At 67.7% G+C, this 215,914-nt stretch carries 237 protein-coding genes, 4 tRNA genes and 1 pseudogene (2 of these 242 running past the window's edge); 117 read left to right on the forward strand and 125 right to left on the reverse strand.

The window, feature by feature from the left end:
- The 4 genes from DEQ67_RS05625 to DEQ67_RS05640 form a co-directional block, all read right to left on the reverse strand.
- Window positions 1-968, reverse strand: the 5' portion of a protein-coding gene (locus DEQ67_RS05625; protein ID WP_115802423.1) for a presenilin family intramembrane aspartyl protease PSH. 40 nt of this gene lie to the left of the window's left edge; only the first 968 of its 1,008 coding nucleotides appear in the window; the start codon lies at window positions 966-968; the stop codon falls past the left edge of the window.
- A gap of 48 nt (window positions 969-1,016) precedes the next feature.
- Window positions 1,017-1,241 carry an H/ACA ribonucleoprotein complex subunit GAR1 gene (locus DEQ67_RS05630; protein WP_004043829.1) on the reverse strand — a complete coding sequence of 75 codons (225 nt, stop codon included), beginning with the start codon at window positions 1,239-1,241 and terminating at the stop codon, window positions 1,017-1,019.
- The gene (gene srp19 / locus DEQ67_RS05635; protein ID WP_004043828.1) at window positions 1,241-1,519 is read right to left on the reverse strand and encodes a signal recognition particle subunit SRP19; all 279 of its coding nucleotides are present in this window, start codon (window positions 1,517-1,519) and stop codon (window positions 1,241-1,243) included. Before srp19 ends, DEQ67_RS05630 begins: the two co-directional genes overlap by 1 nt.
- 95 nt (window positions 1,520-1,614) lie before the next feature.
- The gene (locus tag DEQ67_RS05640) at window positions 1,615-2,775 is read right to left on the reverse strand and encodes a PGF-CTERM-anchored ABC transporter substrate-binding protein (protein ID WP_115802424.1); all 1,161 of its coding nucleotides are present in this window, start codon (window positions 2,773-2,775) and stop codon (window positions 1,615-1,617) included.
- Window positions 2,776-2,835: 60 nt separating this feature from the next.
- Here DEQ67_RS05640 and btuC point away from each other — a divergent pair, with 60 nt between their 5' ends.
- The 4 genes and pseudogenes from btuC (at window position 2,836) to DEQ67_RS05660 (ending at window position 7,396) form a co-directional block, all read left to right on the forward strand.
- The gene (btuC, locus tag DEQ67_RS05645; RefSeq protein WP_115802425.1) at window positions 2,836-3,930 is read left to right on the forward strand and encodes a vitamin B12 ABC transporter permease BtuC; all 1,095 of its coding nucleotides are present in this window, start codon (window positions 2,836-2,838) and stop codon (window positions 3,928-3,930) included.
- Between the two features lie 152 nt (window positions 3,931-4,082).
- Window positions 4,083-5,357: pseudogene (locus tag DEQ67_RS05650) on the forward strand (ATP-binding cassette domain-containing protein); the annotation flags it as partial.
- A gap of 84 nt (window positions 5,358-5,441) precedes the next feature.
- The gene (gene cetZ3, locus DEQ67_RS05655) at window positions 5,442-6,611 is read left to right on the forward strand and encodes a tubulin-like protein CetZ3 (RefSeq protein ID WP_004063908.1); all 1,170 of its coding nucleotides are present in this window, start codon (window positions 5,442-5,444) and stop codon (window positions 6,609-6,611) included.
- Window positions 6,612-6,697: 86 nt separating this feature from the next.
- Complete coding sequence (locus DEQ67_RS05660; RefSeq protein ID WP_115891300.1) at window positions 6,698-7,396, forward strand: RNA ligase partner protein; 699 nt, start codon at window positions 6,698-6,700, stop codon at window positions 7,394-7,396.
- 26 nt (window positions 7,397-7,422) lie between these two features.
- On the opposite strand, the gene DEQ67_RS05665 is transcribed toward DEQ67_RS05660, so the two are convergent.
- Together DEQ67_RS05665 and DEQ67_RS05670 are read right to left on the reverse strand one after the other, a co-directional pair.
- Window positions 7,423-7,623 carry a DUF7511 domain-containing protein gene (locus DEQ67_RS05665; protein ID WP_008605723.1) on the reverse strand — a complete coding sequence of 67 codons (201 nt, stop codon included), beginning with the start codon at window positions 7,621-7,623 and terminating at the stop codon, window positions 7,423-7,425.
- Window positions 7,623-7,970, reverse strand: coding sequence for a winged helix-turn-helix domain-containing protein (locus DEQ67_RS05670; protein WP_004063905.1), 348 nt, complete (start codon window positions 7,968-7,970; stop codon window positions 7,623-7,625). Before DEQ67_RS05670 ends, DEQ67_RS05665 begins: the two co-directional genes overlap by 1 nt.
- A 185-nt stretch (window positions 7,971-8,155) precedes the next feature.
- Here DEQ67_RS05670 and DEQ67_RS05675 point away from each other — a divergent pair, with 185 nt between their 5' ends.
- Window positions 8,156-8,797, forward strand: coding sequence for a helix-turn-helix domain-containing protein (locus DEQ67_RS05675; protein WP_004063904.1), 642 nt, complete (start codon window positions 8,156-8,158; stop codon window positions 8,795-8,797).
- A gap of 94 nt (window positions 8,798-8,891) precedes the next feature.
- Window positions 8,892-9,026, forward strand: coding sequence for a DUF7560 family zinc ribbon protein (locus tag DEQ67_RS05680; protein ID WP_004043819.1), 135 nt, complete (start codon window positions 8,892-8,894; stop codon window positions 9,024-9,026).
- Window positions 9,027-9,059: 33 nt separating this feature from the next.
- Here the strand turns inward: DEQ67_RS05680 and DEQ67_RS05685 are convergent, their stop codons facing one another.
- Complete coding sequence (locus DEQ67_RS05685; protein ID WP_115802428.1) at window positions 9,060-9,581, reverse strand: halocyanin domain-containing protein; 522 nt, start codon at window positions 9,579-9,581, stop codon at window positions 9,060-9,062.
- Between the two features lie 73 nt (window positions 9,582-9,654).
- Here DEQ67_RS05685 and DEQ67_RS05690 point away from each other — a divergent pair, with 73 nt between their 5' ends.
- The 3 genes from DEQ67_RS05690 to DEQ67_RS05700 all read left to right on the forward strand — a co-directional run bounded on the left by DEQ67_RS05690 (window position 9,655) and on the right by DEQ67_RS05700 (window position 11,481).
- Complete coding sequence (locus tag DEQ67_RS05690; RefSeq protein WP_004043817.1) at window positions 9,655-10,011, forward strand: Htur_1727 family rSAM-partnered candidate RiPP; 357 nt, start codon at window positions 9,655-9,657, stop codon at window positions 10,009-10,011.
- Window positions 10,008-11,216, forward strand: a complete 1,209-nt coding sequence (locus DEQ67_RS05695) for a TIGR04347 family pseudo-SAM/SPASM protein (RefSeq protein ID WP_004043816.1) — start codon at window positions 10,008-10,010, stop codon at window positions 11,214-11,216. The genes DEQ67_RS05690 and DEQ67_RS05695 overlap by 4 nt, the downstream gene beginning before the upstream one ends.
- A 79-nt stretch (window positions 11,217-11,295) precedes the next feature.
- Complete coding sequence (locus DEQ67_RS05700) at window positions 11,296-11,481, forward strand: hypothetical protein (RefSeq protein ID WP_004043815.1); 186 nt, start codon at window positions 11,296-11,298, stop codon at window positions 11,479-11,481.
- Between the two features lie 66 nt (window positions 11,482-11,547).
- Here DEQ67_RS05700 and DEQ67_RS05705 read toward each other — a convergent pair whose 3' ends face one another.
- The gene (locus tag DEQ67_RS05705; RefSeq protein ID WP_004043814.1) at window positions 11,548-12,597 is read right to left on the reverse strand and encodes an NAD(P)/FAD-dependent oxidoreductase; all 1,050 of its coding nucleotides are present in this window, start codon (window positions 12,595-12,597) and stop codon (window positions 11,548-11,550) included.
- A gap of 141 nt (window positions 12,598-12,738) precedes the next feature.
- Here DEQ67_RS05705 and DEQ67_RS05710 point away from each other — a divergent pair, with 141 nt between their 5' ends.
- Window positions 12,739-13,023, forward strand: coding sequence for a DUF357 domain-containing protein (locus DEQ67_RS05710; protein WP_004043813.1), 285 nt, complete (start codon window positions 12,739-12,741; stop codon window positions 13,021-13,023).
- 18 nt (window positions 13,024-13,041) lie between these two features.
- Here the strand turns inward: DEQ67_RS05710 and cysS are convergent, their stop codons facing one another.
- From cysS to DEQ67_RS05725, 3 genes are all read right to left on the reverse strand, one after another.
- Entirely contained in the window at window positions 13,042-14,526 is a 1,485-nt protein-coding gene (gene cysS / locus DEQ67_RS05715; protein ID WP_115860113.1) for a cysteine--tRNA ligase, read from the reverse strand.
- Window positions 14,527-14,642: 116 nt separating this feature from the next.
- Window positions 14,643-16,421, reverse strand: a complete 1,779-nt coding sequence (locus DEQ67_RS05720) for a globin-coupled sensor protein (RefSeq protein WP_115860111.1) — start codon at window positions 16,419-16,421, stop codon at window positions 14,643-14,645.
- Between the two features lie 66 nt (window positions 16,422-16,487).
- Window positions 16,488-16,982, reverse strand: a complete 495-nt coding sequence (locus tag DEQ67_RS05725; protein ID WP_115860109.1) for a DUF7523 family protein — start codon at window positions 16,980-16,982, stop codon at window positions 16,488-16,490.
- Between the two features lie 189 nt (window positions 16,983-17,171).
- Between DEQ67_RS05725 and DEQ67_RS05730 the strand changes: the two genes are divergently transcribed.
- Window positions 17,172-18,050: a CbiX/SirB N-terminal domain-containing protein gene (locus DEQ67_RS05730; RefSeq protein WP_115860107.1), complete on the forward strand. Its 879-nt coding sequence runs from the start codon at window positions 17,172-17,174 to the stop codon at window positions 18,048-18,050.
- Window positions 18,050-19,216 carry a DR2241 family protein gene (locus DEQ67_RS05735; protein ID WP_115860105.1) on the forward strand — a complete coding sequence of 389 codons (1,167 nt, stop codon included), beginning with the start codon at window positions 18,050-18,052 and terminating at the stop codon, window positions 19,214-19,216. Before DEQ67_RS05730 ends, DEQ67_RS05735 begins: the two co-directional genes overlap by 1 nt.
- 57 nt (window positions 19,217-19,273) lie before the next feature.
- On the opposite strand, the gene DEQ67_RS05740 is transcribed toward DEQ67_RS05735, so the two are convergent.
- The 3 genes from DEQ67_RS05740 to DEQ67_RS05750 form a co-directional block, all read right to left on the reverse strand.
- Window positions 19,274-19,855, reverse strand: coding sequence for a DUF7524 family protein (locus DEQ67_RS05740; RefSeq protein ID WP_008607523.1), 582 nt, complete (start codon window positions 19,853-19,855; stop codon window positions 19,274-19,276).
- Window positions 19,856-19,910: 55 nt separating this feature from the next.
- Window positions 19,911-20,096: a methytransferase partner Trm112 gene (locus tag DEQ67_RS05745; protein WP_013035425.1), complete on the reverse strand. Its 186-nt coding sequence runs from the start codon at window positions 20,094-20,096 to the stop codon at window positions 19,911-19,913.
- A 108-nt stretch (window positions 20,097-20,204) separates the two neighbouring features.
- Window positions 20,205-21,536, reverse strand: coding sequence for an adenylosuccinate synthase (locus tag DEQ67_RS05750; RefSeq protein WP_115860103.1), 1,332 nt, complete (start codon window positions 21,534-21,536; stop codon window positions 20,205-20,207).
- A 233-nt stretch (window positions 21,537-21,769) separates the two neighbouring features.
- Between DEQ67_RS05750 and DEQ67_RS05755 the strand changes: the two genes are divergently transcribed.
- Window positions 21,770-22,075, forward strand: a complete 306-nt coding sequence (locus DEQ67_RS05755; protein WP_004043804.1) for a hypothetical protein — start codon at window positions 21,770-21,772, stop codon at window positions 22,073-22,075.
- Window positions 22,076-22,340: 265 nt separating this feature from the next.
- Here the strand turns inward: DEQ67_RS05755 and DEQ67_RS05760 are convergent, their stop codons facing one another.
- On the reverse strand, window positions 22,341-24,665 hold the full coding sequence (locus DEQ67_RS05760) for a DUF7527 domain-containing protein (protein ID WP_115891299.1): 2,325 nt from the start codon (window positions 24,663-24,665) through the stop codon (window positions 22,341-22,343).
- 162 nt (window positions 24,666-24,827) lie between these two features.
- On the opposite strand from DEQ67_RS05760, the gene DEQ67_RS05765 reads away from it, so the two are divergent.
- The gene (locus tag DEQ67_RS05765; protein ID WP_004063862.1) at window positions 24,828-25,733 is read left to right on the forward strand and encodes a hypothetical protein; all 906 of its coding nucleotides are present in this window, start codon (window positions 24,828-24,830) and stop codon (window positions 25,731-25,733) included.
- Here the strand turns inward: DEQ67_RS05765 and DEQ67_RS05770 are convergent, their stop codons facing one another.
- Window positions 25,734-26,558 carry a CDP-alcohol phosphatidyltransferase family protein gene (locus DEQ67_RS05770; RefSeq protein WP_004063859.1) on the reverse strand — a complete coding sequence of 275 codons (825 nt, stop codon included), beginning with the start codon at window positions 26,556-26,558 and terminating at the stop codon, window positions 25,734-25,736.
- A gap of 277 nt (window positions 26,559-26,835) precedes the next feature.
- Here DEQ67_RS05770 and DEQ67_RS05775 point away from each other — a divergent pair, with 277 nt between their 5' ends.
- Window positions 26,836-28,494: a potassium channel family protein gene (locus DEQ67_RS05775; protein ID WP_004043800.1), complete on the forward strand. Its 1,659-nt coding sequence runs from the start codon at window positions 26,836-26,838 to the stop codon at window positions 28,492-28,494.
- A 188-nt stretch (window positions 28,495-28,682) separates the two neighbouring features.
- Here the strand turns inward: DEQ67_RS05775 and DEQ67_RS05780 are convergent, their stop codons facing one another.
- Window positions 28,683-29,531, reverse strand: a complete 849-nt coding sequence (locus DEQ67_RS05780) for a cytochrome c oxidase subunit 3 (RefSeq protein ID WP_004063857.1) — start codon at window positions 29,529-29,531, stop codon at window positions 28,683-28,685.
- A 221-nt stretch (window positions 29,532-29,752) separates the two neighbouring features.
- Window positions 29,753-30,829 carry a phytoene/squalene synthase family protein gene (locus DEQ67_RS05785; RefSeq protein ID WP_049922094.1) on the reverse strand — a complete coding sequence of 359 codons (1,077 nt, stop codon included), beginning with the start codon at window positions 30,827-30,829 and terminating at the stop codon, window positions 29,753-29,755.
- A gap of 117 nt (window positions 30,830-30,946) precedes the next feature.
- On the opposite strand from DEQ67_RS05785, the gene DEQ67_RS05790 reads away from it, so the two are divergent.
- The gene (locus DEQ67_RS05790; protein WP_008610403.1) at window positions 30,947-32,089 is read left to right on the forward strand and encodes an acyl-CoA dehydrogenase; all 1,143 of its coding nucleotides are present in this window, start codon (window positions 30,947-30,949) and stop codon (window positions 32,087-32,089) included.
- A gap of 2 nt (window positions 32,090-32,091) precedes the next feature.
- Here the strand turns inward: DEQ67_RS05790 and DEQ67_RS05795 are convergent, their stop codons facing one another.
- Window positions 32,092-32,415 carry a DNA-binding protein gene (locus tag DEQ67_RS05795; RefSeq protein ID WP_115802437.1) on the reverse strand — a complete coding sequence of 108 codons (324 nt, stop codon included), beginning with the start codon at window positions 32,413-32,415 and terminating at the stop codon, window positions 32,092-32,094.
- Between the two features lie 140 nt (window positions 32,416-32,555).
- Between DEQ67_RS05795 and DEQ67_RS05800 the strand changes: the two genes are divergently transcribed.
- Window positions 32,556-32,831, forward strand: a complete 276-nt coding sequence (locus DEQ67_RS05800; protein ID WP_115860097.1) for a DUF7111 family protein — start codon at window positions 32,556-32,558, stop codon at window positions 32,829-32,831.
- 28 nt (window positions 32,832-32,859) lie between these two features.
- Here the strand turns inward: DEQ67_RS05800 and DEQ67_RS05805 are convergent, their stop codons facing one another.
- On the reverse strand, window positions 32,860-33,531 hold the full coding sequence (locus DEQ67_RS05805; protein WP_008605767.1) for a protein sorting system archaetidylserine synthase: 672 nt from the start codon (window positions 33,529-33,531) through the stop codon (window positions 32,860-32,862).
- 166 nt (window positions 33,532-33,697) lie between these two features.
- Between DEQ67_RS05805 and DEQ67_RS05810 the strand changes: the two genes are divergently transcribed.
- Window positions 33,698-34,144, forward strand: a complete 447-nt coding sequence (locus tag DEQ67_RS05810; RefSeq protein ID WP_115891298.1) for a cupredoxin domain-containing protein — start codon at window positions 33,698-33,700, stop codon at window positions 34,142-34,144.
- Between the two features lie 114 nt (window positions 34,145-34,258).
- Here DEQ67_RS05810 and DEQ67_RS05815 read toward each other — a convergent pair whose 3' ends face one another.
- From DEQ67_RS05815 to DEQ67_RS05830, 4 genes are read right to left on the reverse strand one after another with little or no spacing between them, the layout of a single operon-like run.
- A complete protein-coding gene (locus DEQ67_RS05815; RefSeq protein WP_115891297.1) occupies window positions 34,259-34,918 on the reverse strand; it encodes a 30S ribosomal protein S3ae in 660 nt (219 codons plus the stop codon).
- Complete coding sequence (locus DEQ67_RS05820) at window positions 34,911-35,153, reverse strand: KEOPS complex subunit Pcc1 (protein ID WP_115891296.1); 243 nt, start codon at window positions 35,151-35,153, stop codon at window positions 34,911-34,913. Before DEQ67_RS05820 ends, DEQ67_RS05815 begins: the two co-directional genes overlap by 8 nt.
- Complete coding sequence (locus DEQ67_RS05825) at window positions 35,150-36,271, reverse strand: exonuclease (protein WP_115891295.1); 1,122 nt, start codon at window positions 36,269-36,271, stop codon at window positions 35,150-35,152. The genes DEQ67_RS05820 and DEQ67_RS05825 overlap by 4 nt, the downstream gene beginning before the upstream one ends.
- Before the next feature lie 4 nt (window positions 36,272-36,275).
- Window positions 36,276-36,743 (reverse strand): 30S ribosomal protein S15, encoded by a 468-nt coding sequence (locus DEQ67_RS05830; protein WP_004043790.1) that lies wholly within the window; start codon window positions 36,741-36,743, stop codon window positions 36,276-36,278.
- A gap of 244 nt (window positions 36,744-36,987) precedes the next feature.
- Between DEQ67_RS05830 and DEQ67_RS05835 the strand changes: the two genes are divergently transcribed.
- Window positions 36,988-37,059 (forward strand) — tRNA-Ala (locus DEQ67_RS05835).
- Window positions 37,060-37,444: 385 nt separating this feature from the next.
- Here DEQ67_RS05835 and DEQ67_RS05840 read toward each other — a convergent pair.
- On the reverse strand, window positions 37,445-37,657 hold the full coding sequence (locus tag DEQ67_RS05840; protein ID WP_115891294.1) for a hypothetical protein: 213 nt from the start codon (window positions 37,655-37,657) through the stop codon (window positions 37,445-37,447).
- Between the two features lie 153 nt (window positions 37,658-37,810).
- Between DEQ67_RS05840 and DEQ67_RS05845 the strand changes: the two genes are divergently transcribed.
- Together DEQ67_RS05845 and DEQ67_RS05850 are read left to right on the forward strand one after the other, a co-directional pair.
- Window positions 37,811-37,882 (forward strand) — tRNA-Ala (locus DEQ67_RS05845).
- Between the two features lie 465 nt (window positions 37,883-38,347).
- Entirely contained in the window at window positions 38,348-39,859 is a 1,512-nt protein-coding gene (locus DEQ67_RS05850) for a DUF7289 family protein (RefSeq protein ID WP_115802440.1), read from the forward strand.
- Window positions 39,860-39,912: 53 nt separating this feature from the next.
- Here the strand turns inward: DEQ67_RS05850 and DEQ67_RS05855 are convergent, their stop codons facing one another.
- The 9 genes from DEQ67_RS05855 to tatAt all read right to left on the reverse strand — a co-directional run bounded on the left by DEQ67_RS05855 (window position 39,913) and on the right by tatAt (window position 49,581).
- A complete protein-coding gene (locus DEQ67_RS05855) occupies window positions 39,913-40,683 on the reverse strand; it encodes a DUF7289 family protein (protein WP_004063820.1) in 771 nt (256 codons plus the stop codon).
- Window positions 40,680-41,189 (reverse strand): DUF7266 family protein, encoded by a 510-nt coding sequence (locus DEQ67_RS05860; RefSeq protein WP_199519399.1) that lies wholly within the window; start codon window positions 41,187-41,189, stop codon window positions 40,680-40,682. Before DEQ67_RS05860 ends, DEQ67_RS05855 begins: the two co-directional genes overlap by 4 nt.
- Complete coding sequence (locus tag DEQ67_RS05865) at window positions 41,186-42,178, reverse strand: hypothetical protein (protein ID WP_115860091.1); 993 nt, start codon at window positions 42,176-42,178, stop codon at window positions 41,186-41,188. Before DEQ67_RS05865 ends, DEQ67_RS05860 begins: the two co-directional genes overlap by 4 nt.
- Window positions 42,166-42,801 carry a DUF7288 family protein gene (locus DEQ67_RS05870; protein WP_006600446.1) on the reverse strand — a complete coding sequence of 212 codons (636 nt, stop codon included), beginning with the start codon at window positions 42,799-42,801 and terminating at the stop codon, window positions 42,166-42,168. Before DEQ67_RS05870 ends, DEQ67_RS05865 begins: the two co-directional genes overlap by 13 nt.
- Window positions 42,795-43,295 (reverse strand): DUF7287 family protein, encoded by a 501-nt coding sequence (locus tag DEQ67_RS05875; RefSeq protein WP_115802442.1) that lies wholly within the window; start codon window positions 43,293-43,295, stop codon window positions 42,795-42,797. The genes DEQ67_RS05870 and DEQ67_RS05875 overlap by 7 nt, the downstream gene beginning before the upstream one ends.
- Window positions 43,295-45,337 carry a type II secretion system F family protein gene (locus DEQ67_RS05880; RefSeq protein ID WP_115860089.1) on the reverse strand — a complete coding sequence of 681 codons (2,043 nt, stop codon included), beginning with the start codon at window positions 45,335-45,337 and terminating at the stop codon, window positions 43,295-43,297. Before DEQ67_RS05880 ends, DEQ67_RS05875 begins: the two co-directional genes overlap by 1 nt.
- Complete coding sequence (locus tag DEQ67_RS05885; RefSeq protein WP_115860087.1) at window positions 45,338-48,658, reverse strand: type II/IV secretion system ATPase subunit; 3,321 nt, start codon at window positions 48,656-48,658, stop codon at window positions 45,338-45,340.
- Window positions 48,659-49,148: 490 nt separating this feature from the next.
- Window positions 49,149-49,221, reverse strand: a tRNA-Arg gene (locus tag DEQ67_RS05890).
- A gap of 78 nt (window positions 49,222-49,299) precedes the next feature.
- Window positions 49,300-49,581 carry a Sec-independent protein translocase protein TatAt gene (gene tatAt, locus DEQ67_RS05895; RefSeq protein WP_004063801.1) on the reverse strand — a complete coding sequence of 94 codons (282 nt, stop codon included), beginning with the start codon at window positions 49,579-49,581 and terminating at the stop codon, window positions 49,300-49,302.
- A 259-nt stretch (window positions 49,582-49,840) separates the two neighbouring features.
- Here tatAt and DEQ67_RS05900 point away from each other — a divergent pair, with 259 nt between their 5' ends.
- On the forward strand, window positions 49,841-50,341 hold the full coding sequence (locus DEQ67_RS05900; protein WP_008607425.1) for a redoxin domain-containing protein: 501 nt from the start codon (window positions 49,841-49,843) through the stop codon (window positions 50,339-50,341).
- An 81-nt stretch (window positions 50,342-50,422) separates the two neighbouring features.
- Entirely contained in the window at window positions 50,423-51,235 is an 813-nt protein-coding gene (locus DEQ67_RS05905) for an HD domain-containing protein (protein WP_004063799.1), read from the forward strand.
- Between the two features lie 93 nt (window positions 51,236-51,328).
- On the opposite strand, the gene DEQ67_RS05910 is transcribed toward DEQ67_RS05905, so the two are convergent.
- The 3 genes from DEQ67_RS05910 to DEQ67_RS05920 all read right to left on the reverse strand — a co-directional run bounded on the left by DEQ67_RS05910 (window position 51,329) and on the right by DEQ67_RS05920 (window position 52,869).
- Window positions 51,329-52,237, reverse strand: a complete 909-nt coding sequence (locus tag DEQ67_RS05910) for a mechanosensitive ion channel family protein (RefSeq protein WP_004063797.1) — start codon at window positions 52,235-52,237, stop codon at window positions 51,329-51,331.
- Complete coding sequence (locus tag DEQ67_RS05915; RefSeq protein WP_115860085.1) at window positions 52,234-52,482, reverse strand: YhbY family RNA-binding protein; 249 nt, start codon at window positions 52,480-52,482, stop codon at window positions 52,234-52,236. Before DEQ67_RS05915 ends, DEQ67_RS05910 begins: the two co-directional genes overlap by 4 nt.
- A 111-nt stretch (window positions 52,483-52,593) precedes the next feature.
- Window positions 52,594-52,869 carry a ribonuclease P protein component 4 gene (locus tag DEQ67_RS05920; protein WP_004063795.1) on the reverse strand — a complete coding sequence of 92 codons (276 nt, stop codon included), beginning with the start codon at window positions 52,867-52,869 and terminating at the stop codon, window positions 52,594-52,596.
- A gap of 109 nt (window positions 52,870-52,978) precedes the next feature.
- Here DEQ67_RS05920 and DEQ67_RS05925 point away from each other — a divergent pair, with 109 nt between their 5' ends.
- Together DEQ67_RS05925 and DEQ67_RS05930 are read left to right on the forward strand one after the other, a co-directional pair.
- Window positions 52,979-54,040, forward strand: coding sequence for a glycosyltransferase family 4 protein (locus DEQ67_RS05925; protein WP_115860083.1), 1,062 nt, complete (start codon window positions 52,979-52,981; stop codon window positions 54,038-54,040).
- 99 nt (window positions 54,041-54,139) lie between these two features.
- Entirely contained in the window at window positions 54,140-55,246 is a 1,107-nt protein-coding gene (locus tag DEQ67_RS05930; RefSeq protein ID WP_115860081.1) for a glycosyltransferase, read from the forward strand.
- A 27-nt stretch (window positions 55,247-55,273) separates the two neighbouring features.
- Here the strand turns inward: DEQ67_RS05930 and DEQ67_RS05935 are convergent, their stop codons facing one another.
- The 3 genes from DEQ67_RS05935 to DEQ67_RS05945 form a co-directional block, all read right to left on the reverse strand.
- Complete coding sequence (locus DEQ67_RS05935; RefSeq protein WP_115860079.1) at window positions 55,274-55,708, reverse strand: hypothetical protein; 435 nt, start codon at window positions 55,706-55,708, stop codon at window positions 55,274-55,276.
- A 57-nt stretch (window positions 55,709-55,765) separates the two neighbouring features.
- The gene (locus tag DEQ67_RS05940; RefSeq protein ID WP_115860077.1) at window positions 55,766-56,512 is read right to left on the reverse strand and encodes a DUF2797 domain-containing protein; all 747 of its coding nucleotides are present in this window, start codon (window positions 56,510-56,512) and stop codon (window positions 55,766-55,768) included.
- Between the two features lie 124 nt (window positions 56,513-56,636).
- The gene (locus tag DEQ67_RS05945; protein WP_115802448.1) at window positions 56,637-57,584 is read right to left on the reverse strand and encodes an NAD-dependent epimerase/dehydratase family protein; all 948 of its coding nucleotides are present in this window, start codon (window positions 57,582-57,584) and stop codon (window positions 56,637-56,639) included.
- A 141-nt stretch (window positions 57,585-57,725) separates the two neighbouring features.
- Between DEQ67_RS05945 and DEQ67_RS05950 the strand changes: the two genes are divergently transcribed.
- The 6 genes from DEQ67_RS05950 (at window position 57,726) to DEQ67_RS05975 (ending at window position 62,478) form a co-directional block, all read left to right on the forward strand.
- Entirely contained in the window at window positions 57,726-58,268 is a 543-nt protein-coding gene (locus DEQ67_RS05950; protein WP_115802449.1) for a tRNA (cytidine(56)-2'-O)-methyltransferase, read from the forward strand.
- A gap of 84 nt (window positions 58,269-58,352) precedes the next feature.
- Window positions 58,353-58,883, forward strand: coding sequence for a transcription factor (locus DEQ67_RS05955; RefSeq protein WP_004043767.1), 531 nt, complete (start codon window positions 58,353-58,355; stop codon window positions 58,881-58,883).
- The gene (locus DEQ67_RS05960; protein ID WP_004043766.1) at window positions 58,884-59,561 is read left to right on the forward strand and encodes a DUF2110 family protein; all 678 of its coding nucleotides are present in this window, start codon (window positions 58,884-58,886) and stop codon (window positions 59,559-59,561) included.
- 4 nt (window positions 59,562-59,565) lie between these two features.
- The gene (locus DEQ67_RS05965; protein WP_004063781.1) at window positions 59,566-60,321 is read left to right on the forward strand and encodes a DUF5803 family protein; all 756 of its coding nucleotides are present in this window, start codon (window positions 59,566-59,568) and stop codon (window positions 60,319-60,321) included.
- 102 nt (window positions 60,322-60,423) lie between these two features.
- Window positions 60,424-61,116, forward strand: a complete 693-nt coding sequence (locus DEQ67_RS05970; RefSeq protein WP_115802450.1) for a competence/damage-inducible protein A — start codon at window positions 60,424-60,426, stop codon at window positions 61,114-61,116.
- Window positions 61,117-61,413: 297 nt separating this feature from the next.
- Window positions 61,414-62,478, forward strand: coding sequence for an ATP-NAD kinase family protein (locus DEQ67_RS05975; protein ID WP_004063777.1), 1,065 nt, complete (start codon window positions 61,414-61,416; stop codon window positions 62,476-62,478).
- Window positions 62,479-62,562: 84 nt separating this feature from the next.
- On the opposite strand, the gene DEQ67_RS05980 is transcribed toward DEQ67_RS05975, so the two are convergent.
- Entirely contained in the window at window positions 62,563-62,937 is a 375-nt protein-coding gene (locus tag DEQ67_RS05980) for a carboxymuconolactone decarboxylase family protein (RefSeq protein WP_004063775.1), read from the reverse strand.
- Between the two features lie 317 nt (window positions 62,938-63,254).
- On the opposite strand from DEQ67_RS05980, the gene DEQ67_RS05985 reads away from it, so the two are divergent.
- Window positions 63,255-64,286, forward strand: coding sequence for a phosphate signaling complex PhoU family protein (locus tag DEQ67_RS05985; RefSeq protein ID WP_004043760.1), 1,032 nt, complete (start codon window positions 63,255-63,257; stop codon window positions 64,284-64,286).
- A 64-nt stretch (window positions 64,287-64,350) separates the two neighbouring features.
- Here the strand turns inward: DEQ67_RS05985 and DEQ67_RS05990 are convergent, their stop codons facing one another.
- Window positions 64,351-64,794, reverse strand: a complete 444-nt coding sequence (locus tag DEQ67_RS05990; protein ID WP_004063773.1) for a DUF7528 family protein — start codon at window positions 64,792-64,794, stop codon at window positions 64,351-64,353.
- A gap of 173 nt (window positions 64,795-64,967) precedes the next feature.
- Window positions 64,968-66,116 (reverse strand): LEA type 2 family protein, encoded by a 1,149-nt coding sequence (locus DEQ67_RS05995; protein WP_115891293.1) that lies wholly within the window; start codon window positions 66,114-66,116, stop codon window positions 64,968-64,970.
- A 151-nt stretch (window positions 66,117-66,267) separates the two neighbouring features.
- Between DEQ67_RS05995 and DEQ67_RS06000 the strand changes: the two genes are divergently transcribed.
- The 4 genes from DEQ67_RS06000 to DEQ67_RS06015 all read left to right on the forward strand — a co-directional run bounded on the left by DEQ67_RS06000 (window position 66,268) and on the right by DEQ67_RS06015 (window position 67,976).
- Window positions 66,268-66,450, forward strand: coding sequence for a DUF7525 family protein (locus DEQ67_RS06000; RefSeq protein WP_004043756.1), 183 nt, complete (start codon window positions 66,268-66,270; stop codon window positions 66,448-66,450).
- A 67-nt stretch (window positions 66,451-66,517) separates the two neighbouring features.
- Window positions 66,518-66,742 (forward strand): DUF7123 family protein, encoded by a 225-nt coding sequence (locus DEQ67_RS06005; protein WP_004043755.1) that lies wholly within the window; start codon window positions 66,518-66,520, stop codon window positions 66,740-66,742.
- A gap of 43 nt (window positions 66,743-66,785) precedes the next feature.
- Window positions 66,786-67,217 (forward strand): SRPBCC family protein, encoded by a 432-nt coding sequence (locus DEQ67_RS06010; RefSeq protein ID WP_004043754.1) that lies wholly within the window; start codon window positions 66,786-66,788, stop codon window positions 67,215-67,217.
- Between the two features lie 441 nt (window positions 67,218-67,658).
- Window positions 67,659-67,976: a DUF7526 family protein gene (locus DEQ67_RS06015; protein ID WP_004063769.1), complete on the forward strand. Its 318-nt coding sequence runs from the start codon at window positions 67,659-67,661 to the stop codon at window positions 67,974-67,976.
- A gap of 63 nt (window positions 67,977-68,039) precedes the next feature.
- On the opposite strand, the gene DEQ67_RS06020 is transcribed toward DEQ67_RS06015, so the two are convergent.
- The gene (locus DEQ67_RS06020) at window positions 68,040-69,566 is read right to left on the reverse strand and encodes an aldehyde dehydrogenase family protein (protein ID WP_004043752.1); all 1,527 of its coding nucleotides are present in this window, start codon (window positions 69,564-69,566) and stop codon (window positions 68,040-68,042) included.
- Between the two features lie 132 nt (window positions 69,567-69,698).
- Here DEQ67_RS06020 and DEQ67_RS06025 point away from each other — a divergent pair, with 132 nt between their 5' ends.
- The gene (locus tag DEQ67_RS06025) at window positions 69,699-70,418 is read left to right on the forward strand and encodes a helix-turn-helix domain-containing protein (protein ID WP_004063766.1); all 720 of its coding nucleotides are present in this window, start codon (window positions 69,699-69,701) and stop codon (window positions 70,416-70,418) included.
- A gap of 28 nt (window positions 70,419-70,446) precedes the next feature.
- On the opposite strand, the gene DEQ67_RS06030 is transcribed toward DEQ67_RS06025, so the two are convergent.
- Entirely contained in the window at window positions 70,447-71,286 is an 840-nt protein-coding gene (locus tag DEQ67_RS06030; protein WP_004063764.1) for a proline dehydrogenase family protein, read from the reverse strand.
- A 180-nt stretch (window positions 71,287-71,466) separates the two neighbouring features.
- Here DEQ67_RS06030 and DEQ67_RS06035 point away from each other — a divergent pair, with 180 nt between their 5' ends.
- From DEQ67_RS06035 to DEQ67_RS06055, 5 genes are read left to right on the forward strand one after another with little or no spacing between them, the layout of a single operon-like run.
- Complete coding sequence (locus DEQ67_RS06035) at window positions 71,467-72,786, forward strand: ABC transporter substrate-binding protein (protein WP_115860785.1); 1,320 nt, start codon at window positions 71,467-71,469, stop codon at window positions 72,784-72,786.
- Between the two features lie 52 nt (window positions 72,787-72,838).
- Complete coding sequence (locus DEQ67_RS06040) at window positions 72,839-73,780, forward strand: branched-chain amino acid ABC transporter permease (RefSeq protein WP_004063759.1); 942 nt, start codon at window positions 72,839-72,841, stop codon at window positions 73,778-73,780.
- Window positions 73,777-74,901: a branched-chain amino acid ABC transporter permease gene (locus DEQ67_RS06045; protein ID WP_004063757.1), complete on the forward strand. Its 1,125-nt coding sequence runs from the start codon at window positions 73,777-73,779 to the stop codon at window positions 74,899-74,901. The genes DEQ67_RS06040 and DEQ67_RS06045 overlap by 4 nt, the downstream gene beginning before the upstream one ends.
- Window positions 74,898-75,704 carry an ABC transporter ATP-binding protein gene (locus DEQ67_RS06050; RefSeq protein ID WP_115860071.1) on the forward strand — a complete coding sequence of 269 codons (807 nt, stop codon included), beginning with the start codon at window positions 74,898-74,900 and terminating at the stop codon, window positions 75,702-75,704. The genes DEQ67_RS06045 and DEQ67_RS06050 overlap by 4 nt, the downstream gene beginning before the upstream one ends.
- On the forward strand, window positions 75,701-76,438 hold the full coding sequence (locus DEQ67_RS06055) for an ABC transporter ATP-binding protein (protein ID WP_004063753.1): 738 nt from the start codon (window positions 75,701-75,703) through the stop codon (window positions 76,436-76,438). Before DEQ67_RS06050 ends, DEQ67_RS06055 begins: the two co-directional genes overlap by 4 nt.
- 42 nt (window positions 76,439-76,480) lie before the next feature.
- Here DEQ67_RS06055 and DEQ67_RS06060 read toward each other — a convergent pair whose 3' ends face one another.
- Both DEQ67_RS06060 and DEQ67_RS06065 read right to left on the reverse strand, forming a co-directional pair.
- Window positions 76,481-77,278, reverse strand: a complete 798-nt coding sequence (locus DEQ67_RS06060) for an RIO1 family regulatory kinase/ATPase (RefSeq protein ID WP_115802453.1) — start codon at window positions 77,276-77,278, stop codon at window positions 76,481-76,483.
- A 39-nt stretch (window positions 77,279-77,317) separates the two neighbouring features.
- On the reverse strand, window positions 77,318-77,755 hold the full coding sequence (locus DEQ67_RS06065) for a universal stress protein (protein ID WP_004043743.1): 438 nt from the start codon (window positions 77,753-77,755) through the stop codon (window positions 77,318-77,320).
- 152 nt (window positions 77,756-77,907) lie between these two features.
- Between DEQ67_RS06065 and DEQ67_RS06070 the strand changes: the two genes are divergently transcribed.
- Window positions 77,908-79,050, forward strand: a complete 1,143-nt coding sequence (locus DEQ67_RS06070; RefSeq protein WP_115802454.1) for an acyl-CoA dehydrogenase family protein — start codon at window positions 77,908-77,910, stop codon at window positions 79,048-79,050.
- Between the two features lie 24 nt (window positions 79,051-79,074).
- Here DEQ67_RS06070 and DEQ67_RS06075 read toward each other — a convergent pair whose 3' ends face one another.
- Entirely contained in the window at window positions 79,075-79,530 is a 456-nt protein-coding gene (locus DEQ67_RS06075; protein ID WP_004043741.1) for a FlaD/FlaE family flagellar protein, read from the reverse strand.
- Between the two features lie 322 nt (window positions 79,531-79,852).
- Here DEQ67_RS06075 and DEQ67_RS06080 point away from each other — a divergent pair, with 322 nt between their 5' ends.
- A complete protein-coding gene (locus DEQ67_RS06080) occupies window positions 79,853-81,979 on the forward strand; it encodes a histidine kinase N-terminal 7TM domain-containing protein (protein ID WP_115860067.1) in 2,127 nt (708 codons plus the stop codon).
- Between the two features lie 98 nt (window positions 81,980-82,077).
- Here DEQ67_RS06080 and DEQ67_RS06085 read toward each other — a convergent pair whose 3' ends face one another.
- From DEQ67_RS06085 to DEQ67_RS06110, 6 genes are all read right to left on the reverse strand, one after another.
- Complete coding sequence (locus DEQ67_RS06085) at window positions 82,078-83,175, reverse strand: hypothetical protein (protein ID WP_115891292.1); 1,098 nt, start codon at window positions 83,173-83,175, stop codon at window positions 82,078-82,080.
- A 102-nt stretch (window positions 83,176-83,277) separates the two neighbouring features.
- Window positions 83,278-83,808, reverse strand: coding sequence for a FlaD/FlaE family flagellar protein (locus DEQ67_RS06090; RefSeq protein WP_115891291.1), 531 nt, complete (start codon window positions 83,806-83,808; stop codon window positions 83,278-83,280).
- A 292-nt stretch (window positions 83,809-84,100) separates the two neighbouring features.
- Entirely contained in the window at window positions 84,101-84,610 is a 510-nt protein-coding gene (locus DEQ67_RS06095; RefSeq protein ID WP_004043737.1) for a chemotaxis protein CheD, read from the reverse strand.
- Window positions 84,611-84,633: 23 nt separating this feature from the next.
- Complete coding sequence (locus DEQ67_RS06100) at window positions 84,634-85,821, reverse strand: chemotaxis protein CheC (RefSeq protein ID WP_004043736.1); 1,188 nt, start codon at window positions 85,819-85,821, stop codon at window positions 84,634-84,636.
- Window positions 85,818-86,186 carry a chemotaxis protein CheY gene (cheY, locus tag DEQ67_RS06105; RefSeq protein WP_004043735.1) on the reverse strand — a complete coding sequence of 123 codons (369 nt, stop codon included), beginning with the start codon at window positions 86,184-86,186 and terminating at the stop codon, window positions 85,818-85,820. The genes DEQ67_RS06100 and cheY overlap by 4 nt, the downstream gene beginning before the upstream one ends.
- Window positions 86,187-86,332: 146 nt before the next feature.
- The gene (locus DEQ67_RS06110) at window positions 86,333-86,995 is read right to left on the reverse strand and encodes a DUF7500 family protein (protein ID WP_115802457.1); all 663 of its coding nucleotides are present in this window, start codon (window positions 86,993-86,995) and stop codon (window positions 86,333-86,335) included.
- Between the two features lie 132 nt (window positions 86,996-87,127).
- Here DEQ67_RS06110 and DEQ67_RS06115 point away from each other — a divergent pair, with 132 nt between their 5' ends.
- The 3 genes from DEQ67_RS06115 (at window position 87,128) to flgA2 (ending at window position 88,994) form a co-directional block, all read left to right on the forward strand.
- Window positions 87,128-87,466, forward strand: coding sequence for an ArsR/SmtB family transcription factor (locus DEQ67_RS06115; RefSeq protein WP_004043733.1), 339 nt, complete (start codon window positions 87,128-87,130; stop codon window positions 87,464-87,466).
- 213 nt (window positions 87,467-87,679) lie between these two features.
- A complete protein-coding gene (flgA1, locus tag DEQ67_RS06120; protein WP_004063740.1) occupies window positions 87,680-88,321 on the forward strand; it encodes a flagellin A1 in 642 nt (213 codons plus the stop codon).
- 10 nt (window positions 88,322-88,331) lie between these two features.
- Window positions 88,332-88,994 (forward strand): flagellin A2, encoded by a 663-nt coding sequence (flgA2, locus tag DEQ67_RS06125; protein ID WP_049896094.1) that lies wholly within the window; start codon window positions 88,332-88,334, stop codon window positions 88,992-88,994.
- A 319-nt stretch (window positions 88,995-89,313) separates the two neighbouring features.
- Here flgA2 and DEQ67_RS06130 read toward each other — a convergent pair whose 3' ends face one another.
- Window positions 89,314-90,054 carry an RAD55 family ATPase gene (locus tag DEQ67_RS06130; RefSeq protein ID WP_004063737.1) on the reverse strand — a complete coding sequence of 247 codons (741 nt, stop codon included), beginning with the start codon at window positions 90,052-90,054 and terminating at the stop codon, window positions 89,314-89,316.
- A gap of 294 nt (window positions 90,055-90,348) precedes the next feature.
- Here DEQ67_RS06130 and DEQ67_RS06135 point away from each other — a divergent pair, with 294 nt between their 5' ends.
- The 8 genes from DEQ67_RS06135 (at window position 90,349) to DEQ67_RS06170 (ending at window position 98,298) form a co-directional block, all read left to right on the forward strand.
- The gene (locus DEQ67_RS06135; RefSeq protein WP_115891290.1) at window positions 90,349-91,794 is read left to right on the forward strand and encodes a flagella accessory protein C; all 1,446 of its coding nucleotides are present in this window, start codon (window positions 90,349-90,351) and stop codon (window positions 91,792-91,794) included.
- The gene (locus tag DEQ67_RS06140) at window positions 91,778-92,215 is read left to right on the forward strand and encodes a fla cluster protein FlaF (protein WP_004043728.1); all 438 of its coding nucleotides are present in this window, start codon (window positions 91,778-91,780) and stop codon (window positions 92,213-92,215) included. Before DEQ67_RS06135 ends, DEQ67_RS06140 begins: the two co-directional genes overlap by 17 nt.
- Entirely contained in the window at window positions 92,216-92,665 is a 450-nt protein-coding gene (locus DEQ67_RS06145; protein WP_004043727.1) for a CARDB domain-containing protein, read from the forward strand.
- A complete protein-coding gene (locus tag DEQ67_RS06150; protein WP_004063732.1) occupies window positions 92,662-93,411 on the forward strand; it encodes an ATPase domain-containing protein in 750 nt (249 codons plus the stop codon). The genes DEQ67_RS06145 and DEQ67_RS06150 overlap by 4 nt, the downstream gene beginning before the upstream one ends.
- Window positions 93,412-95,076 carry a type II/IV secretion system ATPase subunit gene (locus DEQ67_RS06155; RefSeq protein ID WP_004043725.1) on the forward strand — a complete coding sequence of 555 codons (1,665 nt, stop codon included), beginning with the start codon at window positions 93,412-93,414 and terminating at the stop codon, window positions 95,074-95,076.
- A gap of 4 nt (window positions 95,077-95,080) precedes the next feature.
- The gene (flaJ, locus tag DEQ67_RS06160; RefSeq protein WP_006600393.1) at window positions 95,081-96,823 is read left to right on the forward strand and encodes an archaellar assembly protein FlaJ; all 1,743 of its coding nucleotides are present in this window, start codon (window positions 95,081-95,083) and stop codon (window positions 96,821-96,823) included.
- A 101-nt stretch (window positions 96,824-96,924) separates the two neighbouring features.
- A complete protein-coding gene (locus DEQ67_RS06165) occupies window positions 96,925-97,938 on the forward strand; it encodes a CheF family chemotaxis protein (RefSeq protein ID WP_004063729.1) in 1,014 nt (337 codons plus the stop codon).
- Between the two features lie 75 nt (window positions 97,939-98,013).
- Entirely contained in the window at window positions 98,014-98,298 is a 285-nt protein-coding gene (locus DEQ67_RS06170) for a hypothetical protein (RefSeq protein ID WP_233521754.1), read from the forward strand.
- A 57-nt stretch (window positions 98,299-98,355) separates the two neighbouring features.
- On the opposite strand, the gene DEQ67_RS06175 is transcribed toward DEQ67_RS06170, so the two are convergent.
- Genes DEQ67_RS06175 through cheB form a run of 4 tightly spaced genes read right to left on the reverse strand, consistent with a single transcriptional unit; the run spans window position 98,356 to window position 103,414 of the window.
- Entirely contained in the window at window positions 98,356-99,222 is an 867-nt protein-coding gene (locus tag DEQ67_RS06175) for a CheF family chemotaxis protein (protein ID WP_004043721.1), read from the reverse strand.
- A gap of 3 nt (window positions 99,223-99,225) precedes the next feature.
- Entirely contained in the window at window positions 99,226-100,068 is an 843-nt protein-coding gene (locus DEQ67_RS06180; protein ID WP_004063727.1) for a CheR family methyltransferase, read from the reverse strand.
- Window positions 100,068-102,311, reverse strand: coding sequence for a chemotaxis protein CheA (locus DEQ67_RS06185; protein WP_115891289.1), 2,244 nt, complete (start codon window positions 102,309-102,311; stop codon window positions 100,068-100,070). The genes DEQ67_RS06180 and DEQ67_RS06185 overlap by 1 nt, the downstream gene beginning before the upstream one ends.
- Window positions 102,312-102,313: 2 nt before the next feature.
- On the reverse strand, window positions 102,314-103,414 hold the full coding sequence (gene cheB / locus DEQ67_RS06190; protein ID WP_199505977.1) for a chemotaxis-specific protein-glutamate methyltransferase CheB: 1,101 nt from the start codon (window positions 103,412-103,414) through the stop codon (window positions 102,314-102,316).
- Window positions 103,415-103,663: 249 nt separating this feature from the next.
- On the opposite strand from cheB, the gene DEQ67_RS06195 reads away from it, so the two are divergent.
- The gene (locus DEQ67_RS06195; protein ID WP_006600388.1) at window positions 103,664-104,137 is read left to right on the forward strand and encodes a chemotaxis protein CheW; all 474 of its coding nucleotides are present in this window, start codon (window positions 103,664-103,666) and stop codon (window positions 104,135-104,137) included.
- Window positions 104,138-104,176: 39 nt separating this feature from the next.
- Here the strand turns inward: DEQ67_RS06195 and DEQ67_RS06200 are convergent, their stop codons facing one another.
- Window positions 104,177-105,526: an MFS transporter gene (locus tag DEQ67_RS06200; protein ID WP_115860055.1), complete on the reverse strand. Its 1,350-nt coding sequence runs from the start codon at window positions 105,524-105,526 to the stop codon at window positions 104,177-104,179.
- Between the two features lie 127 nt (window positions 105,527-105,653).
- Between DEQ67_RS06200 and DEQ67_RS06205 the strand changes: the two genes are divergently transcribed.
- On the forward strand, window positions 105,654-107,246 hold the full coding sequence (locus tag DEQ67_RS06205) for a uracil-xanthine permease family protein (protein ID WP_004063722.1): 1,593 nt from the start codon (window positions 105,654-105,656) through the stop codon (window positions 107,244-107,246).
- Window positions 107,247-107,318: 72 nt separating this feature from the next.
- Window positions 107,319-109,784 (forward strand): DUF5059 domain-containing protein, encoded by a 2,466-nt coding sequence (locus tag DEQ67_RS06210; RefSeq protein WP_115860051.1) that lies wholly within the window; start codon window positions 107,319-107,321, stop codon window positions 109,782-109,784.
- Between the two features lie 2 nt (window positions 109,785-109,786).
- Here the strand turns inward: DEQ67_RS06210 and DEQ67_RS06215 are convergent, their stop codons facing one another.
- Both DEQ67_RS06215 and DEQ67_RS06220 read right to left on the reverse strand, forming a co-directional pair.
- Entirely contained in the window at window positions 109,787-109,924 is a 138-nt protein-coding gene (locus DEQ67_RS06215; protein WP_004043713.1) for a hypothetical protein, read from the reverse strand.
- 80 nt (window positions 109,925-110,004) lie between these two features.
- Window positions 110,005-111,207 carry a mechanosensitive ion channel family protein gene (locus tag DEQ67_RS06220; protein ID WP_115802464.1) on the reverse strand — a complete coding sequence of 401 codons (1,203 nt, stop codon included), beginning with the start codon at window positions 111,205-111,207 and terminating at the stop codon, window positions 110,005-110,007.
- 96 nt (window positions 111,208-111,303) lie between these two features.
- Between DEQ67_RS06220 and DEQ67_RS06225 the strand changes: the two genes are divergently transcribed.
- The 3 genes from DEQ67_RS06225 to DEQ67_RS06235 all read left to right on the forward strand — a co-directional run bounded on the left by DEQ67_RS06225 (window position 111,304) and on the right by DEQ67_RS06235 (window position 112,758).
- Entirely contained in the window at window positions 111,304-111,798 is a 495-nt protein-coding gene (locus DEQ67_RS06225) for a metal-dependent hydrolase (RefSeq protein ID WP_006600385.1), read from the forward strand.
- A 98-nt stretch (window positions 111,799-111,896) separates the two neighbouring features.
- Window positions 111,897-112,478: a peroxidase-related enzyme gene (locus DEQ67_RS06230; RefSeq protein WP_115891288.1), complete on the forward strand. Its 582-nt coding sequence runs from the start codon at window positions 111,897-111,899 to the stop codon at window positions 112,476-112,478.
- Window positions 112,479-112,563: 85 nt separating this feature from the next.
- Window positions 112,564-112,758, forward strand: coding sequence for a cold-shock protein (locus DEQ67_RS06235; RefSeq protein ID WP_004043709.1), 195 nt, complete (start codon window positions 112,564-112,566; stop codon window positions 112,756-112,758).
- A gap of 120 nt (window positions 112,759-112,878) precedes the next feature.
- Here DEQ67_RS06235 and DEQ67_RS06240 read toward each other — a convergent pair whose 3' ends face one another.
- The 4 genes from DEQ67_RS06240 to DEQ67_RS06255 all read right to left on the reverse strand — a co-directional run bounded on the left by DEQ67_RS06240 (window position 112,879) and on the right by DEQ67_RS06255 (window position 118,081).
- Window positions 112,879-114,375: a cryptochrome/photolyase family protein gene (locus DEQ67_RS06240; RefSeq protein WP_115891287.1), complete on the reverse strand. Its 1,497-nt coding sequence runs from the start codon at window positions 114,373-114,375 to the stop codon at window positions 112,879-112,881.
- A gap of 49 nt (window positions 114,376-114,424) precedes the next feature.
- A complete protein-coding gene (locus DEQ67_RS06245) occupies window positions 114,425-115,219 on the reverse strand; it encodes a creatininase family protein (protein WP_115860046.1) in 795 nt (264 codons plus the stop codon).
- 69 nt (window positions 115,220-115,288) lie between these two features.
- Entirely contained in the window at window positions 115,289-116,896 is a 1,608-nt protein-coding gene (locus tag DEQ67_RS06250; protein WP_115891286.1) for an acyl-CoA synthetase, read from the reverse strand.
- A gap of 63 nt (window positions 116,897-116,959) precedes the next feature.
- Window positions 116,960-118,081, reverse strand: coding sequence for a bactofilin family protein (locus DEQ67_RS06255; RefSeq protein ID WP_115891405.1), 1,122 nt, complete (start codon window positions 118,079-118,081; stop codon window positions 116,960-116,962).
- 219 nt (window positions 118,082-118,300) lie between these two features.
- Between DEQ67_RS06255 and DEQ67_RS06260 the strand changes: the two genes are divergently transcribed.
- Together DEQ67_RS06260 and DEQ67_RS06265 are read left to right on the forward strand one after the other, a co-directional pair.
- Window positions 118,301-119,275 (forward strand): aldo/keto reductase, encoded by a 975-nt coding sequence (locus DEQ67_RS06260; RefSeq protein ID WP_008610958.1) that lies wholly within the window; start codon window positions 118,301-118,303, stop codon window positions 119,273-119,275.
- Between the two features lie 43 nt (window positions 119,276-119,318).
- Window positions 119,319-119,813 carry a hypothetical protein gene (locus DEQ67_RS06265; RefSeq protein WP_004063699.1) on the forward strand — a complete coding sequence of 165 codons (495 nt, stop codon included), beginning with the start codon at window positions 119,319-119,321 and terminating at the stop codon, window positions 119,811-119,813.
- Here DEQ67_RS06265 and DEQ67_RS06270 read toward each other — a convergent pair.
- Genes DEQ67_RS06270 through DEQ67_RS06280 form a run of 3 tightly spaced genes read right to left on the reverse strand, consistent with a single transcriptional unit; the run spans window position 119,789 to window position 122,792 of the window.
- A complete protein-coding gene (locus DEQ67_RS06270; protein WP_004063698.1) occupies window positions 119,789-121,006 on the reverse strand; it encodes an MFS transporter in 1,218 nt (405 codons plus the stop codon). The genes DEQ67_RS06265 and DEQ67_RS06270 overlap by 25 nt on opposite strands.
- 56 nt (window positions 121,007-121,062) lie before the next feature.
- Window positions 121,063-122,124 (reverse strand): iron transporter, encoded by a 1,062-nt coding sequence (locus tag DEQ67_RS06275; RefSeq protein ID WP_115860042.1) that lies wholly within the window; start codon window positions 122,122-122,124, stop codon window positions 121,063-121,065.
- A complete protein-coding gene (locus DEQ67_RS06280; protein ID WP_115891285.1) occupies window positions 122,121-122,792 on the reverse strand; it encodes an SCO family protein in 672 nt (223 codons plus the stop codon). The genes DEQ67_RS06275 and DEQ67_RS06280 overlap by 4 nt, the downstream gene beginning before the upstream one ends.
- A 145-nt stretch (window positions 122,793-122,937) precedes the next feature.
- Between DEQ67_RS06280 and DEQ67_RS06285 the strand changes: the two genes are divergently transcribed.
- Window positions 122,938-124,236, forward strand: a complete 1,299-nt coding sequence (locus tag DEQ67_RS06285) for a DUF7405 family protein (RefSeq protein WP_115891284.1) — start codon at window positions 122,938-122,940, stop codon at window positions 124,234-124,236.
- A gap of 39 nt (window positions 124,237-124,275) precedes the next feature.
- Here the strand turns inward: DEQ67_RS06285 and DEQ67_RS06290 are convergent, their stop codons facing one another.
- The 3 genes from DEQ67_RS06290 to DEQ67_RS06300 all read right to left on the reverse strand — a co-directional run bounded on the left by DEQ67_RS06290 (window position 124,276) and on the right by DEQ67_RS06300 (window position 126,389).
- A complete protein-coding gene (locus DEQ67_RS06290; RefSeq protein ID WP_004063692.1) occupies window positions 124,276-124,968 on the reverse strand; it encodes a cytochrome c biogenesis CcdA family protein in 693 nt (230 codons plus the stop codon).
- Window positions 124,968-125,558: a TlpA family protein disulfide reductase gene (locus DEQ67_RS06295; RefSeq protein ID WP_115860036.1), complete on the reverse strand. Its 591-nt coding sequence runs from the start codon at window positions 125,556-125,558 to the stop codon at window positions 124,968-124,970. Before DEQ67_RS06295 ends, DEQ67_RS06290 begins: the two co-directional genes overlap by 1 nt.
- Before the next feature lie 147 nt (window positions 125,559-125,705).
- Entirely contained in the window at window positions 125,706-126,389 is a 684-nt protein-coding gene (locus DEQ67_RS06300) for a DsbA family protein (RefSeq protein WP_115802474.1), read from the reverse strand.
- A 183-nt stretch (window positions 126,390-126,572) separates the two neighbouring features.
- Between DEQ67_RS06300 and DEQ67_RS06305 the strand changes: the two genes are divergently transcribed.
- Entirely contained in the window at window positions 126,573-126,995 is a 423-nt protein-coding gene (locus DEQ67_RS06305) for a 2Fe-2S iron-sulfur cluster-binding protein (RefSeq protein ID WP_115802475.1), read from the forward strand.
- A gap of 13 nt (window positions 126,996-127,008) precedes the next feature.
- Here DEQ67_RS06305 and DEQ67_RS06310 read toward each other — a convergent pair whose 3' ends face one another.
- Window positions 127,009-127,587 (reverse strand): NUDIX hydrolase, encoded by a 579-nt coding sequence (locus DEQ67_RS06310; RefSeq protein ID WP_004063685.1) that lies wholly within the window; start codon window positions 127,585-127,587, stop codon window positions 127,009-127,011.
- Between the two features lie 163 nt (window positions 127,588-127,750).
- Between DEQ67_RS06310 and DEQ67_RS06315 the strand changes: the two genes are divergently transcribed.
- Window positions 127,751-127,960, forward strand: a complete 210-nt coding sequence (locus tag DEQ67_RS06315; RefSeq protein WP_004043693.1) for a hypothetical protein — start codon at window positions 127,751-127,753, stop codon at window positions 127,958-127,960.
- Window positions 127,961-127,996: 36 nt separating this feature from the next.
- Window positions 127,997-128,425 carry an RNA-binding protein gene (locus tag DEQ67_RS06320; RefSeq protein WP_004063682.1) on the forward strand — a complete coding sequence of 143 codons (429 nt, stop codon included), beginning with the start codon at window positions 127,997-127,999 and terminating at the stop codon, window positions 128,423-128,425.
- A 42-nt stretch (window positions 128,426-128,467) separates the two neighbouring features.
- Here DEQ67_RS06320 and DEQ67_RS06325 read toward each other — a convergent pair whose 3' ends face one another.
- Window positions 128,468-129,031 carry a thioredoxin family protein gene (locus tag DEQ67_RS06325; RefSeq protein WP_115802476.1) on the reverse strand — a complete coding sequence of 188 codons (564 nt, stop codon included), beginning with the start codon at window positions 129,029-129,031 and terminating at the stop codon, window positions 128,468-128,470.
- Window positions 129,032-129,112: 81 nt separating this feature from the next.
- Window positions 129,113-129,538 carry an EamA family transporter gene (locus DEQ67_RS06330; RefSeq protein ID WP_004043690.1) on the reverse strand — a complete coding sequence of 142 codons (426 nt, stop codon included), beginning with the start codon at window positions 129,536-129,538 and terminating at the stop codon, window positions 129,113-129,115.
- A gap of 197 nt (window positions 129,539-129,735) precedes the next feature.
- Between DEQ67_RS06330 and DEQ67_RS06335 the strand changes: the two genes are divergently transcribed.
- Complete coding sequence (locus tag DEQ67_RS06335; RefSeq protein WP_004063678.1) at window positions 129,736-129,933, forward strand: DUF7501 family protein; 198 nt, start codon at window positions 129,736-129,738, stop codon at window positions 129,931-129,933.
- A 36-nt stretch (window positions 129,934-129,969) separates the two neighbouring features.
- On the opposite strand, the gene DEQ67_RS06340 is transcribed toward DEQ67_RS06335, so the two are convergent.
- Complete coding sequence (locus DEQ67_RS06340; RefSeq protein ID WP_115860034.1) at window positions 129,970-130,416, reverse strand: ester cyclase; 447 nt, start codon at window positions 130,414-130,416, stop codon at window positions 129,970-129,972.
- A 150-nt stretch (window positions 130,417-130,566) separates the two neighbouring features.
- Between DEQ67_RS06340 and DEQ67_RS06345 the strand changes: the two genes are divergently transcribed.
- The gene (locus DEQ67_RS06345; RefSeq protein WP_188148263.1) at window positions 130,567-130,719 is read left to right on the forward strand and encodes a hypothetical protein; all 153 of its coding nucleotides are present in this window, start codon (window positions 130,567-130,569) and stop codon (window positions 130,717-130,719) included.
- Between the two features lie 42 nt (window positions 130,720-130,761).
- On the opposite strand, the gene DEQ67_RS06350 is transcribed toward DEQ67_RS06345, so the two are convergent.
- The 7 genes from DEQ67_RS06350 to DEQ67_RS06380 all read right to left on the reverse strand — a co-directional run bounded on the left by DEQ67_RS06350 (window position 130,762) and on the right by DEQ67_RS06380 (window position 139,787).
- Complete coding sequence (locus tag DEQ67_RS06350; protein ID WP_004063672.1) at window positions 130,762-132,000, reverse strand: MFS transporter; 1,239 nt, start codon at window positions 131,998-132,000, stop codon at window positions 130,762-130,764.
- A gap of 82 nt (window positions 132,001-132,082) precedes the next feature.
- Window positions 132,083-132,982, reverse strand: coding sequence for a DUF58 domain-containing protein (locus DEQ67_RS06355; protein WP_004063670.1), 900 nt, complete (start codon window positions 132,980-132,982; stop codon window positions 132,083-132,085).
- Between the two features lie 7 nt (window positions 132,983-132,989).
- On the reverse strand, window positions 132,990-134,006 hold the full coding sequence (locus DEQ67_RS06360; protein ID WP_004043682.1) for an AAA family ATPase: 1,017 nt from the start codon (window positions 134,004-134,006) through the stop codon (window positions 132,990-132,992).
- A complete protein-coding gene (locus DEQ67_RS06365) occupies window positions 133,999-134,922 on the reverse strand; it encodes a DUF7502 family protein (RefSeq protein WP_115802481.1) in 924 nt (307 codons plus the stop codon). The genes DEQ67_RS06360 and DEQ67_RS06365 overlap by 8 nt, the downstream gene beginning before the upstream one ends.
- The gene (locus DEQ67_RS06370) at window positions 134,915-135,538 is read right to left on the reverse strand and encodes a chromosome partitioning protein (protein WP_115891283.1); all 624 of its coding nucleotides are present in this window, start codon (window positions 135,536-135,538) and stop codon (window positions 134,915-134,917) included. Before DEQ67_RS06370 ends, DEQ67_RS06365 begins: the two co-directional genes overlap by 8 nt.
- A complete protein-coding gene (locus tag DEQ67_RS06375) occupies window positions 135,535-137,991 on the reverse strand; it encodes a vWA domain-containing protein (RefSeq protein ID WP_115891282.1) in 2,457 nt (818 codons plus the stop codon). Before DEQ67_RS06375 ends, DEQ67_RS06370 begins: the two co-directional genes overlap by 4 nt.
- Entirely contained in the window at window positions 137,991-139,787 is a 1,797-nt protein-coding gene (locus DEQ67_RS06380) for a vWA domain-containing protein (RefSeq protein WP_115891281.1), read from the reverse strand. Before DEQ67_RS06380 ends, DEQ67_RS06375 begins: the two co-directional genes overlap by 1 nt.
- Before the next feature lie 229 nt (window positions 139,788-140,016).
- Here DEQ67_RS06380 and nhaC point away from each other — a divergent pair, with 229 nt between their 5' ends.
- Window positions 140,017-141,474: a Na+/H+ antiporter NhaC gene (gene nhaC / locus DEQ67_RS06385; protein ID WP_115860030.1), complete on the forward strand. Its 1,458-nt coding sequence runs from the start codon at window positions 140,017-140,019 to the stop codon at window positions 141,472-141,474.
- A gap of 45 nt (window positions 141,475-141,519) precedes the next feature.
- Here nhaC and DEQ67_RS06390 read toward each other — a convergent pair whose 3' ends face one another.
- Together DEQ67_RS06390 and DEQ67_RS06395 are read right to left on the reverse strand one after the other, a co-directional pair.
- The gene (locus tag DEQ67_RS06390; protein ID WP_115891280.1) at window positions 141,520-142,116 is read right to left on the reverse strand and encodes a PH domain-containing protein; all 597 of its coding nucleotides are present in this window, start codon (window positions 142,114-142,116) and stop codon (window positions 141,520-141,522) included.
- Window positions 142,113-142,766 carry a PH domain-containing protein gene (locus tag DEQ67_RS06395; protein WP_115860026.1) on the reverse strand — a complete coding sequence of 218 codons (654 nt, stop codon included), beginning with the start codon at window positions 142,764-142,766 and terminating at the stop codon, window positions 142,113-142,115. Before DEQ67_RS06395 ends, DEQ67_RS06390 begins: the two co-directional genes overlap by 4 nt.
- A 136-nt stretch (window positions 142,767-142,902) precedes the next feature.
- Between DEQ67_RS06395 and DEQ67_RS06400 the strand changes: the two genes are divergently transcribed.
- The 5 genes from DEQ67_RS06400 (at window position 142,903) to DEQ67_RS06420 (ending at window position 148,118) form a co-directional block, all read left to right on the forward strand.
- Window positions 142,903-143,388, forward strand: a complete 486-nt coding sequence (locus DEQ67_RS06400; RefSeq protein ID WP_004043674.1) for an Lrp/AsnC family transcriptional regulator — start codon at window positions 142,903-142,905, stop codon at window positions 143,386-143,388.
- The gene (locus DEQ67_RS06405) at window positions 143,385-144,536 is read left to right on the forward strand and encodes a pyridoxal phosphate-dependent aminotransferase (RefSeq protein ID WP_115802485.1); all 1,152 of its coding nucleotides are present in this window, start codon (window positions 143,385-143,387) and stop codon (window positions 144,534-144,536) included. Before DEQ67_RS06400 ends, DEQ67_RS06405 begins: the two co-directional genes overlap by 4 nt.
- Before the next feature lie 106 nt (window positions 144,537-144,642).
- Window positions 144,643-145,068: a universal stress protein gene (locus DEQ67_RS06410; protein WP_115860024.1), complete on the forward strand. Its 426-nt coding sequence runs from the start codon at window positions 144,643-144,645 to the stop codon at window positions 145,066-145,068.
- Between the two features lie 156 nt (window positions 145,069-145,224).
- Window positions 145,225-145,938 carry a DUF7504 family protein gene (locus DEQ67_RS06415; RefSeq protein ID WP_004063646.1) on the forward strand — a complete coding sequence of 238 codons (714 nt, stop codon included), beginning with the start codon at window positions 145,225-145,227 and terminating at the stop codon, window positions 145,936-145,938.
- A 134-nt stretch (window positions 145,939-146,072) separates the two neighbouring features.
- Window positions 146,073-148,118 carry a hypothetical protein gene (locus DEQ67_RS06420; protein WP_115860022.1) on the forward strand — a complete coding sequence of 682 codons (2,046 nt, stop codon included), beginning with the start codon at window positions 146,073-146,075 and terminating at the stop codon, window positions 148,116-148,118.
- On the opposite strand, the gene DEQ67_RS06425 is transcribed toward DEQ67_RS06420, so the two are convergent.
- The 4 genes from DEQ67_RS06425 to guaB form a co-directional block, all read right to left on the reverse strand.
- Window positions 148,119-148,259: a DUF7503 family protein gene (locus DEQ67_RS06425; RefSeq protein WP_008605571.1), complete on the reverse strand. Its 141-nt coding sequence runs from the start codon at window positions 148,257-148,259 to the stop codon at window positions 148,119-148,121.
- A 221-nt stretch (window positions 148,260-148,480) separates the two neighbouring features.
- Window positions 148,481-149,071: a HalX domain-containing protein gene (locus tag DEQ67_RS06430; protein ID WP_004063642.1), complete on the reverse strand. Its 591-nt coding sequence runs from the start codon at window positions 149,069-149,071 to the stop codon at window positions 148,481-148,483.
- Window positions 149,072-149,224: 153 nt separating this feature from the next.
- Window positions 149,225-150,313, reverse strand: coding sequence for a TrmB family transcriptional regulator (locus tag DEQ67_RS06435; RefSeq protein ID WP_006600364.1), 1,089 nt, complete (start codon window positions 150,311-150,313; stop codon window positions 149,225-149,227).
- A 141-nt stretch (window positions 150,314-150,454) separates the two neighbouring features.
- Window positions 150,455-151,951 (reverse strand): IMP dehydrogenase, encoded by a 1,497-nt coding sequence (guaB, locus tag DEQ67_RS06440; RefSeq protein ID WP_115802487.1) that lies wholly within the window; start codon window positions 151,949-151,951, stop codon window positions 150,455-150,457.
- A 678-nt stretch (window positions 151,952-152,629) separates the two neighbouring features.
- Between guaB and DEQ67_RS06445 the strand changes: the two genes are divergently transcribed.
- The 8 genes from DEQ67_RS06445 (at window position 152,630) to DEQ67_RS06480 (ending at window position 157,172) form a co-directional block, all read left to right on the forward strand.
- Window positions 152,630-153,532 (forward strand): DUF5794 domain-containing protein, encoded by a 903-nt coding sequence (locus tag DEQ67_RS06445; protein ID WP_115891279.1) that lies wholly within the window; start codon window positions 152,630-152,632, stop codon window positions 153,530-153,532.
- A gap of 42 nt (window positions 153,533-153,574) precedes the next feature.
- A complete protein-coding gene (locus DEQ67_RS06450) occupies window positions 153,575-153,961 on the forward strand; it encodes a secondary thiamine-phosphate synthase enzyme YjbQ (protein ID WP_115860020.1) in 387 nt (128 codons plus the stop codon).
- Between the two features lie 95 nt (window positions 153,962-154,056).
- Window positions 154,057-154,284, forward strand: coding sequence for a DUF5795 family protein (locus DEQ67_RS06455; protein ID WP_013035372.1), 228 nt, complete (start codon window positions 154,057-154,059; stop codon window positions 154,282-154,284).
- 56 nt (window positions 154,285-154,340) lie between these two features.
- Window positions 154,341-154,517 (forward strand) — tRNA-Trp (locus DEQ67_RS06460).
- Between the two features lie 87 nt (window positions 154,518-154,604).
- On the forward strand, window positions 154,605-154,766 hold the full coding sequence (locus DEQ67_RS06465) for a hypothetical protein (RefSeq protein ID WP_158543162.1): 162 nt from the start codon (window positions 154,605-154,607) through the stop codon (window positions 154,764-154,766).
- Between the two features lie 28 nt (window positions 154,767-154,794).
- Window positions 154,795-155,175, forward strand: a complete 381-nt coding sequence (locus DEQ67_RS06470) for a hypothetical protein (protein WP_004063630.1) — start codon at window positions 154,795-154,797, stop codon at window positions 155,173-155,175.
- Window positions 155,176-155,283: 108 nt separating this feature from the next.
- Window positions 155,284-155,769: a dihydrofolate reductase HdrA gene (hdrA, locus tag DEQ67_RS06475; protein ID WP_115860014.1), complete on the forward strand. Its 486-nt coding sequence runs from the start codon at window positions 155,284-155,286 to the stop codon at window positions 155,767-155,769.
- Window positions 155,770-155,867: 98 nt separating this feature from the next.
- Complete coding sequence (locus tag DEQ67_RS06480; RefSeq protein ID WP_115860012.1) at window positions 155,868-157,172, forward strand: MFS transporter; 1,305 nt, start codon at window positions 155,868-155,870, stop codon at window positions 157,170-157,172.
- A 54-nt stretch (window positions 157,173-157,226) separates the two neighbouring features.
- Here DEQ67_RS06480 and DEQ67_RS06485 read toward each other — a convergent pair whose 3' ends face one another.
- The 5 genes from DEQ67_RS06485 to DEQ67_RS06505 form a co-directional block, all read right to left on the reverse strand.
- A complete protein-coding gene (locus tag DEQ67_RS06485) occupies window positions 157,227-158,300 on the reverse strand; it encodes a glycosyltransferase family 4 protein (RefSeq protein ID WP_115891278.1) in 1,074 nt (357 codons plus the stop codon).
- A gap of 1 nt (window position 158,301) precedes the next feature.
- Entirely contained in the window at window positions 158,302-158,679 is a 378-nt protein-coding gene (locus DEQ67_RS06490) for a 6-pyruvoyl trahydropterin synthase family protein (protein WP_004063622.1), read from the reverse strand.
- 6 nt (window positions 158,680-158,685) lie between these two features.
- A complete protein-coding gene (locus DEQ67_RS06495) occupies window positions 158,686-159,684 on the reverse strand; it encodes a zinc-dependent alcohol dehydrogenase (RefSeq protein ID WP_004063621.1) in 999 nt (332 codons plus the stop codon).
- Between the two features lie 3 nt (window positions 159,685-159,687).
- Window positions 159,688-160,473: a GTP cyclohydrolase III gene (locus DEQ67_RS06500; RefSeq protein WP_115891277.1), complete on the reverse strand. Its 786-nt coding sequence runs from the start codon at window positions 160,471-160,473 to the stop codon at window positions 159,688-159,690.
- A 70-nt stretch (window positions 160,474-160,543) separates the two neighbouring features.
- On the reverse strand, window positions 160,544-160,798 hold the full coding sequence (locus DEQ67_RS06505) for a hypothetical protein (RefSeq protein WP_115802495.1): 255 nt from the start codon (window positions 160,796-160,798) through the stop codon (window positions 160,544-160,546).
- Window positions 160,799-160,876: 78 nt separating this feature from the next.
- Between DEQ67_RS06505 and DEQ67_RS06510 the strand changes: the two genes are divergently transcribed.
- From DEQ67_RS06510 to DEQ67_RS06520, 3 genes are all read left to right on the forward strand, one after another.
- Complete coding sequence (locus tag DEQ67_RS06510) at window positions 160,877-161,659, forward strand: HAD-IIA family hydrolase (RefSeq protein ID WP_115860008.1); 783 nt, start codon at window positions 160,877-160,879, stop codon at window positions 161,657-161,659.
- Between the two features lie 108 nt (window positions 161,660-161,767).
- Window positions 161,768-162,364 carry a DJ-1/PfpI family protein gene (locus DEQ67_RS06515; protein ID WP_004063616.1) on the forward strand — a complete coding sequence of 199 codons (597 nt, stop codon included), beginning with the start codon at window positions 161,768-161,770 and terminating at the stop codon, window positions 162,362-162,364.
- 78 nt (window positions 162,365-162,442) lie between these two features.
- Entirely contained in the window at window positions 162,443-162,577 is a 135-nt protein-coding gene (locus DEQ67_RS06520; RefSeq protein ID WP_004043651.1) for a hypothetical protein, read from the forward strand.
- 111 nt (window positions 162,578-162,688) lie between these two features.
- Here the strand turns inward: DEQ67_RS06520 and DEQ67_RS06525 are convergent, their stop codons facing one another.
- Window positions 162,689-163,087: an OsmC family protein gene (locus DEQ67_RS06525; protein WP_004063615.1), complete on the reverse strand. Its 399-nt coding sequence runs from the start codon at window positions 163,085-163,087 to the stop codon at window positions 162,689-162,691.
- Window positions 163,088-163,187: 100 nt separating this feature from the next.
- Window positions 163,188-163,904: a metal-dependent hydrolase gene (locus DEQ67_RS06530; protein WP_115891276.1), complete on the reverse strand. Its 717-nt coding sequence runs from the start codon at window positions 163,902-163,904 to the stop codon at window positions 163,188-163,190.
- 307 nt (window positions 163,905-164,211) lie between these two features.
- Between DEQ67_RS06530 and DEQ67_RS06535 the strand changes: the two genes are divergently transcribed.
- The 11 genes from DEQ67_RS06535 (at window position 164,212) to tpiA (ending at window position 173,233) form a co-directional block, all read left to right on the forward strand.
- Window positions 164,212-164,943, forward strand: coding sequence for a fumarylacetoacetate hydrolase family protein (locus tag DEQ67_RS06535; RefSeq protein ID WP_115802499.1), 732 nt, complete (start codon window positions 164,212-164,214; stop codon window positions 164,941-164,943).
- Window positions 164,944-164,991: 48 nt separating this feature from the next.
- Window positions 164,992-165,384 carry a DUF1648 domain-containing protein gene (locus DEQ67_RS06540; protein ID WP_004043647.1) on the forward strand — a complete coding sequence of 131 codons (393 nt, stop codon included), beginning with the start codon at window positions 164,992-164,994 and terminating at the stop codon, window positions 165,382-165,384.
- A gap of 41 nt (window positions 165,385-165,425) precedes the next feature.
- Complete coding sequence (locus DEQ67_RS06545) at window positions 165,426-166,043, forward strand: gluconate 2-dehydrogenase subunit 3 family protein (RefSeq protein ID WP_004043646.1); 618 nt, start codon at window positions 165,426-165,428, stop codon at window positions 166,041-166,043.
- Entirely contained in the window at window positions 166,036-167,616 is a 1,581-nt protein-coding gene (locus DEQ67_RS06550; RefSeq protein WP_115860006.1) for a GMC family oxidoreductase, read from the forward strand. The genes DEQ67_RS06545 and DEQ67_RS06550 overlap by 8 nt, the downstream gene beginning before the upstream one ends.
- 95 nt (window positions 167,617-167,711) lie before the next feature.
- Window positions 167,712-168,797, forward strand: coding sequence for a histidinol-phosphate transaminase (hisC, locus tag DEQ67_RS06555; protein ID WP_115802501.1), 1,086 nt, complete (start codon window positions 167,712-167,714; stop codon window positions 168,795-168,797).
- Entirely contained in the window at window positions 168,794-169,303 is a 510-nt protein-coding gene (locus tag DEQ67_RS06560) for an adenylate kinase family protein (RefSeq protein WP_115860004.1), read from the forward strand. The genes hisC and DEQ67_RS06560 overlap by 4 nt, the downstream gene beginning before the upstream one ends.
- Window positions 169,300-169,902: a CDP-alcohol phosphatidyltransferase family protein gene (locus tag DEQ67_RS06565; RefSeq protein WP_115891275.1), complete on the forward strand. Its 603-nt coding sequence runs from the start codon at window positions 169,300-169,302 to the stop codon at window positions 169,900-169,902. The genes DEQ67_RS06560 and DEQ67_RS06565 overlap by 4 nt, the downstream gene beginning before the upstream one ends.
- A gap of 332 nt (window positions 169,903-170,234) precedes the next feature.
- A complete protein-coding gene (locus DEQ67_RS06570; RefSeq protein WP_115891274.1) occupies window positions 170,235-170,420 on the forward strand; it encodes a hypothetical protein in 186 nt (61 codons plus the stop codon).
- A complete protein-coding gene (locus tag DEQ67_RS06575) occupies window positions 170,420-171,841 on the forward strand; it encodes a sensor histidine kinase (RefSeq protein ID WP_115891273.1) in 1,422 nt (473 codons plus the stop codon). Before DEQ67_RS06570 ends, DEQ67_RS06575 begins: the two co-directional genes overlap by 1 nt.
- A 75-nt stretch (window positions 171,842-171,916) precedes the next feature.
- Window positions 171,917-172,438, forward strand: a complete 522-nt coding sequence (locus DEQ67_RS06580) for a multiprotein bridging factor aMBF1 (protein ID WP_081597081.1) — start codon at window positions 171,917-171,919, stop codon at window positions 172,436-172,438.
- A 150-nt stretch (window positions 172,439-172,588) separates the two neighbouring features.
- On the forward strand, window positions 172,589-173,233 hold the full coding sequence (tpiA, locus tag DEQ67_RS06585) for a triose-phosphate isomerase (protein WP_115802504.1): 645 nt from the start codon (window positions 172,589-172,591) through the stop codon (window positions 173,231-173,233).
- A gap of 45 nt (window positions 173,234-173,278) precedes the next feature.
- Here tpiA and DEQ67_RS06590 read toward each other — a convergent pair whose 3' ends face one another.
- The 6 genes from DEQ67_RS06590 to aroC form a co-directional block, all read right to left on the reverse strand.
- Window positions 173,279-175,060: a helicase HerA domain-containing protein gene (locus DEQ67_RS06590; RefSeq protein WP_115859998.1), complete on the reverse strand. Its 1,782-nt coding sequence runs from the start codon at window positions 175,058-175,060 to the stop codon at window positions 173,279-173,281.
- A gap of 63 nt (window positions 175,061-175,123) precedes the next feature.
- The gene (gene dinB, locus DEQ67_RS06595) at window positions 175,124-176,452 is read right to left on the reverse strand and encodes a DNA polymerase IV (protein ID WP_115891272.1); all 1,329 of its coding nucleotides are present in this window, start codon (window positions 176,450-176,452) and stop codon (window positions 175,124-175,126) included.
- Window positions 176,453-176,571: 119 nt separating this feature from the next.
- Window positions 176,572-177,000, reverse strand: a complete 429-nt coding sequence (gene lrpA1 / locus DEQ67_RS06600; protein ID WP_004043634.1) for an HTH-type transcriptional regulator LrpA1 — start codon at window positions 176,998-177,000, stop codon at window positions 176,572-176,574.
- A gap of 117 nt (window positions 177,001-177,117) precedes the next feature.
- Window positions 177,118-178,056 (reverse strand): thiamine pyrophosphate-dependent enzyme, encoded by a 939-nt coding sequence (locus tag DEQ67_RS06605; protein ID WP_004043633.1) that lies wholly within the window; start codon window positions 178,054-178,056, stop codon window positions 177,118-177,120.
- A 3-nt stretch (window positions 178,057-178,059) separates the two neighbouring features.
- Window positions 178,060-179,955, reverse strand: coding sequence for a 2-oxoacid:acceptor oxidoreductase subunit alpha (locus tag DEQ67_RS06610; RefSeq protein ID WP_115802507.1), 1,896 nt, complete (start codon window positions 179,953-179,955; stop codon window positions 178,060-178,062).
- Between the two features lie 199 nt (window positions 179,956-180,154).
- Window positions 180,155-181,312, reverse strand: coding sequence for a chorismate synthase (gene aroC / locus DEQ67_RS06615; RefSeq protein ID WP_115891271.1), 1,158 nt, complete (start codon window positions 181,310-181,312; stop codon window positions 180,155-180,157).
- A gap of 106 nt (window positions 181,313-181,418) precedes the next feature.
- Here aroC and DEQ67_RS06620 point away from each other — a divergent pair, with 106 nt between their 5' ends.
- Complete coding sequence (locus tag DEQ67_RS06620; RefSeq protein WP_115891270.1) at window positions 181,419-181,949, forward strand: DUF6653 family protein; 531 nt, start codon at window positions 181,419-181,421, stop codon at window positions 181,947-181,949.
- On the opposite strand, the gene DEQ67_RS06625 is transcribed toward DEQ67_RS06620, so the two are convergent.
- A complete protein-coding gene (locus tag DEQ67_RS06625; RefSeq protein WP_115802509.1) occupies window positions 181,938-182,258 on the reverse strand; it encodes a nucleotide pyrophosphatase in 321 nt (106 codons plus the stop codon). The genes DEQ67_RS06620 and DEQ67_RS06625 overlap by 12 nt on opposite strands.
- Before the next feature lie 66 nt (window positions 182,259-182,324).
- A complete protein-coding gene (aroA, locus tag DEQ67_RS06630) occupies window positions 182,325-183,617 on the reverse strand; it encodes a 3-phosphoshikimate 1-carboxyvinyltransferase (protein WP_115891404.1) in 1,293 nt (430 codons plus the stop codon).
- Window positions 183,618-183,941: 324 nt separating this feature from the next.
- Here aroA and DEQ67_RS06635 point away from each other — a divergent pair, with 324 nt between their 5' ends.
- Window positions 183,942-185,117, forward strand: coding sequence for a M24 family metallopeptidase (locus tag DEQ67_RS06635; RefSeq protein WP_115891269.1), 1,176 nt, complete (start codon window positions 183,942-183,944; stop codon window positions 185,115-185,117).
- A gap of 33 nt (window positions 185,118-185,150) precedes the next feature.
- On the opposite strand, the gene DEQ67_RS06640 is transcribed toward DEQ67_RS06635, so the two are convergent.
- The 3 genes from DEQ67_RS06640 to DEQ67_RS06650 form a co-directional block, all read right to left on the reverse strand.
- Window positions 185,151-185,672: a hypothetical protein gene (locus tag DEQ67_RS06640; RefSeq protein ID WP_004043626.1), complete on the reverse strand. Its 522-nt coding sequence runs from the start codon at window positions 185,670-185,672 to the stop codon at window positions 185,151-185,153.
- 165 nt (window positions 185,673-185,837) lie between these two features.
- A complete protein-coding gene (locus tag DEQ67_RS06645; RefSeq protein WP_115859992.1) occupies window positions 185,838-186,683 on the reverse strand; it encodes an SDR family oxidoreductase in 846 nt (281 codons plus the stop codon).
- A 114-nt stretch (window positions 186,684-186,797) separates the two neighbouring features.
- Entirely contained in the window at window positions 186,798-187,499 is a 702-nt protein-coding gene (locus DEQ67_RS06650; protein WP_115859990.1) for a hypothetical protein, read from the reverse strand.
- 128 nt (window positions 187,500-187,627) lie between these two features.
- Here DEQ67_RS06650 and DEQ67_RS06655 point away from each other — a divergent pair, with 128 nt between their 5' ends.
- The 4 genes from DEQ67_RS06655 (at window position 187,628) to DEQ67_RS06670 (ending at window position 191,367) form a co-directional block, all read left to right on the forward strand.
- The gene (locus tag DEQ67_RS06655) at window positions 187,628-188,440 is read left to right on the forward strand and encodes a prephenate dehydrogenase/arogenate dehydrogenase family protein (RefSeq protein WP_004063578.1); all 813 of its coding nucleotides are present in this window, start codon (window positions 187,628-187,630) and stop codon (window positions 188,438-188,440) included.
- An 87-nt stretch (window positions 188,441-188,527) separates the two neighbouring features.
- The gene (locus tag DEQ67_RS06660; protein WP_115860779.1) at window positions 188,528-189,931 is read left to right on the forward strand and encodes a small ribosomal subunit Rsm22 family protein; all 1,404 of its coding nucleotides are present in this window, start codon (window positions 188,528-188,530) and stop codon (window positions 189,929-189,931) included.
- A gap of 105 nt (window positions 189,932-190,036) precedes the next feature.
- Complete coding sequence (gene surE, locus DEQ67_RS06665) at window positions 190,037-190,828, forward strand: 5'/3'-nucleotidase SurE (RefSeq protein WP_115859988.1); 792 nt, start codon at window positions 190,037-190,039, stop codon at window positions 190,826-190,828.
- Window positions 190,829-191,142: 314 nt separating this feature from the next.
- Window positions 191,143-191,367 (forward strand): hypothetical protein, encoded by a 225-nt coding sequence (locus DEQ67_RS06670; protein WP_004063573.1) that lies wholly within the window; start codon window positions 191,143-191,145, stop codon window positions 191,365-191,367.
- Window positions 191,368-191,369: 2 nt separating this feature from the next.
- Here the strand turns inward: DEQ67_RS06670 and DEQ67_RS06675 are convergent, their stop codons facing one another.
- The gene (locus DEQ67_RS06675) at window positions 191,370-191,621 is read right to left on the reverse strand and encodes a hypothetical protein (protein ID WP_008609306.1); all 252 of its coding nucleotides are present in this window, start codon (window positions 191,619-191,621) and stop codon (window positions 191,370-191,372) included.
- A gap of 84 nt (window positions 191,622-191,705) precedes the next feature.
- On the opposite strand from DEQ67_RS06675, the gene DEQ67_RS06680 reads away from it, so the two are divergent.
- On the forward strand, window positions 191,706-192,512 hold the full coding sequence (locus tag DEQ67_RS06680; protein ID WP_115891268.1) for an aminoglycoside N(3)-acetyltransferase: 807 nt from the start codon (window positions 191,706-191,708) through the stop codon (window positions 192,510-192,512).
- 63 nt (window positions 192,513-192,575) lie between these two features.
- Here the strand turns inward: DEQ67_RS06680 and DEQ67_RS06685 are convergent, their stop codons facing one another.
- The 3 genes from DEQ67_RS06685 to DEQ67_RS06695 form a co-directional block, all read right to left on the reverse strand.
- Entirely contained in the window at window positions 192,576-193,001 is a 426-nt protein-coding gene (locus DEQ67_RS06685; protein ID WP_004043618.1) for an OsmC family protein, read from the reverse strand.
- A 96-nt stretch (window positions 193,002-193,097) separates the two neighbouring features.
- On the reverse strand, window positions 193,098-193,739 hold the full coding sequence (locus DEQ67_RS06690; protein WP_186328121.1) for a LysE family transporter: 642 nt from the start codon (window positions 193,737-193,739) through the stop codon (window positions 193,098-193,100).
- Window positions 193,740-193,861: 122 nt separating this feature from the next.
- Complete coding sequence (locus DEQ67_RS06695) at window positions 193,862-194,728, reverse strand: hypothetical protein (RefSeq protein WP_115891267.1); 867 nt, start codon at window positions 194,726-194,728, stop codon at window positions 193,862-193,864.
- Window positions 194,729-194,834: 106 nt separating this feature from the next.
- Here DEQ67_RS06695 and DEQ67_RS06700 point away from each other — a divergent pair, with 106 nt between their 5' ends.
- A complete protein-coding gene (locus DEQ67_RS06700; RefSeq protein WP_115802518.1) occupies window positions 194,835-195,221 on the forward strand; it encodes a CopG family ribbon-helix-helix protein in 387 nt (128 codons plus the stop codon).
- Window positions 195,222-195,382: 161 nt separating this feature from the next.
- On the opposite strand, the gene DEQ67_RS06705 is transcribed toward DEQ67_RS06700, so the two are convergent.
- From DEQ67_RS06705 to DEQ67_RS06720, 4 genes are all read right to left on the reverse strand, one after another.
- Complete coding sequence (locus tag DEQ67_RS06705) at window positions 195,383-195,799, reverse strand: PIN domain-containing protein (protein ID WP_004063561.1); 417 nt, start codon at window positions 195,797-195,799, stop codon at window positions 195,383-195,385.
- Window positions 195,800-195,808: 9 nt separating this feature from the next.
- Entirely contained in the window at window positions 195,809-196,039 is a 231-nt protein-coding gene (locus DEQ67_RS06710; protein WP_006600339.1) for a hypothetical protein, read from the reverse strand.
- A gap of 472 nt (window positions 196,040-196,511) precedes the next feature.
- A complete protein-coding gene (locus DEQ67_RS06715; protein ID WP_004063556.1) occupies window positions 196,512-196,823 on the reverse strand; it encodes a chorismate mutase in 312 nt (103 codons plus the stop codon).
- Window positions 196,820-197,689 (reverse strand): shikimate kinase, encoded by an 870-nt coding sequence (locus DEQ67_RS06720; RefSeq protein WP_115802520.1) that lies wholly within the window; start codon window positions 197,687-197,689, stop codon window positions 196,820-196,822. Before DEQ67_RS06720 ends, DEQ67_RS06715 begins: the two co-directional genes overlap by 4 nt.
- A gap of 147 nt (window positions 197,690-197,836) precedes the next feature.
- Here DEQ67_RS06720 and DEQ67_RS06725 point away from each other — a divergent pair, with 147 nt between their 5' ends.
- Window positions 197,837-198,265, forward strand: a complete 429-nt coding sequence (locus DEQ67_RS06725; RefSeq protein WP_004043614.1) for a DUF5796 family protein — start codon at window positions 197,837-197,839, stop codon at window positions 198,263-198,265.
- A complete protein-coding gene (locus DEQ67_RS06730; protein WP_004043613.1) occupies window positions 198,265-198,501 on the forward strand; it encodes a DUF7508 domain-containing protein in 237 nt (78 codons plus the stop codon). Before DEQ67_RS06725 ends, DEQ67_RS06730 begins: the two co-directional genes overlap by 1 nt.
- Before the next feature lie 64 nt (window positions 198,502-198,565).
- Here DEQ67_RS06730 and DEQ67_RS06735 read toward each other — a convergent pair whose 3' ends face one another.
- Window positions 198,566-198,700: a DUF7128 family protein gene (locus DEQ67_RS06735; RefSeq protein WP_004043612.1), complete on the reverse strand. Its 135-nt coding sequence runs from the start codon at window positions 198,698-198,700 to the stop codon at window positions 198,566-198,568.
- Between the two features lie 78 nt (window positions 198,701-198,778).
- On the opposite strand from DEQ67_RS06735, the gene DEQ67_RS06740 reads away from it, so the two are divergent.
- Window positions 198,779-201,019: a CDC48 family AAA ATPase gene (locus DEQ67_RS06740; protein WP_115891265.1), complete on the forward strand. Its 2,241-nt coding sequence runs from the start codon at window positions 198,779-198,781 to the stop codon at window positions 201,017-201,019.
- 101 nt (window positions 201,020-201,120) lie between these two features.
- Complete coding sequence (locus DEQ67_RS06745; protein WP_115859978.1) at window positions 201,121-201,438, forward strand: hypothetical protein; 318 nt, start codon at window positions 201,121-201,123, stop codon at window positions 201,436-201,438.
- Between the two features lie 68 nt (window positions 201,439-201,506).
- On the opposite strand, the gene DEQ67_RS06750 is transcribed toward DEQ67_RS06745, so the two are convergent.
- Window positions 201,507-202,247, reverse strand: coding sequence for a class I SAM-dependent methyltransferase (locus DEQ67_RS06750; protein WP_115859976.1), 741 nt, complete (start codon window positions 202,245-202,247; stop codon window positions 201,507-201,509).
- A gap of 104 nt (window positions 202,248-202,351) precedes the next feature.
- Window positions 202,352-202,972, reverse strand: coding sequence for a DUF7509 family protein (locus DEQ67_RS06755; RefSeq protein ID WP_004043608.1), 621 nt, complete (start codon window positions 202,970-202,972; stop codon window positions 202,352-202,354).
- A 98-nt stretch (window positions 202,973-203,070) separates the two neighbouring features.
- Between DEQ67_RS06755 and DEQ67_RS06760 the strand changes: the two genes are divergently transcribed.
- Window positions 203,071-203,472 (forward strand): ArsR/SmtB family transcription factor, encoded by a 402-nt coding sequence (locus tag DEQ67_RS06760; RefSeq protein ID WP_004977202.1) that lies wholly within the window; start codon window positions 203,071-203,073, stop codon window positions 203,470-203,472.
- Between the two features lie 91 nt (window positions 203,473-203,563).
- On the forward strand, window positions 203,564-203,953 hold the full coding sequence (locus tag DEQ67_RS06765) for a DUF7522 family protein (RefSeq protein ID WP_004043606.1): 390 nt from the start codon (window positions 203,564-203,566) through the stop codon (window positions 203,951-203,953).
- 21 nt (window positions 203,954-203,974) lie between these two features.
- Here the strand turns inward: DEQ67_RS06765 and DEQ67_RS06770 are convergent, their stop codons facing one another.
- A complete protein-coding gene (locus DEQ67_RS06770; RefSeq protein ID WP_115859974.1) occupies window positions 203,975-206,821 on the reverse strand; it encodes a DEAD/DEAH box helicase in 2,847 nt (948 codons plus the stop codon).
- Between the two features lie 90 nt (window positions 206,822-206,911).
- On the opposite strand from DEQ67_RS06770, the gene DEQ67_RS06775 reads away from it, so the two are divergent.
- Together DEQ67_RS06775 and DEQ67_RS06780 are read left to right on the forward strand one after the other, a co-directional pair.
- Window positions 206,912-207,190, forward strand: a complete 279-nt coding sequence (locus DEQ67_RS06775) for a hypothetical protein (RefSeq protein WP_004063541.1) — start codon at window positions 206,912-206,914, stop codon at window positions 207,188-207,190.
- Complete coding sequence (locus DEQ67_RS06780; protein WP_115859972.1) at window positions 207,187-207,465, forward strand: hypothetical protein; 279 nt, start codon at window positions 207,187-207,189, stop codon at window positions 207,463-207,465. Before DEQ67_RS06775 ends, DEQ67_RS06780 begins: the two co-directional genes overlap by 4 nt.
- A 49-nt stretch (window positions 207,466-207,514) precedes the next feature.
- On the opposite strand, the gene DEQ67_RS06785 is transcribed toward DEQ67_RS06780, so the two are convergent.
- Genes DEQ67_RS06785 through DEQ67_RS06795 form a run of 3 tightly spaced genes read right to left on the reverse strand, consistent with a single transcriptional unit; the run spans window position 207,515 to window position 211,513 of the window.
- A complete protein-coding gene (locus tag DEQ67_RS06785) occupies window positions 207,515-208,303 on the reverse strand; it encodes a metallophosphoesterase (RefSeq protein WP_115859970.1) in 789 nt (262 codons plus the stop codon).
- A 4-nt stretch (window positions 208,304-208,307) separates the two neighbouring features.
- Window positions 208,308-210,233, reverse strand: a complete 1,926-nt coding sequence (locus tag DEQ67_RS06790) for a rpa-associated protein (protein WP_115891264.1) — start codon at window positions 210,231-210,233, stop codon at window positions 208,308-208,310.
- Entirely contained in the window at window positions 210,230-211,513 is a 1,284-nt protein-coding gene (locus tag DEQ67_RS06795; RefSeq protein ID WP_006600333.1) for a Single-stranded DNA binding protein, read from the reverse strand. The genes DEQ67_RS06790 and DEQ67_RS06795 overlap by 4 nt, the downstream gene beginning before the upstream one ends.
- Window positions 211,514-211,605: 92 nt before the next feature.
- Between DEQ67_RS06795 and DEQ67_RS06800 the strand changes: the two genes are divergently transcribed.
- Complete coding sequence (locus tag DEQ67_RS06800; RefSeq protein WP_115802528.1) at window positions 211,606-211,983, forward strand: DUF7510 family protein; 378 nt, start codon at window positions 211,606-211,608, stop codon at window positions 211,981-211,983.
- Window positions 211,984-212,042: 59 nt separating this feature from the next.
- Here the strand turns inward: DEQ67_RS06800 and DEQ67_RS06805 are convergent, their stop codons facing one another.
- On the reverse strand, window positions 212,043-213,152 hold the full coding sequence (locus DEQ67_RS06805; RefSeq protein WP_115802728.1) for a glycosyltransferase family 4 protein: 1,110 nt from the start codon (window positions 213,150-213,152) through the stop codon (window positions 212,043-212,045).
- Window positions 213,153-213,272: 120 nt separating this feature from the next.
- Between DEQ67_RS06805 and DEQ67_RS06810 the strand changes: the two genes are divergently transcribed.
- Together DEQ67_RS06810 and trxA are read left to right on the forward strand one after the other, a co-directional pair.
- Complete coding sequence (locus DEQ67_RS06810; RefSeq protein ID WP_115802529.1) at window positions 213,273-213,932, forward strand: 2,5-diamino-6-(ribosylamino)-4(3H)-pyrimidinone 5'-phosphate reductase; 660 nt, start codon at window positions 213,273-213,275, stop codon at window positions 213,930-213,932.
- A 128-nt stretch (window positions 213,933-214,060) separates the two neighbouring features.
- Window positions 214,061-214,396 carry a thioredoxin gene (trxA, locus tag DEQ67_RS06815; RefSeq protein ID WP_004043596.1) on the forward strand — a complete coding sequence of 112 codons (336 nt, stop codon included), beginning with the start codon at window positions 214,061-214,063 and terminating at the stop codon, window positions 214,394-214,396.
- A gap of 126 nt (window positions 214,397-214,522) precedes the next feature.
- Here the strand turns inward: trxA and DEQ67_RS06820 are convergent, their stop codons facing one another.
- A complete protein-coding gene (locus tag DEQ67_RS06820) occupies window positions 214,523-214,837 on the reverse strand; it encodes a NifU family protein (protein ID WP_004063526.1) in 315 nt (104 codons plus the stop codon).
- Between the two features lie 109 nt (window positions 214,838-214,946).
- Between DEQ67_RS06820 and DEQ67_RS06825 the strand changes: the two genes are divergently transcribed.
- Window positions 214,947-215,663, forward strand: coding sequence for a ribosome assembly factor SBDS (locus DEQ67_RS06825; RefSeq protein ID WP_004063525.1), 717 nt, complete (start codon window positions 214,947-214,949; stop codon window positions 215,661-215,663).
- A 31-nt stretch (window positions 215,664-215,694) separates the two neighbouring features.
- On the opposite strand, the gene DEQ67_RS06830 is transcribed toward DEQ67_RS06825, so the two are convergent.
- Window positions 215,695-215,914, reverse strand: partial view of an FUN14 domain-containing protein gene (locus DEQ67_RS06830; protein ID WP_004063524.1) — the 3' portion only. The gene runs 110 nt beyond the window's last position; 220 of the gene's 330 nt are visible here — the last part of the coding sequence; its start codon lies off the right edge, out of view; the stop codon is at window positions 215,695-215,697.

A 215,914-nucleotide genomic window follows, 5' to 3' on the forward strand; every position in this document is an offset into this window, starting at 1 on the left:
ACCCCGGCGACGACCGAGCCGACGAGGTAGCCGCCGATTGCGCCGCCGTTGAGAAGCGGCAGGCCGGCGTGCGCCCGGCCCTTCATCACGGCCCACATCAGCCCGCTGAACCCGGCGAACGTCCCGACCATGGCGAGGAGCGCCGGGAGGTTGAGCGCCGGGAGCGCGCCGAAACCGAGCGACGGGGCTTCGGAGAAGAACGCGCCCGAGGCGACCATCACGGTCGGCATGACCGCGTCGCCGAGACCGATGAAGAAGGCGTCGCGGTCGCCGGGGTCGGAGTCGTCGGCGGCGGTGTCAGCCTCCGCGTCGGCCGCCGCGGCCGCCGGTTCGCCCCCGTCGGTCTCGTTCCCACTGTCGCTGACCTCGTTGGCGTCGCTGGCGAACTCGTCGCCGAGAATCGAGTACGACAGCGTCGTCGGGATGACGAGCACGACCGGGATGCGGAGGTCCATCACGCCCTCCGCGAGGTCGAGCATGTGTTTCGTCTTGTAGACGCTGATGGCGTCGTAGATAGCGAGGACCGAGAGGAGCACGATGGCGGGCAACAGGCCGAAGCTGATGCCGAACAGGGCGGCCGCGCCCGCACCCATGAGTACCCCAGCGGCGTCGATGACGTACCACTCGGGGTAGACGAGCAGCGCGAGCGCGACGGCCGCCGAGAGGCCGACGGCGACGAGCGCGCTGGGAACGAGCGCGGCGAAGACGTACCACGCGAGCAGGCCGCTCGTGAAGACGATGACGAGGCGGATGAGCTGGTCGAGGTCGTACTTGAACGCCGCGAGCATGAACGCGGTCATGGCGATAATCGCGCCGATGTAGAGGAGGCTGTTCGTCGGGTCGGAGGGGTCTTCGACCGTCTGGTACCCCTGTTCGAAGAACGTCGGCACGAGGGCGAGCGCACCCACCTGCACGACGAGGAAGATGAGGGCGGCGAGGGCGACCCCTCGATAGGCGCGGCGTGACATAGAGGGGCGTTCCCACCCGAGGAGTATGGGGGTTGCGCTCTGGCGTCGTCAGCGAGCGTACAGTTTGCTGCCGACGAGGCGGGCGGGCGAGCCGCTGTCGGCCGTGACCGCGACGTAGGGGCGGTCGACCGGGCCGAACACGTCGACGATGCGACCCACCGTCGACAGCGACTCGTCGAGGACCATCGTACCGATGTCCGGCGTGTCGTCGTCGTCGAGGCGGACGATGGCGAGGCCCTGCGCCGTCCGGGAGACCGTGCCGATTCGCCGCATCAGTCGCGGAGGATTCCGACGTAGGCGGCGACCGCCTGCACGATGTCGTTTTTCGTGGCGTCGTCGGCGTTGTTCACGAGGACGCGCCCGCGGGTTTCGAACTCGCGGGAGTATCGCTTGTCCCGTTCGATGACGGCGTCGTAGCCGACCTGCTGGACGGCCTTCGCAATCTCGTCGACGGTCGGCGCTTCGACCGCCGCGGACTGGGCGACCCGCCGACCCTCGCTGCGCGAGAGAGAGGCGTCGAGGTAGGCGGGGTAGATGACGTTCTCGACCATACCCGTGTGTCCGCCACCCGACGGTAATACGGTTGTGGTCTCACGGAGCCGAGGCGTGCGGCGGAGAAACGGAGCCGGCGTGGGTGTCTGTATGGTTATCGGCGGCGCGCGAGCAGGACCGCCGCGCCGATGGCGGCGAGGCCGGCGACGACGCCGAACCCGGGCGCGTCGCTCTCGGTGGTCGAGTCCGACGACTCGGTCGTCGTCGTCGCTTCGGTCGATTCGGCCGATTCGGTTTCAGTCGCGTCAGTTGCAGTCGCGTCCGCGGCCGTGGTCGTCTCGGTCGCGCTTTCGGTCGACGCCGTCGCCGACTCGGTTTCGAGCTGCTGGTAGCGCTCGTAGGCGTCGGGGTGGACCGCTTCGAGAATCGCCTCGCTCGCCTCGATGGCTCGCGGGGCGGGCTGTTGGAGCTTGTGCGCCTCGATGACGATGACGTTGCCCTCCTGCATCGCCGTCGTGCTGTTGTACGCCGGACTGCTCGGCACGGGCGCGTGGTCGGGGACGACGATGTACTCGGGGTTCATCTCGACGACGAGCTCCTCGTTAATCTGGGCGAAGCCGGTGAGGTTCGCCTCCGCCGCGCCGTTGCGCAGCCCCGCGGTCGTCATGATGTCGGAGATGAACGTGCCCGACCCGGAGGAGTAGCCGAAAAAGGAGTTGAGGCCGACCGGGCGCTCCGCGCCGTCGAGGGCCTGCTCCATGTTAGCCATCGAGTCGCGCATCTCCGCGGCGCGCTCGACGCCGGCCTCGCAGTTGCCCGTCATGCGGCCGACGCGCTCGGTCTTGTCGGCGACGGCGGCGAGCGACTCGCCGGACTCGAAGACGACGACCGGGATGTCCGCCGACCGAAGCTGTTCGATGCGGTCGGGCTCGGCGTTGTACGAGGAGTTCGGCACGAGCACGAGGTCGGGTTCGAGGCCGATGACCGCCTCGACGTTGAGGCCGCCGGAGCCGGAGACGTTCCCCTTGTCGGCCGCGCCGTCGAGGTACATGGCGTACTGCGAGACGCCGACGACCTCGTCGCGCGCGCCGAGTTCCCACATGGTCTGGGCGGCGCTCGGGTTGGTCGTGACGACCCGCTCCGGGTCGTCGGTGATCGTGACCTCGGTCCCCGTCGCGTCGGTGACGGTCACCGGGAACGTACAGGCCGCGGTCTGCTGCGGTGCCGCCTGACCTACCGCGGCCGCGGCCGGTGCCGGAACCCCGGCGAGAACGGTCGCGAACGCGAGTAGGGCGACGACGAGTTGTCGGTTCACGGTAGTGGCCTCAGCGGCTGTTCAATAAATATTTACCTACTGAAAGCGCGGTTGTGCCCAATGAGCGTTCGAACGCGGGCGACCACGTGGTCGCTCGGCCTCGCCGGGCTCCTGTTTTTCGTCGTCGTCGTGAGCGCCGGTATCGGGGCCGTGACCATCCCGCCGCGGACCGTCGCCGCCATCCTCGCGGACGCGATGTCCGTCCCCGTCGGCGTCTCGCTCGGCGGCGCGACGGCCCTCCCCGTCGTCGGGTCGGTTCCGACGCCGACGCTGGAGTTCGTCTCGCCGTTCGAGTTCGCCGTCCCCAGACCCGCCCGCATCATCGTGCTCTCGGTCCGCCTGCCTCGCATCCTTCTCGCGGCGCTCGTCGGCTTCGCGCTCGCGGCGGCGGGAACCGTGATGCAGGGCTTTTTCCGCAATCCGATGGCCGACCCCTCTATCGTCGGCGTCTCCTCCGGGGCCGCCGTCGGCGCGGTGGCGACTATCGTGCTGTCGCTTTCGATTCCGTTCGGGCTGGAGGGCGCGGCCTTCGTCAGCGCCGTCGTCACCGCGTTCGTCGTCTACCTGCTCGCCAGCGAGGACGGCCGAACCCCGGTCGCGACCCTGCTTCTCGCGGGCGTCGCCATCCAGACGTTTCTCGGCGCGATTATCTCGTTTCTCCTCCTCCAGAGCGGCGAAAGCCTCCGGCAGGTCGTCTTCTGGCTCATGGGCCACCTCGCGGGCGCGACGTGGAGCGAGGTCGGGATGCTCTCCCTCGTCCTGCCGCTCCCGTTTCTCCTCCTCGTCGTCCACGCCCGCGACCTGAACGTCCTGCTGCTCGGCGAGGAGGACGCCCACGCCCTCGGCATCGAAGTCGAGCGGACGAAACAGCTGCTTCTCGCCACCGCGAGCGTCGTCACCGCCGCGGCCGTCTCGGTCTCCGGCGTCATCGGCTTCGTCGGCCTCGTCGTCCCCCACATGCTTCGGCTCCTCGTCGGTCCCGACCACCGGGTGTTGCTCCCGGCGTCGGCGCTGGCCGGCGCGTCGTTCCTCGTCGCCACCGACACCGTCGCCCGCTCCGGCGGCGCGGAGATTCCGGTCGGCGTCGTCACCGCCGCCGTGGGCGCGCCCTTCTTCCTCTACCTGCTCCGCACGCGGGAGGTGCGCTCGCCGTGAGCGATTCCGACTCTAACTCCGACTCCGGGTCCGGCCCCTTCAGCGACGCCGACCCGGCGATTCGGCTCGACGGCGTCTCGCTCTCGCTCGGAAACACCCGGATTCTCGACTCCGTCTCGGTCGACGTCGGCGACGGAACCTTCGTCGGACTCATCGGCCCCAACGGCGCGGGGAAGACGACGTTGCTTCGGACGCTCAACGGCGCGCTCGCGCCCGACGAGGGCGCGGTCCGCGTCGTCGGGGAGGATGTCCACGCCCTGTCGTCGAAGGCGACGAGCAGGCTCGTGGCGACGGTCCCGCAGACCACGAGCGTCACCTTCGACTTCCCCGTCCGCGAGGTCGTCAGGATGGGCCGCACGCCCCACCGCGGGCGCTTCGAGGGCTGGCGCGAGCGCGACGACGAGGCCGTCGAGTCAGCCATGCGCCGGACCGCCGTCGAGTCGCTCGCCGACCGGCCCGTCACGGAAGTCAGCGGCGGCGAGCGCCAGCGCGTCCTCATCGCTCGCGCGCTTGCACAGGAGACGCCCGTCCTGCTCCTCGACGAACCGACCGCCAGCCTCGACATCAACCACCAAGTGCGCACGCTCGAACTCGTCTCCGACCTCGTCGCCGACGGGACGACCGCGGTCGCGGCCATCCACGACCTCAACCTCGCGGCCCACTACTGCGACGCGCTCGTGCTCCTGTCGGGCGGGCGCGTCCTCTCGGCGGGCGACCCCGAGACGGTGCTCACCGAGGGGAACTTACGCGAGGCGTTCGACGCCGAGGCGGTCGTCTCGCGGCATCCCGTCACCGGTTCGGTGTACGTGACCGCCCTCCCGCCGTCGTCGGACGACGCCAACGGCCGGGTCCACGTCGTCGGCGGGGGCGGCACCGGCGCGCGGGCGCTCCACCTGCTGTCGGCGGCCGGCTACGCGCTGTCCGCCGGCGCGCTCAACGAGGGCGACACCGACGCCGAGGCGGCCCGCCGGGTCGGCGCGGACCTCGTGACCGTGCCGCCGTACTCGCCGGTCGACGACGCGGCGCGGGCCGCGGTCGAATCCCGAGTCGACGCCGCCGACGTGACCGTCGTCGCCGACGTGGAGGTCGGAGACGGGAACCTCGCCAACCTCGACGCGGCGGCCGAGGCCGACCGGCTCGTCCTCGTCGAACAGCGACCGTTCTCGGAGCGGAACTACGCCGGCGACGACGGCTTCGCGGTCTACGAGCGCCTGCGGGAGCGCGGCCGCGTCGTCGAACCGGGCGACCTCCTGTCGGCCGTCGGTGAACTCGCCTGCGACGCGTTCGCAGCGCGCGACGACGGCGCGGCCGACGCTGCCGGCGGCGAGACGGGAGCGACCGCCGACGAGTCCGGCGCGACCGACGCCGAATCGACCGACGCCGACGCTGTCAGCGACGACAGAGTGTCGGACTTATTTTCCAGTTAAACTGTCGTTGCGCGGCCCTACGCACAGCATATTCAATATCTGAGCGCGCGTCTAGTCGGTCGGATTTCTGAGAGGAAGACGGACATGAAACTCGCACTCATCGGTATCGGACAGGCAGGCGGCAAAGTCGTCGACGCCCTCGTCGACTACGAGCGACGGACGAAGACGGGGTTCGTCGTCGACGCAATCGCGGTCAACTCGGCCCGCGCGGACCTTCGGGGACTCCGAACCGTCCCCGAGTCGCGGCAGGTGCTCGTCGGCCTGACGCGCGTGAAGGGCCACGGCGTCGGCGCGGACAACGAACTCGGCGCGGAAGTCATCGCGGAGGACGTCGGCGAGGTGCTCTCGATGATTGACGACCTCCCGGTCCACGAGATAGACGCCTTTCTCGTCGTCGCCGGCCTCGGCGGCGGCACCGGCTCGGGCGGCGCGCCCGTCATCGCGCGGGAACTGAAGCACATCTACACCGAACCCGTCTACGGGCTCGGCATCCTCCCCGCGCGGGACGAAGGCGGCATCTACACGCTCAACGCCGCGCGCTCCTTCCAGACGTTCGTCCGCGAGGTCGACAACCTCATCGTGTTCGACAACGACGCCTGGCGGAAGACCGGCGAGTCGCTCGAAGCCGGCTACGGCAGTCTCAACGCCGAACTCGCCCGCCGGCTCGGCGTGCTGTTCAGCGCCGGCGAGGGCGACGGCTCCGGCGCGGTGGCGGAGTCCGTCGTGGACGCCTCCGAGATAATCAACACGCTCGGGAGCGGCGGCGTCTCGACTATCGGCTACGCCGCCGTCGAACTCGACCGCCCGAAGCGCGGCCTCCTGTCTCGGCTCTCCGGCGGGAAGGCCGAGGCCGACGACGGCGGCGATTCGACGAACCGAATCACCAGCCTCGTGCGCCGCGCCGCGCTCGGGCGGCTCACGCTGCCCTGCGAGATTTCCGGCGCGGAACGCGGCCTCGTCGTCGTCGCCGGCCCGTCGGACGTGCTGTCGCGCCGCGGCATCGAGCGCGCGCGGACGTGGCTCGAAGACGAGACCGGGACGATGGAGATTCGCGGCGGCGACTACCCCATCGACTCGAACTTCGTCGCCGCGGTCGTGCTCCTGTCGGGCGTCTACGACGTGCCGCGGGTCAAGGAGTTACAGGCGGTCGCCATCGAGACCCAACGCGATATGCTCGCCAAGCGCGAGTCGAGCGCGGCGTCGCTCGACGACCTCATCTCGACCGGCGACGACCGCATCGAACCGCTGTTCTGACCGTCTTCGTCCGGGTTCTCTCACCGGCACCGCTCACCCTCGACCGCGGGGAAGGGTCATAGTGCCGCGGTACCAACTGACGAACGATGGCCGAGTACCCGCTGAAACAACGCTTCGTGCTCGACACCTCGCTGTTTCTCTCCGAGGAGATTCGAGACGACGACGAGACGTTCGAGGAGGGCATCGAACGGCTCCTCGACACCATCGCCGCCGCGCGACTGGACCTGAACATCTCGTGTTACATGCCGCCGTCTATCGCCGCGGAGTTGGAACACATCCTCCGCGAGCGCGGCGTCTCGGAGGACGTGCTCGGCAAACTCGACACGTGGGTCATCAAGAAACACCCCGACCGCTACGAGGTGTACATCCCCGCCGAAGTCGTCTACCGCTTCATCGACGAGATGTCCGACCGGGTCAACCGCGGCCTCCGCGTCTCCGAGAAGGCCGTCCGTAAGGCCGAGGAGTCGAAACAGCGCTCCAACGGCGGGTCGAAGCTCTCCGACGTTGACAAGGTCATCTCCGACCTCCGCGAGGACTACCGCGGCGCGCTCAGACAGGGGGTTCTCGACTCTCGGGAGGACTTCGACCTCCTCATCCTCGCGCGCGAACTGAACGCCGGCGTCGTCACCGAAGACACCGGCATCATCAGTTGGGCCGCCGACTTCGGCCTGCGGAACCTCCGCGGGCGGGCGTTTCCGACCCTCTTAGAAGAGTACCTCGTGGCGCTCGACAGCCCGCGCCCGTGGACCAAGGGCGACGACGGCGTCAACCCCGACCGACTGTAACCCTCCGGTCGCTCTCACCCCGACGCCTACTCCATCGCATCGAGGTCGACGAAGCTCCCCTCGAACGCCGAAATCCACCGCGTCAGTTGGGTCTCGGGCGTCGCATCGGCCGGGTAAATCGTGCACTCCTCGCGCCCGTCGGGATGGGTGGTCAGCCGAGACGCGAGCCGCGGGCGAGTGTGGTTTTCGTTCCCCGACTCCGGCGGGTGTACCGGCTCCGAGCCCATCAGCGGTCCCCGCCGAGGGCGACTTCGAGTCCCCGGTCGTCGTTCAGCGAGACCGTGACCGACTCGACGTTCGACCGGTACTGGTGGGTATGCGTCCCGTTCGCCCGCAGTTGGAGCGTCTCGTCGAGCAACGCCGCCTCCGAGAGCTGTTCGACCTTCCGGTAGGTCGTCGACAGCGGCACGTCGCACGCCTCCGAGAGGTCCTGTGCGGTCATCGGCTCGGTCGCGCCTTGCAGGGTCGTGAGAATCTGCCGGCACGCGCGGTCCGAGAGCGCTTCCAGCACCTGTTCCGCCTCCAACTCGGCGGGCTTCGGTCCGGTCGGCGTGCGTCTGAGGCCGGTCTGCATGCTCACTCGTACGTTCGGCCGCGTCGTCCGTCGAAGAGCACCCCGAATATGCGGGGCGCTTTATAGCCCCCACCGACCGGCCGCAGCCCGCCTGTCGACGGTGGCGTCGGTGACACGAACCACGATATAAAGGCCCGGTGTATCGGGGGTGTTTATATCAGGGGCTGGGGCGACTTCGTACTCTTATGACGAGCGCAGCGGGCATCAGAGCGGAGTTGAAGGTGACGGGACCGGACGGCTGTCCCGTCGCGACGGTCTCCGAGGGCGACACCTCGGGCTACGCGCTCTCGCGGAGCATGGCTCCCAACGAGCGCGGGTCGGTCGTCGAGGAGTTCGTCTTCGACGACGACGACGAGGTTCCCGAGGAGATGGAACGGCTGTTCGAGTACGGCGACGGCAGCGTCTATCGGTTCGACCGCGAGGGCGGCGTCGGCTGTCCCTGCGAGCGCGTCGAGGCGTTCGACTGTCCGGTCGTGGACGTGCAGACGCGCGACGGCGCGCTGTTTCTGACGTTCCACGCGCCGGACGTGGAGACGCTCCGCGACGTGGTCGCCGCCCTCCGAGAGTCGTCGGGGTCGGTGGACGTGCGCCGGCTGCTCCAGTCGTCGACCGACGAGTCGCGGGACCTCGTGTTGGTCGAGCGCGGCCAGCTCACCGACCGCCAGCGCGAGGTGCTGGAGACGGCCCACGAGATGGGCTACTTCGACCACCCGCGGCGCGCGAACAAAGGCGAGGTCGCGGCCGAACTCGGCATCACGACCTCGACGTTCTCCGAGCACCTCGCCATGGCGCAGAAGAAGCTCATGGGTGCCATTCTCCAGGAGTGACGGGATGAGACGTGTCGCCGGGGTATCAGTCCCCCGTGAATGCAGGGTGCGCCACCTCGGGGCCCCGCGGCGTACCACTAGCCGGTGAGCAACGATGCGCGAGTTCGACGTGACCTGTCCCGAGTGCGGCGAGCGCTACCGGGTCAACGAGCCGATGATGCGGACGCTCCGGGAGACCGGCTGCGTCCTCTGTACCGCGCCGCTGAACGACGCCGCGAAGTCAGCGTGACGCCGACGCCGCCAACGCCGCGGCCGCTTACGCTTACTCGACGACGACGACGCCGACCATGCCGAGCGTCTCGTGGGGGACGCAGACGTACTTGTACTCGCCGGACTCCTCGAACGTGTACTCGAAGGTGTGGCCCTCGGAGACGGTGAGTTCCGACTCGAACAGGCCGTCTTCGCGGTTGACGACGTTGTGCGTCCCGCCGTTTCCGGTCCACTCCCAGACGACCGTCGTTCCCGGCGAGACCTGCACCGCGGCGGGGGCGAACGCGTAGCCGCCGCCGTTGCCTGCCGCGCCGACCGCGACCGTCACGCTGTCCTGTTCCGTCAGGTCGTGGACGCCGTCGTAGTTTTGCGTCCGGTCGAACCAGCCGCCGAAGTCCCGCATCTCGTGGTCGGCCGTGTCGTCCCCGCCGGACGTGTCGCCGCCGGCTCCGTCCCCGTCGCCCGCGCCGCCGGAGCCGTCGCCGGACGAACTCGAACAGCCCGCAAGCAGCGCGATACCTGTCGAAGCCGCCGTTGCGCGGAGAACCGACCGCCGGGAAACCCGTTGCGTCATTAGCTGGCTCTAGTGAGCGGCCGAACAAGTCGAAAGCTTCGATTCCCACGCGCTGAAAACGGGCGAAACGGGCGTGACCGTCCCGCCCGAAGGCGACGGCATGGACGACGACGACCCGAGGCGACGACCGCGAATCGACGGCAGCCGCCAGTGGGAAGTGTTCTACCGCGACGTGCCGACCGAGCCGATGCGCCACGTCGGCAGCGTGAGCGCGCCCTCCGAGGACCTCGCGACCGAGCAGGCGCGGACGCTGTTCGGCGGCGGCGACGCGGACCTCTGGCTCGCGCCGGCCGACGAGTTCCTCCGACTCGGCGGGAACGACCTCGCCGCGAAGGGCGAGGAGTCGACCGACGGGACGGAACACGGCGGGATGGAGCACGACGGTGCGGGGGACGCCCGCGGTGCCGAAAACGGGGTGTCCGCCGAGTGATTTCCATCAGCAAGCTCCTCTGCGGGCAGGGAGCCGAGGGCGACGGTCTCCGCTACGACGACCCCGACGCCGACATCGAGCAGATACGCGAGGAGAAACAGAAACGTCCGGTCGTCGTCTGGAACACGACGCGGCGCTGTAACCTCTACTGCGAACACTGCTACGCCGGGGCCGACCTCGACCCCGCGCAGGGGGAACTCTCGACCGCCGAGGCGAAGGGGCTCATCGACGACCTCGCGGCCTACGACGTGCCGGTGCTCCTGTTTTCGGGGGGCGAACCGCTCGTCCGCGAGGACCTCGTCGAACTCGTCGACTACGCGACCGACGCCGGCATCCGGGCGGTGCTTTCGACCAACGGGACGCTCATCACCGAGGAGAAAGCCCGGGCGCTCCGCGACGCCGGCCTCTCGTACGCCGGCGTCTCCGTCGACGGCTTGGAGGAACGCAACGACCGCTTCCGCGGGAAAGACGGCGCGTTCGACGCCGCCGTCCGCGGCATCGAAAACTGCCTCTCGGTGGGGCTCAAGACCGGCCTCCGGTACACCATCACCGAGCACAACGCCGCCGACATGGAGGACGTGGTGGACCTGCTGTACGACGTGGGCGTCGACCGCTTCTGTTTCTACCACCTCGACTACGGCGGCCGCGGCGGCGACATCGCCGACGCCGACCTCGACGACGAGGCCCAGCGCCGCGCCGTCCGCCGGCTGTTCGACATGACCCGCGAGTACCACGCCGAGGGCGAGGAGATAGAGACGCTCTTGGTCGGCAACTACGCCGATTCCGCCTACGTGGTCGAGTACGCCGAGGAGGAGCTCGGACGCGACCACGCCGAGCGGATTCACCGGTATCTCCGCGTCAACGGCGGCGACCCGACCGGCGAGCGCGTCGCCGACGTGGACTACCGCGGCGACGTGCACCTCACGCAGTTCTGGCAGGGGTACAGCCTCGGCAACGTCCGGGACCGCCCGTTCGGTGACATCTGGGACGACGAGTCGAACCCGCTTCTCGCCAAACTCCGCGAGCGGGAAGAACACCTCACCGGCAAGTGCGCGACCTGCCAGTATCAGGACGTGTGTCGCGGCTCCTCGCGGCTTCGGTCGCTCGCGGCGACGGGCGAACTGTTCGGGCCCGACCCGCAGTGTTACCTGACGCCCGACGAGCGCGGCGCGGGTGCCGACGCGAGTCCGGGCGCGGCCGACTGAGCGCCGCCGACCCCGCCGTCTCCTTTCACCCGCTGGGAACGCTCCGTACGCTTATTTTTCGTCGACTCCAACCGCGGCTATGGAAACCAAACGGGGAGTTCCGAACATCCTCGGGAACGGGCTCGTCGGCGTCGGTCTCGTCATCTTCGCCGTGGCTGTCGCGGACGCGGTCGGCGTCGTGGACGCGCGCTTTTCGCCCGGCGTCTACCTGATTTTCGTGGCGATTAGCTTCGTTCTCGCGTGGCTGTTGCGGTCTTTGACGTAGGGCGCACCGAACGAAAGTCGAGAGAAACCCGAGAGACGAACGCCGAGCGCGAGCGCGCGAGACCGCCTATTCGGCCGCGCCCGCGGCCGCCTGCTTCTCCTCGCGTTCGAGCTCTTCGAGGTAGTCGTCGGCGTCGAGGGCGGCCTTCACGCCCATGCCGCCGGCGGTCGCGGCCTGCTGGTAGTGGTAGTCGACCACGTCGCCAGCGGCGAAGATGCCGGGCACGTCGGTCGCGGTCTGGCCGCCGCCGGAGCCGCCTTTAGCGACGATGTAGCCGTCGTCGTCGCGCTGGACGCCCGTGCCGTCGAGGTAGTCGGCGTTCGGCGTGTGGCCGATGGCGTAGAACACCGCGCCCACGTCGAAGTCGAACTCCTCGGTCTCGGGGTCGTCGAGCTTGTCGCTCGGGTGGCCCTCGGGGTTGCGGACGAGCGTCACGTGGTCGACGCCCTCCTCGGGCGAGCCGTGCAGCTCGGTCGCCTCGGTGTTGAGCATGAGTTCGATTTCGCCCTCGTCGACCTTCTCCATCAGGCGGTCGACCCAGTAGTCCTCGGCGCGGAACTCCTCGCGGCGGTGGACGAGGTACACCGTCGAGGCGAACTTGGTGAGGAAGTTGGCCTCCTCGACGGCGGCGTCGCCCCCGCCGATGACCATGATTTTCTCGTCGCGGAAGAACGCGCCGTCGCAGGTCGCACACGTCGACAGCCCGTAGCCCATCAGGTTCTCCTCGCCGGGGATGCCGAGGGTGCGGGCCGACGCGCCCGACGCCGCGATGAGGGCGTCGGCGGTGTACACGTCGCCGTTCTTGAGCGTGACCGTGAACGGGCGTTCCGAGGCGTCCACGTCCTCGATGATGCCGTGGCGAATCTCCGTGCCGAAGCGCTCGGCCTGCTCTTTCATGTTGTTGATGAGCTCCGGGCCGGAGATGCCCTCGGGGAAGCCGGGGTAGTTGTCGACCTCGGTCGTGAGCGTGAGCTGTCCGCCCGGTTCGTCGCCCTCCAGCACCAGCGGCTCGTTGTTGGAGCGGGCCGCGTAGATGGCAGACGAGAGCCCGGAGATACCCGAGCCGGCGATGATGAGTTTCCTGTGTTCCACGAACGAATCGGCGTCCTCTGTCATAGCCGATAGTTCGCTACACCGGCGTCTTAAGGTTTCGCTGTATTGCGAGGCGCGCTACACCACCGACACGACAACGCATGCCACGGCTCTCGCGGCGCGCGGAGCGAAAGACCGGTATCCGTCGCGGACGCACGACTCCGCATGGCCGCCGACTTACAGGAGAAGACGAACCGCTACGAGGGAATGCTCGCCGACGCGCTCGACGAGGCGGTGCAGGCCGTCCCCGACGAGACGCACCTCGGCGCCGCCGCCGCCGACTGTCTGGAGATGGCCGAGTCCTACCTCGACGACGGCCGGCACTTCAAAGCCGACGACGACTGGGTGAACGCGCTGGCGTCCTTTTCGTACGGCTACGGCTGGCTGGATGCGGGCGTCAGAATGGGGCTGTTCGATATTCCGGACGACTCGCACCTGTTTACGATGTGAGCCGGGGAGCCGGGAGGATTACTCGAACCGGAACGTCGCGCCGTCGGGGCCGTCTTCGACGTCGACGCCGAGCGCCGTCAGGTCGTCGCGCAGGTCGTCGGCGCGCTCGTAGTTGCCGGCCTCGCGCTCGGCCTCGCGCACGTCCAAGACGAGTTGGACGAGGTCCTCCGCGACCGACACGTCGCCGCCCTCGCCCGCGTCACCGAACGAGAGGCCGAACACCTCGCCGCCGAGGTCCTCGAACGCCTCGACGGCCCGGCGGAGCGCGCGGTAGTCGTACTCGTCGGCGTCGGCGACGTGGCGGTTGACCGCGCCGGCGAGGCCGAGCAGTTCGGCCATCGCCTCGCGGACGTTGAAGTCGTCGTTCATCGCCTCGCGGAAGTTCTCGCGGGTCTCGGTCACGGTGTCGCGGAGGTCGGTCGCCTCGACTTTCGTCCGGGCGTCGGGGCTGTCGACCGCGTCGACGGCGGCCTCGTAGGCGCGTTCGAGGCGCTCCCAGCGCTCTTCGGCCTCGGCGATGGTCTCGGCGGAGTACGTCTGCTCGGAGCCGTAGGCCGTCGAGAGGTAGAACGTCCGAATCACGTCCGCGCCGAACTCGTCGAGGGCGTCGCCGACGGTGAAGAAGTTGCCGAGGCTCGAACTCATCTTGTCGCCCTCCGTCTGGAGCAGGCCGACGTGGAGCCAGTAGCGGGCGAACTGCTGGCCGGTCGCCGCCTCAGACTGGGCGATTTCGTTTTCGTGGTGCGGGAACACGAGGTCGCGGCCGCCGACGTGGATGTCGAGGGTGTCTCCGAGGTGCGTCATCGACATCGCGGAGCACTCGATGTGCCAGCCGGGGCGGCCCTCACCCCACGGCGACTCCCACGTCTGGCCGCAGGGTTCGTGGAGCGGGTCGAGGTCGGGGTCGCGGTGTTCGGCGGCCGTCTTGGGGTCGACCGCGCCGGCCTTCCAGAGCGCGAAGTCGGTCGGGTTGCGCTTCTCGGAGCGCTCGTCTTTCGTCGCCCGCGACTCCAGCTCTTCGAGCTTCTGGTTCGAGAGCTTCCCGTAGTCGTCGAACGTGGACACGTCGAAGTAGACGGAGCCGTTGGACTCGTAAGCGTGGCCGCGGTCGACGAGCGTCTGCACGAGGTCGATAATCTCGGGGATGTGCTCGGAGACGCGCGGGTAGACCTCGGCGCGCTTCAGGTTCAGCCCGCGCATGTCGCGAATCACGTCGCCGACGAAGTGCTCGGCGACGCCCGCCTCGTCGTCTCCGAGGTCGTCCTCGCCGATGCGGGCGGCTATCTTCTCGTTCACGTCGGTGAAGTTCTCGACGTGGCGCACGTCGTAACCCTCGTAGTCCAGCCAGCGGTGCATCAGGTCGGCGTGCATCCACAGGCGGGCGTGGCCGAGGTGCGCGTGGTCCGAGACCGTCAGTCCACAGACGTAGAGCAACACTTCGTCGCCGTGCGACTCGAACTCCTCGCGCTCTCCCGTCAGGGTGTTGGTCACGGACAGGGTCATCACACTCGGCTACTTCCGGGACCACTTTCAACCCGTCGGAAGCGCGGCCGGGTCGGCGTCGATACGCGGTCGCCCGCCGAGGCGACCGCCGCGCCGCCGTCACCTCATCGCAGCGGTTACTTCGTCCACTCCGGGCGGTCGGCCTCGCCGCGGCGAATCTTCGCCAGCGTCTCCTCCGAGAGCAGTCGCTTGACGAACGCCGGAATCCGGTCGGTCGGGTCGGCGGTCGCATCGTCGCCGGTCGGGGTGGACGCCGCGCCGCCGACTCGGTCGCCCGCCGGGCCCGTCGCTCCCATCTCTCTGCTGACCGCGCGGTCGGCGTTCGCCGCCGACGCGAGCGCGTAGTGGCCGCCTCTGGTGGCGACGCCGCCGTCGGTCGTCGTCTCGGCGCGCCGGCGGAACGATTCGAGGTCGGCCTCGCGGTCCAACTCCTCGACGGCCGTGTCGAGGTCGGCGGCCTGTTCGGCCTGCTCGGAGACGCTCTCGGAGATGCGGTCTATCTCCGCTGTCACCTCGTCGACCTGCGTCGCCGCGTCGTCGACGAAGGTGGCGATGTCGGAGGTGAGCGTCGCCTGCTCGTCGGTCGCCCGCGCCACCTCGTCGATGCCGTCGGTCACGTCGGCGACCGAGTCGGTTATCTCGTCGAGGCTCTCGACGGTCGATTCGACCCGCTCGATGCCGTGGTCGATGTTCTCGTCGGCCGACGACAGCGCCTCGGCGGTGTCCTCGATGTGGTCTGTCACGTCCTCTATCATCTGGCCGATGCGCTCGGCCTGCGACTTCGACTCGTTCGCGAGCGACTTCACCTCGTCCGCGACGACGGCGAAGCCGGAACCGGCCTCGCCGGCGCGAGCGGCCTCGATGGAGGCGTTGAGCGCGAGCAGGTTCGTCCGGTCGGCCACCTCGTCGATGACCTCGACGATGTCCTGAATCTCGTCGATGGCGGCCACGAGCGCCTCGACGTTCACGGTTATCTCGTCGCGGTCGTCACCGACCTGCCGCATCGCGTCGATTGCCTCGCCGGCCTCGGCGCGGCCCTCCTCGGCCCGCGTGGTGGCCTCGTCGCTTCGGGAAGACACGTCGTCGGCGGTGGCCGCGACCTCCTCGACGGTCGCGCTGAGGTTCGACAGCTCGGCGGCGATTTCCTCGGTCATGTCGGCCTGCCGGGCCGCCAACCCCTCGATTTCCGCGATGCTCTGGCTCGTGCCCGCGGTCTCCTCGTGAAGTTGGGACGCGACCGACTCCAGGTCCCCGCGGCTCTCTCTGGCCCGGCGGACCTCCTCGCGGACGTCCAGCGAGTACGAGTAGAGGTAGGTGGCGTTGACGACCTGTCGGTCGAGGTTGAGCCCGCGGACGACCGCCATCATGTCCGCGAACGCCTCGTCGACGGCGTCTTCGACGCGGTCAGCGTCCTCGCCCGACAGCGACTCGGTGGCGTCGGCGACGGCGCGCCCGCGGAGTTCGTCCGCGAAGATGCCGGTGACGTTGGCGAACATCCCGCCGAAGTAGTGCAGCGGCATGTCGAGTTTGTCGTGGAGCAGGCCGATTCGGGTGCGCGCCGCGTAGTGGTTCTGGTCGTAGTTCCCGTCGGTGAACGAGCGGTAGTAGCCGGAGACGACCGCGCGGAGGCCGTCGACGTCTGTCTTCGAGCGGTCGATGACGTCCGTCGTCCGCTCGTTGGCGAGAATCGGCTCGACGAAGCCGTCGACGAGCGCCTCGTCGCGGGCCTCGACGACAGCTCGGAGGTCCGCGAGACGCGCGGCGTCCTCGTCGTCGAAGCCGACGAACGACTGCCGCCAGCCCAACTCGTCGCCGTCGAGGTCGAGTTCGGCGAGGAGTTCCGTGGATGAAAGCGAGATGTTGCCGGCGTCGTCGCGAGGGCTGGGCGAAACCATTGAGGAACTCACCGACTCCGAGGTAATAAGCGCCGGCCGTCGGCTATCACGGTTGATATCCGGGAATCAGACGTATAAATCGCTGACGGCCGCTTCGACGACGCGGAGGGCGGCGGCCCCCTGTCGGCGCGGCACGACCACGGCGAGCGCGTCGCCCGCGACGCCCGCGGCGTCGACGACGACGGACTCGGCGTCGAGCCGGGAGAGGACGGCGGCGAGGACGGCGGGGTCCACCTCGCCCTCAGCGATGATAGCCGTGAGCGGGCCGCCGCTTGCGAGGTCGACGCCGGCGACCGAGAGCACGGGGTCGTCGTCGGTCTCCTCGACGTCCTCGCCGACGAGGCCGACGCCGCTCCGCATCGTCACGGACGCGTCTCGGGGGTCGGCTTCCAGCGACGGGAGGTCGGCGGCGAACCGGCGGAGCGCGGCCGCGACCGCCTCGTCGTCGCCGAGGTCGAGTTCGGCCGCGGCGGCGGCGTAGTTGACGACGCCCGCGCGGAGCGCGGCGAGGAGGTACGGTCGTTCGCGGACTGCGTCGCGCGCGTCGGCGGCGAGGGACATGCCTCAGCCGTGGTCGGGCGCGCGCAAAAAAGCGCCGCTCGTCGGGCGCTGTCGCGGCCGTCTCGGAGGCGACTCCCCGCCCCACCGCGTCGCGCCGCCTGAACGAGTAGTGAACGCGAGTTGGCCGAACCCGAAGATTCCTTTCTCCGATGCGAAGTTCATAAGACACTCCCCTCGTAACCCCCGGACATGCAAGCTCTGGTCATCGTGGCGCACGGGTCGCACCTGAACCCGGATTCGAGCGCCCCCACCTACGACCACGCGGACACGGTCCGCGAGGTGGGCGCGTTCGACGAGGTACGGACCGGCTTCTGGAAGGAAGAGCCGTCTATCCGCGAGGTGCTCCGGACCGTCGAGGCCGACGAGGTGTACGTCGTCCCGCTTTTCATCAGCGAGGGCTACTTCACGGAGCAGGTCATCCCGCGGGAACTCCGCCTCGACGGGTGGGACGTGGCCGACTGGGACTCCGACGGCCTGTCGGCGTCGCACGTCACCCTCACCGCGAGCGACGTGCCCGAGAAGACGATTCACTACTGCGGGCCGGTCGGGACGCACGCGGCGATGACCGAGGTGTTGGTCCGCCGGGCCGAGACGGTCACCGGCGACCCGAACGTCGGCGAGGGCTTCGGCCTCGCCGTCGTCGGCCACGGGACCGAGCGCAACGAGAACTCCGCGAAGGCAATCGAGTACCACGCCGACCGCATCCGCGAGATGGACCGCTTCGACGAGGTGCAGGCGCTCTACATGGACGAGGAACCCGAGGTCGACGACGTGACCGACTACTTCGACTCCGAGGACGTGGTCGTCGTCCCGCTGTTTATCGCCGACGGCTTCCACACCCAGGAGGACATCCCGGAGGACATGGGCCTGACCGACGACTACCGAACGGGCTACGACGTGCCCGCCGAGGTCGAGGGCCACCGAATCTGGTACGCCGGCGCGGTCGGCACCGAGGGCCTCATGGCCGACGTGGTACTCGAACGCGCCGCCGACGCGGGTGCCGACATCGGTAACAGCCTCGAAGTCGTGCGCGAACGCACCCGGAAGACGCCGCAGGAGGCGAACTGATGGGGCACCACCGCGACGCCCTCGTCGACGCCGCGGCGACCGGCGACGGCGTCTCGCTCGACGGGCTCACCGTCGCCCCCGACGGCGACGGCGGGTTCCGCCTCGAAACGCCCGACGCGACGCTCTCGGGGCTCACCGAAGACGGACTCCGCGAGGCTCTCGACGACTGCGACGACTACGCGACGAACTGGTACTTCTGGTCCGAGGTCGTCGGCGAGTCCAGCCCGCAGCGACGGGCGTTCCTCCGCTGGGTCGAGGGCGCGCCGGTCGATACGGACGGCGACGGAAACGGAAGCGACAGCGCCAGCGACGCCGACGCTGACGCCGACGCCGCTTCGGTCCCCGAGCGCTACGACGCCCTCCGAGACGGCGTCAGCCGCGAGTGGGGCCAACTGCTCGTCACGGTCACCGTCGACGACCACGGCGAGCGCTCCTACGAACTCCGCCACGCCGACGAGGCCGCCGCCGACCGCGACGACCTCGACGCCTACCACGAACCGCTCGCGGCCCGCCAGTTGGCGACCTACGACGAGAAGGGGCGGTACCGCCCGCTGAAGTCCGGCAGCAACCTCGCCGGCGGCTGGCTGTTCCCCGCCCTCGACGGCCGCGACCTCGTGGAGACCGTCGAGACGTTCTACCCCGCGTCGGTTCCGAACTGGTACCGCGAGCGCCGGGGCGAACTCGACGTGACCCACTGGGAGGACGCCATCGGCCGTCAGACCGGGATGTACAGCGTCGTGAAGACGTGGAACCGCGGCGACGGCCACGAACACGTCGACTGGGTCGCGGAGGCCTGCTGCGCCGACAGCCAGTGCGTCAAGCGCCGCGAGTGGCAGTACGACGACGACACCGACCTCGACGTCGACGGCGGCGACGGCGCGTTCCCGTGCCGCGAGCCGTGTTCCGTCGTCATCGCGGCGTCCCGCAAGTGGACGCGGCTGGAGGGCGAGGAGACCCAGACCTACGAGTTCGAACTCACGCCCTCGGAGAAACAACAGGTCGAAGACATCATCGACGCCGTCGCGGACGGCCGCATCGACGACATCCGCGAGGCCGACGTGTACGAGGGCGCGAATCGTTACCGGGCGCGGTTCCTGCGCGCGAAACTGTTCGACGACGACGGCAACCTCGGCGGTGTCCCGACCGACGCGCCCGACGACGAGTAGGCCGCGCCGCGAGCGCTCTGCGTTTCGTTTTCCGATGCCGTCACCGCATCGTTAGCGTCACCGCATCGTCAGCACCAGCGCCGCGAGGACGCCGCCGACGACGACGCCGGCCCCGAGGGTGATGGCGAAGCTCTCGAACACCGAGGCGAGCGCCACCGCGAGGACGAGCGCGACGAGCGCGAGGCCGAAAAGCGGGGCGGCCCGCGGGTCGACGCTCGGGAACACGTCGGCGATGCTCTCGGTCACGCTCGGTTCGGGTTCGGGCTGTTTCGGCTTCGACAGCGTCTCGTCCACGTCGACCGGCGGTTTGCCTCCGGAGCCGGGTTCGACGGTCACGTCGACGTATCTCGTCTCCGAGCCGTGGCCCGAGACGATTTTGAGCTTCCCCGACACCGGCTCGGACGGCTGGGTGACGAACACCTCGACGGTCTTGGTCTGGTCGCCGTCGACGAAGTGGTTCCCTTCGGACAGGCTCGCCGCGCGCGAGAGTTCGTCGTCGATGTGCAGGTGGACGTGCACCGCCTGCCCCTCGTTCGCGAGTTCGACCGAGAACGGCCCGTTCGTCGAGAACGACGGCGCTACCGAGAGGTCGTGCGGGCGCTCGTCGTTCAGCGTGACGGTGAGCGGCGCGTTCGACACGGCTTCACCGTCGAGACGAGAATAGAAAAACGTTCAGGTCCGATGAGGTGTCCCCTCAGTCGTCGCGCATGTCCGGCGGTAGGAGGTTCGGGATGCCGTCCTCGATGGGGTACACCTCGCCGGTGACCGTACCGATGAGCCGCCCCTCGATGATTTCGTCGCCGTCGCGCTCGTCGACTTCCAGCTCGAGTTCGCTCTTGTCGAGGGGGTCACAGAGGATGTCCATCAGGGATTCTTTCATCGTCGTGACGGTGGATTGCGCGAAGTAAAAGCGTACGGGTTCGCCGCCGTCGCCGCGGTGGTCGGTGGACGGCGGCGGGCCGTCATCGGTCGGCCGACAGCGCGGCGCTCAGTCGTCGAACGGGTTTTCGATGTGGACCGTCTGCTCGCGGCCGGGGCCGACGCCGACGGCGTAAATCGGCACGTCGAGTTCGTCCGAGAGGTATTCGAGGTAGTCCTGTGCGGCGTCGGGGATGGCCTCGTAACCCTCCTCGGCGACGGCCGCCCAGTCGACTTCCGGCCACGTGTCGAACTCCTTGAGGACGGGTTCGCACTCGCCCCAGCGCTCGGTCGTCGCGGGCATCGTCAGGCGTTCCTCGCCCCCCAGTTCGTAGGCGTGGCCGACCTTGACCTCGTCGAGGCCGGCGAGCACGTCGAGGTGGTTGACGGCGATGCCGGTGAAGCCGCTGACGCGGGCGGCGTGGCGGAGCATCGGCATGTCGAGCCAGCCGATGCGGCGCGGGCGGCCGGTGACGGTGCCGAACTCGCCGCCCTTCTCGCGGATGAACTCCGCGAGCTCCTCGTCGCGGTCGTCGCCTTTCAGCTCGGTCGGCATCGGGCCCTCGCCCACGCGGGAGAGATACGATTTGACGATGCCGACGACCTCGCCCTGTCCGACGACGGTCGGACCGACGCCGGTGCCGGTGGCCGCGCCGCCCGCGGTCGGGTTCGAGGAGGTCACGTACGGGTAGCTCCCGTGGTCGATGTCGATGAGCGTGCCCTGCGCGCCCTCGAACATCACGTTGTCGCCGGCCTCGCGGCGCTCGGCGAGGAAGTCGCCGCAGTTGACGGCCATGTCGTCCTCGCGGAGGCGGCGGCCGATTTCGGTGTACTCCTCGACGAGCGCTTCCACGTCGCACTCCTCGCCGGCTTCGAGGCCGTACACGTCCTCGATGAGCGCTTTCTTCTGGGGAACGACGTACTCCAGTCGCTGGCGGAGCACGTCGGGGTCGAGCAGGTCGCCGACGCGGATGCCGCGGCGGCCCGCCTTGTCCTCGTAGGTGGGGCCGATGCCGCGGCCGGTCGTGCCGACGGTGAGGTCCGAGTCGGCCTTCGCTTCCTCTTCGATGTTGTCGAGGCGGCGGTGGTACGGCATGATGACGTGCGCGCGCTTGGCGAGGCGCACGTCGGGGTCGAGGCCGCGCTCGCGGAGGTCGTCGATTTCGGAGAACAGCGTCCGCGGGTTGATGACGCAGCCGTTTCCGAGCACGCCGATTTTGTCGCGGACGGCCCCGCTCGGGACGAGCGACAGCTTGTACTCCTCGCCGTCTTCGACGACGGTGTGGCCGGCGTTGTCGCCGCCCTGATAGCGGACGACGATATCAGCGTCGCCGCCCCACAGGTCGACGAGCGCGCCTTTGCCCTCGTCACCGAGTTGCGAACCGACGATGGTAACAGTCATACGTCGGCCGTTCCCCGCGCCGGACTAAACAGATTACGGTCGCGGCCGACGAGCAATGCACGTTCGTGTCTAATTATCGCAGAACCATCGAGGAATACGCCATGAACACGCATTGGCGTGGCGGCGGATAACACAACGGTTAATTAGTGTCCTCGTTAAGGTCGCGTTATCTCATTTTTTCGCCGGCTCGGAGGGCAAGGCTTAAAGCCTCCCAAGAAGAGTTAACAAATGGCATGATAGACCGACTTGAGAAGGAAGTCGATATGTTGGAGCGCCATCTCCAGGTCCTGAAGATGGTTATCGAAAGTGAGCCGATCGGCATCGTGAAGATGTCCAACGAGACGGGCTACCCGCACCACAAGGTTCGCTACTCCCTCCGCGTTCTCGAAGAAGAGAACCTCATCGAGCCCTCCAGCCAGGGCGCAATCACCACCGAGCGCACCCAGGAGTTCGTCGACGAACTCGACGACAAGCTCGACGAAATCGTCGGCAAGCTCGAATCGATGAAAATCGAGGAAGCGGCCGAAATCGAGAACTAACCACACTTCAGGCGCACGCGGTCGTTCTATCCTGTTTCGTCCGACGAGTCTCTCCGGGCACGACATCGGACCGACCGCGTTAGCGACGCTTCGACGCGGTCGGAACCGAACGGTACCGACCCGACACCACGGACACTCGCCGCGGACGCTCTCCGAGCCCCGCGGTCGTTTCACTATCGCTTCGTACCGCCGACAGCCGCGGCGAACCGCGGAGACAAACTAACACAGCGACAGCGACCGCGACGACGGTCGAATCGGGGCCGACTCAGAGGTCGGGCACGTTCAGGTGGAACTCGCCACCCCGCGCTTCGACCAGACAGAGATGGTAGCCCTGTTTCCGCGAGAGCTTCACGAAGCTCTTGCGTTTCGACCGACTCAGGAGACCGCCGCCGGTCTCCTCGGTCGCGGCCTCCAGCGCCCCCGGCTCGAAGAAGCTCTTCGTGACCATGAACGCCGAGCCGAGCGTCTCCTTCGCGTTGGCGACGCCCTTCGAGTCCTTGATGAGTTGGGTGACCATCGGACGGGTCGCCGGGTCCCGCGAGTCGTTCAGATTCGCCACGAACAGCGGCTCGCCCATCTGGTCGCGGACGATGATGTCGAACTGCCGGGACTCGGCTTCGCCGTCGCCGAGGGGTATCGAGACGCTCCCGTACAGTTCGATTCGGTCGGCCTTCGGAATCGAGTCGAAGACGCCCGCGAGGCTCGACCGGTTGCCCGTCTCGCCGATTTCGTAGAGCAGGTCGGTGACGACCCACTTGGCGAAGCCGTACTCGGGCGTCTCGTGGAGGAACTCCTCGTAGGGCTGGCCGTCGATGCCGAGCCCCTCCGTGTCGAACGTGGTGTGGTGTTCGAGCCGGAGGTTCTCGACGACCTCCTCGCGGGAGGCCTGCCCGTCGTGGGCTTTCTCCAGCGTCGCCTCGCCCTTACGGGCGTAGCGGACGAACAGGTTCGTCCCGCGGAGCGCCTCGTCGGCCGACATCGAGCGGTCGGTCGACCGAAGCCCCGCCTCGTCGAGCTGTCCCCGAAGCCGTTCGACCTCGGATTCGAGTTCGGCGACGCGGTCTGCCAGCTCCTCGGCGCGCGAGCGGTGTTCGTCGCGCTCCTCGCGGAGTGAGTCGCGCTCGGATTCGAGCCGGTCGCGCTCCGACTCCAGCGCCTCGACCTGCTCTTTCAGCGACTCGGCTTCCGCCGGGTCGACGGCGGGCTCGTCCGGCGTCCCGTCGGCCGGCTGGGCCTGCCGCTGGTTCGGCCGCTGGCTCTGGTCTTGCGGCGACGCCCGCGATTCGCCCTGTGACTGCCGGCGATGCGTCGCCTGCGTCGTGTTCCGCTGGTGGCTTCGAGGCGTCCCGGGGCGGCCGTCGACGGACTCCCCCTCGGCGTCGCGAGGGTCGAGCGACGGAATCGACCGGGCGTTTCGCCACTGCGCCTCGGCGGAGAACACGTCGTCGCCGGTCGCGCCGCCCTCCGGGTCCGGGTCCGGGTTCGGGTCCGGAGACGCCGCCTCGCCGTTCTTCTGTGGGGCGTCGGTGACGACCGGTCCCTCGCCTGTCGGCGGCCGCGACTCCTCCGGCACGGGCCGGCTCGTGGTCGACGCGGCCGCCTCGGTTGACTCCGGAGACCGCGACCCGCCCGGAGTCACAGACGGTCCGGACCCCGTCTCGGTCAACTCGTCGTCGGGGCTCGTCGACGCTGCCGGCTCGGCGTCGTCCGCGGTCGCGTCAGCCGCGGTCGCGTCAGCCGCGGTCGCGTCAGCCGCGGTCGCGTCAGCCGCGGCCGCCGCGGGGTCCGGTTCTTCGTCGGCCGGAGCGTCGGCCATCGCCGGCTCGCTGTCGACGGATTCGCCGTCGTCGCTGTCTCCATCGTCATCGCCGTCACCGTCGGCGGGTTCGGGTGCGGTCTCGTCGACAGCGGTTGTCGCCCCCGACTCGTCAGGGACCGCCGGTTCGGGCTTCGGCTCCTCGGACGGGTCTGTCGCGTCGGTCTCGTCGTCCGCCGGAGCGACGCCGCCCGCGGCGGCTCCCGTCGCATCGTCGGCTTCCTCGTCGGAGTCGGCTTCGGGAATGTCGACGAGGTCGATGTCCACGTCGTAAACCTTGTAGATGCCAACCTCGTCGCTCGCGCGCTCGAACGCCTCGTCGCCGGTGATGAGCCGCTTGCTGTTGCCGACGAAGGCGGCGCTCATCGACTTCCCCCCGTGGTAGACGACGAAGTAGTCGCCCGAGAGCACGTTTTCGGACAGTTCGACGTAGCCGGTGAAGCCGCCCGACGAGAGCGTTCCGTTTGCGTCTTGCAGCGGCGTCTCCTCCGTGTAGTACTGCGCGCGGACGTCGCCGCCGGTCTCCTGCATCGCGTACAGAAGCGGCAGCGCTGGGTCCGGTGCGCGGTGCGCCTCGAACGATTCACCCTCGAAATCTGTAACCGCCCCGTCGAAAACGCCGAGGAGACGGCCGTTGAGCATGAATCCCCACGTCATGCCAGCGACGACGGCTCCTGTGAAGCCGTCGTCCGCGAGCGACCGGAGGCCACCGTAGCCTCGTTCGGCGGGCGCGGAGTCCCACCCGGTCACCGCGTCAATAATCTCGCTATCCATTTGGGGTTACATCACCGGAACCGAATCAAATACTTTCCGGGCGAATCGAGCGAATGTTTAGCTCAGTTCACACTTCAGCGTGCTTGCTGTGACCGATTCGCTCGCCGCGGTCGGAACCGAGCCGGGAGAACGGTTATACGAGTCCGCCGAGACGGGTCGGTCGTGACCAGCCACGACGACCGGTTCGTCCACTACCTCCGCGCGAAGGAGCCCGTGGACGACCGCGCGCTCCACCGACCGACGCTCGCGAGCCTCATCGACCGGCTGGAGGCACGCGCCGAGTCGCGGTCGGGAGAGCCGCTCCGCGTCGTCTCGGTCGGGGCGGGGACGGGCGCGATGTGTCGACGGCTCCTCTCGTGGGGCGTCTTCGACGCGCACGACGAAATCAAGTACGTCATGGTCGACCGCACGCGCGGGATGGCGGACAACGCGGCCGCGGCGTTCGCTGAGTGGGCGCGCGCCGCCGGCTGGACCGCCGAGCCGACGCCCGACGGCTTCCGCATCGAACGCCACGGCCGCAGCGTCTCGCTGACCTACGTGACGAGCGACCTCTTCGAGGCGATGACGGTCCTCCCGAAGGCGATCGACCTCGTGGTCGCCCACGCGGTCCTCGACGTGCTCCCGCTCCGACGGGCGGTCGACGCGCTCCTCTCGCGGCTCACCGACGACGGCCTCTTTTACGCGCCCATCACGTTCGACGGTCGAACCGCGTTCCGCCCGAGCCACCCCGACGACGACGCGGTGCTCGGCGCGTACCACGAGACGATGCGCGGCGGCGACCGCGCGGGACCGAACACCGGCTCCGACCTCCTGTCGACCCTGCGGGAACTCGGCGCGCCGGTCGTCGCGGCCGGCGGCTCGGATTGGGTCGTCCACCCGCCGCACGACGACGAGGCGCGAATCTTCCTCGACCGCATCCTCGGCTTCGTCGAGGAATCCGTCGGCGAGTCGGCCGCGGTCGACCGCGCGACGCTCGACGGGTGGCTCGACGCCCGACACGACGCCCTCGCGGGCGACGAACTCGCGTACGTCGCTCACAACCTCGACGTGTTGGCCGAACTCGACTGATTACTCCGCGACTGGCGCGTCTCCGTCGCCCTCGTTTCCGAGGCGGCCCGAGACGTAGCCCCAGTCCCGAGCGAAGCCGACGAGGAGCGCCGCGGCCGCGACGCCGGTCACGAGCGGCATCCACGAATCGAAGACGCCGGGCGCGAGCGCCAGCGGGACGACGACCATCTGGACGCCGGCGAGGACGCGCCGCGAGGCGCGGGGCGGGAGGTCGAACGTCGGTCGCCCCGCTCGCTCGCGGAGGCGGCGGCCGACGAGAAAGACGTACCGCGCCGCCCCGACCGAGAGGTACCACCACGCGAGTTCGCCGAGGAGGACGCCCGCGAGCGGGGCGACGAGGAGGCCGAAGGCGTCGACCGCGGTGTCGAGTCGCGCGCCGAGGCGGCTGACGCGGTCGAGTCGGCGGGCGAGCGCCCCGTCGAGCGCGTCGAGCGCGGCGGCGACCCCGTAGCCGCCGGCGGCGGTCCACGCCCACGACGGACTCAGTGACCCGTGGAGCGCCACGCCGACGATGCCCGCGACGCCCGCGACGAGAAACCCGCGGACGAGCGTGACGGTGGTCGGGACCCCGAGGTCGTCGTAGGCGCGGGGCGATTCCGCCGCGGATTCGGCCGTTCCGGCGTTTCCGGGCGCGACGTTCTCGTCCGCGTTCGCGTAGGCGTACGCGCAGAGCCCGACGACGACGAGCAGGGTCCCGGCGGCCCACGTCGCCGCGGCGGTCTCGGGCGAGGGCGCGGCCCGCGAGACGAGCCAGAGCCACTCGACCGCGAGCAGTCCGCCGACCACCAGCGTGGCCGCGGCCGCCGCGCCGCCGGTTTCGAGCACCCGCCGTCTCGTCCGACGTGTCGTCCGCGGCGTCGCCGCGCCGTCTCCCGAGAGCGTCACGGCCGCCGACTGTCGCCTCGGCGGTCGGACGGTGTGCTACACATACCCGTACAGGGGGACGGGCGGCTGTTAAGTATTCCTCGCGTAACAGGTCAGGGCCGCGCGACGAATCATCGGCGGCGAGGAGAGCCCCCCGCGAACGCGGCGTCTCGACGGCGGCTCATGGAACGCCTCCCGCGTCAGGACGCTTTTAGCCACCGGCGGCCATAGCGGGTGTATGTCTATTTCGGGCGACGGCCCCGGGTTGTCGAAGGCGAAGCGACGACTCGGCCGCTATCTCGCGGGTGCCGGGCTGTTGATGCTCACGTTCTCCATCGCGTACCAGTGGGCGGCGGGCTTTTTCGCCGGCGAGGACATCACCTTCTTGCAGGCGGTCCACGTCGTCGTCGAGACGTTCACGACGACGGGCTACGGCGAACAGACCCGATTTTGGGTCGACCATCCGCCGCTGCTCGCGCTGTCGATTCTGATGCAACTCACGGGCGTCACGACCGTCTTCCTCACGCTCCCGCTGTTTCTCGTCCCGCTCGTCGAAGACGCCCTGCGGACCGCGCCGCCGACGGCGTCGACGCGCTCGGACCACGTCGTTATCTGCACGTTCACCCCTCGCGGCGACGCCCTCGTGGACGAACTCGATTCGATGGACGTGCCCTACGTGATTCTCGAAGCCGACCGCGACCGCGCCGAGGAGCTACACGGCGCGGGCTACGACGTCGTCCACGGCGACCCCGAGGACGTCGAGTCGTTGGAGGCGGCGAACGCGGCCGAGGCGCTCGCCATCGTCGCCGACGACGATGACGAGACGAACGCGAGCATCATCCTCGCCGCGAAGCAGGCCGCGCCGGACGCCCGCGTCGTCAGCCTCATCGAGGACCCCGACGTCGCTGACTACCACCGCTACGCCGGGGCCGACCGGGTCGTCTCGCCGCGCCGGCTCCTCGGCGAGAGCCTCGCGGGCAAGGCGACCACGTCCATCTCCTCGGAACTCGGCGACGCCATCGAAATCGGCGAGGACTTCGAGGTCGCGGAGCTGCTCGTCCAGCGCGGCAGCCCCGCCGAGGGTCGGACTATCGCCGAGAGCGGCATCGGGGACGTCACCGGCGTCAACGTCATCGGCGCGTGGTTCACCGGGGAGTTCGTCTCCCCGCCGGCCCCCCACGCCGTCATCGACGAACACACAATCCTGCTCGTCGTCGGCCGCGAGAAGCAGCTCGAAGAACTCCGCGCGCTGACGCTGTCGTCGGCGCGGCGCTTCCGCCGCGGGACCGTCATCGTCGCCGGATACGGCGAGGTCGGTTCCACCGCGGCCGAGAAGTTGGCGAGCGCCGGCGTCCCGCACCTCGTCGTCGACAAGCAGGACAAGCCCGGCGTCGACCTCGTCGGCGACATCACCGACCCGCAGACGCTCTCCGAAGCGAACGTCTCCGAGGCTCGCGGCGTCCTCCTCGCGCTCGACAACGACACCACGGCCGTCTTCGCCACGCTCGTCTCCGAGCGCGTCTCCGAGGAGACGGAGGTCATCGCCCGCGCCAACGAGACCGAAAGCATCGCCAAGCTCTACCGCGCCGGCGCGGATTACGTCCTCGCGCTCTCGACGGTCGCCGGCCGGATGCTCGCCTCGACGGTGCTCGACGAGGAGGTCATCGCGCCGCAGTCGCAGATAGAAATCGTCCGGACGAACGCCCCCGGCCTCGTGGGGCGGACCCTCGCCGGGGCCGACGTTCGCGCCCGAACGAACTGCACCGTCATCGCCGTCGAGCGAAACGGCGCGCTCGTCACCGAGGTCGGCCCGGAGTTCCGGGTCGAAGCCGACGACGACCTCGTCGTCGCCGGCGTGGACGAAGACATCTACCGCTTCAACGAGCAGTTCGGGTGAGCGGCCGAGGGCGGTCACGGGTGGGCCGGCCCGGCTGTCGGTCGTCGCTCGGCCCTGTACGGTCGTCGTTGGGTCGTCGTTCGGCCGTCGCTCGGTCGTATCGGCGTCCGTCGCTCTCGGAGAAATCAGCGGAAAAATCGGTGCCGCCGCGACGCGGCGACAGGCGGGTCCGGTTCGGTTCGGTTCGGTTACGCGCCGACTTCCGCGCCGACGTAGAGGACGACGACGAGGAAGATCCAGACGACGTCCACGAAGTGCCAGTACATCGAGGCCGTGCTGACGGAGACGTGGCGCTCGGCGGAGTACTGTCCGCGGAGCGCGCGGACGAAGACGATACCGAGAAGCACCGCGCCGAGGCTGACGTGGAGGCCGTGCAGGCCGGTGAGGCCGTAGAACGCCGACCCGAAGATGCCGTCGGTAATCGAGAAGTTCGAGTGGACGATGAACTCGTAGTACTCGTACACCTGCCCGCCGATGAATATCACGCCGAGCAGGAGCGTGACCGCGAGCCCGAGGACGAAGTTACGGTGGTTCTCCTCGCGGATGGCGACGTGGGCCCAGTGGAGCGTGAGACTGGACACGATGAGGATGGCGGTGTTCGCTAACACTAACGACCCCGTGAGATGCGGGAGTTCTTGCGGTGGCCACGTCCCCGCGCGGATGAAGAAGTAGTACGCGAACAGCGCGCCGAACGTCCCGAGTTCGGAGCCGAGGAAGGCAATCATCCCCCAGCGGAGCTTCGATGCGCTCTTCTGGCTCGCGTCGCGCGACCAGAAGTGGCTCACGAACGCGTGGTACAACCAGCCGTAGAGTCCGGCCAGGAAGAGGAAGATACTGCCGATGAACACGGCGGGACCCGCCGTCTGGCCGACGATTCCGTCCTGTCCCATGACGTACAGCCCGGCACCGGCGTAGATGCCCGCGCCCCCGACGGCGGTGACGAACGGCCACCAGCTCGCCTCGCCGAAGCCGCGCGGCCAGTCCTGAACCGCCGGCAGGTGATGGCCGTGGTCGTCGTGTGCTTCTTCGGTACTCATAGACGCCCGTTATGCTTGGGTTACTAAAAATCCTCCCAAACTGCGTTCGTCACGGGACCGCATGGCCCTCGAATTCGGTTCCGCCGGGGTCGCGGCGGGTGCGAAGCGTGGCGTTCGCGGGAGAGGAACTAACCGCCGCGTTCGGCGGCGCTCGAAGCGAACGGACGGAAGAAGAGACGCGAAAACGGAACCGAGGCCCGACCGACGGCGCGGCGTCGTCTTCAGTCGAGGTTCGTCGTCGCTCGGTGGAACGGCTGGCGCGAGATGATCTCGCGCATCTCGGCGAGCGACTCGGAGCTCGCACCGTTCATCTCGGAGACGACGGCGAACACCTCCTGTCGGGAGATTTTGACGCCCTCGCCCGTCACCGCGTGTTCGGGGTTGGCGACGAGTTCGCGGAGCGTCCCGACCGCGAGGAGGAACGGAATCGCCCACGCGGCGAGCGTGTTGCCCTCGCGGAGCGGCACCGTCTCCAGGTAGGTCTGCGCGTCGTCGAGGAACGACTTCGCGTGGTCGGCGGTCCGCGCGACCACCGAGGCCGTGCGGTCGTTGTGCTCGGGGTCGACGACCTCCTCTTGGGGGACGCCCGCGTCGTCGAGCCAGTCGGCGGGGAGGTAGACGTTGTTCTCGGAGGTGTAGTCGTCGTGCACGTCCTTCGCGATGTTCACGAGCTGGAGGAGCAGGCCGAACTCCTCGGCGGTGTCGTAGAGCCGCGAGCGGCGCTCGCTGTCGACGTTGCCGCGGGTCACGAGATTCGTGATGAGGTTGCCGACGGTGCCGGCGGCGTAGTAGCAGTACTCCTCTAGCTCCTCGCGGGACTGGATGCGGAGCCCGCCGGTCTGGGAGTAGCGTTCGACGAACATCGCCATGCCCGAGACGAGTTCGCGGACCGGCGGCGTGACCGCCTCCCGCACGTCCTCCGGCAGCGCCTCGAACGTCCGGAAGACCCGAGCGGTGTTGGCGACGACCATCCAGTCGTCGGACTGTTCGCCCTCCGGGGGGAGGTGCGGCTGTACGGCGGCCACGAACTCGTCGACGGTCGTGTCGTCGTCGGGGTCGAGCGCGCGGTCGTAGAGTCGAAGGAGGTGTGCCTGCTCGTCGGGCGCGATTGAAGACGAATCCTCCACGGTGTCGGCGATTCGACAGAGGAGATATCCGATACAGATGTGCGACGCCATCGGTTCGTCGAGGACGTCGACCGTGAGGGCGAAGGTCCGAGAGACCCCCTGAACTGCATCGTGACACCAATCGAGGTCGTCATCAGTTGCCGGTGGCCGGGCATCGGCGTGTCGAGACATTCGAAGCGTACCCGTATTACGGAAGGGGGGATAAAAAGTCTCGTGGGGGGCCGCATCCGCGGACGGCCGAGACGGCGCAGGAGAAAACCATAAGCATAGTCGATGAAAGATTCAGACATGGACTTCGCGCTCACTGCGGAGCAGAAGCAAATCAAGGAGATGGTCTCGGAGTTCGTCGACGAGGAGGTCAAGCCTCGCGCGGCGGAGATAGACGAGACCGACGAGTTCCCCGCCGACCTCGTGGCCGAGATGGGGCAACTCGGCTTGATGGGCATGCCCTTCCCCGAGGAGTACGGCGGTGCCGGCCTCGACTACCACTCCTACGCCATCGGCCTCGAAGAGATTTCTCGCGGCTCCGGCGGCCTCGGCACCATCGTCGCCGCGCACACGAGCCTCGCCGGCAACATGCTCTACGAGTTCGGCAACGAGGAGCAAAAACAGACCTACCTGACGCCGCTCAACGAGGGCACCGACATCGGCGCGTTCGCGCTCTCCGAACCCGGTGCGGGAAGCGACGTGCCGGCCATGGAGACGACGGCGAAGAAAGACGGCGACGAGTACGTCGTCGACGGCGGCAAGCTCTGGATTTCGAACGGCTCCGTCGCCGATACGGTCGTCGTCTTCGCCAAGACCGACCCCGACGCGGGTAACAAGGGCATCTCGTCGTTCGTCGTCCGGCCCGAGGTTGACGACGGCTTCGTCGTTGAGGGCACGGAGCACAAACTCGGAGACAAGGGCTGTCCGACCGCCGAACTCCGCTTCGACGACATGCGCATCCCCGAAGACCGACTCCTCGGCGACGAGGGCGACGGCTTCGTGCAGGCGCTGAAGACGCTCAACGGCGGCCGCATCACCATCGCGGCGCGCTCTATCGGCATCGCCCGCGCCGCCCTCGACGACGCCGTGACGTACGCCGGCGAGCGCGAGCAGTTCGACCAGCCCATCGGGGACTTCCAGGCCATCAAACACAAACTGGCTGACATGGACACGAAGGTGCAGGCCGCGACGCTCCTCATGCACAAGGCCGCAGACCTGAAGATGCGCGACGAGACGTTCATCAAGGAGGCCGCGCAGGCGAAGCTCTACGCCAGCGAAATCAGCCGCGAGGTGGCCAACGAGGGCATCCAGATTCACGGCGGCTACGGCTACACCAAGGACTTCGCCGCCGAGCGCTACTACCGCGACGCGAAGCTCAACGAGATTTACGAGGGGACGAGCGAGATTCTCCGCAACACCATCGGCGACTGGCTCCAGAAGTAACGTCAGTCGACGACCGATTCGTTCGTCCCCTCCGCGTCCTCCGCGCCCCGCGCCCCGTTTGCGACTCGCTCCGCGAGCCACGCGTGGTACGACTCGACCCGCTCTGCGCCCGTGTCGGTGAGGCCGTACACGTCGTAGATGCCCTCGGTCCGCCGTCGGAGGTGGCCCGCCTCCACGAGCGCGTCGAGCGTCCCGTAGAACGACTGCGGGTCGATTCGGAGGTCGTAGTAGCGTTCCAACCGGGTCTTCAGCTTCTGCCCGCGGAGTTCGCCCGCGTCGTAGAGGACGGCACACAGGTCGCGCCGACGGCCGCTCTGAAACCACATGGCTCCCGTCTCGTGGGAGAGACACACGTCACTTTCGTTCCGCCGGCCCGCCGGTCTGCTCCGTCACGTCCAGCCACGCTCTCCCACGCCAGTCCGCCGGAACCGATAGTTTAGACAGCCCGTGCTCCCTAGCGCCTCGCATGACCGACGCAACCGCAGAGGCGAACGGCGTCACCGCGCGGTACTACGTCACCGACGCCGAGCGCGTCCTCGAATTCGACCGCGACGGCCGGACCGCCGCCGTGGCCCAGAACATCGACGGCTACGCGATGTTGAAGGTCCGCCCAACCGCCGAGGGCGACGAACTCGAACGCTACTACGGCTTCGACATGGCGCTGGACCACGCCGCGGAACTCCTCGGCGTGTCGCCGCACGACCTGCCCGTCCCGGAGGACGCGGCTGACATGGGGATGTAAGCGGGCGCGTTCCGTTCCGCCGCCCCGGTCACGCCCAGTAGAAGCGCGGCCCGAGAAACAGGTAGCCGAGCGCCAAGAACAGCAGGCCGAACGAGAAGCCCTCACCGAGCGTCCCCGAGCAGACGATTGCGAGGCCCTGCACCACACCCATGACGAGCGCGTCCTGCGCGTGGAGGTCGGGGTAGGTCACGTCCGAGAGCATCAGCGCGGCCATAACCGCCGAGAGGCCGACGAGCAACATCGGCTCGACGAAGCCGACGAGGACGCCCGCAGACAGAATCGTCGCGGCGAGCGTCGTCGGCACCCCGACCGTCTCGTCGGACCCGCTGTCGTAGGCGGTGTAGAGCGCCAGTCTGACGACCGCGGCCGCGACGAACAGCGCGGCGACGCCGACGCCGGCGACGACCCGGACCCGGTCGAAGCCCCACATCTCGCGGACGACGGCGACGACGAGCAGCGCCGGGGCGACGCCGAAGGAGGCCACGTCCGCGAGGGAGTCGAGGTACGGCCCGGCGTCGGTCCCACCGTAGCGTCGGGCGACCACGCCGTCGAGGCCGTCGGCCATCGCGGCGAGCAGGATGACCTTGGCCGCGAGGTGCACGTCGACCGCGGTTAACACCGCGGCGACGAATCCCAGCGCCGCGTTCCCGGCGGTGACCACGTCGGCGGGGCCCAACCGACCGACGAATCGGGGTCTCATACCGATGCGATTGCGTACCTGCCCTTTCCCTCTTACGTTCCGTCCGTCAGCCCGCGGCTCCGCGTCGTTACCGCCCGCCCCGGTCGGAATCGGCGCGTCTCGCCCCGCTCGGCGGTTCGCCGGGCGAACCATGCGACATTTATCGGTCGCGTCCCGAGAGGCGACCATGCGAGACCAAGGGTCTTCGAACGGCGGTCGGACGCGGCGTCAGTTCCTCGCGGCGACCGGTGCGGCGGCGACCGCCGGCCTCGCGGGCTGTGCGACCCTGACGGCGTCCGGCGACGACTTCGACATCGGGATGACCGCGGTCGCGTTCGACCCGCCGACGCTGACCGTCGAGGCCGGCGACGAGGTCGTCTGGCGCAACACGAGCTCCCGCGGTCACACCGTCACCGCCTACGAGGGCACCCTCCCCGAGGGAGCCGCGTTCTTCGCCAGCGGGGACTACGAGACCGAGCAGGCCGCCCGCGACGCCTACTCCAACTTGCTCGGCGGGCTCATCGGCAGCGGCGAGACCTACACGTACAGCTTCGACGTGCCCGGCGAGTACGAGTATCTCTGTATCCCCCACGAGCAGGCCGGCATGGTCGGAACCATCGTCGTCGAGGAGTAAACTCGGCGCGCAGCGTCGCGCCCGGGATTCAACAGCCGAGAGCGGCGTGGCTCTCGCTCCGCGTGCTATCGCGAAAAAGTCGAAATTCGAAGTCGGGCCGTCGGCGAGACGGGCTTACGCTTCGGTTTCTTCGTCGACGTCGACTGCGACGTCGCCTTCGTCGACGCTGACGGCGGCTTCCTCTTCGGCCTCGACCTCTTCGGGACGGGCTTCGAGGGAGAACTTCTTGACCTCGACGCGGCGCAGGGGGTAGATGACCTTCGCGTCGCCGTAGATGGCCGACGACAGGCGACCCTCGACGACGCTCTCGGTGAGCGCGTCGTAGGTGTGGCCCGTGATGGCCTCGCGGGTGAGTTCCGTCATGATGCGACGAATCTCGTGTTCCTGGCTCCGGTCGGCCTTCTTCGTCGTGAAGGCGACGGGCTGGAGCTGGACGCGGTAGTCGTCCTTGGTGATGGCCGTGACGTTGGCTTCGATTTTGGACGCGCCGCGGCGGACGAGGCTGCGGAGGTAGTCTCGGGTGAGCTCCTGCTGGATGAACTCGGTGTAGGCGGCGTCGCTGCCCACGTCGGTAATCTTGAACGTGAGCTTGACGTTGTTCGCGCCCTGGTCGTCGTTGAGTTCGCCGAGGGTGGACTCGACGGTGCGACCGCTGATTTTCTCGGGTTCGTCCGCGAAGGTCGAACCGAGTTCCTTACGGTCGAAATTCTCGGGAGCGATGACGGTGTACCATCGCTTTCCGCGCTTCTGCTTGGAGACGGATCGTTCACTCATGGTTAGTGTCTGTGTGCGTTCGTGTGGCTTCGATGACGGTCTCGGCGACCGTCACGTTGACGACGTAGTCATCGACCGTGGCGTGCAGGCCGCCGGTCGAATCGCGTTCGATTGTGGTGACGAGTTCGTCCCCCTCGACTCGGCTGTGCATCGACTCCGTGTTGTCCGGCTCGAGCGCGCCGGCGACGATGTCGGCGTCGTCGTGGGTCGTCCGCAGGGTCGCACGCCGGGTCATCGGCGCACCTCCCTGACGGCCGCGACGACATCGCTCGGCTCCGCCGCGGAGTCGAACGTCATCGTCGCCTCCGACGGCGACCCGGTCGCGGACGCGGCCGGCAGGTCGCTCGCGGCCGCGGCGAGGTCCTCGTCGAGTCCGGCGGGGCCGGTCGAGACGAGGGCCGCGGCACCGACGCCGACCGCGAGAACGGTCGGCTCGGGCGAGCGGAAGTCGCGGGCGAGCCTCGCCACCGTGGCGAGTCGCCCCGGCGAGGACAGGTCACAGGAGAGCGCGGAGAGGCTCTCGTAGCGGCCCGTCGTCGCTCCGCGGAGCGCGGCGTGGGTCGCCTGCGCGTGGTCGCGCCACGCGTCGAGCGCGGCGTCGCGAACGTCGTGTCCGAGCGCCAGCGCGACGGCGGTCCCGGGCGACTCCCGGACGGTCGCGTCGAGCACGTCGGCGAAGCCGCCGACGGTTTCGAACGGTCCGTTCGGAGTCGCTTCCGGCCCCAAAACGCGCTCGACGGCGGTCGCCGCGCGAGCGGTCGCCTCGCCGCTCGTCGCGTCGATGGCGACGAGGGAAGCGACGCGCCTACGGGCGTCGGCGTCGAGTTCGGCCGGGAGCGACAGTTCGGCGAGGTCCGCCTGCGCGCGCTCCCTGTCGGCCGAAAACGGCGCGTGGACGAGCGTCGAATGCGCCAGCCCGTCTGCGAGGTCGCCCGTGGGGACGGCCACGCCGGGTCCGACTTCGACGCCCGCGTCGGCCGCGGCGTCCGCGAGGTCGGTGTCGTCCTTCGGTGTCGTGCCGGCGGCGTGGAAGCCGGCCAGCGCGACCGCCGGGTCGGGGTCGACCCCGAGTTCGCGGACGACCGAAACGGCGTCGTTCGGGTCGAGTTCGAGGTCCGCATCGGCGTCCGACAGCCCGACAACTGCCACAACGTCGTCGTGTGCGACAGTATCGGGGGCGTCGGTCGCGCGGATGCGGAAGGGGACGTCGAGTGTCCTGAGCGCCCGTCCGACGACACCCGCGGCTGCGACGGCGGCACCGCTCCCGTGGACGCGGAGGCGAACGAACGTCGCCTCGCGCAGGGTCGCGGCGGCGTCGGCGGCGGGTGTCTGTTCGGCGGGGCTCACGGACATTCAGTTATTCTTCGAGGAGTTCGACAGCGACGTCGTAGCTGTACGTGAAGTCGTCGTCGAGCTTGTCGCCGCGGTAGTACGAGACGAGGCGGCGAATCTTCGACTCCGTATTCTGGAGCGCGCGACGGTTGGACTTGTCCTGCTGGTTCTCCTCCATGTGCTCGCGGAGGCGGATGGCGCGCTCCATGAGGTTGCGGAGGTCCTCGGGGAGGTCGCCTGCGGCGTCGTTCTCCTCGAGGATGGTGGTGACCTTCTTGCCCGTGGCGAGCTTGACGTCGGGGACGGGAACGCCCTTGACGCCTTCGTCGCGCAGGGACAGGCCGATTTGGCTCGGGTCCTTGCCCTGTTCTGCCAGTTCGACGACGCGGGCTTCGATGTCAGCCGCGTCGACGTCGCTCCACTCCGGTGCTTCGTCTGCCACCGGCTTGTCCGAGCTGGACGAGCCACGGCGGCGGGTGTGCATTCGTGCCATTGTTGCGGGTTGGAACCGCACTGACCGCAGAAACGAGCACCCCGCAGTCGTATCACCGACTACCGGGGCACTACCGCAATCCCAAGCCCAAACTGGGCGAGTCAGATTTGCGGCCGTGCTGGATTCCCATCGGGTTGTCCACGCGCACCGGGTTAAACCGTTTCGACTCGGCTCCGAATTGACCGCGACTCGGTCCGGTCGGAATCGAAGGGCTTCTAAACGGGCGACGGCTATCGGAGGATGCGGGCTCGTAGATCAGGGGTAGATCACTCCCTTGGCATGGGAGAGGCCCCGGGTTCAAATCCCGGCGAGTCCACTCACTTCTCTCTGGACTTCCGACGAGCGGAGCGAGTCGCGAAGCCAGAGTAAATTCGTGTCTGTTCGAGGCGGGATTTGAGCAGCGAGCAAATCTTCGATTTGCGAGTGAGTTCAAATCCCGTGAACTTCGTTCACGACCTTCGCAAACCACCGGTTTGCTCAGTCCCGGCGAGTCCACTCACTTCCTTTCGGTCACTTCGTTCCCTTCAGTCGTTCGTGGACTCGCTGACGTCACGTTCGTTTCACTCACGTGACTCCCGGCGAGTCCATTTCTGAACGAAGTGAAGAAATGACGAGACGAGCGCTCGCCGTAGCGAGCTCCCGCAACCGAATCGTTGTGGCTGAAACGTATCGAGACAGGGCGTTAGCCCCCGTCTGAAACCTCACGCCTCGTCTTCGAACACGCTCATGTCCTTCGCCGCGAGGTCGGTCACGTGCTTGACGATTTCGGGGTCGACCTGCGCGATGTCGTCGCCGTCGTGGACCTGTTCGTTGTGGCGCTCGATGGCGTCCGCGACCTCCGAAAGCGGAACGCGAGTGGTCGTGTCGCAGGCCTCGCACACCACCGGAACGTCGGGAGCGTCGTCGTCGGTCATACCGAGTGGTTCCGCCAGCGACGGAAAAAACGAGTCGGTTCGTCGCCGCCGTCGTGTTCTGGAGTGCTCGCCCGCCCACGCGGTTCCCCCCACAGCCGTCGAACGATTCGAAGCCCTTATTTATTCGACCGGGGAATGAACGATTGCGTTTGAGGGCTCGTAGATCAGGGGTAGATCACTCCCTTGGCATGGGAGAGGCCCCGGGTTCAAATCCCGGCGAGTCCATTTCTGAACGAAGTGAAGAAATTGACGAGCCGAGCGCTCGCCGTTGCGAGCGCGTGGATTTGAAGCCCTACCAGTCGCGCACAGCGAACGAAGTGAGCGAGCACGTCTGGTTCCGGGTTCAAATCCCGTGAACTCCGTTCACGACCTTCGCAAACCTCCGGTTTGCTCAGTCCCGGCGAGTCCACTCACTTCCTTTCGGTCACTTCGTTCCTTTCAGTCGTTCGTGGACTCGCCGACGTCACGTTCGTTTCACTCACGTGACTCCCGGCGAGTCCGCCACGTTCTGGGACCAGACCCTGTTACGGTGGGCTCTCGTCAGTCTCGGAGTCCGCGTCCGGCGACCTACACACCCGCGGTCCCGGAACTATCTCGGCGTCGCTGAGAAGATACCTATCGGACGGGTCTACTTACCTGACTGTCAGGTACCCCGCGAGGTTTTCACCCCGCATCTCCTTCAGGTAGGTAATGAGCGGTCGCCCCCGGGTTCCACTGGTCTATCGCGTCGTCAGAGACCGGACGGCGCAGACCTCGCCGATTGCCGTGGTGCTTCTGTTAGCGATTACGGTCGCCGGGACGACTGCCGTCGTCGCGCTCGGCGGCCCCGCCCTCGACGAGACGAAACAGGCGTCCCAACTGACGCGCGCCGAGCACTCGATGACGCTGTTCGACTCGCGAGTCGCCATCTCCGCGCTCGGCGAGGGCGAAACGCAGTACGTCGACCTCAGCGGCACCGGCGGCGGCGCCTACGTCGTCGACGACGACAGCGGCTGGCTGAGCATCACGCACAAGAACTACACCGACGACGGCGACGACCAACCGCTTTACAACGAGTCGCTCGGGAGCGTCGAGTACCGCAACGGCGACGCCCGCATCGCCTACGAGGGCGGCGGCGTCTGGCGCACGCAGGACGGCGGCACGACGATGGTCTCGCCGCCGGAGTTCCACTACCGCGGGGCGACGCTGACGCTCCCGGTCGTCCGTGTCTCCGGCGACGGGTCGTCGTCAGGAGACGTGTCGGCGCGGGTCGCGGCGACCAAACGTGCCCGGAGCATCTATCCGAACGAGACGGCGGCGTACAACGAGACAGCGGGCAGTTACGACAACCCGGTCAGCAACGGCACAATCGTCGTGACGGTCCACAGCGACCACTACCGAGGGTGGGCGGCGTTCTTCGAGTCGCGGAGCGAGGGGACCGTGACGGTCGACGACGCCAACCAAACCGCGAGCGTGGAACTGGAGACCCTCGGCCTCGTCGGCGAGTTCCAGATGCCGAACGAGGGCACCTCGGTCGACGTGCGCGGAATGGCCGGGAACCACAACGTCTCGGCGTTCACGCTCACGCTCTCGAACGACCAACACCTCCAGAACATGGAGTGGGGGATGTACTACGACGGCGACCAGCGCGACCTCGAACTCCACGTGCAGGCGGACGACAAGTGCAAGGGCGGTAGCTACGACGGCACGTTCGACCTGACGCTCTACTACGCCACCGAAGACGGCAAGTACCACGGCTGGCAGGCGACCGACCTCGACCCGGACACGAGCGACGCGGTGAGCATCGACTGCTCTGCGAGCAACCCCGAACTCAGCGTCGACTTCACCAGTTCGGAGACGATGACCTACGGCGACATTCAGTCGGACAAGGGCTTCGGTAACCAGAACAAGTGGCAGTTCGCCCCCGAAATCACGGACGGCGAGGCCTACGACAGCGTCACCTTCGACGAGCACGCCGCCGACAGCGGCCAGACGTTCTCGAAAGCCGACGGCGACACCGCCTCGATGGCGTTCGTCGTCAACCACTACTTCTCGCTCGCCGCCCCGCAGTTCGAACTGACCGTCACTGACGGGCCGGGCAACAGCCAGAGCGTCGACGAGTCCGGCTCGCGCGGCGAACTCGACTACGACCAGGCCGAGGGCGGCCAGTTCATCACCTTCCTGCACGTCACGGAAAACGAGGTCGAAGTCGACGTCGAGTGAGCGGGTCCGCCCGCCCACCCGACGGTCGCGGTCCGAGTCGGGTCCGGGTCGACTCAGTCGGCGAACGTCATGTCGACCGACGTCGAGACGACGTGAACGCGGGCCGTCCCGTTCACGTAACACGAGACGCTCGGGTACGCGTCCGGCGGCTCAACCACATCGTCGCAGGTCACGTCGGGGCGGCTCGATAGCTCTCGTTCCCAGAGCGCCGCGCGCGGGGAGCGAACGGTCAGGTTCACGTCGTACGAGCCCTCGGTCCGCGCGGCCAGCACGTCGCTCGCGGCCTTGTCGGCGCGGATGAGGAACGTTCCCGACCCGCCGACGGCGGTCGTCGCCTCCTCGTCGGGCCGCGTCACGAACGCCGGAATCAACACCCGCTCGTCGGTGAGCACAAGCGAGGGTCGCCGGACGAACGTCCCGGTGTCGCCGCGAGTCCGGAAGAGCGCGTCGAACGCGTAGACGACTCGCTCGTCGCTGGCGTCGCTCTCGTAGACGATTGGCGACACCTCGTAGGTGTTGGTGAAGTTGACCGACGGGTCTCCCGTCCGCTCGCCGGAGACGACGAACTCGACGGGCCGGTCGAGCGTCAGGCTGGCGTCCTGAAGCTTCACCTCGGTCGCCCGACTCGGCGCGCCGCGGTCGGCGATGTCCTCCATGTTGTCCCCGAGGATGTCGAGGGCGCGTTCGGCGTTGTTGACGCGCTCGACGTCGCGGGCGTCTTGGAGGCCGGTCATCCCGACGGCGGTGACGAGGCCGACCATCGAGAGGACGATAGCGAAGACGAAGACGAACCCGAGCGTGTCGCTCACGGCGCGATTGCTCACGACGCCACCTCCACGCCCGACGATGGGTCGTAGGTGATGGTCACGTCGCCGCCGTCGACCCGGCTCGCGGCCAGCGAGGTCTCCGTCTCCACGGAAACGCGGACTGTCACCTCGGGGTCGGTCGAGGTAAGTACGAGTTCGTTCGACGCCGGCAGCACCTCGATGGTGTATGTCGTGCCGGCGACTCGCGGCGGCAGCCGAACCCTCGCCTCGACCCGCGACTCGCCGGGGGCGGCCCCGATTCGGTCGACCGATTCGATGCCGGCCGCGAGCCGGTTGCCGACGACGTCGAGTTCCGTCTCCGTGACTCGCTCGCGTTCGTCGGAGACGAACCCGCCGGCGGCGACCATCAACCCCGAGATGAGGACGACCGTGATGGTGAGCGTGAGGACGTAGCCGAGCGCCGTCGAGACGCCGCGGTCGGTCGAGCGGGGCCGAGCGCGGCTCACGCGCCTCTCGCGCCGAGCACGGTCACCCCGGTCGCCCGGACGCGTCGGCGGCGTCACGCAATCTCACCCGGCGCGACCCGAAGCTCTCGGGAGACGTACGTCTCGCCCGACTCGTAGACGTACGAGACGGTGACGGCGTACAGCGCCTCCTGTGCGACCGGCGACGACCCGCTTCCCGCGGGTTCGTACTTCGTCGCGTCGAAGACCGTGGCGTTCGTCTCGTTCACGTACAGTTCGTAGGTCCCCTCGGCCTCCGACGCGTTCCGATACGAGACCGTGACCGAGCCGTCGAGGTCGGTGTGGACCGCGTCGAGCGGGTCGCAGGCGGTCCCGTTGAGTCGGCCGTCGGCGACGTCAATCGTGACGTAGTCACCCGCGTCGGCCGCGACGCTACAAGTCGTCTCCACGCCACCGGCGTCCTCGACGGCCACGAAGACCCGAGACGAGTCCCGGTAGACCGCGGTTTCGACCGCGTTCGTCTCGTCGTCGACGACGAGGTGGAACGACGACGCGTTCGACGTCGAAAGCGAGTCGCGCGAGACGTTGAACCGGACGCCGCGAACGCCGACGTCGCTCGCGAGCGTCCAGTCGGCCGTCTCGTTCCTGTCCGTGAAGTTCCGCGCCGCGTCGGGCTGGGAGATTCGCGTGCCTCGGACGTGGCTGACACGCTCGGCGTCCGTCGCGGCCCCCCTGACCGCGGCGAGCGTCGCGGCCGCGTCGCTCCAGTTGCCGAACGCTTCGTCGAACGAACCGGCGAGTTCGCCGTACGTGCCGCCCTCGCGGTTGACCTCGTCGAGGAGCGTCCCCGCTCCCGCCTCGACTGCGCCGCCGTGATTCACCGCGCCGTCGAGGTTCGTGTCGGTCGTGCGCGTGGCGAGGTTTTCGGTGTAAATCGCGGTGTTGAGCGTCAGCGCGAGGCCGACGAGGAGCACCGCGATTGCGAGCGCGGCGACGAGCATCAGCTGGCCGCGGTCGTCGCCGCCGAGACGTGGGAGGTCGTCAGCCGCATCGCTCGCGCGCTCGAACGCGTCGGTCACATCCGCCATACGACCACCTCCACGTCGACGACGGCGTAGAGCGGTCCCGCGCTCCCGTCCTGTATGAAGTACGTCTCGTCGGTCTCGGCGGCGACCGATTCGAGCGTCTTCGTCGTCTCGACCGCGCGGGGGTCGCCGCCCGGCGACGTGCCCGGTTCGGTCAGCGCGTCGTCGTCAGCGAGCGTCACGAGTCGGGTCCGCGAGACGGCGTGGTCGCTCGGCTCGCCCATGTACACGAGGCGAGTCGTCCGCCTGACCTCCCGGTCGCGCAGGTAGTGCAGGTAGACGTTGAACGCGATGCCGCGGTCCAAGAAGGACTCGTCGAGCATCTCTCCGAAGGCGGTTGGCGGGCCGCCGTCGACGTAGTAGCCGCGCGCGTCGATATCGTAGAAGCTCCCGTTTTCGGGGTTCGTGAACAGCACCGTTCGCTTCAGCGCGCCGGTCTCGGCGGCCGCCGTCAGGACGCCGTCGGCGACGGCGGCCTGCTGGTTTTCGATGTGTTGGCTCGACGTGCTCGCGGTCAGGGGCGTCACCGCGGTCACCTGCAGCGCGAACGTGACGCTGGCGAGAAGCACCATCGCGGCGACGATGGCTTCGAGCGCGTGGGCCTGTGCGCGGGACACGGTCACCACACCCTCACCGATAGCTCGTGGAGGTCGCCGTCGAGGAGAACGGCCCGCCGGGCGGTGACGACGCTCCGGGTGGTCGGAACCGGCTCGCCGGTCGTCTCGACGACGCTTCTGTTCTGTGAGAGCGTGACGTTGAGCCCGTAGGACGCGCCGATGCCGGTCGCGGCGTTGGGGTCGGCGCTGCCGTAGTCGCAGTCGCCGGGGGGCTCGTCGGGCGAGTCCCCGTCGAAGAACGCCGCGGTACAGACCGGGTCGAGCACGTCGGGGTTCTCGTCGTCGACGAGCAGGCGCTGGGTGAGCGAGTCGGCGGCGCGGTTGGCGACGAGCGGGCGGTCCTGTTCGGCCTCGAAGGGGTCGAGAATCTGCGGGATGGTGCCGACGACCCACGCGACCGCGAGGAGGAAGATGCCGACGCCGACGGCGAAGTCGATGGTCGTCTGGGCGCGGGCGCTCCGACCGCTCGTCTCGCGGGCGTCGTCGCCGCCGCGTCGCCGCATCAGCCGACCACCATCCACACCGCGAGCGACAGCGTCTGGAGGATGACGACGAACTTGACCCCCGACAGAAGGTCCGCGTTGCGGATGTAGCCGCTGATGAACCCGGACAGCATCGCCTGGATGGTGACGCCGTGGAAGAACAGAAGCGACAGCAGGTCGGGGTCGATGCCGCCGCCGAAGCTCGGGCCGCCGGTCGTCGCGCCGCCGGAACTCGACGCCTGCGACGAGAGCCCGGCCATCACGTCGAGGAACTGCGTCTTCAGGATGGCCATCACCGCGAGCAGCGTCACGTACGTCATGAGGATGATGGCGACCTGCATCCGGGTCCGCGAGATGCGCTCGCGCTCGATGTCGTCTTGGTTCTCGGAGGCTTGGGCGGCGGTCGTCAGCACCTCGGTAATCTGGCTCGACGCCTCCTGTGCCTTCGTGATAAGTTTGACCGTCCGGGCGAGCCGCGGGATGTGGTATTTGTTGTTGAACTCGACGAGCGCCTCCTTGAGGCTCATCCCGTAGTGGACCTTCGCGTGCATCACCTCGAACTCGTCGGCGAGCTTCCCCGAGGAGGTGTCGGAGACGGTCTTGATGGATTCGAGGAGCGTCTGGCCGGTGTCGTTCGCGCTCGACAGCTTGCGGAGGTTGTCGGAGAGCTTTCCGGTGATGGCCGCCCGCGAGTGGACGTTCCACTCGTGGAAGGCGGTCAGCGGCACCGCGACGAGGTAGACCGGGACGTAAAACCAGATGAACGTCCCCCAGACGGGGTTGGCAATCATCCCGTCCCACGTCGTCGGGGCGGCCCCGCCGGCGACGGAGACGCCGAGGAGCGCGAGCGCCGCCGGCACCGTCAACGCGAGGGTGAAAAGCGGGTGCCGCTTGAAAAACAGGTGCGGGCGGCGCAGGAGCTCTTTCGTCTTGAACGTCCCCTCGCGGGACTTGATGCGCGAAAAGAGGCTGAACTCGCCGACGTAGCTCTCGACGAGCCCCATGTGGACGAGGCCCTCGCGCTGTTGGCCTTGCAGGCGGTCGCTCTCGTCGTCGGGGCTGAGAAAGCCGTCGCCGATTTCGTCCTGTTTGACCGTCGAGACGAGGACGAGAAAGCCGACGCCGGTCAGCGGGATGAGCCCGTAGACGGTCGCGTACAGCAGCCTCGACTGGGCCTCCCCGAGCATGCTCATGATGACGAGGATGATGATGAGAAGCAGCGGGAACAGCGACAGCGTCATGTACATCTCGCCGAACAGCTCCATCGTCTCCAGCGTCTGTTCCTGCTGTTGTTTCGCGGTTCGGAGGTGCTTGTCCTTCTTGTCGTCGAGGAAGCCCTGCATGTCGCCGCCGGAGTTGACGATAGAGAGCATGTCCGTCAGGAACTGCGAGAGCTCGTCCGAGGGGGTCAAAAGCGCCTGCTGGCGGATGGCGTTGCGGTAGTCGGTCCCGAAGTACTCCGTCTCCTGGACGATGCTCTGGAACTCCCGAGAGACCTCGCCGTAGGTGTCTTCGGCACGGGCCATCGCCTCCAGAATCTCCAGTTGGTTCAGCCCGCCCACCGAGAGGGCGTACATGAACGAGACGGCGTCCGACAGGAGCATGTTTATCTCGCGTTTGCGGGCGGACGCCGTCGAGTACGGGATGGCGACGAGCGTCCCGAACCCGCCGGCGAAGCCGAGCGACCCGAAGACGAGCCCCGAGACGACGACCGCCGCGGGCATCGCGAGCGACCGAAGCGTGTCCGCCGTGGCCTCGCTCCCGACCGGAATCCCGAGGCTCACCGAGTCCGCCGAGACGAGCCCGAGCGCGAAGACGCCGTAACCGACGAGCATCCCGACGAGCCACGACACGAGCCCGACGAGCACGCCGACCGCGAGCGCTCGCGAGAGATAGAGTTCGACGGTGTCGGGCATCCGGGCCTGCTGGAGTTTCGTTTCGATGTCGGAGACGAACTCTCCGTCCTCGTCGAAGAGGAGCTGAAACAGCGGGTAGAACGCGTCGCCGAGGGTGTCGGTACTGCGGTCGAGCCCGCCCGAGGTCTTCGAGTCGAGATTGCTCATCTACGCTCCCTCGCCGGAGTCGGAGCCGCGCTCGTCCGCGTCGTCCGGGGGGTCGTCGGCATCGACCGCCTCGAATCCGCCCCACGTCTCGTCTTCGTGGCCGCCCTCGTCGCTTCGGCTCGGTTCGTCGTCCGGGTCCGCGGGCGACCCCGACTCCGACCCCGATTCCGACCCCGGTTCCGCTCCCGACTCCGATTCCCCCTCGATACCGAACGCGCCGAAGAAGTCGTCGAGGTCTGCGCCGTCGTTGGGGTCGGAAAACGAGACGCCGTCGTCGTTGAACCCGAACGGGCCGTCGTCGTCTCCGAAACCGCCCGGTTCGTCGTCGGCGTCGGTGTCGTCAGGGGCGGTGTCGTCGGTGTCGCCCTCGTCGGCGTCGCGTCCCGCGTCCAGCGCCGGCGTCTCGCTCTCGCCGTCGAGCGACGAGGGGCCGCGGTCGCCGTCGATTTCGGGCGTGTCGTCGCCCGCGTCCAGTTCGGCTCGGTCGCGCCCCTCGTCGAGTTCTGGGTCGCCGCTCGACGCGTCGAGCGAGTCGAGTTCGTCCCGCTCGCCGGGGGTCGCCTCCACGTCCGGTGCGTCGCGCATGTGGTTGAGCGCCTCCGCGACCTCGCCCACGTCGCGGTCGCGGTAGTCGGGGAACAGTTCGTCTTCGGCCCGGCGGAGGATATCCTTCGCCAACTGCCGGACGTGTTCGGGCGGGTCGGGCCGGGGGACCATCGCCTCGCTGTCGGGGTCGATGTTGATGTGCACCGATTCCATCTCCCGGAGGTCTTCGAGACTGCGTTCGAGGTCGTCGGTCGCCATCAGCCCGAGGATGGTGTCCTGGTCGTTGATGAACGCCTGGAACGTCGCTGCGACCTGCGTGTAGGTGTTGAGCCCGCGGTCGATGAGGTACGCGAGGATGACCTGTCGCTTGAATATCTCCAGTTCGACCGTCTCCTGATTCCAGCCGCGGTCGAACTTTATCTCTTCGAGCGTGTTCGACGAGCCCATCTGGAGGAACTCGTCGGTCTCGGCCTGCCACTGGTAGACGTCTTGGACGTTAATCTCGTCGTTTTCGGGGTCGTAGTGGTTGATTTCGGTGAGCGATTTGTTCCGGCGCACCTTGTTGCCGCCGACCCGCGTCGAGGTCTGGATGGACACGAGGTCGAGGGCGGTGAACATCGTCTTCGAGACGTTGATGGGCGCGGTCGTAAACCGCTTGAGCACCTCCCCGACCGAGTCCGCGTGGAACGTCGTGTACGTGGTGTGACCCGTGGACATGACCTGGAACAGCGTCCGCCCCTCCTCGCCGCGAATCTCGCCCATGACGATGTAGTCGGGGCGCTGGCGGAGGGCGGCTTCGAGCAGGTCGAACTCGTCCACGTCGCCTTTGTCGTCGTCCGCGAACGACGGCCGGGTGACGGAGGCAATCCAGTTGCGCTGGGGCAGTTCGACCTCGCGGGTGTCCTCGATGGAGACGATTTTCGTGTTCGACGGGATGAAAAGCGAGACGGCGTTGAGCGAGGTGGTCTTCCCCGATGCCGTGCCGCCGGCGAAGATGAGACTCTTGTCGTTTTCGATGCAGAGCCAGAGGAACGCCATCTCCTCCAGCGAGAACGTCGACCAGTTGATGAGGTCGATTGGCGTGAAGGGAACGTCCTTGAACTGGCGGATGGTGTAGTTCGTCCCGTGGTCCGACACCTCTCGGCCGAGCGTGAGCTGTGCGCGCGACCCGTCGGGGAGCGTCGCGTCCACCTGCGGGCGTCGCTTCGAGATGCCTTTCCCGGAGCGCTGGGCGAGTTTCACGACGAAGTCGTCGAGCTCGCCCTCGCCGTGGTAGACGTTCGAGATGATCTGCTCGTAGTCGGAGTGGTAGACGAACACCGGCGAGTTGTAGCCGTCGCAGGAGATGTCCTCGACGTTGATGTCGTGTTTGATGCCGTCGATGCGCTCGTAGCCGATGAAGTCGCGGCGGAGGTAGTACTGGAGCTTCCGCACCTGGTAGTCGTTCAGGACGTCGGCGTCGTCGGCGAGGACCGCGGACTCGGGTCGGGCCGCGATGCCGTCGATGCCGCCGAGCGGTTCGTCCTCGTCGGCGGTTCGTGCGCGACCGCCGAAGACTGCGTTCAGCCCCAACCGAGAACCGAGACCGCCGAACCGCCCGGAGGTCGCGGCGGTCGTCGAACCGTCGGCCGACGAGCCGTTGCCGCCGCCGAAGAGACCGCCCAGTCCGAGCCGGGACGCGAGGCCCGACGACTCCGCCGCGCCGTCAGCGTCAGCGGCCGCGTCGGCGGTCGAACCGTCGTCTCCGGCCGCCGCGGCCGCAGACGCCGACGCCGGCGGGTCGTAGAGGTCGTACCGCGAGAGCAGTTCGTAGGTCTCGGCCTCGATGACCCGCCCGCGGTTGTCGCGGCCGCCCTCGACGACGCTGTCGTCGCCGTACTTGATGGCGGTCCGAAGCTTGTTGGTGAGGAACTCCGTCAGGTCGTCTTCGATGCGGTTCAGGTGCGGTTCGACGACGTAGTACTTCTTTTCGTTCTCCTTGACGGAGTGGAAGATGATGACGAACGCGTAGGGTTTGTTCACCCAGTACCGTTCGACCTCGCGGAAGTGCGTCTTCTTCTCCACCGGGACGGCCTTTTCGAGGTCGTAGCGGTTCGCCAGCGTGGTCGTGCCGTCGACGCTGGAGAAAAACGCGTCCTCGTCGAACTCGGGGTCGACGTCGACCGTTCGCTCGTCGACGACAGCGGCCAGTTCCTCGGCGCGCTGGCCGGCCCGCGCGACCGCGTTCTCGATGTGGTCGGGGTCGAAGCCCAGCGCCGCCTCGCCGTCGAAGGGGACGATTTCGCCCGCCGAATCCCGCGGGCGAGCGCCGTCGTCCTCGTAGTAGTACTCGCGTTTGTAGTGTTCCCACAGCCAGACGCCCTTGACGACGGGCGTCGTCTCGGGGTCGCAGAAGGCTTCGAACTGCTCATTGAGGTTCTTCGCGTGCGCGCCGCGGTCGCCCACGAACGCCGCCACGTCGACCGGGTGACAGTCGAGATACTCCTCGGGGTCGAGGCCGACGCGGTCCCAGTCGGCCCGGGTCGGCGTCGACGCCGACCCGTCGTCGTCTTCCCACCGGGACGTACCGGGCGCGTCGCGTTGCGTCCGCGGGTCGCTCCCGTAGAGGGATTCGACATCGCCGTCGCTCCCGTACTCGTCGAGAAAGTCGGCCCACGTGTACGACCCGACGCGCGCGTTCGACGCCTGCTTCGGAGCGGCGTCACTCTCCGCCGGCGACGTCACATCGCCGGATAACGCCTGTTGGTCTCCTCCGTCGGCGTCGTCGGTTGCCATTGTCACCGGGTATTCGGGCCGATGGAAAAGTCTTTTTCCCAATTAACTCACAATTTAAGGTCTGTTTAAGTTCTATTTTTATACTCATTTATGTAGGGTCGGTATCGACTCCCCGGCCGAGCGCACCGTTAAAGTAGGGATTTATCTCCAGCAGGGTCGGCGTATGGCGTGAGTCCCGCGAGCGAAGCGAGTGGAACGCAGGAACGGCAGCGTCAGGAACGACGTGAGAGCGTCTGGCGTGACGGAATTGAGCACACGCGGAGCGGTTGCGATGTACGCGGCGTCGCCCGAACAAACGAAGTGAGAGAGGTCGGCGCGGCGGGATTCGAACCGGACCGAGACTCACTTCGCTCGTCTCGTAGGATTACGAATCCCGCATGGTGCGTTATCGGACTCGCTCCGCCGTCACGACCACGGGCGTGACGGGAGTCCCTCGAGCGAAGTGAAGTGGGACTCAGGAACGCCCGCTGAACGAACGCAGTGAGAGAAGCGGGCGTGACGGGATTCGAACCCGCGATCGAGAGGTTAGGAACCTCTCGCCCTGTCCACTAGGCCACACGCCCCACGGCGCTGTCTCTCAGGATCGGTCAAAAATCGCGTGGTTCGCGCTGGGCGGACAGAAGAGAGACAGTGAGCTGTGGTCAGTTCGACGATTCCGTCGAAACCGAGTCGGTCGAAACCGAGTCGGCGGAACTCTCGCTGGTCGCGTCGTCTTCGTCTTCGTCGTCGTCGCCCGTCATGTCCTGCAGTTCGTCTTCGATCTCTTCGCGGCCGCGCTGGAACTCGCCGATGGCCTGCCCGGAGGACCGAGCGAGCTTCGGAATCTTGTTCGCGCCGAACAGCAAGACGACGATGAGCAGCACGACGAGCAGCTCGGGCCCGCCCGGGAGTCCCGGGAACAGTGGGGTAATGGTCTCGAACATCTATTTCTGCGTTACCTAGTGGCAATTATAGGCTTTTTGCCTTCTACGGGTTCTGGAAAGACGGAATATCGGCGCGTCGGAACGCCCGCATCCGCCGAATCGACACGTCTCGGCGCGTCACTCCTACGAAAAGCTTGTGGCCGGTGTGTCGAGCGCAGTCGGTCGGCCGCTGCGGGGGCGGCCAGCGAGCCCGCCGTCGGCGGTACCCCTGAATTTCCGCCGACGGTGAAATAATGTGGGCGGAGTCGAACACCCTCGTATGGTATCAGTCGGCGACGCCGCCCCGGACTTCACCGCACCGCTCACCGACATCGACGGCGACATCGAGTCGTTCACGCTCTCCGAGAATCTCGACGACGCGCCCATCGTCCTCGCGTTCTTCCCCGCGGCCTTCACCGGGACGTGCACCACCGAGATGTGCACGTTCCGCGACCAGATGGCGAACTTCGAGGACGTCGGCGCGACGGTGTACGGTATCAGCATCGACACGCCGTTCACGCTGACGGAGTTCGCCGAGCAGAACGGCCTCAACTTCGGCCTCATCAGCGACACGAACCGCGAACTCGTCGACGCCTACGACGTGACGATGGACTTCGCGGACCTCGGCGTCAACCGCGTGGCGAAGCGCGCGGTGTTCGTCGTGGACGGCGACGGCGAGGTCACCTACGCGTGGGTCAGCGACGACCCCGGCGTCGAACCCGACTACGAGGCGGTCGAGGCCGCCGCCGGAAAACTCGAAGCGCCGAGCGAGGCCGCGTAGGACCGAGACACAGCGTGACGCGGTAGCGCACCTGATTCGGAGCCCAAGTCCTTTTCTCTCCGTGCGACTACCTTGCGGGTCATGAGCGATACCGAAGACACCCTGAACGGCGGCCGCGTCTACGACCCCGAGGCGGACCACGCCTTCCCCGACGAGAAGCTCAACGAGGTGCTCCCCGTGCTCCTCGACGACGAAGAGGTGACGACGCTCCTCGAAGCGCAGAACGTCAACGCGGTGACGCGCAAGGGCTACAACGACCACGGCCCGAAGCACATCGAAATCGTCCTCAACCGCGCACTCCGACTGTACGACCTGCTCAAGGCCGGCGGCTGCGAGTTCAACGGCGCGGCCGAACAGGGGCTCGACGAGGCCGACGAGCCGGTCATCATCGCTCTCGCGGCGCAACTGCACGACATCGGCCACGTCGTCCACCGCGACAACCACGCCTACTACTCGATTCCGCTCGCGTCGGACGTCCTCGACCGCTTCCTCCCCGAGTTCTACGACCTCGCCGACGCGGTCCGCATCAAGGCCGAAGTCCTCCACGCCATCCTCTGTCACCACCGCGAGGAGGACCCGCTCACGCTCGAAGCCGGCGTCATCCGCGTCGCCGACGCGCTCGACATGGAGCGCGGCCGGTCGCGCATCCCCTACGAGAAGGGCGGCCGCGGCATCAACACGCTCTCCAGTCGCGCCATCAAGGACGTCGTCCTCAAGCCCGGCGAGGAGTCGGCGGTCCTCGTCGAAATCGAGATGCTCAACGCCGCCGGCGTCTATCAGGTCGACAACCTCCTGAAGGCGAAACTCGACGGCTCGGGCCTCGAAGACCACGTCCGCATCGTCGCGGTCAACACGAAGTCCGACGACCGGCTCGTCGAGCGCATCGAACTCTAACCGGCGCTGTCGCGGCGCTGTCGAATCGGGTGTGAAAAAGGCGAGTCGGCGTGTGAACCGGGCGGGGCGGTCCCCCGCGGTCGGTCGTGTGCCTCAGTCGTTGGACTGCGCGAGGCGCTCTGCGCCGCCGACCGAGAGTTCGCCGCTGAGGGTGCGGTTCGGGTAGGGGATGTCGATGCCCTCCTCGTCGAACCGCTCTTTGACGGCGGTGACGTACTCGCCGCGGGTCTTGACGAAGTCGGCGCGGCTGGGCTGGGAAATCCAGATGCGCGACTTGAGCGTGACCGACGAGTCACCGAGTTCGGTCAGCCTGACCGACGGCTCGGGCGTCGTCATGATGCCGTCGTGCGCTTCGGCCTCGTCGAGGATGATGTCTGTCGCCTGCTGGATGTCGTCGTCGTAGCCGATGCCGAACGGCACCTGCAAGCGGAGTTTGTCCTTCGCGACGGGGTTTTTGATGACGCCGTCGGTGAGCTGCGAGTTCGGCACGGTGAGCAGTTCGTTGTCGAACGTGCGAACCCGCGTCACGCGGAAGGAGATGTCTTCGACGATACCGGAGTTGCCGTCCCATTCAATCCAGTCGTTGATGCGGAACGGCTTGTCGGTGAAGATGAAGATGCCGGCGACGAAGTTGGCGATGACGTCCTGCATGGCGAAGCCGATTGCGAGCGTCGCGGCCGCGCCGATGGTGGCGAGCGACTGCAGGATGTTGCCGAGGCCGGCGAACGCGAACCCAGCGCCGAGGGCGACGAACGCCACGACGAGGGTCGCGATTTTCATCAGGGGCTTTTTCGCGTGTTCGTCCGCGCCGCGCCGGTCGAGGACGCGGTTGAGCGCGGACGACACGACGGCCTTGCCGACGATGTAGACGACGGCGAAGCCGAGAACGAGACCCAAGAGCGTCCCGAGCGTCTCGGCGTACGGGACGTTCTGCTGGGTGAGAATTCGACCGACAGCACCGCCGTCACCCTGCAGTTGGAGCGGGACTGCGAGCGCGTTCATCGGTGGTAGACCGCTGTCTTCCCCCGGGTCTCTATCAGGTCCGCGTTCACGCGCTCCGCGAGATCAGCGGCGACCTCGTCGACCGTCGTGCCCCCGAGCGCCGCCCGGAGGAACTTCGCTTTCACGAGGTTCCGGTCTGCCAGCTGGTCGTTGAGTTCGCCGACCACCGATTCGATGCCGCTCTTACCCACCCAGACGGTCACGTCGAGGTCGTGGGCCTCCTTCCGCAGCTCCTGCGTGTTCATGTGTGGCCTCCACTATGTGCCAGAGGGCTTCAATAGTAAGGCTTTGGCGGCCGTTTGGTTGTCGTACACACGCGGGAACGGGGCGATTCTACCGAAATCGCCGTCGGGCGGTCAGTAGGGATAGCGTTTCGTCGCCCCGCAGTCGCACCTGACGACGACGTGGCCGCCGGCGCGGGTCCGGACGCGGGCGTTGACGCCGGGACGGAGGTAGGCGTCGCAGTCGTCGCAGGTGAACCGGCGGAACGCTCTGGGGAGGCCGCAGCGGTTCCGCTCCGCGACGCGACGGGCGAGGCGGACGTACTCCCGGGCGCGGTCGTGGTCGCGGTCGCTCGCCGCCTCGCGGGCGAGGGCGTGGAGTCGGTCGATGCGCTCCTCCGCGATGTTCATACACGTTCGGGCGAGCGGCCCGAACAAAGACGTTCCGAACCGCGACGCGGGACCGACACCGAGGAACCGAAGCCGATACTGTGATACCCCGGCCGGAAAAACGGCGACTGTGCGCGTCCTGAACTACCTCGAGTTCGCCTCGCAACTCGACCGTAGCGGCATCGGCACCGCCACCGACCAGCAGCGGGCGGCCCTCGCCACGACCGACGTGGAGGTCGTCACCTCCCCGTGGCCCGAGTCGGTCGCCGCGGGTGCCGCGGGCCTCCTGCGGGGCGACGGGGTCGTCCGCGACTACGACGTGGCCCACTGCAACCTCATCGGTCCCGGCTCGCTCGCCGTGGCCAGACACGCCAAACGTAACGACATCCCGCTCGTCCTCCACTCGCACGTCACCCGCGAGGACTTCGCCGAGAGCTTCCGCGGGTCGACCGCGGTCGCCCCCGCCCTCGGGAAGTACCTCAAGTGGTTCTACTCGCAGGCCGACGTGGTGCTCTGTCCCTCCGAGTACACGAAGCGAACCCTCGAATCCTACCCGGTCGACGCGCCGATTCGCCCCGTCTCGAACGGCGTCGACACCGACGCGCTCGACGGCTTCGAAGACCTCCGCGACGAGTACCGAGCGGAGTACGACCTCGACGGGATGACCGTGTTCACCGTCGGCAACGTCTTCGAGCGCAAGGGGCTCACGACGTTCTGCACGCTCGCGCAGGAGACCGACTACGACTTCGCATGGTTCGGCCCCTACGACACCGGCCCGCACGCCTCGAAGACGGTGCGGTACTGGGTCGAAAACGCCCCCGAGAACGTCACGTTCACCGGCTGGATAGACGATATCCGCGGCGCGTTCGGCGCGGGCGACGTCTATCTGTTCGCGACGAAAAACGAAAATCAGGGCATCGCGGTCCTCGAAGCGATGGCCTGCGGGAAGGCGGTCGTCCTCCGCGACATCCCGGTGTTCGAGGAGTTCTACACCCACGGCCACGACTGCCTGAAGTGTTCGACCGACGCGGAGTTCCGCCGGGCGCTCGACCTCCTCGCCCGCGACCCCGACCTCCGGCGACGGCTCGGCGAGAACGCCCGTGAGACCGCCGCCGAACACAGCCTCGACCGCGTCGGCGACAGGCTCGTCGAGACGTACGAGGACGCGCTGGCCGGGCGACTCGAAGGCTGACCGGCGAGATACTCGACCATCTGGAAGCTGGCACGCTAACACACGACAGTCCAGCGGGAAGTCACAACGGTTTATCCCGTCGGAGTCGCACGAACGGCCATGCAGTCGGTCGCCGCGTTCACGGACACGTACCTGCCGACCGTCAACGGCGTCACCTACACGATTCAGACGTGGCGCGAGCGGTGGCACCGCCGCGGCGGCCGCATGGACGTGGTGTTCCCGGCGGACGACGACTACGACCCGGAACCGGGCGAGTACGGCGTCCGGAGCCTTCCCTTCCCGTTCTACGAGGGGATTCGAATCGGCGCGCCGCGGATTCCGGGAGCCGTCGACGACGTGGATGTCGTCCACGCCCACACCCCGTTCGGCCTCGGACTGGCCGGCCTCCGACTCGCCCGCCGGCGCGACCTCCCGCTCGTGGCGACCTACCACACCCCGACCGGCGAGTACGCCGAGTACCTCAGTTCCGTCGGCGCTATCGAGCGCGGCGTCGAGCGCACCGCCGAACGCTACGAGCGGTGGTTCTTCGACCGCGCCGACGCGGTCATCGTCCCGAGCGAGGACGCCGAGCGCCGCCTGGTCGACGAGGTCGGCGTCGAGGCCGAAATCGTCGTCCTCTCGAACGGCATCGACGTAGAGCGGTTCGAACCCGTCGAGGGCGGCGACTTTCGCCGCCGCTACGACCTCGGTGACGGCCCGCTCATCGGCTACACGGGTCGGCACGGCTACGAGAAGCGCCTCGACGAACTCGTCCGGGCCGCGGCCGACCTCGACGCGACGCTCGTCTTCGGCGGCGACGGGCCCGCACGCGACGAGCTATCCTCCCTCGCCGACGACCTCGGCGTGGACGCTCGTTTCCTCGGCTTCCTCGACCGCGAGGAGCTGCCGGCGTTCTACTCCGCGCTCGACGTGTTCTGCTTCCCGAGCCCGGTCGAGACGCAGGGGCTCGTCGCGCTGGAGGCCAACGCCTGCGGGACGCCCGTCGTCGGCGTCAACGAGGGCGCGCTGGAGGACACCGTCCTCGACGGCGTGACCGGCTATCACTACGAGTCCGGGGATTTGGAGGGCTTCCGCCGCGGGATTCGGCGGGCGCTCGCGGAGCAGGAGGCACTCAGCGCGCGCTGTCTCGACCGCCGCGGCGAGGTGAGCGTCGACCGCTCTGTCGACCGACTCGCAGCGCTCTACGACCGATTGGCGTCGAAATAAAACAGCGAGACCGACTGCGAAACCGCGTCAGTCGCGGTCTTCGAGCGCGTCGGCGATGCGTCGCAGTTCGCGGTTCACGTCACGGACCTCGTCGCGGAGCTGTCGGACCTCGCGGACGAGCTGTTCGTCGCTTCCGCTTCCCTTTTCCGGGTCGCGCGGGCTGCTCTGGCCGCCGCCCATACCGCCGGGACCGCCGCCCATGCCGCCGCCGCCCATGCCGCCGGGGCCGCCGCCGCCCATCATGCCGCTCATCATCTGCGCGAAGGGGTTGCCGCCGCCGCCCATGCCGCCGGGACCGCCGCCGCCCATCATCTCTTCGGGGTCGGGGCGCTCGCCCTCTTCGCGCTCTTCCTCGCGGCGCTGTCGAATCTCTTCGACCCGCTCGCGGAACGACTTCTCCTCTTCGCCGTCGTCGCCCTCGTCGGGCGTCTGCGTCTCGTCTGCGGGTTCGTCGTCAGCCATGAGAGCGAATTGGCCGTCCTCCCGGAAAGTGCTGACGGTCTCTGAGAACCGCACCGCTCACCCGAACGCGCCGAGGCTCGACTGGAGGTCGCGGTCCGTCCCGCCGTCGTCGAGTTCGTGGCCGACGAGGTCGCGCAGGTCCACCGCGTAGGCCGTCCCGCGGTGGTCGAGGACGAGCACGCGCCCCTTCACGCCGCGGACGGTCCCCGTGGCGACGGTTTCTGCGACCGGCGAGTCGTCGAGGTCGAGGCCGTAGTCGAACGCGAACGTCTCGATGGGGTCGAACTGGGCGAGGAGGTCGTCCCACGCCGCGGCGTCGACCGACCGGCCGAACCCCTCGATTTTGGTCGGGACGCGGATGCGGTCGGGAATCTCGGTCGCCAGTTCGGCCTCGTACTCGCGGGCGACGCGACCGTCCGAGAACGTCCGGACGTGGGCCGCGCGGTCCGCCCCCTGCTCGCGCAGGCGGGTGTCGAGCCGCCACTCGCGGGTGACGCCGACCTTGAACGTGTCGGGGGCGAACGCCGCGAGGTAGACCGCGTGGTCCTCGTAGCAGTCCATCTCGTCTTTCAGACACGTCCCCGTACACTTCGCGCAGACCCACGTGTGGCGGTGGTCAGAACAGTACGGCGCACGAGTATTGTCGCAGGCGACGTGGCGGTCGTCGTGGATGGTGCCCGCGCAGTGGCGGTCGCCGAGGCGGTAGTCGAGTTCGGTGCCGGGGGCGAGCGCGACCGAGTCGATGCCGTCGCTCGCGCTCACGAGCAGCGCGGGGGTTCCGGTATCGTAGCCGACGACCTGCACGCTCCGGGGTAGGGAGTCGCGGTAGAAAGGTGGCTCGCTCCGGAGGCGGGTTTCGGGGTCGCCCCGGGCGTCGGCCGCGATTGTCGGTGTCGGTGTCGGTCGCGGCTGTGAGCGTCGGCAGCCGTTATTCGTATTCGGCGCGAAGCTCCTCGGCGAGTTCCTCGGCGGCGCGGCGGACGGCCTCGTCGCTCGACCCGTCGGGCTCCCAGCCGAGCGCCGAGAGTTTCTCGATAGAGAGGCGCATCTTCGGCACGTCGCCGGTCCAGCCGCGGTCGCCGCCGGTGTACTCGAACTCGGGGTCGAGGTCCAGCACGTCGGCGACGATGTTAGCGATGGTCGTCACGGAGGTCGTCGTCCGCGTGCCGAGGTTGTAGACGTTGTAGTCGCGGTCGGCGTGTTCGACGACGTGACACATCGCGTCGATGCAGTCCTCGACGTGGAGGTAGGACTTCTCCTGTCGGCCGTCACCGAGGATTTCGAGCGTCTCGGGGTCTTCGAGGAGCTTCTCGATGAAGTCCGGGATGACGTTGCCGCGCTGGTTCGGGCCGACGATGTTGGCGAAGCGGTACATGTAGACCGTGAAGTCGTAGGAGTGGGCGAACGTCGAAAGCAGGCCCTCGTCGGCGAGCTTGGAGGAGCCGTAGATGCTGATGGGTTCGAGGGGGGCGTAGTCCTCGGGCGTCGGTCGCGGGGCCTCGCCGTAGATGGTCGACGAGGAGGTGAAGGCGATATCCGACACGCCGACCTCCTGCATCCGTTCGAGGACGTTGTACGTCATCTCGGTGTTCTCCTCGAACAGCTGTCGGGGGTTGCCGTAGTTCGTGTCCGTGTAGGCCGCGAAGTGGAAGACGATATCGAGGTCCTCGGTGACGGCCTCGGAGACGTCATCCGGGTCGGTCATGTCGGCCTGTACGAACTCGACGCCGTCGGGGACCCGCTCCCGAGCGCCTTTCGAGAGGTCGTCGGCGACGACGACGTGGTTGTCCTCGGAGAGGTGTGCGGCGAGGTGAGAGCCGACGAGTCCCGCGCCCCCGGTCACGAGGACGCGCTTGTCGGAGAGTTCCAGCGACATGGCACAGATGATTCGGCCGAGTGATAAGTCCGTTTCCCCTCGGGACCGCGGTCGGGCGTCGGTGACGCCCATCAACCCGTCCCCGGCGACCGCCGCCCGCGTTCCGAAAGCACCACTTTCCCCCGCCGTCTTCGGAGAGACATGCACAACGAACCCGAGGTCGCCGTCCTCCGGTACGGACACCGACCGGGGCGCGACGACCGGATGACGACGCACGTCGGCCTGACGGCCCGCGCGCTCGGTGCTGACCGGGTCATCCTCCCGGACAACGCCGGCCATTCGATGGAGACGGTCGAGGACATCACGGGCCGGTTCGGCGGCCCCTTCGAGGTCGAACTCACCGAGGCGCTCAACGGCGTCATCCGCAACTGGGAGGGAACGGTCGTCCATCTCACGATGTACGGCGAGCGCGTTCAGGACGTTGAAGCCGACATCCGCGAGGCGCACGCCGAGGAACCGCTCCTCGTCGTCGTCGGCGGGGAGAAAGTCCCCTTCGAGGTGTACGAGGGGGCGGACTGGAACGTCGGCGTCACGAACCAGCCGCACTCGGAGGTCGCGGGCCTCGCGGTGTTCCTCGACCGCCTGTTCGACGGGCGCGAACTCGACCGCGAGTGGGAGGACGCAGAAAACCGGGTGGTTCCGATGGCGACGGGCAAGAAAGTCGTCCCGGCCGACGAGGAGTAATCGGAGCGTCGGCGCGCCCGCTTGCGGTTCTCCGCTGCCCGGGAGTAATAAGACTTAATGGCGTTCCTGACGCCATTTCGCACAATGGCTTTTGAGGAGTTACTGAACGACCCTGTTATCCAGAAGTACCTCCACGAGTTGGTCGGGCCAACCGGGATGCCGGTCGCGGCGGCACCCCCGGACGGCGAGGTCACCGACGAGGAACTCGCCGAGGAACTGCGGCTCGAACTCAACGACGTGCGCCGCGCGCTGTTTATTCTCTACGAGAACGACCTCGCGTCGTACCGCCGCGTCCGCGACGAGGACTCCGGCTGGCTCACCTACCTCTGGACCTTCCACTACGAGAACATCCCCGAGAACCTCGAAGAGGAGATGTACCGCCTCCTCGACGCGCTCGAAGAGCGCCTCGACTACGAGCGCAACCACGAGTTCTACCTCTCGGAACCCGCCGGCATCCGCTTCGAGTTCTCCGAGGCGATGGAACACGGCTTCCAGTGCCCCGAGACGGGCGCGCAGCTCGAACCGATGGACAACGACGACCTCGTCGACGCGATGGAGCGACGCATCGAGGAGCTTCGCGACGAGCTCAACGTCGAAGTGACGGGGACGAACTGAATGGTCGTTCTCGCAACGAAGTGCTACATCGACGGTGACGCCCGCGAGCGGGCGCTCGACAGCCTCACGTCGCTCGTCGCCAACGACATCGGCGACCTCGACGTGACGTACGACATCGGCGTCCGCGACGACGGTTTCATCTCCGTGACGGTCTCCGGCGACGACGAGACGGTCGCGCGGAACGTCCTCCGCGAGGAGTGGGGCGAGGTCACGCCGCATCTGTCGGCCGGCGAGACCTACGTCGGCACCCTCGAACACTGGGACGACGACGGCTTCGTCCTCGACGCGGGCATCGAGGTGCGCATCCCGACCGAGGAACTCGGCCTCGGCCGCGGCTCCGCGACCCAGATTCGCGACCGCTTCGGCCTCGTCCAGCACATGCCGCTGACGTTCGTCTACGGCGGCGACGAGGGGCCCTCGCGGCTGGCCGACGAGCAGGTCGACCGCCTCTACGACTGGACCCGCGGGAGCGGTCGCGTCAACGTCAACAGCGCGACCCGCGGCGAGGTCCGCGCGACGGTCAACCGCGCCGGCCACGCGAAGGACATCGTGACCGTCGAGCGCCTCGGCCTGCTCGAACAGAGCATCGTCTGCCGGGACGAGACCGACCCGCCGGGGCTCCTCGCCAGCATCGGCTCGTACCTGCCGGCGGAGCTGAAGTGCGTCATCGGCCAGTAAGACGATGAACAGGCGACTCCTCGTCGGTATCGCCGCGCTCGCCCTCCTCCTCGTGACCGCCGGGTGTCTCGGCGGCACCTCCAGCGTCTCGAACGACCGGCTCGACGCCGCGCCCGACGGCGACTACGCGTGGACCGCCGAGACCGACGCGCACATCACGGTGCAGGACAACGGCCGGTTCCGCGCGGTCTACGAGGTCAACAGCTCCTCGGTCGAGCTCTACCGGTTCGACGGCTTCGGCAGTCGGACGCCGCTTTCGGTCGAGGCGGTCCGCTACCGCTACGACAACGGGACCGTCCTCAACGGGACCGAACTGAAGGCCCGCGGCGGCGACGTGACGCAGAACGACCGCATCACGAACGTCACGCTCCCCGAGGACGCCGGACGCGACGGAAAGCTCGCGTTTAGCTCGTCCTCGACGCCGAAGCGGTTCTCGCTGCCCGTCTTCGTCGAGGGGAGCTACGAGGTCGTCCTGCCCGCGGACCGCCGCGTCGACTTCCCGATATTCGGGTCGGTCCGGCCGTCGGGCTACGACACCGAAGTCGTCGACGACCGGCTTCACATCCGGTGGGACGAAGTGACCGATGGGAACGTTGTCGTGCAGTTCTACCTCCAGCGCGACCTCGGTATCTTCGCGGCCGTCGCGGCCGTCTCGGTGCTGGTCGGCGGCGCGGGGATACTCTACTACCGCCGGCAGATTCGGGCGCTCCGCGACCGCAGACAGGAACTCGGCTTGGACGTGGAAGACGACGACCGCTGACGAACGACGACCGCCGACGGACGACTGAGCCGCGGTATCGCCCGGCCGACCCGGTTCGCCGGTGTGAACGCTTTTTTGCCTCGCAGCGCGCTACCTCGGGGTATGCAAGTCGCCGTGGTCACCGTCGGGGACGAACTCCTCGCCGGCGACACCGTCAACACGAACGCCGCGTGGCTCTGCGAGGAACTGACGGCGCGAGGCGTCTCCGTCGAGCGCGTGACGACGGTCCCCGACCGCGTCGCCGACATCGCCCGCGTCGTCAACGAGTACCACGCCGAGTACGACGCCGTCGTCGTCACCGGCGGACTGGGGCCGACGCACGACGACGTGACGATGGAGAGCGTCGCGGCCGCGTTCGGGCGCTCGCTGGAGCGGCACGCCGACGCCGAGGAGTGGCTGGAGACCAACGGCGGCTACTCCGCGGCGGACCTCGTGGAGGGGACGACCGACCTCCCCGCGGGGTCGCGGATGCTCCCGAACGACGAGGGCGTCGCGCCCGGCGCGGTCGTCGGCTCGGTGTACGTGCTCCCCGGCGTCCCCGGTGAGATGAAAGCCATGTTCGCCCGCGTCGCCGACGAGTTCGCCGGCGAGCGGACCCACGTCCGGTTCGTCCACACCTCGGAGCCCGAAAGCTCGCTCATCGAGCGGTTCGAGGCCGTCCAATCGGCGTTCGACGTGACCGTCGGGAGCTACCCCGGCGACCACGTCAGAATCAAACTCGCCGGAGCCGACGAGGAGACGGTCGAATCGGCGGCCGCGTGGCTCGAAGCGCGAGTCGACCTGTACGAAGAGTAGGGTCGGCCGGCCGACGGGTCAGCGCTGGAGGTACCAGAGCCACCCGGCGGTCATGAGGATACCCACGAGAAGCACGGTCGCGGCCGTCTCCGAGGTCGGCAACACCTGCTCGCTGGCTGATAGCGGAATCATAGGTGACAGTTCCCACGTCCGGTTCTTAAACGGTGAGGTTCTGGCGACAGTTGTCGCGGCGTGAGCGTCAGCGAACCCGTGGGGGCGCGACCCAGTCGCCTCTCGCCGGCTCCCCTCTCGCCGGCTACCGCGTCGCTTTTCCCCGGGGCGCGGGTTCGTTCAGTCATGCGAATCGGTGTCGTCGTCAACCCCGTCGCGGGGATGGGCGGCCGGGTCGGCCTGAAGGGAACCGACGGGAAAGTCGCGGAGGCCAGAGCGCGCGGCGCGGAGCCGCGGTCGCCCGAGCGGGCGCGACGGGCGCTCTCTCGGCTCTTCGAGGCCGCCCCCGAGGCGGAACTGCTCGCGTGGGGCGGCGAGATGGGCGCGGCCGCCGCCCGAGACGCCGGCTTCGACCCCGAGGTGCTCGGCGAGCCGTCCGGCGACGAGACGAGCGCGGCCGACACCGTCGCCGCCGCCGAGGCGTTCGTCGACGCCGACGCGGACCTCGTGTTGTTCGTCGGCGGCGACGGCACCGCGGCGGACGTGGCCGAGGCGCTCGACGGGACCGACGTGCCGATGCTGGGCGTCCCCGCGGGCGTGAAAGTCTACTCCTCCGTGTTCGCCGTCTCGCCCGAGGACGCCGCCCACGTCGTCACCTCGTTCGAGCGGACCGAGGCCCGCGAGGTCATGGACATCGACGAGGACGACTACCGCGACGGCGAGGTCAGGCCGGAGCTTCGGGCGGTCGCGCACGTCCCCGTCGCGGAGGACCTCCAGTCGTCGAAACAGACCGGCGGCGGCACCGTCGAGTCGCTCGCCGCGGGCGTCGCTGACGACATCCGCTCGACCGAAGGCGTCACCTACGTCCTCGGTCCCGGAAGCACCGTCGGCGCGGTGAAAGCCGAGTTGGGAATCGACGGCTCGCCGCTCGGCGTCGACGTCTACCGCGACGGCGAGGTGCTCGCCCGCGACGCGACGGAGGCCGAGATTCTGGCGAACCTCGGCGCGGAGAACGTCATCGTCGTCACGCCCATCGGCGGGCAGGGATTCGTCTTCGGTCGCGGCAACCCCCAACTCTCGCCGGCCGTGATTCGACGCTGTGACGTGTCGGTCGTCGCCTCGCGGTCGAAACTCGACGGGATTCCCGTCCTCCGGGTCGACACCGACGACCCCGACCTCGACGCGGACCTCCGCGGGTGGACGAAAGTCCGCGTGGGTCGCGTCGAGCGCCGGATGATGAAAATCGAGTGAGCGGCGCACGTCGGATGCGGCCGACTCGGCGCAACGCGCCACCACAGAAAAATCGAGGAGAGGCCGCTCCAGTCGGCCGTCTCGTCAGTCGTCCGCCGGTGCCTGTTGTTTCGTGATGTACTCGACGATTTCGTCCGTTTCGGCCTTGAACCCGTCGAGGTCGGTCTCGTTCCCGTGGAGCACCGTCGAGAAGTACTTCGTGTCGGCGGCGAGGTTGACTGCCTCCCTGAGTTCCTCGTCCGTGACGCCGCTCAACCGCGCTTCCTCGGTGTGGAAGTAGATACAGTACGGACAGTTAACCGCGGCCGCGACGCCGACGCCGATGAGCGCCTTCTCCCGCCCGGACAGTTCGGTGTCTTCTCCCAGATTGAGGTCGCGGAAGAGCCCCCAACTGTGTTCGCTCGCCGGTTCTGCCAAGTCCTCCATCCAACTCGGGACCTGACCGAGCATTCCCTCCATCTCTTGTCGTGTGGCTTTCGATACCATCTCTCTTCCCGTACCTCCGCAGTCCCGTCGCTATGGAGGCGCTTATTACGAGGTTCCGGAGCAGTAAAGTTATGAACAGTCTGGAAAATTATAATCTGCCCGTGTCGACGACGTTCCGGGGAAATTCGGGGTTAATACGCCGGTGCACGGGACGGTCAGCCATTTCCATCCCGGCCGCTCGACGTAGATGATTTAATATTCGGAATCGTGTGCAATGGGAACCACTACCCATTATTCACACGGGGTGTAATATAGTGAGATTTAAGGTCATTGGATGGGTTCTGACTGGCATGGAAACCCGGAAAGTCCAGCGTCTCGGTCCCTCCACGCTGGCGATGACGCTTCCAGCGGAGTGGGCCAAGGAACACAACGTCGAGAAGGGCGACGAGGTGACGATTCGAACGAGCGGCAAGGGAACGCTGACGGTTCTCCCCGAATCGGTCAACACCGAAGATTCGAAGGCGACGATTCGCGCCGACAGTCTGAACGCGGAGGCGCTCGAACGCGCCATCGTGGCGCAGTACGTCCTCGGGCGACGCGTCATCCACATCGAGAAAAGCGAGGGCGCGCTCGACTCGGACCACATCAACGCCGTCTACAAAGCCGAGACCCAGCTCATGGGCCTCGGCGTCATCGAGGAGACCCCCGAGCGAATCGCGATTCGCTGTTCGGTCGATGCGGAGGACTTCACCCTCAACAACCTGCTCGAACGCCTCGAAAACACGGGCAGCACGATGCGCGGCGAGGCCGTCAAGGCGCTCGCCCACGGCAACCCCGACCTCGCCCAGCGGGCGCTCAACCGCGAGCGGCAGGCGAACAAGATTTTCGTCCTCCTGCTCCGGCTCATCTTCACGTCCTACCAGAACCCCAACCTCGCGCGGGCGGTCGGCCTCGATTCGGGCTTCCCGCTCATCGGCTACCGCTCGGTGGCGAAGAACCTCGAACTGACCGCCGACAACGCCGAGGACATCGCCAACATCGTCATGGACGCCGAGGGCCACACCATCGACGTCGACCAGTCGACGATGCGGCGCATCCGCGAGTTCACGGACCACGTCGACGAGATTACGACGACCGCGGTGCGGGCCGTCGTCGAGCGCGACTACGACCTCACAATCGAGTGCCGAGAGCTGTTCCGCGAGATTAGCGACCGCGAGCGCGACATCCTCAACGACCTCCCGGAGATGGAAAACCAGAAGCTCCTCCAGATTCGCGAGGTGCTGGTGAGCCTCCAGCAGACCGCGCAGTACGCGATGCGGAACGCCGAAATCGCGTCGAACCTCGCGCTCAACGAGGAGTCGGACCACGTCACGATAGACTGAGGCTGCGGAACCGAAGTCGGGAGAGAAGGCGGGTCGCGGTCGGCGCGCCGTCGTACCGCCGCGCTCAGTCGGCGATGACTTCCATCGCCTCGCCGTTTTCGGTCTCGGACGACTCTTTTTCGCCCGTCAGCGGGTTCCGACTGGCGATGCGGCAGTCGAACCCGGGATGCTCGCCGAAGTGCCGGAGTATCATGTGGCGGCGCGACCCGGTGATGCCGGTGCGACCGATGTCCTCGGCGGTGAAGCGCTCGGGCAGGCGGTCGTACAGGCGGCGCAGCTCGTCGAAACTGGTGAACACCTTCGCGTTGCCGGTGGAGTCCGCGCCGCGGCGGGAGACGACGTAGCTCCCGTCCCGGCGATACTCGCCGGCCGTGCGGAAGAACTCCCGTTTCTCGGTCAGCGCCGAGCCGATGGCCTCCTGCAAGTCGGCGGCGGCGTCTCGGGACAGTTCACAGGACTGGTCGCCAAAGGAGACGACGATGGTTTCGTCGTCGCTCTCGACGGACACAGGGTTCTCATTACGGGAGAAGAACTCGATCAGGAGCGTGGGTACTCCGTGTCATATCATCGACTATCGTAGCCGAGGGTAAAGAGTTATCGGCTGAGTCAGGATTCACCGACGATTCTTCGATAGACGCCGGCGGTCGAACGGCCTCCGACGCCGCGTCTGACGCGGGACTGTTACAGGAGGCCGTCGTCGGTGGTCGTGGTCCCGTCGTCCGACGAGGGCGTCGTCGCGGTCGTCGTCGCTGTCGAAGTCGTGGTTGCTGTCGAAGTCGCGGTTGCCGTCGAAGTCGCGGTCTCGGACTCGGCCGTCTCGGTTGTCTCGGCCGTCTCCGTCGCCGTGGGTTCGTCCGTCGTCTCGCTTCCGTCAGACGCCGCCTTGTTCCCGAAGATGTCCGTCTCGAACGTCTTCTCGTAGGTCAGCGGGTCGAGGGGGACGCGAAGCGTCGTGCCGCCGGCGTCGAGGTTCGCGTAGAAGTCGATGCGCAGGTCGGTCGTCTGGTCGCGTTCGAGATGCGTGACCCACCACTCGTCGAGCCTGTCGTTCTGGATGTGGGTCGTCGCCTCGATGGTCTCCGTCGACCGCGGAGGGATGACGTACTCGGAGTTCGTGGTCCCCTCGCCCACGGCCACGTCGTTCATGGAGATGTCGTAGCCGAGTTCGGAGACCGCAATCGGGTACGGCTTGGGGTTGTGGACGACGAACGTGAGTTCGAGCGCCGTGCGCTCGTCCGTGGATTCGCCCCACTCGGCTCTCGTCTCGTTGACGTACAACACGGGGTCGGAGACGACCGGCGACTCCGCGTTTATCTCGCGGGTCTCCGTGGAGTTGAACGCCGACAGGAGGTCGGTGTCGATGCTCCGGGTAATCTCGGGCGCTTCGAAGGTCCGGCCGAGCGTCTCCGAGGAGACGGTGGCGTTCACGGCGAGGTCGGTGTGCTCGCCGTTCTGGACGTGCGAGACCCACCACTCGGGGATGCGCTCGTTTTCGAGCGTCGTCCGAAGCGGGACTGCCGTGGTCCCCTGCCCGACAGAGACGCCTTCCTTCTCGCCGGTCGCCATCCGAATCCCGTTCATCTCGACGCCGTAGTCGACGGCGAGCCCGGAGAGGTTCGCTGAAAGCGGGTTCGGGTTCGAGACGTACAGGTCGGTCTCGATGACCGTCGCCGTCTCGTTGACGCCGCCGAACCGGTTGTCGACTCGGTCGACGCTCGGCGCGCCGATTATTCCGGCCGCGAACGCCGCGCCGACGACGGCCGCGACGAGCACCAGCGCGACGAGCGCGATACGGAGTTTACCGCCGAACAGCGCGGATGTCAGTCCCATCTTGTGGACACACGAGACTGGTGGTACATATGTCGAACGGCCGAGCGCGACGGCGGTTCGCGGGACCGTCCCGCACGCCTCGACCCCGACACGTCGCCCCACGGCAGGCGGTGTCGAATGAACTAAGTGCGCACCCGCGAAGGTCGGAAACATGGAAACCAAGACGGTGCAATCCGACAAGTCCATCGGCTTTGCGGCGTTGTTCGGCGTACTCACGCTCGTCGGCGCAGGGCTGATGGTCGCCGGACCGGACCAGTTGACGAAGGCGCTCGGGTTCATGGTCGCGATTATCGCGGCCTCGCTGGCGGTCTGCGGCGCGCACCTGTTCCAGTAACGTTGAGTATCAACGCTGAGGAACACGGGTAACCGTTAATAACGCCCATTCCCTAGACGGTCCGAGGATGACTGAGTACACCGACGAGGAACAACGCATTCTCGCCTATCTCCGCGACAGCGTCAGCCGCGGCGAGGGCTACTTCCGGGCGAAGAACATCGCCGAAGCCATCGGTCTCACCGCGAAGCAGGTCGGGTCCCGTCTGCCGCGGCTGGCCGAGAAGTCCGAAGACGTCGAAATCGAGAAGTGGGGACGCGCCCGCTCGACGACGTGGCGCGTCACCCGAAGCTGAGGCGATTCCACGGATTTTTACTGTGGAGGTGTGATGGTATCTCATGACCGTCCGCGTGAAACGAACGTTCGAGTTCGACGCTCCCGGCGAGCGCGTCTGGGAGTTCATCGCCGACCCGGCCAAGCGAGCGGGGGCTATCAGCGTCGTCGACCGCTTCGACGTGTCCGACGACGGCCGCCACGCGACGTGGTATCTCGAACTCCCGATTCCGCTCGTCCGTTCGACGGTGACAGTCGAGACGGAAGACATCGAAGTCGACGAGCCGACCCACGTCAAGTTCGTCGGTAAGTCGCGGGTGATGCGGGTGACGGGCGAACACACTATCGAGGAACACGACGGCGGCAGCCGCCTCGTCAACGAGTTCACCGTCGACGGCCGACTGCCGGGCGTCGAGGCGTTCTTCGAGCGCAACCTCGACCGCGAACTCGACAACCTCGAAACGGAGCTCCGACGCGAGTTCGAAGCGACCGCGTAACGCCGGCGACGACCGTCGACGCTCGGTGAGACAGGGCGAGAAACCGCGAGAGCCGTGCGCTCACGGGGTATGAGAACGGCTGTTGCGGTGGCTTTATACATCGTGGCTCCTAAGCGAAAGTCGCCGACGCAATAGGCGCTTTTCTCGCCAGTCGTCGGCGACTCCACATCCGCCGCACCCGCCGCAACGTTTCGGGGTCCGTTGCGGCATCCGAAACGACGTGGCCACGTCGTTTCCCGCCCCCAAGCCCGGTGGGGGCAACTCCCCTCGTCTCACTTCGCCAACTGGTGACGCGAGATTCGGCGGGAGGCGCATTCGCCTCCGCCTTTTGACGACCGCTTCGCTCCGAGCCACGGCGTCGCCGCGCCTCGGCGGCGACCCCCCGACCGCCCGACAGTCCGAGAGCGCACGCTTCTTTCCCCCGGCCCTCGTGGAGCCACCATGACCGAGACGATTCGAGGCGACGTGCTGCACGCCATTCCACCGGACGAACTCGACGACGAGGACCTGTCGCCCGAACTCCGGGCGCTGGCCGACTCGCGTCACGTACTCGTCGTTCGGAAGGGCGGCCATCCCTCGATGCTCGACCTCGTCTGGGCGTTCGTCCGCCGCGACCCAATCGAGGCCGTGACCGTCGTGACCGACCGCCCCGCCGAGGAGGATGAGGAAGTGGCGCTGACCGTCGAGGAGACGGGGATGCCCGGCGTCTACGTCGCGGCCGGCGCTCACGGGGAGGCTGAATCGACCGACGGACACTGAAAACAGCGGACGGAAAAAGCAGGACTGCTGCGGGGCCGTGACGCGGTGACCGGCCGGACGACTTCAGTCGTCTTGCTTGGTCTTGATGTCCGCCGAGAGGCCCTGTGCCATGCGAATCTCTTTGGAGTTGTTGAGCGTCCACGCGGTGCGCTCGGTGACGGCCTCGATGATTTCGCGGGCCGAGGGGTAGCCGTTGCCGGACTTCTTCACGCCGCCGAACGGGAGGTGGACCTCCGCGCCGATACACGGGAGGTTGCCGTAGGCGAGGCCGACCTCGGCGTGGTCGCGGAAGTAGTTTATCTGGCGGTAGTCCTCGGAGATGACGGCACCGGCCAACCCGTAGTCGGTGTCGTTCTGAATCTCGACTGCATCCTCGATGTCGCCGGAGTACTTCAGCAGGGCGACGTGGGGGCCGAACACCTCCTCGTGGGTGCAGCGGAGGTCGTCGTGGGGGTCGGCCTCGTAGACGAACGGCCCGACCCAGTGGCCGTCTTCGTGGCCCTCGGGAATCTCGTCGGCGTCGAGTTCGGTGCGGTCGACGAGGACGTTCACGCCCTCCGTCTCCGCGAGTTCGTTGTAGTTCGTGACCTTCTCCTTGTGGCCCTCCTCGATGAGGGGGCCCATGAACGTGTCCTCGCGGAGCGGGTCGCCCACGGAGACGTTCTTCGCGTTCTCGACGAAGCGCTCCTTGAACTCGTCGTACACGTCCTCGTGGACGACGATGCGCTCGGAGGAGACACAGCGCTGGCCGGTGGTCTTGAACGACGACATCGTCGCGGAGTGGACCGCGATGTCGAGGTCCGCCTTCTCCGTGATGACGATGTTGTTCTTGCCGCCCATCTCGCACGCGGCGAGTTTGCCGGGCTGTTGGGCGACCTTGCTCGCGACCTCGTGGCCGACCTCGGCGGAGCCCGTGAACAGCACGGAGTCGACGCGCTCGTCGTCGACGATGCTCGCGCCGGCGTCACCGAAGCCCTGTACCATGTTGAACACGCCGTCGGGGATGCCGGCGTCCTCGAACATCTCGGCGATAATCTGCCCGCACCACGGCGTCTGCTCGGCGGGCTTCCAGACGACGGTGTTGCCCTCGACGAGCGCGACGGCCATGTGCCAGAAGGGGATGGCGACGGGGAAGTTCCACGGGGTGATACAGCCGACGACGCCGCGGGGCTTGCGGCGCATGTAGGCGTCCTTCGCGGGAATCTCGGAGGGGACCACGTCGCCTTTGGGGTGGCGGGCGTCGCCCGCGGCCCACTCGACCATGTGGTACGCCTCGATGACGTCGGCGCGGCCCTCGGAAATCTCTTTGCCGCACTCTTTGGTGACGATTTCCGCGAGTTCCTCCGTGCGGTCGCGCAGTTCGTGGTAGATGTCCCAGAGGTACTCCGCGCGGTCGATGTGGGAGAGTTCGCGCCACTCCTCGTACGCCTCGTCGGCCGCGGCGGCCGCCGCGTCGATGTCCTCGGGCGTGCCGCGTCGGAACGTCCCCAGCGACTCGCCCGTCGCGGGGTTCGCGCTCTCGAACGTCTCGTCGCCGGTGCCGTCCGTCCACTCGCCGTCGATGTAGTGCTGATATTCGTCCTGCGCCATATGACTCTAGACTCACAACTAGGATTAATAACCCCGGACCCTCCCATGGAAGGGGCGCGCCCGAACCGACGCATCACCGCGACGCCGAGTGACCACAGATAACATCTTACGTAACGACGTATTACCCGGTGTATGAGCGAGCGCACGGCAGGTGAAGGCACGCGCCTTACGCTCGACCTGTGGCATCCGAACTGCTGGGCGATAGAATCGACGAGCGAATACGACGGCGGCATCCTCGCACACGCCATCTACGACGCTCCCGCCGCGGGCGTCGAGCGGTCGAACGGGCTGTTCACCGCCTACGGCGAGTCGCTCGACGAGGTCGAGACGCTCCTCGACGCCATCGCCGACTCGGAGCTCACGGGCGAGGTGTTGGAACTGCAAGAGCGGTTCGACTCCCGCGGGAAGCACGTCGCGCCCGGCCCGGTCGCCCGCGAGTTCTTCTTGGAGTACGACCCGAGCGACATGATGTGTCCGGAGCTGCTCAAGCAGGGCTTCGTCCACAGCGCCCCCACGCAGATAGAAAACGGCCGCGAGCGGTGGGAAGTCTGGTTCGCCGGCGCGCGCGAGGAGATACAGCCCCGCATCGAGACCGTCATGGACGAGACCGGCGCGGAGATTCGCGTCGCCTCCATCTCCACGTCTGAGGGCGCGGAACCGGAGCGCAGTCGGCGGCTCGACACGCTCACCCGGAGTCAGCGGGAGGCGTTCGAACTCGCGCGCGAAGAAGGCTACTACCGCTGGCCTCGCGAGGTGTCGACCCGCGAACTCGCCGCCGAGATGGACATCTCGAAGACGACGCTGCTCGAACACCTGCGCAAAGCGGAGTCGAAACTGCTCGACCCGCAGTAGCGCGGGACGATTGGGTGTCCGTCCCGGCTCAGATACCGGCGACGGCGCGGAGCGCGAACAGCGCGTTCGACTTCCGCTCGCGGACGCGCCGGTAGAAGTAGGAGAACCATTTGTCCCCGTAGGGGACGTACTGCCACGTCTCGATGCCGGCGTCCGCGAGGTCGCGCTGACCGTCCTCGCGCACGCCCATGAGCATCTGCACCTCGTAGGGCGTCCCGTACTGTTCGTGGAGGCGGCGGGCGTGCGCAATCATGTGCGGGTCGTGGCTGCCGACCGCGATGCCGTCGTCGAACTCGGTGAACATCTGTTCGAGGAGGTCCCTGTACACCTCGTCCACCTTCGACTTCTCCTTGTACGCGATGGACGCCGGCTCGTTGTACGCGCCCTTGACGAGGCGGACCTTGCCGGGGACCTCCGCGAGACGTTCGAGGTCGTCGCGCGTGCGTTTCAGGTTCGCCTGCACGCAGACGCCGACGTTCCCGCCCGTCCGGTGGCCCAAGTCGTCGACGGCGTCGAGGGTCACGTCGGTCGTCTCGTGGTCCTCCATGTCGACCCAGACGAACACGCCTTCGGCGTCCGCGGCGTCGACGATGCGGTCGAGGTTCTCCCGGAACGCGCGGTCGCTGATGTCGAGACCGATCTGCGAAGGCTTCACCGAGACGCAGCCATCGAGGTCCGTCGCGCCCAGTTGGCGGACGAGGTCGACGTACGCGTCGGCGTCGGCGTCGGCGGCCGTCCGGTCGGTGTAGTGCTCGCCGAGCAGGTTCAGTATCCCCGCGATGCCGTCGCGGTTCAGCGACTCGACGTGCGAGACCGCTCCGTCGGCCGTCTCGCCCGCCACGAAGTTGTTCGCGATGGGGGGTATCACGACCCGCTATTGTGAGACACGTACCCTAAAGAGAGACCCTACCAAATCATTCTGAAAAATATTCCTGAAATAATCACGGAACGCTCGTTTCGTCCGACGGGGTCCGGGGTCCCGACCATGGGCGGTCACAGGTATATTTACGATAGCTGGAGAGCATTGCTTGTTATGTCACCACACGACATGGACCGCAGAACGCTGCTGAAGCTGTCGGGGCTCTCGCTCGTCGGGGCGACCGCCGGCTGTCTCGAAGGGGAAGAAGAGACCCCCGCGGCAACGACCACCGAGGAAAGCGGCGGCGGCGGTGGCGGCGGCGACGACGAGACGACCACCACGGCCTCCGAGGAAAGCGGCGGCGACGAATCGTCGTACACCATCGGGATGGTCGACTCGCTCACCGGGTCGCTCGCGCCGTACGGCGAGCGCAACACTCGCGGCCGCGAACTCGCGCTCGCGGCCATCAACGAGGTCGGTATCGGCTCCGAAGGGGCGTCGCTGAACATCTCCGTCGAGGACGACGAGAGTACGAACCAAGGCGGAGTCAACGGCGCACAGGTGCTCGTCAACCAAGACGGCGTCCCGCTTCTCATCGGCTCCGTGGGCTCCGGCGTCTCCATCGCCATCCACGACAGCGTCACGAGAGACGCCGGCGTCGTCCAAATCAGCCAGAACAGCACGAGTCCCGAACTCACGACGCGGCCGGAGCTGCTTCGGATGAGCCCCTCCGGTTCCGCGAAGGGACAGGCGCTCGCCAGCCTCGTCAACGACGACGGCCACGACACGGTCGCCGTCACGTGGATCAACAACGACTACGGGACGGGGCTGTCCGAGGTGTTCGCCGAGACGTTCGAGTCCGAGTTCGACGGCACCGTCGCCTACAACGAACCGCACGACCAGGGTCAGTCGTCGTACAGCGGCGTCCTCACCGAGATGGCATCGACCGACGCCTCGGCGTGGATTTTCCTCACGTACGCGAACGAGTACACGGTCATGGTCAACGAGGGCTTCGACCAGGGCTACAACACGTCCGTGGACTACTACGGCGCGGAGTCCACCGTCGCCGACTCCATCATCGAAAACACGCCCGAAGGCAGCATGGACGGGATGACGGGCATCACCGAGAGCGCCCCGCAGGACCAGGAGAACTACCAGAACTTCGTCGCCGCGTTCGAGGAGAACTACGACGGGACGCCGACGGTCTGGTCGGCGTACGCCTACGACGCCGTGACGGTCGCGGCCATCGCCATCGAGGCGGCAGACGAGTTCACCGGCGAGGCGCTCGCGTCGGTCGTCCGCGACGTGACCCGCCCCGAGGGCGAGGAGGTCTTCAACTTCGAGGAGGCCGCGGCCGTCCTCCGCGACGGCGGTTCGCCGGGCGACATCAACTATCAGGGCGTCAGCGGCCCGGTCGACCTCGACGAGAACGGCGACCCGCCGGGCTACTACCAGATTTACAGCGTCGAGGACCACGAGTACGTCTTCGGTGACTACATCACGAGCTAACTATGCACGCACGGAACGGACGGCGAACGACCCTCGGGAGGGCCCCGGAGCCGTGATACCGCTCCAAATCAGCCCCTTCCAGTACGTCGCCAACGGCGTGGTGTTTTCGAGCATCATCGTCCTCGCGGCCATCGGGCTGTCGCTCGTGTACAGCATCGCGGACTTCGCGAACTTCGCCCACGGCGACCTCATGACCGTGGGGGCGTTCTCCGCGCTGTTCTCGGTCGGCTTCTTCCGACCGATGCTGGGCGACGCGGGCGTGTTCGGCCTGCCGCTTTGGTTCTTCCTCGCGCTCGCGTTCGGCATGGGGGCGGCGGCGGTCATCGCCGTCCTCACCAACCGCGTCGTCTACCGCCCGGTGAAGGACAGCGGCTCCATCGGGCTTCTCATCTCCAGCATCGGCGTCGCACTCGTCTATCGCGCGCTCGTCTTCCTGTCGTTCGGAACCGAGCCCGAGCGCTACGGCGTGTCCCGACAGGGCCCGATTCCGTGGGTCCGCGAGACGCTCGGCATCGCGGTCACGCCGCGCAACCTCGTCGTCGTGGCGCTCACCGTCGTCCTCGTGACGGCGTTGCACCTGACGCTGACGCGGACGACGCTCGGTCGGAAGATGCGCGCGACCGCCGACAACGCGGACCTCGCGCGGGTCAGCGGGATTCGGACCGGCGAGGTCATCTTCGCCATGTGGCTCATCGGCGGCGCGCTCGCCGCGGCCGGCGGCGTCTTCCTCGGACTGGAGGAACTCGTCCGCCCGCGGATGGGCTTCGACATCCTGCTTATCGTCTTCGCCGCGGTCATCCTCGGCGGCATCGGCTCCGTCTACGGCGCGATGCTCGGTGGCCTCGTCATCGGGATGGTCCACGAGCTCGTTCCGCTGTTCTACCAGTGGGGCATCATCCCGGTCAGGTCGCGGTACGCCGCGGCCGTCGCGTTCGTCATCATGGTCGCTATCTTGCTCGTTCGCCCGAGCGGAATCGCGGGTGATAACGGATGAGCGCCGTCACCTCGTGGGTGACCGAGACGCTCGTCCGCGACGCGACCGAGCGGCGCATCTTCGCGGTGCTCGGACTCATCACCGTGTTGCTCGTCGTCGGCGTCCTCACCGGCGTCGTCGGACTGCGCTTCCTCCTGTTCCAAATCGCGCTCGTCGGGATGTACGCCCTGCTGTCGCTCGGACTCAACGTCCAGTGGGGCTACGCCGGACTCATCAACTTCTCCGTCGCCGCCTTCTGGGGAATCGGCGCGTACTGCGCCGCGCTGTTGACCGCGCCGAACTCCCCGCTCGGACTCGGACTCCACCCGGTGTTCGGGTTCCTCGGGGCAATCGTCGTGAGCGCGCTCATCGCGGTGCTCATCGGCATCCCGACGCTCCGCCTGCGCGAGGACTACCTCGCCATCGCCAGTCTCGGACTCGCCGAGGTCATCCGCACCATCATCCTCAACGAAGACCAGTGGACCGCCGGGTCGAGAGGTATCAGCGGCATCCCGAACCTCCTGTCGTGGCTCCCGCTGACCGACTCCGCGACGACGGCCGCCGTCGTGGTCGTCCTCATCGCCGTCGTCTACCTGTTCCTCCGGCGCGTCCACCGGTCGCCGTGGGGGCGCGTCCTCCGGACCATCCGGTCCGACGAGGACCTCGCGAAGGCGCTCGGGAAGAACACCTACCGGTTCAAGATGCAGGCGTTCGTCCTCGGCTCGGTCATCATGGCCGTCGCCGGGGCGTTCTACGCCCACCTGAACCTCTACATCGACCCCTCCGACCTCGTTCCCCTGACGACGTTCTACATCTGGATCGCCGTCATCCTCGGCGGGACCGGGTCGAACCGCGGGGCGGTCGTCGGCGCGGCCGTCGTCATCGCCATCCGCGAGGGGACCCGCTTCCTCAACGACATCGGGTTCATCCAGACGCTCGGAGTCGACTTGGCCCCGCTCCGACTGCTGTTCGTCGGCGGGCTCATCATCCTCATCATGCGGTTCCGGCAGGACGGGCTCCTGCCGCCGAAGGACGAACTCATCTGGCCGGCGGCGCGCGACGGAAGCGGTGCCGGCGGCGCGTCTCCCTCCGGTGCCGCCTCCGACGGCGGGACCGCCTCGAACGGGGGTGACGACCGATGAACGACGACGCGTACGAGGGCGCGCGCCTCGACAAGGACGACGTCGTCCTGAAGACGACCGGCTTGGAGAAGGCGTTCGGCGGCCTCGTCGCCACCGACGACGTCTCCATCGAGGTCGAACGCGGGACCATCACCGGGATGATTGGACCGAACGGCGCGGGCAAGTCCACGCTGTTCAACCTCATCTCCGGCTTCTACGAGAACGACGCCGGCCACGTCACCGTCAACGGCGAGGACGTGACCGACCTCGAACCGCACGAGCGCGCCCGAAAGGGACTCGTTCGGACCTTCCAGACGCCCCGGCGGCTGGAGGGGATGTCCGTCCGCGAAGCGATGCTCGTCGGTCCCGGCCCGCAGAAAGGCGAGTCGATTTTCTCGCTTTTCTTCTCCGGCTCCGACGTGACAGAAGAGGAGCGGGCGAACATCGAACAGACGCGCGAGCTGCTCGAACGGTTCGAAATCGGGCATCTCATCGACCAGCCGTCGACCGACCTCTCCGGCGGGCAGATGAAGCTCGTCGAGCTCGCGCGGGCGTTCACGACGAACCCCGACATCCTGCTTTTGGACGAGCCGGTCGCTGGCGTCAATCCGACGCTCGCGAACGACATCAAACGGTTCATCCGCGAACTCAACAAGGAGGGACAGACCTTCCTCATCATCGAACACGACATGCCGTTTATCATGGACCTCGCAGACCCCATCATCGTTCTCGACCAAGGGAAGGTGCTCATGGAGGGCTCGCCGGACGAAGTCCGCTCCGACGACCGCGTCATCGAGGCGTACCTCGGGGGGGCCGGCCCGTGACCGAGCGCGCCCTCGACGTCAGCGGCGTCGACAGCGGCTACGGCGAGGTGCAGGTGCTCCGCGACCTGACGCTCCACCTCGAATCGGACGAAATCGTCTGCATCATCGGACCGAACGGCGCGGGGAAGTCGACCGTCCTCAAGACGGTGTTCGGCCTCCTCAAGCCGTGGACCGGCTCGGTCGAACTGAGTGGGCGAGATATCACCGGCGAGGAGCCGGAGGACCTCGTCCGCGTCGGGATGGGCTACGTCCCGCAGGTGGACAACGTCTTTTCCTCGCTCACCATCGACGAGAACCTCAGGATGGGCGGGGTCGCCCGCTCGGAGGGCTTGCAGGCGCGAATCGACGAACTGTACGACCAGTTCTCGATTCTCGACGAGAAGCGCTCTGCGAAGGCCCGGACGCTCTCGGGCGGCCAGCGGCAGGTGCTCGCGTTCGCCCGCGCGCTCGTGATGGAGCCCGAAGTGCTCCTCATCGACGAGCCGTCGGCGGGCCTCGCGCCCAACATCGTCCAGTCGGTGTTCGAGGACGTGAAGAAGGTGAACGAACTCGGGACGGCGGTCCTGATGGTCGAGCAGAACGCCCGCGAGGGGCTCGGCATCTCCGACCGCGGCTACGTCCTCGACCAGGGGACAGTCGCCTACGAGGGCGACGCCGACGGCCTCCTCGACGACCCCGAAGTCTCGCGGCTCTACATGGGCGGCGCGGACTACGAGGGCGTCGAGGGCGAGTAACGCGCGACTCGCCCCGCGTTCGCGGCTTTTTCCGACCGCGTGCTACGCCGCGTGCTTTTCGATTTCGCCTTTGAGCGACGCGGCGTCGAAGTCGTGGTCGGGCCGGATGTTGACGAAGTCGAGGAAGTCGACGGCGTCCAACAGCGCGTCCGCGTCGTAGGAGTCGAGCGCCGCGGTGACGGCCTTCTTGGGACCGACGAGCGGTTCGAGTGCGGCCAGCCCGCAGGCGAGGTCGTACGCGCGGGCGTCGCGCATCCCCTCGTCGTTGACGTTCGTCGCGTCGATGAAGTAGATGCCGTCCTCGCGGACGAGGACGTTCTCGGCTCTGAGGTCGCCGTGAGCGAGGTGGTTGTCGTGCATCGCCGCGAGCGCCGCGAACAGTTCGGGGGCGAGCCGTTCGACCTCCGCTCGCGGGGCGGTGTCGAGGGTGTGGAAGTTCGGCAGGTATTCGAGGACGAGCACGCCGAGACCGTCCACCTCGAACGCCTCGACCGGCGCGGGCGCTTGCAGGCCGATGTCGCGGAGTCGCTTCGTCGCTTCGAGTTCGTGTTCGGCCATCTCCAGCGGCGTCCCGAAATGCCCGAAAAAGCCCTCCGTCCCGCTGGAGAACGCGCCGAGGTTTCGCCCGGTGGTGAAGACGGCGTGGACGAGCGAGTTCTGTTTGGAGATGACCTTCACGAACCACTCGTCGTCGACGACCATCGGGGTCGAAAGCCAGTTGTCCGCCTCGAGAAATCGGATGTGGAGGGTGTCGCGGTCGTATCGCCGGGCGAGTTCGCGGGCGACCGTCTCCAGACGCGGCCACCCGAGGCGGCCGCGGACGAGCCGACGGAGGTCCATGCACCCCCGTAAGACGAGGGGCGGCTTAACCTCGTGGGCCTACGACGATTCCTGTCGGACCGTCAACACGGGCGCGTCGGAGCCGCGGACGACGCGCTCGGCGACGCTCCCGATGAGGTAGCGGTCGATGCCGCTGCGGCCGTGAGTTCCCATCACGACGAGGTCCACCTCCCGTTCGTCGGCGTGGCGGATAATCTCGCTCGCGGGCGTGCCCTCCGTGACGACGGTCTCGACCTCGACGCCGGCCTCGCGGGCCGCCTGAGCGACGCGGTCTAGCACCTGCTCGCCGCTTTCGAGGAGCGCCTCGCGGACCCGTTCGAGCGAGAGCGCGGGCGCGGCGTAGCCGACCTCGCGCACGTCCGCGACGTAGAGCGCCACGAGCGTCGCGTCGTAGGTGCGGGCGTGTTCGATGGCGTGGTCCAACGCGGCGTCCGCGCAGTCGCTGCCGTCGGTCGGAAAGAGGATGTGGGAGTACATACGAGAACGTCGGGCCGCGGCGCAAAAAGACCCGGATGCCTATTCCCACGCGATGGGAGTACCCGACGTGGGCTGCCGCCTTCGCCGGCCGCGACGCATATCTTTCATGGTTGTTCGATTAGTTTATGTCCGGCACGGCGATAGTTGGTCGCATGGACTTCGACATCCCGGCCGAACACCGGATGATTCGGGACACCGTCCGCGAGTTCTGCGAGGAAGAAATCGCGCCCATCGCGCAGGACATCGAGGACGAACACCGGTTCCCCGCGGAGATATTCGACCAGTTGGCCGAGTTGGACGTGATGGGCGTCCCCATCGACGAGGCGTACGGCGGCCTCGGCGGCGACCAGTTGATGTACGCGCTCGTCGTGGAGGAACTCGGTCGCGTCTCGGGCGGCATCGGCCTGTCGTACGCCGCCCACGTCAGCCTCGCGTCGAAGCCTATCGAACTGTTCGGCACCGACGAGCAGAAGGAACGCTGGCTTACGCCGCTGGCGACCGGCGAGCACCTCGGCGGCTGGGCGCTCACCGAGCCCGGGTCCGGGAGCGACGCCAGCGACATGGACACGGTCGCAGAGCGGGACGACGACGGCTACGTCATCGACGGCACGAAGCAGTTCATCACGAACGCGAACGTCGCCGGCTCGGTCCTCGTGAAGGCCGTCACGGACCCCGGCGCGGGCTACGACGGCATCTCGACGTTCATCGTCGACCCCGAGAACGACGACGGCTTCGAGGTAACGACCGAGTGGGACAAGATGGGGCTCAACTCCTCGCCGACCTGCGAGCTCTCCTTCGACGACTGTTGGGTGCCCGAAGACCGCCTCCTCGGCGAGGAGGGCGACGGCTGGAAGCAGACGATGAAGACGCTCGACGGCGGCCGCATCTCCATCGCGGCGCTCTCGGTCGGGCTGGCCGAGGGCGCGTACGGCCACGCCAAATCGTACGCCCAAGAGCGCGAGCAGTTCGACCGGCCGATTTCGAAGTTCGACGCCGTCCGCGACAAACTCGTCTCGATGCACCGCAAGACCGAGCGCGCGCGACTCCTCACCCACAAGGCCGCGACGCGGTACGACGCCGGAAAGCGGGTCAGCCGAGAGTCCGCGCTGGCGAAACTCGACGCCTCGGAGGCCGCCCGCGAGGTCGCAGAAGACGCGGTGCAGGTGCTCGGCGGCTACGGCTACACGACCGATTTCGCCCCTCAGCGGTTCTACCGCGACGCGAAGCTCATGGAAATCGGCGAGGGGACGAGCGAGATTCAACACCTCATCATCGGCCGCGAACTCGGCCTCTGAGCGGCCGTCGAAGCCGGCGGTGACTCACTCCGACTCGGCCATCGCCGACAGCCGAGCGACGTAGGAGAAACTGCGGACGTGGTCCTCTTCTGTCGGCGCGTCCTCGAAGTCGGCGGGGACGGTAAAGGAGACGACGCGCTCGCGAATCGTGTCGTGCGGCTCGTCGCCTATCCAGCCGATATCGCGGTAGTACGACGCCATCTCCAGCGCGCCGCGACCGCCGAGTCGCTCGACGAGGTGGACACACCAGTCGAGCAGCACGCGCTCGGCCCGCGGCGTCCGCGGAATCTCGTCGAGGAACGGCTCGCCGTCCGAGGTGACAGCCGCGGTCGTCGCGAGGAGGCGCTCGTGAGCCACGTCGCTCCACGCCCGGTTCGTCGGTGCGTCGACCCAGTCGAACGACCGAGCGCCGGAGTTCCGTCTGAGTCCGGGCCCGGTCGGGCCGTCGGCGTCAGTCGGGTGACGTGACTCGCGCGGCATCTATCCCTGCGTGTGCGTCCATCCGAATTAAGCGTTCGGGCGAACGTCCGACATATGACAGCCACACGAACGTTCAATCCGAGAGAGTGGGTGAACGGTTGAGTTGATAACACCGAACGAGACTACGAGTCGAAAGCTGGTTTGACGGGCGTGTCACTCGGCGTGGCGTGATTTCTCTCTTCGTTCCGTTTGCTATCAACTTTGATATGTGGGGCGAATCGCTTAAGTTCCGTACCAGCTACACGTTTGATATCGCTCCGATGTGACACTCATCGGAAAGAACAGTTCCGAGAGAGTCACAGATGCGAGCCACGACCCACATATGACCAGCGTCGGGCAGTACCCACACGCGTACGCGCTGTTCGCCGCGGGCATCCTTGCGGGGGTCGTCACACTCGTTGTTCTCGGCCGGTTCCGACGCTACTCGCGGCGCGTCCGCCTCCCGTTTGCGCTGTTGACGCTCTCCGGGAGCATCTGGGCCACGGCGTACGGGTTCCTCTTCCTCCCGATGACGCCCAGCGCAGAACTGTTCTACGCGCAGTTGGCGTGGGCCGGCGCGGCCGTCATCCCGACGGTCTGGCTCGTCTTTGCGCTCGTCTACGCCGGCGAAGACCAGCTCCTCTCCACGCAGATGCTCGGCTTTCTGGCCGTCGAGCCCGCCGTCGCTATCGCCCTCAAGTTGACGAACGCCTCCCACGGGCTGCTCGGGTCGTCGCTCGGCCCCTGGCGGGCCATGCAGCCGAACCGGTTCGCTGTCCCTGGAGCTGACCTCTTCGGCCCGCTCGGCCCGGACCTCGTCCTCGTCGCACACGTCGTTTACGGGTTCGGCGTCGCGGTCACCGGGGTGAGCGTCATCGCGAGAACGTACCTCAAAAGCTCGAACATCCACCGGCGACAGGCCGGGTTTCTCTTCGTCGCCGGGGCGATTCCGCTCGCCGCGCTCGGCGGCGAGTTCTTCTTCCCGTTCCGCATCAATCCGGTCCCCGTCTCTATCGGCGTTAGCTCGGTCGTCGTGCTCTGGGCGCTCTTCAGACACCAACTGTTCGATATCACGCCCATCGCCCGCGACGCGATTCTCTCGGAGATGCGCGACGCCGTCGTCGTCCTCGACGAACAGGACCGAATCGTCGAATCGAACGGGGCCGCCTCGGAACTGTTAGCGCGGCCGGTCTCCGAGTGCGTCGGCGAGCCCGTCCTCGAAAGCGTTCGCGTGCCGTCCGAGGTTCAGGCGGTGTTAGCGGGTCGAGACAGGGCGCAAGCGGTCGTCGAAGACGACGGGACCAACCGCTATTTCGAGGTCCGCTCCGAACCGCTCGGCGACCAGACACGCGACCGGACGCGCTTGCTCGTCTTCTACGACGTGACGGAACGCCGCCGCACCGAAGAGGAGTTCCGCGCGCTCATCGAGAACTCGCGGGACGTCATCACCGTCCTCAACGAGGACGGCGAACGGACCTACACGAGTCCCTCGATGACCGAGGTGCTCGGCTATCAGACCGACGCGCTCGTCGGTGAACCGGTGCTCGACCTCGTCCACCCCGATGACAGAGACCGGGTCGCTGACTGCTTCGACGAGGTGGTCTCCGGCGACCCGCCCGTGCGCGCCGAGTTCAGAGTCCGCCACAAAAACGGTACGTGGCGGCGGTTCGAGACGGTTGGCGTCAACCTCCTCGATGACCCCGCCGTCGGCGGCGTCGTGTTGAACTCGCGGGACGTGACGAGTCGCCATCGCTACGAACAGCGCCTCCGAGTGTTGAATCGCGTCCTCCGGCACGACCTCAGAAACGACATGAACGTCATCCTCGGCCACGCCGACCTCCTCCTCGACGAACGCATCCCCGCCGAGTCGAAGGACCACGCCCGGACGATAAAGCGGAAGGCGTCGTCGCTCGTCGAACTCGGCGAGCAGACCCGGCACATCGACACGACGCTCACCCGCGGGCCGTCCGGACTCGAACCCGTCGAGGTGGTCGAGCGCATCGAGGCGCAGTTAGACGACATCGAGTCCGACTACCCCGAGGCAATCGTCCACCGGAACCTCCCCGACGAGATGTGGGTCACCGCGGACGACCTCATCGAATCGGCACTCAAACACCTCATCGACAACGCGCTCGAACACAACGACCGCGTCATCCCGGAGGTCGGCGTCACCGTCGAGCGGAGCGCGACCTCGAACGACTACGTCGAGATTCGAATCGCCGACAACGGGCCGGGCGTCCCCGACGCCGAACTCTCCGTCCTCGAATCGGGGACCGAGACGCCGCTCCAGCACATCAGCGGACTCGGCCTCTGGCTGGTCCAGTGGATAATCGACCGCTCGAACGGTCGGCTCCGGTTCACGGAGAACGAGCCGCGGGGGTCCGTCGCCATCGTCGGCCTCCGGAGCGCCGACCGAGCAGCCTCCGCCAGCGACGGCGGCACGATAACGGGCGAGTCGGAGACGGACTGAGAGACGGGCTGAGCCGCGCAGTAATCGAGTCGCATGATCGACGTGTCAAAGCCGAAACAGAGAACGAGACAACGAGCGGACCCGAGAGCCGAGCGTGTTCAGGTCGCGTTTCGGTCCCGGAGCCGCACCGCGAGCCTGTGTGCGCCCGCGGCCGCGGCGGTCGTCGGGTCGTCGGGGACGACCACGTCTACGGGACGGTCGAGCTCCGCGGCGAGGCGTGATTCGAGTTCTGCGACCAAGCCGGGGATGCACGCCATCCCGCCGGTGACGACCAGCGGGCGTGCGCGAGCGAGCTGATAGGTCTTCATGTGCGAACTCGCCAGCCGCGAGAAGAAGTCGCTGAGCTCTGCGACCGCGTCGTCGAGGTAGTCGTCCAGCGGCTCCATCACGCCCCGTTCGACGGTGAACTCGTGGACGCCGTCGCCGCCGTCTCCGTCCCCGCGTTCGACCGCGTCGGTGAAGGGTTCGAACCCGCCGAAGTCGGCGTGGGTTTCCTTGTACTCGCGGGCGGTGTCGGGGTCGATGGTCGCGCGCCCGTCGGTCTCGGCTTCGACCGCCTCGGCGATGCGCCGGTCGACGCGGTCGCCGGACACCGCCGCGGAGACGAACGGGAGCAACCGCGTTCCGTGTCGGTACGCGCACGCTTCGAGGTTCGTCGCGCCGAGGTCGAGAGCGACGAACACCTCGTCGACCGCCTCGGTTCCGTCGCCGAGCGCCGGAATCGACGCGCACAGCGATTCCGGGAGCCCTCGCGTGAGCGTCCCCCCGAGGCCGCACTCACCGACTGCGGTGCCGAAGTTCGCGAGGCCGACCCTGTCGTCGACGGTCGGCATCGCGTAGACGACGGCGCTTTCGGCCGGGAGGTCGTGTCGCTCGCAGAGTTCGCGGACGAACCGCTCGAACAACTCGGCGTCGCGGGCGGTCGCGGGCACGCCCGAGCGAAGCATGAACTCCGCTCGGTCACCGGACCGCCGGACCGCCCCCTCGTCGTCGCTGACGCGTTCGTCGCCGGGGAGCGCGTCTTCGCCGTCGACCAGACACGAAGGGACCTGAACGGTCGTCGCCGCGTCGCCGCCGTCGAAGACGAGCGTCGTTCGGGCGCTCCCGAACTTGACGCCGACGGCGGTCGGAGCGTCGCGCTCGCCGGACTCGGGCGTCGCGTCAGTGCCGTTGGCCGTGGCTGCGTCGTTCGTCATACGGTATCAACTCGATTCGGACTCGGCGGGGTGGTTCGCGCAGTCATGGGATACACTCGGTTGTCGGAAGGAGAGACCGTGTTCGAGACCCGGGGGTCGGCGTCACACCATCGAGGAGAGGCGGGCGACGTAGACCAGGCTCAGCAGGTGGTCGTCGACGTCGAGGTCGGTCGGTTCGTCGACGTCGGCGGAGAAGCCGAGGAGATAGTCCCGGAGCGTCTCCTCGACGTCCGGCGTGACCCAGCCGACCGTCTGGTAGTACCGGAGGGCGTCCATCGCCCGCTTGAACCCGCTTTTGAGGACGAGGAACTCCAGCCAGTCGAAGACGACGCGCTCCGCGCCGTACTTGTCCGGCAGCGAGCGGAGATACGGCTTTTCGACGCCGTCGTCCTCGCCGCGGGACTGGTGGACGAGCAGGTGTTCGAGTTGGCTCGACCGGAGCGCCTCGGACGCCTCCTGTCGGCTCCGGTCGAAAAGCGGGTTATCGAACCGGAACGGTCCGCGGTCGTCGAACCGGCCGTCGTCGAACCGGCCGTCGTCGAATCGGCCGTCGCCGTTCCGTCTGGCTCGTGGTGCGTCACGCGCGATACGTCGAAGTTCGTCTGGGTCGTATTCGTCCGGGTCCAGGTACATGGGTCACCTCGTTCAGGACGGCACGAATCCCCTGAGTCCCCCGACTCGGGGCGGCGGAGCGCGCAGCGCGCTGTCCGCGATGTCACACGCGATATCGTACCGTGTCGGTGAAAGCATTCGAAGGAGGCGACATAAATCTATTCGAGACATTATCACTCGTGATATCTCGATGTGCGGGCGCTCGAGCTCGGTCGTCGTCATTCGACAGTCGGTGTCGTCGGTCACCAAACGATGAGTGTGGGTTCGTGCCGACACCGTCGCACCGAGACCGAGGGACAAAGAGCCGAGCCGCTCAGAGAACGTGGGTGCCGCTCTTCGCGCTTCGCACGCGGAGGTCGCCGGTCTCGCTGTCGAGTTCCAGCGAACGGCCGTGGGAGCCGCCGACGTCCTCGGCGACGACGTCGATGCCGAACCCGTCGAGCGTCGTTCGCGTCGCGGCGACGTTTCGGTCGCCGATACTGCCGTCGCCGTCGGCCGAGGTGAAGTCGAACATCGTGCTTCCCCCGGCGATTTTGGCGACGATTCGGTCGGTGTCCGCGCCGACTGCCTGCATCTCTGCGATCAGGAGTTCGACGCCGGTGTCGACGAACTTCGCCGGCTCGCTGCCGTCGTCCGCCTCCGGAAGCATCGCGTGTGCGAGACCGGAGACACCCGTTTCGGGGTCGTACAACGCGACGCCGATACAGGAGCCGAGGCCGCTCGTCGTCAGCGTGCTCTCGTCGCTGGAGACGGCGAAGTCGGCGATTCCGACCTTGATTCGGCCGGAGCGGGCCGCGGGCGTGTCCGTGGTGTAAACTTGCATTGCTAAGATTCTCTACGGAGGGGTCACGCGGCGGGCGAGAGTTGCTTGAGCGCCTTGCGCAGTTCCGTCTCGTCGGGGAGCGCGTAGATATCGCAGGTGAACTCGTCGTCGTCCGTTCGAATAGTCGAGTCGATGAGGAACGCGTACTCTTGGGACTGCGCGAGGTCGGTCGCGAGCGGGTCGATGATGGCCGACCCGATGTCGTGGACGTGCTTCGGCGGCGAGATGTCGATGGTCGTTTCGAGCGCGTTGGCCCAGCCGTCGAGGAAGCCGGAGGTCGTGATGTTCCCGATTTCCTGAATCGCGCTCTGGCGCATCGCCTCGTCGCCCTCCATGCCCGGCAGGAGGCTGCTGGCGATGTTCTCGGCCGACGGCTCGTCGAAGAGGATGGCGATGTAGCCGCTCGGCGTCCCGCTGAACTCCAAGACGACGCCGCGTCGAACCGCGTCGGTCAGCGACATCGGCACGCCCTCGATGGGGACGAAGCTCAGCCGACTCACCTCGACGGTCGTGTCGATGCCCGTCATCGCGGTGATGTCCTCGGACGCCTGGGTCGCGCCGTCGTTTATCATCTCGGAGAAGGCGGCGAACGACTCGACCGGGAGCGCGCCGTCGTCGCCGCTCGCCTCGACGATGGTCCCGATGGACGAGGCGGTCGGCACCATGTACAGGTCGAACTCGATGGCGTTGTCCGCGGCCTCCAACTGGTTGCGGAAGACGAGGACGTGCTCGTCGTCGCCGCCGTTTTCGAACCCCTCGGCGTCGACGCGGTCGAGCGGGCCGTCGTTCTCGTCGTCGACGTAGGTCGGCGTCGTGATATCGACGGTGGTGTCGAGGTAGTCGGCCCAGCCGTCGATGAAACCGCCGAGCATGATGTTCGCGACCTCTTTGAGGCTACTCTCAGCGAGTTCGCCGTCGGCGTCGGTGGCGTCGATGCCCGGCATCAACGCGTCGACCAACCGCTCTGCGGACTCGGGCGAGAACGCCAACACGGTGTGGCCGTCTAAGCCACCCGAAAAGCCGATGTGGACGCTCACGAGGTCGCGCTCGGCGAACTCGTTTTCCACGTCCGACTTCGTCCCGAGTTCGACCTTGGTGACGTTGACGTACGTGTCGATGCCCGCGAGCGTGGTCAGCGAACCGGCGGCTTTCTCCGCGCCCGAGTGGGCGAGCCGACTGAACGTGCGGAGCGACCGGACGTCGAGATTCATGCCTCTGCCTGAATCACGTCGGCGATAGCCTGGAGCACGTTCGGCTTCTGGAACGGCTTCGTGATGTAGCCGTCCGCCCCCGCCTCGACCGCTTCGCGCATCTTTTCTTCCTGTCCGACCGACGTGCACATGATAACCGATGCGCCGGCGTCGAGCGACTTGATCTCGGACGTCGCTTCGATGCCGTTTCGAATCGGCATCACGACGTCCATCGTGACGACATCGGGTTCGAGTTCGCGGTAGAGTTCCACCGCTTCGACCCCGTTTTCGGCCTCGCCGACGACTTCGTGTTCACCCTCGAGGAGCTGTTTGAGGAGATTCCGCATGAACGCAGAGTCGTCCACGACCAGTACCTTGCTTGCCATACCTCCAGATTTCCGAAAATCACACCATAAACCCTTCCTCCCCATTATCAAGGATGATATGGTATGTCGAGGACGAACCACCCGCGTCGCGTCGTGCAGACCGCAGCAATCGGGTTCCAACCCACCCGAGCCGCGTCACCGACGCATCAGCGTCGGCGCGGCGGGAACGACGCGCCGGTGTCTTCGACGGCGTCGAGGAGGTCTCCGATGCTGTCGTCTCGGTCGAGTCCGTTGGCGGTCGCGAGCGCCTCGACGGCACGAACGGGATAGGTAACCCGCACCTCCGAGGCTAAAAGCAGGATGCCGAGCACCTCGTCGCGCGGGGTGTCGGCGTTGCCGACGGCGTCGGCGTACCACGAGAGAAAGGAGTTGACGACTTCGGTCACGTCGTCGGAGACGGTCTCGTGGCGAGCGACGTTGCCGTCGACGAGCGCGGTGGTGACGAGCGCGTGGTCCGCGCGGACCGCTCCGACGCGCTCTGCGAGCAGGCGTCGAGCGAGCACGGCCCGTTTTTTCGGGTCTTTCGGGAGGACGAGTTCGGGAGCCGCGGCGTCCTCGCCGCGCTCGTCGTGCTCGTCGCCCTCGCCGGAGGTCTCCGTATCGGACCCTGTGCTCTCACCCGAATCGGAGGGCTGGCTCTCGTCGTCTGCCGCGTCGGCGGCCGGCGGCTTGGCCTCCCCGGTCGAGATGACGTACCGGCCCGTGTCGAGCGCCGCGACGTGCTCGTCGCGGCTGATATCGAGTTCGTCCGTCCCGACGACCCCCTGTTCTCGCTGGTGAGTGGGGGGACGTTCGTCCTCGTCGTCCATCGGCGAATGCTCGGTGCCGTGGCATATAATCCCATCGTCACCGTCCGTGGCGGACTCACTACTATGACTGAGAACGTGGCAGATAGCCAACCAACACATTGACAAGCCGCGCGTCCTGATAAATCTCCATCTATGGAGTCTGACAGGACCCTCTCCGCACTGGGAAACGAATACAACCCTGACATCCTCCGTGCCGCGGACGAACCCCACTCGGCACAGGAGTTCAGCGAGATGTTGGACATCCCCATCGCGACCTGTTATCGCCGGATCGAGGAGTTGACGGCGGCGGGCCTCCTCGAACTGCACGACCGGGTTCTCTCCGACGAGCACCGACGAACGAACGTCTACCGCCGTGAAGTCGACGAAATCGTCGTTCGGTTCGAGGGCGACGACTACACGGTCAGCGTGACCGAACGCCCGGAGGTGAAGAACAAACTCGACGACGTGTGGCGGAAGATTACGCAGGACTGAACCGCTCCGACTCCGGACTCTTTTCTTACGTTTTCTGAGACGAGTGCTCGCTGATCGCCCGCGTGAGCGTGCGGAGAATTTTACGTATTGACGCACCGACCCTTCGATATCAGTCTTGATAGTGAGGGCCGTAGCGTTATGTAGGACCTCTCCAAGTTGACGAGTGACGGTTCCCCGCTCCCCACCGAGTGTGGGACCAAACCCACGAAATCTATGTTCGAAAACATCAACGAAGACCGGGGTCAGGTCGGTATCGGGACCCTCATCGTCTTCATCGCGATGGTTCTGGTCGCCGCAATCGCGGCGGGCGTCCTCGTGAACACGGCTGGCTTCCTGCAAGCCACCGCCGAGGACGCCGGACAGCAATCTGTGAACAAGGTCACCAACCGCGTCGACGTCGTCAACGCCCACGGCTTGGTTAACAAGACCGGCGAGGAACGCACCGTCGACCAGATTTTCCTGACGGTCCGCCTCGCGGCCGGTTCGGGGAGTGTCTCTCTCGAAGATACGACGGTCAAGTACCTGAGTGAGACGACCGCGCGAACCCTCACCTACAACGACACCGTCACCGGCTCCGACACGGCAGACCCGGCTAACCTGACGACTGGGAACAACTTCACCGCGGGCGTCCTCGAAGACGGGGACGACTCGTTCGAGGTTCTCAACGAGCAGTCCGACCGCGCGGAGATCGTCATCAACACCTCCACGGTCGAGGGTGCCAACACCACCGGGACGGCCACGGGTCAGACCGTCAAGCTCGACATCACCAGCCGCAACGGTGGCACGACGCAGGTCATCCTGACGATGCCCCAGCAGCTCGCCGGCAAGGACAACAACGACCCCATTGCGCTCTGAGGAGATTCAAATGTTCAACAACATCACTGACGACGACCGCGGTCAGGTCGGTATCGGGACCCTCATCGTCTTCATCGCGATGGTTCTGGTCGCCGCAATCGCGGCGGGCGTCCTCGTGAACACGGCCGGCTTCCTGCAGGCGACTGCCGAAGACGCCGGAGAGCAGTCCGTGAACAAGGTCACCAACCGCGTCGAAGTTCTCAACACGCACGGCACGGTCGGCGGCGAAGAGGACATCGACAACATCACGCTCACCGTTCGTCTCGCCGCCGGTTCCGACGCGGTGGACATGAACGAGACCTCGATTAAGTACCTCAGCGGCGACAGCGTCGTCACCCTGACCAACCAGACGGTGACGTCCGGAGCGAACTCCGCGACGAACGACTCCGCGGAAGGCGTCGCAGACAGCGACGAGTTCGGCCTCTCCGAAGTCACCGACGACGACGGCTCGTTCGGCGTCCTCAACAGCATGAACGACCGCTACGAGGTCACCATCGACACGGCCGCAATCGAAACCAGCGACGGTGACGACACTAACCTCACCGGCGGTCTCTCGACGGGCGAGCAGGTCACCCTCGAAATCACCTCTCGCACGGGCGGGACGACGCAGGTCATCCTGACGATGCCCCAGCAGCTCGCCGGCAAGACGCAGGGCGAACCCGTCGAACTGTAACCCGGCACCGAAACTTTCCTTTCATTTTATCGACGCCGACTGCCGAGCGGCAGCGCTGTCGTTTGTTCGGAGTGCACGGCCCACAGCGCGACTCGACCGAGTGACGCTGTCGGTCGCGCCGCTCACGTGACGGGCAACGCCGCAGCCGAGTCGCGACGGTGAGCCGAGACGAACTGCGAGGAGACAGTAGCTGGTGAGACGAACACGAACAAATCGACGAGTCGGGCGCGTTCTCGTGTGCGAGCGAGTCGAAAGAGCCGACGGCGAAAACAGAAAGAGCGCAGCGAGACCGGGGCCACCGGCCTTCAGGACCGACCCGTTACTCGGTCTCTTCGCCGAACCACGGCGGCGACTCCCCGACCATGGAGAACCCGGCCGCCTGCTCGTATATCTTGATACCCCCCTGTGCGATTTCCAGCGGGAACATGGAGTTCTTGATGCTCTGCTTGCGCATTTTCGCGACCCAGATGTAGCGGTTGCTCGTCGCGCCCGCGGGACTCTGGATGAGGTAGATGTTCCCGTCGGTCAGGAAGTTCTCGAGGCCGATGTCGGTCTCGGGGAAGATGGCCGACTGCTCGGTCGTCAGAAGCGAGGTGAGACCGCTGTCTTTCAGGATGTCGATGAACTTCAACAGATACTGGCGCTGTTCTTTCTCGTCGTCGAAAAACAGCTGGAACATCGTCAGCGAGTCGAGGACGAGTCGGTCGTAGTTGGTGTCTTGGAGGTCGCCGAGGATGCGGTCGAGCGTCGTCGAGAAGTCGCCGTCGCGGAGGAGCGTCCGCTTGTCGTAGACCTTGATCTCGCCGGACTCGACGTACTCGTGCCAGCGGTCGAAGCCGATGGACTCGGCCGCCTCGCGGATGTCGTCTTCCGTCTCTTCGAAGGTGAGATACAGGCCACCCTCATCGAACTGGTCGACGCCGTTGTAGAGATACTGGAGGCCGAGGATACTCTTCCCTGTCCCCGGATTGCCGCTGATGAGCACCGCGGCGTTCTTGACGATACCGCCGTTCAGGATGGAATCGAGTCCTTCGACACCGGTCTTGACTAGTTCTGTCATGGTTGTGTTGAAACGGGTGTTGGCTGTCGGAGGAATGTCCGTGCCGACGCCGGATAATTCTTCTTACCGCCGCTACGCCGTCGTCTGACTTTTATTACACGTTCGTCGCACAGAAATTCATAACCACGAAAATATCGGGACTGATAACGGGACGGGAACTTTCTTGTACCGACTTACGTACCTTGCACCAATGTTACCTGCTCCCCCGAGTGCGTCGGACCTCCCCGGCCGGTTCGCCGCTCGGCCGGGTGACAGGCCGTCGCTCGAACGAATCGCCCCGCAGGCGGTGCGGAGGTGCTCGCCGCGAGCATGATGGAGTGGCAGAACGACGAAGACACGGCCGACACCGGGGACGAAACGGACACGGAAGAACAACATATGTCATCAGACGATGGACTTGGATTCGAGGAGGGAATCGACGACCTCTCCGACGAGTTTGGTGACTTCGGCGACGACCTCGACGACGGATTCGACGACGACGAATTCGGCGGATTCGGTGACGACAACAGCGAGGAACTCGCAGAGCTCGAAGATCGCGTCGGCGAACTCGAGAACGAAGTAAGCGCCATCTCGTCGGGGATGAACACCGTCCGCGAAGAGAACAAACAGATCGGAGAGACCGTCGAAGAGCTCGACGACACGATTCGCAAACTGCTCGACATCTACGAGATGGTCACCCGCGGCATCAACCCGTTCGTCGACGACGCCCGCGAGATGGGCGGCCTCGACGGCGGCGGCGCGTTCGGCCTCTTCGAGGCGGAAGCCGAGGACGAAGAGCATCTCGACCCCGAGGTGGCGAACGCCGACGCCGAGTCGTTCTTCGACGACGACTTCGGCGAACTCGACGCCGAGGAGGGCGCGAAAGAAGCGGAGCTCGCCGCGGAGGACGAACTCGCGGAAGCGGAGCGCGAGAGCCCCGCGGACGTGCTCGACGACGAGGACGACGAGGACGGCGAGGACGACGAAACCGACGACGCGGGCGGTGCGGGCGGCGCGAGCTTCGACGACCTCAAAGAACAGTACGAGGAGGGCGACGGCTGGGACGACGAGGACGACGCGGCGGCGGACGACGCCGAAACGGACCTCGACGACGCGGCGGTCGACCTCGAAGACGAGGACGACGACGCGCTCGACGACGCCGACCCGCTCGACTCCGAGACGGCGGACGACGCGGAGGAAGACGACGAACCGGGCGACGAGATGTCCGACGAATCCGAGACCGACCCGGCCCCCGAGATTGAGGACGGCGAGCAGGACGCCGACGGCGACGTCCGCAAGACGCTCGACGAACTGGAGGCCGAGTACGCCACTGCGGCGGGAACCAAAGACGAACTGTCGGACGACGACGAGGACGGCGCGGTCGCGGAACCCGAGTCGTCCGCGTCGGTCGAGGAGTCCGACGCCTACCTGGCGACGCTCCCGTCGAACTACGTCTCCGAGGTGCTCGTCCTCGAGTGGGCCGAACACCTCGTCACGGTCGGCGGCGCGCTCGGCGCGTCGCGTGCGCTCCGCCAGTATCGGGAGCAGGACTGGATATCGCGCGCCGTCGAGAGCGAGCTGAACGCCCACGTCGGACAGATAGCGCCGTCGGTCGAAGACGCCGACGACCACGAACTCCGCATCGACGACCACCAGACGAGCCTCGCGTACGTCTGCCGGCTTGCGGAGGACGTTCCGCGGGGACAGCTGTACGAGGAGTTGGTCGCCTACGGGGGGAGATTCGATGGGATTCGGTGTTAGCGGCTCGACCGCCATCATCTTCCTCGGCGTCCTCATCGCCACGGGAACGCTGTACACGGCGACATCCAACGCGTCGGAGAACGTACTCGAAGCGCAGGACGCCGACGCGGAGCGGGCGCTCGAACGGACGAACACGGACATCGCCGTCACGAACGCGACCTACGACACGAACAACACGAGCCTCACGGTGAACCTGACGAACGTCGGTTCGGAGACGCTCTCGGTGAGCGAGACCACGTTGCTCGTCGACAACGCCTACGTCGACGTGCCGTCGGCCAACGCGAGCGTCGACGGCGACGCCGGAACCGACCTCTGGTACGCCGGCGAGAACCTCTCGTTCGTCGTGGACGCCGACCCAACCCCCGAACGGGTGAAAGTCGTTACCGGAAGCGGCGTCGCAGCCACGGAGGCGGTGAGCTAGATGGCCGACATCTCCGTTCCGAGCCTCATCCTATTCATCGCCAGCATCGTCGTCGCCGCCGGCGTCTCGGGCGTCCTCATCGACACCGTGACCGGTATCAGCAGTTCGCTCGACGAGCGCGGCGGCGACGTGAGCACAGAGATCAGAACAGACATCGAAGTCATAAGCGACCCGCAGGCGGGCGTCTACGACGGCGGGAGCGACAACCTCTCGATATACGTCAAGAACACCGGCCTCAGGACGCTCCCGGCGGCCAGCGGCGGCTTCGATATCATCGTCGGCGGACAGTATCAGACCAACGTCACGGTGAACGTCGTCGACGGCACCGAGTGGCGGCCGAGCAACGTCATCGAACTCACGGTGACGGACATCGCGCTGAGTTCGGGCGACTACCGGATGACAATCGTCGTCGACGGTGACGAAGAGGTGTTCGAATTCCGCGTACCATGAGCAGTCAATTCTCTCTCGGGCTATCCGGGCACGACCGTCTCGAAAAGGAACTCGGCGGCGGCATCCCCAAGGGTGCCATCGTCCTCATCGAAGGGGACTACGGCGCCGGCAAAAGCGTGCTGTCGCAGCGATTCAGCTACGGCCTCTGCGACGAGGAAACGGTGGTGACGCTCGTCTCGACCGAGCTGGGCGTCCGCGGCTTCCTCGACCAGATGCACTCGCTTTCGTACGACATCGTCAAGCATCTGCTCGACGAGCAGATTCTGTTCCTTCAGGCCGAAATCGACAGCAGCGGCGCGCTCTCCGGCGGGAGCAGCCAAGAGGAGCGCAAACAGCTCCTCCGGCGGCTGATGGACGCCGAGACGCTCTGGGACGCCGATGTCATCATCATCGACACGTTCGACGCCATCCTGCGCAACGACCCGCAGTTCGAGGCGCTGGTCCGGCAGAACGACGAGCGGCAGGCCGCCCTCGAAATCATCTCGTTTTTCCGCGAGCTGACGACGAAGGGCAAGACCATCATCATCACCGTCGACCCGTCGTCGGTCGACGAGGGCTCTATCGGCCCGTTCCGCTCTATCGCCGACGTCTACTTCGAACTGGAGATGGTGGAGGTCGGCAACGACGTTCGCCGGAACATCTTCGTGAAGCGCTTCGCGGGGATGGGCCAGCAGGTCGGAGACCGCGTCGGCTTCTCGGTCCGGTCGGGTATCGGGCTCGTCATCGAGTCGAGGAGCGTGGCGTAGATGGCGACCGAACACGGCTCCGCCAGGCTGTCGGACGACCTCAAGCGCCTCGCGATGCAGTGGCCGCACCTGCGGGACCACCTCAAGCGGTTCCGGCAGATTACCGGCGAGTTCCCGATGCTCGTCGACGAGCCGGGCGACTACGAGTCCCGGCGTCCGAACATCATCTACCCGCTGGGCGGCCCCGTGTTCTGCCAGATATACGGCAACTTCGGCGAGACGACGAAGTACTACACCATCGAACCCGAGATGGACGACGACGAACTCGAGGTGTTCGGCCGGGTCAAGGACAAACTGCTCGAACGCAGCGTCTCGAAGCCGGCACCCGAAGAAAGCGCCGACTACGAGGAGCGCATCGAGGAGTTGCTCTCCGAAATCGTCCACATCGAGGGCGACGACCGCGGGCCGCTCGGCTCCGTGGCCAAGCGACTCGACGTGGCCGGCATCGAAGTCTCGCAGACGACGTACGACAAGATACAGTACCGGCTCGTCCGCGACATCGTCGGCCTCGGGCCGCTCGAACCCATCATGCGCGACCCGGAGAACGAGGACATTCACGTCATCGGTCCCGCCCAGGTCGACGTCGACCACGGCACGTTCGGCCTCCTGGAGACGAGCGTCGAGTTCGACAGCACGGAGCAGTTCGACAACTGGCTCCGCAACATGGGCGAACGCATCGGTGACCCCGTCTCCGACGCCCACCCCATCGTGGACTCCACGCTCCCCGACGGCTCGCGTATCAACATCATCTACTCCGACGACGTGTCGCTGAAGGGGTCGTCGCTCACCATCCGTCAGGGCGACGACGTGCCGCTTTCGATCTTCCAGATTACGAAGTGGGGAACGCTCTCGCCGGAGTTGGCCGCGTACCTCTGGATCGCGCTGGAGAACGAACGAACCATCTTCGTGGTCGGGGAGACGGCGTCGGGCAAGACCACGACGCTCAACGCCATCCTCTCGTTCATCCCGCAGGACTCGAAGATTTACACGGCGGAGGACACCGCCGAGGTGCTCCCGCCGCACGACACGTGGCAGCAACTGCTCACCCGCGAGGGCCGCGGCTCCGACTCCGAAGTCGACATGTTCGACCTCGTCGCGGCCGCGCTCCGCTCTCGCCCCGACTACATCATCGTCGGGGAGGTCCGTGGCGAGGAGGGGCGCATGGCGTTCCAGGCGGCCCAGACCGGCCACCCGGTGATGCTGACGTTCCACGCGTCCGACATCGTCTCGATGATTCAGCGTTTCACCGGCGACCCCATCAACGTCCCCGAGACGTTCATGGACAACTGCGACATCGCGCTGTTCCAGAACCGCGTCCGCCGGGGCAACGACATCCTCCGCCGGGTGACGAGCGTCCAAGAAATCGAGGGCTACTCGAAGGAGATGGGCGGCGTCGTCACCCGCGAGGCGTTCTACTGGGACCCCGTCCAAGACGAGATCGTCTTCCAGGGGATGAACAACTCCTTCATCATGGAACAGAAGGTGGCGACGCTCCTCGGCTACGACGACACGCGGAAAATCTACGACGACATCCAGTTCCGCGCCGAACTCGTCCGCCGGGCGATTCAGGAGAACGTCCTCGGCTACCACGAGGTGAACGAGCTCATTGAGGACTACCAGCGCGACGGCGTCGAAGGACTGCCGTTCGACATGGCGAGAGTGTAACGAGATGGCAGGGGAACAGAGCACGTCGATGCAGGCGGTGCAGGTCCGTGACTTCATCAGCGACATCATCGAGTCGTACGAGCAGATGCCGATGGAGCTGCCGCGGTACCTGCTCGCGGTGCTCGGCCCTGCCATCGTGTTTTTCTTCCTCTCTGTGGCCGGTGCCATCGCGCTTCCACTTCCCCTCCTCGTCCGCATCCCCGTGTTCCTCCTCGGCGTGTTGCTCTTGGGCGGGGCCGTTCTCTACCCGCGGCTCCTCGTCGAACAGACGCGCCGCAGCTTGGAGAACCAACTGCACCTGCTTATCACGCACATGACCGTGCTCTCGACGACGAACATCGACCGCGTCGCCGTGTTCCGAACGCTCGCGCGCGAAGAGGAGTACGGCGAGTTGGCGACCGAGATGAACCGCATCGTCCAGCTCGTCGACGCGTGGAACCAGTCGCTCGACGACGCCTGTCAGCGCCGGGCGCGGGAGGTCCCGTCGAAGCCGCTCGCTGACTTCCTCGACCGGCTCGCGTACTCCATCAACGCGGGGCAGAGCATCGACGACTTCCTCCTCGGCGAGCAGAACGCGATGATTCAGAAGTACATCACCGTCTACGAGAGCGCCCTCGGGAATCTGGAGGTCATGAAGGACCTCTACCTCTCGATGATTCTGTCGATGACGTTCGCCATCATCAACGCCATCGTGCTCCCCATCCTGACGGGGACCGACGCGACGATGACCATCGGCGCGGTCATCGTGCTGTTCGTCTTCGTGCAGTTGGGCTTTTACTTCGTCATCCGGACGATGTCGCCGCACGACCCGCTGTGGTACCACCAGCGGGAGTACCGGACGAAGGCGAACCGGCAGATAGACATCACGCTGTACGGCGCGGTCGGCCTCTCTATCACGATGGTGCTCGTGCTCGCGTTGGGCACGTTCAATCTGACTCCCGTCGGCGCGACGGTTCGGCCCATCATGATTGAGCTCCCGATCCCGCTTCTCATCTCGACCCCGCTGACGCCGCTCGCGGTCCCCGGTATCGTCGCGCGCCGCCACGAGAAACGCATCGGCGAGCGCGACGAGGAGTACCCCGGCTTCATCCGCGCGCTCGGGGCCTCGGAGACGGCGAAACAGAGCACGACGACGGCCGTCCTGAAGACGCTCAAGACGAAGGACTTCGGCGTCCTCTCGCGTGAAATCGCCCGGCTGTACACGCGGCTTCGGATGCGACTCGACCCCGACCGCTCGTGGTTCTTCTTCACCGCGGAGACGAACTCCTACCTCGTCCAGAAGTTCTCCGAGATGTACAACGTCGGCCGGTCGATGGGTGGCAAGCCGAAGCTTCTCGGCGAACTCATCAGCCGCAACATGAACGAGATTATCAAGCTCCGTCGCCAGCGGAAGCAGTCGACCGTCACGCTCATCGGCGTCCTCTACGGCATCACGGCCTCCGCGTCGTTCGCCTTCTTCATCGGGCTGGAAGTCGTCGAGATTCTCGCGTCGTTTTCGACGGAGATGAACCTCGACAGCCTCCAGTTCGGGACGCTCATCTACGCCGGCGTCTACGACGTGCCCTTTATCGAGTACATGCTGACGCTCATCATCCTGTTCAACGCCCTCCTGTCGTCGCTCATGATTCGGATGGTCGACGGGGGGCACAAGGCGAACGCGTACCTCCACTTCGTGATGCTCGTCTGGGTTGGCTCCCTGATGGCGGTCGCGACCTCGTCGCTCGCAGGAGCGCTGATTAGTGTATGACTGACGACGGACCACAGAGACAGACCCGAGATACGATGCCAGACACAGGTGGCGAACAGACCGCACAGGAGGCCCGTTCCCGCGCGCCCGAGGGGGGCGACGTGGCGAAAAGCGATCTCCTGCAGGCGTACCGCCGGAAGAAGTCCGAACCGTCGGACGAACGCGAGGAACAAGAGCGGGAGCGCTCGAAGAAGCAGACGGAAAAACGGACCAGCGACGGCGAATCCATCGTCGTCGACTTCGTCGCCAACTTCGTCGCCGGCGGAAACGCCTCGTTCGAACCCGTCAAGGGGCGCGTCCTGATGAGCCAACGGCGGCTCATCCTCGCCACCTCGAAGGCCAAGACCGTCATCCCCATCACCTCCATCTTCGATATCGCCGTCGGGCAGGTCCCCCCGGAGGTCGAGGAGTTCTTCGACTACACCGTGATGGTGGGCTACATCATCGGCCGCCAGCGACGGACGACCGTCATCGGCGGCGACCGCGAGACCATCGAGAAGTTCTCGCTGCTGTTGTTCCGCGCGGCGCTCAACGGCTCGCGCGCGCAGGTTACCCACCCGGCCCGCATCGGCGGCCGCGTCCTCGACACGGAGCGCCGACCCTCGGGCCTGCATCTCGACTACGAGGCCGTCACGTTCCCCGACGACGACGGCCCGCTCACGGAGAACGGCGAGCCGTTCCACATCGACCTCGCGAGCGTCATCTTCTTCGAGGTGCTCGAACGGACCGTCGACGGCGAAACGCGACTGGTGCTTTCGGTCCAGCACGTCAAACAGGGCCAGACGGTCACCTCCGAGATAACGCTCGACTCGCGGCGGAAGATGAACATCCTCGGGCGCTACCTCAGACTCGTCTACCACTGGATAAAGTCGGGCGTCCGCGACGTCGAAATCACCGAACAGGGCCTCGAAGTCCTCGTCGGGCTGTACTCCGCCGGCGAGATGGCCGCCGAGGTCGACTTCAGCGAACTCCTCGGCGTCGAAGAGGAAGTCCTCGAAGCGGAACTGGAGACGCTCCACGAGGAGGAACTCATCGGCGACGACGAACTGCCGACCTCGCTGACGCCGCAAGGGCGGTTCGTCGTCAACGAGGAAATCGAAGACGTGAACGTCTGACGCTGTTTTTTCTGGCGGAATCGGTTCCGTCGGGTGGTTGCGAAGAACCATCAACTGGTCAACTAATCAGACACCATGCGGACGCGGACTTCGTCGCTCGTGGGCCTGGCAATCGGAAGCGTGGTCAGCTACTCCTTCGGCTTCCGACACGGCGACGCGTTGGTCGGCGTCACCCTGCTTCTCACGTACACAATTGTGGGCTTCGGATTCGTTGCCTTTCCCGCGTACCGCTGGCGATGGTCCGGGCCGAACGACCACTTCTGGTACAGCATAGTCGGCGTCATGAGCGCTCTTTTACCAATCCTCGCGATTCATGGCCTGGGCCTCGAACGGGCCTCTCAGCGCGCGAGCGACGACTGACGAGCGCGACGCGTCGCTCTCGGTTCGACGACTGCGCCGCGAAAAACCGAATGCTGGCTACTGCTCGTTGATGGCGTCCGACGCGATACTGCGGCCGCGGGCGTTGAGTTGCACCTCGTGGCGCACGCGAATCTCCTCGACGACGTTGTGGTCGATGAGTCGCTGAAAGAGTTCCTCGACCTCGTCCACGTCGAGGCCGAGGAAGTTCGGGATGTCGAACGGCGAGACGCCGGAGTACAGCGCCGTGAGGACCTGTTTGTCCGTCTCGCTCAGTTCGATGGAGGTCTCCGAAAGCTCCTCGCCCTCGCGGAGGAGCGTGTAGAGGAAACTGACGGCGCGGTCGGAGCCGGAGATGTACGTCTGGAGGCTCGTCCCCTCGTCGTCGGAGTGTTCGACCTCGATGACGCTGCGGTGTTCGTCGACGATGGTCCGCTCGCCGGTCTTCACGTCGCCGATGTCGTCGAGGCGGATTTCGACGAACTTGCCGCCGACGGTCGCCATGCTCACGGCCTCCGTCTCGACTTTGAGCCGGGATTTCTCCCACTCGGTGTTCTGGACGACGCCGCCGGCGACGGCGGGGTGTCGCGCGAGGAACTGTTCGGTGTTGAGGAGCGCGCCGAAGAAGTCCGTCTCGAACTCGTCGTAGTCGACGGGCGCGAGCAGGACGACGCCCGACGGGATGTGGACGCTGAAGTAGTCGGAGACGGTCGCGATGCGTTGGTTCACGTCGTACCGGCCGCCGAACTCCTGTATCTTCGAGAGCTGAATCGTCCGCTTGCCGCCCGTGCCCGCGAGGATGAGCCGCCGGTTCGAAAGCAGGATGCGGCCGCTCGTCCAGTCCACGTCGTGCATCTCCCGGCCGTTCTTGACGACTTGGAGGAACCGCCCGCGCGTGTCCCCGAGCTTTTGCTCACCGGGTTTCATCGCTCACCTCCCGACCGCGGCGTCGCTCGCGCGGTAGATGCGGAGTCGTTTCTCGACGGGGTCGAACTGCTGTCTGCACGTCGGCGGGATGGTTTCGGTCATGCCGATGGTGAGGTAGCCGTCCGGGTTCAGCGCGGAGCCGAGCGTCTCGAAGACGGCGCGCTTCGACTCGGCGTTGATGTAGATGAACAGGTTCCGGCAGACGACGAGGTCGAACGTCCCCGGCGGCTCCTCGCGGATGAGGTCCCGCCGCTCGAAGCGGACCATGTCGGTGACGGCGTCTTTCACCCGGAAGGTGTCGTCGTCGCGGTCGACGAAGCGCTCCCAGCGGCCGATGGGGTCGAGCTGTTCGGCCACGTCGTTCGTCTCGGAGGCGCGGTACTCGCCGGCTCTGGCGGCGCGCAGAATCTCGCGTTTGATGTCCGTGCCGACGATTTCGATGCGGCGCTCGTCGACTCGGTCGTCGTCGTGGGCGAGCATCGCCAGCGAGTAGGCCTCGCGGCCGTCCGAGCAGGCCGCGCTCCATATCTTGATTGGGTCGTGGCGGCTCCCCCGCGAACTCAGGTCGCGGAGCACCTCCCGGAGCGCCTCCCACACCTCGGGGTTGCGGAAGAAGCTCGTCACGTTGACCGACAGCGCGTCGAGGAGCGCCTGCTGTTCTTCTTCGTCGTCGGTGAGGAGGTCGTGGTACGACCCGTAGTCGTCGACGCGTCGTCGCCGCATCCGGGCGGAGATTCGGCGGTCGAGGTAGGCGTCGTTGTACGAACTCGTCTGGAACTGCAGGGAGTCTTCGATGTAGTCCAAGAGCCGGTCGAACGCCGGGTCGTCGGTCGCCGACGACGGCATCAGTCGGCCGCCTCCTCGGCGGTGTCGGGGAGCTGGCTCGGGTCGAACTCGCGCATCGCCTGCTCGCCGTCGGCGGGAAGTTGAAGCGTCGACACGTCGAGAATCGGGATGACGTTCCCGTCGCCGATGACGGCCGTCCCCGACAGCCCGCCGACGCCCGACAGCGGCCCTTGGAGGGGCGTCACGACGACCTCCTCCTGTTTCGTCACGCCGTCGCAGTGGAGCGCGACCTGCCTGTCGTCGGGGCGGATGCGGACCACCATCCCGTCGTCGGGCTCGGGCGAGTCGATTTCCAGCGCCTCGCGGAGCCGAATCAGGGGGAAGATGGTCTCCTCGTGGACGATGACCTCCGCGCCGTTGACCGTCTGGACGCGGTCGCGGCGGCTAATCTCGTCGATGTACTTGATGGGGACGCCGAACTCGCGGTCTTCGACCTGGACGAAAAGCACCTTGATGATGGCGACCGACACCGGCAGCCGGATGTTGAACGTGCTCCCCTCGCCGGGGTCGCTCTCGACCGACACCGAGCCGTCGAGCGATTCGACGGTCGTCTTCACCACGTCCATGCCGACGCCGCGGCCGGACACGTCGGTGATTTCGTCGTTGGTCGAGAAGCCGGGATGGAAGATGTAGTCGTACACCTCGCTGTCGGGCATCTGGTCCAGTTCCTCGCGGGTCGCAACGCCCTTGTCGATTGCCTTCTCGCGGACGGCGTCGGCGTCGATGCCGCTCCCGTCGTCCTCGACGGTCACGATGACGGTGTCGTGTTGGCGGCGCGCGGAGAGCCGGATGGTCCCCGTGCGGGACTTGCCGTTCGCCTCGCGAACGTCGGGGGCTTCGATGCCGTGGTCGACGGCGTTCCGGAGGACGTGCATCAGCGGGTCGGAAATCTCGTCGAGGATGGTTCGGTCGAGTTCGATGTCCGCGCCCTCGACTTTGAACGAGACGCGCTTGTCCTGCTCGCGGGCGAGGTCGCGCACGAGTCGGGGGAACTTGTCGAACACCTTCTTCAGCGGGATGAGCCGCATGTCCATCACGGTGTTCTGGAGGTTCGACGAGATTTTGTCCAGTTCGTCGAGCGTGTCGAGCGCCGTCGTCTGACCCACGTCGATGGCGTTTCTGAGCTTGATTCGGCTCGTGACCAACTGCTCGACGAGTTCGTGGAGTTCGTCGAGTTGGTCGACGTCCACGCGGACGGACTTGACCGCCGAGATGGAGCGTGCCTCCTTTTTCTGCTCCGCGCCGTCGCCCTCGTCCGCGTCGTCCGCGTCGTCTTCGCCGTCGCCGTCGGTCGATTCGGCTCCGTCGGCGTCTCCCTCGGAGCCGTCGTCGGCCGCCTGTTCGTCGGTGGCCGCGTCCGCGCCGGTGTCGCCGGCAGCGTCAGCGTCGGCGTCGGCGCTCGGCTTGGTCTCGTCCGGCGCCGAGGCGTCTCTCTCGGCGTCCGCGTCGGAGTCGGCGGCCGGCGCGTCGCTTGCAGTCGCGGTCGCGTCCCCGGCGGCGAGCGCGTCGGACACGTCGGTCGTCTCGACCGCGGAAACCTTCCAGAGGCCGTCGAGTTCGCTTTCGACGACGGCGGCGTCGCGCTCCGCGACGAACAGGTCGAAGCCGTCGCCGTACTCGCCGTCTTCGATGGCGTCGCGGGGCGGGTTCGCCCCGACCACGTCGAGGTCCTCGGGAATGCTGCTGAGGAAGATGCCGGCGTCGACGCCCTTCATCTGGCCGGCGTCGAGTTCGACGTGGGCGTGGGTGAGTGTGGTCGCGTCCAACGCGTCCGCGTCGACGCAGTCGGCGGCGAGAGAGCCGAGGTCGACCGACTCGCGGTCGGCCTCGTCAGACGCCGCCGGATTCGAGTTTCCCGCGTCACCGTCGTCCTCGACGGCCGCGCGAATCTCCTCGACCGTGTCGCTCGGGTTGATGGTTGACTCGCCGTTCTCCTCGATGTCGTGGAGGATGTCCACGATGAGGTCCATCCCGTCGAAGACGAGGTCCATCCGCTCGGCCGTCACGTCGAGTCGCTCGTGGCGAATCTCGTCGAGGAGGTCCTCGACGGCGTGGGCGACGGTCGCGGCGTTGTCGAAGCCCATCGCGCCGAAGTTCCCCTTCAGCGTGTGGGCTTGCCGGAAGATGTCGTCGATGGCCTCGGTGTCGTCCGGGTTCGACTCCAGCGACAGAAGCGAGTTGTTCAACTGCGTGATGCTCTCTTCGCTCTCGGTGATGAATGCTTGGTAGAGTTCTTCGTCCATGGTCAGGTAGTGAGCCCGCTGAGTGCTTCGTCCGCGATTCGCCCGTCGGCCGCGACGGTGTCGACACAGCCGGCCTCGATGGCCCGCTTCGGCATTCCGAAGATTGCGGAGGTCGCTTCGTCTTGTGCGACCGTGTGGCCGCCCGCCCGCTCGATTCGAGTCATCCCCTCGACGCCGTCGCGGCCCATACCCGTGAGCAGGACGCCGGCCAGCGGCGCGTCGACCGCCTCCGCGGCCGACGCCATCGTGAGGTCGATAGCCGGTTTGACGCCGTGCAGCGGCTCGTCGTCGGAGAGTTCGAGCCGGAGGCGTCCCGCGCGGTCGCCGGTCACGAGGAGGTGCGAGCCGCCCGGTGCGATTCGAATCTGTCCGGGGCCGATTCGCTCACCGTCTTCGGCCTCGCGGACCTCGTAGTCACAGCGGCCGTCGAGCCGCGCCGCGAAGCGCTTCGTGAAGCCGGCCGGCATGTGCTGGACGACCAGCACGCGGAGGCCGGCCTCCGCGGGGAGCGCCGCGAGCACTCGTTCGACGACGTTCGGCCCGCCCGTGGACGCGCCGATAATCAGCGTCGAGCCCTCGGTCGGGAGCGACTCGGTCGTCTCCGACGCCGCCGATGCCGACCCCGCGGTCGCCGGCGACTTCGACTCCGCTTTCGGTGGGCGAGAGCCCCGGCGCGTCGCCGAGAGGTCGACCGCCGCGGCGGACTGAATCTTCTCGACCAGTTCCCGCTTGACGCGGGGCATCTCGGAGGTGACTTCGCCGCCCGGTTTCGTCACGAAGTCGACCGCCCCCCGGTCGAGCGCTTCGAACGTCACGTCGGCGTCCTCCTCGGCGTGCGCCGAGAGCATGAGGACGGGCGTCGGACACTCCTCCATGATGGCCTCGACCGCGTCGAGGCCGTTCATCTCGGGCATCTCGATGTCCATCGTCACCACGTCCGGTCGGTTCTCCTCGACCACCGAAATCGCCTCGCGGCCGTCGGCCGCCTCGGCGACGACCTCGACGTCTGCGTCTTCGAGGAGCGTGCGAATCAGCGTCCGCATGAACCGCGAGTCGTCGACGACGACCGCTCGCGTCGGTCCCGCGCCGGCGGTCGAACTCATCGCCCCCACCCGTTGGTGCCGAGACGACGGTCCCGCTGAGTCGTCGAGTGGGTCCCCCGCCGAGGGCTCGGTGGCTTCGTTAGTGTGCCGTTTCGTTGACCGCTCATCTACCTCCGTGGTTCGGAAATCGGGTATATAAACACTCGGCGGGGATAATCACGGCTGATAATCGAGTACGTATCTTTATACGCTGAATCTCACCACTCTGAAGCAGACAGGTGGCGGCGGATGTCGCCGCCGGGGTTGACCATGCGACAAGATGCAATCACGACCGAGATGAGCGCGGACGAGACCGACGCGGAGGACTCCGCCGAAGAAGTACAGGTGCTGGAATTCCAACTCGGACCGGAGACGTACTGCGTCGACATCGAGTACGTGAGCGAAATCGTCGACAAGGGCCAGCTCACGGCGGTGCCGAACGCGCCGGACTACGTCGAGGGCGTGATGGACCTCCGCGGGCGGACCACGTCCATCATCAATCCGAAGTCGCTTCTCAGCATCGACGCCGGGGGCGAGTCGAAGCGCATCGTCATCTTCGACCCGAACAAGTTCGAAGACGAGGCGGCGACCGGCTGGCTCGTCGACGAGGTGTACCAGGTCGTGCGCGTCTCGATGGACGACGTGGAGGACCCGCCGCTGGAAAAAGACGACTCCATCGAGGGCGTCATCAAGCGCGACGGCGACCTCGTCGTCTGGATTTCGCCGGTGCACGCCATCGAGTAAGGCGGTTCGACGACCGGCCCCGCTTTGGTTTTCGAGACCCTAATCGGCGAGCGACTGCTCTCCCGCCGCGACGCCCCGACCGCCGGTGAGCAACACCACGACGAGCGCACAGCCCACGACGACGCCCGCGAGCCCGAACGCCGCGACGTAGCCGGCGGCGTCCGCGACGAGGCCGCCGAGCGCCGAGCCGACCCCGCCGCCGAGGCTCGAAAGCGCCGTGTACGCGCCGAGGGCCTCCCCGCGAATCCGGTCGGGCGCGAGCCGCGTCACCAGCCCCGTCGCGGTCACCGCGATGACCGCCCACGTGACGCCGATGACGAGGAACGTCGCGCCGAGCGTGACGAGCGCGGCGAACGCGGCCAACTGCGTGCCGACGACGGCGACCGCCGGGAAGGCGAGGCCGCGGGTCGCCAGCGCGCCGGCCTGGAGGCGACGGGGGTCGTGTCGCGCGGCGAACGCGCCGACCTTCGCGTAGCTCGCCGCCGACCCGAGACTCGACAGGACGAACAGGGCGAACACCTCGTCGGCGGTCCGCCCGGAGTCGACGAGGTACGCGGGCAACGGCCCGAAGAACACCGAGAAGCCGACGAAAAACAGCGTCGCGGCCGCGAGATACCGGAGGAGGTCGGGGCTCATCCGCGCTCGGAGGTCGTCGAGGTCGAGGCTCTGGAGCGCCCAGTAGAGCCGCGAGGGACCGTACGGGACCGCGCGGACGGAGCGCCCGACGAGGCCGCTTTGTCGACGGATACTGGCCGAGACGCGGGCGAACCGTCGCGTCGACACCGTCGAGCGCTCGGGGTACCAGACGCGGACGAGGACGGCCCCGAGGGCGGCGGCGACCGCGGCCGCGACGAGGAACCGCCGCTGGACCGACAGCGCGTCGAGGCCGAACAGCCGCGGGGCCAGCGCCGACCAGACCGCGCCGACGACGAGGCCGCCGAGCCAGCCGTAGCCCTGATAGTGGTTGAGGACGCCGAAGCGGCGGTCCCACTCCTTCGAGGGGACGCCCTCGACGACGATGAGGTTCAACACCGGTGCGGCCGCGGCGACGGCGAACCACAGGAGGGCGTTGGCGACGAGGACCGCGACCGGCGATGCGGCGACGGCGGTGAGAGCCAGCGCGCCCGCGGTCGCCGCGAGCGCGACGAGGATGAAGGGCCGTCGGCGCTTCGCGCGGGCGGCCAGTCTGCCCCAGAGTACCGCGCCCGGCGCGCCGGCGAAGGCGGCGGTCGCGGCGATGAGGCCGACGAACAGCGCGCTCGCCCCCAGTTCGATGGCGTACAGCGGGACGACGAGCGACGACGCGCCCACCGCGGCGTAGCCCAGCGCCCAGCCGAACAGCCATCGGTCGCGGTTCCCCGCCGCCGAAGCGCCGTGTCGGTCGGTCACACGTCACGAATGAAACCGGTGAAACAAAGTCGTTACTCCCCGAACGCGCGCGAAAAGCAGGACATATATAGTCTGAACAAAATCCTCGGACAACTATGCTCGGGAGCGAACCGCCACATACGGGGGGATGGTCGTGACGGACGACTCCTCTCCCTCCTCGTTCGTGCAGTACGGTATCGACGACAAACCGCCTCTTCCGACCGCTCTCCTTCTCGGCGCCCAACACTACCTCACCATGGTGGGCGCGAACATCGCCGTCCCCCTCATCCTCGCCGGAGCCCTCGGCATGCCCGCCGACGTGATTCCGCGGTTCGTCGGGACGTTCTTCGTCGTCTCCGGCATCGCGACGCTGATGCAGACGACGTTCGGGAACCGCTACCCCATCGTGCAGGGCGCGCCCTTCTCGATGCTCGCGCCGGCGCTCGCCGTCATCGGCGTGGCGACGGCGGCCGACCAGTCGGGCGTCGCGTGGCAGAGCGCGCTCTTGCAACTCCAGGGCGCGATTATCGTCGCGGCCGTGGTCGAGGTGTTCGTCGGCTACTTCGGCCTGCTCGGACGCCTCCGGAAGTTCATCTCGCCGGTCGTCATCGCGCCGACCATCGCGCTCATCGGACTGTCGCTTTTCAACGCCCCGCAGGTCGCGTCCGCCACGAACAACTGGTGGCTCCTCGGCCTGACGCTCGCGCTCATCGTCCTGTTCTCGCAGTATCTCGACACCGCGCACCCGGCGTTCAAGCTGTTCCCGGTGCTGCTCGGCGTCATCGTCTCGTACGTCGTCGCCGCCGGCCTCTCGGTCGCGGGCGTCATCGCGCCCGGCGCGGCGGGTTACGTGAACCTCCAGACGGTCATCGAGGCCCCGGCGCTCATGCCCATCTACCCGCTTCAGTGGGGCTTCGCGGGCGGCGCGGGGACGACGACCGTCTCGCTCCCCGTCGTGGGGTCGGTCGCCTTCGGCATCCCGCAGTTCACGACCTCCTTTATCATCGGGATGCTCGCCGGCGTCGCGGCCTCGATGGTCGAATCGTTCGGTGACTACCACGCCGTCGCCCGGCTCTCGGGCGTCGGCGCGCCCTCCGAGCGCCGCATCAATCACGGCATCGGCATGGAGGGTGCGATGAACGTCTTCTCGGCCGTCATGGGCGGCAGCGGCTCGACCTCCTACTCCGAGAACATCGGCGCAATCGGCCTGACGGGCGTGGCCTCCCGCTACGTCGTGCAGGTCGGGGCGGTCGTGATGCTCGTCATGGGCTTCGTCGGCTACTTCGGCCAGCTTATCGCGACGATTCCCGACCCCATCGTCGGCGGCCTCTACGTCGCCATGTTCGGCCAAATCGTCGCCGTCGGCCTCTCGAACCTGAAGTACGTCGACCTCGACTCCTCCCGGAACGTGTTCATCGTCGGCGTCGCCATGTTCGCCGGTCTCGCCGTCCCCGCCTACATGGGGAACGTCGGAAGCGCGGCGGCGTTCCGCGAGGGGATGCGACAGGTCGCGCTCGTCGGCCCCGTCCTCGGGACCCAACTCGTCGCCGACACCGTCTTCGTCATCGGTTCGACCGGCATGGCAGTCGGCGGCCTCATCGCCTTCTTCTTCGACAACACCATCGCGGGGACCCGCGCCGAACGCGGCCTCGAAGAGTGGGAAGACACCGTCGAAGACGACGACGATTTCGAGTCGGCGCTGGACCGCTTCCGCGGCGACGAGTCCGCGACGGCCGACTGACCCGGACGACGAGGATTTTTCGGCCTGCCTAAAAATCGACGCGTTTTTCTACTATTAGGTGTGCCTAAAACCATGGAATACAGCAGACGACGTCTCTTGCAGACGACGGGGCTCGCAGTCGCGACCGCGGGGCTCGCGGGCTGCAACGGCCAATCGAGCGATGAGACGACCACCGCCGCCGAGACCGATTCGGAGACGGAGACCGCGGCCGAAACGACCACCGAGGACGCCGAGTCGTCGGTGAGCGTCGACGCCGCCGTCGCCGTCGCGGCCGAGTGGAACGCGATGCGCGCCCGCCTCTACGACACCGTCGCGCTGGCCGCCGCGGGGCGACTGGGCACCGCCGCCCGCGTCACCGGCGACGTGTTCGCCCGCTTCGAGCAGTCTTCGGGCGAGTGGGGCGCACACGAGCAGTTGGAGGCGACGAACGAACAGAACTACGAGACGTTCGAATCGCACCTCGGCGGCGCGAGAGAGGCGTACGCCGCCGGCGACGCCGAGCGCGGGTCGGACCTCGCGGTGCAGGCGGCCGACAACCTGCTTGCGGCCCAGCGCGGCCGCGTCGACGCCGCCGTGGTCGACGCGCTGGAGGTCCTGCTGTTCGGCGCTCGCGCCAGCGACGCCGGTCTGCTCGCCGCGGCCGGCGAGGTCGACGCCGCGGCCGAACTGGCGAACGCGGTGTACGAGGACTTCGAGGACGCGCCCGCGCACTCGTCGCTGGAGTCCGCCTCGGGCGAACTGTACGAGACGTTCGAGGCGGCCGTCGAGGGCGCGGCCGACGCTGGCGACGCCGAGACCATCGCCGCCTCGGCCCGGACCGCCGCCGACGCGACGGTCGATGCGAGCTACGAACTCGCTCCCGAGGCGGTCGCGGGGGCGGGTCACCTCGCGCTCATGCAGGCGGTCGGCTTCGACGCCGAGGTGCTCGCCGGGCTCGGCGGTCCCGGCGACGAGTTCGCCCACGCGGCCGCGCTGTCGCTCTACCGCGCCCGCGCCGCCGACGTGCCACGACTGGTCGCCGCGGGCGAGGCCGACTTCGCCGCGACGGTCGCGAGCGACGTGTTCGCCCACTTCGAAGGCGCGCGAGCGCACGAGGCGTTAGAGGAGGCCGACCACGACGCCTACGAGGGCTTCGAGGGCGGGCTGGAATCGCTGACCGAGGCCGCCGAATCGGGCGACGGTGCGGCGGCCGAGGAGGCGGTGGCGACGGTGGACGAGAACCTGCTCGCGGGAATCTCGGCGCTCGTCGGCGGCGAGGCCGCGACGGTGCTCGAAGCGGCGTTCTTCCGCGCCCGCCTCGGCGACGCCCGCGAGCTGGTCGCCGTCGGCGAGACGGACCGCGCCGCCGCCGTCGGTGAATCCCTCTTCGCCCGGTTCGAAGAGAACGAGGCGAACCTCCACGAGTCCGTCGAAGAGGAGTCCGAAGAGCTCTATCACCGCTTCGAAGAGGAGCATCTCGCCGGCCTCGTCGAGGACGCGGCCGCCGGCAACGCCGACGCCGCCGCGGCCCACGCCGAGGGCGCGATGGACGCGCTGTTCGAGTTCGAGGCGGCCGTCGGCGCGACCGCCGAAGTGTCGGCCGCGGAGGCCGCGTTCTTCGGTGCCCGCGGATTCGACGCCGCCGCGCTCGCGCAGGTCGGCGCGTCGGCCCGCGCCGGCTCGGTCGTCCAGTCCACCTTCGCCTTCTTCGAGAGCGGCGCGGGCGGCTATCACGAGACCTTGGAGGAGGCCGACCACGACCTCTACGAGTCGTTCGAGGGCGCGCTCGGGTCGGTCCGAACCGCGGCCGAGGAGGGCGGCGACGCCTACGGCGCGGCCAAGACCTACGGCCAGCGGGCTGTCGATTCGATGTACGCCGTCGTCGCCACCGCGGCCGCGGACGCCGGCCTCGGAGCCGCCGCCTCGGAGCGCATGACCGGCGTCTTCCAGACGTTCGAGGAGGCCCGCGTCCACGAGGCCTTAGAAGGGGGCGACCGCGACGCCTACGAGGGCTTCGAGGCGGCGCTATCCGACTATGTCGACGCGTTAGCGGACGGAAGCGAAGTCGACGCCGCCGCAGAAGCGTACGCGACGGCGACCGCCCGCGCCCAGTTCGCCGTCGTCGGTGAAGTCGGCAAGGCCCCCGAGGCGGGCGGCTCCGAAGACGGCGGTTCCGCCGACGCGGCGCTGTCCGGCGGGCCGAACGTCGTCGAGGGCGTCCCCGAGGACGCCGACCACGTCGTAGAGATGTCCGCCGTCGCGTTCGAGCCGGCGGAACTGACGGTATCGGCCGGCGACACCGTCGCGTTCGAGCACGTCGGCGGCGAGGCCCACTCGGTCACGGCCTACGGCGACGAACTCCCCGAGGGAGCGGCGTACTGGGCCTCAGGCGGCTTCGAGTCCCAAGAAGCGGCCGAGACCGGCTGGAGCGAAGGGAAGGGCGCGGTCCAGTCTGGCCAGTCCTACGTCCACACCTTCGAGACGGCCGGCGAGCACGCGTACTACTGCGTGCCCCACGAGGCCGCGGGCATGACGGGTACCATCGTCGTCGAGGAGTAGAGTCAACTCCCGTCGCGCCCGGTCCGCCCGAGCGCGACGAGCACGAGGTAGCCGACGAACCCGGCGGCGAACAGCAGGACCGGAATCGCGAAGGGGCCGAACGTCTCGATGAGCCCGTCCACGGGACCGAGTTGGAGCATATCCGATCCACGGCCGCATCGCGGTTAACGTTCCCGGCGAGAGTCGCCCCGGAGTGTCCACGGCGGGGTACTCCGGGCGCTCACTCGTCGTAGGCGCTGTCGTCTTCGTCCGCGTCCGCGTCCGCGACATCGCCGGCCACCACTTCGTCGGCCGCCTCTCGGCCGCGCGTCGGCTTCCGGACGCCGCCGTTCGAGAGCCCGGCCGCGGGCGACTGCCGGGTCGCCTCGGCGTCCGCCGAGTGGACGTGCACGTCCCGCTGGGGGAACGGGATGCCGATGCCCGCGTCGTTCAGGCGCTTGTATATCTCGCGGTTGAGGTTGTGCGTCGCCTTCCCGCGCTTGAGCGGACTGTTGACCCAGCAGACGAGTTCGTACTCCAGCGCGTCGGGGCCGAACCGGCGGAACCGCGGCCGGGGTCGGGGGCTGTCGAGGACCAGCGGCTCGTCGAGGGCGATGTCGGTCAGGAGTTCCTCGAACGCGTCCACGTCGGTACCGTAGGCGACGCCGACCGGGACTTTCAGCCGGCGGCGGCGGTTCGGCGCGGACTCGTTGATGATTTTGGCGGCGTTGAGCACCGAGTTCGGCACCGTCACGAGCAGTTCGTCGCGGGTGAGAAGCGTGGTCGAGCGGATGCCGACCTTGACGACCGTGCCGGCCTCGCCGGAGTCGAGGACGACGTAGTCACCGATTTTGTAGGTGTCGTCGAAGTACAGCGCGATGCCGCCGAAGAAGTTGGCGACGGTGTCCTTGGCGGCGAAGCCGACGGCGATGCCGGCGATACCTGCGCCGGCGAAAAGCGGCGTGATTTCGATGCCCCAGATGTACAGGAGCGCGCCGATAGTGCCGACCGAGACGACGATGGTCCAGACGTTCGAGAAGACGGGCGCGAAGTCGTAGCGACTGCCCTTGTCCTTGACCGCGTCGACGAGGCGGTTGACGAGGCGGTTGAGCGCCCACGCCCAGACGACGATGCCGACCGACAGCGACGGTAGGCCGAAGAAGTCGTTGAGCGTCGCCGCGTCGACGACGAACGCCTCCGCGACCGCCGGGGCTCTGGAAAACAGGAAGACGCCCGTCAGCGAGACGGTGACGACGATGGGCCACCGAAGCTCTTGGACGACGATGTTGTCGAGGGAGGTCTCGGTTCGGCTGGTGTATCGAAACAGGAGGCGGATGACCACCGTCTCCATGACGAACGCGCCGCCGACCGAGATGAGTAAGACGAGGGCCGTCACCTCAAGCGCCGACAGACCCGAGAGGAACGACGAGAGGTGTTGGCTCATGCCGCGAAAGTCGCGGCCACCGGAGATAACGATTGCTCCGCTGACGGTCGCGGCGGCCGAAAGGTTTTGTTCGCCGCGGGAGCGAGGGCACACCAGATGTACCGATTCGGTCACTGGGGCGTCTCGCTCCTCGTGTTCGCTCCGCTCGGCTTCGCGCTCGTGCAGGCCGGCCGCCCCGAACTCGCCTTCGTCGCCGGCGCGGCGATGTGCTGGCTGGCGATGCTCCCCGACTACGACATGCGCGTCCCCGGCATCTCCCACCGCGGGCCGACCCACACCGTCCTCTTCGCCGCCCTCGTCGGCGGCGTCGGCGGCGGCGGGGCGTACCTCCTCGCCAGCAACGCGGGCCAACCCGAGGCTGCGGCGACGACCCTCGGCGCGTTCGGCTTCGCCGTGGGCGCGCTCACCATCCTCGCGCACCTCGCGGCCGACGTGCTGACGCCCGCCGGCATCCGCCCCCTGTGGCCGCTTTCGTCCCGGAAGTTCACGCTCTCGCTGTGGACCGCGGACAACGCCGTCGCCAACTACGGCCTGTTCGCCGTCGGCGTGTTCGCCGTGGCCGCGGCGGCGTACCTCTCGGTCGCGCTCTGAACGCCCTGAAACTCGGAGTCGAACACCCCGGACTCGGGACGGCGAGCGCCCCTCGGATATGAGGAATCGTTAAGGTCTGTCCGGGAGACCGGAGACGCATGGACGACGACGCCATGCGCCGCTTTCCGGTGCCCGACCGCGACGACCTCCCGGACGACCTGCGCGAGCGCATCGACGACGAGACCGAGCGCGCCGGCTTCACGCCGAACGTCTTCGCCGCGTTCGCGTACAAACCCTCGCACTTCCGACCCTTCTTCGAGTACCACGACGCGCTCGTCGAGGACACCGACCTCGAACGCCACGAGGTGGAGATGATTATCGTGGCCGTCTCCGGCGTCAACCACTGTTACTACTGCAACGTCGCCCACGGCGCGCTGGTCCGCATCTACGCGAAAGACCCGCTGCTCGCGGACCAACTGGTCGCCAACTACCGCACCGCCGACATCCCCGAGAAACACAAGACGATGCTCGACGTGGCGGTCAAACTCACCGAGTCGCCCGTCGAGGTCGGCGGAGACGACCTCCAGCGACTCCGCGACGCCGACTTCTCCGAGGAGGCGATATGGGACATCGGCGCGGTTACAGCCTTCTTCAACCTCAGCAACCGCATGGCGATGTTCGCGGATATGCGACCGAACGAGGAGTTTCACACCCTCGGCCGAGAGCCGCGCGACGACTGACTCGAAGGTGAGTAAACGAGTACCACGGTCATTGATAGCAATCGGCGGAATCCTTATGCCGCCAACCGATGAGTTTCGACACGCAATGGCGAAAGGTAAGGTTGCGTTCTTCAAGTCCTCCGGCGGCTACGGCTTCATCGAGACCGACGACCACGACGACGACGTGTTCTTCCACATGGAGGACATCGAGGGTCCCGACCTCGAAGAGGGTCAGGAAGTGGAGTTCGACATCGAGGAGGCCGACAAAGGCCCGCGGGCGACGAACGTCACGCGGCTCTGAGTCCGACGCGTTCCGACCGACGGCGACTCGACAGCGAAGCAGAGTTCCGCATTTTCAGGCCGCCAGCCGCGGCGCTCGCGGGTCGTGGCCGTCGGCCGTGGAGGTCGGCCGTCGCCCGCCTCAGAGCGTCCCCGCCCGGCCCATCCGCCGAATCTCGTCGGCCCGCGCCCGGATAGCTTCCCACTCCTCGTCGTCCTTGCGGTCGACGTGAGAGTACATGAGTCCCATCCGACCCGTCCCGCGGAGGCGTGCTTCGTTCTCCTTCAGGAAGTCCCAGTAGAGCGCGTTGAACGGGCAGGCGTTCTCGCCGGTCGTCTTCGACACCGCGTAGGGACACGACGAGCAGTAGTCGGACATCTTGTTCACGTAGTTGCCCGACGAGGCGTAGGGCTTCGACGAGAGCACGTCGGTGGCGAACGACCCCATGGCGACCACGTTCGGCGTCGTCACCCAGTGGAACGCGTCGACGAACCCGAGGTGGAACCAGCGGTCGAGTTCCGCCGGGTCGACGCCGTAGACCAGCGCGAAGTTCGAAAGCACCATCAGGCGCTCGATGTGGTGGGCGTAGCCGCGGTCGCGGACGTGGCCCACGGCCTCGGACAGACAGTTCATATCGGTCTCGCCGGTCCAGTACGCCTCCGGGAGCGGTTCGGTCTGGTCGAGTTGGTTCGCTTCGGCCAACTCGGGCATCGACCGCCGGTAGACGTGCCGCACGAACTCCCGCCAGCCGAGGACCTGCCGCACGAACCCCTCGGCGCTGTTGAGCGGGGCGTCGCCCCGTTCGTAGGCTTCTTCGACGGCCTCGACCGCCTCGCGCGGGTGCAGCAGGCCGAGGTTGATGGCCGCCGAGAGCAGGGAGTGACAGAGCGCCCACTCGCCGTCGACCATCGCGTCCTGATACGGGCCGAACTCGGGGAGGCGGACCTCGACGAAGTGCGACAGCGCCTGTCTCGCCGCCTCGCGCGTCACCGGCCAGACGAACGGTTCGGGTGACCCCCACGCGTCGGGGTAGCGCTCGCAGACGAACTCGATGACCTCGCGCGTCGTCTCGTCCGGGTCGAACCGCGGCGCTTCGGGCGGCGTCCACCCCTCCGGCGGCGTCTCGCGGTTCTGGTCGTCGTAGTTCCACTCGCCGCCGACGGGGTCGTCGCCGTCCATCAGGACGCCCGTCTGCCGGCGGGCGTGTCGGTACCAGTGTTCCTGTCGGTAGCTGTCGGTGTCGCCGGCCCAGTCGTCGAAGTCGGCGGGCGTCGTGAGAAACAGGTCGTTCTCGACGAGCGTGAGCGACCCGCCGCGGGCGGAAACGAGTTCCCGAAGCCGCTCGCCCGCGCCGTGGCTCGGGGGGTCCATCACGACGAGGTCGTCGCCGGGCGCGGCGTCGAAGTAGCGGTCGAGCCCTTCACCGAACGTCTCGGTTTGGAGGTACGTCACCTCGTAGCCGCGCTCGCGGAGGTCGTCGCGGAAGTGCCGCATCGCCGCAAAGACGAGCGCGAGCTTCTGGGGGTGGTACGGCAGTCGGTCGCCGAAGGCGTGCGCCTCGATCATCAGCACGCGGTCGTCGGACTGGAGCGGCGCGGCCGACGGGTCGAGTTGATCGCCGAGGACCCAGACGGTCATAGGCGTCCCTTCGGCGGCGGAGAAAAGAGCGTGTCGGCCAGCCGAGGGGTCAGCGACGCGACCCCGGCTGGGGGTCGACGTGCGCGGGTGCGAGCAGGTCGTCTATCGGCTGGCCGTCGAGCCACGACAGCAGGCGAACGAGCTGGTCGGTCGCGGCCTCGAACAGCTCTTCGCCGGCCTCGGGCGACGCGTCGGTCTGGTCACCGAAGACGCCGTTTCCGGAGTTCTCGATGGCGTCGTAGAACGTCCGCGCGCCGTGTTCTCGGAGGTGGTCGTCGCCCAGGTCGACGACGCCGCCGTCGCGGGCCGAGTCGAGTTCGCCCTCGCGGACGAGGTCGCGGGCGATGTGCATAATCATCGAGGTCTCCTTCGGCCCGCCGTGGGGACCGGGGTGGTCGAACAGGTCGGTGACGAGGTCCGGAATCGACTCGTCCCACATCCACTCGATGGCGTACATGGTGCCGTCGTCGCGGAGGCGGCGACCGACCTCCCGGAGGTGCTGGACGTTGCCGCCGTGGGCGTTGACGAACACGACCCGGTCGATGCCGTGGTACGCGAGGTTGCGCGTCAGCGACTCCACGTAGTCGCGGAACTGCGGCGGGTCGACCCACATCGTCCCGTGGAACTGGCGGTGGTGGGGGCTGACGCCGACGTTGACGGTCGGGGTACAGAGGTAGCCGGTCCGGTCGGCCGCCTCGCGGGCCAACGCCTCCGCGATGAGGTGGTCGGTGGCGAGCGGGAGGTGCGGGCCGTGCTGTTCCGTCGAGCCGAGGGGGACGACCGCGAGCGACGATTCGGCCACGTAGTCTCCGAGTTCGGGCCACGTCTGGTCCGCGATGTACATGGGCGTCACCAAGCGACGACGCCTAAAGAAAGGTGCCAAAGGGGAAATGGACTCCCGGAGCGCGCCGACTCAGTCCTGCTCTCGGGACCGCAGTTCGATGCGGCGAATCTTCCCCGAGGAGGTCTTCGGTAGCTCCGCGACGAACTCGATTTCGCGCGGGTACTTGTACGGGGCCGTCTGCGCTTTCATGAACGACTGGAGTTCGTCCACGAGGTCGTCAGAGCCCTCGTAGCCGTCGGTGAGGACGACGTACGCCTTGACGATGCTGCCGCGTTCCTCGTGGGGGCTGGCGACCGCGGCGGCCTCCGCGACCGCCTCGTGGGAGACGAGCGCGTCTTCGACCTCGAAGGGGCCGATGCGGTAGCCCGCCGAGATGATGATGTCGTCGGCGCGGCCCTCGAAGAAGAAGTAGCCGTCCTCGTCGCGGGAGGCGAGGTCGCCGGTGCGGTAGTAGTCGCCGGAGAACGTCTTCTCGTCGAGGTTCGGCTTCTCGTAGTAGCCGTCGAAGATGCCGGGGCAGCCGACCGGGACGGCGATTTCACCGATTTCGTCGACGCCGACTTCCTCCTCGTTTTCGTCGATGATGGTCGTGCCGAGGCCGGGCGTCGGCTTGCCCATGCTGCCGGGTTTCACGTCGATGCCGGGGTAGTTCGTCAGGAGCGCGACCGTCTCGGTCTGGCCGTAGCCGTCCCGCGGGGTGACGCCGAACGCCTCGCGGAACGCCTCGATGGGTTCGCGGTTGAGCGGTTCGCCCGCCGACAGCGCCTCTTTCAGTTGCAGGTCGTACGAGCCGAGGTCGCGCTGGGCGAACATCCGGTACTGGGTCGGGACGGCGCAGAGGCGGGTGACGCCCTCCTCTTCCATGATGTCGAGGAACGCGTCGGGTTCGAAGTCGCCGCGGTAGACGAACTGGGTCGCGCCGGTCGTCAGACCGACGCCGACGGGGCTCCAGAACCACTTGGCCCAGCCGGTGCCGGTCGTCGCCCAGAGCAGTTCGTCGGAGAGGTCGTCGTCGGCCGTGACGCCCCACCAGTAGGGGGCGTTGACGAGTTCGAAACACCGCATCCAGCGGTGGCGGTGGCGGACCGGCTTGGGCTGGCCGGTCGTCCCCGACGTGTAGTTGATGGACATCGGGTCATCGGCCCGGAGGGCGGGGCCGTCGTGTTCGGTGGATGCGTCGGCGACGAGGTCCGAAAACGAGGTCCAGCCGTCGGCGTCGCCGCCGAGGACGACGAAGTTCGAAAGCGGCGTCTCGTCGCGCACCTCGTCGACCATCTCGACGAGCGACTCGTGGACGACGGCCGTCGTCGCCTTACAGTCGTTCGCGCGGAACGCGATGTCCTTGGGCTTGAGCATCGACGAACTCGGGACGAGCAGCGCGCCGCGTTTGAGCGCGCCGAGTTGGACGGCGAACACGTCGGGGTCGCGGGGGAGGAGGTGGATGAGTCGGTCGCCCTTCTCGACGCCCATGGATTCGAGCGCGTTGGCGAAGCGGTTCATGTCGTCGCGGAGGTCGCCGTAAGTCCGCTCCTCGCGGCCGCCGTCGGCGTCGCGGAACCGGAGGGCGACGCGGTCGCCGAAGGCGTCGGCGTGCGACTCGATGACTGCGGGGATGTTGTAGTGCTCGGGGATGTCCCACTCGAACGATTCCGACTCGGCCGCGTAGTCGACTGCCATGGCTCGACAGACAGAACAGACCATAATAATTGTTCGTCCGGGTTCCGCGTGAGAGGCGCGCCGTCAGGCCATCGGCGAGCCCTCTCGCGGGCCTTCGTCGGGCGCGCTCACGCTCTCGTCGCCGTCGTCGGCGGACTCCCCGCGGAGCGCCAGCGCGAACGCGCCGAGCCCGACGAGCAGGACGACGAATTCGAGGATTCCCCCGAGCGGGACGAAGTCGAGGACGGCCAGCACGAACAGGCCGGCGAACAGCGCGACCCAGCGGTTGTCGTAGTCCGCGAGCGACAGGAGCCACGTCCCGAGGACGAGCGCGCCGTAGACGCCCGCGACCCAGAGGACGAGCAGGAAGCCGACCCCGCCGGCCAGCGAGAGCGGGATGCCCACGATGGTCAAAAGCAGGAGCAGGAGGACGATGGGTATCGCGACGATGGCGAGGAGGCCGACGCCGCCGCTCCGCACGGCCTTCTTGGTCCCGAGGCCCGTCACGCGGCGGGCGAAGCCGGGGGCGACGAGGACGATAATCGCGCCGACGACGAAGTTGGCGAGGAGCCAGTAGCCCGAGACCACCCAGCCGGGGATGACCGGGCCTTCGAACTGGCCGAACTGGAACGGCGTCCCGGCGACGACGGGCGCGGCGACCGCGAGGTCGTCCACCTGCCGCACGCCGCCGTCGACGACGGCCGCGGAGTCGATACTGGCGGTCGCCGCGTCGTATTCGAGCGAGCCGCCGACCCGAGCGGTCGGGCCGACAGCGAGTTCTTCCGCACCGACGCGGACGTTCCCGTCGACCGCGCCGTCGAGTCGGACGGTGCCGCCGGCGGCGTCTACCGACCCGCCGATGTCGGCGGTGTCGCGGACGAACACCGCGCCGCCCGCGAGGCTCACGTCGCCGCCGACGGTGCCTTCGAGGGTCGCGGAGCCCGCGACCGCGTCGAGGTTCCCGTCGACGGTTCCGGTCTCAGTCAGGAGGACGGTCCCTGCCGTCGCGGACACGTCGCCGGTTACCGTCCCGGCGACGACGACCGTGCCGCCGACCGCGTCGAGGTCGCCGTCGACGGTCTCGCCCTCGTCGACGACGACGGCCCCGCCGGCGGACGGTCCCTGTTGTGCGGCCGCGACGCCCGCGAGCGACCCCACCACGAGGAGGCTCACGAGGAGCGCGACCAGTTGTTTCGTTGTGAACAATGGAATCACCGAGGCTACGCCTCGGGTTACTGATACGACTCCGGAGAGCATAAACCGAGAGAGACGGTTTCAAACCCCGGGAAACGCCGTTTTCTGATGACTGTCTCGGCCCGAGGACCGGCCGGGTAGTTGCGCGGGCCCTGCCCGGACGGTCGGCCGGTCCCCCGCCGCGGCTACCGCTTGGTCCATCTTTTTGCCGACTCGCGGGGATGTTCGCACATGGAGTACACGACGCTCGGAGACACCGGCATGGAGGTCTCCCGCATCTGTCTCGGCTGTATGAGCTTCGGCACGCCTGAGTGGCGCGAGTGGGTGTTAGACGAGGAGGCGGGGCTCGAACTGGTCGACCGCGCCATCGAACTCGGTATCAACTTCTTCGACACCGCCAACATGTACTCGAACGGCGAGTCCGAGCGCGTCCTCGGGAAGGCGCTGGAGGGCCGCCGCGACGAGGCGGTCGTCGCCTCGAAGGTGTACTTCCAGATGGACGACGACGACCCGAACTCCGGCGGTCTCTCGCGGAAGGCCATCGAACAGGAGCTCGACAACTCGCTCGACCGCCTCGGGATGGACGCGCTCGACCTGCTCCAGATTCACCGCTACGATTACGACACCCCCATCGAGACGACGATGCGCGCGCTCGACGACGCGGTTCGGCGCGGCAAGACGCGCTACGTCGGCGCGTCGTCGATGTGGGCCCACCAGTTCGCGGAGGCGCAGTACACCGCCGACTCGCTCGGGCTGGACCGCTTCGCCACGATGCAGAATCACTACAACCTGCTGTACCGCGAGGAGGAACGCGAGATGCTCCCCCTCTGCGAGAAGCAGGGCGTCGGCGTCATGCCGTGGTCGCCGCTCGCCCGCGGCTACCTCACCCGCCCCCACGAGGAGTTCGAGGCGACGACCCGCGGCCGGACCGACGAACACGCCAAGGGCCACCCGTACTTCGAGGGCGGCGGCCGCGAGGTGAACGAGCGCGTCGAGGAACTCGCCGACGAGAAGGGCGTCAAGATGGCGCAACTGGCCCTCTCGTGGGTGCTCCACAAGGACTGGGTTGACGCGCCCATCGTCGGCACGAGCAGTATCGAACACCTCGAAGACGCGGTGGAGGCCCTCGACATCACGCTCTCGGACTCCGACATCGACTACCTCGAAGAACCCTACCAGCCGGTCCGCGTCTCCGGCCACGACTAAGCCCAAGGGAAACAGCCTTCAGCGCCCGCAGTGAGGGACGACCGTGTACGGGACCCTCGCACGACTCGCCCGCGACGAGCCGGAGACGGCGATTCTCGGCGTCGAGTCGCTGCTCGCGGCCGGCGTCCTCCTCGGCGTCGCGCTGACGCTCGTCTCGTCGCTCGCGCCGACGCTCCCGCTCGCCCACGTCGGGTTCACGCTCGCGGCGGCCGCGACGCTCCTTCTCACGGCCGTCTCACTTGTGGCCGCGTCGCGGCGAATCGCCCTCCTGCTCACCGGCCGCGGCGGCCTGCGAATCGAGACGTTCTGGCGACTGCTCGAACTGATGCTCGCGTTCCTCGTCGCCGGTATCGTCGCCTTCGCGGTCCAACTCGGTGAGTTCGCGCCGACCGTCCCCGACCCGCGGGGCGGCGGCGTCTTCGTCGGGCTGTTCCTGGCGTTCGTCCTCGCGGGCGTCGGCCTCGCCGTCGTCGTCTGTCTCCGCGGGATGTGGCTCGTCGTGAACGCCGAACTTCAGTCGGCGCTCGACGGCGTCTGAGCCGCGCCGATGCCGTCGAGTCGCTTCACCGCCCGGAGCGCGACGACGGCGATAGCGACCTCTGCGAAGCCGACGACGAGAAACGACGGGAGGTAGCCGACCACGTCGGCGACGACGCCCCCGATGAGGAAGCCGGCGAGGAAGCCGAGGCTGCCGAAGACGTTGAAGCCGCCGAGGGCCGCCCCGCGCTCGCCCGACTCGGCGAGGTCGGTCACGAGCGCCATCGTCGCGGGCGCGACGAGCGCGCCGAAGACGCCGACGACGACCATGAGAGCGGCCGCGAGTTCGAAGACCGGGGCGACGCCGACGGCGACGATTGACACGCCGTAGAGCATCGACCCCGCGACGACGGGGACGAACCGGCCGACGCGGTCGGACAGCGAGCCGAGGGGGTACTGCAAGAGCGCGAAGGGGACGAAAAAGAGCGCGAGCACCCCGCCGGCGACGGCGGCGTTCACGCCGAACGCCTCGCGGAAGTAGTACACCCCGACGAGGGCGAAGAAGCCGGCGGTCATGCGGTCGATGAAGCCGAAGGCGTACGGGACCGCGAACGCCGGGCGCGCGGCCAGTTTCTTGAGGACGACGCCGACGCCGACGCGGGTCGAATCGGGCGTCCTGTCGGTGACGGTCGTGACGAGCAGCGCGACGGCGGTGAGCGACGCGGCCGACGCGTACAGCGGCGCGAGGGGGTCGATGGTCGTGAGTTGGCCGCCGACGACCGAGCCGAGCGCCGCGCCGAGGCCGATGGCGATGCCCGCCGCGCCCATGTTCCGGCCGTTGCCTCCCGAGAGGTCCGCGAGCATCGTAATCGACAGCGAGAACGCGCCGATGGTCATCGCGCCGCCGAGGAGGCGGACGATGAGGACCGCGCCGAACGTGGCGTCGAGCCACGGGAGCGTGGCGAGCGCGAGGAGCGCGACGTAGCTGGCCGCGCCGCCGAGCGCGCCCGCGACGATGAGCCACGTCCGCCGGCCGAGCGCGTCCGAGAGCGCGCCCCAGACGCTCGAGAAGGCGACGAACGAGGCGAACTCGGCGACGAGAAACAGCATCCCGGCCGAGAGGTCGTACTCCCCTTGCCCGCCGCCGAGGGCGGTCACGAGGTCGGAGACGCCGGGATAGAGGAGCACCTGCGAGACGAGGACGCCCCAGACGGCGAGCGCGAGTGTCGCGCGTTCGCGGCGCGTCGAGTCCATACGGGGTCGGTCGGCCCGGACGGAAATAGCCCTGTCCTTGTTCGATTCGATTGCCGTTACCCGAGGCGGATGGGGTCGAATTCGAGGAAGGCCGTCTCGTACCCCTCGTGGCGGGCGACCTGCGGCGGCACGTCCACCGCGAGGTCCGCGGTCGCGTCGTCGCCGGCGAGCCCCGGAACCGACGCGCCGTAGTGGAAGCCGAGGTCGGCGTCAAGGCCGGGTTCGAGGCGGCCGTCGAAGCGGGTCGACCCGCCGGATTCGACGGTCGCGGTGAGGCCCAGCCGCGGGACGAGAAGGCGGTTGTAGGGCGTCAGCGGGAAGACGACGAGGTACGGGTCGTCGCCGAAGCGGTCGGCGTCGAGGACGGTGCCGACGAGTCGGAGGCTCCCAGTCGTCGCGCCCCCCAGCGCCGTCCCCGGAAGCGTCTCGGGGCCGCGGCCGAGCGGAAGCCCGTCCATCTCCATCGGCCTGACCGCGCCGGGGTCGCCCTGCTGGTCGTCGAGCATCGTGTACGGGATGTCGTCGCGGTCGCCGGCGCTGTACTCGAAGTCGAGCGTCGCGCTCGCGGGGGAGTCGAACCGGCCGACGAGGTCACCGAAGAGGCGCAGCGAGGGCGCGCCCACGTCCACCGTCACCTCGTAGGTGCCGTCGCCGTCGAGACCGAAGTTCGAGCCGTAGTGAAAGCCCATCCGCTGGGAGAGCATCGCGTAGACGACCTCCTCGCTCACGAGGTCGCCGTCGCGGGCGATTTCGAGAGAGAGGCCCGTGTCGGGGACGACGACGCCCGTCTCGGGGTCCCAGACGGTCGCCATGAGATGCACGTCGTCGCCGGCCTCGACCGACATCTTCGACGTGCCGAATCCGTCGCCCTCGTCGGCCATCACCCAAAAGCGGTGGGGGTAGCTGTAAAAGACGCCCACGCGGAGGTCGCCGGCGTTCGCGCTCCCGACCATGCGCATCCCCTCGGTGTGGGTCGGGACGTACACCTCGTCCGGGCGGTTCGAGACGACCGGCGGCTCGTTCGACGTGTAGAGCCGACCGAGTTCGGCGAGACAGCCGGAGAGACCCGCGGCCGCGACGGCTCCGCTCGCCGCGAGGAACCGACGCCGACTCGTCATGCCTCCCGGAGCGCGGTGAGGTCGTCGATGAGCGACTGTTCGTCCGGCTGGTTACCGCGGTAGGTCCGCTCGACGTAGCCGTCGCCGTTGACCAGCGAGATGAGCCCGAGGTGGGTGAACATGTAGTTGCCCTCGTCGTCCGGCTCGTTTTTCTCGAAGAAGACGCCGAACTGGTCTTCGACGACCGACTTCGCCTCGGCCTCGTCGGCGGGCCGGAGGAACTGCCAGTTGCCCGCGTCCATGTCGACGTTCATCTGGTCGGCCTCCGCGCGGAAGGCGTCGGCGTCGTCGCGGGCGGGGTCGAACGTGATGGGGTAGAACGACACCTCGTCGGCGTAGCCCTCGCTGACCGAGTGAATCTGGACCTCGCGGAGCGCGCTGATGAGCACCGGACAGACGGTCATGCAGTTGGTGAAAAAGTACGTGTGGAAGTGCGGCACGTCGATGTCGCGCACCGACACCTCGCTCCCCGCGATGGGGTCGGTGAGCGTCACGTCGGGGACCTGCTGGCCCCACGCCGGATACGGGAGGTCCTCGCTGGACACGTCGTTCTCGCGGTCCGGCTTCGACAGCGACACGTTCGGGTTGGCGTTGCTCCCGCCGAGACAGCCCGCAAGCCCGACGGCCGCGCCCGCCCCGGCGGCGCGGAGATACGTTCGTCGTTTCATTACCCTCGCTAGCGCCCCGGCACTCAAATGCCGTTTGGTGTGCGTTTCGAACGGTAGCGCGCGTGTTCTCGTCCCGCACGCCGGAGGCGAAATCTTCGACGCACACACCAGAACGGACTTCCCCGCGAGGTCCCTAGCCGGGCGTATGTTCGACGGGTCTCCGTTCCGCCGGGAGTTCCTGAAGGCCGCGGTCGCCGCCGGCGGCGCGGCGGCGCTCTCCGCCTGCCTCGACAGGGCACCGGACGACCCCGTTCCGGCGGGGACCGACGCGTTCGAGGCGCTCCCGAGCCGGCAGCACGCGTGGAACGAGTTCTGTCGGGGAGACGACCACGGCAACGTCGAGATGCCCCGCCATCAGGTGCTCCTCTATCTCGACCTCGACGGCGAGGGACCGCCCGACGAGGCCGCCCGCGCGACCGTCGAGAACGCCTTCCGCGTCCTCGACCGCGCCTACGAGCGGAGCCACGAGGGCGTCATCTGGTCGGTCGCCTACTCGCCGCGGTACTTCGACCGCTTCGACGACCCGCTTCCCGACAGCGTGGACCTGCCCGAACCGCGGGCGCTGTCGCCGTTCGAGACGCCCGACTTCGACCGGCAGGACGCGCTCGTCCACCTCGCGTCCGACCGCGCCGACGCGGTTCTCGAAGCCGAACAAGCCCTCCTCGGCGAGGCGGACGAGGCCAACGGCGTCGCCGTCGACGCCGACCTCTCGGGCGTCTTTTCGGTCGCGTCCCGGCGGACGGGCTTCGTCGGGGCCGGACTCCCCGCCGAGCACCAGTCCGACCTGAACGGCATCCCCGACGGGAACCCCGTCCCCGAGGCGTCGCCGCTGTTCATGGGGTTCAAAGCGGGATTCGCAGGGAATCAGGCCACAGAAGAGTACGTCACCATCGACGAGGGGCCGTTCGCGGGCGCGACCACGAAGCACGTGGCGAACATCCGCCAGCGCCTCTCGGACTGGTACGACGAGGAAGACCGCTACCACCGGGTCATGAAGCTGTTTTCGCCCGCGCACGCCGAACAGAATCTCGTCGACGGCGTCGGCGACAACCTCGGCGACGACAGCGGTATCGACGCGATGCTCGACCGCCTCCGCGACGACGCCTTCGAGTTCGGCCACGTCGGCCACGCCCAGAAGGCCGCCCGCGCCAACCGCGACGAGGAGGGCAACGTCAGACTCCTCCGCAGACACTTCGAGTCGGCCGACGACGGCGTGGCGAGCCTGCACTTCCCGTCGCTCCAGCGCGGTATCTCGGCGTTCGAGGAGGTCCGCGAGGCGATGAACGGCACCGACCTGACCGACGTGCCGACCGTCCGCCAGCGCGTCAACAACGGGATTTTAGAGTACATCTTCGTCAAGCGCCGCGGCAACTTCCTCGTGCCGCCGCGGGAGATCCGCGCGTTGCCGACGCCGACCGGCGAGGTGCCGGGACTAGCCGACTGAATCGAGCGCTTCCGCTTACGTGTCCGGTCGGCCGCGCCCTCAGACGTGTCCCAAGAACGACAGCGCCAGCCAAATCTGCCAGAGGCCGGCCAGCACCATCACGACCGCGGCGGCTTTCTGGACCGAGCCAACGTAGCCAGACAGCGACCGGATTCGGTCGCCGCCGAGCGCGGCCGCGACGGTGACGACCGAAAGCGGGAGCGCCGCGGCGGCGGCGTAAGCCCCCAGCGAGACGACCGCCTGCGCGGTCGGGAGCGCGAGCGATTGCGTGACGACGCCGAGGAAAATCGGGACGACGCAGCCGGCCGCCGCGAGGCCGTACACCCCGCCGAAGACGGCGAAACCGGTCACGGACGACCGGTACTCCGGGAGGACGACGTGGAGGCTCGGCGCGCGCCCGGTGAACATGAGGACGCCGAAGCCGACGAGCGCCGCGCCGACGAGCGGTTCGAGGAGCGCGAGGTGCGAGGCGATGCGGCCGCCGACGACCGCGAGCGCGCTCCCGATAGCGCCGAGGACGACCAGCGCGGCGAGCGAGGCGACCGCCCCGCGGACGACCGCGCCGCCGAGGTCGGCCTCCTCGCTGGAGAGGTAGTAGCCGACGTAGCCCGGGAGAAGCGGGTAGGCGCAGGGCGCGAAGAAGGTGGCGACGCCGGCGCTGACGGCGAACGCGAGCGTGCCGGCGAAGGCGGAATCGAACCCCAGCGCGGGGCCGAGACCGAACCCGGGCATCAGGCGACGTCCTCGACGGCCGCGCGGAGATTCTCCTCGCTGGCGAGTCCGCGGTGGGTCCACGTCGCCTCGCCGTCGGCGTCGAAGACGACGAGATACGGGAGGCCGTTCGCGCGGACCGCGCGCATCAGGCTACTGTCGGGGTCGTGGCCGACCGTCCAGTTCCCGTCGTGTTCGGCCCACCAGTCGCGGATGTCGTCCATCGTGAGGCCGCCGCCGAGGCGCTCGTTCGTCACCGAGACGAACGCCACGTCGTCACCGAACTCCTCGTGGAGCGTCCGCAGCGACTCCATCTGGGCGACGCAGGGCGCACACCACGTCGCGAAGAGGTCGAGGACGGTCGGCGCGCCCTCGGCGGGGATTCGAACCTCGCCGGCCGACGACCCCTGCGCGTCGACGGTGTCGACGACGAGCGGGAGGTCGCCGGAACCGGACCCCGACGACGCGGTGGCGGAGGCGGGGTCGGCGACGTCGCTCGTCGTCTCGGCGGCGTCGCCCGCTTCGGCGGGTGCGGACCCGTCGCCGAGACAGCCCGCGACGCCGGCGACGCCCGCGCCCGCGAGCAGCGAGAGGAGGGCGCGTCGTCTCACCGGGGGTCACCTCGTCGGGGTCGGGAGCGCGGTCGCGTCGTGTGCATACTCGTGGCTAGTGAATCCCGTCGTAAAGCGTCGCTGGTGTCGTGCGCGAATCCCGCGCGAGAGGTGGTGTGGACGTCGAACCACGCGACTCGCGTCCGATTACCGGGCGTTCTCGACGGCGCGCTGGAGGTCGGACCATCGCGGCGCGACCTGCTCGCCGTCGACGAGAACCGTCGGCGTCCCCTGGAAGCCGCGCTCGTCGACGGCCTCGGTCCGCTCGGCGTCGACGAGCGGGCGGTAGCGTTCGCGCGAGGCCGCCGCGGCGACCGAACAGCCGTCGAGGTCGGCGTCGTCGGCGAGCGACTGGAGCGTCGACAGCGACCCCTCGGCGTCGCCGCCGCCGAACTCCGATTGGTTCTCGTAGAGCGTGTGGGCGAAGTCGAAGAAGGTCTCGTCGTCGGCCTCGTCCTGGACGGCGCGGGCCGCCGAGGCCCCCTTCCACGACCACCATTCGTCCACCGGAATCGGGAAGTCGTGGTGGCGGTAGCGGACGATTCCCTCCGAGACGTACTCGGACCGGAGCTGCGGGGCGACGTCGACCGCGAACGTCGCGCAGTGAGGGCAGGCGAAGTCCTCCCAGACGTCGACGACGACGCTCGCGTCCTCGGACCCGATGACGGGCGTGGGGAGCGAACTGACCGTGTCGCGTTCGGGGACCTCACAACCGATGGCGGCGACGGCGTCGTTTCCGGACCCGCCGCTTCCGCCGCCGAGGCACCCGGCGGTGCCCAGCGTCAACGCACCCGCCGTGGCGGCGAGGTACGCGCGTCGTGTGTTGCGCATGGTCGGGGTCGGGGACGGACGAACTTAGATTCTCCGAGGCGAATCGCGGGGTTTCGGAGGGCGTTGCCGCTTTTCGTGGTTCGATTCGGGAACGCGGAACTCCGGCGACTCACGGCCGACGACCGCGATTTCAGTCGTCTCACAAACGACACTGATTAAGCCTCCTGTGGCGTCACCCAACACGTGCCAACCGTCCACTTCCGCGGCCGGGAAATCGAGTGCGACCGCGGGGACGTCCTCCGCGACGTGCTCCGCGCGGCCGGCGAATCGCCGCACAACGGCCACTCGTCGTGGTTCAACTGCCGCGGCGGCGGCTCCTGCGGCACCTGCGCCGTCGGGGTTCGCGGTCCCGTGACCTACCGGACGAAAAAGGAGCGCCGCCGGCTCCGATTCCCCCCGCACGACCCCGACTCGGGTCTCCGACTCGCGTGCCAGACGGTCGTCCTCGGCGACCTCCGGGTGGAGAAGTACCCCGGATTCTGGGGCCAACACGTCGACGACGCGGAGAGCGACGCGGACGAAGCCGGCGACGCCGGCGACGCGGAGGGCGCGCAGGACACGGGGGACACACCGGACACCCGAGAACGGCGCGAAGCGACCGACTGAGCCGGCGGGTCGGTCAGTCGCCGGCGACGTGGTCGTACCACGACAGCAGGTCGTCGCGGTCGCGGGTGTCCGCCGGGAGCTCCGAGACGCGGAACCACCGCGCGGCCGAGATTTCTTCGTCGGGGTCGTTCACGCTGAGTTCCGCGGCCCCGTCGACGCGGGCGCGGTAGACGGGCATCACGCCCCACGTCTGGTGGCCGTCGCAGCGGATGTCGATTCGGGTGGCCATCGCGAGGCCGCCGTAGTCGGCGGTGATACCGGCCTCTTCAGCGAGTTCGCGCCGGGCGGCCTCGGTGAAGCCCTCGTCGTCGCTGTCGACGCCGCCGCCGGGGAGGACCCAGAGGTCGACGCCCTCGTGGCGGACGAGCAGTATCTCGTCGTCGCGGCGGCGGACGACGGTGTGGACGCCGTAGGGCGTCCCCGTGGACTTCACGCGGGAGGCGAGCGTGCGGAACCGCGGGCGGGAGACGCGGCGGGTGTGAACCGGTTCGAGGTAGTCGGCGTCGGCGTGGTTCCGGCGCAGGCGGTGGTACGCCTGCTCGGCGCGCTGTCGCGCCTCGTCCGCGAGGAACCACAGGTCGTCGACCGTCATCGGCGCGCGGCCGGCGGTCGATGTGCGAGCGGGCGACTCGGCATACCGCACGGTTCGGCGCGGCTCCACAAATCGGCTTCGACACGCGTCGTCGCGAGCGGCGGAGCCGGCGACTTCGCGTCCAATCATCGCCCTTTTATCCGGTGACGCGGAACCTGTGGGTATGAGCTTCGAGAAAGACGACAAGGTCGTCCTGAACGACAAGCACAGCGAGTTCGACGGCGAGACCGGCACGGTCACGCAGGTCATCGAGAGCATGTTCGGCGAGCCGACCTACACCATCAGCTTCGACGAGGGCCAGGAGGTCGGCATCGCGCAGGACCAGCTCGAAGCCGCCGACGGCGACGACGCGGACGAAGCCGACGAAGAGTAAGCGACCGACGACCGACCGACGCCTCTCAGACCCACCATGCCACGCGTTCCGTTCCACTACATCGACCTCCGAACGTTCTGCTACGAGACGGAAGACGAAAAACGGGTCGAGGAGGCGCTTCGGACGTTCCTCCCCGACGAGTTCGACGTCGACCGCGTCGAGAGCACCGGCCACCACGGCGACCGCATCATCGTCTTCTCCGCGCGCGTCGAGCGCGCCAACGACGTGCGGCACGTCCTCGACAAGATACGCGACCTCCCCGACTTCGAGACGCTCCTCGACGAACTCGACCAGCGCGTCACGGACAACACGGAGTTCTTCCTGCGGCTGGACAAACAGGCCGCGTTCAAGGGCGAGGCCCGCCGCGGCGGGGGGCTCACCCTTCGCGCGAAAGTCGAGGCCTACCCGGCGAAGAAGGAAGCCGCGGTGGAGAACGCCCGCGACGCCCTCCTCGGCGACGAGTAGGGTCGTCCGCGAGCCGGTCGAATCGCTTCCGATTTCGCTGTGTTACTCGTCTTTCCACTTGATGGAACAGCCCTGCGAGGGGTACTCCTCGACGGGGATGTCGTCGCCGGCGAGCAGCGCCTCGACGGCCGTCCGCATCTCGTAGTCGGACACCTCGTCGTCGGGGCTCATCGCGTCGTCGATGCGGGAGTGGAACGCGAGTTCGAAGCCGTCGCCGGTGTTCTCGAAGAGGAACGGGTCGGGCGTGCAGACCGCGCCGTACTCCGCGGCGACCGTCTGCGACTCGTCGCGGAGGTAGGCGGTGTACCCAATCGTGCCGTCCGCGACGAGTTCCTGCATTCGTTCGAAGGAGTCCTCGGGGCGGTCCTCGGCGTCGTTGGGGTTGATGCCGACGACCGCGAGGTCGTCGTAGGCGCTGGCGAGGTGGTTCAGCTCCTCGAACTTCGCCTTCGCGTACGGACAGTGGTTGCAGGTGAAGACGACGAGGAGCGCGTCGTAGTCAGCGAACGACGAGAGGGAGTACGTCTCGCCGTCGGTGCCGGGGAGTTCGAAGTCGGGGGCGGCGTCGCCGCGTTCGAGTTCGGAGTCGGATTCGAGCAGTACCATGTCGCCACGTTGGCCCGCGAACATGAAAAGCGGTTGGCCCGCGGCAGTTCCGCGTCGCCTTCGGCGGCTCCGAGACGCCCCTCAGTCGATGGAGACGAGGGCGATTGCGAGGACCGCGAAGCCGATGCCGGCCACCTTGCGAACCGTCAGCGGTTCGCCGAGCGCGACGATGCCGACGACAGACGAGACCGCGAGGAACATCCCGAAGATGGGAGCGACGATAGAGACGGGGCCGAGCGCCAGCGCCCGGTAGTACGAGAGGATGCCGACCGCGAGGCAGGCACCGGCGGCGAGAACGTAGGGAAGTTTCGGGCTGATGACCGAGTCCGTGACGCTCTGCCCGGAGACGACGATGACCCCGACGGTTCCCACGACGAGCACGCCGTTAGCGACCAGTGCGGCCACGTCGCTCGGGATTTTGGCCTGGCCGGTCGTCGCCACTTTCATCAGCGGCGCGACGAGCGAGTAGGCCCCGAGCGCGACGACCGCCCACGAGAGATAGTTCACGGGTAGAACGCCGCCCCGAGTCGTGTATAGGGTTACGATTCGACCGCAAGCCGACGGGAGTGAACCGCGATAACACGGTGACGGCCCGATATCACTCGATTTAGAATCGAGTATGTATTCTCCCCGGAGATAGACAAATGAGACTAGATAGCGCCATCGACCAAATTTTTATCAAGTATTATCGCGTATTGGTGCGTATGTCTCAGGAAGTACAACCCTCGGTCATCGCGCACACGTGGGACGACCCGACTCGGTGTCCGTTCTGCCTCGACGAACTGGAGAGCGAAGGAGAGGGGTTCATGGACCACCTCGAAGAGAGCCCCATCTGTCAACAGGGGTTCGGCATGTGGCGCGATGCGGTCGCCGACGACGTCCGCGGCGAGTGGTCCGGATAGCGACCAAAAACGGTTGTTTTTCGCGACTCGGCCGGTTCACTCGGGCGCGACGCCGAGCTGTGACAGCATGGACATGCTGTCGGTGCTGTTCCACTCCTCGACGCACAGTCCACCCTCGTAGCGCGCTTCCACGATGCCCCACGTGTCCATCTTGCGGTGGGTCGCCGGGATGTCGCCGCGAGCGCTCCGGAGCGTCCCGTCGTGGGTGCCGGTCAGCCGATACCGACCGTAGACGCGGTCGTCCCGCGCCGTCACGTCGAACAGTTCCACGTGGAAGTCGGAGAAGGCGTCGTGGTACCGCCGCGCCCACTCTTCGACCGCGTCGGTCCCGATGATGCCCTCGGGGTCCGAAAAGGCGTGTACCTCGACCAGCGGGTCGTACTCCTCTCTGATGACCTCGTAGTCGCGTTTGTTCCACAGTTCGTCCGCCACGCGCATGAACGAGTCTCGGTGCTGTTGTTCTCGCTCGGATGTTGCTGCCATTTCCACCACCGTCCGGAGAGACGGCCGACAGCGGCTTAGTTATGGATTCTTGCTCTCACGAACGTCGCCGGGGAAGGGAATGACGACCCGACCACCGACGAGTTCGAAGCGTCAATGAGATTATGGGCTCGGCGTCAGAACCCCCGTCGTATGACGACTCGCGTCTCCCCGATTGCGGTGTTCGTTCCGGGACTCGTCTTCGGCGGCGCGGGGTTCGCGTTTCTGGGGCCGTTCGGTGCCGGCTTCGGCGCGGTCGTCGGCATCGCGCTCGGGGTGCTCGTGGGTCGAGGAGAGGAGTACTGAGCGCGACGCCCGGGGGGACCGCCGCGCACGAACGCGCCGCTCTCAGTCGCTCGGGGTCGCCTGCGGCCGTCGCGCCGACCCGTCGACCCGGCCGAGGAGCCACCGGGTCAGCCCGAACGACAGCAGGCCGAGGACGGCGACGACGCCGAAGGTGACGCGCACGCCGGCGAGGTCGATGAGCGCCCCGAACGCCGGAGGTGCGACGGCCCCGCCGAGCGAGATGCCGACGGTGACGACGGCGAAGTTCTTCCCGAGGTCGGCGCGCTCCGAGAGGCGGTCCGCGAGCGTCGAGCGCGCGGGCCGGGAGACGCTGATGGTCCCGCTGAAGGGGAGAATCGACGCGACGAGCGCGAGCGGGAGCGACCCGCTGGCTAAGAGCGCCGCCAGCCCGGCGAGCGCGGCGTACCCGCCGAGGGCGACGGTGCCGGGGCCGACCCGGTCGGTGAGCGCGCCGCCGACGAGAATCGTCCCCGCGCCGACGACGAGCATCGCCGAGACGAGGAGGTTCGCCGTCCCCGGCGCGAGGCCGTAGCCGGCGGTGAGCAACTGCGGCGAGTACGTCCGGATGCACCACGCGGCCGCCGAAGTGAGAAACGAGAGGAGCGCGAGCCCCATCAGCCCCGACGACGAGAGGAGTTCCGACGCGCCCCGCCGAATCCCCGCGAGCGTGGGGCGCGACGACGGGCGGTCTTCCGCCGCCGGTTTCCGGATTCGCTCGGGGAAGCCGCGGGCGACCGGGAGCGCGACGAGCGCGAACGCCGCGCCGAAGACGGCGATGCCCGCGACGGTCCAGCGCCAGCCGAACCCGAGCGCGCCGACGCCGGCGGCGATGGCGTACGAGACGGCGAAGCCGAGCGACCCGCCGAGGGCGTGCAGCGAGTACGCCCGCCCGCGGTTCGTCTCCGAGGAGGCGGTCGCTAACAGCGGGTAGTGCGCGGGGTGGTGGCCCGCGATGCCGACGCCGAGGAGCGCCTGCGAGGCCAGGAGCCACGGGTACGAGGGCGCGAGCGCGGTGGCGACGATGCCAGCCGCGCCGAACCCGAGCGAGATGGCGAGGACGAGCGTCCGGCTTCGCGCGTCGGAGAGGTAGCCGAAGGGGAGTTGCAGGAGCGTCACGACGCCGCCTTGGACGCCGATGGCGAGGCCGACGGCGGCGATACTCACGCCGAAGTCGTCGGCGACGAGGCCGATGACGGGCGCGAGCGCGACCAGATAGGCGTGGTTGACGACGTGCGAGCCGGCGACGAGACCGACCACGCGGCGCTCCTGTGTCTCCGTCACACCGGTCAATGGGAGGTGATTCGTGAAAAGCCCGCGGTCCGCGGCGACGGTGGTCCGGCGCGTGGGTCAGCCGCCACCGCGGTCAGCCGCCACCGCGGCCACCGCGCCGTTCCCCGCCGAGCCGCGCGCCGAGCCAGAGGTCGGCGAACGTGTCGAAGAACTCCGCGCCGGTGTCGACGAGTTCGCGCTCGATGCCGAGCGCCTGACACCGCTCGTCGACCGCCGCGAGGTGGCGCTGGAGCCGGTCTGTGTACTGCCGCGCCGCCGACCCGCCGAAGTAGGTCCGGCGCGTCGCCTCGGACTCGGGGTCCTCGAAGATGGCGTCGCCCGTCGCCTCGGGGTCGAGTTCGTCCGGGGTGAGCACCTGCGCGACGAGCACGTCGTTTCGCGCGAGCGCGGCGAGGCCGGAAGCCACGTCGTCGGGGTCGAAAAGCAGGTCGCTCACGACGACCACGAGCGACCGCGAGTGGATGGTCTCGGCGTACGTCGACAGCGCGGCCGTGATGTCGCCGTCGCCCCCGGGCGTCGTCTCGTTGAGCCGTTCGACCAGTCGGAGCACCTCGCCGCGGCTCGACGCGTCAGTGTCGATGCGGTCGGGCAAATCTCCGAGGAGCGAAAACCGGAAGTCGTTGTTCTCCTCGGCCGTCAGGTGGCAGAAGCCGAGGCCGAGCTTCGCGCCGTACTCGAACTTGTTCGCGTCGGCCTCGCCGAAGTCCATCGAGGCCGAGGCGTCGAGGAGGACGTGGACCGTCAGGTTCCGCTCGGCCTCGAACCGCTTGATGAACAGCTCCTCGGTCCGGGCGTACACCTTCCAGTCGATGAGCCGCGGGTCGTCGCCGGCGGCGTACCGGCGGTGGTCGCTGAACGTGAGCCCCTCGCCCACGTCCGGCGACTCCTGTTCGCCCTGCCGCTGGGCGTTCGAGACGCGCTTCAGCGAGGTGTCGAAGCGGTCGAGTTCGTCGAGGAAGCCGGGGTCTATCATCGCTCGGTCACTCGTTCAACAGCCGTTGAATCACGTCGTCGGGGTCGAGTCCCTCGCGCTCCGCCCGGAAGTCGAGGATGATGCGGTGTCTGATGACCGGCGGGGCCATCTCGACCACGTCCTCCCACGAGACGTGAGTGCGCCCGTGGACGAACGCCCGCGCCTTCGCGGCGAGCACGAGCGCCATGCTCGCGCGGGGGCTCGCGCCGAACTCGACCTGCTCGTCCTCGCGGGTGCTGCGGACCAGTTCGATAGTCCGGTTGCGGATGTCGTCGGAGATGGGTACCTGCCGGACGAGTTGCTGCGCGGCGAGCAGGTGCGTCCGCGGCAGGACGCGCTCGACCTCGGGCGACTCGCCGCCCTCGGCGTACTGCTTGACGATGGTCCGCTCCTCGTCGAACTCGGGGTAGTCGACGAGAATCTTCATCAGGAAGCGGTCGGTCTGCGCCTCCGGCAGCGGGTAGGTGCCGCCCTGGTCGATTGGGTTCTGCGTGGCGAGGACGAAAAACGGGTCCGGAAGCTCGTAGGTCTCGCCCGCGGCGGTCACCTGCTTTTCCTGCATGGCTTCGAGGAGCGCGGCCTGCGTCTTCGGCGTCGCGCGGTTTATCTCGTCGGCGAGGACGACGTTGGCGAAGATGGGGCCGCGCTCGAACACGAAGTCGCGGCCCTCCGGCGTCTCGCGGATGATCTCGGTGCCCGTGATGTCCGAGGGCATCAGGTCGGGCGTGTTCTGCACGCGCGAGAACCCCAGGTCCGTCGCGTCCGAGAGGGCTCGCACGAGCGTCGTCTTCCCCAGTCCGGGGTTCGATTCGAGCAGCGCGTTGCCGTCGCAGAGGACGCAGACGAGGAGTCGCTCGACCACGTCGTGCTGGCCGATGATGCGCTTTCCGACCTCGTCTCTGACCGCGCCGACGCTCGCTTGGAGTTCCTCGATGCTGAGGTCGTCGTCCGTCGGGACCGCGGCGTCGCCGTCGACCGCGGTTCGCTGTCCGTCGTCTCCGAATCGGTCTGGGTTGTCACTCATCTTCGTTCTCTCGTATCTCTAAGGTGTAGTCGCGAATCAGGTCGGCCTCTTCGAGCGTGTCGTCGGCGAGATAGCCGGCGCGCTGGCTCTCGACGGCGCTGTCGCCGCCGTAGCCGGTCGAGTCGTAGGCCGCGGCCGCCGACTCCGGTCCGTCGCCGTCGCCGCTACCGCCGGTTCCGGCGACGGTGGCGTTCAACTGCTCCGACCCGGCGGCCACGTCCTCGGGGTCACCGAGGATGGAACTGCCGTTTTGAAGCTGCGTCTCGTCGTCGGACGCGTCGGGGAGGTCGCCCGACGGGGTGGTCTCGCCGGCGAGTCCTTCGAACTGGATGTCCGAGATGGCGACCTGGATGCTCCCCGCCGAGAGGAGCAACGCGACGAGCAGCGCGCCGACGATGCGGCGGGTCGGCAGCAGTTCCACCGACGACGACTCCCGAAGGCGGGCCAGCACGTCGTCGTAGAGCGCGACCGACATGCGCGAGTCGCGGTTCGGGTTCCCGTCGTCGGCGACGAGGTCGCGGGCGGTCCGCAGCGCCTCGGCGACCGACGGGTTCACTTCCTCGAACTGCTCGACCGCCGGCACCCGCATCAGGATGAGGTACTCCGCGACGCCGACGAGGAGGCCCACCGCGAGGGCGAGCGGGACGGCGACGTGGACCGAGACGGCCGGGTCCACCCGCGGAAGGAAGCCGAGCGACACCGACGACCGGACGGGGAGTTCGACGACCCGGAACGCGATGTTCGCCAACAGCGTCGCCACCGCGGCGTCGACGACGCTGGAAACGACGGCGGCCTTCGCGGCCTCCCGGCGAACCTCGCTCACGGCGTCGGCCATCTCCTCGCGGCGAGCGGCTCCCGCGTCGTCGGGCGAACCTCTCTCGTCGGCGGCGGCGTCGTCGGGGGTCGTTTCAGACATCGCTACACACCGCCGGTTGGTTGCCGTCTTGGTAGCCGGCACAGGCTTGCCGGAGTTCGGCCCGGAGTTCGTCGACCCGGTCTTCGAGGCGGGAGACCTCCGACTGAAGCGAATCAATCTGGTTCTCCAGTCGGTCGTTCGTCGCTTCGAGCTCCTCGTTATCCGTTTCGAGGTCGTCAATCTGGTTTTCGAGGCGGTTGCGCTGTTCTTCGAGGTCGTCGAGCGTCGCCGTGAGTTCGCTGATTCGGCTCCGGGCGTCTTCGAGGTTGCTTTCGGTCTCTTGGAGTTCGTCCCGCGTCGACGACAGCTCGTTTTGCGTCGACGACAGCTGTGACTCCGTGTCTTCGAGGCTGTCGGAGACCTGCGACACGTCACCTCGGGTGCGTTCGAGGCTGTCGTTCAGCTCCCGTAGCTCCGTCCGCGTCGCCGACAGGTTCTGTCGGGTTTGCGAAAGGTCCTCTTCGAGCGCCGCGTTTCGCTCGCGCAACTGCTCGTTCTGTTGGTCGAGCGAATCGACCGAGTACTGGTAGAACATCGTCGCGCCGACGGTTCCGGCGGTGAGGAGGACGACGATGACGACGAGACCGAGGTTCAGGGACCGACCCAGGGCACTCATATCAGACCACCTTCACTTTGCGTTCGACCCCGATACACTTGAAGACGCCGGGCGAGTACCTCGATGAGATACAGGAGGAACGCGGCGGCGACGAACGCGACCGCCCAGTCGTCGCGCACGGGTTGGACGCCGGCGGCGTTGTCGCGGGCTGAGGCCGCGATTTCGGCCGCGTCGTTGGGGCCGTACATCGTCCCGCCGCTGTCGGAGACGGCGGCTTCGAGCGCGGCCGACCGGCCGAACCCGGCGTGCTCGACGGGGTAGTTCACCGCGAAGGCGGTGTCGAGCACGTCCCGATAGCCCGTCTCGGTGGGGACGACCGTCGCCTCGTAGACGCCGGGGCTGACCGCCGAAAAGCGCAGTCCCTCGACGCCCTGCGGGCGCTCGCCGCCGCGGTAGACGACGGTCGTCGACTGGTCGACCCGGGTGTCCGACACCTCGGCGACGCCGGACGCCTTCCGCTCGGGGTCACCGATGACGTAGTTCGTGGACTTGGTGAGCAGGAGCGAGTCGGGACTTTGGAGCAGGCCGTCGAGCGTGCCGTCGCCCGCGTAAGTGGTGACGGTGGCGACGCGACCGAGCCCGTAGCGCCACGACGCGACCGCGGGAGTGCCGTCGTCGGCCGCGACGAGGAAGTTCGCGCCGCTCCTGACCGACACGTCGTTGACGCTGCCGGGGTTCGCGGTCAGCTCCACCCCGGCGGTGACGAAGTCGTTCTGGTCGACGACCGTGAGGCCGTCGCCGGCGTACTGGCGGTTCGACCCGCCGAAGAGGATGCGGAGCCGGTCGGTCTCGTCGGCTCTGAGGTAGTTCCCGCCGGACGCCCGCGCGATGGCTCGGAGGGTCCGTTCGTTCGGGTTCGGCCCGGTCCCGATGGTGATGACGCTGACCCCGTCGCGACCGAGTTGGTCCGCGAGCGTCGCGGCGTCTTGGAACCGGTCGTGCCCGTCGCTGATGAGGATAATCGTCCCGCGCCTGTCGCCGAGCTGCTGGGCCGCGCCGTCGAGGCCGACGGCGATGTCGGTCGCGCCGCCGGACTCGAGGCGACGGATGAGGTCGGCGGTCGACTCGCGGTTCGGCCCGAGCGGGCGGAGCGGCGCGACGTCGTAGGCGCGGTAGTTGAAGCCGACGATGCCGACCCGGTTCTCGTCGCCGAGTTGGTCGAGCGCGTCGAGCGCGACCGATTTCTGGACGCGCATCCCGCTTTCCGCGCTGCCGGAGACGTCGATGGCGAAGACGAGGTTCGTCTGCTGGGACGCGCCCTCGCCGGTCGTGACCGGCAGCATCGACGCGAGGCTCGACCCGTCGTAGCCGCCGTTTTCGAACGCGTTGCGCCCGCCGACGGTCAGCAGGCCGCCGCCGTCGATGACGAACCGCTGGAGCGAGTCAGTGTTGCCCACGTCCTCGGCGCGGAGGTCTTGGAGGACGACGGCGTGGTACGACGAGAGGTCCGCGGGGACGGTCTCGGCGGTCTCCACGTCGTACAGCTGCGAGAGGTAGTCGCGGAACGGGTAGTCGCCGCGGGAGACGTACAGCACCCGCGGGGGCTCGACCACGCGGACCGTCTTGCGGAACACGTCGTTCGTCTCGAAGCGGTCGTCGCCGTCGATGCGGGCGGTGACGCGGTGGGTGCCGGTGGTCTCGAACGTCCGGGAGAACTCGATGCCGTCTGTGGTGGTGACCGTCTCGCGGGCGACCTCCTCGCCGTCGACGTCCACGACGAGTTCGACGGTCGCGGTCTCGACGTCGTCGGGGACGACCCCGTCGACCTGCGCGAGGAAGGAGTTCTCGACGCCGACGCTAGTCTTCGACGGGCCGCTGACGGTGACGTACTGTTCGGTCTCGGTCGGTTCGACCCCGACCGCGCTCACGGTCGCGTTGAGGTCGCGGGCGAGCGTCGTCGCGGACGCGAGGCTCCGCCCCGAGGTGACCTGCCCGTCGGAGACGAGGACGACCGTCCCGTTCGGCCTGAGGTTTGCCGCGACGGCGTCACCGATGGGCGACGACCCGCCGCGGGCAACGGTCGAGGTGGTGACGGGGACGCCTTCGTCCTCGATGTCCGACGCGAGCTGCGACGCCACGTCCTCGGTGACGGCCATGCTGTCGGAGTCGTCGACGAGGAGCGTCACCTGCGGGTCGCCGTCGGTCATCCGGGTCGCGACGGTGTACGGTCCCGCGGCCGCGACGACCAAGAGGACGACGACGAGAAGCCGGGACGCAAACAGGAGCCGCCGGGAGCGCCCGCCTGCGGTCCCGTCGGCCCCGCGGAAGATGAGCGCCCACGCGAGGAGCGCGGCCACCGGGAGCGCGACGAGGAACAGCGGGCGCTGGAGGCCGAGCGTCCGCCCGGCGGCCTCGACCGTCCACGCGAGGGGCGTCGTCGCGGCGGCGGGAGTCGTGGCGGCGACAGCGTCGAGCGCGGGCAGGACGGCCGACGCCGACCCGAGCGCCGCCATCAGAGGTCACCCCGCCGGCGCAGGTAGGCCAACTCGACCATCGTCGCCGCGAGCGCGACCAGCGCGGCCCACTCGGTGAGCGGGTCCGGAACCTCGCGCTCTTCGACCCGCGTCGGGTAGTCCGAGGGGGCCGACTCGCCGTCAAGCGGCGCGGCGGCCACGTCGGACTCGGTCTCGCTGAGGAGCGACGCCGAGAACCGCTCGTCGCCGACGCGGTAGAAGCCGGCGTCGTCGAGGCGGACCTCCGAGCCGGTCGCCTCGCCCGCGGGCGTCTCGACCGTCCGGTTCGCGCCCGCCGCGAGCGACCCGCCGGTCGCCCGGTTCAACTCGGAGAGCGTCGAGCGCCCGGCGAGGTAGAACACCGAGCGCTTCCAGAACACGGGGTACTGGTAGTTGTACTTGAACGCCGAGCTGTCCTCCATGAAGCCGTAGTAGAGGACGCGGCCGGCCCCGCGGCGCTCGACGGCGACGAGCGAGGTGCCGTCGGTCGTGTTCACGAGCGACTGGCCGGACCGGAGGTCGCCCGCGACGTACTCGGTCGGCGGCGGGAAGGTGATATCGCGGGTTATCGGGTGGCTCTCGACGGTCCCGATGGTCGGATTCGTCTCGACGCTTCCCTGCGAGACGAGCCGCAGGTCGCCGTAGCTCGGCGATTCCTCTTGGGCCTGAATCGCCACGCCGCCGCCGTCGGCGACGATTTCGCGGCCGGCCTCGACGTTGCCCGCGAGCAGCCGACCGGGGTTGACGTTGCTGTAAATAACCACGTCGTAGTTCGTCGAGACGGCCGTCGGCGGGTTGTCCACGGTCAAAGACACCTCGGGGATGACCGACAGCGCGGCCGTCAGATATCGGTTCTCGTCGTTCGTGAGGACGAGCACGTCCACCGAGGCGTCCCCGGGGGCCGCGACGTACAGCGCGTCGTCGGTCGGGAAGGCGTCGCCCGGTGAGAGTTCGACGCGCCCGCCGCCCGCGGGGACCGGGAGCGTCGCGGTCGCCACGTCACCGGGGTCCATGCGGACCTCTCGGGTGGCTCCGGCGAGCGAGAGCGTCCGCGTCGCCGCCGAGTCGCCGTAGTTTTTCACCGTCACGGTGACGTTCGCGCCGGAGAAGCGCCGGTCGACGATGCCGACGTTGCCCGCGCCGCCGCCCGCGAACTGCTGGAGTTCGACCACGAGGCCGCGGGCGCGGGCTTCGCGGACCGCGTCGCTCCACGGCGAGTCGTCCGCGAAGTCGCTCAGAACGACGACGCGGGCGTCCTCGCCGGCGACGGAGGCGGCGGCGGTAATCGCGGAGCGCAGGTCACCCGGCGCGTCGCTCGCTTGCAGGCCGTCGAGGGCGGCGCGGGCGTCGGTCGCGCTCCCCCGGCGGAGCACTACGTCCGCGTTCGCGCCCGCCGCAACGACCGAGGTCGTGCCGGACACCTCGTCTCGCGCCGCGGCGAGGGCGCTGTCGAATCGCGTCCCGCCGCCGTCGCGGACGCCCATGCTCGCGCTCGTGTCCACGACGAGGACGGTCTCTTGGACCGTCTCCGACTCGGGAACCAGCACGTACGGCGTCGCCAGCGAGCCGACGAGCGCGACGAGCGCGACCAGTTGGATGAGGAGGAGCAGGCTCCGAAGCAACCGGTCGAAGATGGGGTTCGAAGCGCTTCGCCCCGCCGCGTCCGCGAGGAACCGGAAGGTCGGGAGGGTGCGCCGGACCGGTTCCGGCCGGAGCAGATAGAGGATGACGAGCGGGACTGCCCCCAGGAGGGCGACCAACCCGAGGGGGAACAAGAAGAACTCGGTGAGGGCCATGCCCGACCCGTGGCGCGCCTCCGGTATGGCTGTTTCCCTACTCGTTGACACGTTCCGTATTATCGACCTATCGGAATGCGCGACTGTTCGGCGCAATCGCCCGTGACCACCCTCCGAATAATTACTGTCGGATATTATATTGTCAACTAAAAGTACGTCATTGCATAACAATGCACTTGAATCATAACACGACACAATTTTATGCTCTAAAGTTATTTGTTGAGCTACGATGGGAACTGATAGGTACACACCGCGGTCGTACGACGACATCGCCCCGGACCAGCGTCCGTCGCTGAAACAGGCGCTCGTTCCGGTGCTCGGACTCGTCGCCTTCCTCGGTCTCGGGTCGGCGTGGCTGGGGCTCGACCCGCACATCCCGCTCATCTGGAGTATCGCGCTGGTCGGCCTCCTCGGTCGGTTCGTCTGGGGCTACACCTGGGAGGACCTCTACGAGGGCATCGAACGCAGTCTGGCGATGGGGTTACAGGCGATTCTCATCCTGTTTACCATCTACGGCGTCGTCTCGACGTGGGTCGCCGCGGGGACGATTCCGACGCTGATGTACTACGGCCTCGACCTGCTGTCGCCGCAGGTGTTCCTGCCCGCGACGGCGCTCCTCGTCGGCATCGCCACCTTCGCCATCGGTTCGTCGTGGACCGCGGTCGGCACGCTCGGCGTCGCCTTCATCGGCATCGGCTCGGGGCTCGGCGTCCCGGAACCGATGACGGCCGGCGCGATTCTCACCGGCGCGTACGCGGGCGACAAGCAGTCGCCGCTGTCGGACACGACGAATCTCGCCGCCGCCGTCACGAACACCGACCTCTACGACCACATCCGCGCGATGCGAAACGGAACGGCCGTCGCGTTCGGCCTCTCGCTCGTCGGCTTCGTCATCCTCAGCCTCGGCATCACCGGGACGATTCCGGCCGGCCAAATCGCCGATATTCAGACCGCGCTCGCCTCCACCTACGACACCACGCTCCTCGCGTTCCTGCCGCTCGCGGTCACCTTCGGCCTCGCCGCGGCTGGCTACCCCGCGCTGACCGTCCTCCTCGCCGGCGCGTTCGCCGGCGCGTTCACGAGCATCCTCGTGCAGGGCGCGTCGTTCGTCACGGCGTGGCAGACGTTCATGAGCGGCACCGGCCCGGAAACCGGCTCCGAACTCGTCAACAGCCTGCTCGCGTCCGGCGGCGTCTCCGGCTCCGCGTGGACCATCGCCATCGTCGTCGCGGCGCTGACGCTCGGCGGTCTACTCGAACAGACGGGCGTCCTCGCCGTCCTCGCTCACCGACTTCAGCGCGGCATCCAGAGCCCGCGTCTGCTCGTCGCTTCGACCGGCATCTCAGCGATGCTGACCAACGCGCTCACCGCCCAGCAGTACATGAGCATCGTCGTCCCAGGCATGACGCTCCGCGACACCTACGACGAGTTCGGCCTCGACAGCTCGGACCTCTCGCAGGCCATCGAGTCCGCCGGGACGCCGACCGGCGCGCTCCTCCCGTGGCACGCCGGCGGCGCGTACATGGCCGGCGTCCTCGGCGTCTCGACGCTCCAGTACGCCCAGTACTACTTCTTCGGCTACCTCTCGCCGCTCGTGCTGTTCGCCTTCGTCCTCGCGGGCGTCGGCTTCTCGGGCAACAGCGCGGCACAGCCCGGTCCCGCCGCTCCGGCGGCGGACGACGACTGACGCGACGAAAACTCGCGCCGCGGTATCGAACCGACCTGCGCTTTTTTACCGCTCTACCGCCGCTCTGAGCGCCCGCACCTCGTCGCGGACGGCGGCCCACTGCCCGACCGTGCCGGGGAGTTCGTCGCGGTCGTCGTGGCCCTCGATTCGGTCGCGGAGAGCGCCGGGATCGTCCACGTCCTCGAACCGGATTGCGCCGCCGCCCGCGGCCTCGACCGAGACGGTCCCGTAGCCGAACCACGACCCCGTGACGCCCTGCGAGAGCGCGCTGTTCTGGACGCGGTCGAGCGAGACGCGCTGGACCGTCCGAGAGAGGACGCCCGTCTTCCGGTAGAGCGCCCGGTCGGTGACGACGTAGCGCGTGTTGGTGACCCGGAGGTACGACCACGCGGGCAGGAGCGGGCCGACGAGGCCCACGACCGCGAGTTCGGGCGCGTCGTTCGCGGCGGCCGCGACGGCCGCGACGACGACGACGGCGAGCCCGACGACGGCCGCGGGGATGACGGTCTGTATCCGCGGCCGACCCTCCCAGCGGACGGTCTCGTCGTCGCCGCGTGCCAGCCAGTCGTCGATGGCCGCGACGGTTTCCTCGGACGATTCGGCCACAGTCGAGCCCCCGTTGCTCGAATCGCCGCCCGTCATCGCTCGTCGGTCGTCGCGTCGAACTCGAAGTCGCTCGGTTCGAGCGCGTCGTCGCCTGCGGCGTCGGGGTCGGGGACGGCGTCGGGTTCGTCGCCCGCTCGGTCGGTCGCGTCGTCGCCCGCATCATCGCCCGCGACGCCGCCCTCGCCGTCGACGGCCTGCCGAATCGCGCGGAGTTCGGTCAGGATGTCGTCGAGGACGGCCGCCTTCCCCTCTGCGTCGGTTTCCGACCCGGAGCGGCGCTTGATTCGCTCGTTGACGAGCGTCTGGAGCGACTGCGGGTCGGCGACGTTCTGGAAGCTCATCTCGATGCCGCTTCCGCCGGCGGTGCTGATGTCGACGGAGCCGTAGCCGAACTGTCCGCCGAGGAACGTCTGGCTGTAAGAGGTGTCCTGCACCTTGTCGAACTCGATGCGCTGGACGTTCCGGGAGAGGACGCCCGTCTTCCGGTAGAGCGCGTCTGAGGTGACGACGTAGTTCGTGTTCTTGTGCGAGAGATACGACCCGACGAGGAGCGGGATGCCCACGAGGACGAACGACAGCGGGACGCCGACGATGAAGGAGGGCACGAGGCTGTACGGGTGCGGGGTGTCGGCCCAGAGAACCTCTTCGTCGTCGTCGAGGGTAATCCAATCGAACTCGGTATCCATCGCTGACACGTTTTCCCCGGCGATGGAATAGTGTTCCGCCGGCTGCGGCCGCCGCCAGTGAGTAACGGTATCAACCAACATGACAATTCCACCCGGTTGGGCAAACCATTTTACCGATGCCTGCAACGGACTGTCCATGGACAAGCAGTCACTGCTCGACTTGCTGCGTCACGACGCTCGCGAGAGCGTAGATGACATCGCCCGCCAGCTGGGCGCAGACGCCGAAGCAGTGGCAGCAGCGCTCGAAGAACTCGAAGACGACGGGGTCATCCGCGGCTACCAGGCGGTCGTCGACTGGAACAGCGTCGACGAGGAACACGTTCGCGCGCAGGTCGAAGTCGACGTCGAACTCGACCGCGAGACGGGCTACGAGGAGATTGCCCGCCGCATCGCGCGGTTCCCCGAGGTCGCCACGCTGCGACTCGTCTCCGGCGACTACGACTTCTTCATCGAGGTCGAAGGCGCGTCGATGCACGCCGTCTCGAACTTCGTCTCCGAGCGCATCGCCCCCATCCCCGAGGTCACGAAGACGGTCACGCACTTCGTGATGGACTCCTACAAGGAGGAGGGCATCGAACTCGGCGACGGCGACGACGACGACCGACTCTCAGTGTCGCCATGACGCTCGGCGACCAGCTTTCGGACCGCGTCGAACAGGTGCCGCCGTCGGGCATTCGGAAGTTCTTCGAACTCGCCGAGGAGGTCGACGACGTCATCTCTCTCGGCGTCGGCGAACCCGACTTCTCCGCGCCGTGGGCCGCCCGGACGGCCGCCATCGACTCGCTCGAACGCGGCAAGACCTCCTACACGTCGAACCGCGGGATGCGCGAACTCCGCGAGGCCATCTCGGAGCGCGTCACCCGCTACGGGCAGGAGTACGACCCCGAAGACGAGATTATCGTCACGACGGGCGCGAGCGAGGCCGTCGACCTCGCGTTCCGGGCGTTCGTCAACCCCGGCGACGTGGTGGCGATTCCCCAGCCATCGTACATCTCGTACACGCCGGGGGCCATCTTCGCCGGCGGCGAACCGCTTCCGGTCCCCACGCGCGCCGAAGACGAGTTCAAACTCACGCCCGAGGCGCTCGAAGCCGCCGGGGCCGACGAGGCCGACGTGCTGGTGCTCTGCTACCCGAACAACCCGACCGGCGCGGTGATGACCGACGACGAACTCGCCGACGTGGCCTCGTTCGTCAGGGACCACGACCTCGTCGTGCTCTCCGACGAAATCTACTCGGACCTCCGGTACGAGGACGACCACGCCTCCATCGCCACCCACCCCGGCATGCGCGAGCGGACCATCGTGTTCAACGGCTTCTCGAAGGCCTACGCGATGACCGGACTGCGCCTCGGCTACGCCATGGCTCCGGCGGGGGCCATCGACGCGATGAACAAGGTCCACCAGTACGCGATGCTTTCCGCGCCCACGACGGCGCAGTACGCGGCGCTCGAAGCGCTGCGGTCCTGCGACGACTCCGTCGAGGAGATGCGCCGCGAGTACGACCGCCGCCGGCGGTTCGTCCTCGCCCGCTTCGAGGAGATGGGACTCGACTGCTTCGAGGCGAAAGGCGCGTTCTACGTCTTCCCCGAGGCCCCCGACGGCGACGACGAGGCGTTCGCCGAGGGCCTCCTCGAAGAACAGAACGTCGCGCTCGTCCCGGGAAGCGTCTTCGGTGAGGGCGGCGCGGGCCACCTCCGCGTCTCCTACGCGACGGGGATGCGCGAACTCCGCGAGGCGATGGACCGCATCGAGGCGTACGTCAGCGACTGAATCGACCGGGCGACACCCGACTCGACCCCGTCACCCGCTTTTTTCCGAACGAGCGCCACCATGAGTATGCGAAGCATTCACACGGATGGGACGCGTACGGTCAGTGATGTACGACGAAATCCTGCTCCCCGTCGACGGGAGTCCGGCGGCCGAACAGGCGATGCCGCACGTGTTCGACCTCGCGGAGCGGTTCGACGCGACGGTACACGTGTTGTTCGTCGTGAACACGACGCGGGACAGCGCGGGTGTTGTCGGCGGCACGGTCCTCGACACGCTCGAACGGGAGGGCCGACGCGTCGTCGACGAGGTCGAAGCACGCGGCGAACGCCGCGGTATCGAGACGCACGGCGTCGTCCGGCGGGGCGCACCGCACGACGCAATCCTCGACTACGCGACCGAACACGGCGTCGAAGTCATCGTGATGGCGACGCACGGACGGACGGGCGTCGAGCGCGTGCTGCTCGGGAGCGTGACGGAGCGCGTCGTCCGGGCCGCGTCGGTTCCCGTGTTGACGGTCCGCGCAGCCGAGTAGTCGGGTGTCGGGGCGAAGCGGCCACGACGGCTCGACCGGCCGAAACACACCGCGATATCGCTGACCGAGCGCGTCATCGACGCTGGCCACCGTTGGGACGGTTCGAGAGACCGACACGCAAAGTATTATTAAATGCGCTTTCGTCGTGCAATACGAATGGATTCGGGAGGTGACACGGACATCGCCGTGACCGAGGACGCGTCCACGTTTCAACTCGGACTGGACGACCTCAAGCGGCGAGGGAGCGCGCTTCTGGTCGTCGGGTCGGTCCCGACTGAACTCTACTCGCGCGCGTCCAAACAGATGCTCGGTGCCCCCGACGAGCCGCGACGCCGTCTGTTAGTTCTCAACGACTCGACGCCGCTCGCCGACCGACTCGACGACGACATCCAGCGTACCAAAGAGTGGACGCGCGTGGTTCGGTACTCGACGCTCGAACGGAGCGCGGCGGCATCGTCGTCTCCCGACGCCGTGCCGACCGCTGCGGACACCTACGAGCGCCGGGTTGGCGGCGGTCTCGGTCAGCTCGGTGCGGAACTCGCCAACGACGTGACCGAGTTCGACAGCCTCTCCGGCGGGCTCTCTCCGGCCGAACTCCGCGTCGCGTTCGACTGCCTGCCGTCACTCCTCTCGCGGTACCAGCGAGACCAGGTGTTTCGGTTCCTCCACGTCATGACCAACCACGTCCGCGCCCGAAACGGGATGGTCCACGTCTGGTCGCCCGGGGACCGCGAAGACGAGCGCACCCGGCTGCTCGAACCGCTGTTCGACGCCGTCGTCGAACTCGACGTCGAGGGCACGGAGGCTCGCCAGCGCTGGCATCTCCGGCGGCGAGACGCCTCCTCCGGCTGGTTTCCGTTGGAGTCGTGAATCTCGCACGACCAGTACGCTTTTCACCTTAATCGTGTCACGTAGACACAATGGAACCGTCCGGGCAGGACCAGCGGGCTGACGCGTCTTCCGCGTTGGAAGTCGGTTTTTCGCTCCCTTCAGATGGCACGGGGTTGGTCGTTCGAGACAACATCGAACGCCACCAGTTCATGCTTCGAACGCCGTCGTCAGTCGCGCCGGAGCCGACCGACCGACGCCGGTTCTCGCTCCCGACGGACGCCGCGGTCCGCATCGAGACCGACCGTATCGGGTTGGCCGCGAACACGGTCGTCTGCGTCCGCGACGAGGCGGGGTCGATGCTCGCACAGGTCGACCAGCAGGGTCGCGAGGAACTCGACGCGGCGACGTACAGCATCGAGCTTTTCGGCGCGGTCAAGACGTATCTCCGAGTCGACGGGGCAGTGACCGTCGACGCGCAGCCGCTCGAAACCGTGCTCTCGTTCGAGGAGTCCCAGACGGTGTTCGTCGGCGCGCGGTCGTCCCACGAGAGCCCCGCGGCGACGATTACGACGACCGACGACCCGCTCGACGTGATGGAGGCCGTCTCGGCGTTCAGCTCCGCGCTCAAGACCACGAGCGTCGAGCGGTCGTACCCGACGCTCCGGGGCCACCCGCCGCTTCTCGAACTGGGCGACGAACTCGACATCCCGGCGGAACTCCGCGTCCCCGACACCGGCGTCCGAATCGAACTCCCGCCGACGCTGAGTCACGTCTTCGTGGCGACGCCGCTGGCGTACTATCTCGGCGCGAGGCTCGTCCCCGGCGACTCGCCCCGACTCGTCACCGAAGGGGGGTTCGTCCACGACTTCGACGGCCCACACGGGTTCGAGGAGGCGGTCGCGCGCGCGCTCAAGCGCACGTTCTTCCTCGACTGCGTCGTTCGGACGGAGGGCATCTACGACGTGCCGCTCCACGAGCGCCAGACCGTCGAGTCGCGGACGGATATCGACGCCGAGGGGCTGTACGACGCGCCGCTCCACGAACGGCTCGCGGCGTACTTCGAGCTTCCGTACGACCAGATTGCCGACCTCGTCCCGGAGTGGAAGCTGACGACGCACGTCGCGCCGCAGACCGACAACGTCGAACTGCTCCCCTTCGTCACGAACGACCTCGCGGTCGTCCGGACCCCGTCCGGGACCGAAGTCCCGCACTCGGAGGTGCAGGCGGCCGTCGTCGACGATTTCCTCCGAGACGACGCCGACGCCGAGGACATCGACGCCGAGACCGTCAGGAGCGCCGGCGCGACGACGCCGAGCGAGACGTACGTCAAGCCCAGTTCGACCGATTCGGTCGAGCAGGCGTGGATTAGCGACGGAACGCCCGTCGGCGCGAGCAAGACCACGCCCGCCGCCTATCGGAACCGCCTCCAGCGCGAACCGGCGCAGGGTGATATCGGTATCACGGTCGTCTGTAACGACCCCGAGATGCTCGACGAGACCGACATCGTCGACGAGGTGTACGGCTCGCGCGACGGACTGTCGTTCGACGTCGACGCCCACTACGACCTCAGCGGGGCGGAGCTTCGGCAGACGCTCGCGGAGCCGACCGACTTCCTCCACTACATCGGCCACATCGACGACGACGGCTTCCAGTGCCGCGACGGCAGGGTCGACGCGGAGACGCTCGACCACGTCGGAACGGGCGCGTTCTTCCTCAACGCGTGCCAGTCGTACGACCAAGGACTCGCGCTCGTCGAGGCCGGCGCTATCGGCGGTATCGTCACGTTCAGCGAGGTCATCAACAGTCAGGCGGTCGGCGTGGGTCGCACGCTGGCCCGACTGCTCAACGGCGGGTTCCCGCTCCAAGCGTCGCTCGACGTGGTCCGAATCGACAGCGATGTCGCACACCAGTACGGCGTCGTCGGGGACGGCGGACTATCGGTCGTTCAGACCGAAAGTGGAGTCGCAGTCTACTGTGAAGTTCAGGATGTGTCGAGCGGCGCGTTCGAGATATCTTATCACGCATTCAATACTTCTCAGGCCGGGATTGGGTCCCTAATCAGGCCTGCACTCTCGAGTGATATGCCGTATTATCTCTCCTCTGATGGCGTTTCGAGTACTGAGCTCTCTGAGGACGAACTCCGAGAGTTCCTCGCGCTAGAACAAATTCCGGTTGTCTACGACGATGCCGTCTACTGGGATTGCGAATTCCTCGCGTAGTTACGGCCCGTAGATGACGCTGGTGTTTCCGGCCGCCACGCTGCCGGCCTGCGAGAGCAGGAGCGTGAGCGTGAACAGGACGCCCATCATGCGGGGGTTCTGGCGGAGGTACGTTACCATCTGGTTGCTGTCGTCGGACATGTGCACTTACCCCAAGGCGCGTGCAGAAATTATAATTTTTCGTGTATATCTGATATGAAATTAACTTAATTAACGGAGCGGGTGTCGCAAGTAACCGTCAGTCTGGCGAACGGTTCCCGTAACGGCGTGCAAACTACCCGTACGCTGCACGGACTACGCGTCGGCTACGAGAACGGAGACGAGAGAAGACGGTCGGCGTCCGAAACGGTTGCCCGGTCTGGTCAGGAGTTGTCGATGTCGGCCTCGCCGCCGATGTCTCGGTACACCGCGGAGATTCCTTCGGTTTCGTCGAGCTGCCCGAGCGTCTCGTCGAGTTCGCGCCGGAGCTCGGTCAGGCGGGCGGTGAGCCGCTGGTACTCCTCGTTTTCTTCCAGCGCCGCCTCGTCTTTCTCCGACTCTAACAACGCCTTCTTCGACGCGAGGGAAAACAGGTCTTGGATACCCACGTCGTAGGCGTTTCGCAAGATGAGGTTAGAGACGGTCTCGGTCAGCGCTTCGCGCGAGACGGGTTTGACGAGGTAGTCGTCGAAGCCCATCGCGATGATGTCGAAGTCGGGTTCGACCGCGGTCACCATGGCGACGCGGCACTCGAAGCCACGGTCTCGAATCTCCGAGAGCGCCTCGTCGCCCGAGAGGTCGGGCATCCGACGGTCGAGGAGAACAACGTCAACCTCGTCGTCGAGCTTATCGAGCGCCTCGCGGCCGCCGTAGGCGACACGAACGCCGTAGTCGTTCCTAAGCCAGGTTGCGTACAGATCGGCGAGGTCAGGCTCATCTTCAACGATGAGCACCAGTGGCTGTTCTGCGCTCATTGGTAGTGGAGTGGTGTTCCGGAGACGCTCACGAAACTCAATGTCGTGCAGTGGTATATCAAAATACCTCTTGTCTAACGCCGTCCGAAACCGCGCTTGTGGGCACTAATTGCCCCCCGGAGTTGTTATACATTCCGGCGAACCGAACAGATACTAACTGTCGGATGTCCCCGAAATCGACTCGACGGTGATGCGGTTCGCCTCGACATCCTCTAACACCGCGCCCCACCCGCCGACGGTGTAGGTCTCCCCGTCGGTCTCGACGGTCAGGCAGACCTGCCCCGCGAGTTCCGAAAACGACAACGCGTCCGTCGGCGCGGAGACCGCCGTGTAGTACACGTCAGTCACTTCGCCGGTGAACTCGATTGGGTCGCGCTCGTCGGTCTCGTAGCCCTCGATGTGGGCGGTGATTCGGTTCCCGTCGCGGACGAGCGGCTCTACGTCCTGTACGAAGTGTCTGATGTCCGAGTACACTATCGGCGGCTCGTCGGTCTGCGCGTCGTAGACGACCTCCCAGACCTCCCACAGCGCCGTCTGGAAGTACCAGTGGAAGACGTACGCCAGCGTGTAGTCGTCGACGAGGACGCCGTACTGGTTCACCGAGTTGTCGTGCGGCGCGAAACACGCGCCCGTCCGGTCGACGATGGCGACGAACGGCGTCGGAAGGGTTCGGTGTCTGACCTCCGTGGCGACCCCGCGGTACTCCCGTTCGGCGGGTGGTTCGAGTTCGTCGGTCCGCTCGGGGTGGAGCACGACCTTCACCAACGCGCCGTTCTCGTACGCCTCCGACAGCGCCGGCTTGAGCTCGTCGAACTGCTCGGGAGTGACCGACAGTTGGACCTCGCCGTCGGCCCCTCGAATCATCTCTTCGGCCCGATTGAACACCGTCTCGAAGCGCTTGACGATGCTCAGCATGTGCCGGTCGACCGCGGGCTGTTGCCAGCGCGCCTCGATTTCCTCTGCCGCGTCGTCCAGTTGGACAGCGCGGCTCTTGAGGTCCTCCATCACCGATTGCGGGTCGCACGCCCGCGCGTGAAGACTGTCTTGCTCGTAGGTCTCGATGTAGCCCTTCGCTTCGAGGTCGCGGAGAACATCGTAGATACGGGCGGTCGGCACGGCGCAGGCGTCGGCGAGTTCGGTCGCACTCGCCGCGCCGAGTTGCAGCAGCGCGACGTACGCCTCGGCCTGATACTGAGACAACCCGGCGTTCCGGAGTGCGGTGCGTAGCTCCGCGGTATTCATCGCTTGTAGATGCACGACATACATCCCTATTAATTATCGTATGTTCTCGCCCCGCGTTCGCTCCGGGCGTCGAGCCGAGAGCGGGGAGAAAGAACAGTGAGGAGACGGAAACAGCGGGAAAACGAAACGGTCGGGTGCGCGTTACTCGCTCGGGCTGTAATTCGGCGCTTCGTCGGTAATCATCACGTCGTGGGGGTGGCCCTCGGTCTGGCCGGCGGCGGAGACGCGGACGAAGCGGGCGCGCTCTTTGACCTCGGGGATGGTCTCGGCACCGACGTAGCCCATGCCGGACTGCATGCCGCCGACGAGCTGGTGGAGCTCGGACGCGAGCGAGCCCTTGTACGGCGTCGCGGCCTCGACGCCCTCGGGGACGTACTCCTCGTCCTCGTTGTCCTCCTTGAGGTAGCGGTCGGCACCGCCGGACTGCATCGCGCCGACGGAGCCCATGCCGCGGTACTGCTTGTACTTCTTGCCGTTCATCGTGATGACGCGGCCGGGGGCCTCGTCGGTGCCGGCGAAGTAGGAGCCGAGCATGACGGCGTCGGCACCGGCGGCGACCGCCTTGATGGCGTCGCCGGAGTAGCGGATGCCGCCGTCGGCGATGACGGGGATGTCGTAGTCGGCGGCGACGTCAGCGACTTCCGCGACGGCCGAAATCTGGGGCATGCCGGAGCCGGAGACGACGCGGGTCGTACAGATGGAGCCGGGGCCGATGCCGACCTTGATGCCGTCCGCGAAGTCGACGAGTTCGGCCGCGGCCTCGCGCGTGCCGACGTTCCCGACGACCACGTCCGCCTCGACGGACTCCTTGATGTCGCGGGCGGTGTCGATGACGTTGAGGTTGTGCGCGTGGGCGCAGTCGATGAAGATGACGTCCGCGCCGGCGTCGTCGGCCATCTGCGCGCGCTCGTCGTCGAACGGGCCGACGGCGACGCCGCAGACGAGGCGGCCGTCGTCGTCGCGGGCGGCGTTCTCGTGTTCGCGGCGCTGGAGGATGCCCTGCATCGTGACGAGGCCGGCGAGGCGGCTGTCGTCGTCGACGATGGGGACGCGCTCTATCTTGTGGTCGTACATGAGTTCGAGCGCGTCGCGGGCGGTCACGTCGCGTTCGGCCGTGATGACCTCGTCCGTCATGGCCTCGCCCACCTCGTCGGACTCACCGACTTCGAGGTACGGGCGGATGTCGGTGCCGGAGATGATGCCGAGGACCACGTCGTCGTCGTCGACGACGGGTGCGCCGGAGACGCCGGCGCGCTCCATCATCTCGTCGACCTCGCTTATGGTCTGGCCGGGGTTGGCCGTGACCACGTCTTCGCGACGGATGACGAGTTCGTCGGCGCGCTTGACGCGCTCGATTTCGCGGACCATCTGCTCGGCGTTCATGTTGCGGTGGAGCACGCCGAGGCCGCCCTCGCGGGCCATCCCGATAGCCATCCCGCTTTCGGTGACGGTGTCCATCGCCGCCGAGAGGATGGGAATGTTGAGTTCGACGTTCTTCGAGACGCGCGTCGACACGTCGGCGTCGTCGGGTTCGACGCGGCTCTCCATCGGGCGGAGCAGCACGTCGTCGAATGTGAGGGATTCGGGTACCCGTAGCTTCTCGGTGAAGGGTTCTCGGTCAGGAACGTCGTTCGCCATATCAAGCGTGGTTGCGGCGACGACAAAAGGGTTGCGAGATAGCACGGGCGTGTCGATGTATCGCAAACCCGACCATCGATATACCCACATACGTGAGTATTCTCTGCATCGCCGGTCGACCGAGACGACCACCGAAGCACGTGATGACGCCCGTGAACGACGGACGCCGCCGACCCCCGATACGCCGAGGTGTTCGTCCCCTCGTCACGGTGTACCGAATCGCAAGACCATCGTGAATAATCACCATGTTCACGAACGTGTACCGCGAGATTTTCGAGATTTCAAATTATAGCCGACGAATCGTCAGTGCTTTTTATAATGAAGGCAGAAATACTCGTGTCCCGTGCGGGCGTATCCCACACAACGTTTAATACTCCTGTCCTATTGTAATCTCGTATGGACTCCACGTGTCCCGCCGCATCGCGCATTGCCGGTCAAACGACCTCCGACTCCGGCATTCTCTTTACAGCGATGTGGCAGACATTTAAACGGGAGTTCAATTTCGGACGAAATGGGCTTCGCGTGCAGAGCGCCAGCACGCCCCTGTCCGAATTGCGTTCGTATCGCCGCTTGGGCCATGGTGAAGGCCAGTAACATCGAATGAGTGTCTCACGCCACCCAGTCGCCCTTCGCCTCGAGCAACAGGTAGGGGGTGCCACCAGACTGCTCGCAACGGTCATGGGGCTGCCCCTCATCGACGGCATCTTCCCAGCCCTCATCATCGCGGGGGCGCTGACGACCACCGCCGGGACCCCCTCGGTCGCGGGTATTCTCCAGACCGGACTGCTCATCTTCGGCGGGTCGGCAACCGTCGCGGTCATCCTCGCCGAGATGGACGGCACGCGCCGCGAACAGCTCACGTCCATCCTCCTGCTCGGCGCGCTGCTCATCCCGGTCGCCGTCGCCGAAGCCGCCCTCGCGGAGGTCATCGCGGAGGTCCTGTACTTCGAGCGGTTCCACCGGTTCGCCGGCCTCGTCATCCTCGCCGTGGCGGCGAAGACGGCCTCCTCGAAGGTCGGCGAGTACCTCCCGTCGCCGAGCGTCATCGTCGGCCTCGGTCTCGTTGCGAGCTTCAACCCCGGCGGCATCGAAACGGTCGTCTCCGCCGGCACGAGCCTGCTCACCGCTAACCCGGTTCGCCTCTTCAGCGCCGGCGCGGCGGCCGGCACGGGCGTCGGCTTCGCCGGGGCGGTCGCGCTGTTCGCCCCGCAACTCCGCGGCAACGTCGACATCGACCTCTTCCGCTTCGGGAGCTCGGTCGCCCTCGGCATGCTGGCGCTCGAAGTGCTCGGCCTGATGCCGACGCAGGCCCCCGTCGCCCTCGGCGTCCTCGCCGTCACCGCGCTGTTCGCGTTCGACCCCGGCTCCGACGACGCGGACCTCGACGAGTTCGTCGACGACGCCTCCGCCGAGTCGGCCACGCCTAACGCGAACGCCAACGGGGCGGTCGCAGACGGCGGCGACGACGCCGACCCGGCCGACTACGACGCGCTGGTCGACGAGGCGAACGAGACCGACGACGACTCCGAACCGGGGTACGGCTATCCCGGCGAAGAAGAGTCGCGCGCCCCCTGGCTGTAACCCGCCGGGCGACTTTTTCTCCCGGCCGACGAACCACGTCGCGTGCGACGGACTTTCGATATCCGAACCGAGCGCCGGCTTCAGGTCGTCGACGTGACCGACGAAGTCGAGGCGGCGCTTCCACGGGGATACGACGGCGTCTGTACCGTTTTCTCGAAACACACCACGACCGGCGTCTGCGTCAACGAGTCCGAATCGCGGCTGCTCGGCGACATCGAATCGATGCTCGCCGAGGCGGTCCCCGACGACGGCTGGGACCACGACGAACTCGACGGCAACGCCGACTCGCACCTCCGCGCGCTCCTCGTCGGCAACGGCGTCTCGATACCGGTCGCGGACGGTTCTCTCGACTTCGGTCGGTGGCAGTCCGTCCTCCTCGTGGAGTGCGACGGCCCGCGCACGCGGACCGTGACGGTTGCGACGCCCTGAATCGACTCGGGGCGCGGCCTCGCTGACAGCCAGGTCCCCGGCACCTCCCCGACCGCTGGCGGAGGGCTTACTTACTTCGGGACGGTTGCACGGGTATGAGCAATCGCGTCGTACAAGGACGGATGGTCACGCCCGAGACGCTCGCCGAACTCGTCGAGGGCGAGCGCCCGATGGACGCCGAGCCGATTCAGGACGCCGACTTCGACTGCCCGGAGTGCGGCGAGAACGTCATCCAGGTGGGCTACATGCCGAGCGTGACGGAGTTCGTGACGGCCTACAAATGCCAGGAGTGCGACTGGGCCGACGACGACCGCGACGAGTAGAATCGAAACCCCTTTAAGAAAAATCGCCATACGAGAGAGTGCAGACAGAACGAATCGGGGCTGTGGCCAAGCCCGGCATGGCGACTGACTCCAGAGGCTTGGCGCCCGGGACGACACTCCAGCTGATATACTGAGCGACCGACTGATCATCGGTCGTGTTGACGACCCTCTGGAGTTCCGAGGTGCCCACCGGAGATATCAGTCGATCGGGGGTTCAAATCCCTCCGGCCCCACTCTAACCTTAATCCTTTCGCAGGGTTTTATCACGGAGTAGCGACGCTCTCGCGTGGGTTCTCACCCACTCAGGAGGTGCGTTCTTCGTGAGCAATTCTCCACCAGAGAAGAGCGACAGCGACGGCGAGAACCAACGCGCCGTCGCGGCGGCGGTCCCGCGGCTGTTTCTCTATGCGCCGAGCCTCTATCACTCGTTTGAAAAGGAGTGGTGTTCGGTCGGAAGAAATTACCACAAGAATACCAACTGATTATAGTCGCCGGGGGTGACGGGGCGGTATGGTACGGGACACAGCGCACCGACTCGCCGAGTATCTGAGCAGGCGCATCGGCGACGGGCTTCGGACGGTCGTCATCGCCGCCGACGGCGGCTACGAACTGGAATACATCCGCGACGACCTCTCGGAGCGGTACACCGAACGGACGCTGACGGCGGCCGTCACCGACCTCCAGGTCGAAACGTCGTTTTCGTCTCCCAGTAGCGACTCGTCTCCTGCCGGCGAACGCCGCGCGGTCGTCTACTACTACGAGAACGCGTTCGTCCTGCAGTTTCCCTTCTCCGAGGCGGAGCAAATCATCATCAGCATCGGAACCGGCGTCGGGACTGACCTCCTGCGGTTCATCGAGGACTGCCGGCGCATCGTCGACCGGGAGAACTGAGCGCCGGGGCGGTCGCGGGCGGGGGTGAGGTCGATGCCGGGCGCTGACGACGGGAGGCGACGCCGCCGCTGCACAACGATTTTCTCTCGTGCGCCCGACGTGGGAGTGATGGAACTCGTCTCTGTCGCCGCGCTCGCCGAGAACCGCGTCATCGGCCGCGACGGCGAACTCCCGTGGCCGAGCATCCCCGCCGACAAAAAGCAGTACCGAAACCGCATCGCCGACGACCCGGTCGTCCTCGGCCGGACGACGTTCGAGTCGATGCGCGACGACCTGCCGGGGAGCGCCCAAATCGTCATGAGCCGAAGCGAGCGGTCCTTCGCGGTCGACACCGCCCACCGCGCGGCGAGCGTCGAAGAGGCGGTCGACATCGCGGCGTCGCTGGACGCGGAGACGGCCTACGTCATCGGTGGTGCCGCCATCTACGCGCTGTTCCAACCCCACCTCGACCGGATGGTGCTGAGCCGCGTCCCCGGCGAGTACGAAGGCGACACGTACTACCCCGAGTGGGACGCCGCCGAGTGGGAACTCGACGCCGAGACCGACTACGAGGGCTTTACGCTCCAAGAGTGGGTTCGGGCCGACCGCGACTGAGGTCGGGGTCACGCCCGTACGGCCGGCGTCCGCGCATCTCGCGGCGAGGGTCGCTGGGGCGCGTAGCTTGATACACCGGAAGACCGTAGCGAGCGACGATGCGCCCGAACGTCGACACGCGGATTCTCGCGCTCGCGCTGGCTCGGATGGTCGACGCCCTCGCCAACTCGTTTCTGGTCGTCGTCCTCCCGTTGTACATCGGGAGCCAACTGGTGTCGATGCCGTCGTTCGTCGGGACGACGCTCTCTTTCGGTCCCGTTGGGATTCCTCTCTCGACCGAACTCCTCATCGGCGTCGTGCTCTCGCTGTTCGGGTTTCTCAACAGCTTCAGCCAGCCGTTTACGGGGTCGCTGTCGGACCGCACGGGCCGCCGCCGAGTCTTTCTTTTGACCGGCCTCGCGCTCGTCGCCGTCGGGAGCGCCGGCTACCTCGTGTTCACGGACTACGGCTCGATACTCGTCATGCGTGCGCTCCAGGGTCTCGGCGCGGCGTTCACCATCCCGGTCACGGTGGCGCTCGTGAACGAACTCTCCGACGAGGACGAACGCGGCGGCAACTTCGGCCTGTTCAACACCTTCCGACTGCTCGGCTTCGGGACCGGCCCGCTCGTCGCCGGCGGCGTCGTCACCGCCGGCCCCTACTCGCTCGCCGGCGTCGCGCTCTCCGGCTTCGACGCCGCGTTCCTCGTCGCGGTCGTCGGCGCGGCGGTCAGTTTCGTCCTCATCGTACTGCTCATCGAGGACCCCGAACGGACCGACAGCGAGGCGGCCGACGACATCTCGATTTCGGTTCGGAACCCCGACGGCCCCGGCCTCGACCCCGTGTTCGCCCTCGGCGTCGCGACCGTCGTGATGGCGCTGAGCATCGCCATGTACGCCCCGCTCGCAAACGTCATCAACGAGCGCCTCGACCAGGGGACGTTCCTGTTTTCGGTGCAGTTCGGCGCGACCGTCCTCGCCAACGTCGTCTTCCAGTACCCCATCGGCCGGCTGAGCGACCGCTACGGGCGGCGGCCGTTCCTCGTCGGCGGCTTCGTCCTCCTGCTCCCGACGACGCTCGCACAGGGGTTCGTCCAGACGCCGGCGCTGATGATTCTCGCGCGGTTCCTGCAAGGCGTCGCGGTCGCGGCCGTCTTCGCTCCCTCGCTCGCCCTCGCCGGCGACATCGCCAAGGCGGGGCAGTCGGGGTCGACGCTCTCGCTTCTCACGATGGGGTTCGGCCTCGGCGTCGCCATCGGCGCGCTGTTCTCGGGCGTCCTCGTCGGCTTCGGCTTCGCCGTCCCCTTCGTGGCCGCGACCGCGCTGGGCGCGGTCGGCCTGCTCCTCGTCTACACGCAGGTCGGAGAAACCGTCGAGGTCGGCGGCGGTGGCGGCGGCAGTCCCTCGCCCGCCCACGGCGATTAGCGCCGCTTCGACGCCGTGGTCGACGTCGACGCCCGGTCCGCGTCGGCGTCGGCGTCAGTCGGCGCCACCGACGATATCGAGCAAAAACGAGCGGACCGTCGCCGCCGTCTCGTCCCACGTCGGGTGCGCGAGAAAGCGGTCGCGGGCCGAGATAGCGAGCGACTGCAACCGCCGGCGATTCCGACACAGCGGGGCCACGGCGTCGGTGAGTTCGGACGGGTCGGTCGGGTCGACGAGGAAGCCGTCTTCGCGGTGCGTGACGAGTTCGCTCGCGCCGCCGGCCGACGAGACGAGCGCCGGGAGGCCGAACCCCATCGCCTCGACCGCGGCGATGCCGAACCCCTCGTAGTGGGAGGGGAGCGCGAACAGGTGTGACTCCCGGAGCGTCGCGGCGAGGTCGGCGTCCGAGAGCCGGCCCGCGAACGTCACGCGGTCGTCGATGCCGCGGGCGACCGCGAGGGCCGAAAGCGAGTCGGCGTAGTCGGCGTCGACCGCCGCGCCGACGACGGTTAGCTTCCAGTCGTCGCGGACGCGAGCGAGACCGCGGAGCAGGCCGTCGACGTTCTTCCGCGGTTCGAGGTTGCAGACGGTGACGACGCGGAGCGGCCCATCGGCGGCGCGCGCCCGTATCTCGTCGTCGTCGAGGGGCGCGCCGAACGACGCAAAGCGGTCGCCGGCGGGGTGCGCCACGACGCTCGGGTCGGGGTCGGTGACGGCCGCGACCGTCCGTTTCGTCGTCTCGCTGTTGAAGACGAACGCGTCCGCAGAACGGAGATACCGGGTCTCGACGGCGCGTCTGGCGTGTCGTCGCCACGCCCGGAACCGCTCCAGCGAGTTGAGGTGGTGGACGACGGAGACGACCGGGGTCTCGTCGTCGAGCAGGGCGTTCGCGCCGACGAGCGAGGGGTGACACAGTTCGTCCTGCAAGAGCACGTCCACGTCGAGGGCGCGGAGGCGGCGGACGGCGGTGACGTTGTCCCGGAGTCGCTTCCGGTACGGCCGTTCGGGGAGCGAGACGACGGTCACGTCGTCGCCGGCGGCGCGGAGTCCGCCGACGAGTTCGGAGTCGTAGCGATAGCCGCCGGAGCGGTCGTCGAGCGGGCCGTAGACGACGAGGCCGACACGCACGTCAGAGCGGAGTCTCGTAGGTCGCGCTCGCCACGTCGTCCTCCCAAACGCGGACGGAGACGTGCTGGGGCGCGTCGAGCGAGGCCGCCTCGACGAACCGCTCGCACACCTCGCGGGCGAACCGCTCGACGCTCGGGTTCTGCCCCGAGAACTCCACGAGTTCGTTCATCGTCTCGTCGCGATAGCGAGACAGCGTCGCGTCCAGCGCGGCCTTCACGTCGTCGATGTCGACGAGGTAGCCGTGCTCGTCGAGCTCCGGTCCCGACAGTTCGACCTCGACGGTGAACGCGTGAGAGTGTAACTCACCCTCCGGGCCGGGGTTCGGAACCGTCAGGTAGTGCTGGGCGATGAGGTCCCTGCGAACCGAGACGCGGTACATGAACTGTCAACAGTTCCGGTACGTAAAGAGGATTTGGACGGCCTCGTCGGGCGCGTCTTCGAGGAGTCGGTAGGCGCGAGCGGCGGACTCGACGCCGATTCGGTGGGTCACGAGCGGGTCCAGCGGGAGGTCTTCGAGGTGGTCCCACGCCAGCGAAAAGCGGCGGTCGGCGTCCCAGCGGCCGCGAAGGTCGGGGTCGATGGTGCTGACCTGACTGCTCTCGACGCTGATGCGCGAGCGGTGGAACCGCCCGCCGAGGTCGAGGGTGGCTGGCTTGGTGCCGTACCACGACCCGACGACGACCCGGCCGTCGTACCGCGTCACCGACAGCGCGTCGTCGAGCGCGTCGGGGTCGCCCGAGAGTTCGAGCGTCAGGTCGGCCCCGTCGGCGGGGGCGTCAAGCGACTCGGGATGGACGGCCTCGTCGGCGCCGAGGGCCTCGGCGATGGCCCGGCGCTCGGCCACGCAGTCGACCGCGGTCAGACTCCCGAGCGGGAACTGCGCGAGGAGCGCGGTCGTCACGAGCCCGACGACGCCCTGTCCGAAGACGACGGCGTGCTCACCGATGAGCGGCCGACCGTCCATCACGAAGTTGAGCGCGGTCTCCATCGTCGGCAGGAGCGCGGCGCGCTCGTCGGTCACGTCGTCGGGGACGGCGATGAGTTCCGAGGGGGACGCGAGAAAGCGGCTCTCGTGGGGGTTGAACGCGAAGACGCGGCTGCCGAGCCGCGAGTCGGGCACGCCGTCACCGACGGCCTCGATTTCTCCGACGGCGGCGTAGCCGTAGCGGAGCGGAAACGAGAGGTCGCCCTCCAGCGCCGCGATTGACTCGTCGGCGGCGAGGTCGGTCGGGGCCTCGCCGCGGTAGACGAGTCGCTCGGTCCCGGAGCTCACCGCGGAGGTCAGGGTGCGGACGCGGACCTCCTCGGGACCGGGCGCTGGCACGTCGCGGTCGCGGACCTCGACGCGTTCGGGGGCCACGAAGTAGACCGCGCGACCCTCCATCGCTCAGTTGTCTGCGGTCTCGACGGCGGCGTCGGCGTACTCGACGGTCGTGCCGCGGTGGCGACAGTCTTCGAGCGCGTGTTTGGCCGCGAAGCCGGCCTCGTGAGCGTTCGACGCCGCGCCGACGCCGACTTTGAGTTCCACGTCCGCCTCGGCCTCGACGTGGTCGATGGCGTCGCGGTACTGGTCTTCTGTGAGGTCGGGCGTGACCGAGATGATGTTGTCGCCGCCGACGAAGAACGACAGCGCGCCGTGTTCCTCGCGCAGGTGGCGCATGAGCGACGCGTAGCCCTGTTCGATGTGGATGAACGTGTCGAACTCGTTGAGGCGGTCGGTGTACTTGCCCGTCGCGTCGTTCACGTCGAAGTGCGCGATTTGGAGGTCGGTTCCCGTGCGGTCGGCGTCCGCGAGGGTCTCCCCGGAGAGCACTTCGCGGCGGTCGCCGTCCTGTGCGCTCCCGACTCGCTGGATGCGGTCGGTGGCGCGTTCGAGCGCGACTGCGGGCGACCGGTCGACGCCGATGCCGAGACTGAGCGTCACGGGATAGCGGTTCGCGATAGACTCCTGCAGCAGTTCGTGGTCGTCGCGGTCGAGACCGTTCGTGACCGCGACCATGTTGTCGAATCGGGTGAAAAACGCGTACCCGTCGCGAGAGCCGACGAACTGGGCCAAGTCGGCGAAGAGCCGCGACTGGAGCGTCTGGAGGTCCATCTCCCGCCGCGGGTCCGGAGTGACCGTCCACGGCCCGTAGTTGTCGATTTGGACGAGTGTCAGCTGCGTATTCGTCACGGTAGACGAGTAGGGCGTCGCGCATATTGGTCTTTGGTTCTGTGACGGTCCCGCCGCAACCCCGAGTCGCTCAGCCGCCCGACTCCCGGATCGTCCGGCTGGCGACCACGTCGAGGACCGCCCACGTCGCCAGCCACACGCCGACCGACAGGAGGGCGATAGCCGTCGTCGACAGAAGCGGGCCGACGACGGAGACCGTGGCCACGATGGAGTACGTCAGAAACACCGCGACCATCGCGGTCACCAGCCCGTAGACACCGATGGGGCTGTTGCCGGTCGCCGGGCCGCGAAGCCACCCGGTCAATCGCTTCGAAGAGACATCCATGCGACGACATATGTCACCAACGAACATAATGGTTCTCTCGGGCGAACGTTCAACAGCCCCGGCTCCCTACCGAGGACGATGGACTACCGAGGTGTCGTGTTCGACGTCGACGGGACCGTCGTCCGCGGTGACGAAGCGATTCCGGGCGCGCTCGACGGGCTCGCCGCCGTCGACGCCGCCGGACTCGACCGACTGTTCGTCTCGAACAACCCGACGAAAGCGCCCGTCGCCTACGAGGCGCGGCTCCGCCGAGCCGGCATCGAGGCGACCGCCGACGAGGTCGTCACCTCCGGCACGACGACGACGGCGTACCTCGCCGACCGGCATCCCGGTGCGCGAACGTTCGCCATCGGCGAGGCGGGCTTCCGCGACCAACTCCGCGACGCAGGCCTCGAACTCGTCGGTCCCGAGGACGACCCCGAGGTCGTCGTCGTCGCCATCGACCGCGAGTTCCACTACGACGACCTCCGCGACGCCAACCGCGCGCTCCGGGCCGGGGCCGCCTTCTACGGCACCGACCCCGACGTCATCATCCCGACCGCCGACGGCGACATCCCCGGGTCGGGCGCGATTATCAACGCCGTCGCGGGCGTCGCCGAGCGCGACCCCGACGCGATTCTCGGCAAGCCCTCGAAGGTCGCCCAGGAGGACGTCCTCGACAGACTCGGCCTGCCTCCCGAGGAGGTGCTCATCGTCGGTGACCGCCTCGATACCGACATCGCGTTCGGCCTCGACGCGGGCATGGGCACCGCGCTCGTCCGAACCGGCGTGACCGACGACGCGGCTCTCGCGGCCAGCGAGTACGAACCCGACCACGTCCTCGACGGCCTCGGCGAGGTCGGGCGTCTCGTCTCGGAGTAGCACGGTTCGCCCACGAGAGCAGTCGAGCATCGAGTTCCGCGTCGTCGCCGGTCCTGCCTACACAATCATTATCGTTCTGACGCGACAACTACTGACTGGGTGATGCCCATGTCCGGAAAGAAGATTCTGCTCCTCGCCGGCGACTTCGTCGAGGACTACGAGATTATGGTACCGTTCCAGGCGCTCCAGATGGTGGGGCACGAGGTCCACGCGGTGTGTCCCGAAAAGGAGGACGGCGACCGGTGTAAGACCGCCGTCCACGACTTCCGCGGCGACCAGACGTATCTGGAGACCCGCGGCCACGACTTCGCGCTGAACGCGACGTTCGCGGACATCGACCCCGCGGACTACGACGCGCTCGTCGTCCCCGGCGGCCGCGCGCCGGAGTATCTCCGCGGCTACGACGAGGTGCTCGACGCCGTCCGGCACTTCTTCGACGAGGGCAAGCCGGTCGCCGCAATCTGCCACGGCCCGCAGATTCTCGCCGCCGCGGGCGTCCTCGACGGCTACGAGATGACCGCCTACCCCGCCGTCCGCGCGGAAGTCGAGCGCGCGGGCTGCTCGTGGGTCGACGAAGTGACCGTCGACGGCAACCTCGTTACCGGCCAAGCGTGGCCGGACCACCCCGAGTGGCTGGCGGCGTTCCTCGACGTGCTCGGCACCGAAATCAGCCACGAACCGGCCGCAGCGGCCGCAGACGACTGATTCGTCGAGCCGCTCACACGATATCGCGTGTGAGAATGTCTGACAAAGATTTTTATTAGGGGCGACGAAGGGAGAGGTATGGAAGAGCCGAACAGCCCGTACTTCCGCGAACAGGTCGACGACGTCGTCGAATCGGACCCCCAAGACCGCGAGGTTATCATCGTGGAAGGCGAGGCGATGAGTCTTCGAAGCTATAAGAAACGCCGCGACTGACCCGGCGGGGCGTCTCGGAACCCGAATCCGAGCCTGCGGCGACACTCGTCGCTGGCGGCGTCGGTTTCTGCGAAAAGAATGAGTACGTGTCGGCGCAGCCGCGAGCGACGCTTAGAACGCGTCGCCGACGACGGTCACGTCGGCCTGCAACTCGTCGCGGAGCGCGTCGTGGACGTGGCAGATGTCCTCGGCGAGTTCCGTGATTTCAGCGAACTCGTCGTCCGAGAGGTCGGACTCCACGTAGACGTCGAAGCTGATGCGTTCGAGGTCGTCGCCGTCGTCGAGGTCGGCGTCGGCGTCGATCTGGACCTTACCGAGGTCGTCGAAGCCCGTCTTCTGCCCGCCGACGCGGAAGGCGGGGAGGAAACAGGAGGCGTACGTCGCGACGAGCGCGGCGTTCGGGTTCGGACCCGTCTCGTCGGTGGCGTCGATTTGGAGGTCGAAGTCGCCGACCTGGCTCGTGCATGCGAAACCGTCCTCGCTGACAGTAGAGGTCTGGATGTCGGACATTCACTCCGAAGAAAGAAGCGACCGACCCTAAAAGTTCCTCAATAGGACAACGGTGTGCACAAGCGCCCACCCCAAACGGGTCGCCGCCGACCGAGCGGGGTTATTCGAGCGTGAACGACTCGTCGCCGTCGAGCGCGTGGACCTCGGCGTGACTGCCGGCGGCCTTGACCTCGCGCTCGAAGTCGCGCACGTCGATTTCGATGGCCGGGAACGTGTTGTAGTGCATCGGGAAGGCGTGGTCGACGCCGAGCCAATCGGCGGCGACAGCGCCCTGCCACGGCCCCATCGTGAAGTGGTCACCCACCGGGAGCGCCGCCGCGTCGGGCTCGAAGTACGCGCCGAAAATCTCGCGCATGTCGGTCATGAGGCCCGTGTCGCCGGCGTGGTAGAACGTCGTGGAGTCGGCGTCGGACTCCTGTGTCGGCACCGCGTCGCTAATCATGTAGCCGCCCGGCATCCCGGCCACGTGCTCGTAGCCGGTGTTGATGCCGTTCGTGTGGTCGGCGCGGACCATCGTGACGAACGCGTCGCCGAGTTCGACCGTCCCGCCGATGTTCATCCCGATGGTGTCGTCGACGCCCATCTCGGCTTCGACGTAGCCGGTGAGTTCGGGCGTGCCGACGACCGTCGCGCCGTCGAACTCGCCTGCGTGGGCGATGTGGTCCGCGTGCCCGTGAGTGAGAAGCACGTAGTCCGGCGTCTCCACGTCGCTCGGGTCGAGAGACGTGGCGGGGTTGTCGAAAAACGGGTCGATGAGAAGCGAGGTGTCTCCGACCGTGACGTACCACGTCGAGTGACCGTGCCAGGTGAGTTCCATAGCACTCGGTTGTTACAGGCGAAATACACAAAAAGCTATTCGCAGGGGGTGGTGTGACCGCTTTTCGGCGGTGCCGCTCGTCGGGCTCTCTCGGCGTCGTTCGACGGCACAGCCCCGGCGCTCTCGCGTCGAGTTCGACAGCAGAATCGGCCGCCCGAGTCCACTCGAACGAACTGTCCGGGACGGCCGATACACGTCCGTCATCCCACGGCCACAAAAGCGATGAGAATCGTGCAACACTGTCCCGCGTCACCGGGCGACTCGCGCGATGTAAAAGCCTATCACGCCACCCGCCGACGCGTGGGGCATGCATCACGTCCGATTCCGCGACCCCGCGGGCGCGGTTCGAACCGGCGAGTGGCACGGCGATTCGGTCTCCTTCGGCGGCGAGCGCTACGACCTCGACGAGGTCGACGTGCTCCCCCCGTGCGAGCCGTCAAAAATCGTCTGCATCGGCCGCAACTACGCCAAGCACGCCGAGGAGCGCGACGAGGAGGTCCCCGACCGTCCGCTTCTGTTCCTCAAGCCGCCGAACGCGGTCGCCGGCCACGGCGACACCGTGACGCTCCCCGCGGGCAAGGAAGACGTCGAACACGAGGCCGAGCTCGCGGTGGTCATCGGGGAGCAGTGCCGGAACGTCGCGCCCGAGGACGCCGCGGAGGTCATCGCGGGCTACACCGTCATGAACGACGTGTCCAACCGCGACGACCAAGACATCGAGACGAACTGGGTCCGCGGGAAGGCGTTCGACGGCTCGGCCCCGCTCGGGCCGGTTCTCGCTGACCCCGACCACCTCCCCGACGACGCGAGCATCTCGCTTCGCGTGAACGGCGAGACGCGACAGGACTCAAGCATCGAACACCTCATCTTCTCGATTCCCGACCTCGTCGCCGAAATCACGACCTACATGACGCTCGAAGCCGGCGACGTCATCTCGACCGGAACGCCCGAGGGCGTCGGCCCGCTGGCAGACGGCGACACCGTCGAAGTCGAAGTCGAGGGCGTCGGCGTCCTCGAACACCGAGTCCGACAGGCCTGAGCGCGACCGACACCCCGTTTTTTCGTCACCGAGTCGCAATCCGACCGTATGCGAGTCCCTCGGTTGACACTCGTCGGCATTGCGATTCTCGCACTGAGCGCCGTCGCCGGCGTCGCCCTCCTTCCCGCGCTCCCATCCTCGGTCGCGATTCACTTCGGCGTCGGCGGCGACCCCGACTCCTTCGTCGCCGCCCCGCTGGGCGTGCTTCTCGTTCCGGCAATCGGCGTCGGCGCGCTTCTCATCACCCGTCTCGCGGACGCCTCGGGCATCGGAACCGGCGCGCCGCCCGTCTTCGACGCGATACTGGCGACGTTTCTCGCGTACGTGCAGGCGCTCGTCCTCGCGTACAACCTCGGCGCGCGGTTCAACATGGTCGTCGCGGTCGTTCCCGCCGTCGTCACGTTCGGCGTCGTCGCCGTCGTCCTCGACCGCGCGGGCTGAGAAGGCAAGCCCTAAGATTAGGCTGGCCTAATTCCCGCCGAATGCGACTGACGCGACGGGACGCGCTGGCCGTGCTCGCCGGTCTCGGCGTCACCGGCGGGGCCGTGTCGCTGACCCGGTTCGACCCGCCGACCGCCGAGTCGACCGATGAGAGGGGCGATTCGTCCGGAGAGGACGGCGCGGACGGCGACGACGCCCCGCCGACCGCGGTGCGCGAGACGATGGTCGCCGCGGGCGAGGTGGTCTTTCCGAGCGCGGCCGAGGGCGTCTCGGAGTTCGTCGAGACCTACGTCGTCGGCCGCGCGAGAGACGACGCGCGCCGGGATGCGATGGTCGACGCCGCGACCGAGTTAGACGACGTGGCCCGCGACTGGGAGGGCGCGGCCTTCGCCGACCTCCCGGCGGGCGACCGCGACCGCCTCCTGCGCGAACTCGGCGTCGACACCGCCGACCCGGTTCAGGATGGGACGCTCTCCGAGCGCCTCCGGTTTCACGTCGTGAACGAACTGTTGTACGCCTTCTACGCCTCACCGACCGGCGGCCGTCTCGTCGGCATCGAAAACCCCATCGGCCACCCCGGCGGGACCGAAAGCTACCGGCGGGCGACGATGGACGCCCCCGGCGAACTGCCCGACTCGGGCGGTGAGCACGATGGATAGGTCACCCGTCTCAGACGCCGACGTGTGCGTCGTCGGTGCCGGGCCCGCCGGCGGTATCGTGGCTCACCGACTCGCCGAGTCGGGGGCGTCGGTCGTCGTCCTCGAAGCCGGGCCGCGGTTCGACGGCGACAGGCGGGAACAGCTGGAACAGCACATCCGCCCCGGCCTCGGCGGCCCGTGGGAGATGGGCGGCCCGCGGGACGCGTTTTCCTCCTCCGGCGACTCGTTTTACCCGCTGAACACCGCCCGCGTGAAGGGCGTCGGCGGGTCGACGCTCCACTGGCAGGGGATGGTGATGCGCCTCCACGAGCGCGATTTCGAACTCGACTCCAGACACGGCGTCGGGGCCGACTGGCCCATCGGCTACGGCGACCTCCGGCCGTACTACGCCGCCGCGGAGCGCGAGTTGGGCGTCGCCGGCGCGGCCGACAACCCCTACGCGCCGCCGCGGGAGGAGCCCCACCCCCTTCCCGCCTTCCGGCCGTCGCACTCCGACTCTATCTTCGCTGCGGCCTGCGAGCGCCTCGGCATCGACATGCACTCGGTGGGCAACGCCCGCAACTCCGAACCCTACGACGGCCGGTCGTCCTGCGTCGGCTACGGGACGTGCAAGCCGGTCTGTCCCTCCGGCGCGAAGTACACCGCCGAGTCACACGTCGAGAAGGCCGAAGCCGCGGGCGCGCGGGTCATCGACCGGGCGCGAGTCCGGCGACTCGACCACGACGAGACGGGCGAGCGCGTCGTCGCCGCCGCCTACACGACGCCCGACGGCGAGACCCACAGACAGGAAGCGACCCAGTTCGTCCTCGCCTGCGGCGGCGTCGAGAACGTCCGACTGCTCCTGCTCTCCGACTCCGACCGCTACCCCGACGGCCTCGCCAACTCCTCGGGGGCGGTCGGTCGGTACTTCATGGACCACCTGTTCGCCGGGGCGGGCGGCCGCCTCGACCGCCCCACGCGACAGAATCACGTCGGCTTCAACACCAGCGAGTGCCACCAGTTCTACGACGACGCCGAGCCGGTCAACGGCCTCAAACTGGAGTTTCTCAACTACGCCGGCCCGTCGCCGGTCATCGAGGCCCTCCACGCCGACACGTGGGGCGACGACCTGCGCGACCAGTTGGACGAGAGCTACGGCACGCACATCTCGATGGGCGCGCTGGTCGAACAGCTCCCCCGCGAGGACAACTACGTCGGCCTCGACCGGGAGACGACCGACGACCTCGGCGATCCCGTCCCCGAGATACACTGGTCGGTCGACGAGCAGACGGAGGCCGCGCTCTCGCGGGCCAACGAGATTCAGACGCGCGTGCTGGACGAACTCGGCGTCGAGGACCGCTGGACCGTCGGCCCCGACGAGACCGGCCCCGCGTACCACCACATGGGGACGACGCGGATGGGCGACGACCCCGACGAGAGCGTCGTCGACGCCGAGTGCCGCGCGCACGACCTCGACAACCTCTGGATTTCGGGGTCGAGCGTCTTCCCGACCGGCGGCGCGATGAACCCGACGCTCACCATCGCGGCGCTCTCCGTGCGACTCGCCGAGTCGCTTCGGGCGGCGCTCGGCTGACGGCCGTCGGTGTCGCGTCCCCAACCCGACTCCCCTACCGCCACGTCCGACCCGGAGTACGCACGCTTAAGAACCGCGACCCGCATTTTCCGACCATGCAACCACGGGACCTCTCCGCGCACGCTCCCTACGTACCCGGCCGCGGGACAGAGGAGGTCGCCCGCGAACTCGGAATGGACCCCGAGGACCTGACGAAACTCTCCTCGAACGAGAACCCCCACGGCCCGAGTCCGAAGGCGGTCGCCGCCATCGAAGACGCCGCGCCGACCGTGAGCGTCTACCCGAAGACCGCCCACACGGACCTGACCGAACGCCTCGCCGACAAGTGGGGCCTCGCACCCGAACAGGTGTGGGTGTCTCCCGGCGCGGACGGCTCTATCGACTACCTGACCCGCGCGGTGCTCGAACCGGACGACCGGATTCTCGAACCCGCGCCCGGCTTTTCGTACTACTCGATGAGCGCCCGCTACCACCACGGCGACGCCGTCCAGTACGAGGTGTCGAAGGACGACGACTTCGAACAGACCGCCGACCTCGTCCTCGACGCCTACGACGGCGAGCGCATGGTCTACCTCACGACGCCGCACAACCCCACCGGTTCCGTGCTCCCGCGGGAGGAACTCGTCGAACTGGCCGAGTCGGTCGAAGAGCACACGCTCCTCGTCGTCGACGAGGCCTACGGCGAGTTCGCCGAGGAGCCGTCGGCCATCGACCTCTTGTCGGAGTACGACAACGTCGCGGTCCTGCGGACGTTCTCGAAGGCGTACGGGCTGGCCGGTCTCCGCATCGGCTACGCCTGCGTGCCCGAGGCGTGGGCCGACGCCTACGCCCGCGTGAACACGCCGTTCGCCGCCAGCGAGGTCGCCTGCCGCGCCGCGCTCGCCGCGCTCGACGACGAGGAACACGTCGAGAAATCCGTCGAGTCGGCCCGGTGGTCCCGCGACTATCTCCGCGAACACCTCGACGCGCCGACGTGGGAAAGCGAGGGCAACTTCGTCCTCGTCGAGGTCGGCGACGCCACGGCCGTCACCGAGGCCGCCCAGCGCGAGGGCGTCATCGTCCGCGACTGCGGGAGCTTCGGCCTGCCGGAGTGCATCCGCGTCTCCTGCGGCACGGAAACCCAGACCAAGCGCGCCGTGGACGTGCTCAACCGCATCGTCTCGGAGGTGCCGACGGCGTGAGAGTCGTCGTCACCGGCACGCCCGGCACCGGAAAGACCACGGCGACGGAGCGCGTCGCCGCCGACCTCGACCTCGACGTGGTCCACCTCAACCGACTCGTGAAAGACGAGGGTCTCTGGACCGAGCGCGACGACGAGCGCGACACGCTCGTCGTGGACCTCGACGCCGCCCGCGACGAGCTCGGCGACTGGGACGGCATCGTCGAGAGCCACCTCGCACACCACTTCGAGGCCGACCGCGTGGTCGTGCTTCGCTGTCGGCCCGACATACTCGAACAGCGTCTCCTCGACCGCGGCGAGGCCGAGGCGAAGGCGCGCGAGAACCGCGAGTCCGAGGCGCTGGACGTGATTCTCGGCGAGGCCGTCGAGTTCCACGGCGAGGAGTCGGTGTACGAAATCGACACGACCGAGCGCGACCCCGACGCCGTCGCCGACGATATCGCGGCGGTTATCGCGGGCGAGAGAGCGCCCTCGGCGGGAACCGTCGACTTCATCGACTACCTATGACGCTCGACCAGTACCGCGACACCGCCGACAAGCTGCTCGCCCCGTTCGTCTCCGTCGCCGACGCGGTCGGTCTCTCACCGAACGGCGTGAGCGTCGTCGCCTTCGGGTTCGCCGTCGCCGCCGGCGTCGCCTTCGGCCTCGCCGACCCGCTTTGGTACGGCCTCGGCGCGGTGTTCGTCTTCTGTAACGGCTGGCTCGACCTCGTGGACGGCGCGCTCGCCCGCGAGCAGGGCGTCTCCTCGAAGGCCGGCGACCTGCTCGACCACGTGCTGGACCGCTACGCCGACATCGTCGTCCTCGTCGGCCTCGCCGCCGGCATCGACTCGTTCGCGCTGGGCCTCGCGGCCGTCACGGGCGTCCTCATGACCTCCTACCTCGGCACGCAGATTCAGGCGGTCGGCCTCGGGCGCGCCTACGGCGGCCTCGTCGGGCGCGCCGACCGACTGGCGCTCATGGGCTTCGTCGGCCTCGCGTCCGCCGTCTACCCCGACGCCGTCGGCGGGCTGACGCTCGCCGGCTGGCTCCTCGTGTTCTTCGCCGTCGTCGGCCACCTCACCGCGGTCCAGCGCTTCTGGGGCGCGTGGGGCGACCTGACCTGACCTTCCCCACCCCGTCAAACTTCGACTCAGCCAACCACGCCCCACGCTCGAATCGACTCGGTTCGGCGCGGGGCGACGCGACCCCGAGCCGACACCGTCGCCGCGGCGCGCTCTTTCGGTCCGCTCTAGCATCCGTTTCGCTCCCGTAACCAGGTGGGACCGCCCCGCGTCGGGTGTGGATGTTGCCCGCTAAACCAGATTTATATGATTGAGATTATCACCAGTTACCGTCCTCAAATGATTCTGAATTATACTACACACCGTCTGTATCGGGGACGATACCGGCGTTCGATTCGGTTATCTTCAGTTTTGAATCTGGAGCGTGTTCGGCCGTGACGCGCTCGCACGACGGCGTTCTCGACGTGGGGTGCGGCCCGAGACGCGCCGGCGGGGCCGATACCGCCCGCGACGGCGCGGCACAGTCCGTCGAGTTCGTGACCGAACCGGCGGGCGTCTCGGTGGCGACTCGCCGGCCCCGAACGCGGGACCGACCGCCGTACGCGACGCTCAGCGACTGATGTTCGTCGTCGACGCGGCGGGAACCGTAATCCACGCGAGCGACGAGTTCGCGGCGCAGCTCGGCGCGGACGCCGCGGCGCTCCGTGGGCGACCGCTTTCCGACTTCGTCGGCGACGGGGACTGGCCGGACGTTCGCGGGACGCTCGACGCCGTGCGAAGGGCGAGCGGGTGGGAGAGCCGTCGGTGCCGCTGTCGGCTCTCGGCGGGTGACGACGGGCCGGCGGTCGGGGACGCGCCGGCCGAAATCGACATCGAACTCGAGTTCGCCCCGTACCGCGGCGGCGACGGCGGTGGTTATGGGGACGGGGACGGCGACCGCTTCGACTCCGACTCCGACGCGAACCGGGTCGTCGGCGCGGTCTGCCGAGAGCCGTCCGAACCGACGACCGCGCGGCTGCACACCGAGCGCGACCGCTTCGACCACCTGTTCGACCTCATCGACGACGCGGTCATCGAGTTCGAAATCGTCGGCATCGAGCCGGTCGTTCGGGCGGTCAACCCGGGGTTCGAGACCGTCTTCGGCTACGACGCCGACGAGGTGCGCGGCGAGTCGCTCAACGACTTCATCGTCCCGCCGGACGCCGACGACGAGGCGGTCGACTTCGACCAGCGGACGGCCGACGGGAAGGCAAACCACGCCGTCGTCACCCGGCAGACCGCGTGGGGTAGACGCGAGTTCCTCTACCGCGGCATCCCGTACAGTCGCGGCGACGGGAAGCAGTACGGCTTTTCCATCTACTCCGACATCACCAGCCAGCGCCGGGCCAGAGAGCACTTACAGGTGCTCCAGCGCGTCCTCCGGCACAACCTCAGAAACGAGATGAACGTCGTCCTCGGGATGGCCGAGGAGATACGCGAAGCGACGGCCGACTCCCACGTCGACCACGCGGCCGCGCGAATCGCCGCGCACACGGAGACGCTCCTCCGAGTCAGCGAGAAGGCCCGGACCGCCGCGGCGGTCCTCGACGACCAGCGTCCCGACGAGGTGGTCGACGCGACCGAGACGGTCCGCGCCGTCGTCGAACCGCGGCGGACTCGGTTCCCCGCCGCGAGTTTCGACCTCGACCTCCCGCCGTCGCTCCCGGTGTCGGTCGGGCCGAAACTCGCGCAGGCGCTCGCCAACGTCGTGGAGAACGCGCTCGAACACACGCCCGAGGACGTGACGGTCCGCATCGAGGCGAAGCGCTGCGAGAACGACGCGACGCTCCGCGTCAGCGACGACGGCGACGGTATCCCCGAAATCGAGTGGGCGGCCGTCTTCGGTGACGAGGACATCACGCAACTCAGCCACGGCTCCGGGCTGGGGCTGTGGGTCGTCAAGTGGGTGGTCGAATCCGCGGGCGGCCGCGTCGACTACGACCGACGCGACGGGTGGAGCACCGTCCAACTGACGCTCCCGCTGGCGGACGGGAGTCGGTAGCGACCTCGTCGCGTCCCGAGCGATTCGGTGGCCGGTGGCGTGCCTTTTATACGCGGCGGGCGGGTACGTGAGTGTATGCCTCAGTGCGAGATGTGCGGCTCCGACCAAGCCTCTCTGAAGACTGTGAAGGTCGAAGGCGCAGAACTGCAGCTGTGTGACGACTGCGCCGAGTTCGGCACGGAGGTCCGCACCGAGTCGACTTCCAGCGCGAGCACGAAGTACTCCACCTCCTCCTCGTCGGGCTCGAACTCCTCTCGCTCCTCGGGGTCGTCTTCCTCCTCGTCGTCGAAGACGCGCCGCCGCGACATGTTCGACGACATGGACGAAATCGCGACCGACTACGACGACCGCATCCGGCAGGCGCGGGAGTCGCGCGGGCTGAGCCAAGAAGAGCTCGCCCAGTCGCTCAACGAGAAGGCGAGCCTCATCCGCAAGCTCGAACGCGGCGACATCATGCCGCCGGACTCCGTCCGGAAGAAAATCGAGCGCAAGCTCGACATCTCGCTGGTCGAAGGCGAGAGCGACGACGACTCCGAGTGGTCCGGCGGCGGCTCCACGACCACCACCCTCGGCGACGTGGTCAAACGGAAGGACTAATCGGAAGCGCCCGACGCCGACCCGTCGCGGGACCCGCGCGACCGAACCCTTCGATTCGTCTATCACGATTTTCCGCCCGCGAGACGCCGTCTCGTGGCAATCGCGCCCACGAAAACCAATCTATTAGTCTCGCCGGACGCGAGTTCGATTGTGTTCATCCTAGTCAACCTCAAGGCGTACCCGTGTGACCCCATCGAAGTCGCCACCGCCGCGCGCGACGTGGCCGAGGCGTCCGGCGTCCGCATCGCCGTCTCCCCGCAGGCGGCCGACATCTCCCGCGTCGCAGACACCGGCGTCGAGACGTGGGCCCAGCACGTAGACCCGAACGGCCACGGCAGCCACACCGGCAGCACCCTCGCCGAGGCCGTCGCCGAGGCCGGCGCGGTCGGCACGCTCATCAACCACTCCGAAAAGCGCCTGAAGCTCGCTGACATCGACGGCTCCGTCCAAGCCGCCGAGCGAGCGGGCCTCGAAACCTGCGTCTGCGCCAACAACCCCGCCCAAATCGGCGCGGTCTCCGCGCTCGGCCCCGACTCGGTCGCCGTCGAGCCGCCGGAACTCATCGGCGGCGACGTCTCCGTCGCGACGGCCGACCCCGGCATCGTCACCGACGCCGTCGACGCCGCGGCCAACGTCGACGAAGACGTCGATGTCTACTGCGGCGCTGGCATCTCGACCGGCGACGACGTGGTGACCGCCGAGGAACTCGGCGCGTCCGGCATCCTGCTGGCCTCCGGCGTCGCCAAGGCCGACGACCCGCGCGCGGCGCTCGAAGACCTCGTCTCCGGGCTGTAAACTGTAACGCGCGTCGAAAACCGCCGGGACCGAACGACGGCTGGACTACTCGCCGTCGGCTTCTTCTTCGACGAACGACGCCTCGATAGCCGCGACCGTCTCCCGAAGTTCGTCGTCGCCCAAGAGGTCCGCGTACTCGTCGCTCACGAGGTCGGGGAGCGCGTACTCGTATTTCCCGCGGCCGGCGTGCCGGATGAATCCCGCCCGACGAAGCGACCGATTTCGCCCGTAAGCGAGGTGCTGGTCGCCGGTCTCGCCCGCGGCGACGTGGGCCGCCAACGGGTCGGAGACGCCGCGCTCGCGGTAGTGCGCGAGCATCCCGTGGTGGGCGTCGCCCAACGCGTCGATGATGGCCGTCATGCGGTCGACGACATCGCGGCGGCTCTCCGCGCCCGGCGCGGGATGGAGTTCGGCCGGTTGGAAGTCGCCCATCTCGGCGTCCGCCAGCCACGACTCGTCGCCGGCCGACGGGGCCGCCTCGCTCGCCGCGCCCGCGCCGCTCGGACCGCCCGTGCCGTCGGCCGCCGCCTCGTCGCGCTCGGAGAGCAGTCCGTGGGTCGGCCACGGCGGCCCGGAAGGGGCTTCGAGCGGCTGTCGGGGTGGCGCGTCCGCGTCTGCGGCCCCGTCGTCGCCGGCGTCGGCGTCGGTCGCGGCGTCGGCAGCCGCGTCCGCCACGTCGCCGTCGGCACTTCCGCCGTACTCGCCGAGGGCGGCCTGCTTGTCGGCGGGGCGGTTGAGGTTGCGGCCGCCGCCGCCGCGGTAGGGCGCTTCGGCCTTCTGGAACATCGCCTGCGCGAACTGGTCGGCCATCCGCGAGAGGTCCCGCGCCTCCTCTAACTCCCGTTCGAGCTGTCGAATCCGCGCGTCCTTCTTGTCGATTTCCTGTCTGAGGTCTGCGATGCGGCTCTCCTGTCTCGCCTTCTCGTCGGAAATCTCCTTGAGGTCCGACACGAGGTCGCCGTCGACGGACTTCAGGTCGGGGCGCTCGAAGTCGTCGAGGCCGGGGGTCGCGCCCGCGTCGAACGTCTCTTTCTTGTGGAACTGCACGCGCCGAATCGACTCGGACCAGTCGGTGACGAGGAAGCCCTCGCCGTTGCCCATGTCCTCGATGGCGTCGGCGTACTCCGAGCCGAGGATGCGCCCGACGACTTTGGTGTCGTTGCGCCACGTGAGGCGGTGCCAGACGAGCCAGTCGCACTGGGTGATGAAGTCCTTTTTCACGTCGGCGGGGCGCTGGGAGATGCCGACGACGCCGAGGCCGTGTTTGCGGCCGCGCTTTCCGATTTTGATGAGCATCTTGCCCGCCTCGTCCATTCCGCCCTTCTCGGGGATGTACTCGTGGCACTCCTCGATGAGCATCAAAAACGGTTTCTTGAGCTTCTTTTCCTTCGCGAAGAGGTGTTTTGCGACCTCCGTCACCAGTTCGTCGGAGGCCGCGTCGTCGAGGTAGCCGGACACGTCGAGGATGATGGGCACGTTCTGTTCGAGCGCGAGCGTGGCGAGTCGCTCGGCGTGTTCGGGACTCACCTGGATATCGCACTCGTCGTCGGCCCCGGCGTGGAGCAGTTCGAACTCCTGTTTGAGGCCGTAGTACTCGCCGTCGGTGTCGACGATGAGCACCGGGAAGTTCGCCGACAGCAGGTTCTCGATGATGACCGACGCCGTGTTCGACTTGCCCGACCCCGACTTGCCCGTGACGAACCCCCGGCCGGTGAGGATGTCGACCACCGGCAGGTCGACCGTCGTCCCCGGCTCTTCGGTTCCCTCTCCCCCTGGACCGTCGCTGATCTCGGCGACCGAGATGGTTTCCGTGTCCGAATCCGTCATCCGGTTTGGTGGACTCCCTCGGACGCCATAGTTCCTCCCCCTCGCCCCGTCGGTCCCGCGGAGTCAGTCGAACTCGACGAGCGACGACTGGCCGCCCCGCGAGGGGGCCTCGCCGCCGGTGTTCGGGGGCTCGTCGTCACCGTCGTCACCGGCGGTCGCTTCGGGCTCGTCGCTCACGCGCTCGTCGCCGTCGCCGCCCGTCTCGCCCGCCTCCGCGGACTCCCAGCCGTCGAGGCTCGACTGGTCGGCGTCCGCGAAGGAGAGCTTCGAGACGCGGACGCCGAGCTTTCTGACGGTCGTCTCCGCGAACTCGGCGTCGAGCAGGTCGAGCGCGACCGACTCGACGAGTTCGGGGTCGTCGACGGGCCCGGAAAGCGACGTGGCTCGCGTGTTGATGTCGAACGGCGGGACGACCACCTTGATGCCGATGGTCCGGTACATCGCCCCGCGAGAGCGCGCGCGGTCGGCCACGTCGGCCGCGAGGGCGCGGACGACCTCCCGTTTGTCTTCGATGTCGTCCGTCGGGTCGGTGAACGCCGACTCCCGCGAGAGGCTCTTGGGCCGGCCCGTCGGCGTGACCGTCCGGTCGTCGTAGCCGCGCGCCCGCTCGTGGAGTTCGCGGCCGCGGGAGCCGAACTCGGCCTCGAGGGCCGCGGCGTCGGCGTCGGCGAGGTCGCCCGCCGTCTCGATACCGAGCGACCCGAGCTTTCGGGCCGTCACGGGCCCGACGCCGTGGACTTCCTCGACCGAGATGGGCGCGAGAAACGACCGCACCTCGCCGGGGCGGACGACGACCAGCCCGTCGGGTTTGTCGAAGTCGGAGGCGATTTTCGCGGTCGACATGTTCGGCGCGACGCCGATGGAGGCCGCGACGCCGACCTCGCGGGCGATGCGCTGTTTCACGTAGCGGGCGAAGCCCTCCGCCAGCGTCCGGTCGCCCGAGGCCGCGAGGTCCCACGCGGTCCGGTCGGTCACGTCGAGGTAGGCCTCGTCGATGCTCACCTCGCGGACCACGTCGGCGCAGTCGTGGAGAATCGCCTTCACGTCGGCGGCGACGCTCTTGTAGAATTCGAGGTCGACGGTGCGGTAGTGGCCCGCCGCCGCGGGGTCGTCGTCGGGCCCGAGGTCGTCGATGCGCGGGAGGCGTTCGAGCGCCGTCGAAATCGGCTGGGCGCTCTCGACGCCGAACTCGCGGGCCTCGTAGCTCGCGGTGGCGACCGCGCCGTGGCCCTCGCCGGGCTCGTAGCCCATGCCGACGACCACCGGCTCGCCTTCGAGTTCGGGTTCGCGCAGGCGCTCGCAGGCGGCGTAAAAGCAGTCCATGTCGACGTGAAGGACGATGCTGTCGGGACCGTCGTCGTCGGCCGTGCCCGGCAGCGTCTCCTCCGCCATGGTCGAGTGGACGGGCGCGACGCACCTGAAGCTTCAGATAGCGCGGCGAACGTAACGCGGGAGGGAACGGACGCGGCGAGTCAGTCGCGGTCGTCGGCTTCTCGGCCGAGCCGGGCGCGTTACTTCAGTCGCTCTTGGAGGAACGAGGGGTGTGCGGCCGTGACGCCGTCGATGGACAGAATCTCGTCGGAGATGACGTCGCCGAGGGAGTCGCCGTCGACGGCGCGGACCTCGGCCATCAGCATATGGTCGCCGGAAGAGGTGTAGAGCGCCTCCACCGAGTCGAGTTCCTTGAGGATGCGCGTGACCTCGACGTAGCGCTCGCTGGTCGCGTCGATGCCGACCATGGCGATGGACTGTCCGGCGAGTTTCTTCGGGTCGATGTCGGCGGAGTAGCCGATGATGACGCCGTCGTCTTCGAGTTTGCGGATGTACTTCCGAACCGTCGGCTTCGACACGTCCGCCCGGTCTGCAATCTGGGCGTACGACGCTTTCGCGTCTTCCTCCAAGACCGCGAGGATGCGTCCCTCCGTGGACGTGGTTTCCATGCCCGTTGGTTTTCCTACGGGAGAAAAATATCTTGCGAATCCGAAAAGGGTTCTCGGTCACATCGAACCGGCGCGGCTATCGACCGAAAACCGAGCGCCGAGACGGCGTCGGCGGCGTTACTTGTGCTTGTCGAGGAAGTTGTCGAACGTCCGCTCCCACTCGTAGGAGTCGTCGAAGTAGCGCTCCGCGAGCGGCTCTTCGGGCATCTCGCCGATGCGCTGTTTCTCCTGCTGGTAGGACGGGCGGTCTTCGTCGACGTAGTACCGGCCGGTGAGGACGGTGCCCTCGTGGAGGGCGTTCTCCGTCTCGAACATCATCTCGGAGGCCTCCGAGCGGTTCGTGTTGTCGAACTCGTAGTCGTCGGAGTCGTTGATGTCGATGTACGGGACGTACTGACGGGCGTCCTTGTTCCACGTCGGACACTGCGTGAGGAAGTCGACGTGGGAGAAGCCGTCGTGCTGGATGGCTTCCACGATGATGTCCTTCGCCTGGTTCGGGTTGACGGCCGCGGTCCGCGCGACGTACGACGCCCCGGCGTTCAGGGACATCGAGAGCGGGCGCAGCGGCGTCTTGGCCGAGCCGTGGGGCTGGGTCTTCGACTTGTGACCCATCGGCGACGTGGGCGAGGTCTGGCCCTTCGTGAGGCCGAAGATCTCGTTGTTGAACACGATGTAGGTGATGTCGTGGTTCTCACGGGCGGTGTGCATGAAGTGGTTGCCACCGATGCCGTAGCCGTCACCGTCGCCGCCGGCGGCGACCACGGTCAGACCGGGGTTCGCCAGCTTGGCGGCGCGGGCGATGGGCAGCGAGCGGCCGTGGATGGTGTGGAAGCCGTAGCTGTTGAAGTAGCTGTTGAGCTTGCCGGAACAGCCGATGCCGGTCGTCACCATCATCTCGTCGGGCGAGAGGCCGAGTTCGGCCGCCGCGCCTTTGAGCGCCTTGAGGACACCGAAGTCACCGCAGCCCGGACACCACGTCGGTTGGGGTTCGAGTCCGGGGGTGAACTCGTTTTGGTCCTGCTCCGTTTCTTCACCGATTGCGCTGAATGCACTCATGATTTATTCACCCACCTTGGGGACGAACTTCGTGCGGTTGTCTGGGAGCTCCTCGCCTTCGAGGAGCGCCGTCTCGAAGCCCTCGACGATGTCGGCGGGCTCGAACGGGTTGCCGTTGTACTTGAGGAGACTCGACATCTGGTCGCCGTAGCCGCCGAGTTCCTTGGAGATGAGTCCGCGGAACTGGGCGGAGGCGGTCATCTCGACGACGAGCGCTTCGTCGACGCTGTCGAGGAACTCCGCGACCTGCTGTTTCGGGAACGGCATCATCTCGGAGACGCCGAGGACCTTGACCGAGTGGCCCTTCTCGTTGAGGATGTCGGCGGCCTCTTCGACGGTGCCCTGCTGGCTGCCGAAGGTGATGAGGCCGAGGTCGGCGTCCTCGTCGCCGTGGACCGTGTTGAACTCGCCGTCTGCGTCGAGTTCGGCACGGATGTTGTCGACCTTCTGCATGCGGCGGTTCATCTGCGCGACGCGGTTCTCGGGGGACTCCGAGATGTGACCCGCGGGCATGTGCTCGTTACCCGTTGCGAGGTAGCGACCGCCCTTCTGGCCCGGCAGCGAACGCGGCGAGACGCCGTTTTCGGTGTCGTGCTGGAAGCGCTGGTACTTGCCGGAGTCGTCGTGCGGCGCGTCTTCGAGTTCCGCTTCCGTCAGGACCGAGCCGAGGTCGGCGTTCGGCTCCTCGTCGAAGACCGACGCCGGGACGTTCGAGAGCTCGCCGCCGAGCTTCTGGTCGTAGAGGACGATGGACGGAATCTGGTACTCGTAGGCGATCTGGAACGCCTTGCGCGTCTGGTAGTACGCCTCGGCGGCGTTCCCGGGCGCGAAGACGATGCGGTGGGAGTCGCCCTGCGAGGTGTACAGAACGTGTTCGAGGTCGGACTGCTCGGGCTTCGTCGGCATCCCCGTCGAGGGGCCGGCGCGCATGGCCTCGACGAGCACGAGCGGCGTCTCGGTGATTTCCGCGAGACCGAGCGGCTCGGACATGAGCGAGAAGCCGCCACCGGACGACCCGGACATCGCCTTGACGCCCGCGTGAGAGGCACCGATTGCCAGCGCGGCCGCGGCGATTTCGTCCTCCACCTGCTCGGAGATGCCGCCGAGTTCGGGGAGGTTCTGGGTCATGATGGTGAAGACTTCCGTCCACGGGGTCATCGGGTAGCCCGCGATGAAGCGGCAGCCTTCGTCGATGGCACCGTACGCGATGGCGTCGGAGCCGGAGAGAAGCACCTGCTCTTCGTCGTGTTCGCCGGTCGGCGCGGACACGTCGGGAGCCTCGACGTCGTACTCCTCTTGGACCATCTCGTAGGCGTCGTCGAAGACGGTCAGGTTGGGTTCGAGAATCTTGTCGGGCATCGCGTCCGACATCAGGCTCTTGATGACGTCGGGTTCGATGCCGGCGATGGCGCACGTGACGGCGACGCCGGCGGTGTTGCGCATGACCTCGCGACCGTGCTCGCGGGCGATGGTGCGCAGGTCGATGTCGTAGACGTGCCAGTCGTTCTCTTCGACGCGCTCGTCGAAGTCCTCGATTTCGGAGGCGTCGAGCAGGCCGGAGTCGTAGACGATGACGCCGCCTTCGTCGAGTTCGTCGAGGTTCTCCGACAGCGGCTTGATCTCCTCGTTGCCGTAGTAGGCACCCTCGCTCGGGTTGCGGGCGAAGGAGTCACCGAGCGCGAGGAGGAAGTTGTACCCGTCGCCGCGGGACTTGACGGGGTCGGCGCTGACGCGCACTTCCGTGTACGTGTGGCCACCGCGGATGCGCGACGGATAGTGTCGATGCGTGAAAACGTGTAGCCCCGCTCGCATCAGGGCTTTGGCGAAGTTCTGGCTCGTCGAGGCGATACCGTCACCGGAACCCCCTGCGATACGCCAGATAAGTTCGTGGTCAGTCATATGTTGAGCTCACGGCCCCGCTGGGGCGCTACCTGAAAAGTTGGGGAGGGTCCGATTAAAGACTTTGCTATGGATTAACAAGTAAAGATAATGAAGGTCTTAATATTGTTAAACTGACTCACTCTCCCACCGTCGAAAGTGGACGAACGGACTGTCACGCCCGCGGAATAGAGTGAACGATAACTCGGAATCGGGTTCGCTACTCGTTGTCGGGACTCGACGGGTGGTACGGGGTGTCGTACTCGCCGGCCCCCCCGTCGAGGCGGTCGGGGTTGATGCGTCCGCCGAGGAGCATGAAGTCGAGGACGGTCACGTAGAGCATCGCCTCGACGACGGGGACGCCGCGGGGCGGGAGCACGGGGTCGTGCCGGCCGACGACCTGAATCTCCTTTTCCTCGCCGGTCTCCCAGTCGACGGTCCGCTGTTTCTTCGGGATGGACGTGGGCGCGTGGAGCGTCAGTTCGCCGTACACAGGCTCGCCGGTGGTGATGCCGCCCTGGATGCCGCCGTGGTTGTTGCCGACGGGTCGGGGGTCGCCCTCTTCATCAAATTCCCAGTTCTCGTTGCGGTCGTGGCCGGTCCACTCGCGGGCCTCGCGGCCGAGGCCGAACTCGAACGCCGTCGCCGCCGGCACCGACATGAGCGCCTGTCCGAGCCGCGCCGAAACGGAGTCGAACCGCGGCGCGCCGAGGCCGCGCGGGACGCCCTGCGCCTCGAAGTAAATCGAGCCGCCGATGGAGTCGCCTTCCTTCTGGTACTCCTCGATGAGCTCCTGCATCTCCGCCGCCGTCTCGGGGTGCGCGCAGCGAACGTCGTTTTCCTCCGTGTGCTCGCACAGGTCGTCGAAGGAGACCTCCGGCGCTTCCACGTCGCCAATCTGATTCACGTGCGCCTTGATTTCGATGTCGTGGTCGCTCTGCTCGATGACCTGCTTGGCCACCGCGCCGGCGGCGACCCAGTTCACCGTCTCGCGCGCCGAGGAGCGCCCGCCGCCGCCCCAGTTGCGCGTGCCGAACTTCGCCGAGTACGTGAAGTCGCCGTGGGAGGGCCGCGGCGCGGTCACGTACGGCTCGTACTTGCCCGAGCGGGCGTCCTTGTTCTGGACGACCATCCCGATGGGCGTGCCCGTCGTGTAGCCGTCCTGCACGCCGGAGTTGACGACGACGGCGTCCGGTTCGCCGCGGCTCGTCGTAATCATCGACTGGCCGGGTTTCCGCCGGTCCAGTTCCGCCTGGACGTCTTCGACCGACAGCTCCACGCCGGCGGGACAGCCGGATATCGTGACGCCCATCGCGTCGCCGTGGCTCTCGCCGTAGGTGGTCATCCGAAAGAGACGACCGAATTCGTTGCCGTTCATTACCCGCCCCTCGGGTGGCCGCCCATTTAGTGTTTGTAGAAAGGTGCAATCGTGGGCGGGGGTTCGGCGCCCCCACGTTCATGCTCGACGCGGACGAACCGAGCGTATGGATTCACCGCCCTCCACCGACCCCGCCGCCTCCGCTCTCGACTCCGACCCCGCCGCCGCGTCTCCTTCCGCTTCCGGCCTCCGCGACCGCTTCGAAGCGGCGTTCTGGGAGCGCCACGCCAACCCGTGGAGCGCCGGCACGCGCATCCTCGTCTACCCGGTGTTGATGTACGCCGTCTACCGCCGGGACCGCCGGCTCTTTCTCGCCGCCCTCGCGTTCACCGCGGTCAACCCGGTGTTGTTTCCGCGGCCCGCGCGCACCGACAACTACCTCAGCCGAATCGTCCTCGCAGAGCGCGCGTGGCTCGACGCCGGGCGGGGGACGATGGGGCTCGACTACCCGAACGTGCTCAACGTGCTCAACGTCCCGGTCACGCTCTACGCCGTCGTCTCGGCCATACGGCGCAGGCCGGTCGGCACGTTCCTCGGCACGCTCGGCGTGATGGTCCTCAAACTCTGGTGGGTCGACGCCGTCGTGAAGGAGACGGGCGTGACGGGCCGCGGCCCCGACGCCGACTCAGCGGAGTGAATCGAGCGTCGCCGTGGCGAACGGAATCAGCATCTCGTCGGGGTGGAGGTCGCCGTGCATGGCGACGAAGTCGAGTTTGCCCCCGTCCTCGTCGCCGTACCAGACGCCGAGGTCGCGGTGGACGACCACGCGCGACACGCCGTCGTAGCCGTCGGTCGCTTCGGCGGGGAGTCGCGGCCCGGCGTCCGCGCCGAGCAGGTCTGCGACGGTCCCCGGAATCCGCGAGAAACACCAGTCGTCGTAGGCCGGCAGAAGGTACTCGCCGTCCGACCGTCGCTCGCGGAGCGCCTGCGCGTCGGCGTCGAACATACCACCGTCGGCGTGCGTGCGGGCGAAAAAAGTTCCGTCCGTGCGGGTCGCTGTGGGGTCGCGCCTTCAGTGCTCGGTCATCTCGGCTCCGAGGTCGCGCATCGCCTCGAAGAAGTTCGGGAACGACACGTCGACGTGTTCGCTGCCCGCAATCGTCGTCTCGCCGTCCGCGACGAGGCCGGCGACGGCCAGCGACATGACGATGCGGTGGTCGCCGCGGCCGTCGACCGCCGCGCCGACGAGGTCGGTCTCGCCGCCGTGAATCGTGAGGCGGTCCCGCTGTTCGGTGACGTTCGCGCCCATCTCAGCGAGTTCCTCCGCCATCGCGCTCACGCGGTCGGTCTCCTTGAACCGGACGTGCTCGCAGTTCTCGATGACCGTGTCGCCGTCGGCGACAGCGCCGAGGACCGCGATGGTCGGCAGCAGGTCGGGCGTGTCGCCCACGTCCACGGTCGTCCCCGTGAGGTCGGCCGCGGAGACCACCAGTTCGCCGGCGTCCTCGTCCCAGTCCACCGTCGCGCCCATGTCGCGGACGATGTCGACGATGGCGCTGTCGCCCTGCGCGGACGGCCGCGCGCCCTCGATGACAACGTCTTCGCCCTCCGCGCCGGCGACCGCGCCGGCCGCGAGCAGATAGGAGAGAGACGAGAAGTCGCCGGGGACGCTGTACGCGCCGCCCTCGGGGGCGTACGACTGGCCGCCGGGGACCGAAAAGCCGGCGTCGGTCCGGGTCACTTCCACGCCGAAGTCGGCGAGGAGTTCGAGCGTGATATCGACGTACGGCGAGGATTTGAGTTCCGTCGTGAGTTCCACGTCGATGCCCTCCTCGGTGACCGCGCCGGCCATGAGGAGCGCCGTGATGAACTGCGAGGACACGTCGCCGGGAATCTCGACCGTGCCGCCGGTCATGCCGTCGCCGACGACGAGCGGGGCCTGCCCGTTGCGGCGCGTGCTCTCGGCGCGGCCGTCGAGGTCGAAGACGGCGTCGAGAAGCGGGCCGTGGGGCCGCGACCGGAGCGACGCGTCGCCCGTGAGGACCGTCAGGCCCTCTCCGAGGGCGGCACAGCCGGTGACGAGGCGCATCGTCGTCCCCGAGTTCTCGCAGTTGACCACGTCGTCGGGCGTGCCCGGGCGGCCGCCGAAGCCGGCGACCTCGACCGTCTGGCCGTCGCGGTCGACCGACCCGCCGAACGCCTCGACCGCGCGCATGGTCGCCTTGGTGTCGGCGCTGACGAGCGCGTCGCGGACGACCGCCTCGTCGCTGTAACCCGCGGCGAGGACGGCTCTGTGGGTGTAACTCTTCGACGGCGGCGCTCGGGTGCGTCCGGCGACCCGAGACGGGGTGACGTGCGCGTCCATACGCGAGGGGTCGGCAGGGTCCGGTATCAGGGTACCGGACGCGGCGACGTTCTCCCGGACGGCGACGGCGACGCGGTCGCTCGATTTCGTGTCTGCCAACAAACATATATCGCGGGGGAGCGTACCGTACGTCCGGTAGAACCTCACCGTCGAAGCGGACCGTTGCGCCGGCGAGCCACGCGACGCTCGCATGGCGGTCGCGGCGAGTTCCGGCGGTCAATCCGCGGCGCGTCTCTCGCCCGAAGAGGCGTGTCGCGGTGCCGATACCGGAACCCGCCGACCGCGACGCGAGAGTTTTACTACCGGCCGGGCGAACCCCGGCGTATGGAACCCGATTTCTCACCGCTGGCCGAGTTCCTCGGCGACGAGTTCGACGGCTATCTCATCTTGGCCGACGGCAGCGACTCCAACCAGCTGTATCTCTCCGGGTTCGACGCGCCGGACCCGTACGTGACGCTCTACACGCCCGCGGGAATCCACCTCCTCGTCTCGACGCTGGAGTTCGGCCGCGCGAAAAAGGAGAGCCGCGCCGACACCGTCTCTCGACTCTCGGACTACGACTACCGCGACAACCACGCCGAACACGGCGCGGTCGTCGGGAAGGCCAAGACGGTCGCGGCGTTCCTCGCTGACCACGGGGTCGACTCGCTCGCGGTCCCCGCGGACTTCCCGCTCGGCACCGCCGACGCCCTGCGCGAGGAGGGCGTCGCGGTCGACGCCGAGACCGACGACGTGCTCACGAACATCCGCGCGGTGAAAGCCGACGAGGAAGTCGAACGTATCCACGCCGCACAGGACGCCAACGAGGCCGCGATGCGCGCCGCCGAGGGCCTCATCCGCGACGCCGACGTGGCCGACGACGGCACGCTCACCTACGAGGGCGAACCGCTGACGAGCGAGCGCGTCAGAGAGGAAATCGAGGTGACGCTCCTGCGCCACGGCTGCGCCCTCGACGAGACCATCGTCGCCTGTGGAGCCGACGCCGCCGACCCGCACGACCGCGGGAGCGGCCCGCTCCGAGCCGACGAGGCCGTCATCATCGACATCTTCCCGCGCGACAAGGAGACGAAGTACAACGGCGACATGACCCGGACGTTCGTGAAAGGCGAGCCGTCGCCCGAGATACGCGAGTGGTTCGACCTCACCGAGGAGGCGTTCGAGGCCGCCCTCGACGCCGTCGAACCCGGCGCGACCGGCAAAGACGTCCACGACGCCGTCTGCGACGTGTACGAGGCGGCCGGCGAGAGCACGCTCCGCGCCGACCCCTCGGCGGAGACCGGCTTCATCCACAGCACCGGCCACGGCGTCGGCCTCGACGTGCACGAACTCCCGTCGCTGAGTCCGAGCGGCGAGGAGCTTCGGCCCGGTCACGTCATCACCATCGAGCCGGGGCTGTACGACCCCGAAATCGGCGGCGTCAGAATCGAGGACCTCGTGGTCGTCACCGAGGACGGCTACGAGAACCTGACGGAGTACCCGGTCGAACTCGTCGTCGAGTAGCCGGCGCGACGGACGCGAAACCGGCGTGAAAACTTAGCTGTCGAGGGCGTTGTCGCCGGTCGGGCTGCCGGCGGGCGACGCGTCGGTCCACCCGGAGTTGGCCTCGCGCCACTGTTTCAAGAGGTCCTCCAGCGCGTCGCCCGTCTCGGGCGTGAGCACGCCGGCGGCCTGTCGGACGACCGTCCCGTCTTCGATGAGAAGCGCGTAGATGTTGCCCTCCCCGAGCAGTCCGAGGCGGCGCTGGAGCGCGGTCTTGTCCACTCGCGCGATGAGCGCGTTGTCGTGGGTTCGGCTCCGGGCCGCCTCCGGAGACATCCCGCCGCCGGACATCGGCGGCATCATCCCGCTTCGCCCGCCGAGGACGAGCAGTTCGTAGTACTCGAAATGCCCGTACGTCTCGCACAACTCCTTTGCGAACCCGCGCCACGACCCGACCAACGACTGCTGGCGGCGGTCGAAGCTGATGAGCACGAGCGTCTGTTCACCCTCTAGGTCGTCCGGGAGGACGACCTTCTGACCGCTCGTGTCGCGTGTCGGGAGGCGAGGGAACTCCATGCGCTATGCGATTCCCCACCGGTAGTTAAGTCTAATTGCCGATTCGGTAGAATATCGCGTCGGAGAGACCGGGTTCACAGCGCCGACGCATGAACTCATCGCACAGTATTTCGAGTTCATCGAACATAAACGTCCGCCTCCGAGTCTCAGCGCCGATAACCGGGGTCAGCGCTCGTAGTCCGGGTCGAACAGCCGGGCCGACATCGGTCCGGGCTCGCTCCCCTCGACGACGGCGTACGACGAGAAGTCGTCGACGCCCGCTTCGGACAGCAGTTCCTCGTCGTAGAACGCGTTGCCGGTACAGTCGGTCGGGTCGCGCGAGAACAGTTCGGCGACGGCGTCGCACATAATCTGCGGGGTGCGCCAGTCCTCGGGCGTGCCCATCCCGAAGTGTCGCGTCGCCTCGGACTCGATGGCCGCGACCGGCCACAGCGCGTTCACGCCGACGTCGTCGGCGTCGAGTTCGCCCGCGAGCGACTGCGCGATGAACGTCATGCCGTACTTCGAGAGCGCGTAGGCCACCTTCCCCGGGGCGGGCCGGGCGGGCATCGGCGGCGAGAACGTGACGACGTGGGCGTGGTCGCTCTCGCGGAGGTGCGGGAGCGCGGCGTGCGTCGTCGCGTACGCCCCGCGGGCGTTCACGTCCATGAGGAGGTCGAACCGCTTCGGCGGCGTGTCCTCGAAGCCGGCCATGTGAATCGCGCCCGCGTTGTTGACGACGAAGTCGATGCCGCCGAAGGCGTCGACCGTCTCGTCGATGGCGGTCTGCACGGAAGCGTCGTCGCGCACGTCGAGTTGGCACCAGATGGAACTGCCGCCGCGCTCGCGTATCTCCTCCGTCGTCTCGACGATGGTCCCGGGGAGGTCCTCGCGCCCGTCGACGGTCTTGCCCGTCGAGACGACGTTCGCGCCCCGGTCGGCCAGGTCGAGCGCGATGGCCTTCCCGATGCCGCGACTGGTTCCCGTGATGAAGGCCGTCCGACCCTCGAAATCAACATCATCGAATGCCATAGTTTCCTATCGGCCATCGACCACTTGACGGTTCGCACACCGGGAGTCGGTTGAACGCGGTTTGCGGGTCGGGCGCGGGTGAGCGTCTCGTCGGGAGTTCCGCGCAGAGGTCGCTCAGTCCGACGGAGAGAATCCGCTGAGACCGTCCAGCGGGAGATTACCTTCGCCGCTGGCGCGCACGGTCTTGCCACCGAGTCCCGGGCGCGACGCCTGCACGGTGAACTGACAGTACAGCGTCTTCGGGAGCGACTCGGTCGTCGGGGCGAACACGGCCGGGACGAGAATCGTCCCCTGCATCTTCACGTCTCGGAGTTCGATGACGGTCCGCTTAGTGGTGCTCTCGCGGTCGTAATACGTCGAAAACCCGTCCCCTTCTCCTTGTCCCGGCGGCTCGACGCGCGCCGCGTAGCTGGTCGCCTGCTCGTACGACGACGGCGGTTCGAACCGAAAGCGGAACCAGTCGAGACGGTATCCCTCGTAGGGTTCGTCGGCCGCGAGTCCGCCGACGGTCGAGTTGAACTGGAGCGACAGCGTCGGGAAGCGGCCTTCGAGGCGGTCGACCCGTCTCGCATCCACGGCCGCGTACCCGATGCCGTCTTCGTCGCCCTCGCGCCGCGGGTACCGCCAGAGGATTTCGGGAGACCCCAAACCGCTTCCGTCCCGTACCGTCGTCTCGGCACCGACTCGTTCGGGGCCGAGTCCGGGCACTCGCCCGCTACAACCGGCGATGCCGACGACGGCCGCTGACCCGAGTCCGGCGAGGACGCGTCTTCGAGTCCGGCGGTCGGCGTTGGTGTCTGAATTGGGGGAGGGCATCGTCGTTCGTTAGCGTCCAGTCTGTCAGCGAAATAACTGGTGGTTCGGACGCCTCCGGCCGACCCCGGTCTCGCCACACCCGCCGCCACCGATTCCCTTTTGCCCGCCGCACCTCCACACCCGTACCGATGGACGTGCTCATCGTCGGCGCGGGCGCAATGGGACGCTGGTTCGGCCGCACCGTCGACGCCGACCTCGCGTTCGCCGACGCGGACCCCGAGAGCGCGGTCGCCGCAGCGGACGCGCTGGGCGGGCGGGCGGTCCCGCTGGACGGCGACGAGCGGTTCGACGTGGTCTGTCTCGCGGTCCCGATGCGCCTCGCGGCCGACGCCGTCGCCGGCAACGCCCACCGCGCGGACGCCGCGATGTGCGACGTGACCGGCGCGATGGAACCCCCGGTGGCGGCGATGCGCGACCACCTCCCCGACCGCGAGCGCCTCAGCCTCCACCCGCTTTTCGCCCCGCACAACGCCCCCGGCAACGTCGCCGCCGTCGCCGACGAACCGGGCGCGTACACAGACGCCCTGCTCTCCGACCTCGACGCGGCCGGCAACCGCGTCTTCGAGACGACGCCCGAGGAACACGACGCGGCGATGGAGACGGTGCAGGCGGCCGCCCACGCGGCCGTCCTCTCGTTCGGCCTCGCCGCCGACGACGTGCGCGAGGAGTTCGCCACGCCGATTTCGGCCGCGCTCGACGAGCTCGTCGCCTCGGTGGCCGGCGGCACCCCGCGCGTGTACGCGGACATCCAGTCCTCGTTCGGCGACGGGGCCGACCGCGTCGCCGACGCGGCCCGCGAACTCGCGGCGGCCGACGACGAGGCGTTCGACGACCTCTACCGGCGCGTCTCCCGCGCCGACTCCGGTGTCGCCGCTGGAGCCGACCGCGTCGCCGACGACCGCACCCGCGACCAGACCGACAAGCACGACCCTGTCGAGTGACGAGTGAAGGGAGACGCCGACGCCGACGCCCCGCGGCGGGCCGACAGCTCCCGCGCGGGCGACGGCGACTCGCTCCACAGCCCACCGATGATAGACAGAGACGCCGTCCGCGACAACGCGAAGTACCTCAGAAACGTCCGCCCCGTCGACCCCGACGAGATAGCCGACTACATCGAGGGCGCGCCCCACCCCGCCGTGGTGAAACAGACGCTCCGCGAGGAGGCCCACGACCTCGGCCTGTTCGAGCGCGAGGACGGCACGTTCGTCCCCGCGAACGCCGACCCCGCGCCGGTTCGGAACTGGTCGCCCGCGGCCTTCCCCGACGACTACTCCTTTGCCCTCGAAGACCTGCTCATCGGGCGCTACGGCGCGAACTGGCACGTCGGTGAGTCGGGCGACCGCCTCCGGGAGCGCGTCCGCCAACTGAAAGAGGACTACTACCGGGGCACCCCCGTCGAGTACGACGAGGACGCCGCGCTCGGCTACGCGATATACCACCTCCCGGACTACTACGCGGCCGTCGGCTACGTCCTCTCCGACCTCGCGGAGCGGAGCCTACTCCCGCGAAACCCCCGCGTGCTCGACGTGGGTGCCGGAACCGGCGGCCCCGCGCTCGGCCTCCACGACTACCTCCCCGACGATTCGGTCGTGGACTACCACGCGGTCGAACCGAGCGCCTCCGCGGACGTGCTCGACCGGATGCTCGGCGAGACGCGCCGGAACTTCCGGACGACCGTCCACCGCGAGACCGCCGAGGCGTTCGCCCCCGACGGCGAGTACGATCTCGTCCTGTTCGCCAGCGTCCTGAGCGAACTCGACGACCCCGCCGCGGTCGTCCGCAAGTACCTCGACGCGCTCGCCGCCGACGGCGCAGTCGTCGCCATCGCGCCGGCCGACCGGAACACGAGCATCGGCCTCCGCGAGGTCGAACGCGAGGTCGCGCCGGCCGACGGCGACGTGACGGTGTACTCGCCGGCGCTCCGCCTCTGGGACGGCTACGCGCCCTCGGACCGCGGCTGGTCGTTCGACGTGCAGCCCGACCTCGACGTGCCGGGGTTCCAGCGCCGCCTCGACGAGGGGCGCGCGGGCGACGAGGACGAGGGCACCTTCGTCAACGTGGACGTGCAGTACTCGTACAGCGTCCTCCGCACCGACGGCGAGCGCCGCCTCGACGTGCGCGGCAACCCCGCGCGGTTCGCCAAGATGGCCGAGATGGAACGCCACGTGACGAACCGCATCGACCTGCTGGCGGTCAAACTGAGCCACGACCTGTCGGAGGGGAACAACCAGGTGTTCAAAATCGGCGACGGGAGCGAGGCGGTCGACCACTACGCCGTCCGCACGCGCGACACCGTGCTGAACGCCGACGTGGCCGACGCCGACTACGGCGACGTGCTCGTCTTCGAGAACGTCCTCGCGCTCTGGAACGACGACGAGGGGGCGTACAACCTCGTCGTCGACGACGAGACGCTCGTGGACCGCGTCGCCTGAGCGGCCCGCGTCGGCCGCCGCCGTCCGACTTCGCCCGCCCGCTGACAACCCTATCGCGCCCCGCCCGACGGGTGGCTTTTTGCGGCCTCCGTCCCGAGTCGGACCATGAGCGAACCCAGCATCCTCCTCACCAACGACGACGGCATCGAGAGCGTGGGCTTCCGCGCGCTCTACGACGCCCTCTCGGAGTTCGCCGACGTGACCGCGGTCGCGCCCGCGACGGACCAGAGCGCGGTCGGCCGGAAGATGTCCACCGACGCGGTCGTCGCCGAGCACGAACTCGGCTACGCGCTGGAGGGGACGCCCGCCGACTGCACGGTCGCCGGGTTGGAGGCGCTGTGTCCCGACGTGGACATGGTCGTCTCCGGCATCAACAAGGGAGCCAACATCGGCGCGTACGTCCTCGGCCGGTCGGGGACCGTCAGCGCCGCCGTCGAGGCCGCGTTCTTCGACGTTCCCGCCATCGCCCTCTCGCTGTACGTCCCCGCCGGCGGCGACCTGCCGTGGCACGAGAAGGCGACCGACCCGCGGGACTTCCGCGAGGCGACCAACGCCGCGTCGTACCTCGTCAAACACGCCGAACCCGCCGGCGTCTTCGAGCAGTGCGACTACCTCAACGTCAACGCGCCCGTGTCCGGTCCCGACGGGGGACCCGCGGACATGCAGGTGACAGTTCCCTCGGAGCTGTACGACATGACCGCGGAGTTCGAAAACGGCACCGTGAAGCTCCACGACCGCGTCTGGGAGCGGATGGAAACCGGCGATATTCCGGACCCCGACGGCACCGACCGCCGGGCCGTCGTCGAGGGTCGCGTGTCGGTCTCACCGCTGACCGCGCCGCACACGACCCACCGACACGAGGCGCTGGACGCGCTCGCCGAGACGTATCTGGAGTGAGCGAAGCGGGAAGCGGGCAACAAAACGTATAGCCGAGGGGCCTGAAGCGCCGACGAGACCGATGACTCCGGTTCTTCAGGCCGCGGGTGCCGGTCGGGAATCGTCACCGGCTTCCTCGTCGCTATCGCGGTGCTGTTCAGCCTCCCGCTCGTCATCCTCCTCCTCGGTCGGCTGTTCGAGCGGTTCTTCTGAGGCCGCGACCCCGGGTCCCGACAGACGGAGCGACCCGCTAGCGGTGATTCGCGGACACCCTCGCACGCGACGGCCCAGCAGTCATCGCAATCTTTTCACGAGTGAGTTATGTCTCAAATGACATGAACCGCGACGAACTCAACGACTATCTGAAACAGCGGCCGCTCTTGGGAGGTCTCTGGCTCGTCGCGATGCTCGGTGTGGGCATGGTGCTGTGGCTGAAACTGCTCCGACCGGCGCAGTCGGTCCTCGACATCGTCTCGAACACCGGCTACCAGTTCGTCTTTCTCGTGACGGCCGGGCTCTGTTACGTGACCTACGTCGGCTTCTCCCGGGCGGTGAACTGACGTTATTCCGACACCGTCCGCCGACTGTCGACCAGCAGTTTGTACGCGAGGCCGACGACGCCGGCGAACGCCGCGAACGCCCCGGCGAGCGAAGCGACGATTCCGAGCGCGAACATCAGTCCGAACCCGTAGCCCGCGAGGGCGAACGTGCCGATAGTCAGCAACACCCAACCGCCGACGATGACGGCGAACAGCGCGATGGCGTCGTCTTCGGTCGCGTAGCGGAGGGCGTCACGGGCGGAGACGCGTGACATGTCGAACGCGTCGCCGGGGGCGAACGTGGTCCTTTCGGTCGGCCGACACCAAAGATTGAATCCCGGGCCGGCCGACGGACGCGTATGTCCGAAGCAGACGCCGTCGAGCGCGTGGACGAACCCGGAACCGTGGATTCGTTCGCCGCGGACCTCCGCGCGCTCGGCGTCGAGCGCGGCGACACCCTCCTCGTCCACTCGTCGCTCAGTTCGCTCGGCTGGGTCGCCGGCGGCCCGCAGGCGGTCGTAGACGCCCTCCAGACGGTGCTGACCGACGACGGGACGCTGGTCATGCCGACCCACACCGGCCAGTACACCGACCCGTCGGTGTGGGAGAACCCGCCGGTCCCCGACGACTGGGTCGAAACCATCGGCGAGTCGATGCCGCCGTTCCGCCCCGACGTGACGCCGACCCGCGGGATGGGCGCGGTGCCCGAGTGCTTCCGCAACTACCCCGGCGTCGTCCGCAGCGAGCATCCGACGGTCTCCTTCGCGGCGTGGGGCGCGGCCGCCGAGGAAATCGTCGGTGGCCACGAACTCGATTACGGCCTCGGCGACGGGTCGCCGTTGGCGCGGGTGTACGACCGCGGCGGCGACGTGCTCTTACTCGGCGTCGGCCACGGGAACAACACGTCGCTCCACCTCGCCGAGCACCGCGCGGACTTCGAAAAGACGCGGACGAGAGAGCGCGCGCCGCTGCTCCGAGACGGCGAGCGCGTCGTCGTCGAGTACGACGACATCGAGGTCGAGACCGACGACTTCGAAGCGGTCGGCGAGGCGTTCGAGACGACCGTCGGCGCGACCGAGGGGTCGGTCGCGGCCGCGACGGCGACGCTCTTCGACCAGCCCGCGCTGGTCGATTTCGCCGAAGACTGGTTCGAGTCGAACCGCTGAAAGTGGGGTGTCGCGGCCGACTCGGTCGGCTCACAAAAACAACACGGCAGGCGACGCGCGCCCTCAGGCGAGCGTCGCGGTCAGCGTGAGTTCCGGCCCGGCGAGCGCCTTCGACACCGGGCAGTTTTCCTTTGCGCGCTGGGCGAGGTCGTCGAACGTCTCCTCGTCGATGCCGGGCACGTCGGCGTCGAGCGTCAGGTCGATGCGCGAGATTTCGAAGCCGCCGCCGTCGGCCGGGTCGAGATGCACGTCGGCCGCGGTGTGGAGGCTCGTCGGCGCGTAGCCCTCGCCTTCGAGGAACGCGGTCAACTGCATCGAGAAACAGCCGGAGTGGGCCGCGCCGATGAGCTCCTCGGGGTTCGACCCGAGTTCGTCTTCGAACCGCGTCGGGAACGTGAACGTCCCCTCGACGGTCCCGCTCTCGGTCGAGAACTCGCCGCTTCCGTCTTTGCCGCCGGTCCACGTGGTCTCCGCCTTGTGCGTGGGCATGACACGCACACTACGGTCGCAAGCGATATGGAGATAGCGGCGGCGAAGCGTTCGAGGGGACCGAACCGGCGGGATGCGGAGGTGCCGGGTGGCCCGTCACAGGCCGCTCCAGAGCGCCGCGACGCCGAACCCGACGATGACGACGCCCGCGAGTTGGTTCACCCGACGGAGGACCGCCGGGGTGACTCGCTCCCGGACGCGGTCGACGGCGGCGCTCAGGACGAACCACCAGAGCGCCGACCCGGCGAAGACGCCCGCGACGAGGACCGCCGCCGCGAGGTAGTCGCCCGAGACGCCGACGCCCAAGCCGGCGAAAATGCCGACGAACGCCAGTATCGTCACCGGGTTCGTCAGCGTCAGGAGGAACGTCGACCCGAAGTCGGCCGCGAGCGTCCGGGCGTTCGAGTCGGGCGACACGACGGCCGACTGCTCGGTCGTCGGTGCCGACTCGACGGACGCCGGGTCGCCCCGAATCGACCGGATGCCGATGTACAGGAGAATCGCCCCACCAGCGAGCGCGATTGCGTTGCGGTGGCCGAGCAGCACCGACGAGAGCGCGGCGAGGCCGAACCCCGCGATGGCCCCGTAGACCGCGTCCGCGGACGCCGCTCCGAGTCCGCTGACGAAGCCGGAGCGCCGGCCCTTAGAAAGCGTTCGCTGGATGCACAGGACGCCGATTGGACCGACCGGCGCGGCTATCGAGACGCCGAGAACGAGTCCGCGGACGAAGATTCCGATTGTGGCGGTTAATAGACATCACCTTCGTGACCGCTCCGATGCGTCGCCGGGTGATAGCTCTATCGCCGGGGCCGAACGGACCGCCGTCGCAATCGACGTTGGGGCCGGGTGGTCGGACCCGCTCAGAACAGTCCCGTGATGAAGCCGAGGCCCATCAGGACCAACACGGCCGCGGAGAACGCCGGGAGATACGGCGTGTACTTCTCGACCTCGTCTTCGTACTGCTCGTAGCCCGCAATCAGCAGCATCGTCAGCCCGACGATGCCGACGACGACGGTGACGGCGTAGGCGCTCATCAGTTCGAGACAGTAGTTCGACCCGGCGCAGAGCGCGATAATCTCGAACTCCTCCTCGTGGGCGAAGCCGAGGACGAACGCGAACCACGCGATACCGAGGAGACCGCGGTCCGCGGCGTCGTCGAGGTCGCCGTGCGAGTGGGAGTGTCCGCCGACGAAGGGGACGAAACGCTTCAGGCGAGCGAACAGTCCGCTGTCGTCGTGGTCGTGGGTGTGACCGTCGTGGTCGTGTGAGTGGCTATGGCCGCGGTCGTCGTGTGAATGCTCGTGGTCATGGCCCTCGCCGTGGTCATCGCCGTGGCTGTGGCCCCCGTGGTCGTCGTCGTCGTGCCCGTGCGTGCCGTGAGAATGCCCGTGGGTGTACTCTCGGATACCGAGTACGATGAGCAAGACGCCGGCGACGAGACTGACCGGGCCGCCGATTTGGACGCCGCCGAGTACCGTAATCGGCTCGTTGACCTGCGTGAGGTCGAAGTACGCCTTCGCGTAGAAGAACACGCCCACCATCGCGATACTGCTGACGAGGTGGCCGACCCCGAGGATGAGACTCGCCGCGAACCCGTACACCCACTTGTTCGCTTGGTCGAGCGCGTACGACGCGGCGACGGGCCAGCCGTGACCCGGTTCGACGCCGTGGACGGCTCCGAGGAGTACCGCGCCGGCGACGAGGCCGAGCAGTTCGTTCGTGGCCATGTGCTACCGTATCCGTGGCAAACGACGGGTATAGGGGTTGTTAATACCGAATCGCGGGTATCGTCATAACGAGCACTCTTGTAGCTGTACGCGTCAGTTGGAGGTAATGCGGACGAGTTTCAACGTCCCCGACGAACTGGTCGCTGAGTTCGACCGGGCGTGGCGCGACGAGGGCATCGAAAACCGGTCGCGGGCGGTTCGAGAGGCCATGCGTGAGTTCGTCGAGTCCCACGCCCGACTCGAAGACGTCTCCGGCGAGGTCGTCGCGCTCGTCGGCTTCGACTACCGCCACCACGACGTGATTCGCGAGCTTCACGGGACGCAACACGAGTTTCAGGACGTCATCCTCAACACGAGTCACACCCATCAGGGCGAGTGGTGTCTCGAATCGCTGTTCTGCCGCGGCCCCGCGGCGCGCGTCCGCGCGCTGACCTATCGGCTTCGGGACTTCGACGCGGTCCGGCGGGTGAAGGTGATGGTCATCCGCGAGTGACGCGACGGCGGGTCTCCGAACTCGAACCCGCTCCCGGCGGCGGAGAAAACAGCTGTCAGTCTACCGATTCTGCCGCTGTTCGGCCTTGTTCAGGTAGATAGAATCCATTATACGAAACTGCACACTTTTCCGGTTCTTTTGTACTTTCCTGAGTCAAGAAATCACACCGTCTCGAAGGATTCGATTACCTCACTGGTAGTAAACACCGGCACGAGGTCTTGTTCATCGAAATCAGAATCGTCGCTCCACACACCTGCGTCACGAGCGAGTGCGCAGGCCACGTACAGAACGTCGTCGGGGTCGGTGTCGCCTATCGACTCTTTCGCCTCCTTGATGTACGGGGAGAATTCGCTGGCAGGTACTGTCTCGATGTACTGGAACAAGAGGTCAATGAACTGCTGTACTCTGTCTGTATCCATCCCTGACTTTTCGACGATGAGAGCTTCGTAGTTCCCGATTTCGTCGTGAACAACTTCGGGGGTCAGGAGTTCCGGTTCGAGCGTGACGATGAGTTCACGAGTTTTCGAGTTAGCGATGAGTGCCGAAATGACGACGTTTGCATCGACGACCAACTTCATTCGTCAGAATTACTCAGACTCTTCTTCGACGCGCTTCCGTGCGCTCTCGTTGATTTTGGCGGCAATTTCGTCAACATCCGCATCAGAGAGTTCACTGTCGGCGGTCAGTTCGTCCATCAATTCGAGTTTCTCGATTTTGCTTCGGATGGCTTGCCGAGTGACCTCGCTCCAGTTGATTTCCGGGTGCTTCTCCATCTGCTCTTTGAGGGTGTCGTCTACGTTAACCGTGATAGTAGGCATACAGAAAACTGCGGGGACACAGAATACTGTGTCTTTCGGTGCCGCCACTTTCGTCTCTATTGCCGCGTCTTGCTGCCGTTGAGCCACCTGCCGATTATTTAGTGATGACGAACGCACATTTTGTATGGCCCTGAATCCACTCCTCATCTCGCCAATCATCTCGCTTCTCGTCGCTGGAATCGTCTTCGCCGATGCCAAACGTCGTGGACTTGCACGGCAAAGTCGAATGAGATGGACTGTTGCTGTTGGCTTCGGCAGCCTCAGTGGCTTCCTTTGCGCGTTCACGTTCGAGAACACACTCTCTCGCGTGTATTTCACCTTGTCCGGTACGCCAGTCGTCGTTCAGTCACCCTATGAACTGTTGACGCTTCTCTTCGGCGTTGGATTAGGAACCAGTGCGATGTCCGTTCTCGCATACGGGCTCGGAAGTCGTGTTGTCCTGTTCAAAAATAGGTCGTAACATCGATGCATTCTACCGATTCTGCCGCTGTTCGGCCTTGTTCATCTCGATGAGCAGTCTGAAAATCGCCTTCACGAGGTTCGAATCGACCTCGAAGTGGGCCGCGTTCTTCCCGGCGCGCTCCATCACGCGCTCTTCTTGAGACTCGTCGGTCGTCGGCAGGTCCTTCTCGGCTTTGACCTTCGCCACCGTGTCGGCGACGTAGGTTCGACGGGCGATGAGTTCGACGATGCCGCGGTCGATATCCTCTATCTCCTCGCGGAGTTCGTCGAGGGACATGTCCTGAAACGATTCTGCGGCGGCGTCTACGGTGTCGTCTGTCATTGGATTCGTGCTCCGTCGGTTCGGGTGGTCGTCAGTCGGGTCTCCCCCTCGCGGGCGTCCCACAGTTCCTTGACGCGTTCGAGGTCGGTTCGGTCGCCGACGGCGACGACGCTCGGGCCGGTCCCGGACAGCGAGACGCCGTCGGCGATGGGCATCGCCTCGACGGCGGGGTCGGTCGGGAAGTCGAGCGCGGCCGAGAAGGCGAGGCCGTTGACGGTCATCGCCTCGGCGTAGCGGCCTTCGAGCGCGAGGTCGGCCACGAGGTCGGCCATCGGGGCGACGTTCTCGCAGCGGCTCACGTCGGCGTCGGCGCTGTAAGCGCGCTCCGGGGGCGTCCACACGAGCACGTCCCAGTCGACCTCGTCGCGGGCGATGAGACCGTCTTCGGTGTTGTCGGTGACGACGACGCCCCCGACCATGGAGGCCGCGGCGTCGTCGAACGCCCCGGTGGCGGTGACGCCGACCTCGCGGGCGGCGCGGACGCCCATCCGGCAGGCGTCGAGGCGGGAGATATCGGCGTCCGGGCCGGGGCCGACCGAGCGACCGAGCGCCGAGAGCGTCGCCAACACCGTCGCGTTGGCGGCGGCGCTCGAACTCTTGAGGCCGGCGGCCATCGGCAGGTCGCTTTCGGTCTCGACGGTGCCGCCCTCGCCGTCACCGAACGCCTCGACGGCGAGTTCGACGCAGCGCTCGACGAGATGCGCGTCGGCGTCCGGGGCCTCCGCGATGCTGCCGCGGACCTCGCCGGAGTCGTCCAGTTCGACCGACGCGGTGGTCTCCGCGTCGATGGCGAACGCGGAGCCGGTCGCCGTCGCGAGGGCGTTCAAGACGGTGCCCGCCCCGAGGGCGGTGGCTCGGCCGTGCATACTTCGGGGAGGTCGGCACACCGTGTTATGTGTGGCGGTCCGTGCCGTTTTCGCCCGTAGGTTCGGGGACGCGGCGGCGGAAGCGACGCCCGGCGCGAGTCGTCCCGAGACGCGACGCTTTTGCCGTCCCCGGAGCAACGGTGAGCCATGCGCGCCCGCAACGACATCGCCCCGAGCACGCTCGGCGTCGAGCTCCACGACTACGGCGTCGAAGTGGAGTACCTCGACAACCGAACCACAGTCTACCGGGGCGTCCCCCAGGCGGTCACGGGCACGCTCGCCACCGCCCCCGGCAAGGAGGTCCACGTCCTCGTCACCGACCCCACCGAGACGGAGGGCGTCATGATGTACGTCAACGACCTCACGAGCCACGACGAGGTGCTCGAATCGAGCGGCGTCGGCCGCGTCATCCTCGGTGAGGACGAAGAAGAGGAGCTGTTCCCCGGCGTCCTCGTCCGCCGGGTGCCCGGCCATCGATTCGAAATCGAGGCCGACCCCGAGGTCGCCCGCGGCCGCGTGTTCGTCTTCGTCGAAGACGACTGGGGCGAAGACTCCTACGAGTTCGTCGCCGAGTGATGCTCCGGAAGCGCTGGGAGCCGCTGGAAACGCGGACCGTCGGCAAGGCTCCGGAGGCCTACGGCTACTACGAACTCGGCGACGCCGACGGCGACCTCGTCGGCCGCGGCGTGGGCGTCCTCCGCGACGAACTGAAAGAGGCGCTCGCCTACGGCGACGCCGAGCGCGTCCGCTGGGAGCGCGCGACCTCGCTGGACCACGCCGAGCGACTCGCGGACGAACACGACCCGGCGTAGCTCTCGCGCTCGCCGCGTAACCCTCGCGCTCGCCGCCGTCGCCGCCGACGCTCTCGCTTCCCCGCTACTGCAAGTACGACGGGCTGTCCGTGTCGCAGTTCTCCTCGTGGGCCTCGGCGTCGGACCGCACGTCGAACAGCATCCCGCACTCTTCGCACCGGTACCACGTCGCACCGTCTTTCTCCGTCGTGGCGACCATGCGTACTGTTACCGCGCCGTCCCGGAAAACCGTTACTCCGGGCGAACCCTCAAGGGTCGAGCGACCGAACCGGGGGGTATGTCAGAAGATGGGGTGACGCTCGTCGTCCGCGCCGCGGAGAAACGCGACGCGGGCCGCGGCATCGCCCGCCTCCCCGAGGCCGCCCGCCGGGAACTCGGCGTGCTCAGCGGCGAGACGGTCGTCATCGAGGGCTCCAGAGAGACGGTCGCGAAGATGTGGCCCGCCCGCCCCGGCGCGGCGGCGGGCGAGATGCTCGTCGACGCCGACACGCGGGCCAACGCCGGCGTGAAAATCGGTGACAGCGTCCGCGTCAGGAAGATAGCCGTCGAAGACGCGCGGTCCGTGACGCTCGCCGGCCCCAGCGCCTTCGAGCGGACCAGCGTGGACCGCGAGACCATCGAGGAGGTCGTGAAGGCGGAGCTCCGGAACCGCCCGGTCCGCGAGGGCGACCGCGTCCGCGTCGAACGCCTCGGCGGGGCCGCCCTCGCCGTCAGCGAAACCGCCCCGGAGGGCGTGGTCCGCGTCACCGACGCGACGACCGTCTCCGTGACGGCGGCGAATTCGAAGGACGCGAGCGAGGCCGTCCGCGACGCCGTCAAGAGCATGACCGGTAGCGACGACGGCGGCGACGACGGGAGCCGCGGCCGAGCGACGGGCGTCACCTACGAGGACATCGGCGGCCTCGACGACGAACTCGACCTCGTCCGCGAGATGATAGAGCTCCCGCTGTCCGAACCCGAGGTGTTCGCCCACCTCGGCATCGAGCCGCCGAAGGGCGTGCTCCTCCACGGCCCGCCGGGCACGGGGAAGACCCTCATCGCCAAGGCCGTCGCCAACGAGGTCGACGCGAGTTTCACGACCATCTCCGGGCCCGAGGTGCTCTCGAAGTACAAAGGCGAGTCCGAGGAGAAACTGCGAGAGGTGTTCCAGTCGGCCCGCGAGAACGCGCCGGCCATCATCTTCTTCGACGAAATCGACTCCATCGCGTCGAAGCGCGACGACGGCGGCGACCTCGAAAACCGCGTCGTCGGCCAACTGCTGTCGCTCATGGACGGGCTGGACGCCCGCGGCGACGTGGTCGTCATCGGCGCGACGAACCGCGTCGACAGCCTCGACCCGGCGCTCCGCCGCGGCGGCCGCTTCGACCGCGAAATCGAAATCGGCGTCCCGAACGAGGCGGGCCGCCGCGAGATTCTCGACGTGCACACCCGGCGAATGCCCCTCGCGGAGGACGTGGACATCGACCGACTGGCCTCCCGAACCCACGGCTTCGTCGGTGCCGACCTCGAATCGCTGGCCAAGGAGGCCGCGATGACCGCGCTCCGGCGCGTCCGCCGGGAGAGTGGGGGCGGAAGCGGAAGCCGAAGCGGAAGCAGAGACGAGGGCGGAGACGAGGAGGGACGCGTCGCCGTCGCGGACATGACCGTCACGCGCGCCGACTTCGAGTCGGCGATGGCGACGGTCGAACCCTCTGCGATGCGCGAGTACGTCGCCGAACAACCGACCGAGGGGTTCGAGGGCGTCGGCGGCCTCGACGACGTGAAGCGGACGCTCGAACGCGCGGTGACGTGGCCGCTGACCTACGCGCCGCTGTTCGAGGCGGCCTCGACCGACCCGCCGACCGGCGTGCTCCTCCACGGCCCGCCGGGCACCGGCAAGACGATGCTCGCCCGCGCCATCGCGGCCGAAAGCGGCGTCAACTTCATCCACGTCGCCGGCCCGGAACTGCTCGACCGCTACGTCGGTGAGTCCGAAAAATCCGTCCGCGAGGTGTTCGACCGCGCCCGACAGGCCGCGCCGAGTATCGTCTTCTTCGACGAGATAGACGCCATCGCCACCGACCGCGACAGCGCCGGCTCCGACTCGGGCGTCTCCGAGCGCGTCGTCTCGCAACTCCTGACGGAGATGGACAACGCCGCCGACAACCCGAACCTCGTCGTCCTCGCGGCGACGAACCGCCGGGACGCGCTCGACCCCGCGCTCCTCCGACCCGGCCGACTGGAGACCCACGTCGAGGTCCCCGCCCCCGACATCGAGGCGCGCCGCGCCATCCTCGACGTGCACGTCCGAAACAAGCCGCTCGGCACCGACGTGGACCTCGGCGACGTGGCCGCCCACATGGACGGCTACACCGGGGCCGACGTGGCCGCGGTCTGCCGCGAGGCCGCGCTCCGGGCGATTCAGGACGTGGCCGACGCCTACGAGGGCACCGAGGCGAACGAGCACGCCGACGAGGTGCGCATCACCCGCGCGCACTTCGATGCGGCGCTGGAATCGGTCTCGCCGACGCGGGTCTGACGGGCGGCGACCCCCGAGGAACGCCCGTTCCCGCTCACCTGCGAGATTATCTCGTTTCGCCGCGTACTGTGTTCCATGTTCACTCGCAACAGAGGTGTGTCGTGAACGCGGCGTGGCGGCGGAAGGTCCGCCGGGAGTGGGACGCGTTGACCGGCGGCCCGCTGTCCGCGACGTGGTGGGTGACGAAGGCCGGCCTCCGGGTCGCGTTCGCCGAGGCGATATTCATGGTTCTCGTGTTGCTGAACAACGACGCGGACGCCCTCTCGGCCGTCGCCGACGGCGAGGCCTCGGTGTTCTCGCCGGTCGCGCTCGTCCTCGTGACGCCCGAGTACCTCGCCATCGCGGGCATCGTCTTCGCCGTCGCGCTCTTGCTTCCGTTCCTCCCGCGGCGCAACGAAGCGACCAACCGCTGGGAGTAGGCCGTAACGCGTCATCGAGACGGCCGGCGACGACCCCACTCCCGAAGTGCCGCCGCGACCGACCCAGCTCACGCCAGTCGCGCCCGATAGTAACTCGAATCGGGATTCGGGACGGTCACATCGCGCACGTCGAGGCCCGCCTCGGCCGCAACCGCCCGGAGTCGTGCGGGCGAGACGAGAACGAAGTCGAGCATCGGTCCGTGGAGGTCGCCGTATTCGACGCGGAACGTCCGTCGAGCGACGCCCTCTCGCGGGTCTGACCGGTAACCGAAGAAGCGCTCGGGGTCGGTGCGCGTCGGGTCGTAGGAGTCCACGACGACCTCGCCGGACGGCGAGGTGAGGTCGGCAAACGACGCGAGCAGGTCGGCGAGTCGATCCAGCGAGCCCGCGAGTCCGACCTGCGTCCCGTTGGCGAGGACCGTCTCGAACCCTCCTGCCGACGAACCCGCTCGGCTCGCCTCGACCGGCGGGTCGAACATATCGCCGACGACCGCCGTCTCGACGCCGCGCTTGCGGGCCGCGCGAACCGCGTTCGGACTCACGTCGAAGGCGACGACCTCGCCGCGCTCCTGTACGGCGAGGGCGTGCTGGCCCGCGCCGCATCCCACGTCGAGGACTGGGGTCCGAAGCGAATCGACGAACTCGCGCTTCGCGGCGGACCACCGCTCGGACGGGACGAGATAGTTCTCGTAGACGTGCGCGTCGCCGGCAGTACCACGGGCGTCGTCGCCGGCGCGGTAGACGCACGGCGCGCGCAGACTGCCGCGAACCCGGTCCAACATCGCCAGTCCGAGGGCGTCGTCGGCCATGACGACTCGTTCGTCGCCCTCGTGTAAATTATATTTAATGTGTTATGAGGTAATAATCAACAAGGCCAGAGGAGGCGAGAGGGAGAGGACGAGGGCGAGGAACGTCAGTCCAGCCGGTCCAAGTCCCCGTGTAGCTCGCGGTTCATCACGTCCGCGACGAACAGTCGGATGCGCTTGTGGAGTTCCGCTTCGGTGTCGTAGGTCTCGACGCGGAGGTCCCAGCGGGCGCGCGCCGCGCGAATCATCTCGCTCGTGACCGTCGCTTCGTGGACGAAGACGATTCTGTCGCCGTGGGTCTCTGAGAGCCGTTCGAGTATCGACCCCGCCTCCTCGCCGACGCCGAAGTTGTGGCCGAGAAACGGCAGCACGAACACGGTGGCGTTGCTCGCTGCGGCGAACGCGAGCGACTGCGTCGCGGCGTCCACCTCGTCGGTGCTGAGGTCCACGTCGACGGCGAGAAAAGCGTTCACGCCCGGGTCGGCGCGGAGCGTTCCTTGCACCCGCCGGAGGAGCGCGAGCGCGTCGTCCACCTCGTCCCGCGCGGCGAACAGCTTTCGAATCGGGCCCGGGAGGTCGTCGATGTCGATGGCGGCGAGTTCCTCCTCCGAGAGGACGTAGTTGAGGTTGAACGACTTGTACGGACCCATCACGTAGACGAGAAACCGGTCGTAGGTCGTTCGCCCGAGCGCCGCTCGTATCTCGTCGCGCGAGATGGCGTCCGTCATGGACACACGTACCGCGCGGCAGTATATAAAGTCGGGATTTTTCAGCGGAGTTCGACTCAAGAACTGTTAAACCGATACGCTCCGTCTAGCGAACCGAGATGGCGACGAACGACCCGGTCGATTCGGACGGCCTCCCCGAGGACCCCGCCGAATTGCTGCCGCCGACGAGCGTCCTCACGCTGGACGAGTACCTCGACATGCAGGCCGCACTCGGCGACCGGACGCGCTTTACCCTGCTGTACCGCCTGGTCCACTTCGGCGAGCGAAGTCCGAAAGCGCTGGCCGAGGCGCTCGACGTGCAGGCGAACACGCTGCACTACCACCTCAACAAACTCGTCGACGCCGGGTTGGTCGAGAAGCGAAAGCGGTCGCAGGCCGACGACGAGGGGCTGTTTTCGTACTACCGCGCCACGTCGCTCGGCTCCGACATCCTCGAACACGGCGTCGAGGAGCTCATCCGGCGCGAGCGCGACTATCGGGACGCCTACGCGTCGGAGTAGCAGCGTCGCGGGCGACCGCCGCGTCTCAGCCCGCACCCGTCTACTGCCGAAGCCGCCGCCTATTTGGCACTCGCTCGCACAGGCTGAAGCGATGTCCAATCTCCTCCCCGAGGAAGCAGAGGAAAAGCTCGTCACCGTCTGCCGCACGGCCGTCGGCGACAGCCTCCGCTCGCTCACCTACTTCAACCGCTTCGACTACGTGCAGGTGTACCTCCGCGAGGACCTCGAACAGGAGGCCGACCTGAACTCCTTTATCGGCAACGAGTGGCACGACTTCAAGATGACACAGGACGCCTACCGCGGGTCCGAACTCGGTGACTACGAGTACACGATTCGCGTGTTCGAAAACGGCTACCTCGTCCGCATCACCGTCGAGGACTTCGGCGTCTTCGTCACGACCGACGGCATCTCGATGCAGGACTTCGAGGCGCTGGCGGCCGCGACGACCGAGATTCTCGACGAGTGGGCCATCGAGGAGTAAGCGTCGAACCCGGCCGCCCCGTCAGTCCCAGAACGACTGCGTGCGGGCGTACTCGCGCTCCCGTTCGAGGATGTCGCGGTAGAAGTCGTCTTCGTCCTCGCGGAGTTTGTTGATGATGCGCGCGGCGTTGTGCGGGCCGACGCCGCGGGCCGCGAGCGCGACGACCGCCCGCTCGCCGTGGGTCTGCACCAGACTCGCCGAGCGGTAGGCCCGCTTCGTCAGTCGCTCCTGTTCGTCGTCTTTCTCCGGCGCGCGAACCGCTTTCACCGTCTCGTCGTCCCACGGATTGAGCGCGGCGACGCGGGTCGCGCCGCACTCGGGGCACGTCACTGGCTCGCGGACGCGCTTGACCTTCGTCTTGCGGGTCCAATCCTTGCAGTGGAGACACGCCAACAGCACGCGGTCGTTCCGAATCCGGTCGCGGACCGTCTCGATGACGCTCGCGTCGGCGTTCTCGGGGACGAGCAGGTCGGTCCCCGACCCGCGGCCGCCGGTGCCGATGGCGGTGGGCTCGCGGGCGACGGCGAGTTCCACGTCGCCGTCGCGGACGCGGCGGAGCAGTTCGACCGTCTCCTCGACGGCGAGGTCGGTGTGGAACACCTCGCGGACGGCCTCGTCGTAAACGGGCGTGTCCTCCAGCGCGGCGAGGAGGCGGTCGCCGCCGAAGCGACCCGTCCCCTGATAGCGCTTGAGCGCGCCGAACTTCGCGGCCACCTGCGCGAGCGTGAACTTCAGCGAGTCCGACCGCTTGAGCGCGAGTTCGAGCAGCGCCTCGACGTGGTCGGGGTCGGTCTCGCGGAGCACCTCGGCGAACGTCGTCGGGCGGACCTTCCCCGGCACGTCGAACTCGACGCGGTAGGGGTCGACCTCCATGCCGACCGAGGAGCCGGTGCGCTGGCCGATGAGCGCCGACAGGAGCCTGCCGAGCGTCTCGTTCACCCGGTGGCCGTGCGGCGAGTTCAGCGTCACCTTCCGGGGCGAGCCTTCGAGGACGAGCCTGTTCGCGGTCGGAATCGGCGCGTCCGCCTCGACCTGTCTTTCGATGGGGCCGAGCGCCGACCTGACCGTGGCCTCGTCGGTCGGGTAGCGCATGGCGATGTCGCGGGCGACGGCCTCGCGGTCGGCCCCGGATTCGAACTGCGGTGCGGCCACGTCGCGGAGTTCGCCCACCTCGCCGGCGACCGGCGCGGGCACCGGAATCTCCGAGCCGACCCACGACGGCACCTCGCCGCCGGGGTCCTCGATGGGCGAGACGTTCACCCGCGCCTCCTCGTCGTCCACGTCGTTGACGCGCCACATCTCGCCGCGCTGGATGAACGTCGCGCCCGGCGCGGCGAAGTTGAGGACGAACTTCTCGTCGAGCGTCCCGATCTGCCGGCGCGAGGAGATGTCGTGGACGTCGTAGGTCTCCTCGTCGGGAATCATCGAGAGGTTGGCGTAGAAGTACTGCCACGTGCCGCCGGACTTTTCGAGGAGGTCCTTGTCCTCGTCGAGCCAGAGGAGGCGGTTCCCGGAGAGTTCGCGGACGACGGCGCGGAAGTCGTCCTCGTCGAGGTCGCGGAAGGGGTACGCCCGCGTGATAATCTCGTAGGCGCGGCGGGCCGACACGTCGCCGTAGTCCATGACGACGCCGACGATTTGGTTGGCGACGGTGTCGAGGCTGCCGTGGTGGACGCGGGCGGGTTCGACCTCGCCGGAGACGGCCCGCCGGGCGATGGCGAGCGCTTCGAGCGTGTCGTCGGGGTGGTCGGTGACGACGGTCCCGCGGGAGACGACGCCCAAGCGGTGGCCCGCGCGACCGACTCGCTGGAGGAGCCGCGACACCTCGCGCGGACTGTTGTACTGGACGACGTGGTCGACCCGGCCCACGTCGATACCGAGTTCCATCGACGACGTGCAGATGAGCGCGTCCAACTCGCCGGCCTTGAAGCGGTCTTCCACGTCGATGCGCACGTCCTTCGACAGCGAGCCGTGGTGGACCTCGATGGGGTCGCCGAGCGACTTGAACCGCGAGCCGAGCGCCTCCGCGGTCTGTCTGGTGTTGACGAAGACGAGCACCGACTCGTGGTCGCGGACGATATCTCGAATCGTCCGGACGTGACTCGCTATCTCGGGGTCGGTGGCGAGTTTCCCCGCCAGCGCCTCGTCCTCGTTCGTCACCTCGGGACGGACCACCTCGAACTCGACGCGGTTGTCCACGTCGACCTCGATGACCTCGAACGGGCGGTCGCCGGTCAGGAACTTCCCGACCTCGTCGGGCGACCCGACCGTCGCCGAGAGGCCGATTCGCTGGAACGCCCCGGCCAACTCGCGGAGGCGCTCCAAACCGATTGTCAACTGCGCGCCGCGCTTGGCCGACGCGAGTTCGTGGACCTCGTCGACGACGACGTGGTGGACGTCGGAGAGGGCCTTTCTGAGCTTCTTCCCCGTGAGCATCGCCTGCAACGTCTCGGGCGTCGTCACCAGCACGTCCGGCGGGTCGTTCGCCTGCTTCTGGCGCTGGTACTGCGTGGTGTCGCCGTGGCGAACGTCGATGTCGATGTCGAGCTGTTCGCCCCACCAGTCGAGTCGCTCGCGCATGTCGCGGTTCAGCGCCCGAAGCGGGGTGATGTAGAGCGCCGAAATCCCGAATCGGTCCTCGTCCTCGGCGTCGGCGATGGCCGAAAACACCGGCAGCATCGCCGTCTCGGTCTTGCCGGTGCCCGTGGGCGCGATGATGAGGCCGTGTTTCCCGTCCGCAAGCGGGGGAATCGCCCGGCGCTGTGGCTCTGTCGGCGTCGTGAAGCCGCGCTCCGAGAGCGCGTTCCGAACGGGCGACGAGAGCGTCGCGAAGGCGTCCATTCCGGCGGCGGCCTCGCCGTCTGGCATCGCCCGAGGTTACGGTTCGAGGCGATTAAGCGCACCGCTCGGGGCGGTCCCCACCGGGAGATTCATGTCGTCCGTGAATCAATTTCGGGCGTGTCCCCGAAACGAGCCTACTGGTTCGCGTTCGTCGTCTTCGGACTCTCGGCCGCCGTCGGCGTCGCGCTCGACCTCGCAACGGGAGCCGCCGATATCGGCACCGCGGCGGCGGCCGCCGGCGCGGTCACCGTCATCTATGGGGCGGTCGTCGCCCTCCGCGACCCCGACCGCGCCCGATTTCCGTCCGATTGGGGGCCGCTCGTCTACCTCGTCGTCGCCGCCGCCGGGCTCTACACGGTCGGCATCGCCTTCCAACTGTACGCGGTGGTGACGTGACGCCCGAACGGTCCTTTTGGCTGTCGCAGGCGGGCTTTACCGCTGGAAACCTCTTCATCGTCCTCGGCAACCAACGGGGCGACCTCGCGGCGTGGCAACTCGTCTTCGCCGCGGTGCTCGTGCTCTCGGCGCTCTGGTTCGTCGGCTACGCCGTTCGAGAGCGGGAGAAGGGTGTGCCGGAGTTCTTCCGCGAGTGGACCGGCTGGCAGCGACTCGCCCGCGTGGCGAGCGTCACCGTGTTCGTGCTCGGTACGCTCACGTTCGTCTTCGCGTAGGCGGGTCGGAAAAACGGGAAGCCGCGGTTAGCGACCGCGACGACCCGAGTCAGACGTTCCGGTAGTCGCCCAACCGCGTGCCGTCGAGCAGGTAGGCCTCGCCGTCCGCGAGGCCGCCGGGCAGGAACGGCGAGAGAAAGCCCTGCCCGGGGACGTTGACCCACGTCCCGCCCGAGGTGTCGTTGAACGCCGGGAACACCACGAGTTCGGCGTCGGCTCGCGCGACTTCGGCGGGGGCGACCTCGTGGTGTTCCGCGAACACTTCGGGAGCGAGAGCGCCGCGGAGCCAGACGCGCTCTTTCCGCGCGCCGCCGACCTCGTCTTCCAGCCTGACCGCCGGGTGTTCGTGGGCCGAGCAGACCACGTCGGCGGCGAGCACTTCCCGCGAGGGCCACGTGTGGCCGTGGCAGAATCCCACGTCGCCGAGGCGGACGCCCGCGGGGTCGGTCACCTCCACGTCGTCGTCGTCACCGAAGAAGTCCGCGAGGCCGCCGTCGTGGTTGCCGGGGACGACCGTCAGTTCGGCGCGGTCGGCCACGGCGGCCGCGAAGCCGCGGAGTTCCTCGGCCTCGTCGCCGTCCGGGTCGCCGATGCGGTGGCCGAGGTCACCGAGGACGACCAGTCGGTCGGCGTCGGTCCGGTCGAGAAGCGACAGCAGGCGCTCGCGGCGGACCGCGGCCTTCGACGGGAGTTCCACCCCGCGTTCGTACCGCAGGCCGGCCTCGATACCGGCGTGGTAGTCAGCGACGACGAGCGACCGTTCGGGGAATCCGCGCCTGCTCGTCCGCGCTACCGCGGCGGGATGGCCGGGAATCGGTTCGACGAGCGGTCCGGACACGGCCTCAGATAGCCTTCAGCACGCCGTCCTGCGGCTCGTAGCACCGACCACCGAGAAGCGCCTCTTGGATGGCGTCTTCGACCGCGCCGGGGTCCGCGCCGTACTCGTCGACGACGGCCGCGACGACTTCGTCGCGGGTCGCGCCGTCGCCCCCGTCGAGGTCGTCCATGGCGTCCACGACGACCGATTCGAGGTCGATGTCCTCGGCGGACTCGTCGGCGTCGGCGTCAGCGTCGGCCTCGTCTTCGTCCCCGTCCGACGCCGCGTCGGGCGTCGGCTCGGGTTCGGGTTCGGAGTCGACCGCTGGTTCGGGTTCCGCGGCGGCGTCGGTCGCGGGTTCCGGGTCCGGCTCGGCGGCCGCGGCGGATTCGTCTTCGAGTTGCTCTGTGAGGTCGTCCGCGTCGGGCACGTCGATGTCCGCCTCGCCGGCGGGGTCGACGTCCGCGCCGGAGGTGAACTCCGTGCCGAACTCGGATTCGATTTCGGCCCGCTCGTCCTCGTCGAGTTCGTACATCCCGTCGGGGTCGACCGAGTCGTCGGCGTCGGCGGACGCTGAGTCGGTCGAACCGGTCGAATCGCCAGCCTCGGGGTCGGGGTCGTCGAAGCCGTCGTCGAAGTCGCCGAGGGTTCCGCTTCCCGAGTCGTCGAGCGAACCGGCGTCGGTCGCGCCCGCGTCGGGGGCGTCGTCTTCGAAATCACCGAGCGCGCCGTCGTCGGTCCCGGCGTCGAAGTCGGGCTCAGACTCGGTGTCGAGCGAGTCGGTCACCGGTTCGGGTTCGGACGTGAGGTCGGGTTCCGCGGCGGGTTCGGATTCGGGTTCTGCCGCGGGTTCCGGCTCCGGTTCGGCATCGACCGTCGCGGACGGCTCAGACGCCGGTTCCGGCTCGGACGCCTCCGGATGGCCCTCGGTCGAAGTCGTCGTCTCGGCGGCGACCGGCTCGGGGTCGGATGCAGACTCCGGCTCGGAATCGGGTTCTGCGATAGGCTCGGATTCGGACTCCGGCTCGACGGCCTCGGATTCGGCACCGTCGTCGAATTCCGGCTCCGAATCGAGCGTTGCGGCCGGTTCGGAATCGGCTTCGGTCTCGAAGTCGTCCGGCTCGGCTTCCACTTCGTCCGCGTCCGCCTCTGGTGCGCCGAGGTCGGCGTCTGCGTCTGCGTCCGCCTCGTCGACCACGATATCGACGCTGTCGGCCGGTTCGAGGTCGAGTTCGGGGAGCGGGCCGAGCACCGCGTCGCCGCCGTCGCCGGGTGCGACATCGAGTGGGTCCACTTGGTCGCGGTCGCCCGCGACGAGTTCGAGCGCCTGCACGGCGACTTCCCGCAGGGCGTCGAGGTAGGTTCGGGTCGTCCCGTAGTGGTCGATGGCGCGGGGGACGCCCGCCGCGAGCGTCGAATCGACGCCGCGGGCTTCGAGCGCGCGGGTCAGGTCGTCGCCGCGGTACGGCATCGATAGCGCCTCGTCGAACACGGCGATGCGGCGGAGCGTCGCCTCGGCGGCCGAGACGATCCACCGGTCGCGCACGTCGGCGTCGACGGTGTTGACGCTCTCCGGGCGGACCGAGGAGTAGACCACGTCGGCGTCGTCAGGTTCGTACGTCCGGGCCTTGCCCGCGAGCGAGACGAACGCCGGGGGCGTCGCCGCGTCGAGGTAGGCCATCGGCTCCGGTTGGTACTGCCCGGCGTAGGTGACGAACGCGCCCGTCGGGTCCGCGATGCGCCCGCGGAGCACCTCGTCGTTGACGTGTTCGACCTCGGTGAGCACGCCCGCGACGAACGTCCGGTTGAGCCGCGCGCCGGTGGGCGTGACCACGTAGTTGGGCGCGCGCTCCTCGTCGCTCTCGGAGTACGACAGCGACGCGTCGTCGAACTCGGCGGCGAAGACGCGGTAGGCGATTTCCCGCGTGCCGACGACCGGCGAGGCGCTCATGCGCGCACCTCCGTGAGGAGGGCGGCCGCGCGTTCGGCCGGGTCGTCGTCGGTCTCCTCGAACTCGTCGGCTTCGAGGTTCGCGCCGTACTCGTCCACCGAGAGGTTCCCGCGGACGCGGTACTCGCGGCCGACGAGCGTGTCGGCGATGTCGTCGGCGACGACTTCCTTGTCCATCGCCTCGCGGGCGGCCTCCATCGCGTCGGCCATCGTCCCGCCGTAGATTTCCTCGGTGAGGTCGCGGTCGAGGATGGCGGTCACCGTGCCGGTGCCGTCGTCGAGAATCGCCTTCACGCGCATGTCGTCCTCGCCGTCGACCTCGCCGTGCTGGCGGCACTGGCCGTTCTGGACGACGCGGCTACACTTGGGACAGCGCTCGATGAGCCCGGAGCCGTCGCGCACTTCGAGGACGTTCCCGAGCAGTTCCACGTCGAACATCCCGCCGGCGTCGACGGCCTCACCGATTTTCAGACGCGGCGCGGAGTCCGTCACGGAAACGGGGTCGTCGAGCACGTCGAGCGTCGTGAACTCCGAGAGGTTCACCTGCGGCACGCCGCGGAACTCGCGGACGTACACGTCCGAGAGACGCAGGCTCGCGCCCTCCTCCACGTCTGGGCGGGGAGCCCAGTCGGTGAAGGGAAGCCGGCCGGTTTCGTCGGCGACGACGCCCGAGAGGATTGTCGTCTCGCCGTTGCGGCCGTCGATGGTTCGCGAGTCGACTTCGAGGACGCGGACCTCGACGGTTCGGCCGCGGTCGCCGGCTTGCAGGTCGATGAGGTCGGCCTCGCCGCCGATGCGGTCGTCGTAGGGCGTCTCGACCGTCTCGGACTCCACGCCAACCGTCGAGGACGCGCCGATGTTCAGTTCGGGCTTGCCGTCCCACTCGCGGACGCCGGCGTTACCGATGACGACGGAGTCGCCCGGTTCGAAGCCGAAGTCCTGCCACGCGGTGTAGGAGATGACGCCGGACTCGTCTGCGAGTTCTCCCTCGCGGATGGTCTGTTCGTCGCCCTGATAGACGATAGAGCGCGTGCCCACGGTGAGCACGCGGACCGTCACGGAGACGTTGCCGCCGTCGGGGTCGATGTCGGCGATGCGCTTCGTCGCGGGCGCGCCGTCGCTCCCGCCGGAGCTGCCGCCGCCGTGTTTCCGTCGGACGCTCTGTTTCGCCTCGTCGAGCGGGACGCTGTACTGCAGCAGGTTCTGCAGGTCGGATTTGACCTCCTCTTTGTCGACACCGAGGGCGGAGGCGAGCTCCTCGGCATGCTGGTCGAGTTCCATCGAGTCGGGATTCGCCCCCGTCGGATAAAAAGTGTTGCCGGGCGACCGGCCGCGGGCGAATCACTAAGTGCTCGCGTGCCAGTTGGACTCGTATGTCGAACGACGAGGGGCCGGACGCCGGCGACGCCGACGAGGAGGTCTCGTTTTCCGTGACCATCGAGGACGGCTGGACGACCATCGTGATGGAAGGTGACAAGGACTCCGCGGTCGTCGTCCAGTCGGCGTCCGGCGAGCGAATCTACCTCCCGCCGGAGGGGTTCGACGCCGAGGCCGCAAGCGACAGCGCCTACCAGTCGTCGGACAGCCCCTACCAGTCGGCGTACGACTCGTCGTACCAGTCGGTCCAGACCGACGACTCGCCGTACCAGTCCGCCCGCGGGACGATGCCGCGAGAGGGGATGGTGCCCACCCGCGGCGGCTACCGGATTCGCCACCCCGAGCCGGTGACCGACGTGCGCCTCCTCCGCTGAACGCGGGGCGACCGGCCGGACGAATTGCCAAGTGCCGACTCCTCGACTCCGATTTTGCGTCAGTTCGCGTCCGATTCGGCGGCGTCCGCGTCGGTGGCGTCGACTTCGTTGTCCGCCCCGGCCGACGAGTCAACGTTCCCGTCGAGGATGCTGTGGTAGTACTCCGCCGTCTCGTCGACGACGCGGTCCCACGTGTACGGCTCGTACTCCGGTTTCCCCTCCAGCGAGAGGCCGTACTCGATGCCGTCGGCGATGGAGCGCGAATCGGGTTCGACCTCGATAACGCAGTCCTCCGGGAGGACCTCGGCTGCGCCGCTTTCCGTGGCGACGACGCGGGTGCCCGTCGAGAGCGCCTCGACGATTGTGATGCCGAACGGTTCGGACAGCGACGGCGAGACGAACAGGTCCGCGGAGGCGTAGTAGTCACCGAGCGCCTCCTCGGGGACGTAGCCGGCCCACTCGATGCGGTCTTCGACGCCGAGCAGCTCTGCGAACCGCTTGAGCTGGGCGGTGAGGTGGCCCGACCCGCCCATGACGAGCGTCACGTCGTCGCGGGCGAGTTTCTCCATCGCGTAGACGAGATGCGAGATGCCCTTCTGGTCGGTGTGGCGGCCGACGAAAAACAGCATCTTCCCGTCGATGCCGAGTTCCGCCTTGAGGTCGCGACCCGTCGTCTCGCACTCGGAAAAGCCGTTGTAGATGACGTGGCAGTCGCCGCCGTACTCCCGTTTGACCTTGTCGGCGAGGAGTTCGCTCACCGCGAGCAGGTGGTCACACCGCTCGGCGATGCGGCGCTCGGTTTCGACTTCCCGCTGCGGCGGGTCGATGTTGCGGTCCGACGAAAGCGAGTGGAACGTGGTCACCCACTCCACGTCCTCGTTGTTCGACTTCGCGCGCGACCCCGGTCCGTAGCCGAACCAGTCGTGCGTGTGGACGATGTCGGCGTCGGCGGCGCGCTCCGCGAACGTCGACCCCAGCCGTCCGATGCGGGTGATGATGTCGCCCTCGCCCGTCGGGACCCCGACGATGCCTTCGCGGTCCGGCGCGTACTCGGCCGGGAGCACGAGTTCGATGTCCACGTCCTCCCGGTCTTCGAGTCGCTCGAACATCTCGCCGACGTGCGTGTCGAGCCCGCCGCTGACGTTCGGCGGAAACCCCCACCCCAGCATCAGGACCTTGGCAGTCATAGATGACACAATGTACCACAGAGGCCTATTTAATTCCTGTCCGGCAACACCGTGAGAGCGCCTCACCGAAAGGCGTTTTCGCCGCGGCGACGACCCGCGAGTATGCACGTCCACGTCAACGCCGCCGCGAGCCTCGACGGCAAGCTCTCGTCTCGACGCCGCGAGCAGGTGACGATAAGCGGCGACGACGACTTCGCCCGCGTGGACGAGATTCGCGCGGCCGCCGACGCCGTCGCCGTCGGCGTCGGAACCGTCCTCGCAGACGACCCGCATCTCACGCTCGACGACCCCGGCCTCGTCGCCGCCCGCGAGGACCGCGGCGACTCGCCGCATCCCGCCCGCGTCGTTGCTGACTCGCGCGCCCGAACCCCGACCGACGCCCGGATTCTGGACGACGCGGCGGCGACCTACCTCCTCGTCTCCGAGGCCGCGCCCGGAGGCCGGCGCGAGGCGCTCGAAGCCGCCGGGGCGGAACTCGTCGTCGCGGGCGCGGAGCGGGTGTCGCTCCCCGACGCCTTCGACGCGCTCGAAGCGCGCGGCGTCGACCGACTCATGGTCGAGGGCGGCGGCGAACTCATCTTCTCGCTGTTCGAGGCCGGCCTCGTCGACGAACTCACGCTCTACGTCGGCTCGCTGGTCATCGGCGGCCGCGACGCGCCGACGCTCGCCGACGGCGATGGGTTCGTTTCCGACTTCCCCCGGCTGTCGCTCCGCGACGTGGAGCGGGTCGACGACGGGGTGCTTCTGACCTACAACTGCTGAGTCTGCGCCTGCGCCTCCGCCTCGTCCGCGAATCCGACCGTTTTCGCCGCGAATGCGGCGTTTCGCGGTCGTGCGTCGCCGCGCAAACAGGCGCAATGGGTAAGAGTGTCGCGCCGATACGTGGAGATATGAGCACTCCGAAGACAACCGACGCGCCTATCCATATCGAGAGTTCGGACCAACTCGACGAACTCGTCGCCGACAGCGCGGTCGTTCTCGTGGACTACCACGCCGACTGGTGCGGCCCGTGTAAGATGCTCGAGCCCACCGTGAAGGAAATCGCGGAGGAGACCGACGCCGTCGTCGCCAAGGTCGACATCGACGAACTCCAAGAGCTGGCCCGCGAGCAGGGGATTCGCAGCGTCCCGACCCTCCAGTTCTACGCCGGCGGCGAGCAGGTCAAAGAGGTCATCGGCGTCCAGAGCAAAGAGGACCTCGTCGACATCATCGAAGCCGCCGCGTAAGCGGGCGCCAGCTCCGTTCGGCCCGATTCTCCGTTTATCTCTCACGGCGAGCGACGGCGCGGCGCGCGCTCGGAGCGTCGTCGCTCGTGGGGTCGGCTCGGTCGAAAGGCGATGGTAGAAGGCCGCTCAGAAGGGCGCGTCGGACACGTCGGGTTCGAACCCCGCGCCCGGCTCGTCGTCGTAGAAGCCGCCGGTCGAGGCGTGGACCGCGTCTATCTCCTCGAACTCGGCGACCATGCGCGACTTCAGCGCCTGAATCGTCATCGGGGAGATACCGCAGCCGGAACACGCGCCGGTGAGGGAAATCCACACCTCGCCGGTCTCCTCGTCGATGGCCTCGATACCCGCGTCGCCGCCGTGCATCTCGATTTGGGGGAAGTTCCGCCGCATGAACAGGTCGAGCCGTTCTTCGAGGGACTTCTCCGACGCCTGCGAACTCATACGAAGACGTGGGGCGCGGGCGAGCATAACGATTGCTCCGAACGGGGCCGCAGCGAATTTTGCGTGACGCCGCCGAGGGCTTTTTACCACGGAGAGAGAATCGGAAGCTATGATTTCACTCGACGAGGCAGTCACGGCCCGCCTGGAATCTCACGGCGCGCGGTTCGAGGTGCTCATCGACCCGGACGCGGCGCTCTCGATAAAGCGCGGCGAGTTCGACGGCGACCTCGAAGAGGTCATCGCCGCCGAAGACGTGTTCGAGGACGCCTCCCGCGGCGACCGCCCCGCCGAGAACGACCTCGAGAAGGTGTTCGGGACGACCGACCCGCTGGAGATCATCCCCGAGGTCGTCAAACAGGGAGAGATTCAAATCACGGCCGAACAGCGCCGCGAGATGCAAGAACAGAAGCGCAAGTCGCTCATCAACCGCATCGCCCGCAACGCGGTCAACCCCCAGATGAACGACTCGCCGCACCCGCCGGAGCGAATCGAGCGCGCGCTCGAAGAGGCCGGCTTCAAAATCGACCCGATGGAGCCCGTCGAGTCGCAGGTCGACGACGCGCTCGACGCGCTCCGCCCCGTGTTGCCCATCAAGTTCGCCGAGGTCACCGTCGCCGTCCAACTCCCCGCCGAGTACGCCGGCAGCGGACAGGCGCAGATTCGGAGCTACGGCGACCTCGAACGCGAGGAGTGGCAGAACGACGGCTCGTGGGTCGGCGTCATCACGTTCCCCGCGGGGATGCAAAACGACTTCTACGACAAGGTGAACAACATCACGAGCGGCACGGCCGAGACGCGCATCGTCAAGGACGAAGACGAACTCTGAGACGGGACAGCGCGTCCTCGAGACGCGTCGATTATCCTTTCTTGAAGCCGACGAGGAAGCCGCCGGAGAAGCCGGCGGAGACGGACAGCGTCGAGAGAATCGTCGAAATCCAGTCCGGCGGCGCGCCGGTCGCGGCGTCCTGCGTGGCGCTCACGAGGCCGCCGGTGAGGCGCTCCCAGTCGACGGTGATGATGCCCCGCGATTCGAGGAATTTGAACACGGCGAGTTCGAGACCGACGATGACGGCGATG

The organism is Haloferax sp. Atlit-48N (assembly GCF_003383015.2).
In the GTDB taxonomy this organism is placed as follows: Archaea; Halobacteriota; Halobacteria; order Halobacteriales; family Haloferacaceae; genus Haloferax; species Haloferax volcanii.

What these genes read in the sequence shown, in the direction of transcription:
- DEQ67_RS05630 (WP_004043829.1), bottom strand. Translation starts at nt 1,241, where the DNA reads ATGCGGCGAATCGGCACGGTCTCCCGGACGGCGCAGGGCCTCGCCATC.
- srp19 (WP_004043828.1), bottom strand. Translation starts at nt 1,519, where the DNA reads ATGGTCGAGAACGTCATCTACCCCGCCTACCTCGACGCCTCTCTCTCG.
- btuC (WP_115802425.1), top strand. Translation starts at nt 2,836, where the DNA reads ATGAGCGTTCGAACGCGGGCGACCACGTGGTCGCTCGGCCTCGCCGGG.
- cetZ3 (WP_004063908.1), top strand. Translation starts at nt 5,442, where the DNA reads ATGAAACTCGCACTCATCGGTATCGGACAGGCAGGCGGCAAAGTCGTC.
- DEQ67_RS05660 (WP_115891300.1), top strand. Translation starts at nt 6,698, where the DNA reads ATGGCCGAGTACCCGCTGAAACAACGCTTCGTGCTCGACACCTCGCTG.
- DEQ67_RS05665 (WP_008605723.1), bottom strand. Translation starts at nt 7,623, where the DNA reads ATGGGCTCGGAGCCGGTACACCCGCCGGAGTCGGGGAACGAAAACCAC.
- DEQ67_RS05670 (WP_004063905.1), bottom strand. Translation starts at nt 7,970, where the DNA reads ATGCAGACCGGCCTCAGACGCACGCCGACCGGACCGAAGCCCGCCGAG.
- DEQ67_RS05675 (WP_004063904.1), top strand. Translation starts at nt 8,156, where the DNA reads ATGACGAGCGCAGCGGGCATCAGAGCGGAGTTGAAGGTGACGGGACCG.
- DEQ67_RS05680 (WP_004043819.1), top strand. Translation starts at nt 8,892, where the DNA reads ATGCGCGAGTTCGACGTGACCTGTCCCGAGTGCGGCGAGCGCTACCGG.
- DEQ67_RS05685 (WP_115802428.1), bottom strand. Translation starts at nt 9,581, where the DNA reads ATGACGCAACGGGTTTCCCGGCGGTCGGTTCTCCGCGCAACGGCGGCT.
- DEQ67_RS05700 (WP_004043815.1), top strand. Translation starts at nt 11,296, where the DNA reads ATGGAAACCAAACGGGGAGTTCCGAACATCCTCGGGAACGGGCTCGTC.
- DEQ67_RS05705 (WP_004043814.1), bottom strand. Translation starts at nt 12,597, where the DNA reads ATGACAGAGGACGCCGATTCGTTCGTGGAACACAGGAAACTCATCATC.
- DEQ67_RS05710 (WP_004043813.1), top strand. Translation starts at nt 12,739, where the DNA reads ATGGCCGCCGACTTACAGGAGAAGACGAACCGCTACGAGGGAATGCTC.
- cysS (WP_115860113.1), bottom strand. Translation starts at nt 14,526, where the DNA reads ATGACCCTGTCCGTGACCAACACCCTGACGGGAGAGCGCGAGGAGTTC.
- DEQ67_RS05720 (WP_115860111.1), bottom strand. Translation starts at nt 16,421, where the DNA reads ATGGTTTCGCCCAGCCCTCGCGACGACGCCGGCAACATCTCGCTTTCA.
- DEQ67_RS05725 (WP_115860109.1), bottom strand. Translation starts at nt 16,982, where the DNA reads ATGTCCCTCGCCGCCGACGCGCGCGACGCAGTCCGCGAACGACCGTAC.
- DEQ67_RS05730 (WP_115860107.1), top strand. Translation starts at nt 17,172, where the DNA reads ATGCAAGCTCTGGTCATCGTGGCGCACGGGTCGCACCTGAACCCGGAT.
- DEQ67_RS05735 (WP_115860105.1), top strand. Translation starts at nt 18,050, where the DNA reads ATGGGGCACCACCGCGACGCCCTCGTCGACGCCGCGGCGACCGGCGAC.
- DEQ67_RS05745 (WP_013035425.1), bottom strand. Translation starts at nt 20,096, where the DNA reads ATGAAAGAATCCCTGATGGACATCCTCTGTGACCCCCTCGACAAGAGC.
- DEQ67_RS05750 (WP_115860103.1), bottom strand. Translation starts at nt 21,536, where the DNA reads ATGACTGTTACCATCGTCGGTTCGCAACTCGGTGACGAGGGCAAAGGC.
- DEQ67_RS05755 (WP_004043804.1), top strand. Translation starts at nt 21,770, where the DNA reads ATGATAGACCGACTTGAGAAGGAAGTCGATATGTTGGAGCGCCATCTC.
- DEQ67_RS05760 (WP_115891299.1), bottom strand. Translation starts at nt 24,665, where the DNA reads ATGGATAGCGAGATTATTGACGCGGTGACCGGGTGGGACTCCGCGCCC.
- DEQ67_RS05775 (WP_004043800.1), top strand. Translation starts at nt 26,836, where the DNA reads ATGTCTATTTCGGGCGACGGCCCCGGGTTGTCGAAGGCGAAGCGACGA.
- DEQ67_RS05780 (WP_004063857.1), bottom strand. Translation starts at nt 29,531, where the DNA reads ATGAGTACCGAAGAAGCACACGACGACCACGGCCATCACCTGCCGGCG.
- DEQ67_RS05785 (WP_049922094.1), bottom strand. Translation starts at nt 30,829, where the DNA reads ATGTCTCGACACGCCGATGCCCGGCCACCGGCAACTGATGACGACCTC.
- DEQ67_RS05790 (WP_008610403.1), top strand. Translation starts at nt 30,947, where the DNA reads ATGGACTTCGCGCTCACTGCGGAGCAGAAGCAAATCAAGGAGATGGTC.
- DEQ67_RS05795 (WP_115802437.1), bottom strand. Translation starts at nt 32,415, where the DNA reads ATGTGGTTTCAGAGCGGCCGTCGGCGCGACCTGTGTGCCGTCCTCTAC.
- DEQ67_RS05800 (WP_115860097.1), top strand. Translation starts at nt 32,556, where the DNA reads ATGACCGACGCAACCGCAGAGGCGAACGGCGTCACCGCGCGGTACTAC.
- DEQ67_RS05805 (WP_008605767.1), bottom strand. Translation starts at nt 33,531, where the DNA reads ATGAGACCCCGATTCGTCGGTCGGTTGGGCCCCGCCGACGTGGTCACC.
- DEQ67_RS05810 (WP_115891298.1), top strand. Translation starts at nt 33,698, where the DNA reads ATGCGAGACCAAGGGTCTTCGAACGGCGGTCGGACGCGGCGTCAGTTC.
- DEQ67_RS05815 (WP_115891297.1), bottom strand. Translation starts at nt 34,918, where the DNA reads ATGAGTGAACGATCCGTCTCCAAGCAGAAGCGCGGAAAGCGATGGTAC.
- DEQ67_RS05820 (WP_115891296.1), bottom strand. Translation starts at nt 35,153, where the DNA reads ATGACCCGGCGTGCGACCCTGCGGACGACCCACGACGACGCCGACATC.
- DEQ67_RS05825 (WP_115891295.1), bottom strand. Translation starts at nt 36,271, where the DNA reads ATGTCCGTGAGCCCCGCCGAACAGACACCCGCCGCCGACGCCGCCGCG.
- DEQ67_RS05830 (WP_004043790.1), bottom strand. Translation starts at nt 36,743, where the DNA reads ATGGCACGAATGCACACCCGCCGCCGTGGCTCGTCCAGCTCGGACAAG.
- DEQ67_RS05840 (WP_115891294.1), bottom strand. Translation starts at nt 37,657, where the DNA reads ATGACCGACGACGACGCTCCCGACGTTCCGGTGGTGTGCGAGGCCTGC.
- DEQ67_RS05850 (WP_115802440.1), top strand. Translation starts at nt 38,348, where the DNA reads ATGAGCGGTCGCCCCCGGGTTCCACTGGTCTATCGCGTCGTCAGAGAC.
- DEQ67_RS05865 (WP_115860091.1), bottom strand. Translation starts at nt 42,178, where the DNA reads ATGGCGGATGTGACCGACGCGTTCGAGCGCGCGAGCGATGCGGCTGAC.
- DEQ67_RS05875 (WP_115802442.1), bottom strand. Translation starts at nt 43,295, where the DNA reads ATGCGGCGACGCGGCGGCGACGACGCCCGCGAGACGAGCGGTCGGAGC.
- DEQ67_RS05880 (WP_115860089.1), bottom strand. Translation starts at nt 45,337, where the DNA reads ATGAGCAATCTCGACTCGAAGACCTCGGGCGGGCTCGACCGCAGTACC.
- DEQ67_RS05885 (WP_115860087.1), bottom strand. Translation starts at nt 48,658, where the DNA reads ATGGCAACCGACGACGCCGACGGAGGAGACCAACAGGCGTTATCCGGC.
- tatAt (WP_004063801.1), bottom strand. Translation starts at nt 49,581, where the DNA reads ATGTTCGAGACCATTACCCCACTGTTCCCGGGACTCCCGGGCGGGCCC.
- DEQ67_RS05900 (WP_008607425.1), top strand. Translation starts at nt 49,841, where the DNA reads ATGGTATCAGTCGGCGACGCCGCCCCGGACTTCACCGCACCGCTCACC.
- DEQ67_RS05905 (WP_004063799.1), top strand. Translation starts at nt 50,423, where the DNA reads ATGAGCGATACCGAAGACACCCTGAACGGCGGCCGCGTCTACGACCCC.
- DEQ67_RS05910 (WP_004063797.1), bottom strand. Translation starts at nt 52,237, where the DNA reads ATGAACGCGCTCGCAGTCCCGCTCCAACTGCAGGGTGACGGCGGTGCT.
- DEQ67_RS05915 (WP_115860085.1), bottom strand. Translation starts at nt 52,482, where the DNA reads ATGAACACGCAGGAGCTGCGGAAGGAGGCCCACGACCTCGACGTGACC.
- DEQ67_RS05920 (WP_004063795.1), bottom strand. Translation starts at nt 52,869, where the DNA reads ATGAACATCGCGGAGGAGCGCATCGACCGACTCCACGCCCTCGCCCGC.
- DEQ67_RS05930 (WP_115860081.1), top strand. Translation starts at nt 54,140, where the DNA reads ATGCAGTCGGTCGCCGCGTTCACGGACACGTACCTGCCGACCGTCAAC.
- DEQ67_RS05935 (WP_115860079.1), bottom strand. Translation starts at nt 55,708, where the DNA reads ATGGCTGACGACGAACCCGCAGACGAGACGCAGACGCCCGACGAGGGC.
- DEQ67_RS05945 (WP_115802448.1), bottom strand. Translation starts at nt 57,584, where the DNA reads ATGTCGCTGGAACTCTCCGACAAGCGCGTCCTCGTGACCGGGGGCGCG.
- DEQ67_RS05950 (WP_115802449.1), top strand. Translation starts at nt 57,726, where the DNA reads ATGCACAACGAACCCGAGGTCGCCGTCCTCCGGTACGGACACCGACCG.
- DEQ67_RS05955 (WP_004043767.1), top strand. Translation starts at nt 58,353, where the DNA reads ATGGCTTTTGAGGAGTTACTGAACGACCCTGTTATCCAGAAGTACCTC.
- DEQ67_RS05960 (WP_004043766.1), top strand. Translation starts at nt 58,884, where the DNA reads ATGGTCGTTCTCGCAACGAAGTGCTACATCGACGGTGACGCCCGCGAG.
- DEQ67_RS05965 (WP_004063781.1), top strand. Translation starts at nt 59,566, where the DNA reads ATGAACAGGCGACTCCTCGTCGGTATCGCCGCGCTCGCCCTCCTCCTC.
- DEQ67_RS05970 (WP_115802450.1), top strand. Translation starts at nt 60,424, where the DNA reads ATGCAAGTCGCCGTGGTCACCGTCGGGGACGAACTCCTCGCCGGCGAC.
- DEQ67_RS05975 (WP_004063777.1), top strand. Translation starts at nt 61,414, where the DNA reads ATGCGAATCGGTGTCGTCGTCAACCCCGTCGCGGGGATGGGCGGCCGG.
- DEQ67_RS05980 (WP_004063775.1), bottom strand. Translation starts at nt 62,937, where the DNA reads ATGGAGGGAATGCTCGGTCAGGTCCCGAGTTGGATGGAGGACTTGGCA.
- DEQ67_RS05985 (WP_004043760.1), top strand. Translation starts at nt 63,255, where the DNA reads ATGGAAACCCGGAAAGTCCAGCGTCTCGGTCCCTCCACGCTGGCGATG.
- DEQ67_RS05995 (WP_115891293.1), bottom strand. Translation starts at nt 66,116, where the DNA reads ATGGGACTGACATCCGCGCTGTTCGGCGGTAAACTCCGTATCGCGCTC.
- DEQ67_RS06000 (WP_004043756.1), top strand. Translation starts at nt 66,268, where the DNA reads ATGGAAACCAAGACGGTGCAATCCGACAAGTCCATCGGCTTTGCGGCG.
- DEQ67_RS06005 (WP_004043755.1), top strand. Translation starts at nt 66,518, where the DNA reads ATGACTGAGTACACCGACGAGGAACAACGCATTCTCGCCTATCTCCGC.
- DEQ67_RS06010 (WP_004043754.1), top strand. Translation starts at nt 66,786, where the DNA reads ATGACCGTCCGCGTGAAACGAACGTTCGAGTTCGACGCTCCCGGCGAG.
- DEQ67_RS06015 (WP_004063769.1), top strand. Translation starts at nt 67,659, where the DNA reads ATGACCGAGACGATTCGAGGCGACGTGCTGCACGCCATTCCACCGGAC.
- DEQ67_RS06020 (WP_004043752.1), bottom strand. Translation starts at nt 69,566, where the DNA reads ATGGCGCAGGACGAATATCAGCACTACATCGACGGCGAGTGGACGGAC.
- DEQ67_RS06025 (WP_004063766.1), top strand. Translation starts at nt 69,699, where the DNA reads ATGAGCGAGCGCACGGCAGGTGAAGGCACGCGCCTTACGCTCGACCTG.
- DEQ67_RS06035 (WP_115860785.1), top strand. Translation starts at nt 71,467, where the DNA reads ATGGACCGCAGAACGCTGCTGAAGCTGTCGGGGCTCTCGCTCGTCGGG.
- DEQ67_RS06045 (WP_004063757.1), top strand. Translation starts at nt 73,777, where the DNA reads ATGAGCGCCGTCACCTCGTGGGTGACCGAGACGCTCGTCCGCGACGCG.
- DEQ67_RS06050 (WP_115860071.1), top strand. Translation starts at nt 74,898, where the DNA reads ATGAACGACGACGCGTACGAGGGCGCGCGCCTCGACAAGGACGACGTC.
- DEQ67_RS06060 (WP_115802453.1), bottom strand. Translation starts at nt 77,278, where the DNA reads ATGGACCTCCGTCGGCTCGTCCGCGGCCGCCTCGGGTGGCCGCGTCTG.
- DEQ67_RS06065 (WP_004043743.1), bottom strand. Translation starts at nt 77,755, where the DNA reads ATGTACTCCCACATCCTCTTTCCGACCGACGGCAGCGACTGCGCGGAC.
- DEQ67_RS06070 (WP_115802454.1), top strand. Translation starts at nt 77,908, where the DNA reads ATGGACTTCGACATCCCGGCCGAACACCGGATGATTCGGGACACCGTC.
- DEQ67_RS06075 (WP_004043741.1), bottom strand. Translation starts at nt 79,530, where the DNA reads ATGCCGCGCGAGTCACGTCACCCGACTGACGCCGACGGCCCGACCGGG.
- DEQ67_RS06080 (WP_115860067.1), top strand. Translation starts at nt 79,853, where the DNA reads ATGACCAGCGTCGGGCAGTACCCACACGCGTACGCGCTGTTCGCCGCG.
- DEQ67_RS06085 (WP_115891292.1), bottom strand. Translation starts at nt 83,175, where the DNA reads ATGACGAACGACGCAGCCACGGCCAACGGCACTGACGCGACGCCCGAG.
- DEQ67_RS06090 (WP_115891291.1), bottom strand. Translation starts at nt 83,808, where the DNA reads ATGTACCTGGACCCGGACGAATACGACCCAGACGAACTTCGACGTATC.
- DEQ67_RS06095 (WP_004043737.1), bottom strand. Translation starts at nt 84,610, where the DNA reads ATGCAAGTTTACACCACGGACACGCCCGCGGCCCGCTCCGGCCGAATC.
- DEQ67_RS06100 (WP_004043736.1), bottom strand. Translation starts at nt 85,821, where the DNA reads ATGAATCTCGACGTCCGGTCGCTCCGCACGTTCAGTCGGCTCGCCCAC.
- cheY (WP_004043735.1), bottom strand. Translation starts at nt 86,186, where the DNA reads ATGGCAAGCAAGGTACTGGTCGTGGACGACTCTGCGTTCATGCGGAAT.
- DEQ67_RS06110 (WP_115802457.1), bottom strand. Translation starts at nt 86,995, where the DNA reads ATGGACGACGAGGACGAACGTCCCCCCACTCACCAGCGAGAACAGGGG.
- DEQ67_RS06115 (WP_004043733.1), top strand. Translation starts at nt 87,128, where the DNA reads ATGGAGTCTGACAGGACCCTCTCCGCACTGGGAAACGAATACAACCCT.
- flgA1 (WP_004063740.1), top strand. Translation starts at nt 87,680, where the DNA reads ATGTTCGAAAACATCAACGAAGACCGGGGTCAGGTCGGTATCGGGACC.
- flgA2 (WP_049896094.1), top strand. Translation starts at nt 88,332, where the DNA reads ATGTTCAACAACATCACTGACGACGACCGCGGTCAGGTCGGTATCGGG.
- DEQ67_RS06130 (WP_004063737.1), bottom strand. Translation starts at nt 90,054, where the DNA reads ATGACAGAACTAGTCAAGACCGGTGTCGAAGGACTCGATTCCATCCTG.
- DEQ67_RS06140 (WP_004043728.1), top strand. Translation starts at nt 91,778, where the DNA reads ATGGGATTCGGTGTTAGCGGCTCGACCGCCATCATCTTCCTCGGCGTC.
- DEQ67_RS06145 (WP_004043727.1), top strand. Translation starts at nt 92,216, where the DNA reads ATGGCCGACATCTCCGTTCCGAGCCTCATCCTATTCATCGCCAGCATC.
- DEQ67_RS06150 (WP_004063732.1), top strand. Translation starts at nt 92,662, where the DNA reads ATGAGCAGTCAATTCTCTCTCGGGCTATCCGGGCACGACCGTCTCGAA.
- DEQ67_RS06155 (WP_004043725.1), top strand. Translation starts at nt 93,412, where the DNA reads ATGGCGACCGAACACGGCTCCGCCAGGCTGTCGGACGACCTCAAGCGC.
- flaJ (WP_006600393.1), top strand. Translation starts at nt 95,081, where the DNA reads ATGGCAGGGGAACAGAGCACGTCGATGCAGGCGGTGCAGGTCCGTGAC.
- DEQ67_RS06170 (WP_233521754.1), top strand. Translation starts at nt 98,014, where the DNA reads ATGCGGACGCGGACTTCGTCGCTCGTGGGCCTGGCAATCGGAAGCGTG.
- DEQ67_RS06175 (WP_004043721.1), bottom strand. Translation starts at nt 99,222, where the DNA reads ATGAAACCCGGTGAGCAAAAGCTCGGGGACACGCGCGGGCGGTTCCTC.
- DEQ67_RS06180 (WP_004063727.1), bottom strand. Translation starts at nt 100,068, where the DNA reads ATGCCGTCGTCGGCGACCGACGACCCGGCGTTCGACCGGCTCTTGGAC.
- DEQ67_RS06185 (WP_115891289.1), bottom strand. Translation starts at nt 102,311, where the DNA reads ATGGACGAAGAACTCTACCAAGCATTCATCACCGAGAGCGAAGAGAGC.
- cheB (WP_199505977.1), bottom strand. Translation starts at nt 103,414, where the DNA reads ATGAGTTCGACCGCCGGCGCGGGACCGACGCGAGCGGTCGTCGTCGAC.
- DEQ67_RS06195 (WP_006600388.1), top strand. Translation starts at nt 103,664, where the DNA reads ATGCGACAAGATGCAATCACGACCGAGATGAGCGCGGACGAGACCGAC.
- DEQ67_RS06205 (WP_004063722.1), top strand. Translation starts at nt 105,654, where the DNA reads ATGGTCGTGACGGACGACTCCTCTCCCTCCTCGTTCGTGCAGTACGGT.
- DEQ67_RS06210 (WP_115860051.1), top strand. Translation starts at nt 107,319, where the DNA reads ATGGAATACAGCAGACGACGTCTCTTGCAGACGACGGGGCTCGCAGTC.
- DEQ67_RS06215 (WP_004043713.1), bottom strand. Translation starts at nt 109,924, where the DNA reads ATGCTCCAACTCGGTCCCGTGGACGGGCTCATCGAGACGTTCGGCCCC.
- DEQ67_RS06220 (WP_115802464.1), bottom strand. Translation starts at nt 111,207, where the DNA reads ATGAGCCAACACCTCTCGTCGTTCCTCTCGGGTCTGTCGGCGCTTGAG.
- DEQ67_RS06225 (WP_006600385.1), top strand. Translation starts at nt 111,304, where the DNA reads ATGTACCGATTCGGTCACTGGGGCGTCTCGCTCCTCGTGTTCGCTCCG.
- DEQ67_RS06230 (WP_115891288.1), top strand. Translation starts at nt 111,897, where the DNA reads ATGGACGACGACGCCATGCGCCGCTTTCCGGTGCCCGACCGCGACGAC.
- DEQ67_RS06235 (WP_004043709.1), top strand. Translation starts at nt 112,564, where the DNA reads ATGGCGAAAGGTAAGGTTGCGTTCTTCAAGTCCTCCGGCGGCTACGGC.
- DEQ67_RS06240 (WP_115891287.1), bottom strand. Translation starts at nt 114,375, where the DNA reads ATGACCGTCTGGGTCCTCGGCGATCAACTCGACCCGTCGGCCGCGCCG.
- DEQ67_RS06245 (WP_115860046.1), bottom strand. Translation starts at nt 115,219, where the DNA reads ATGTACATCGCGGACCAGACGTGGCCCGAACTCGGAGACTACGTGGCC.
- DEQ67_RS06250 (WP_115891286.1), bottom strand. Translation starts at nt 116,896, where the DNA reads ATGGCAGTCGACTACGCGGCCGAGTCGGAATCGTTCGAGTGGGACATC.
- DEQ67_RS06260 (WP_008610958.1), top strand. Translation starts at nt 118,301, where the DNA reads ATGGAGTACACGACGCTCGGAGACACCGGCATGGAGGTCTCCCGCATC.
- DEQ67_RS06270 (WP_004063698.1), bottom strand. Translation starts at nt 121,006, where the DNA reads ATGGACTCGACGCGCCGCGAACGCGCGACACTCGCGCTCGCCGTCTGG.
- DEQ67_RS06275 (WP_115860042.1), bottom strand. Translation starts at nt 122,124, where the DNA reads ATGACGAGTCGGCGTCGGTTCCTCGCGGCGAGCGGAGCCGTCGCGGCC.
- DEQ67_RS06280 (WP_115891285.1), bottom strand. Translation starts at nt 122,792, where the DNA reads ATGAAACGACGAACGTATCTCCGCGCCGCCGGGGCGGGCGCGGCCGTC.
- DEQ67_RS06285 (WP_115891284.1), top strand. Translation starts at nt 122,938, where the DNA reads ATGTTCGACGGGTCTCCGTTCCGCCGGGAGTTCCTGAAGGCCGCGGTC.
- DEQ67_RS06290 (WP_004063692.1), bottom strand. Translation starts at nt 124,968, where the DNA reads ATGCCCGGGTTCGGTCTCGGCCCCGCGCTGGGGTTCGATTCCGCCTTC.
- DEQ67_RS06300 (WP_115802474.1), bottom strand. Translation starts at nt 126,389, where the DNA reads ATGCGCAACACACGACGCGCGTACCTCGCCGCCACGGCGGGTGCGTTG.
- DEQ67_RS06310 (WP_004063685.1), bottom strand. Translation starts at nt 127,587, where the DNA reads ATGACGGTCGACGACCTGTGGTTCCTCGCGGACGAGGCGCGACAGCGC.
- DEQ67_RS06315 (WP_004043693.1), top strand. Translation starts at nt 127,751, where the DNA reads ATGAGCTTCGAGAAAGACGACAAGGTCGTCCTGAACGACAAGCACAGC.
- DEQ67_RS06320 (WP_004063682.1), top strand. Translation starts at nt 127,997, where the DNA reads ATGCCACGCGTTCCGTTCCACTACATCGACCTCCGAACGTTCTGCTAC.
- DEQ67_RS06325 (WP_115802476.1), bottom strand. Translation starts at nt 129,031, where the DNA reads ATGGTACTGCTCGAATCCGACTCCGAACTCGAACGCGGCGACGCCGCC.
- DEQ67_RS06335 (WP_004063678.1), top strand. Translation starts at nt 129,736, where the DNA reads ATGTCTCAGGAAGTACAACCCTCGGTCATCGCGCACACGTGGGACGAC.
- DEQ67_RS06340 (WP_115860034.1), bottom strand. Translation starts at nt 130,416, where the DNA reads ATGGCAGCAACATCCGAGCGAGAACAACAGCACCGAGACTCGTTCATG.
- DEQ67_RS06345 (WP_188148263.1), top strand. Translation starts at nt 130,567, where the DNA reads ATGACGACTCGCGTCTCCCCGATTGCGGTGTTCGTTCCGGGACTCGTC.
- DEQ67_RS06355 (WP_004063670.1), bottom strand. Translation starts at nt 132,982, where the DNA reads ATGATAGACCCCGGCTTCCTCGACGAACTCGACCGCTTCGACACCTCG.
- DEQ67_RS06360 (WP_004043682.1), bottom strand. Translation starts at nt 134,006, where the DNA reads ATGAGTGACAACCCAGACCGATTCGGAGACGACGGACAGCGAACCGCG.
- DEQ67_RS06365 (WP_115802481.1), bottom strand. Translation starts at nt 134,922, where the DNA reads ATGTCTGAAACGACCCCCGACGACGCCGCCGCCGACGAGAGAGGTTCG.
- DEQ67_RS06370 (WP_115891283.1), bottom strand. Translation starts at nt 135,538, where the DNA reads ATGAGTGCCCTGGGTCGGTCCCTGAACCTCGGTCTCGTCGTCATCGTC.
- DEQ67_RS06375 (WP_115891282.1), bottom strand. Translation starts at nt 137,991, where the DNA reads ATGGCGGCGCTCGGGTCGGCGTCGGCCGTCCTGCCCGCGCTCGACGCT.
- DEQ67_RS06380 (WP_115891281.1), bottom strand. Translation starts at nt 139,787, where the DNA reads ATGGCCCTCACCGAGTTCTTCTTGTTCCCCCTCGGGTTGGTCGCCCTC.
- nhaC (WP_115860030.1), top strand. Translation starts at nt 140,017, where the DNA reads ATGGGAACTGATAGGTACACACCGCGGTCGTACGACGACATCGCCCCG.
- DEQ67_RS06390 (WP_115891280.1), bottom strand. Translation starts at nt 142,116, where the DNA reads ATGACGGGCGGCGATTCGAGCAACGGGGGCTCGACTGTGGCCGAATCG.
- DEQ67_RS06395 (WP_115860026.1), bottom strand. Translation starts at nt 142,766, where the DNA reads ATGGATACCGAGTTCGATTGGATTACCCTCGACGACGACGAAGAGGTT.
- DEQ67_RS06400 (WP_004043674.1), top strand. Translation starts at nt 142,903, where the DNA reads ATGGACAAGCAGTCACTGCTCGACTTGCTGCGTCACGACGCTCGCGAG.
- DEQ67_RS06405 (WP_115802485.1), top strand. Translation starts at nt 143,385, where the DNA reads ATGACGCTCGGCGACCAGCTTTCGGACCGCGTCGAACAGGTGCCGCCG.
- DEQ67_RS06410 (WP_115860024.1), top strand. Translation starts at nt 144,643, where the DNA reads ATGTACGACGAAATCCTGCTCCCCGTCGACGGGAGTCCGGCGGCCGAA.
- DEQ67_RS06415 (WP_004063646.1), top strand. Translation starts at nt 145,225, where the DNA reads ATGGATTCGGGAGGTGACACGGACATCGCCGTGACCGAGGACGCGTCC.
- DEQ67_RS06425 (WP_008605571.1), bottom strand. Translation starts at nt 148,259, where the DNA reads ATGTCCGACGACAGCAACCAGATGGTAACGTACCTCCGCCAGAACCCC.
- DEQ67_RS06430 (WP_004063642.1), bottom strand. Translation starts at nt 149,071, where the DNA reads ATGAGCGCAGAACAGCCACTGGTGCTCATCGTTGAAGATGAGCCTGAC.
- DEQ67_RS06435 (WP_006600364.1), bottom strand. Translation starts at nt 150,313, where the DNA reads ATGAATACCGCGGAGCTACGCACCGCACTCCGGAACGCCGGGTTGTCT.
- guaB (WP_115802487.1), bottom strand. Translation starts at nt 151,951, where the DNA reads ATGGCGAACGACGTTCCTGACCGAGAACCCTTCACCGAGAAGCTACGG.
- DEQ67_RS06445 (WP_115891279.1), top strand. Translation starts at nt 152,630, where the DNA reads ATGGGGCTGCCCCTCATCGACGGCATCTTCCCAGCCCTCATCATCGCG.
- DEQ67_RS06455 (WP_013035372.1), top strand. Translation starts at nt 154,057, where the DNA reads ATGAGCAATCGCGTCGTACAAGGACGGATGGTCACGCCCGAGACGCTC.
- DEQ67_RS06470 (WP_004063630.1), top strand. Translation starts at nt 154,795, where the DNA reads ATGGTACGGGACACAGCGCACCGACTCGCCGAGTATCTGAGCAGGCGC.
- hdrA (WP_115860014.1), top strand. Translation starts at nt 155,284, where the DNA reads ATGGAACTCGTCTCTGTCGCCGCGCTCGCCGAGAACCGCGTCATCGGC.
- DEQ67_RS06480 (WP_115860012.1), top strand. Translation starts at nt 155,868, where the DNA reads ATGCGCCCGAACGTCGACACGCGGATTCTCGCGCTCGCGCTGGCTCGG.
- DEQ67_RS06490 (WP_004063622.1), bottom strand. Translation starts at nt 158,679, where the DNA reads ATGTACCGCGTCTCGGTTCGCAGGGACCTCATCGCCCAGCACTACCTG.
- DEQ67_RS06495 (WP_004063621.1), bottom strand. Translation starts at nt 159,684, where the DNA reads ATGGAGGGTCGCGCGGTCTACTTCGTGGCCCCCGAACGCGTCGAGGTC.
- DEQ67_RS06505 (WP_115802495.1), bottom strand. Translation starts at nt 160,798, where the DNA reads ATGGATGTCTCTTCGAAGCGATTGACCGGGTGGCTTCGCGGCCCGGCG.
- DEQ67_RS06510 (WP_115860008.1), top strand. Translation starts at nt 160,877, where the DNA reads ATGGACTACCGAGGTGTCGTGTTCGACGTCGACGGGACCGTCGTCCGC.
- DEQ67_RS06515 (WP_004063616.1), top strand. Translation starts at nt 161,768, where the DNA reads ATGTCCGGAAAGAAGATTCTGCTCCTCGCCGGCGACTTCGTCGAGGAC.
- DEQ67_RS06520 (WP_004043651.1), top strand. Translation starts at nt 162,443, where the DNA reads ATGGAAGAGCCGAACAGCCCGTACTTCCGCGAACAGGTCGACGACGTC.
- DEQ67_RS06525 (WP_004063615.1), bottom strand. Translation starts at nt 163,087, where the DNA reads ATGTCCGACATCCAGACCTCTACTGTCAGCGAGGACGGTTTCGCATGC.
- DEQ67_RS06530 (WP_115891276.1), bottom strand. Translation starts at nt 163,904, where the DNA reads ATGGAACTCACCTGGCACGGTCACTCGACGTGGTACGTCACGGTCGGA.
- DEQ67_RS06535 (WP_115802499.1), top strand. Translation starts at nt 164,212, where the DNA reads ATGCATCACGTCCGATTCCGCGACCCCGCGGGCGCGGTTCGAACCGGC.
- DEQ67_RS06540 (WP_004043647.1), top strand. Translation starts at nt 164,992, where the DNA reads ATGCGAGTCCCTCGGTTGACACTCGTCGGCATTGCGATTCTCGCACTG.
- DEQ67_RS06545 (WP_004043646.1), top strand. Translation starts at nt 165,426, where the DNA reads ATGCGACTGACGCGACGGGACGCGCTGGCCGTGCTCGCCGGTCTCGGC.
- DEQ67_RS06550 (WP_115860006.1), top strand. Translation starts at nt 166,036, where the DNA reads ATGGATAGGTCACCCGTCTCAGACGCCGACGTGTGCGTCGTCGGTGCC.
- hisC (WP_115802501.1), top strand. Translation starts at nt 167,712, where the DNA reads ATGCAACCACGGGACCTCTCCGCGCACGCTCCCTACGTACCCGGCCGC.
- DEQ67_RS06565 (WP_115891275.1), top strand. Translation starts at nt 169,300, where the DNA reads ATGACGCTCGACCAGTACCGCGACACCGCCGACAAGCTGCTCGCCCCG.
- DEQ67_RS06575 (WP_115891273.1), top strand. Translation starts at nt 170,420, where the DNA reads ATGTTCGTCGTCGACGCGGCGGGAACCGTAATCCACGCGAGCGACGAG.
- DEQ67_RS06580 (WP_081597081.1), top strand. Translation starts at nt 171,917, where the DNA reads ATGCCTCAGTGCGAGATGTGCGGCTCCGACCAAGCCTCTCTGAAGACT.
- DEQ67_RS06590 (WP_115859998.1), bottom strand. Translation starts at nt 175,060, where the DNA reads ATGACGGATTCGGACACGGAAACCATCTCGGTCGCCGAGATCAGCGAC.
- dinB (WP_115891272.1), bottom strand. Translation starts at nt 176,452, where the DNA reads ATGGCGGAGGAGACGCTGCCGGGCACGGCCGACGACGACGGTCCCGAC.
- lrpA1 (WP_004043634.1), bottom strand. Translation starts at nt 177,000, where the DNA reads ATGGAAACCACGTCCACGGAGGGACGCATCCTCGCGGTCTTGGAGGAA.
- DEQ67_RS06605 (WP_004043633.1), bottom strand. Translation starts at nt 178,056, where the DNA reads ATGAGTGCATTCAGCGCAATCGGTGAAGAAACGGAGCAGGACCAAAAC.
- DEQ67_RS06610 (WP_115802507.1), bottom strand. Translation starts at nt 179,955, where the DNA reads ATGACTGACCACGAACTTATCTGGCGTATCGCAGGGGGTTCCGGTGAC.
- aroC (WP_115891271.1), bottom strand. Translation starts at nt 181,312, where the DNA reads ATGAACGGCAACGAATTCGGTCGTCTCTTTCGGATGACCACCTACGGC.
- DEQ67_RS06620 (WP_115891270.1), top strand. Translation starts at nt 181,419, where the DNA reads ATGGATTCACCGCCCTCCACCGACCCCGCCGCCTCCGCTCTCGACTCC.
- DEQ67_RS06625 (WP_115802509.1), bottom strand. Translation starts at nt 182,258, where the DNA reads ATGTTCGACGCCGACGCGCAGGCGCTCCGCGAGCGACGGTCGGACGGC.
- aroA (WP_115891404.1), bottom strand. Translation starts at nt 183,617, where the DNA reads ATGGACGCGCACGTCACCCCGTCTCGGGTCGCCGGACGCACCCGAGCG.
- DEQ67_RS06635 (WP_115891269.1), top strand. Translation starts at nt 183,942, where the DNA reads ATGGAACCCGATTTCTCACCGCTGGCCGAGTTCCTCGGCGACGAGTTC.
- DEQ67_RS06640 (WP_004043626.1), bottom strand. Translation starts at nt 185,672, where the DNA reads ATGGAGTTCCCTCGCCTCCCGACACGCGACACGAGCGGTCAGAAGGTC.
- DEQ67_RS06645 (WP_115859992.1), bottom strand. Translation starts at nt 186,683, where the DNA reads ATGGCATTCGATGATGTTGATTTCGAGGGTCGGACGGCCTTCATCACG.
- DEQ67_RS06650 (WP_115859990.1), bottom strand. Translation starts at nt 187,499, where the DNA reads ATGCCCTCCCCCAATTCAGACACCAACGCCGACCGCCGGACTCGAAGA.
- DEQ67_RS06655 (WP_004063578.1), top strand. Translation starts at nt 187,628, where the DNA reads ATGGACGTGCTCATCGTCGGCGCGGGCGCAATGGGACGCTGGTTCGGC.
- DEQ67_RS06660 (WP_115860779.1), top strand. Translation starts at nt 188,528, where the DNA reads ATGATAGACAGAGACGCCGTCCGCGACAACGCGAAGTACCTCAGAAAC.
- surE (WP_115859988.1), top strand. Translation starts at nt 190,037, where the DNA reads ATGAGCGAACCCAGCATCCTCCTCACCAACGACGACGGCATCGAGAGC.
- DEQ67_RS06670 (WP_004063573.1), top strand. Translation starts at nt 191,143, where the DNA reads ATGAACCGCGACGAACTCAACGACTATCTGAAACAGCGGCCGCTCTTG.
- DEQ67_RS06675 (WP_008609306.1), bottom strand. Translation starts at nt 191,621, where the DNA reads ATGTCACGCGTCTCCGCCCGTGACGCCCTCCGCTACGCGACCGAAGAC.
- DEQ67_RS06680 (WP_115891268.1), top strand. Translation starts at nt 191,706, where the DNA reads ATGTCCGAAGCAGACGCCGTCGAGCGCGTGGACGAACCCGGAACCGTG.
- DEQ67_RS06685 (WP_004043618.1), bottom strand. Translation starts at nt 193,001, where the DNA reads ATGCCCACGCACAAGGCGGAGACCACGTGGACCGGCGGCAAAGACGGA.
- DEQ67_RS06695 (WP_115891267.1), bottom strand. Translation starts at nt 194,728, where the DNA reads ATGGCCACGAACGAACTGCTCGGCCTCGTCGCCGGCGCGGTACTCCTC.
- DEQ67_RS06700 (WP_115802518.1), top strand. Translation starts at nt 194,835, where the DNA reads ATGCGGACGAGTTTCAACGTCCCCGACGAACTGGTCGCTGAGTTCGAC.
- DEQ67_RS06705 (WP_004063561.1), bottom strand. Translation starts at nt 195,799, where the DNA reads ATGAAGTTGGTCGTCGATGCAAACGTCGTCATTTCGGCACTCATCGCT.
- DEQ67_RS06710 (WP_006600339.1), bottom strand. Translation starts at nt 196,039, where the DNA reads ATGCCTACTATCACGGTTAACGTAGACGACACCCTCAAAGAGCAGATG.
- DEQ67_RS06715 (WP_004063556.1), bottom strand. Translation starts at nt 196,823, where the DNA reads ATGACAGACGACACCGTAGACGCCGCCGCAGAATCGTTTCAGGACATG.
- DEQ67_RS06720 (WP_115802520.1), bottom strand. Translation starts at nt 197,689, where the DNA reads ATGCACGGCCGAGCCACCGCCCTCGGGGCGGGCACCGTCTTGAACGCC.
- DEQ67_RS06725 (WP_004043614.1), top strand. Translation starts at nt 197,837, where the DNA reads ATGCGCGCCCGCAACGACATCGCCCCGAGCACGCTCGGCGTCGAGCTC.
- DEQ67_RS06730 (WP_004043613.1), top strand. Translation starts at nt 198,265, where the DNA reads ATGCTCCGGAAGCGCTGGGAGCCGCTGGAAACGCGGACCGTCGGCAAG.
- DEQ67_RS06735 (WP_004043612.1), bottom strand. Translation starts at nt 198,700, where the DNA reads ATGGTCGCCACGACGGAGAAAGACGGTGCGACGTGGTACCGGTGCGAA.
- DEQ67_RS06740 (WP_115891265.1), top strand. Translation starts at nt 198,779, where the DNA reads ATGTCAGAAGATGGGGTGACGCTCGTCGTCCGCGCCGCGGAGAAACGC.
- DEQ67_RS06750 (WP_115859976.1), bottom strand. Translation starts at nt 202,247, where the DNA reads ATGGCCGACGACGCCCTCGGACTGGCGATGTTGGACCGGGTTCGCGGC.
- DEQ67_RS06755 (WP_004043608.1), bottom strand. Translation starts at nt 202,972, where the DNA reads ATGACGGACGCCATCTCGCGCGACGAGATACGAGCGGCGCTCGGGCGA.
- DEQ67_RS06760 (WP_004977202.1), top strand. Translation starts at nt 203,071, where the DNA reads ATGGCGACGAACGACCCGGTCGATTCGGACGGCCTCCCCGAGGACCCC.
- DEQ67_RS06765 (WP_004043606.1), top strand. Translation starts at nt 203,564, where the DNA reads ATGTCCAATCTCCTCCCCGAGGAAGCAGAGGAAAAGCTCGTCACCGTC.
- DEQ67_RS06770 (WP_115859974.1), bottom strand. Translation starts at nt 206,821, where the DNA reads ATGCCAGACGGCGAGGCCGCCGCCGGAATGGACGCCTTCGCGACGCTC.
- DEQ67_RS06790 (WP_115891264.1), bottom strand. Translation starts at nt 210,233, where the DNA reads ATGAGCGCCTCGCCGGTCGTCGGCACGCGGGAAATCGCCTACCGCGTC.
- DEQ67_RS06795 (WP_006600333.1), bottom strand. Translation starts at nt 211,513, where the DNA reads ATGGAACTCGACCAGCATGCCGAGGAGCTCGCCTCCGCCCTCGGTGTC.
- DEQ67_RS06800 (WP_115802528.1), top strand. Translation starts at nt 211,606, where the DNA reads ATGTCGAACGACGAGGGGCCGGACGCCGGCGACGCCGACGAGGAGGTC.
- DEQ67_RS06805 (WP_115802728.1), bottom strand. Translation starts at nt 213,152, where the DNA reads ATGCTGGGGTGGGGGTTTCCGCCGAACGTCAGCGGCGGGCTCGACACG.
- DEQ67_RS06810 (WP_115802529.1), top strand. Translation starts at nt 213,273, where the DNA reads ATGCACGTCCACGTCAACGCCGCCGCGAGCCTCGACGGCAAGCTCTCG.
- trxA (WP_004043596.1), top strand. Translation starts at nt 214,061, where the DNA reads ATGAGCACTCCGAAGACAACCGACGCGCCTATCCATATCGAGAGTTCG.
- DEQ67_RS06820 (WP_004063526.1), bottom strand. Translation starts at nt 214,837, where the DNA reads ATGAGTTCGCAGGCGTCGGAGAAGTCCCTCGAAGAACGGCTCGACCTG.
- DEQ67_RS06825 (WP_004063525.1), top strand. Translation starts at nt 214,947, where the DNA reads ATGATTTCACTCGACGAGGCAGTCACGGCCCGCCTGGAATCTCACGGC.